Annotated in this window: 212 protein-coding genes, 6 pseudogenes and 1 riboswitch (1 of these 219 only partly in view); of the genes and pseudogenes, 119 read left to right on the top strand and 99 right to left on the bottom strand. The window is 73.6% G+C overall.

Translation table 11 applies throughout. The features are described from left to right. The first annotated feature begins 241 nt into the window (after positions 1–241). Both ACH4SE_RS18140 and ACH4SE_RS18135 read left to right on the top strand, forming a co-directional pair. Positions 242–1,432: a flavin-containing monooxygenase gene (locus ACH4SE_RS18140; RefSeq protein ID WP_398544390.1), complete on the top strand. Its 1,191-nt coding sequence runs from the start codon at positions 242–244 to the stop codon at positions 1,430–1,432. Between the two features lie 11 nt (positions 1,433–1,443). Further along, the gene (locus ACH4SE_RS18135) at positions 1,444–3,099 is read left to right on the top strand and encodes a DUF664 domain-containing protein (protein WP_398544389.1); all 1,656 of its coding nucleotides are present in this window, start codon (positions 1,444–1,446) and stop codon (positions 3,097–3,099) included. A gap of 333 nt (positions 3,100–3,432) precedes the next feature. Here ACH4SE_RS18135 and ACH4SE_RS18130 read toward each other — a convergent pair whose 3' ends face one another. Then, positions 3,433–5,832 carry a tetratricopeptide repeat protein gene (locus ACH4SE_RS18130; protein WP_398544388.1) on the bottom strand — a complete coding sequence of 800 codons (2,400 nt, stop codon included), beginning with the start codon at positions 5,830–5,832 and terminating at the stop codon, positions 3,433–3,435. Positions 5,833–6,129: 297 nt separating this feature from the next. Beyond that, positions 6,130–6,714, bottom strand: a complete 585-nt coding sequence (locus ACH4SE_RS18125; protein WP_398544387.1) for a TetR family transcriptional regulator — start codon at positions 6,712–6,714, stop codon at positions 6,130–6,132. Between the two features lie 101 nt (positions 6,715–6,815). Between ACH4SE_RS18125 and ACH4SE_RS18120 the strand changes: the two genes are divergently transcribed. The 6 genes from ACH4SE_RS18120 (at position 6,816) to ACH4SE_RS18095 (ending at position 13,825) form a co-directional block, all read left to right on the top strand. Next, positions 6,816–7,238 carry a nuclear transport factor 2 family protein gene (locus tag ACH4SE_RS18120; RefSeq protein WP_398544386.1) on the top strand — a complete coding sequence of 141 codons (423 nt, stop codon included), beginning with the start codon at positions 6,816–6,818 and terminating at the stop codon, positions 7,236–7,238. Positions 7,239–7,635: 397 nt separating this feature from the next. Beyond that, positions 7,636–8,547 carry a universal stress protein gene (locus ACH4SE_RS18115; protein ID WP_398544385.1) on the top strand — a complete coding sequence of 304 codons (912 nt, stop codon included), beginning with the start codon at positions 7,636–7,638 and terminating at the stop codon, positions 8,545–8,547. Positions 8,548–9,005: 458 nt separating this feature from the next. Next, positions 9,006–10,733 carry a GAF domain-containing protein gene (locus ACH4SE_RS18110; protein WP_398544384.1) on the top strand — a complete coding sequence of 576 codons (1,728 nt, stop codon included), beginning with the start codon at positions 9,006–9,008 and terminating at the stop codon, positions 10,731–10,733. 400 nt (positions 10,734–11,133) lie between these two features. After that, positions 11,134–11,919, top strand: a complete 786-nt coding sequence (locus ACH4SE_RS18105) for a CBS domain-containing protein (RefSeq protein WP_398544383.1) — start codon at positions 11,134–11,136, stop codon at positions 11,917–11,919. Between the two features lie 341 nt (positions 11,920–12,260). Beyond that, positions 12,261–12,683 (top strand): pyridoxamine 5'-phosphate oxidase family protein, encoded by a 423-nt coding sequence (locus ACH4SE_RS18100; protein WP_398544382.1) that lies wholly within the window; start codon positions 12,261–12,263, stop codon positions 12,681–12,683. A gap of 80 nt (positions 12,684–12,763) precedes the next feature. Further along, entirely contained in the window at positions 12,764–13,825 is a 1,062-nt protein-coding gene (locus ACH4SE_RS18095) for a 2-hydroxyacid dehydrogenase (protein WP_398544559.1), read from the top strand. On the opposite strand, the gene ACH4SE_RS18090 is transcribed toward ACH4SE_RS18095, so the two are convergent. Continuing rightward, positions 13,812–14,219 (bottom strand): hypothetical protein, encoded by a 408-nt coding sequence (locus ACH4SE_RS18090; protein ID WP_398544381.1) that lies wholly within the window; start codon positions 14,217–14,219, stop codon positions 13,812–13,814. The genes ACH4SE_RS18095 and ACH4SE_RS18090 overlap by 14 nt on opposite strands. A 752-nt stretch (positions 14,220–14,971) precedes the next feature. On the opposite strand from ACH4SE_RS18090, the gene ACH4SE_RS18085 reads away from it, so the two are divergent. Further along, positions 14,972–15,634 carry a Type 1 glutamine amidotransferase-like domain-containing protein gene (locus ACH4SE_RS18085; RefSeq protein WP_398544380.1) on the top strand — a complete coding sequence of 221 codons (663 nt, stop codon included), beginning with the start codon at positions 14,972–14,974 and terminating at the stop codon, positions 15,632–15,634. A gap of 30 nt (positions 15,635–15,664) precedes the next feature. Here ACH4SE_RS18085 and ACH4SE_RS18080 read toward each other — a convergent pair whose 3' ends face one another. After that, complete coding sequence (locus ACH4SE_RS18080) at positions 15,665–16,099, bottom strand: SRPBCC family protein (protein WP_398544379.1); 435 nt, start codon at positions 16,097–16,099, stop codon at positions 15,665–15,667. 96 nt (positions 16,100–16,195) lie between these two features. Continuing rightward, positions 16,196–16,399, bottom strand: coding sequence for a hypothetical protein (locus tag ACH4SE_RS18075; protein WP_398544378.1), 204 nt, complete (start codon positions 16,397–16,399; stop codon positions 16,196–16,198). Between the two features lie 458 nt (positions 16,400–16,857). Here ACH4SE_RS18075 and ACH4SE_RS18070 point away from each other — a divergent pair, with 458 nt between their 5' ends. Further along, entirely contained in the window at positions 16,858–17,181 is a 324-nt protein-coding gene (locus ACH4SE_RS18070) for an ArsR/SmtB family transcription factor (RefSeq protein ID WP_398544377.1), read from the top strand. A gap of 115 nt (positions 17,182–17,296) precedes the next feature. Here ACH4SE_RS18070 and ACH4SE_RS18065 read toward each other — a convergent pair whose 3' ends face one another. Together ACH4SE_RS18065 and ACH4SE_RS18060 are read right to left on the bottom strand one after the other, a co-directional pair. After that, positions 17,297–17,695, bottom strand: a complete 399-nt coding sequence (locus ACH4SE_RS18065; protein WP_398544376.1) for a MarR family transcriptional regulator — start codon at positions 17,693–17,695, stop codon at positions 17,297–17,299. A 31-nt stretch (positions 17,696–17,726) separates the two neighbouring features. After that, a complete protein-coding gene (locus tag ACH4SE_RS18060) occupies positions 17,727–18,764 on the bottom strand; it encodes a saccharopine dehydrogenase family protein (protein ID WP_398544375.1) in 1,038 nt (345 codons plus the stop codon). 71 nt (positions 18,765–18,835) lie between these two features. Between ACH4SE_RS18060 and ACH4SE_RS18055 the strand changes: the two genes are divergently transcribed. Then, complete coding sequence (locus ACH4SE_RS18055; protein ID WP_398544374.1) at positions 18,836–19,771, top strand: GlxA family transcriptional regulator; 936 nt, start codon at positions 18,836–18,838, stop codon at positions 19,769–19,771. Here the strand turns inward: ACH4SE_RS18055 and ACH4SE_RS18050 are convergent. Together ACH4SE_RS18050 and ACH4SE_RS18045 are read right to left on the bottom strand one after the other, a co-directional pair. Then, entirely contained in the window at positions 19,758–20,243 is a 486-nt protein-coding gene (locus ACH4SE_RS18050; protein WP_398544373.1) for a MarR family winged helix-turn-helix transcriptional regulator, read from the bottom strand. The two genes, ACH4SE_RS18055 and ACH4SE_RS18050, sit on opposite strands and share 14 nt — an antisense overlap. Further along, positions 20,240–20,836: an NADPH-dependent FMN reductase gene (locus ACH4SE_RS18045; RefSeq protein ID WP_398544372.1), complete on the bottom strand. Its 597-nt coding sequence runs from the start codon at positions 20,834–20,836 to the stop codon at positions 20,240–20,242. Before ACH4SE_RS18045 ends, ACH4SE_RS18050 begins: the two co-directional genes overlap by 4 nt. 560 nt (positions 20,837–21,396) lie before the next feature. Between ACH4SE_RS18045 and ACH4SE_RS18040 the strand changes: the two genes are divergently transcribed. Continuing rightward, positions 21,397–21,837: a nuclear transport factor 2 family protein gene (locus ACH4SE_RS18040; RefSeq protein ID WP_398544371.1), complete on the top strand. Its 441-nt coding sequence runs from the start codon at positions 21,397–21,399 to the stop codon at positions 21,835–21,837. Between the two features lie 58 nt (positions 21,838–21,895). Here the strand turns inward: ACH4SE_RS18040 and ACH4SE_RS18035 are convergent, their stop codons facing one another. Continuing rightward, the gene (locus ACH4SE_RS18035) at positions 21,896–22,741 is read right to left on the bottom strand and encodes an LLM class flavin-dependent oxidoreductase (RefSeq protein ID WP_398544370.1); all 846 of its coding nucleotides are present in this window, start codon (positions 22,739–22,741) and stop codon (positions 21,896–21,898) included. A 184-nt stretch (positions 22,742–22,925) separates the two neighbouring features. Here ACH4SE_RS18035 and ACH4SE_RS18030 point away from each other — a divergent pair, with 184 nt between their 5' ends. Further along, on the top strand, positions 22,926–23,489 hold the full coding sequence (locus tag ACH4SE_RS18030) for a cysteine hydrolase family protein (RefSeq protein ID WP_398544369.1): 564 nt from the start codon (positions 22,926–22,928) through the stop codon (positions 23,487–23,489). Positions 23,490–23,552: 63 nt separating this feature from the next. On the opposite strand, the gene ACH4SE_RS18025 is transcribed toward ACH4SE_RS18030, so the two are convergent. The 4 genes from ACH4SE_RS18025 to tap form a co-directional block, all read right to left on the bottom strand. Continuing rightward, on the bottom strand, positions 23,553–24,209 hold the full coding sequence (locus ACH4SE_RS18025; RefSeq protein WP_398544368.1) for a maleylpyruvate isomerase N-terminal domain-containing protein: 657 nt from the start codon (positions 24,207–24,209) through the stop codon (positions 23,553–23,555). A 182-nt stretch (positions 24,210–24,391) separates the two neighbouring features. Beyond that, the gene (gene tpg / locus ACH4SE_RS18020) at positions 24,392–24,949 is read right to left on the bottom strand and encodes a telomere-protecting terminal protein Tpg (protein ID WP_398544366.1); all 558 of its coding nucleotides are present in this window, start codon (positions 24,947–24,949) and stop codon (positions 24,392–24,394) included. 2 nt (positions 24,950–24,951) lie between these two features. Beyond that, positions 24,952–25,383: a protein kilB gene (locus tag ACH4SE_RS18015; RefSeq protein ID WP_398544365.1), complete on the bottom strand. Its 432-nt coding sequence runs from the start codon at positions 25,381–25,383 to the stop codon at positions 24,952–24,954. Positions 25,384–25,387: 4 nt separating this feature from the next. Next, positions 25,388–27,649 carry a telomere-associated protein Tap gene (tap, locus tag ACH4SE_RS18010; RefSeq protein WP_398544364.1) on the bottom strand — a complete coding sequence of 754 codons (2,262 nt, stop codon included), beginning with the start codon at positions 27,647–27,649 and terminating at the stop codon, positions 25,388–25,390. Between the two features lie 373 nt (positions 27,650–28,022). Here tap and ACH4SE_RS18005 point away from each other — a divergent pair, with 373 nt between their 5' ends. Continuing rightward, a complete protein-coding gene (locus tag ACH4SE_RS18005) occupies positions 28,023–28,667 on the top strand; it encodes a hypothetical protein (protein ID WP_398544363.1) in 645 nt (214 codons plus the stop codon). Positions 28,668–28,801: 134 nt separating this feature from the next. Continuing rightward, positions 28,802–29,383 (top strand): isochorismatase family protein, encoded by a 582-nt coding sequence (locus ACH4SE_RS18000; RefSeq protein ID WP_398544362.1) that lies wholly within the window; start codon positions 28,802–28,804, stop codon positions 29,381–29,383. A gap of 289 nt (positions 29,384–29,672) precedes the next feature. On the opposite strand, the gene ACH4SE_RS17995 is transcribed toward ACH4SE_RS18000, so the two are convergent. After that, positions 29,673–30,860: a PQQ-binding-like beta-propeller repeat protein gene (locus tag ACH4SE_RS17995; RefSeq protein ID WP_398544361.1), complete on the bottom strand. Its 1,188-nt coding sequence runs from the start codon at positions 30,858–30,860 to the stop codon at positions 29,673–29,675. Between the two features lie 658 nt (positions 30,861–31,518). Between ACH4SE_RS17995 and ACH4SE_RS17990 the strand changes: the two genes are divergently transcribed. Then, a complete protein-coding gene (locus ACH4SE_RS17990) occupies positions 31,519–32,190 on the top strand; it encodes a helix-turn-helix transcriptional regulator (RefSeq protein ID WP_398544360.1) in 672 nt (223 codons plus the stop codon). Between the two features lie 48 nt (positions 32,191–32,238). Further along, on the top strand, positions 32,239–32,751 hold the full coding sequence (locus ACH4SE_RS17985; protein ID WP_398544359.1) for a DUF3291 domain-containing protein: 513 nt from the start codon (positions 32,239–32,241) through the stop codon (positions 32,749–32,751). A 70-nt stretch (positions 32,752–32,821) separates the two neighbouring features. Here ACH4SE_RS17985 and ACH4SE_RS17980 read toward each other — a convergent pair whose 3' ends face one another. The 3 genes from ACH4SE_RS17980 to ACH4SE_RS17970 all read right to left on the bottom strand — a co-directional run bounded on the left by ACH4SE_RS17980 (position 32,822) and on the right by ACH4SE_RS17970 (position 35,801). Further along, entirely contained in the window at positions 32,822–33,559 is a 738-nt protein-coding gene (locus ACH4SE_RS17980; RefSeq protein ID WP_398544358.1) for a hypothetical protein, read from the bottom strand. 138 nt (positions 33,560–33,697) lie between these two features. Continuing rightward, a complete protein-coding gene (locus ACH4SE_RS17975) occupies positions 33,698–34,057 on the bottom strand; it encodes a hypothetical protein (RefSeq protein ID WP_398544357.1) in 360 nt (119 codons plus the stop codon). After that, positions 34,047–35,801: a hypothetical protein gene (locus ACH4SE_RS17970; protein WP_398544356.1), complete on the bottom strand. Its 1,755-nt coding sequence runs from the start codon at positions 35,799–35,801 to the stop codon at positions 34,047–34,049. The genes ACH4SE_RS17975 and ACH4SE_RS17970 overlap by 11 nt, the downstream gene beginning before the upstream one ends. A gap of 295 nt (positions 35,802–36,096) precedes the next feature. Between ACH4SE_RS17970 and ACH4SE_RS17965 the strand changes: the two are divergent. After that, positions 36,097–36,465 (top strand): annotated as a pseudogene (locus tag ACH4SE_RS17965) (hypothetical protein); the annotation flags it as partial. A 248-nt stretch (positions 36,466–36,713) separates the two neighbouring features. On the opposite strand, the gene ACH4SE_RS17960 reads toward ACH4SE_RS17965, so the two are convergent. After that, positions 36,714–37,094, bottom strand: a complete 381-nt coding sequence (locus ACH4SE_RS17960) for an arsenate reductase family protein (RefSeq protein ID WP_398544355.1) — start codon at positions 37,092–37,094, stop codon at positions 36,714–36,716. A 75-nt stretch (positions 37,095–37,169) separates the two neighbouring features. Further along, positions 37,170–37,754 carry a GTP cyclohydrolase I FolE gene (folE, locus tag ACH4SE_RS17955; RefSeq protein WP_398544558.1) on the bottom strand — a complete coding sequence of 195 codons (585 nt, stop codon included), beginning with the start codon at positions 37,752–37,754 and terminating at the stop codon, positions 37,170–37,172. A gap of 221 nt (positions 37,755–37,975) precedes the next feature. Here folE and ACH4SE_RS17950 point away from each other — a divergent pair, with 221 nt between their 5' ends. The 5 genes from ACH4SE_RS17950 to ACH4SE_RS17930 all read left to right on the top strand — a co-directional run bounded on the left by ACH4SE_RS17950 (position 37,976) and on the right by ACH4SE_RS17930 (position 43,471). Then, positions 37,976–38,761: a helix-turn-helix transcriptional regulator gene (locus tag ACH4SE_RS17950; RefSeq protein ID WP_398544354.1), complete on the top strand. Its 786-nt coding sequence runs from the start codon at positions 37,976–37,978 to the stop codon at positions 38,759–38,761. A 198-nt stretch (positions 38,762–38,959) separates the two neighbouring features. Then, on the top strand, positions 38,960–39,145 hold the full coding sequence (locus ACH4SE_RS17945; RefSeq protein WP_398544353.1) for a hypothetical protein: 186 nt from the start codon (positions 38,960–38,962) through the stop codon (positions 39,143–39,145). After that, positions 39,142–40,182, top strand: a complete 1,041-nt coding sequence (locus tag ACH4SE_RS17940; protein WP_398544352.1) for an NAD(P)-dependent alcohol dehydrogenase — start codon at positions 39,142–39,144, stop codon at positions 40,180–40,182. The genes ACH4SE_RS17945 and ACH4SE_RS17940 overlap by 4 nt, the downstream gene beginning before the upstream one ends. A 273-nt stretch (positions 40,183–40,455) precedes the next feature. Further along, positions 40,456–41,997: an NAD(P)-binding domain-containing protein gene (locus ACH4SE_RS17935; RefSeq protein WP_398544351.1), complete on the top strand. Its 1,542-nt coding sequence runs from the start codon at positions 40,456–40,458 to the stop codon at positions 41,995–41,997. Continuing rightward, entirely contained in the window at positions 41,990–43,471 is a 1,482-nt protein-coding gene (locus tag ACH4SE_RS17930) for a class I adenylate-forming enzyme family protein (protein WP_398544350.1), read from the top strand. The genes ACH4SE_RS17935 and ACH4SE_RS17930 overlap by 8 nt, the downstream gene beginning before the upstream one ends. Before the next feature lie 48 nt (positions 43,472–43,519). On the opposite strand, the gene ACH4SE_RS17925 is transcribed toward ACH4SE_RS17930, so the two are convergent. The 4 genes from ACH4SE_RS17925 to ACH4SE_RS17910 are packed head-to-tail and all read right to left on the bottom strand — an operon-like array spanning position 43,520 to position 48,790. Further along, a complete protein-coding gene (locus ACH4SE_RS17925) occupies positions 43,520–44,785 on the bottom strand; it encodes a cation:proton antiporter (protein ID WP_398544349.1) in 1,266 nt (421 codons plus the stop codon). Further along, positions 44,782–46,152: a cytochrome P450 gene (locus ACH4SE_RS17920; protein WP_398544348.1), complete on the bottom strand. Its 1,371-nt coding sequence runs from the start codon at positions 46,150–46,152 to the stop codon at positions 44,782–44,784. Before ACH4SE_RS17920 ends, ACH4SE_RS17925 begins: the two co-directional genes overlap by 4 nt. Further along, positions 46,149–47,219 (bottom strand): alpha-hydroxy acid oxidase, encoded by a 1,071-nt coding sequence (locus tag ACH4SE_RS17915; RefSeq protein WP_398544347.1) that lies wholly within the window; start codon positions 47,217–47,219, stop codon positions 46,149–46,151. The genes ACH4SE_RS17920 and ACH4SE_RS17915 overlap by 4 nt, the downstream gene beginning before the upstream one ends. Continuing rightward, positions 47,216–48,790 carry an NAD(P)-binding domain-containing protein gene (locus ACH4SE_RS17910; RefSeq protein ID WP_398544346.1) on the bottom strand — a complete coding sequence of 525 codons (1,575 nt, stop codon included), beginning with the start codon at positions 48,788–48,790 and terminating at the stop codon, positions 47,216–47,218. The genes ACH4SE_RS17915 and ACH4SE_RS17910 overlap by 4 nt, the downstream gene beginning before the upstream one ends. 62 nt (positions 48,791–48,852) lie before the next feature. Here ACH4SE_RS17910 and ACH4SE_RS17905 point away from each other — a divergent pair, with 62 nt between their 5' ends. Continuing rightward, entirely contained in the window at positions 48,853–50,388 is a 1,536-nt protein-coding gene (locus ACH4SE_RS17905) for an aromatic amino acid ammonia-lyase (protein ID WP_398544345.1), read from the top strand. On the opposite strand, the gene ACH4SE_RS17900 is transcribed toward ACH4SE_RS17905, so the two are convergent. Further along, positions 50,345–51,586 (bottom strand): sensor histidine kinase, encoded by a 1,242-nt coding sequence (locus tag ACH4SE_RS17900; protein ID WP_398544344.1) that lies wholly within the window; start codon positions 51,584–51,586, stop codon positions 50,345–50,347. The genes ACH4SE_RS17905 and ACH4SE_RS17900 overlap by 44 nt on opposite strands. Positions 51,587–51,597: 11 nt before the next feature. Continuing rightward, positions 51,598–52,278, bottom strand: a complete 681-nt coding sequence (locus ACH4SE_RS17895; RefSeq protein WP_398544343.1) for a response regulator transcription factor — start codon at positions 52,276–52,278, stop codon at positions 51,598–51,600. A 516-nt stretch (positions 52,279–52,794) separates the two neighbouring features. Here ACH4SE_RS17895 and ACH4SE_RS17890 point away from each other — a divergent pair. Continuing rightward, positions 52,795–56,238 carry a ricin-type beta-trefoil lectin domain protein gene (locus ACH4SE_RS17890; protein WP_398544342.1) on the top strand — a complete coding sequence of 1,148 codons (3,444 nt, stop codon included), beginning with the start codon at positions 52,795–52,797 and terminating at the stop codon, positions 56,236–56,238. Positions 56,239–56,421: 183 nt separating this feature from the next. Next, positions 56,422–57,171, top strand: a complete 750-nt coding sequence (locus ACH4SE_RS17885; RefSeq protein WP_398544341.1) for a D-Ala-D-Ala carboxypeptidase family metallohydrolase — start codon at positions 56,422–56,424, stop codon at positions 57,169–57,171. Positions 57,172–57,204: 33 nt separating this feature from the next. Here ACH4SE_RS17885 and ACH4SE_RS17880 read toward each other — a convergent pair whose 3' ends face one another. Continuing rightward, positions 57,205–58,245 (bottom strand): aldo/keto reductase, encoded by a 1,041-nt coding sequence (locus tag ACH4SE_RS17880; RefSeq protein ID WP_398544340.1) that lies wholly within the window; start codon positions 58,243–58,245, stop codon positions 57,205–57,207. A gap of 137 nt (positions 58,246–58,382) precedes the next feature. Between ACH4SE_RS17880 and ACH4SE_RS17875 the strand changes: the two genes are divergently transcribed. Further along, complete coding sequence (locus ACH4SE_RS17875) at positions 58,383–58,988, top strand: TetR/AcrR family transcriptional regulator (protein WP_398544338.1); 606 nt, start codon at positions 58,383–58,385, stop codon at positions 58,986–58,988. An 83-nt stretch (positions 58,989–59,071) separates the two neighbouring features. Here ACH4SE_RS17875 and ACH4SE_RS17870 read toward each other — a convergent pair whose 3' ends face one another. Then, positions 59,072–59,707, bottom strand: coding sequence for a hypothetical protein (locus tag ACH4SE_RS17870; protein WP_398544337.1), 636 nt, complete (start codon positions 59,705–59,707; stop codon positions 59,072–59,074). A gap of 305 nt (positions 59,708–60,012) precedes the next feature. Beyond that, positions 60,013–60,615: a CGNR zinc finger domain-containing protein gene (locus ACH4SE_RS17865; protein ID WP_398544336.1), complete on the bottom strand. Its 603-nt coding sequence runs from the start codon at positions 60,613–60,615 to the stop codon at positions 60,013–60,015. Between the two features lie 21 nt (positions 60,616–60,636). On the opposite strand from ACH4SE_RS17865, the gene ACH4SE_RS17860 reads away from it, so the two are divergent. Together ACH4SE_RS17860 and ACH4SE_RS17855 are read left to right on the top strand one after the other, a co-directional pair. After that, entirely contained in the window at positions 60,637–61,635 is a 999-nt protein-coding gene (locus ACH4SE_RS17860; RefSeq protein ID WP_398544335.1) for a VOC family protein, read from the top strand. A 95-nt stretch (positions 61,636–61,730) separates the two neighbouring features. Continuing rightward, complete coding sequence (locus ACH4SE_RS17855; RefSeq protein WP_398544334.1) at positions 61,731–61,955, top strand: cold-shock protein; 225 nt, start codon at positions 61,731–61,733, stop codon at positions 61,953–61,955. Between the two features lie 87 nt (positions 61,956–62,042). Here the strand turns inward: ACH4SE_RS17855 and ACH4SE_RS17850 are convergent, their stop codons facing one another. After that, positions 62,043–62,585: an MOSC domain-containing protein gene (locus ACH4SE_RS17850; protein WP_398544333.1), complete on the bottom strand. Its 543-nt coding sequence runs from the start codon at positions 62,583–62,585 to the stop codon at positions 62,043–62,045. A 181-nt stretch (positions 62,586–62,766) separates the two neighbouring features. On the opposite strand from ACH4SE_RS17850, the gene ACH4SE_RS17845 reads away from it, so the two are divergent. Continuing rightward, positions 62,767–63,267, top strand: a complete 501-nt coding sequence (locus ACH4SE_RS17845; protein ID WP_398544332.1) for an NUDIX domain-containing protein — start codon at positions 62,767–62,769, stop codon at positions 63,265–63,267. Between the two features lie 305 nt (positions 63,268–63,572). Here the strand turns inward: ACH4SE_RS17845 and ACH4SE_RS17840 are convergent, their stop codons facing one another. Continuing rightward, positions 63,573–64,088 (bottom strand): FBP domain-containing protein, encoded by a 516-nt coding sequence (locus ACH4SE_RS17840; protein ID WP_398544331.1) that lies wholly within the window; start codon positions 64,086–64,088, stop codon positions 63,573–63,575. 117 nt (positions 64,089–64,205) lie between these two features. Beyond that, complete coding sequence (locus tag ACH4SE_RS17835; protein WP_398544330.1) at positions 64,206–65,087, bottom strand: NmrA family NAD(P)-binding protein; 882 nt, start codon at positions 65,085–65,087, stop codon at positions 64,206–64,208. 68 nt (positions 65,088–65,155) lie between these two features. Here ACH4SE_RS17835 and ACH4SE_RS17830 point away from each other — a divergent pair, with 68 nt between their 5' ends. After that, positions 65,156–65,770 (top strand): TetR/AcrR family transcriptional regulator, encoded by a 615-nt coding sequence (locus ACH4SE_RS17830; RefSeq protein WP_398544329.1) that lies wholly within the window; start codon positions 65,156–65,158, stop codon positions 65,768–65,770. A gap of 57 nt (positions 65,771–65,827) precedes the next feature. Here ACH4SE_RS17830 and ACH4SE_RS17825 read toward each other — a convergent pair whose 3' ends face one another. After that, a complete protein-coding gene (locus ACH4SE_RS17825) occupies positions 65,828–66,256 on the bottom strand; it encodes an Asp23/Gls24 family envelope stress response protein (RefSeq protein WP_398544328.1) in 429 nt (142 codons plus the stop codon). 376 nt (positions 66,257–66,632) lie between these two features. On the opposite strand from ACH4SE_RS17825, the gene ACH4SE_RS17820 reads away from it, so the two are divergent. Further along, a complete protein-coding gene (locus tag ACH4SE_RS17820) occupies positions 66,633–66,863 on the top strand; it encodes a DUF6296 family protein (RefSeq protein ID WP_398544327.1) in 231 nt (76 codons plus the stop codon). Positions 66,864–66,894: 31 nt separating this feature from the next. Here ACH4SE_RS17820 and nhaA read toward each other — a convergent pair whose 3' ends face one another. Then, on the bottom strand, positions 66,895–68,802 hold the full coding sequence (gene nhaA, locus ACH4SE_RS17815; RefSeq protein ID WP_398544326.1) for a Na+/H+ antiporter NhaA: 1,908 nt from the start codon (positions 68,800–68,802) through the stop codon (positions 66,895–66,897). 129 nt (positions 68,803–68,931) lie between these two features. Between nhaA and ACH4SE_RS17810 the strand changes: the two genes are divergently transcribed. Together ACH4SE_RS17810 and ACH4SE_RS17805 are read left to right on the top strand one after the other, a co-directional pair. Further along, positions 68,932–69,165, top strand: coding sequence for a hypothetical protein (locus ACH4SE_RS17810; protein ID WP_398544557.1), 234 nt, complete (start codon positions 68,932–68,934; stop codon positions 69,163–69,165). Between the two features lie 27 nt (positions 69,166–69,192). Then, entirely contained in the window at positions 69,193–70,362 is a 1,170-nt protein-coding gene (locus ACH4SE_RS17805) for an SPFH domain-containing protein (protein WP_398544325.1), read from the top strand. A gap of 156 nt (positions 70,363–70,518) precedes the next feature. Here the strand turns inward: ACH4SE_RS17805 and ACH4SE_RS17800 are convergent, their stop codons facing one another. From ACH4SE_RS17800 to ACH4SE_RS17780, 5 genes are read right to left on the bottom strand one after another with little or no spacing between them, the layout of a single operon-like run. Further along, entirely contained in the window at positions 70,519–71,244 is a 726-nt protein-coding gene (locus tag ACH4SE_RS17800) for a cobalt-precorrin-6A reductase (RefSeq protein ID WP_398544556.1), read from the bottom strand. Positions 71,245–71,246: 2 nt separating this feature from the next. Next, positions 71,247–72,071: a precorrin-6A synthase (deacetylating) gene (gene cobF / locus ACH4SE_RS17795; RefSeq protein WP_398544324.1), complete on the bottom strand. Its 825-nt coding sequence runs from the start codon at positions 72,069–72,071 to the stop codon at positions 71,247–71,249. Continuing rightward, complete coding sequence (locus ACH4SE_RS17790) at positions 72,068–72,871, bottom strand: hypothetical protein (RefSeq protein ID WP_398544323.1); 804 nt, start codon at positions 72,869–72,871, stop codon at positions 72,068–72,070. The genes cobF and ACH4SE_RS17790 overlap by 4 nt, the downstream gene beginning before the upstream one ends. After that, a complete protein-coding gene (locus ACH4SE_RS17785) occupies positions 72,868–73,728 on the bottom strand; it encodes a CbtA family protein (RefSeq protein WP_398544322.1) in 861 nt (286 codons plus the stop codon). Before ACH4SE_RS17785 ends, ACH4SE_RS17790 begins: the two co-directional genes overlap by 4 nt. Before the next feature lie 23 nt (positions 73,729–73,751). After that, positions 73,752–73,967 (bottom strand): CbtB-domain containing protein, encoded by a 216-nt coding sequence (locus ACH4SE_RS17780; RefSeq protein WP_398544321.1) that lies wholly within the window; start codon positions 73,965–73,967, stop codon positions 73,752–73,754. Positions 73,968–74,002: 35 nt separating this feature from the next. Further along, a riboswitch (cobalamin riboswitch) is annotated at positions 74,003–74,134 on the bottom strand. 219 nt (positions 74,135–74,353) lie between these two features. On the opposite strand from ACH4SE_RS17780, the gene ACH4SE_RS17775 reads away from it, so the two are divergent. Further along, positions 74,354–75,424 (top strand): HoxN/HupN/NixA family nickel/cobalt transporter, encoded by a 1,071-nt coding sequence (locus tag ACH4SE_RS17775; protein ID WP_398544555.1) that lies wholly within the window; start codon positions 74,354–74,356, stop codon positions 75,422–75,424. Positions 75,425–75,484: 60 nt separating this feature from the next. On the opposite strand, the gene ACH4SE_RS17770 is transcribed toward ACH4SE_RS17775, so the two are convergent. The 7 genes from ACH4SE_RS17770 to ACH4SE_RS17740 all read right to left on the bottom strand — a co-directional run bounded on the left by ACH4SE_RS17770 (position 75,485) and on the right by ACH4SE_RS17740 (position 82,156). Then, positions 75,485–76,330, bottom strand: a complete 846-nt coding sequence (locus ACH4SE_RS17770) for a putative protein N(5)-glutamine methyltransferase (protein ID WP_398544320.1) — start codon at positions 76,328–76,330, stop codon at positions 75,485–75,487. A gap of 591 nt (positions 76,331–76,921) precedes the next feature. Beyond that, positions 76,922–77,446: a hypothetical protein gene (locus tag ACH4SE_RS17765; RefSeq protein ID WP_398544319.1), complete on the bottom strand. Its 525-nt coding sequence runs from the start codon at positions 77,444–77,446 to the stop codon at positions 76,922–76,924. Continuing rightward, on the bottom strand, positions 77,443–78,789 hold the full coding sequence (locus ACH4SE_RS17760; RefSeq protein WP_398544318.1) for a DUF58 domain-containing protein: 1,347 nt from the start codon (positions 78,787–78,789) through the stop codon (positions 77,443–77,445). Before ACH4SE_RS17760 ends, ACH4SE_RS17765 begins: the two co-directional genes overlap by 4 nt. After that, a complete protein-coding gene (locus ACH4SE_RS17755) occupies positions 78,786–79,757 on the bottom strand; it encodes an AAA family ATPase (protein WP_398544554.1) in 972 nt (323 codons plus the stop codon). The genes ACH4SE_RS17760 and ACH4SE_RS17755 overlap by 4 nt, the downstream gene beginning before the upstream one ends. A gap of 93 nt (positions 79,758–79,850) precedes the next feature. Then, positions 79,851–80,366: a hypothetical protein gene (locus tag ACH4SE_RS17750; RefSeq protein ID WP_398544317.1), complete on the bottom strand. Its 516-nt coding sequence runs from the start codon at positions 80,364–80,366 to the stop codon at positions 79,851–79,853. Continuing rightward, the gene (locus ACH4SE_RS17745) at positions 80,363–81,457 is read right to left on the bottom strand and encodes a DUF4129 domain-containing protein (protein ID WP_398544316.1); all 1,095 of its coding nucleotides are present in this window, start codon (positions 81,455–81,457) and stop codon (positions 80,363–80,365) included. Before ACH4SE_RS17745 ends, ACH4SE_RS17750 begins: the two co-directional genes overlap by 4 nt. Before the next feature lie 111 nt (positions 81,458–81,568). Then, the gene (locus ACH4SE_RS17740) at positions 81,569–82,156 is read right to left on the bottom strand and encodes a hypothetical protein (protein ID WP_398544315.1); all 588 of its coding nucleotides are present in this window, start codon (positions 82,154–82,156) and stop codon (positions 81,569–81,571) included. Between the two features lie 238 nt (positions 82,157–82,394). Here ACH4SE_RS17740 and ACH4SE_RS17735 point away from each other — a divergent pair, with 238 nt between their 5' ends. Further along, positions 82,395–83,492, top strand: a complete 1,098-nt coding sequence (locus tag ACH4SE_RS17735; protein ID WP_398544314.1) for a chemotaxis protein — start codon at positions 82,395–82,397, stop codon at positions 83,490–83,492. Positions 83,493–83,514: 22 nt separating this feature from the next. On the opposite strand, the gene ACH4SE_RS17730 is transcribed toward ACH4SE_RS17735, so the two are convergent. After that, a complete protein-coding gene (locus tag ACH4SE_RS17730) occupies positions 83,515–84,141 on the bottom strand; it encodes a hemerythrin domain-containing protein (protein ID WP_398544313.1) in 627 nt (208 codons plus the stop codon). Positions 84,142–84,368: 227 nt separating this feature from the next. Between ACH4SE_RS17730 and sigJ the strand changes: the two genes are divergently transcribed. Next, complete coding sequence (gene sigJ / locus ACH4SE_RS17725) at positions 84,369–85,364, top strand: RNA polymerase sigma factor SigJ (RefSeq protein WP_398544312.1); 996 nt, start codon at positions 84,369–84,371, stop codon at positions 85,362–85,364. Positions 85,365–85,467: 103 nt separating this feature from the next. Here the strand turns inward: sigJ and ACH4SE_RS17720 are convergent, their stop codons facing one another. Then, on the bottom strand, positions 85,468–86,031 hold the full coding sequence (locus ACH4SE_RS17720) for an SRPBCC family protein (protein ID WP_398544311.1): 564 nt from the start codon (positions 86,029–86,031) through the stop codon (positions 85,468–85,470). 222 nt (positions 86,032–86,253) lie between these two features. Between ACH4SE_RS17720 and ACH4SE_RS17715 the strand changes: the two genes are divergently transcribed. Continuing rightward, positions 86,254–86,718, top strand: coding sequence for a universal stress protein (locus ACH4SE_RS17715; RefSeq protein WP_398544310.1), 465 nt, complete (start codon positions 86,254–86,256; stop codon positions 86,716–86,718). On the opposite strand, the gene ACH4SE_RS17710 is transcribed toward ACH4SE_RS17715, so the two are convergent. Together ACH4SE_RS17710 and ACH4SE_RS17705 are read right to left on the bottom strand one after the other, a co-directional pair. Beyond that, the gene (locus ACH4SE_RS17710; RefSeq protein ID WP_398544309.1) at positions 86,702–87,373 is read right to left on the bottom strand and encodes a winged helix-turn-helix domain-containing protein; all 672 of its coding nucleotides are present in this window, start codon (positions 87,371–87,373) and stop codon (positions 86,702–86,704) included. The two genes, ACH4SE_RS17715 and ACH4SE_RS17710, sit on opposite strands and share 17 nt — an antisense overlap. A 95-nt stretch (positions 87,374–87,468) precedes the next feature. Beyond that, positions 87,469–87,597: a hypothetical protein gene (locus ACH4SE_RS17705; RefSeq protein WP_398544308.1), complete on the bottom strand. Its 129-nt coding sequence runs from the start codon at positions 87,595–87,597 to the stop codon at positions 87,469–87,471. A gap of 246 nt (positions 87,598–87,843) precedes the next feature. Here ACH4SE_RS17705 and ACH4SE_RS17700 point away from each other — a divergent pair, with 246 nt between their 5' ends. Next, the gene (locus ACH4SE_RS17700) at positions 87,844–89,946 is read left to right on the top strand and encodes an FUSC family protein (protein ID WP_398544307.1); all 2,103 of its coding nucleotides are present in this window, start codon (positions 87,844–87,846) and stop codon (positions 89,944–89,946) included. A 51-nt stretch (positions 89,947–89,997) separates the two neighbouring features. Further along, positions 89,998–90,150 (top strand): hypothetical protein, encoded by a 153-nt coding sequence (locus ACH4SE_RS17695; RefSeq protein WP_398544306.1) that lies wholly within the window; start codon positions 89,998–90,000, stop codon positions 90,148–90,150. Positions 90,151–90,169: 19 nt separating this feature from the next. Here ACH4SE_RS17695 and ACH4SE_RS17690 read toward each other — a convergent pair whose 3' ends face one another. After that, entirely contained in the window at positions 90,170–91,399 is a 1,230-nt protein-coding gene (locus ACH4SE_RS17690; RefSeq protein WP_398544305.1) for an acyl-CoA dehydrogenase family protein, read from the bottom strand. A gap of 148 nt (positions 91,400–91,547) precedes the next feature. Between ACH4SE_RS17690 and ACH4SE_RS17685 the strand changes: the two genes are divergently transcribed. The 5 genes from ACH4SE_RS17685 (at position 91,548) to ACH4SE_RS17665 (ending at position 96,646) form a co-directional block, all read left to right on the top strand. Further along, complete coding sequence (locus ACH4SE_RS17685) at positions 91,548–92,189, top strand: TetR family transcriptional regulator (protein ID WP_398544304.1); 642 nt, start codon at positions 91,548–91,550, stop codon at positions 92,187–92,189. A 139-nt stretch (positions 92,190–92,328) separates the two neighbouring features. Beyond that, the gene (locus tag ACH4SE_RS17680; RefSeq protein WP_398544303.1) at positions 92,329–93,567 is read left to right on the top strand and encodes a MurT ligase domain-containing protein; all 1,239 of its coding nucleotides are present in this window, start codon (positions 92,329–92,331) and stop codon (positions 93,565–93,567) included. 35 nt (positions 93,568–93,602) lie between these two features. Continuing rightward, positions 93,603–94,334 (top strand): type 1 glutamine amidotransferase, encoded by a 732-nt coding sequence (locus ACH4SE_RS17675; RefSeq protein WP_398544302.1) that lies wholly within the window; start codon positions 93,603–93,605, stop codon positions 94,332–94,334. A 201-nt stretch (positions 94,335–94,535) separates the two neighbouring features. Continuing rightward, positions 94,536–95,561 carry a 6-phosphofructokinase gene (locus ACH4SE_RS17670; protein ID WP_398544301.1) on the top strand — a complete coding sequence of 342 codons (1,026 nt, stop codon included), beginning with the start codon at positions 94,536–94,538 and terminating at the stop codon, positions 95,559–95,561. 128 nt (positions 95,562–95,689) lie between these two features. Beyond that, positions 95,690–96,646, top strand: a complete 957-nt coding sequence (locus ACH4SE_RS17665) for a cytochrome c oxidase assembly protein (protein WP_398544300.1) — start codon at positions 95,690–95,692, stop codon at positions 96,644–96,646. A 23-nt stretch (positions 96,647–96,669) separates the two neighbouring features. On the opposite strand, the gene ACH4SE_RS17660 is transcribed toward ACH4SE_RS17665, so the two are convergent. Further along, positions 96,670–97,392: a TetR/AcrR family transcriptional regulator gene (locus ACH4SE_RS17660; RefSeq protein WP_398544299.1), complete on the bottom strand. Its 723-nt coding sequence runs from the start codon at positions 97,390–97,392 to the stop codon at positions 96,670–96,672. 178 nt (positions 97,393–97,570) lie between these two features. Between ACH4SE_RS17660 and ACH4SE_RS17655 the strand changes: the two genes are divergently transcribed. The 4 genes from ACH4SE_RS17655 (at position 97,571) to ACH4SE_RS17640 (ending at position 101,417) form a co-directional block, all read left to right on the top strand. Beyond that, positions 97,571–99,034: an MFS transporter gene (locus ACH4SE_RS17655; protein ID WP_398544298.1), complete on the top strand. Its 1,464-nt coding sequence runs from the start codon at positions 97,571–97,573 to the stop codon at positions 99,032–99,034. Positions 99,035–99,208: 174 nt separating this feature from the next. Next, positions 99,209–99,931, top strand: coding sequence for a lysophospholipid acyltransferase family protein (locus ACH4SE_RS17650; RefSeq protein WP_398544297.1), 723 nt, complete (start codon positions 99,209–99,211; stop codon positions 99,929–99,931). Between the two features lie 80 nt (positions 99,932–100,011). Continuing rightward, on the top strand, positions 100,012–100,842 hold the full coding sequence (locus tag ACH4SE_RS17645; RefSeq protein ID WP_398544296.1) for a TIGR02452 family protein: 831 nt from the start codon (positions 100,012–100,014) through the stop codon (positions 100,840–100,842). A 50-nt stretch (positions 100,843–100,892) separates the two neighbouring features. Continuing rightward, complete coding sequence (locus tag ACH4SE_RS17640; RefSeq protein ID WP_398544295.1) at positions 100,893–101,417, top strand: YbaK/EbsC family protein; 525 nt, start codon at positions 100,893–100,895, stop codon at positions 101,415–101,417. A gap of 91 nt (positions 101,418–101,508) precedes the next feature. Here the strand turns inward: ACH4SE_RS17640 and ACH4SE_RS17635 are convergent, their stop codons facing one another. From ACH4SE_RS17635 to ACH4SE_RS17600, 8 genes are all read right to left on the bottom strand, one after another. Beyond that, positions 101,509–103,095 carry an alpha/beta hydrolase gene (locus ACH4SE_RS17635; protein ID WP_398544294.1) on the bottom strand — a complete coding sequence of 529 codons (1,587 nt, stop codon included), beginning with the start codon at positions 103,093–103,095 and terminating at the stop codon, positions 101,509–101,511. A gap of 210 nt (positions 103,096–103,305) precedes the next feature. Continuing rightward, on the bottom strand, positions 103,306–104,205 hold the full coding sequence (locus tag ACH4SE_RS17630) for an urease accessory protein UreD (protein WP_398544293.1): 900 nt from the start codon (positions 104,203–104,205) through the stop codon (positions 103,306–103,308). Then, positions 104,202–104,885: an urease accessory protein UreG gene (gene ureG, locus ACH4SE_RS17625; RefSeq protein WP_398544292.1), complete on the bottom strand. Its 684-nt coding sequence runs from the start codon at positions 104,883–104,885 to the stop codon at positions 104,202–104,204. Before ureG ends, ACH4SE_RS17630 begins: the two co-directional genes overlap by 4 nt. Before the next feature lie 15 nt (positions 104,886–104,900). Further along, complete coding sequence (locus ACH4SE_RS17620; protein ID WP_398544291.1) at positions 104,901–105,605, bottom strand: urease accessory protein UreF; 705 nt, start codon at positions 105,603–105,605, stop codon at positions 104,901–104,903. 6 nt (positions 105,606–105,611) lie between these two features. Further along, complete coding sequence (locus ACH4SE_RS17615; protein WP_398544290.1) at positions 105,612–107,333, bottom strand: urease subunit alpha; 1,722 nt, start codon at positions 107,331–107,333, stop codon at positions 105,612–105,614. Next, the gene (locus ACH4SE_RS17610) at positions 107,326–107,637 is read right to left on the bottom strand and encodes an urease subunit beta (protein ID WP_398544289.1); all 312 of its coding nucleotides are present in this window, start codon (positions 107,635–107,637) and stop codon (positions 107,326–107,328) included. The genes ACH4SE_RS17615 and ACH4SE_RS17610 overlap by 8 nt, the downstream gene beginning before the upstream one ends. Before the next feature lie 9 nt (positions 107,638–107,646). Further along, positions 107,647–107,949, bottom strand: a complete 303-nt coding sequence (locus ACH4SE_RS17605) for an urease subunit gamma (RefSeq protein WP_398544288.1) — start codon at positions 107,947–107,949, stop codon at positions 107,647–107,649. Positions 107,950–108,041: 92 nt separating this feature from the next. Beyond that, on the bottom strand, positions 108,042–108,332 hold the full coding sequence (locus ACH4SE_RS17600) for a type II toxin-antitoxin system Phd/YefM family antitoxin (RefSeq protein WP_398544287.1): 291 nt from the start codon (positions 108,330–108,332) through the stop codon (positions 108,042–108,044). Between the two features lie 58 nt (positions 108,333–108,390). On the opposite strand from ACH4SE_RS17600, the gene ACH4SE_RS17595 reads away from it, so the two are divergent. From ACH4SE_RS17595 to ACH4SE_RS17585, 3 genes are all read left to right on the top strand, one after another. Beyond that, complete coding sequence (locus ACH4SE_RS17595) at positions 108,391–109,026, top strand: ATP-dependent Clp protease proteolytic subunit (protein ID WP_398544286.1); 636 nt, start codon at positions 108,391–108,393, stop codon at positions 109,024–109,026. 5 nt (positions 109,027–109,031) lie between these two features. Beyond that, entirely contained in the window at positions 109,032–109,346 is a 315-nt protein-coding gene (locus tag ACH4SE_RS17590) for a hypothetical protein (protein ID WP_398544285.1), read from the top strand. 512 nt (positions 109,347–109,858) lie between these two features. Continuing rightward, positions 109,859–110,344 carry a C40 family peptidase gene (locus ACH4SE_RS17585; RefSeq protein WP_398544284.1) on the top strand — a complete coding sequence of 162 codons (486 nt, stop codon included), beginning with the start codon at positions 109,859–109,861 and terminating at the stop codon, positions 110,342–110,344. Between the two features lie 41 nt (positions 110,345–110,385). Here ACH4SE_RS17585 and ACH4SE_RS17580 read toward each other — a convergent pair whose 3' ends face one another. Continuing rightward, the gene (locus ACH4SE_RS17580; RefSeq protein WP_398544283.1) at positions 110,386–110,817 is read right to left on the bottom strand and encodes an ATP-binding protein; all 432 of its coding nucleotides are present in this window, start codon (positions 110,815–110,817) and stop codon (positions 110,386–110,388) included. Between the two features lie 289 nt (positions 110,818–111,106). On the opposite strand from ACH4SE_RS17580, the gene ACH4SE_RS17575 reads away from it, so the two are divergent. Beyond that, positions 111,107–112,000 carry a helix-turn-helix domain-containing protein gene (locus tag ACH4SE_RS17575; RefSeq protein ID WP_398544282.1) on the top strand — a complete coding sequence of 298 codons (894 nt, stop codon included), beginning with the start codon at positions 111,107–111,109 and terminating at the stop codon, positions 111,998–112,000. Continuing rightward, complete coding sequence (locus ACH4SE_RS17570; RefSeq protein WP_398544281.1) at positions 111,997–112,248, top strand: DUF397 domain-containing protein; 252 nt, start codon at positions 111,997–111,999, stop codon at positions 112,246–112,248. The genes ACH4SE_RS17575 and ACH4SE_RS17570 overlap by 4 nt, the downstream gene beginning before the upstream one ends. 5 nt (positions 112,249–112,253) lie before the next feature. On the opposite strand, the gene ACH4SE_RS17565 is transcribed toward ACH4SE_RS17570, so the two are convergent. Further along, positions 112,254–113,432 carry an aminotransferase class I/II-fold pyridoxal phosphate-dependent enzyme gene (locus tag ACH4SE_RS17565; RefSeq protein ID WP_398544280.1) on the bottom strand — a complete coding sequence of 393 codons (1,179 nt, stop codon included), beginning with the start codon at positions 113,430–113,432 and terminating at the stop codon, positions 112,254–112,256. A 195-nt stretch (positions 113,433–113,627) separates the two neighbouring features. Between ACH4SE_RS17565 and bioB the strand changes: the two genes are divergently transcribed. The 3 genes from bioB (at position 113,628) to bioD (ending at position 117,026) form a co-directional block, all read left to right on the top strand. After that, on the top strand, positions 113,628–114,806 hold the full coding sequence (gene bioB, locus ACH4SE_RS17560; RefSeq protein ID WP_398544279.1) for a biotin synthase BioB: 1,179 nt from the start codon (positions 113,628–113,630) through the stop codon (positions 114,804–114,806). Beyond that, positions 114,799–116,124 (top strand): adenosylmethionine--8-amino-7-oxononanoate transaminase, encoded by a 1,326-nt coding sequence (locus ACH4SE_RS17555; RefSeq protein ID WP_398544278.1) that lies wholly within the window; start codon positions 114,799–114,801, stop codon positions 116,122–116,124. The genes bioB and ACH4SE_RS17555 overlap by 8 nt, the downstream gene beginning before the upstream one ends. A gap of 170 nt (positions 116,125–116,294) precedes the next feature. Beyond that, positions 116,295–117,026 carry a dethiobiotin synthase gene (gene bioD / locus ACH4SE_RS17550; RefSeq protein ID WP_398544277.1) on the top strand — a complete coding sequence of 244 codons (732 nt, stop codon included), beginning with the start codon at positions 116,295–116,297 and terminating at the stop codon, positions 117,024–117,026. Positions 117,027–117,056: 30 nt separating this feature from the next. On the opposite strand, the gene ACH4SE_RS17545 is transcribed toward bioD, so the two are convergent. Together ACH4SE_RS17545 and ACH4SE_RS17540 are read right to left on the bottom strand one after the other, a co-directional pair. After that, positions 117,057–117,434 carry a fic family toxin-antitoxin system, toxin component gene (locus ACH4SE_RS17545; RefSeq protein ID WP_398544276.1) on the bottom strand — a complete coding sequence of 126 codons (378 nt, stop codon included), beginning with the start codon at positions 117,432–117,434 and terminating at the stop codon, positions 117,057–117,059. Further along, positions 117,431–117,658 carry an antitoxin gene (locus ACH4SE_RS17540; RefSeq protein WP_398190322.1) on the bottom strand — a complete coding sequence of 76 codons (228 nt, stop codon included), beginning with the start codon at positions 117,656–117,658 and terminating at the stop codon, positions 117,431–117,433. Before ACH4SE_RS17540 ends, ACH4SE_RS17545 begins: the two co-directional genes overlap by 4 nt. A gap of 147 nt (positions 117,659–117,805) precedes the next feature. Here ACH4SE_RS17540 and ACH4SE_RS17535 point away from each other — a divergent pair, with 147 nt between their 5' ends. The 3 genes from ACH4SE_RS17535 to ACH4SE_RS17525 all read left to right on the top strand — a co-directional run bounded on the left by ACH4SE_RS17535 (position 117,806) and on the right by ACH4SE_RS17525 (position 120,666). Then, the gene (locus ACH4SE_RS17535) at positions 117,806–118,234 is read left to right on the top strand and encodes a GNAT family N-acetyltransferase (protein WP_398544275.1); all 429 of its coding nucleotides are present in this window, start codon (positions 117,806–117,808) and stop codon (positions 118,232–118,234) included. Positions 118,235–118,321: 87 nt separating this feature from the next. Continuing rightward, positions 118,322–119,653 carry a hemolysin family protein gene (locus tag ACH4SE_RS17530; protein WP_398544274.1) on the top strand — a complete coding sequence of 444 codons (1,332 nt, stop codon included), beginning with the start codon at positions 118,322–118,324 and terminating at the stop codon, positions 119,651–119,653. Beyond that, positions 119,650–120,666: a hemolysin family protein gene (locus ACH4SE_RS17525; RefSeq protein ID WP_398544273.1), complete on the top strand. Its 1,017-nt coding sequence runs from the start codon at positions 119,650–119,652 to the stop codon at positions 120,664–120,666. Before ACH4SE_RS17530 ends, ACH4SE_RS17525 begins: the two co-directional genes overlap by 4 nt. A gap of 12 nt (positions 120,667–120,678) precedes the next feature. Here ACH4SE_RS17525 and ACH4SE_RS17520 read toward each other — a convergent pair whose 3' ends face one another. Next, entirely contained in the window at positions 120,679–121,389 is a 711-nt protein-coding gene (locus ACH4SE_RS17520) for an SDR family NAD(P)-dependent oxidoreductase (protein ID WP_398544272.1), read from the bottom strand. A 103-nt stretch (positions 121,390–121,492) separates the two neighbouring features. On the opposite strand from ACH4SE_RS17520, the gene ACH4SE_RS17515 reads away from it, so the two are divergent. From ACH4SE_RS17515 to ACH4SE_RS17495, 5 genes are all read left to right on the top strand, one after another. Further along, on the top strand, positions 121,493–122,332 hold the full coding sequence (locus tag ACH4SE_RS17515; RefSeq protein ID WP_398544271.1) for a helix-turn-helix transcriptional regulator: 840 nt from the start codon (positions 121,493–121,495) through the stop codon (positions 122,330–122,332). Between the two features lie 61 nt (positions 122,333–122,393). Continuing rightward, positions 122,394–123,302 (top strand): SGNH/GDSL hydrolase family protein, encoded by a 909-nt coding sequence (locus ACH4SE_RS17510; protein ID WP_398544270.1) that lies wholly within the window; start codon positions 122,394–122,396, stop codon positions 123,300–123,302. Between the two features lie 44 nt (positions 123,303–123,346). Then, positions 123,347–124,780 (top strand): adenylosuccinate lyase, encoded by a 1,434-nt coding sequence (purB, locus tag ACH4SE_RS17505; protein WP_398544269.1) that lies wholly within the window; start codon positions 123,347–123,349, stop codon positions 124,778–124,780. 14 nt (positions 124,781–124,794) lie between these two features. Then, positions 124,795–125,370, top strand: coding sequence for a G/U mismatch-specific DNA glycosylase (gene mug / locus ACH4SE_RS17500; protein WP_398544268.1), 576 nt, complete (start codon positions 124,795–124,797; stop codon positions 125,368–125,370). 127 nt (positions 125,371–125,497) lie between these two features. Next, positions 125,498–126,655 (top strand): ROK family protein, encoded by a 1,158-nt coding sequence (locus ACH4SE_RS17495; protein ID WP_398544267.1) that lies wholly within the window; start codon positions 125,498–125,500, stop codon positions 126,653–126,655. 71 nt (positions 126,656–126,726) lie between these two features. On the opposite strand, the gene ACH4SE_RS17490 is transcribed toward ACH4SE_RS17495, so the two are convergent. Next, a complete protein-coding gene (locus ACH4SE_RS17490; RefSeq protein ID WP_398544553.1) occupies positions 126,727–127,488 on the bottom strand; it encodes a GntR family transcriptional regulator in 762 nt (253 codons plus the stop codon). Positions 127,489–127,747: 259 nt separating this feature from the next. Between ACH4SE_RS17490 and ACH4SE_RS17485 the strand changes: the two genes are divergently transcribed. The 6 genes from ACH4SE_RS17485 (at position 127,748) to ACH4SE_RS17460 (ending at position 134,896) form a co-directional block, all read left to right on the top strand. Beyond that, on the top strand, positions 127,748–128,494 hold the full coding sequence (locus tag ACH4SE_RS17485) for an SDR family oxidoreductase (protein WP_398544266.1): 747 nt from the start codon (positions 127,748–127,750) through the stop codon (positions 128,492–128,494). 269 nt (positions 128,495–128,763) lie between these two features. Continuing rightward, positions 128,764–130,224, top strand: coding sequence for an NCS2 family permease (locus ACH4SE_RS17480; RefSeq protein ID WP_398544265.1), 1,461 nt, complete (start codon positions 128,764–128,766; stop codon positions 130,222–130,224). Positions 130,225–130,523: 299 nt separating this feature from the next. Then, positions 130,524–131,081, top strand: a complete 558-nt coding sequence (locus ACH4SE_RS17475) for a GNAT family N-acetyltransferase (protein WP_398544264.1) — start codon at positions 130,524–130,526, stop codon at positions 131,079–131,081. A gap of 147 nt (positions 131,082–131,228) precedes the next feature. Further along, positions 131,229–132,440, top strand: a complete 1,212-nt coding sequence (locus tag ACH4SE_RS17470; protein WP_398544263.1) for a GNAT family N-acetyltransferase — start codon at positions 131,229–131,231, stop codon at positions 132,438–132,440. Between the two features lie 148 nt (positions 132,441–132,588). Continuing rightward, a complete protein-coding gene (locus tag ACH4SE_RS17465) occupies positions 132,589–134,280 on the top strand; it encodes a DUF885 domain-containing protein (protein ID WP_398544262.1) in 1,692 nt (563 codons plus the stop codon). A 91-nt stretch (positions 134,281–134,371) separates the two neighbouring features. Continuing rightward, positions 134,372–134,896, top strand: a complete 525-nt coding sequence (locus ACH4SE_RS17460) for a GNAT family N-acetyltransferase (protein WP_398544261.1) — start codon at positions 134,372–134,374, stop codon at positions 134,894–134,896. A 23-nt stretch (positions 134,897–134,919) separates the two neighbouring features. Here the strand turns inward: ACH4SE_RS17460 and ACH4SE_RS17455 are convergent, their stop codons facing one another. Continuing rightward, positions 134,920–135,444, bottom strand: coding sequence for a rhodanese-like domain-containing protein (locus tag ACH4SE_RS17455; protein ID WP_398544260.1), 525 nt, complete (start codon positions 135,442–135,444; stop codon positions 134,920–134,922). 94 nt (positions 135,445–135,538) lie between these two features. Here ACH4SE_RS17455 and ACH4SE_RS17450 point away from each other — a divergent pair, with 94 nt between their 5' ends. Beyond that, the gene (locus ACH4SE_RS17450) at positions 135,539–135,985 is read left to right on the top strand and encodes an Lrp/AsnC family transcriptional regulator (RefSeq protein WP_398544259.1); all 447 of its coding nucleotides are present in this window, start codon (positions 135,539–135,541) and stop codon (positions 135,983–135,985) included. A gap of 15 nt (positions 135,986–136,000) precedes the next feature. On the opposite strand, the gene ACH4SE_RS17445 is transcribed toward ACH4SE_RS17450, so the two are convergent. Together ACH4SE_RS17445 and ACH4SE_RS17440 are read right to left on the bottom strand one after the other, a co-directional pair. Further along, positions 136,001–139,465: an AAA family ATPase gene (locus tag ACH4SE_RS17445; RefSeq protein WP_398544258.1), complete on the bottom strand. Its 3,465-nt coding sequence runs from the start codon at positions 139,463–139,465 to the stop codon at positions 136,001–136,003. After that, positions 139,465–140,625, bottom strand: a complete 1,161-nt coding sequence (locus tag ACH4SE_RS17440; protein WP_398544257.1) for an exonuclease SbcCD subunit D — start codon at positions 140,623–140,625, stop codon at positions 139,465–139,467. The genes ACH4SE_RS17445 and ACH4SE_RS17440 overlap by 1 nt, the downstream gene beginning before the upstream one ends. Before the next feature lie 297 nt (positions 140,626–140,922). Between ACH4SE_RS17440 and ACH4SE_RS17435 the strand changes: the two genes are divergently transcribed. Both ACH4SE_RS17435 and ACH4SE_RS17430 read left to right on the top strand, forming a co-directional pair. Beyond that, complete coding sequence (locus tag ACH4SE_RS17435; protein ID WP_398544256.1) at positions 140,923–141,846, top strand: 5-dehydro-4-deoxyglucarate dehydratase; 924 nt, start codon at positions 140,923–140,925, stop codon at positions 141,844–141,846. After that, positions 141,843–143,111, top strand: a complete 1,269-nt coding sequence (locus tag ACH4SE_RS17430) for a glucarate dehydratase family protein (RefSeq protein ID WP_398544255.1) — start codon at positions 141,843–141,845, stop codon at positions 143,109–143,111. The genes ACH4SE_RS17435 and ACH4SE_RS17430 overlap by 4 nt, the downstream gene beginning before the upstream one ends. 7 nt (positions 143,112–143,118) lie before the next feature. Here ACH4SE_RS17430 and ACH4SE_RS17425 read toward each other — a convergent pair whose 3' ends face one another. Next, positions 143,119–143,748 (bottom strand): YigZ family protein, encoded by a 630-nt coding sequence (locus tag ACH4SE_RS17425; RefSeq protein WP_398544254.1) that lies wholly within the window; start codon positions 143,746–143,748, stop codon positions 143,119–143,121. A gap of 118 nt (positions 143,749–143,866) precedes the next feature. On the opposite strand from ACH4SE_RS17425, the gene ACH4SE_RS17420 reads away from it, so the two are divergent. Next, a complete protein-coding gene (locus tag ACH4SE_RS17420; protein WP_398544253.1) occupies positions 143,867–144,274 on the top strand; it encodes a CoA-binding protein in 408 nt (135 codons plus the stop codon). A gap of 15 nt (positions 144,275–144,289) precedes the next feature. Here the strand turns inward: ACH4SE_RS17420 and ACH4SE_RS17415 are convergent, their stop codons facing one another. Together ACH4SE_RS17415 and ACH4SE_RS17410 are read right to left on the bottom strand one after the other, a co-directional pair. Further along, complete coding sequence (locus tag ACH4SE_RS17415; RefSeq protein WP_398544252.1) at positions 144,290–144,820, bottom strand: YbaK/EbsC family protein; 531 nt, start codon at positions 144,818–144,820, stop codon at positions 144,290–144,292. A gap of 35 nt (positions 144,821–144,855) precedes the next feature. Continuing rightward, positions 144,856–145,626, bottom strand: a complete 771-nt coding sequence (locus ACH4SE_RS17410; RefSeq protein ID WP_398544552.1) for an acyltransferase — start codon at positions 145,624–145,626, stop codon at positions 144,856–144,858. 154 nt (positions 145,627–145,780) lie between these two features. Here ACH4SE_RS17410 and ACH4SE_RS17405 point away from each other — a divergent pair, with 154 nt between their 5' ends. Continuing rightward, positions 145,781–146,347, top strand: coding sequence for a gamma carbonic anhydrase family protein (locus ACH4SE_RS17405; RefSeq protein ID WP_398544251.1), 567 nt, complete (start codon positions 145,781–145,783; stop codon positions 146,345–146,347). A 39-nt stretch (positions 146,348–146,386) separates the two neighbouring features. Here ACH4SE_RS17405 and ACH4SE_RS17400 read toward each other — a convergent pair whose 3' ends face one another. Next, positions 146,387–147,046: a DedA family protein gene (locus tag ACH4SE_RS17400; protein WP_398544250.1), complete on the bottom strand. Its 660-nt coding sequence runs from the start codon at positions 147,044–147,046 to the stop codon at positions 146,387–146,389. Between the two features lie 175 nt (positions 147,047–147,221). After that, positions 147,222–147,683: a DUF4442 domain-containing protein gene (locus ACH4SE_RS17395; protein WP_398544249.1), complete on the bottom strand. Its 462-nt coding sequence runs from the start codon at positions 147,681–147,683 to the stop codon at positions 147,222–147,224. A 72-nt stretch (positions 147,684–147,755) separates the two neighbouring features. Here ACH4SE_RS17395 and ACH4SE_RS17390 point away from each other — a divergent pair, with 72 nt between their 5' ends. Beyond that, the gene (locus ACH4SE_RS17390; RefSeq protein ID WP_398544248.1) at positions 147,756–148,949 is read left to right on the top strand and encodes a hypothetical protein; all 1,194 of its coding nucleotides are present in this window, start codon (positions 147,756–147,758) and stop codon (positions 148,947–148,949) included. A 100-nt stretch (positions 148,950–149,049) separates the two neighbouring features. Then, on the top strand, positions 149,050–150,330 hold the full coding sequence (locus tag ACH4SE_RS17385; protein ID WP_398544247.1) for an MFS transporter: 1,281 nt from the start codon (positions 149,050–149,052) through the stop codon (positions 150,328–150,330). 59 nt (positions 150,331–150,389) lie between these two features. Here the strand turns inward: ACH4SE_RS17385 and ACH4SE_RS17380 are convergent, their stop codons facing one another. From ACH4SE_RS17380 to ACH4SE_RS17365, 4 genes are all read right to left on the bottom strand, one after another. Beyond that, positions 150,390–151,277, bottom strand: coding sequence for a spermidine synthase (locus ACH4SE_RS17380; protein WP_398544246.1), 888 nt, complete (start codon positions 151,275–151,277; stop codon positions 150,390–150,392). Between the two features lie 193 nt (positions 151,278–151,470). Next, complete coding sequence (tuf, locus tag ACH4SE_RS17375) at positions 151,471–152,649, bottom strand: elongation factor Tu (protein WP_398544245.1); 1,179 nt, start codon at positions 152,647–152,649, stop codon at positions 151,471–151,473. A 303-nt stretch (positions 152,650–152,952) separates the two neighbouring features. Further along, positions 152,953–153,567, bottom strand: a complete 615-nt coding sequence (locus ACH4SE_RS17370; RefSeq protein ID WP_398544244.1) for a flavin reductase family protein — start codon at positions 153,565–153,567, stop codon at positions 152,953–152,955. A 409-nt stretch (positions 153,568–153,976) separates the two neighbouring features. After that, entirely contained in the window at positions 153,977–154,933 is a 957-nt protein-coding gene (locus tag ACH4SE_RS17365) for a GlxA family transcriptional regulator (RefSeq protein WP_398544243.1), read from the bottom strand. A 114-nt stretch (positions 154,934–155,047) separates the two neighbouring features. On the opposite strand from ACH4SE_RS17365, the gene ACH4SE_RS17360 reads away from it, so the two are divergent. Next, positions 155,048–156,016, top strand: a complete 969-nt coding sequence (locus ACH4SE_RS17360; protein WP_398544242.1) for an NADP-dependent oxidoreductase — start codon at positions 155,048–155,050, stop codon at positions 156,014–156,016. 9 nt (positions 156,017–156,025) lie between these two features. Here the strand turns inward: ACH4SE_RS17360 and ACH4SE_RS17355 are convergent, their stop codons facing one another. After that, entirely contained in the window at positions 156,026–157,462 is a 1,437-nt protein-coding gene (locus ACH4SE_RS17355; RefSeq protein WP_398544241.1) for an NF041680 family putative transposase, read from the bottom strand. A 132-nt stretch (positions 157,463–157,594) separates the two neighbouring features. Next, positions 157,595–158,263: an HAD family hydrolase gene (locus tag ACH4SE_RS17350; RefSeq protein WP_398544551.1), complete on the bottom strand. Its 669-nt coding sequence runs from the start codon at positions 158,261–158,263 to the stop codon at positions 157,595–157,597. Between the two features lie 149 nt (positions 158,264–158,412). On the opposite strand from ACH4SE_RS17350, the pseudogene ACH4SE_RS17345 reads away from it, so the two are divergent. After that, a pseudogene (locus tag ACH4SE_RS17345) lies at positions 158,413–159,056 on the top strand (transposase family protein); the annotation flags it as partial. 581 nt (positions 159,057–159,637) lie between these two features. Then, a complete protein-coding gene (locus ACH4SE_RS17340) occupies positions 159,638–160,462 on the top strand; it encodes a WD40 repeat domain-containing protein (protein ID WP_398544240.1) in 825 nt (274 codons plus the stop codon). A 187-nt stretch (positions 160,463–160,649) separates the two neighbouring features. Here ACH4SE_RS17340 and ACH4SE_RS17335 read toward each other — a convergent pair whose 3' ends face one another. After that, positions 160,650–161,507: an IS5 family transposase gene (locus ACH4SE_RS17335; RefSeq protein ID WP_398544550.1), complete on the bottom strand. Its 858-nt coding sequence runs from the start codon at positions 161,505–161,507 to the stop codon at positions 160,650–160,652. Between the two features lie 398 nt (positions 161,508–161,905). Further along, positions 161,906–162,034: pseudogene (locus ACH4SE_RS17330) on the bottom strand (flavin reductase family protein); the annotation flags it as partial. A 1,015-nt stretch (positions 162,035–163,049) separates the two neighbouring features. On the opposite strand from ACH4SE_RS17330, the pseudogene ACH4SE_RS17325 reads away from it, so the two are divergent. The 3 genes and pseudogenes from ACH4SE_RS17325 to ACH4SE_RS17315 form a co-directional block, all read left to right on the top strand. Further along, positions 163,050–163,454 (top strand): annotated as a pseudogene (locus tag ACH4SE_RS17325) (cellulose-binding domain-containing protein); the annotation flags it as partial. Positions 163,455–163,517: 63 nt separating this feature from the next. Further along, positions 163,518–164,459 (top strand): annotated as a pseudogene (locus tag ACH4SE_RS17320) (non-reducing end alpha-L-arabinofuranosidase family hydrolase); the annotation flags it as partial. 428 nt (positions 164,460–164,887) lie between these two features. Next, the gene (locus ACH4SE_RS17315) at positions 164,888–166,897 is read left to right on the top strand and encodes a family 43 glycosylhydrolase (protein ID WP_398544239.1); all 2,010 of its coding nucleotides are present in this window, start codon (positions 164,888–164,890) and stop codon (positions 166,895–166,897) included. Between the two features lie 305 nt (positions 166,898–167,202). Here the strand turns inward: ACH4SE_RS17315 and ACH4SE_RS17310 are convergent, their stop codons facing one another. Then, entirely contained in the window at positions 167,203–169,620 is a 2,418-nt protein-coding gene (locus ACH4SE_RS17310) for a glycosyl hydrolase family 95 catalytic domain-containing protein (RefSeq protein WP_398544238.1), read from the bottom strand. Positions 169,621–170,579: 959 nt separating this feature from the next. After that, positions 170,580–171,878 carry a condensation domain-containing protein gene (locus ACH4SE_RS17305; protein ID WP_398544237.1) on the bottom strand — a complete coding sequence of 433 codons (1,299 nt, stop codon included), beginning with the start codon at positions 171,876–171,878 and terminating at the stop codon, positions 170,580–170,582. Positions 171,879–172,263: 385 nt separating this feature from the next. On the opposite strand from ACH4SE_RS17305, the gene ACH4SE_RS17300 reads away from it, so the two are divergent. The 19 genes from ACH4SE_RS17300 to ACH4SE_RS17210 all read left to right on the top strand — a co-directional run bounded on the left by ACH4SE_RS17300 (position 172,264) and on the right by ACH4SE_RS17210 (position 190,782). Next, entirely contained in the window at positions 172,264–173,649 is a 1,386-nt protein-coding gene (locus ACH4SE_RS17300; RefSeq protein ID WP_398544236.1) for a B12-binding domain-containing radical SAM protein, read from the top strand. 20 nt (positions 173,650–173,669) lie between these two features. Then, on the top strand, positions 173,670–174,782 hold the full coding sequence (locus tag ACH4SE_RS17295; RefSeq protein WP_398544235.1) for a pyridoxal phosphate-dependent aminotransferase: 1,113 nt from the start codon (positions 173,670–173,672) through the stop codon (positions 174,780–174,782). A gap of 32 nt (positions 174,783–174,814) precedes the next feature. Beyond that, the gene (locus tag ACH4SE_RS17290; RefSeq protein ID WP_398544234.1) at positions 174,815–175,453 is read left to right on the top strand and encodes a 2OG-Fe(II) oxygenase; all 639 of its coding nucleotides are present in this window, start codon (positions 174,815–174,817) and stop codon (positions 175,451–175,453) included. Further along, positions 175,450–176,004, top strand: coding sequence for an adenylate kinase (locus ACH4SE_RS17285; RefSeq protein ID WP_398544233.1), 555 nt, complete (start codon positions 175,450–175,452; stop codon positions 176,002–176,004). Before ACH4SE_RS17290 ends, ACH4SE_RS17285 begins: the two co-directional genes overlap by 4 nt. Then, on the top strand, positions 176,001–176,933 hold the full coding sequence (locus ACH4SE_RS17280; RefSeq protein ID WP_398544232.1) for a Gfo/Idh/MocA family protein: 933 nt from the start codon (positions 176,001–176,003) through the stop codon (positions 176,931–176,933). The genes ACH4SE_RS17285 and ACH4SE_RS17280 overlap by 4 nt, the downstream gene beginning before the upstream one ends. Positions 176,934–176,939: 6 nt before the next feature. After that, positions 176,940–178,535, top strand: a complete 1,596-nt coding sequence (locus ACH4SE_RS17275; protein ID WP_398544231.1) for a hypothetical protein — start codon at positions 176,940–176,942, stop codon at positions 178,533–178,535. Then, positions 178,532–178,795, top strand: a complete 264-nt coding sequence (locus ACH4SE_RS17270) for a phosphopantetheine-binding protein (RefSeq protein WP_398544230.1) — start codon at positions 178,532–178,534, stop codon at positions 178,793–178,795. Before ACH4SE_RS17275 ends, ACH4SE_RS17270 begins: the two co-directional genes overlap by 4 nt. Continuing rightward, a complete protein-coding gene (locus ACH4SE_RS17265; protein ID WP_398544229.1) occupies positions 178,795–179,421 on the top strand; it encodes a histidine phosphatase family protein in 627 nt (208 codons plus the stop codon). Before ACH4SE_RS17270 ends, ACH4SE_RS17265 begins: the two co-directional genes overlap by 1 nt. A 7-nt stretch (positions 179,422–179,428) precedes the next feature. Further along, on the top strand, positions 179,429–180,220 hold the full coding sequence (locus ACH4SE_RS17260; protein ID WP_398544228.1) for an ABC transporter permease: 792 nt from the start codon (positions 179,429–179,431) through the stop codon (positions 180,218–180,220). A 5-nt stretch (positions 180,221–180,225) separates the two neighbouring features. Continuing rightward, positions 180,226–181,029, top strand: a complete 804-nt coding sequence (locus ACH4SE_RS17255) for an ABC transporter permease (protein WP_398544227.1) — start codon at positions 180,226–180,228, stop codon at positions 181,027–181,029. A 3-nt stretch (positions 181,030–181,032) separates the two neighbouring features. Next, positions 181,033–182,016, top strand: coding sequence for an ATP-binding cassette domain-containing protein (locus ACH4SE_RS17250; RefSeq protein WP_398544226.1), 984 nt, complete (start codon positions 181,033–181,035; stop codon positions 182,014–182,016). Further along, on the top strand, positions 182,013–183,359 hold the full coding sequence (locus ACH4SE_RS17245; RefSeq protein ID WP_398544225.1) for a hypothetical protein: 1,347 nt from the start codon (positions 182,013–182,015) through the stop codon (positions 183,357–183,359). Before ACH4SE_RS17250 ends, ACH4SE_RS17245 begins: the two co-directional genes overlap by 4 nt. A 58-nt stretch (positions 183,360–183,417) precedes the next feature. Continuing rightward, a complete protein-coding gene (gene truD / locus ACH4SE_RS17240; protein ID WP_398544224.1) occupies positions 183,418–184,470 on the top strand; it encodes a tRNA pseudouridine(13) synthase TruD in 1,053 nt (350 codons plus the stop codon). Then, entirely contained in the window at positions 184,467–185,228 is a 762-nt protein-coding gene (locus ACH4SE_RS17235; protein ID WP_398544223.1) for a tyrosine-protein phosphatase, read from the top strand. Before truD ends, ACH4SE_RS17235 begins: the two co-directional genes overlap by 4 nt. Next, positions 185,225–186,046, top strand: coding sequence for a class I SAM-dependent methyltransferase (locus tag ACH4SE_RS17230; protein WP_398544222.1), 822 nt, complete (start codon positions 185,225–185,227; stop codon positions 186,044–186,046). Before ACH4SE_RS17235 ends, ACH4SE_RS17230 begins: the two co-directional genes overlap by 4 nt. Further along, positions 186,043–187,065 (top strand): LLM class flavin-dependent oxidoreductase, encoded by a 1,023-nt coding sequence (locus ACH4SE_RS17225; RefSeq protein ID WP_398544221.1) that lies wholly within the window; start codon positions 186,043–186,045, stop codon positions 187,063–187,065. Before ACH4SE_RS17230 ends, ACH4SE_RS17225 begins: the two co-directional genes overlap by 4 nt. Before the next feature lie 20 nt (positions 187,066–187,085). Further along, positions 187,086–187,967, top strand: coding sequence for a hypothetical protein (locus ACH4SE_RS17220; protein WP_398544220.1), 882 nt, complete (start codon positions 187,086–187,088; stop codon positions 187,965–187,967). Positions 187,968–188,125: 158 nt separating this feature from the next. Beyond that, positions 188,126–189,595 carry a class I adenylate-forming enzyme family protein gene (locus ACH4SE_RS17215; RefSeq protein WP_398544219.1) on the top strand — a complete coding sequence of 490 codons (1,470 nt, stop codon included), beginning with the start codon at positions 188,126–188,128 and terminating at the stop codon, positions 189,593–189,595. After that, positions 189,592–190,782 carry an alanine racemase gene (locus ACH4SE_RS17210; protein WP_398544218.1) on the top strand — a complete coding sequence of 397 codons (1,191 nt, stop codon included), beginning with the start codon at positions 189,592–189,594 and terminating at the stop codon, positions 190,780–190,782. Before ACH4SE_RS17215 ends, ACH4SE_RS17210 begins: the two co-directional genes overlap by 4 nt. A gap of 71 nt (positions 190,783–190,853) precedes the next feature. Here ACH4SE_RS17210 and ACH4SE_RS17205 read toward each other — a convergent pair whose 3' ends face one another. After that, a complete protein-coding gene (locus ACH4SE_RS17205) occupies positions 190,854–191,966 on the bottom strand; it encodes a DegT/DnrJ/EryC1/StrS family aminotransferase (protein WP_398544217.1) in 1,113 nt (370 codons plus the stop codon). Between the two features lie 181 nt (positions 191,967–192,147). Here ACH4SE_RS17205 and ACH4SE_RS17200 point away from each other — a divergent pair, with 181 nt between their 5' ends. Together ACH4SE_RS17200 and ACH4SE_RS17195 are read left to right on the top strand one after the other, a co-directional pair. After that, on the top strand, positions 192,148–193,572 hold the full coding sequence (locus ACH4SE_RS17200) for a carbamoyltransferase (protein WP_398544216.1): 1,425 nt from the start codon (positions 192,148–192,150) through the stop codon (positions 193,570–193,572). A gap of 81 nt (positions 193,573–193,653) precedes the next feature. Then, positions 193,654–194,532, top strand: coding sequence for a DUF6071 family protein (locus tag ACH4SE_RS17195; protein WP_398544215.1), 879 nt, complete (start codon positions 193,654–193,656; stop codon positions 194,530–194,532). Positions 194,533–194,929: 397 nt separating this feature from the next. Here the strand turns inward: ACH4SE_RS17195 and ACH4SE_RS17190 are convergent, their stop codons facing one another. Together ACH4SE_RS17190 and ACH4SE_RS17185 are read right to left on the bottom strand one after the other, a co-directional pair. Then, positions 194,930–195,793, bottom strand: a complete 864-nt coding sequence (locus ACH4SE_RS17190) for a LacI family DNA-binding transcriptional regulator (protein ID WP_398544214.1) — start codon at positions 195,791–195,793, stop codon at positions 194,930–194,932. Continuing rightward, the gene (locus ACH4SE_RS17185; RefSeq protein WP_398544213.1) at positions 195,790–198,273 is read right to left on the bottom strand and encodes a glycoside hydrolase family 2 protein; all 2,484 of its coding nucleotides are present in this window, start codon (positions 198,271–198,273) and stop codon (positions 195,790–195,792) included. Before ACH4SE_RS17185 ends, ACH4SE_RS17190 begins: the two co-directional genes overlap by 4 nt. 158 nt (positions 198,274–198,431) lie before the next feature. Between ACH4SE_RS17185 and ACH4SE_RS17180 the strand changes: the two genes are divergently transcribed. Continuing rightward, positions 198,432–200,615: an alpha-galactosidase gene (locus ACH4SE_RS17180; RefSeq protein WP_398544212.1), complete on the top strand. Its 2,184-nt coding sequence runs from the start codon at positions 198,432–198,434 to the stop codon at positions 200,613–200,615. A gap of 113 nt (positions 200,616–200,728) precedes the next feature. Here ACH4SE_RS17180 and ACH4SE_RS17175 read toward each other — a convergent pair whose 3' ends face one another. Together ACH4SE_RS17175 and ACH4SE_RS17170 are read right to left on the bottom strand one after the other, a co-directional pair. Further along, entirely contained in the window at positions 200,729–202,771 is a 2,043-nt protein-coding gene (locus ACH4SE_RS17175) for a beta-galactosidase (RefSeq protein ID WP_398544211.1), read from the bottom strand. Positions 202,772–203,022: 251 nt separating this feature from the next. Next, entirely contained in the window at positions 203,023–204,309 is a 1,287-nt protein-coding gene (locus ACH4SE_RS17170) for an ROK family protein (protein ID WP_398544210.1), read from the bottom strand. Positions 204,310–204,658: 349 nt separating this feature from the next. Between ACH4SE_RS17170 and ACH4SE_RS17165 the strand changes: the two genes are divergently transcribed. From ACH4SE_RS17165 to ACH4SE_RS17140, 6 genes are all read left to right on the top strand, one after another. Further along, positions 204,659–206,335 carry an ABC transporter substrate-binding protein gene (locus ACH4SE_RS17165; protein ID WP_398544209.1) on the top strand — a complete coding sequence of 559 codons (1,677 nt, stop codon included), beginning with the start codon at positions 204,659–204,661 and terminating at the stop codon, positions 206,333–206,335. Positions 206,336–206,393: 58 nt separating this feature from the next. Further along, a complete protein-coding gene (locus ACH4SE_RS17160; protein WP_398544208.1) occupies positions 206,394–207,383 on the top strand; it encodes an ABC transporter permease in 990 nt (329 codons plus the stop codon). A 15-nt stretch (positions 207,384–207,398) separates the two neighbouring features. Continuing rightward, the gene (locus tag ACH4SE_RS17155) at positions 207,399–208,403 is read left to right on the top strand and encodes an ABC transporter permease (protein WP_398544207.1); all 1,005 of its coding nucleotides are present in this window, start codon (positions 207,399–207,401) and stop codon (positions 208,401–208,403) included. Continuing rightward, entirely contained in the window at positions 208,400–209,368 is a 969-nt protein-coding gene (locus tag ACH4SE_RS17150; RefSeq protein WP_398544206.1) for an ABC transporter ATP-binding protein, read from the top strand. The genes ACH4SE_RS17155 and ACH4SE_RS17150 overlap by 4 nt, the downstream gene beginning before the upstream one ends. Next, positions 209,365–210,279 carry an ABC transporter ATP-binding protein gene (locus ACH4SE_RS17145; RefSeq protein WP_398544205.1) on the top strand — a complete coding sequence of 305 codons (915 nt, stop codon included), beginning with the start codon at positions 209,365–209,367 and terminating at the stop codon, positions 210,277–210,279. Before ACH4SE_RS17150 ends, ACH4SE_RS17145 begins: the two co-directional genes overlap by 4 nt. 751 nt (positions 210,280–211,030) lie before the next feature. Next, on the top strand, positions 211,031–211,333 hold the full coding sequence (locus tag ACH4SE_RS17140) for a hypothetical protein (protein WP_398544204.1): 303 nt from the start codon (positions 211,031–211,033) through the stop codon (positions 211,331–211,333). Positions 211,334–211,518: 185 nt separating this feature from the next. Here ACH4SE_RS17140 and ACH4SE_RS17135 read toward each other — a convergent pair whose 3' ends face one another. After that, the gene (locus tag ACH4SE_RS17135; RefSeq protein WP_398544203.1) at positions 211,519–211,713 is read right to left on the bottom strand and encodes a hypothetical protein; all 195 of its coding nucleotides are present in this window, start codon (positions 211,711–211,713) and stop codon (positions 211,519–211,521) included. Between the two features lie 765 nt (positions 211,714–212,478). Here ACH4SE_RS17135 and ACH4SE_RS17130 point away from each other — a divergent pair. The 4 genes from ACH4SE_RS17130 (at position 212,479) to ACH4SE_RS17115 (ending at position 214,470) form a co-directional block, all read left to right on the top strand. Next, positions 212,479–212,844, top strand: coding sequence for a carboxymuconolactone decarboxylase family protein (locus ACH4SE_RS17130; protein ID WP_398544202.1), 366 nt, complete (start codon positions 212,479–212,481; stop codon positions 212,842–212,844). A gap of 72 nt (positions 212,845–212,916) precedes the next feature. Further along, complete coding sequence (locus ACH4SE_RS17125) at positions 212,917–213,351, top strand: cupin domain-containing protein (RefSeq protein WP_398544201.1); 435 nt, start codon at positions 212,917–212,919, stop codon at positions 213,349–213,351. Beyond that, entirely contained in the window at positions 213,348–214,205 is an 858-nt protein-coding gene (locus ACH4SE_RS17120) for an aldo/keto reductase (protein WP_398544200.1), read from the top strand. The genes ACH4SE_RS17125 and ACH4SE_RS17120 overlap by 4 nt, the downstream gene beginning before the upstream one ends. A gap of 88 nt (positions 214,206–214,293) precedes the next feature. Then, positions 214,294–214,470 (top strand): hypothetical protein, encoded by a 177-nt coding sequence (locus tag ACH4SE_RS17115; RefSeq protein WP_398544199.1) that lies wholly within the window; start codon positions 214,294–214,296, stop codon positions 214,468–214,470. 293 nt (positions 214,471–214,763) lie between these two features. Here the strand turns inward: ACH4SE_RS17115 and ACH4SE_RS17110 are convergent, their stop codons facing one another. Then, positions 214,764–215,471 (bottom strand): hypothetical protein, encoded by a 708-nt coding sequence (locus tag ACH4SE_RS17110; protein ID WP_398544198.1) that lies wholly within the window; start codon positions 215,469–215,471, stop codon positions 214,764–214,766. A 223-nt stretch (positions 215,472–215,694) separates the two neighbouring features. On the opposite strand from ACH4SE_RS17110, the gene ACH4SE_RS17105 reads away from it, so the two are divergent. Beyond that, entirely contained in the window at positions 215,695–215,913 is a 219-nt protein-coding gene (locus ACH4SE_RS17105) for a hypothetical protein (protein WP_398544197.1), read from the top strand. Between the two features lie 41 nt (positions 215,914–215,954). Here ACH4SE_RS17105 and ACH4SE_RS17100 read toward each other — a convergent pair whose 3' ends face one another. Further along, entirely contained in the window at positions 215,955–216,737 is a 783-nt protein-coding gene (locus ACH4SE_RS17100) for a phosphotransferase family protein (RefSeq protein WP_398544196.1), read from the bottom strand. A gap of 393 nt (positions 216,738–217,130) precedes the next feature. On the opposite strand from ACH4SE_RS17100, the gene ACH4SE_RS17095 reads away from it, so the two are divergent. Further along, positions 217,131–217,256, top strand: a complete 126-nt coding sequence (locus ACH4SE_RS17095; protein WP_398544195.1) for a hypothetical protein — start codon at positions 217,131–217,133, stop codon at positions 217,254–217,256. A gap of 253 nt (positions 217,257–217,509) precedes the next feature. Here the strand turns inward: ACH4SE_RS17095 and ACH4SE_RS17090 are convergent, their stop codons facing one another. The 5 genes from ACH4SE_RS17090 to ACH4SE_RS17070 all read right to left on the bottom strand — a co-directional run bounded on the left by ACH4SE_RS17090 (position 217,510) and on the right by ACH4SE_RS17070 (position 222,899). Next, positions 217,510–218,058, bottom strand: a complete 549-nt coding sequence (locus ACH4SE_RS17090; RefSeq protein ID WP_398544194.1) for a GNAT family N-acetyltransferase — start codon at positions 218,056–218,058, stop codon at positions 217,510–217,512. A gap of 389 nt (positions 218,059–218,447) precedes the next feature. Further along, positions 218,448–219,437: an ROK family protein gene (locus tag ACH4SE_RS17085; RefSeq protein WP_398544193.1), complete on the bottom strand. Its 990-nt coding sequence runs from the start codon at positions 219,435–219,437 to the stop codon at positions 218,448–218,450. A 476-nt stretch (positions 219,438–219,913) separates the two neighbouring features. Beyond that, entirely contained in the window at positions 219,914–220,291 is a 378-nt protein-coding gene (locus tag ACH4SE_RS17080; protein ID WP_398544549.1) for a VOC family protein, read from the bottom strand. 123 nt (positions 220,292–220,414) lie between these two features. Continuing rightward, complete coding sequence (locus ACH4SE_RS17075; protein ID WP_398544192.1) at positions 220,415–222,259, bottom strand: hypothetical protein; 1,845 nt, start codon at positions 222,257–222,259, stop codon at positions 220,415–220,417. A 358-nt stretch (positions 222,260–222,617) separates the two neighbouring features. Beyond that, on the bottom strand, positions 222,618–222,899 hold the full coding sequence (locus ACH4SE_RS17070) for a hypothetical protein (protein ID WP_398544191.1): 282 nt from the start codon (positions 222,897–222,899) through the stop codon (positions 222,618–222,620). Positions 222,900–223,613: 714 nt separating this feature from the next. On the opposite strand from ACH4SE_RS17070, the gene ACH4SE_RS17065 reads away from it, so the two are divergent. Continuing rightward, a complete protein-coding gene (locus ACH4SE_RS17065; protein ID WP_398544190.1) occupies positions 223,614–223,964 on the top strand; it encodes a peptidoglycan-binding protein in 351 nt (116 codons plus the stop codon). Between the two features lie 155 nt (positions 223,965–224,119). Here ACH4SE_RS17065 and ACH4SE_RS17060 read toward each other — a convergent pair. Together ACH4SE_RS17060 and ACH4SE_RS17055 are read right to left on the bottom strand one after the other, a co-directional pair. Beyond that, positions 224,120–224,335: pseudogene (locus ACH4SE_RS17060) on the bottom strand (TetR/AcrR family transcriptional regulator); the annotation flags it as partial. A gap of 217 nt (positions 224,336–224,552) precedes the next feature. Beyond that, positions 224,553–224,829, bottom strand: partial view of a cellulose binding domain-containing protein gene (locus ACH4SE_RS17055; protein ID WP_398544189.1) — the 3' end only. Its footprint extends 1,772 nt past the window's final position; the window shows 277 of its 2,049 coding nt (coding positions 1,773–2,049); the start codon falls outside the window, past its right edge; its stop codon occupies positions 224,553–224,555.

The following is a 224,829-nucleotide window of genomic DNA, read 5'->3' as shown; positions in this document are numbered from 1 at the left end:
TCGGCTGCGGCTCGCCCGGCGGCCCCGTGCCCGCCCCGCACGCTGCCGGCCGTCCGGCGGCCGGCGCCGGTCCGCTCGCCCTGAAGGAGCGGTCGGGCGCGCCGGAGCCTCAGTGGTGCTTCGCCCTCCTGCCGTCGGAAGCGGCGGAACAGGGTTGCCTGCGGCGTCACGGCCGGCGGCAGAGGGCCGCCGGCGCGGGCACCGTCCGGGCCACCGGGATCCGACACGACGGCGGGGCGTCATGAAGCCGGCGGTGGTGATCATCGGCGCCGGCTCGGCCGGACTGGGCGCCGCGGCCGCCCTGCTGGAACGCGGGGTGACGAACGTCGTTCTCGAACAGGGCGACCGGGTCGCGACCTCGTGGCGGCAGCGGCACGAAGACCTGCGGCTCAACACCGTCCGGTGGCTGTCGGGCCTGCCCGGCCTCGCCGTTCCGCGGCACGCGGGCCGCTGGGTGAGCCGCGACGACTACGTCGCCTATCTGGAGCGGTACGCATCGCGGCAGGCCCTCGACATCCGGTTCGGCGTACGCGCCCGGCGTCTCACCCCGACCGGTCGCGGCTGGCAGGTCGGCACGGACACCGGAGTGTACGAAGCCACGCACGTCGTCGTCGCCACCGGCAACGACCGGGTTCCCTGGCAACCCGACCTGCCCGGCCTCGCCGCTTTCGGCGGGCCGGTCCGGCACGTGGCCGAACTGCGCCGGGCCGCCGACCTCGCCGGCCGGCGGGTCCTGCTGATAGGCGCGGGCAACTCCGCCGTCGAGATCGCCGGGCACCTCGTCGACCACGGCGTCGCCCAGCTGTGGATGTCGATCCGCCGCCCGCCCACCATCCTGCCGCGGCAGATGTGGGGCGTCCCTCTGCACCCCGCGACCGTCGCCCTGCGCTACCTGCCCGAAAGGGTGCGCGACGGCCTGGCCCGGGCGATCTCCCGGCGCGCGTTCGGCGACCTGACGCCCTACGGCCTGCCCGCCGCGGCCGACGGCCCGTTCCGCCGGATGCGCACCACGGGGGTGACCGCCGCCGTCGACCAGGGCTTCGTCGGCCACCTCGTCGCCGGACGACTGAGCATCGTCGCCGACGTCACCCGCCTCACCCCGAACGAGGCCATCCTGCGCGACGGCCTGCGCGTCGAGCCCGACGTCATCGTCACCGCCACCGGCTACCGCTCCGGCCTCGCCGACCTCCTCGGCCCCCTGGGCGTCCTCGACCGGCATCAGCGGCCACTCACCGGCAAGGGACGCCAAGCGCTGCCCGGCCTGTGGCTCACCGGTTTCTGGCCCGCGATCGAAGGCAACCTGCGCCAGCACGGGCGTGAAGCCCGGCGTATCGCCGACGCCATCGCCACGGGCCGGCGCCGTTTCGGCGGCCCACGGCCCCCAGCCGCCGACGACCGCCGCCCGCACCCGATTCCCGGCACCCGCCCTTGAAGGAGTTCCCTGTGACCGTGCGCCACGTGTCGTCCGACGCGCGCAAGCCCGCCACCGGCCGCGTAGCTGCCGCCTCCCCCCAGTCCGTGACGACCGGGCCGGGGACCGGGGCGATCCTCGTCGTCGGCGGCTACGGCGCCGTCGGCGCGATCGTGTCCCGGACGCTCGACGGGTGGTTTCCCGGTCGCGTCCTCGCGGCGGGCCGCCGCCCGCAGCGGGCCCGCCTCGCCTCCGGCATCAGGGCGGTCCGCCTCGACCTCCACGAGCCCGGCGGCCTCGACGGGCTCCTGCGCCGGTACTCGATCGGCACCGTCGTCCTCTGCGTCGAACCACCCGACAGCGCCCTGGCCCGGACCTGCCTGCGGCACGGAATCCACCTCGTGGACGTCGGCGCCTGCGACCGGCTCCTGCGCACGGTGGAGACGATGGCCGACCTCGCCCAGGAAAGCGGAGCCACCGCCGTACTGAGCGTCGGCGTCGCACCGGGACTCACCAACCTGCTGGCACGGCAGGTCCACGAGACCCTCGGCGGGGCCGACCGGCTCGACATCACGGTGCTCCTGGGCGCGGGCGAACACCACGGCCTCGACGCCGTCGGCTGGACCGTCCGCCAACTCGGCCGGCGGCACCCGCACGGGGCGCAGCCGCTCCGCGTCGCCCTGGCCGGCCACAACACCCGCACCGCCCACCCGTTCGGCTTCTCCGACCAGTACAGCCTGCGCCGCACGCTGGGCGTCGGCACCGTCACCACACGGATGTGCCTCGACTCCGCACCTCTCACCGCGCTGCTCTTCGGCCTGCGGCGCATCGGCGCATTCCGGACCGGGACCCTCCGAAGAGCCCTCACCCGGATCCTCTCCCGTGTCCACATCGGAACGAGCGGCTTCGCGATCCGCGTCGACGGCCACCATGGCGACACCCACGCCGCCGTCACCATGACCGGCAGTGGACAGTCCCGGATCACAGCGCTGGTCGCCGCCCATGTCACCCGGGACATCGTCACCGGCACGCTGCCGGCAGGAGTCCACCACATCGACCAGCTGCCAGGCCTGGCAGACATCCCCTCCCGGCTCACGGAACACGGCGCCGTGTTCTGCCCGCCCGTCCCCTGGCGACCGGCCCGCGCGCACCTCGGCGGCAATGACGGTGGCCCCGTGGAGATCACCGCGCCGGTTGTGGACGAAGACGCTGTCAGCGCCTCGGGTGAGCGGCAGGTCCTGGAGACCTTCCTCGACCACCAGCGCGAAGCGCTGCGGGGCAAACTCCGGTGCCTGTCCGAGCAACAGGCGCGCCGGCAACTCGTGCCCTCGCCGACGACGCTTGTCGGCCTGATCAAGCACGCAGCCGCGGTCGAGAGGAACTGGTTCGAGCACTATCTGGCGCAGCGGCCCCGCGAGGACATCACCGGCGACTCGTACGGGGGCCCGGCGAGCTGGCAGGTGGACGCCACGGAAACGGTGGCCGACGTCGTAGCCGAGTTCGACCGCGCCTGCTCGGAATCCCGACGTCTGGCCGCCCGGTTCGACCTCGACCACACCGTGCCGCACGAGAAGAAGGGCCGGGTGTCGCTCCGCTGGATCTACGTGCATCTGATCCGTGAGCACGCACGGCACGCGGGCCACGCCGACATCCTGCGGGAACTCACCGACGGAGCACGCGGCGACTGATCCGTGCGGACAGGGGGTTCGGCCGTTGCGGCGCCGCCGCGGCCCGCCCCGCGCACCTCCGCACCGCGCGGAGGGGGTGCCCCGCACCGCGCCCGGGTCCCCCCGGATCCTGCCCGCGGTGAGGATCCCGTCCCGGCGGTCCGGCGGCATCCTGCCGGGCGTTGCGGTCCCTGGTCCGGGGCCTCGGCCGAGCACCGGAGCCCCGCCGGTCAGCCACCCCGTGGCACGCTCAGCGCCTGGTGCGGATGCTCCGGGCAGCAGGGTCGCCCCGCCGACGCGGCCGAAGGCCTGGCGGATCTTCCGCCGGCCCCGGTGCGGCCCGGCCGCACGACGTCATTCGCCCGTGCCGGCCTCACCCTGGAGCGGCAACGCCGAGGAACCTCCGTGTTCTTCAGCCTGTTCGTTCCAGTGGGCAAGGCTGTGGCGGGCCGCGAGGGTCCTCGGGTGGTCGGGGCCGAGCACCCGGACGTTGTCGTGGAGCAGTTCGGTGAACGCCGTGGCGGCACCGGGAGCGTCCCCCGAGGCCCCCCGCCAGTGCGCCAGGTCGTGGCGGGTGGTCAGGGTGTCGGGATGGTCGGGACCGAGCACCCGCAGCCGGTCGTCCAGCAGCCCGGCGAGTGCGGTCGCGGCACCGGGAGCGTCCCCCGAGGCCCCCCGCCAGTGCGCCAGGTTGTGGCGGGTGGTCAGGGTGTCGGGATGGTCCGGGCCGAGCACCCGCAGCCGGTCGTCCAGCAGGCCGGCGAACGCGCTGACGGCACCGGCCGCATCGCCCGCCACTCCCCGCCAGCCGGCGAGGAAGCCGCGGGTGGTCAGGGTGTCGGGATGGTCGGGACCGAGCACCCGCACCTGGTCGTGCAGCAGGCCGGCGAACGCGCTGACGGCACCGGAAGCGTCCCCCGTCTCCCCCCGCCACCGGGCGAGGTAGCCGCGCGTGGTCAGGGTGTCGGGGTGGTCGGGACCGAGCACCCGCGACCGGTCGTCCAGCAGGCCGGCCAGCGCGGTGACGGCACCGGCGCCGTCCCCCGCCTCTCCGCGCCAGAAGGCGAGGACATGGCGGGTGGTCAGGGTGTTCGGGTGATCGGGCCCGAGCACCCGCACCTGGTCGTCGAGCAGGCCGGCGAGCGCGGTGACGGCACCGGCCGCATCGCCCGCCATCCCCTGCCAGTCGGCGAGGTAGCCGCGGGCGGTCAGCGTGTTCGGGTGGTCGGGGCCGAGGTGGCGGGCGGCGTTCCCGGCGAGTCGTACGTGGTGGTCGATGGCAGCGTTGAGCTGCCCGGATTCACCCAGACTCTGCCCGTACCGGTAGAGGACGTGATGCGCGTCGGGCTGGTACAGGCAACCCGCGTTCCCGTCGCCGGTCTCGGTGCAGGCGATCAGCGCGGTGGTGCACGCACGCAGGGCCTGGGCCAGTTCGGTGTCGCGTTCGACGTCGGGCCATGTGGCGAGCAGGGCGTCGCCCGCCGCCCTGGCGGTGGTGGCGTACTCCGCGGGAGTGAGGGTGTCCCGGGTGGCACGCTGCACGACCTGGTGGACCCGCACCATTCGGCCGTCGCGGGCGGCGTCCCCCGTCGCACCGGTGGCGCCGTCGTCGTGGGCGGCCGGCGGGGCCGCGTCGGTGAGCAGGCTGAGGCGGTGCAGGGCGCGCAGTGCCGCGGCCGCGTCCCGTGCGGTGACCGGCTGGTCCGGCGCGGCGGGGGTGCCGGCGCTCGGCCCCTCGCAGGGCGTGCGGTGGGCCGTCAGGTAGTCCAGTGCCGGGGTGCTCGTCAGGACCGCCGCCGGGGTGGCACCGGGCGCGAGGAAGGAAGCCAGTTGCAGCACGGGGCGGGCCAGGCCGGCCGGGCGTAGCCGGTCGGCGTGCTCCACCGACAGCGTCCATGCCGCGGCCATGCTGTGCGTCTGGTCGTCCGGGGGGACGTCCGGGCTGATCTCGGCCAGCGACCGTGCCCGACGGGTCAGCAGTTCCCGGTACTCCCCCGCCGAAATGCCCGCGTCGATGACGTAGGCCGCCGCCTGCGACAGCGCCAGCGGCAACCGTCCCAGGTCCCCTGCCAGTCCGGCGAGGTCCGCGGCCGGTTCGGTGCGCCCCTCCGCGGCCAGCGCCGAGGCCAAATACGCCTCCGCCTCACCCGGGGTGAAGAGCCCGACCTCGACCGCCGTGCCGCCGATGGCGCGGGCGGCATCGCGCCGCCGGGTGGTCACCACCGTCCGCCCCGACGCAACCGCGGGTGGCCGCAGGCCGTTCAGATCCCTGGGATCGGCGACGTCGTCCAGAACGACCAGCCACCGCCGGCGTCCGGTCCGCAGCCACGCCAGCAGCGTACGGGCCGCCCGCTGCGGATCCGACGGGTCCGCCCCGCACACTTCCGCACCGGCCTGCGCGAACGCGGTCACGACCGCGTCCCGGCTGTTCGCGGTGACCCACACCAGGAGATCGACGCCGTGCCCGTCGTCCCACGCATGTTCGGCGTAGTCGGCCGCCAGCTGGGTCTTGCCGACCCCGCCCATCCCGACCAGTACCTGACACAGCACCACCGTCCCGCCCTCGGCGGCGGCCGCCCGCAACCGCGCACGCTCCGCCCGGTCCTGGAACGCACCTGCCAGCGGTGGAACCACTCCCACCGCGTGCGGCCACACCACGGCGCGAGGCCCGGCGGGCGCCTGCAGATACACGTCACGGACCGAGAAGGCCGCGAAAGCACCGTCCTGCGCGTGCACCTCGACGTTTCCGCCCACGGCCGCGCCACCGTCCCTGGCGCTCGCTGCACCTGCCAACCTCGCAGCGGGATCCTGCTCCTTGTCCACCCCGACCCCCACGACCCGGTGACGCTACGACGACTCTAGGCGCCCGGCCGGCGGCCCGAACCCGCATTCCCCACCCCGGTACGGCCGTGCGCCGGTGGGTCCCGCGCACCGGGGCGCGGCGCGGGCGGCTCCGTCCTGATCCGGTAGCGAGGGCGGGCGCCGGGCGGGCATCGAGCGCCCGCGGCGCGCGTGACCCGGCGCGCGCCCGCACCAGCGGGGCGCCGCCGGTCAGCCGGTCCCTTCGCCCTCGGCCCTGTCGTCCGTCAGGGCGCTGATACCCGGGCGCAGGAGCGCCGCAACGTGGTCGGCGGAGGCGTCACGAAGGGCGGGGAGACCGAGGAGCTGGTGGCCGATCGTCACGCCGAGCAGCGTGGTGAGAGCCAGCATGGCGCGCAGTTCCGCGTCCTGGACGGGTGGCATCGCGGCGACGACGGCTTCGGCCTGCTCGTTGAGGCGGGCACGGACCTGGTCGGCCGCCCCGGGGTCGGTGAGCATCGACCGCATCATCGCCAGTGCGCCCTCGGGCAGAGCGCCGAGTTTGGGGCCCAGCGTGGCCAGCAGCTGATCGGCGAGCCCTTCCGGGCCGGTGGCCGCGGGCGCCGCGGGTCGGAGCTGCACGGCCCGGGTGAACAGCTCCCGCTTGGAGCCGAAGTACTGCATGACCAGGGCCGGGTCCACACCGGCCGCCGCCGCGACGGCACGGATGGTGGTGCGGTCGAACCCCTTCTCGGCGAACAGCTCGCGCGCGCCGTCGAGGATCCGCGCCTCCGAGGCGCGGCGGCGCTCGGCGCGGGAGGGCTGGGCGGCGGACACCGGGCCACTCTACAGCCTTTCGCTCCACAAGCGTTGACCGAAGGACCGGTGCGGCCTACTGTCCACTGGGTCAACATCCGTTGAGCGAATGGAGCACCCCCGTGCCGGACACCGAAGCCGCTGCCCTGCGCAGCCCGTACGACGTCCTCGACCGCTACTACCAGGCCATGCTCGACAAGTCGGCCGACGACCTCGCCGACCTCTACGCCGCCGACGCCCTGCACGAGTTCCCCTTCAGGGCCCCCGGCTTCCCGCCGAGCTTCGAGGGCCGCGAGGCCGTGCGGGCCGGCTACCGGGCCGCGTGGGACGCGAGCCCCGTACGCGTGGAGGAGATCCGCAGGACCGCGGTCCACCAGACCACCAACCCGGAGGTGATCGTCGCCGAACAGGTCGTCCTGGCGACGGTTCCGGCCACGGGCGCCTCCTTCGGCGTTCCCGGACTGCTGGTGCTCCGGGTGCACGGCGGGCGGATCAGCCACGTCCGGGACTACATCGACACATCCGCACTCGGCAGCAGGACGTGAGAGCCCCCTGACGGACCGGTGGGCACCCCCGCGGAGGGGAGCGGGCAGGACCGGCCGGACGGGAGCACGGCGATCGGGAGGCGCAGGATGCCGTAGCAGCCGTGAAGCCCGCGGCGCCGGGCGGGGCCGCCGCCGGGTGGCCGGTGCTCCTCGGGACGACCCGGCCCGTCGCGCCCCCCGACCGCACGGGACGGATGGGGCACGCCCGGGCCCCGGTGACCCGGCCGCTCCCGCCGGCCCGCGGGCGTACGCACGGGTGGGCCCGGAGCACGGGCTCCCTTCCGGTCCCGCGACGGGGGGGCCGTCCGCCTGCTCACGAAGGACCTTCGGTCCCTACTGCCGGCCACCGGCGGCCAGCACGCTGGACGCAGAAGGACACCACGAGGAGGTCGACACCATGACGCGCACCATCGTCGCCGGTCTGGACGGTTCACCGGAAAGCCTCGCGGCGGCGGACTGGGCCGCCCGCGAAGCACTGCGCCGGGGGCTGGCGCTGCGCCTGGTCCACGCTTGGATCTGGGAACCCGCCCGGCACACGGCCCACGCACCGCTGGTCGGCCCCGACCCGCAGCGGCACTGGGCCGAGAGGATCCCGCGCGAGGCCGCCACCAAGCTGCGTCAGCGCCACCCCGGCCTGCGCATCGACACCGTCCAGGTGTCCCGGCAGCCCGCCGCGGCCCTGCTGTCCGACGCGCAGGACGGCGAACTGCTCGTCCTGGGCTCGCGCGGGCTCGGCTCCGTCGCGGGCTTCCTGATCGGCTCGGTCGCCCTGTCGGTCGTCGCCCACGCGGAGCGGCCGGTGGTCCTGGTACGCGCCGGCTCGACCGCGGCCGGAGAACACTTCGCGGACGCGGACGGCAACCCCTCACCGCAGGCCCCCTACCGCGACGTGGTGCTGGGACTGGACCTGGCCAAGCCGGACGAGGCCGTACTGCGCTTCGCCTTCGAGGCCGCGGCCGACCGCGGCGCGACACTGCGCGTGGTGCACGGCTGGACCCCGCCGGCCTCCTTCGGCTACCCGGCGGCATCCCTCGCCCCCAGCCTCCTGGAAGAGCTGCAGGCCCTGAAGAGCGACGCCCTGGCCGCGGCCCTGAGCCCCTGGCGGGACAAGCACCCCGAGGTCACCGTCACCGCCGAGACCGCCATCGGCCCCGCCTCCCGCCACCTGGTCGACGCCGCCGCCGGAGCGTCGCTGGTCGTCGTCGGCCGCCGCATCCGCACCGGTCCCACGGGCCCGTTCCTCGGCCCCGTCGTCCACGCCCTCCTCCACCACTCGCCGGCACCCGTCGCCGTGGTCCCGCACCCCTGAACCGGCCCCCTGGCGTTCGTCGCGTCGAGGAGCGCCGCGATGCGGGCAGCCGTCGTCCGGCCTCCGGCGAACCCCCGGCCGTCGGCACCGTCCCGGACGGCACCTGCGTCATCGGCTGGGCCGTCGGCACCCGGCAGGGCCTGGTCCGCACCCTCCACGCCGCCGGCCGCACCCCGGTGATCCGCGAGTCGCGGCGGCCGGAACCCGTCGACGACGGCGTATACGGCCTGGTCGGAGCCCGCGCCGTCGTCGACAGGTGAGGCGCCGGGCGGCACGTTCCCGCCGGGGAGTCGGCGCGGGCCGCCGGACGCGGCACGTGCGCGTCCCGTCACCACCGGTGTGACCGGATGATCCGGTCGCACCGCGGAATCCACCGGAGCACCGCCACCGGCCCGGCCCCAGGGCTGTTCGGGCATACTTGCCTGGCACAGTCCTGGAGTTGGGGGGAGGGAGCGGTCGTGAGCGACGAGGGCACCGGGGTGCCGCGCCAGAACCGTCCGCACCTGCGCCTGGACGAGCTGCTGGACGACCTGCAGGTCCACGTCCAGCGGGTGCGCGACACCCGCGACCGGGTGCAGACCCTCCTGGACGCGGTCCTGGCCGTGGGTTCCGAGCTGGATCTGGAAGAAGTGCTGCGGCGCATCGTGCACTCCGCCGCGGACCTGGTCGACGCCCAGTACGCGGCCCTGGGGGTGCTGGGCGAGGAAGGCACGATCCAGCGCTTCATCACCGTGGGGATGGACGAGGAGACCATCGCGGCCATCGGCCACTACCCGCGCGGTCTGGGCATCCTGGGCACGCTCATCCGCGATCCCGAGCCGCTGCGCCTTGCCGATCTCCACGACCACCCGGACTCCGTCGGGTTTCCCGCGGGCCATCCGCCGATGTGCACGTTCCTGGGCGCGCCGGTACGCGTCCGCGACCAGGTGTTCGGCAACCTCTACCTCACGGACAAGCGCGGCGGGGCCCCCTTCGACTCCGACGACGAGTCCGTGCTGCGCACGCTGGCGGCCGCGGCCGGCGTGGCCATCGACAACGCCCGCCTGTACGACGACGCGCGACGCCGCCAGCGGTGGCTGGCGGCGTCGGGGGAACTGACCCGGTCGCTGTTGTCGGGCGTCGACCCTGCCGAGGTCCTGCACGCCTTGACGGCCGCCGTCGCGGAGATGGCCGAGGCGGACCTGGTGACGTTGGCGGTTCCGGTGCCGGGGACGGGGGACCTCGTCGTGGAGGCCGCCGCGGGGGCGCAGGCGGAAGCGGTACGGGGTCTGGTGCTGCCCTCGACGACCCTGGCGGCCAAGGTCCTTCGCAGTGGCGAGACGATCGTCAGCGACCGTCTGTCCGAGGACTCCCGCTCGCAGGGAGGCAGCGCGTCACGGGTGGACCTGGGCCCGGCGTTCTTCGTGCCGCTCGGAACGGGCGGGCAGACCCGCGGAGTGCTGCAGGTCGCCCGCGTACCTGGCAGCCCCCCGTACACCGGCGCCGTGCTGGAGATGATCGCCGGCTTCGCCGCACAGGCGGCCCTCGCCCTGCAGATCGCCGATCACCGCAGGGACGCCGAACGCCTCTCGGTCTTCAACGACCGCGACCGCATCGCGCGCGACCTGCACGACCTGGCGATCCAGCGGCTGTTCGCCTCCGGCCTGAGCCTCCAGGCGACCCTCGGCCGGCTCGCCGACCGGCCGGAGACGGCCGAGCGCGTCCAGCGGGTGGTGGACGACCTGGACGACACGATCAAGACGATCCGCGCCACCATCTACTCCCTCGGGCAGCACGAGCGCGCCCGCGGCGCCGGCCTGCGCACCCGGGTCCTGGCCGAGGTGGACCGCGCCACCGAGGCCCTCGGCTTCACCCCGTCCCTGCGGATGACCGGGCTGCTGGACAGCGCGGTGACCCCGGAGCTGGCCGGGCACCTCCTCGCCGTGCTGGGCGAGGCGCTGTCCAACGCCGCCCGCCACGCCCAGGCCACCGCCGTCGAGGTGGACGTCGACGTGACCGACACGGCGGTGCGGCTGCGGGTGAGCGACGACGGCCGGGGCATCGACCCGGGCGTCACACGCCGCAGCGGCCTGCACAACCTGTCCACGCGGGCCGAGCAGGCCGGCGGCACGCTGGACCTCGAAGCGAACCACCCGCACGGCACCGCCGTACGGTGGTCCGCTCCGCTCCAGGAATTCACGGCCTGACCCGAGCGGGTACCCCGCGGTCGCTCCGCCCTTGCGGCGGCCTCCCGGCGGGGCCGGCCCACCCTCTTCGCGCAGTTGCGCACGCGCCGGGCCGGCGGCCCGCCCGTGCTGACGTCCGCCCCGGCCCTCGGCGCTTCGTGACGACGGGGACGCGGCCGCACGGCGGCGCCCCGGGTCCGAAGGTCCCCCCGTGTCGGCACCGCCCGGACCTGCCCGCGGCGCGCGCCGTGGCACACGCTTGGACCGTCGACACCCGACGTCGACACCCGACGTCGACACTCGACGTCGGCACCCGGCGCCGCCGGGCGGCTGCCGGCCCACCGCTCTGGGCGGGGGCGTACCGCGTCCGGCGGGACGTCGGCGACCGGCCACCGGGCGTTCCGAGGAAAGAGGGCGAGCCATGCGAGACCGCACCGTCGGCGAGATGATGACCGGAGAGGTCGTCCGCGGCTACCGGACCACGCCGCTGGACCGGGTGGCCCGGCTGCTGACGGCCCGCCGCATCAGCGGCCTGCCCGTGGTGGACCGCGACGACAAGGTCATCGGTGTCATCTCGCACAGCGACCTGACCGCCCACCTCGACTCCCGCCCCGCCCCCTGCTTCGTCCCGGCGGGGCCACAGGGCGGTCCGCCGGGGGGCGCCGCGCGGGCGAGCGGCACCCGCGGTGAGCAGTCTGCCGGGTGCAGCCCGCCGGGCAGTTGCGGCCGGGGACGGCTGGACCTGCCCGGCGCCGGCGCGGACGGCGCCGTCCGGCCCGGGCGCCGGCCGCGCACGGGCGACCTCATGACCACTCCCGCGGTCACCGTCCATCCCGAGCAGGGCGTGGCGCGAGCCGCGAGGATCATGGAGGCGCGAGGTGTCTCCCGGCTGCCGGTGGTGGACGAGGAGGACCGCCTGATCGGCATCGTCACACGCCGGGACCTGCTGCGCGTCTTCCTGCGGGACGACGGGGCCATAGGCGACGAGGTCACCCGCCGGATCGGCGACGGGACGCGGGCCCCCGGCGGCGCGCCCGTCGAGGTCGTCGTCCGCGACGGCGTGGTCACCCTGCGCGGGCAAACACCCACCAGCGCCGACATGGGAGCCGCGATCCGGTCGGCCTGGCGGGTCGAGGGCGTCATCGGCGTGGTCAACCAGCTCACCACGCCCGCCGAGCGCCCTGCCCGGCAGGAGGTACCCGGCTGAGCAACCGGGCCGGGCCCAGCGCCCGGGCAGAGCCCCGCCGGCCCGTGCCCGGCAGCCCCGCCCGTCACTTCCCCGAGGCGGTCGCCGACGCTTCGGCCGCCGACGGCCGCCGCACCCGCGGCGGGGCGCCCGTCCGCCCACCCGGCTCGATCACCCGTGCGCTCCCGCGCCACAGCCCGGCACCCGTCGCCGTCGCCCCGCACGGCGCAACCGGTCCCCGACCCCACGGCATGCCCGTGGTGCGCCGCTGCCCGCGACCAGGCCCGGGGCGTACCCACACGGGACCGTACGAGGGCCGATCGGCCCTACTGCGCGTCCAGGACTCCAGGGACCATGGCGTGATGTTCGCAAACGATACCTTTCGGGTGCTCGACCGGCAGGAGTGCCTGCGCCTGCTGGGCACAGTGCCGGTCGGCCGCGTGGTCTACACACGGCAGGCGCTGCCCGCGGTCCTCCCGGTCAGCTTCTCCCTGGACGACGACGCCTCCGTGGTGCTGCGCACCGCGCCCGGCTCCGACCTCGTCCAGGCGGTCGACGGCGTCGTCGTGGCCTTCGAGGGGGACGAGTTCACCGCGGCGACGCAGTCCGGCTGGAGCGTGGTCGTGCTGGGCCGGGCCACCGTGGTGACCGACCCCGCCGAGCACGAACGCCTCTCCCGCCGCGGTCACCGCGACTGGATGCCCGTGCGGGACGGGGTCTTCCTGCGGATCCGGTCGGAAATGGTCACCGGACGCGAACTCGGGCACGTGCACAGCGGACAGTGAACAGGCCTCGCGACGCGAGGCCACGCCCCGTACCGGCCTGCCGTGCCGGACACATCATTCGAGGCATGAGGAGAGCACACGTGGAGATCGTCGCCTACGGCGTCCTCGCGGACGAGGAACCGCTGCTGCGCCAGGCGTTCGGAGCGTCACCCGGCGACCGGCACCGGTTGCGCTGCCTGACCCTCTTCCTGGACCGGGACACCGCCCCGACCGCCGCGGGCCACGAGGTCGTGCTCTCCAGCGTCAACGACACCCTCGACGCCGAGGTGTTGCGCACACTGGCCGAGGGCGGCACCCGGATGGTGGCCCAACGGTCCACCGGCTACAACAACATCGACATCGCCGCCGCCGGGAAGCTGGGCATCACGGTGGCCCGCGTCTCCTCCTACTCGCCCTACTCGGTCGCCGAGTTCGCCTGGACGCTGGCGCTGGCGGTCAACCGCCGCATCGTGCGCGCCGCGCACCGCACCCGGGACTTCGACTTCCGCCTCGACGGGCTGATGGGCCGCGACCTGCACGGGCGTACCGCCGGGGTGGTGGGCACCGGGAAGATCGGGGCCGCGTTCGCCAGGATCGCCCATGGATTCGGCATGCGCCTGCTGGGCTGCGACGTGACCGAGAATCCCGACTGCACAGCCCTGGGCATGCGGTACGTTCCCGCCGAGCGGCTGTTCGCCGAGGCGGACCTCGTCAGCCTGCACGTGCCGCTGCGGCCGGACACCCACCACCTCGTCGGCAGCAGGGCCCTGGCACTGATGAAGGACGACGCGATCCTGGTCAACTCCAGCCGGGGCGGACTGGTCGACACCGACGCCCTGCTGCAGACGCTGCGCGAAGGGCGGCTCAGCGGCGTCGGACTGGACGTCTACGAGGAGGAGGCCGGGGTGTTCTTCCTGGACAAGTCCCTGCAGGTGATGACCGACGACCGCCTGGCGAGGCTGATGACCTTCGGCAACGTCCTGGTCACCTCCCACCAGGCGTACTTCACCCAGGAAGCTGTCACCCAGATCGCCCGGACCACCGCAGACAACGTCCGGGACTACCTGGCAGGCCGCAGCGGCGACAACACCCTGGTCACGCCCGAAACCGCCCCGTCCGCCGCTGTTGCCGCCGGGCCGGGTGCACTCGTCACGGGGCGCTGATGCCCGTGCCCCTGCCTGTTCCGCGTCGCAGCAGGCCGACGACGCGGCCCAGCCAACCCCCGCGCGGCTCGTCGTCGCTCCCGATCAGGAGCCGCGCCGTCTCCAGCGGGCCCTGCGGCGGCCGGCCTGTCCGGTGGCGGATCCAGTAACGGGCCACTCTCCGCTCCAGATCCCCCGGATCCCCGCCGCCGGTTCTGGCCAGGGCGACCGGTCCGTCCGGGCCGTCGGGGGCGGTGAGCGCCCACAGGCCGCCGTCGGGTGAGTACACCGCTGTGTACTCACCCTCGTCGACGTCGATGGCCTCGATCCAGTTCACCGCCTGGACACAGGATTCGAAGACGAACAGGTCCTCGCCGCGATCGAAGACGAGCACCACGTCGGAGGAGAGTTCCATACGGCGACTGTGCCAGTCCCGTGCGTGTGCTGCGACCACCCAGGGACGACGTCTTCCAGGCAGCCGATGACGCCGACGGCAGGGGATCGCTGGTCACGGGCGGGCAGGCGCGGCTCGGGCCGCGCCTGCCGCGGAGGACGGTCATGGGGGACGGCAGGACCGCCGTCCGCGATCGTGCCCGCGGCCACCGGTGCGCAAGCGAGGTGCGCGGGGCGGGGACGGCGTCGCCGCCGCACCCGGCGCCGGGGACGGCGAACAGGACCCGCTGCAGCAGGACGGTACTGCCGTGGGCCGGGCCGGTGGGGGGCGGCGCCGACGACGGGGAGCGCAGGACGAGGCGGCAGTGGCGGGCCCGCGAGTCCCGGAGCGCCGTGCCTGCTCGTCCCTTGTCCGGCGGCGCCACGGTGGCCCTCTGGCGTAGTGGCCCCCGAGCCCGGTCCGTCGATCGCGCAGCGACCCGAGCGATGCCGGTGCCCGCCGCCCGGGAATCCGCACCGGCCGAGCGGGCCGGGTGCGCGGAACCGCACGGCGGGTGGTGGGTGACGGCGCCCGCATCGCCGGTCTGCTGCGGCGTGCCGCGCAGCAGAAAAGCGGACGGGAGGGCCGGGACACCGCCGGACGGATGTGGCCGCCCGGGCGACGTCCGCCACCTCCCGCGTGCCACACTGCTGACCGCCAGGCCTGTCCCCGTCCGCCACGGCGGGCTCCAGCACCCTACCCGCAGGGGCCGTCAGCCCTGCGCCGGAGGCATCGTGAAACTGCTTCTCACCTCCGCCGGAGTGAAGAACCCCAGCATCCGGCAGGCTCTGGTCGACCTCCTGGGCAAGCCGATCGAGGAGGCCGACGCCCTGTGCATCCCCACCGCGGGCTACGGGCACCCGATGGGGAGCCCGGCGGGAGCCTGGCGCTTCGTCACCGGGCGGTCCACCACCCCGATGTGCGAGCTCGGCTGGAGATCCATGGGCCTCCTGGAGCTCACCGCCCTGCCCAGCATCGGCGTGGAGCGCTGGCTGCCCTGGGTCCGGCAGGCCGATGTCCTCCTCGCCAACGGCGGCGACGCGCTGTACCTGTGCCACTGGATGCGCCAGTCCGGCCTGGCAGAGCTGCTCCCCTCCCTGCGCGACAAGGTATGGGTCGGGCTGAGCGCCGGCAGCATGGTGATGGCGCCCCGCATCGGGGAGGACTTCGTCGAGTGGAAGCCGCCCACCGGCAACGACGAAACCCTGGGCCTCGTCGACTTCTCCCTCTTCCCGCACCTGGACCACCCGGCCCTGCCGGAGAACACCATGGCCAGCGCCGAACGCTGGGCGGCCACCCTGCCGAACCCGGCCTACGCCATCGACGACGAGACCGCCGTCAAGGTCGCCGACGGTGCCGTCGAGATCGTCTCCGAGGGGCACTGGCGACGGTTCTGAACGGCGGCGGGCGGCCCGGGCCCGGGGACCTCACTCCCGCAGCAGGACGGTGACGGCCCGGCCGAAGACGGTACGGGACGTGGCCCGGACGAGGCCGTCGAAGGCCCGCGGCAGGCCGCGCACCCGCAAGTCCTCACGCCAGCGCAGGTACGTGCCGGCGCCGTTCGGGCGCACTTCGATCTCGGCCCAGCCGAGGACGACCCGGCCCGTCTTCTCCAGCCGGCACCGGCCGACGCCGCCCTCTTCCGGCGGCTCCCACACGGCGACCCGCATCGGGTCGCTGAAACCTGCCCGGCCCAAGCCCGTCCGGGCGACCAGGACGGTGCCCACACCGGTGGGCGGCGGGGTGGTGACGGTGACCCGGGTCAGCGGCACGCTTCCGGAATGCCGTTCCCACGTGGTGAGTCGGCGCCACACCTCGCCGGGCGGCAGCTCCGTACGGCATTCGACGGCGAACACGGGCACGCGCCGAGCGTACCTGCCGGTCCGCCAGGCGGCGGCCGGGACACCTCCGGTCGCGGTCGTTCACGTCCGTGCCATGCCGGCCAGTCGCCCGAAGGGCTATCGGCCCTCCTCCGGGGCCGACCGCCGGTCGGCGAGGCGCTCCTGATCGGCGACGTCACCGGTACGGGCCTCGGTGCGGTGGCCCCGTGCCAGGTAGTCCCGGACGATCAGCTCGACGGCGTCCTGCGGACTTCTGGTGCCGGCCAGCAGCATGACCTCGATGGCCAGATCGCTGTCCAGACTGATGGTGACCTTCGCCATGGCCCCTCCTGACAGGCTCCCCCACGCTCCCCCGCGCAGGCTATCCGATGCCGGTGGCCAACGGGTCGGCCACGTACGGGCTGCGGCGGTCCGGGCAGCCGCCGGTGCTCACCCCGGCGTGCACGCACCCCGGGGTGTCGACGTGACGTTCTGCCCGGCGGGTCACGGCGGCACAGGCTGCGGCTGCCCGGCGGACGCAGGGTCCTCGTCCGGCTCCCCCGGCTCGCGGTCCTCGCCGGCATCGCACACCGGACGGACGGTGATCCGCGGGTCAGAGGATGGCGGAGGGCGAGTGCTCGGCGAGCAGGAGCTCTCGCAGCAACGAGCAGGCGCGCCGCAGAAGCCCGCGCCGTGATGCACCAGGTGTACTCATGACCCCTCCAGCGGTAAGGTACGCCAAGGCGCGTACCTGACGCTGAAGGTACGCCACGCGACGTACCTTGTCGAGAGGGGAGCCGATGGCATCGGGCGAACTGCCGCACCCGGACGCCGAGGAGCTGGAGATCGGACCGATCCTTCTCGCCCTGGCGGACAACAACCGGCGCCGGGTCGTCGCCGAGCTCGCCGCACAGCCGGACACGGAACGGCTGTGCGCGTCCTTCAACCTGCCGGTGAGCAAGTCGAGCCGCACGCACCACTGGCGGGTGCTGCGCGAGGCCGGCCTGGTCTACCAGCGCGACGCCGGAAACCGGATCTACATGCGGTTCCGCAAGGACGACCTGGACCGCAGGTTTCCCGGGCTGGTCGAGGCGATCGTCGGGGCGGACCGGGAACCACGCTGAGGCACACCACCCGCGGTGCCGTGCGGTGACGGTCCACCCGCGGCGGACGCGGGCCGTCCGCGGCCCGGCGCGGAACCGCGGTGCCCCCTTCACGGAACCCGGCTCCCGTCCGCGTTCAGGAGGAGCCCAGGATGGAGTGGGCGCGCTGCAGAACGAGGTTGAGGACCCTCTCGGCGGCAGCGACGTCGTCAGCGGGCAGGTCGGCCCAGAGCGGCGCGGTGATCTCCTTGATCTGCGCCCCGAGCCGCTCGACGAGTTCACGCCCGGCCGCCGAGATGCGGTCCCCGGCGAGCAGGCCGCGCTCCGTCAGTCCCTCGACGAGCGCCGGTGCGTCGGGAAAGTGGACGCTCTCGGCGACGACCGTCGCGAGTGAGCCGTCGCCGTCGTACTGGTCGGCCAGGCGCAGGGTCACCCACTGCCGCTCTGTGAGGCCCGGCTCCTCCAGGGTGCGGCGCAGGATCGCCTGGAGGTTCTTCTCGGTCTGGCCGATGAGCTGCGAGCCGAAGGGGGTCATGTGATGCTCCTGATCTCGGAGAGGGGCGGGCTCAGGCCCGAGCGGCCGGACGGTCGATCCGGATCCCGGCGGAGTGGTCGGCGAGCGCGGCGAGGACGTCGGCCGCATGGAACGCCGCGCCGGGCGGTACGGCCCCCACGCTGCGGACGCGGCCGTCGAGGAGCCGGACGACTCCCTCGACGACGATCGGCGCGGTGACCGCGTAGATGTCACGCCCGCTCAGGCTCATCCGGCGCTCGGAGCCGCCGCAGCTCACGACGACGTCGACGGTGAACTGCTGGAGCGAACGGCCGCTCTCGTCGGCGGCGCTCGGGCCGGGGGTCCCTGCCTCCCGCAGCTCGGCGAGCGACCCGGTGCTGAGGTAGGAGGTGAGCCGGTCGACCGGCAGGTGCCGGTGCAGCGTGATCGTCTCCGAGAACGGCAGCTCCACGACCTCCTGGTCACCGAGCGCACCGCCGAACGCCCAGGTCGCGGTCGGCGCGGGGCTCTTGAGCGGCACCAGCTCCCCGTCGCGGACGACCTGCCTGACCGCGGTGTTGCGCTCGCCGGTCACGCGGGTGCCCGCGGTGGGCCACCAGTGGTCGAGGCCTATCGCGACGGTCACCTCCGCACGCGACTCCTCGGCCCCGAGCAGGGAGGTCGCCATCAGGTCGGCGAGTCCGCCGTAGAACGCCATGGCCGGTACGACGGCCACCCCGGCGCTCCGGGCCGCGCCGTCGAGCTCGTCGTACAGCGTCTGCACGACCGGCTGCTCCGCGGTGACGTCGAGGTAGTGCGTGCCCGACGCGACCGCGGCGGCGGCCAGCGGCAGGGCCGTGTCGAGGAACGGGCCGGCGCAGTTGACGACGACGTCGACATCGGCCAGCGCGGCCTCGACGCGTGCGGGGTCGTCGAGGGCGAACGCGCGCTGCTCCAGTGCCGGCCACTGCGCCACGGCCCGCAGCCGGGCCGGGTCGCGTCCGGCGACGACGGGGGTGATGCCGCGGCGCAGCAGTTCGTCGACGACGAAGCGGCCGGTGTGCCCGGTCGCGCCGTAGACCATGACGCGTCGGGTCTCGTTGCTGTTCATGTCGTCCATCCTCCGGGGATCTGATCGAAGTGACGAGCGTCCGAAACGACACGTGCCCTACAGTTTCGGACATGCCTGGGATGCTGCTGGCGATGCACGGCGAGACGATGCTCTACGAGGTCGCGATCGCCACGGAGGTACTGGGCGCGACCGGTTACGACTTCACGGTCGCCACCTCCGACGGCCGGCCGCATCCGTGGCTTGCGGGGAAGCCGACGGCGTCGTACGCCGCCCTCGCCGGGGCGGGCGCCCCGGACACGGTGGTCGTGCCCTCGACCGAGGATCTCGAGGGCGACCCCGATCCGCGGCTCTGCGAGGCACTCCGCACCGCGCACGGACGCGGCGCGCGGGTGGCCGCCCTGTGCACGGGCTCGTTCGTCCTGGCCGCGGCCGGGTTGCTCGACGGCCGGACGGCCACCACGCACTGGATGCACGCCGAGGCGCTGTCACGGCGCTTCCCGGCGGTGCGGGTCCGGGCGGACGTGCTCTTCACCGACGAGGGCGACGTGCTCACCTCGGCCGGCAAGACGGCGGCGCTCGACCTCTGCCTGCACCTGGTGCGCACGGACCTCGGAGCCGCGGTGGCCAACCAGGTCGCCCGGCGTCTGGTCGTGCCGTCACTGCGGGCCGGCGGGCAGGCGCAGTTCATCGTCCCCCCGGCGCTCCCCCGCGGCAGCCGCGGACTGGCGCCGGCGCTGGAGTGGGCCAGGGCGCATCTCGACCAGCCGCTGACGGTGGCCGACCTCGCGGGGCGCGCCGGGCTCAGCCCGCGTCAGCTCGCGCGCCGGATGCACACCGAGTTCCAGACCGGCCCGCTGGAGTGGCTGCACCGGCAGCGGGTGATGCGGGCCCAGGAGATGCTGGAGCGCACGGACGCCGGGATGGAGCAGATCGCCGCCCGGTGCGGCCTCGGCAGCGCCGCGACCCTACGGCGTCACTTCGCCCGCGTCCTCGGCGTGACCCCGACGGCGTACCGGGCCTCCTTCGGCGGGATCAGTGGCGGGTGACCCGGCCGTCCGACTCGGGCTCTCCCGGCTGGAGGGCCCGCAGGACGGTGCCGGCGATCCGGTCGAGCGCCGCCACGTCCTCCTGGCCGAGCAGGTCGATGAGGTGACGGCGGACGGAGGCGACGTGCGCCGGGGCGGCGGCCTCCAGGACCTCGCGGCCGGCCCCGGTGAGCGTGACGACCGCGCCACGCCCGTCGCCGTCGCTGGACGTCCTGCGTACCAGACCCCGCCGCTCCATCCGGCCGACCTGGTGCGCGAGCCGGCTGCTCGACCACATCAGCCGGGTGGCCAGGTCGCCGGCACGCCATGAGTCCTCCGCGGCCTCGGACAGCGTCGACAGGACGTCGTAATCGGCGTCGGAGAGCGATGAGTCGGAGCGCAGGTCGCGCGAGATCGCCAGGTCCAGAACCGTGCGCATCCGCCGGTAGCGGCGCCATGCCGCCTCCTCCTGCGCCGAGAGCCACTTCGTCACCCCACCAACGTAGCTGACACGTCAGCCTCAGGCGCCAACTCGCCACCGAGACGGCGGGCCCAGCCGGCCAGCTCTCCGACGACGTCGGCGAGCCGCTCCGCGAGGTCGGCGTCGATCAGCACACCGCGTTCGTCGAACCGGGAGGCGGCGTGCGCGACGTAGAGGGCCGGAGCCGGCACGACCAGCGCGCCGACCGCCAGCAGGACGTGGCGCAGCTGGGACTGGGCGATGCGCGTGCCCCAGGGTCCGGTGGACGCGCCGATGACGGCCACCGGCTTGTCCGCCAGCCCGGCACCGCCGCGGGAGAGCCAGTCGACCAGGTTCTTCACGACGCCGGGCATCGACTGGTTGTACTCCGGTGTGGCGAACAGGACCGCGTCCGCCTCCCCGACCGCCCGGCGCAGGCCGGCCACAGCCGGAGGGGTGTCCGCTTCGAGGTCCTCGTCGAAGACCGGGATCCCCTTCAGCCCCTCGAAGACGTCGAGTTCGACGCCGGGCCCCGCCAGCCGGGCCGCTGCGTGCAGCAGGGCGCGGTTGTGGGAGTCGGAGCGCAGGCTGCCGGCCAGGCCGAGCACACGCAGCGGGCGGGTCATGAGGCACCTCCATGGGTAGCTGACATGTCAGCAACCATAGCAGGTGTATTGCTGACACGTCAGCTACCGGAGCGTGCGCTGCCGCGGCACGTACCCGAGGGGGCTGACGGCCGCACCCCACCCGGCCGCGCTCCGGCGGGCGTCGCGGACCGCCGGCACGGCCGGCTCATCCGCCTCAGGACCGACGGCGGCGGGCCCGTCGGCAGCCGGGAGAAGCCCTCCCCGCGCCCGGCAGCTCGGCTCGTGCCCCGCCGGCCAGGGGCGTCACAGCGGCGCCGGGCTCGAACGCGCCGAGCAGATCTGGAGCCTCACCGTCGACGACGGCAGGATCACCGAACTGCGCGCCGTCTCCGATCGGCTCGGGATGTTCCTCCAGCTCGGCCGGGACCGGCCGACAGCGGACTGACGGGCCGTCCGGTCAGGAACGGTCGGCCCGCGCCGATGACGGAAACTGCGCGGCCCACGTCGCTTCGCGTGCTCGCCGGCCCGATCCCACGGCACCACCATGAACCTGGCAACCCCATGAACCTGGCAACCCCACCACTCCCCCGGAGACGCACGTGAGCACCAAGGATCCCAAGATCGTCGCCATCGAGCACTTCTTCACCGCCTACGCCGACGGCGACGTCGCCGGCATCGCCGAGGTGCTCAGCGCCGACGTCGCCTGGACCATCCCCGGACACCACCCCCTCTCCGGCACCAAGCACGGCATCGAGGAGGTGCGCTCCTTCTTCGAGCAGCTCGGCAAGGCCGGCTTCCAGGCCGAGCCGCTCTTCCTCGAGGCCAACGAGGAATACGTCGTCGACATCCACCGCGGCTGGTCCACGCAAGGCGTGGGGCAGGTGGACACCATGTGGGCGCTCGTCTGGCATTTCGGCCCCGACGGCAAGGTCGACCGGGTCGTCAACCTCAGCGGCGACCAGCACCGGATGGACGCCTTCGTCTGGGCCAACTTCGCGCTCGCGCCGCTCCCCGACCGCCTCGCGCAGCCCACGCCCTGAGAGGCCCCGGGGACCGCGCCCGCCCTCCCGGCCGTCGGCGGCCGGGAGGGCGGCGGTGTCACACGATGCCGGTCAGGCGGTCCACCTGGTGCGGGTCGCGGCCGTGGCAGTAGAGCATGACCTCGTCGGCGCCCAGGTCACCGAAGGCGGTGACCGCGGTGCGGATCTCCGCGGGGGTGGTGAGCATTCCGGCCACCATGCGGTCGGCCATGCCGGTGAAGGCGTAGTACGCGTGCATGGTGGCCCGGGCGTCGTCGATCACGTCCTGCGGGCCGAGCGCAACATTGACCTGGGCGACGATGCGCGGTTCGCCGTCGCGCCCGTACTCCTTCCAGAAGCGGCGGGCGGTGTCGAACAGGCCGCCCGCCCAGGAGGGCGCCGCGGCGGCGAGGAAGCCGTCGCCCCAGCGGGCCACGCGTTCGATCGCGGCCGGCTGGAAGCCGCCGAACAGCACCTCGGGGCCGCCCGGCCGGGCGGGGGCGGGGCCGATCGGGCCGGCGCCGTCGCCGTACGGCTCGCCGGACCACAGACGGCGCATCACCGCCATCTGCTCGTCGAGGCGGCGGCCGCGGGTGCGCTTGTCGGTGCCCGCGGCCCGGTGGTCGTCGTCCCGGCCGCCGACGCCCAGGCCGAGGACGAAGCGGCCGCCGGTCATCCGGTCCAGGGTCGCGGCCTGCTTGGCCAGCAGCGCGGTGTCACGCAGAGGTGCGAGCAGCACCTCGGTCTGGACGCGGATGCGGGAGGTGGCGCCCGCGAGGACGGCGAGCGCGACCAGGGGTTCGGGGTTGTCGTAGACGAGCCGGTCGAGCAGGCCGAGTGTGCTGAAGGGGCCGTCGTCGGCGCGCTGCGCCCACGTGAGCAGGGTGGCCGGGTCGGCGACGGGCAGGCCGATACCGAGGTTCATGGGGAAAGCCTCCGGAATGAGGGGTCGACACATGGACCGCCGCCCCTCCGGCACCTCTGGGGCGAGGTGGGACGCTCCCGCCCTGCGGCGTGCTTCCGGGGAACGTCTCGTCGAAGTGATCTCAGCTTAGGGTGGTCCGGTTCGGCGGAACAAGCGGTATGGGACCGGGGATAGGATCGCGGACATGGCCGGCAGCGCGCTTCTCGTGATGGACGTCCAGCGGGACGTCGTGGAGACCGTGGGCGCCGGGCCCGCGTACCTCGAACGGCTGCGGCGCGCGATCGAGGGGGCCCGCGCGGTGGGCGTCCCCGTGATCTACGTGGTCATGCGGCTGCCGGCGGGCGACCCGCAGGCGAGCGCCCGCAGCAAGGTGATCGCGAACGTGCTGCGGGCCGGCCTGTTCGCCGAGGACGCCCCCGGTACGGAGATCCACCCCGACGTCGCACCCCGGGCAGGCGACGTCGTGGTGACCAAGCGGCGGGCGAGCGCGTTCTCCGGCAGCGATCTGGACCTGGTGCTCCGGGCCCGCGACATCGACAGCCTCGTCCTCACCGGCATCGCCACCAGCGCCGTGGTGCTGTCCACCGCGTGCCGCGCGATCGACCTGGACCTCGGCCTCACCGTCCTGTCGGACGCCTGCCTCGACACCGACCCGGAACTGCACCGGGTCGTCACCGGCAACCTCTTCCCGCTGTGGGGGGACGTCCTCACGGTCGAGGAGTGGCTCGGCGCGCTCGCCTCCGGGTAGCTCCCCGGGAACGCGTGTGCCCGGGTGCGCGGAGCAGCGCGACCGGCCCGCACCCCGGGACGGTCATCCGAGGACGAGCGGGAGTCTCGCGGCCTGCTCGCCCAGTTCGGCCCTCTCCGTGCCGGTCGGGGCACGCCGTCCCGTGCCGACCAGCAGCGCGTCCTTGTCCGAGAACGATGCGGGGAACGCGGCCCCGGCGATGGCCTCCAGCAACTCGCGTGACCGGCGCAGGCCCTCCACGGGCGGCCCGGCCGCGCCGGGCAGGTGCGCGACCAGGTCGAGGTGGTGCAGCGTCCACTCCAGGACGTAGGCGGAGAGGTAGTCGCCCGCGGTGAGGACCTCGTCGCGGGTGCTCACGCGAAGCCCCGGGTCGGCGAGTTCAGCGGCGCGACCGGCGGCGGAGCCGACGTCGTCCAGGTGGAACCTGAGCAGCCACGGCTCCTCGTAGGCGGCGGCCAGCCGGACGGTCAACGCGTCGAGCGGGTCGTCGCCGGTCGGCGGTGTCCCGGCGACGTTCCAGTAGGTCACCGCGTCTCGCGTCGGTTCCGTTCCGGCGGGGGTCACGAGGGTGATCAGGACATCCTGGGCATCGATGACCAGGTGGCACACCAGGTCCCGCACGAGCCAGCCCGTACAGCCGGACGGCCGGGCGAAATCCTCGTCCGAGAGTTCGGCGACCGCCGTGCGCAGCGCCGTCCAGGAGCGTGAGAAGAGGTCCACGGCCGCAAGCTAGCAGCTCCCGCCGGCCGGCCCGGCGTTCTCCGGGACCTCCGCGGGCGGACGCGCCCGGGGGCGTCCGGGGGCGTCCGCCCGCGGAGCCGGTGGGACATGCCGCTCACCCGGCTACCGGCCTGCCGCGGCTCACACCCGGGCCGGGGGCGAGCCAACCGCCGCTCCCCGCCTCAGAAATCCAGCTCGATGTAGTCGATGTCGGTGAACTCCACTTCGAGGTCGCGGGCCCGGCGGCCGCGGTCCTTGAAGTAGATCTCCTGCAGGCCTTCGGCGGCGATCCGCCGGAGCTGCTGCTCGCCGGCTCCGGCGGACTGCGCGTCGAACAGCCGGCTCGCGTAGGCGGGGGGCAGGTGCTGGGTGATCCGGCGCATCCGCGCGTCGTCGGTGGAACCGGGCGCGGCGGTGAAGCCGAAGCGGGCACGGGTCTCGATCACGATGCCCGTGGCGGTGGCGGCCTGCTTCTTCGCGCGCTGCCGCACCCGGGGCTGCCACTCCTTGCGGACCTCGCGCTCCAGCCGGGCCGCCAGTTCCGGGCGGGGCCGGCGCAGGGTGCCCTTGAGGTAGCGCTCGACGGTGCGCTGGGTGACGCCGAGGCGGGCGGCAGCGGCCCGGGTGGAGCCCTTCTCTGCCTTGACCAGGAAACGCATCCGGGCCTGGGCGGACTTCGGGAGGGGACGCGTCGCGGTGTTCGCGGCCGCCCGCTGGAGTGCGTCCTGGATCTCGCCCATCTTCAGTCTCCCTGGCGCGGGGCTCGGCCGGCGGCGACCGGCTCGTCGGGGGCGGTGACGGCGTGCCCGCGCATGCCGGCGGGGGCGTCGTGACCGGCGGCGGCGCACAGGCCGGAGGCGGCCGGGGCGGGGCCGGGCGCCCGGACGGACGCGGCGGCCGGCGGGGCGGTGACGGCGGAGCGGGTGGCATGGCCGTCGGCCCGTGCGGTCACCCGCTCGCGCCGGGGGGCGCCGGCCGGGCGCAGGTGCTCGCGGCGGCCCGTGGCACGGCGGTGGTCCCCCGCCGCGGCCACCGGCGCCCCGCGCGCGCCGCGCCGGTCGTCCGCGCGGCGGTCGTCCGCGCGGCGGTCGGCGCGGGTGCCGCGGGACCGGAGCAGCTGGCGGGGCAGGCCGCCGGGCGCGGTACCGGCCACCGCGACGACGGTGTCGTCCACGGCTCTACTCCCCTTCGTCCGCGGCGTCGTCGCCCTTGATGTGGCGGGCCGGGTTGTGGTCCTGCTCCAGCAGGTCGACGGCCCAGTAGAGCTCGCGCGTGCCCTCGTGCTTGACCATCCCGGGCGAGACGCCGAGCCGGAACGTCCCCGGGGCGGGCTTCCCGGCCCCGTCGTACGGGAGGACGTCCAGCGGCGACGGGCCCGCCGAGGGGTAGACGGCGCAGTCCGACAGGAGCGCCACGGGCATGAGGGCGTCGTCGCCGAACCGTACGGTCCACGCGCCGCCGATCTCGGCCGCGGGAAGGACGCCGCCGGTCGCGGCCGCGGTCTTCAGCAGTTTGCGGTGCATGTTGACGCGCGCCGCCGAAATGACCGCGGCCCGGATGTCCGGGCGCCAGGTCGGCCGTTCCAAGGCCGGCCACCGCTCCCCCGGCCGGTACCGGGCGCCTTGCGGCCGCTCGCGGAGCTTGCCGATGCCGCCCTTGACCGTCGACTTGATCGCGGAGAGCACCGCGGCCATGCCGGGATCGGCGTTCCTGTGGTGCTCCATCGCGGCGAGGAACTCGGCCGGGGCGAGGCCGGCGCTGACACCGAGGTCGGCCATCGTGGCCTTGTACGCCTCGGCGAGGTGCTTGTACCAGGGGTCCAGGTACGGGCCGCTGACGGGGCGTACGTACGCCTCCAGCGGGCGGATCTCCACCGGCAGCCCGTACTGGCCGACCAGTTCGGCCGCGTACGCCACCGTGGGTGTCGCGTACCACGCGGGCCCCGTGGGGCGCCCGCCGTGCGGCGTGAACGGGCTCGGCAGCCGCGGGTCGAGGCCGATGCCGGACAGGTCGACCAGCCACGCGCCGGGCAGGGCCTTGTCGAACCGCGGCGCCGTGACGTGCTCGGGCGCGCCGAGGCCGACGACGAGACGGTTGGCGGCCGCGAGGAAGGCGGTGTTCACGTCGATGCCGACCGCGAACGGCTTCGCGCACTCGCCGTCGGTGAGCAGCTGCGGATCACGGATCCAGTCGAACGCCTCCTCGTCGAGGACCTGGTCCGGCGTGCGCTGGTGGCCGCGCGGGAAGAGCGCGGCGACGACGGGGTGTTCGTCCGGGGCCTCCGGCGGCGCGGGATCGGCCGGTGCGGTGAGGGAGCCGGGTACGGGGCCGGACACCCACGTGCCCGTCGCCTCGTCGCGGACCGCGCGGGTCGGCGGCCGCAAGCTCGTCATCAGCTCCAGCCCCGCGACCGCGGTACTGCCGCGCGGGGTCAGCACCCGGGCGGCGTACACCGACAGCACCCGGGCGAGCTCCGCCGGCGGCAGCTGGTCGGCGCCGCCCCAGGCGCGGTGGTCCAGTGCGCCCCAGGGCAGCACGGCCAGCTGCACGCACCGCCGCCGGTCCCCCTGCGCGGGCCGGTAGACCCGGGCCCACGGCCCGAACCCCCTCCTGGTGAGCTTCCATTCGGCCTTCGCGATCTGCTCGACGACCGGGTGGCCCTCGGGCAGCCGCATGGAGCGCCGGTCCTCCAGCTGCGCCGGCAGACCCAGCCGCTCGGCGGCCGCGGCGGTCAGCACGACCAGCGGATCGCTGTCCTTCCCCGAGTGGTGCAGCCGCGGCGCGCCGAGTCCCGCTTCGGCGAGCGTCCACTCCACCAGCTCCGGCACGGACGCGGCCGGGCATTCGAGGACCAGGCCACCGGCGCAGTACAGCTGCCCCTCGCCGTCCAGCACCCCCAGGGGTCCGTGCGCGAACCGCGCATCGGCCACGGCCGGCGGGGCCGGGGCCGCCGCCCTCCGCGGGGCCGCTCCCCGCGCGCCCGGCGCCCGGGACCCCGGCGGTGCGGCCGCGGACGAGGCCCGCGCAGGCGCCGCGGGCGCGGCCGGCTTCGGTACGACGGCGGAGGAGCCGAGGCGCGGCCCCGCCGCAGCCGGGCTGGCGGAAGGCTCCGGCACCGCCGACGGCGCCACTTCAGGGGCGGCCGGGGCGGCCGGGGCCGCGGGCTCAGGGGCTGCGGGCTCAGGGGCCGGGAACCGCGCGGCGAGGCCCTCCAGCAGCCGGGCGTAGGCCGCGCGCTGGGGCGCCCGCGGCTCGGTCTTCCCGCCCTCCCAGTTCCCCACCGCCTCACGGCGCGTACCGAGTGCGGCCGCCACCTGAGCCTGGCTCAGGCCCGCCGCCTCCCGCAGCCGCCTGCGCTCCGCGGGCGGGGGAAGGTCGTCGGACGGCACCTGCTCCAGCAGCGCGTCAACGGCACTGAACAGCTCGTTTCGCGGGGACACCGCTCACCTCCGCGGCCACCCTACCGCGCGTCACACAGCACATCGCGCACCGAATCGCATACTGATCGCGCAACGGGCGACGGCCTCCGGGCGGACCGCCCGGACCGGCTGGAACGGCTGGAACGGCTGGAACGTGCCACCGAAGCACGGGCGTTTGACAGCACGGAATGACCAGCGAGTAGTTTGCACCGTCGAAGAGGACTTGGCCGTCCCAGTGCCTGGCGTCGCAGGACGGCTCCGTGCCCCCGGGGGGATACGCGTGGACCTGTTGTCCTTGGCGTCGGCGGCTGTCGCCGTCTGCGGTGCGGCGGTCGCTGCGTTTTTCGGCTATTGGCAGCAACGCCGCCTTCGGGCATGGGAGCAGCGCAATTACATGGACCAGTACGGCGCCTCCCTGGCGTGGGCCGCGTTCGACCTGCAGACCAGGCTCTACAACATCCTGCGCGGCCATGTCGTCGACCTGGACCCTGCGCGGGGCTCCGGGTTCCTGACGTCCTTCCTCACGCGCGGCACCGATCGCGAGGCCGACTTCGTACGGCGCAGCACGGTCTTCGCCCTCGCCGAATACCTGGGCTGGGTGGAGATCCTGCGCCGCGACATCCAGTTCCTCGACCTCGGCCGGAACCGCGTCAACGCCCAGGTCATGCTGCAGATCTCCCGGATCGGCGCCGGCCTGTCCCGGATCGATGCGGTGAGCAACGAACTGCGGCTGTTCCGCGCCCAGCAGCGAGCCATCGGCGAACTGATGATCCATCCCGACGGTGAGCCGGGCCGACGTCACTGCCTGGGCTACGCCGAGTTCTGCGCGAAACTGGACCACGACAACGGCTTTGCCGACTGGTTCAGCGTCATGCTGACGGACGTGGACCGTCTCGCGGCGGACACCGCCCCAGCCGTTGCCAGGCTCCAGGAGGTGCAGACCCAGCTGATCGCGCTGATCGACCTGCTGGACCCGAAGAAGGCCCGCTTCCCGCAGTTCCGGCTCGCCTTCGGCCACGGCACCCACACCCTCGGGTGAGGGACGCGTCCCTGCGGTGCGGGAGGCTCGCACCGGCCAGGCCGTCAGGGCGCATCCCTCCCAGGACCGCGCGGAGGCGGCGCGTTCACGGGCGGGGCGGCGGCCCGGCCGGACGGTGTGCAAAGGTACCGGTCATGCAGCCGAGCCTCCTTGACGCACTGCCGGCACTCGTCGTGATCGATCTGCAGAAGGGGATCGTCGACGGGCCCAAAGCACATCCGGTGGAGGGCGTCGTCGCGCATTCCGTCGCCCTGGCGGAGTCCTTCCGCTCCCTGGGCCTGCCCGTCGTGCTCGTCAACGTCGCCGGAGGAGCCCCGGGGCGCACCGACTTCGACTACGGCGACGACGAGGAGGACGAGGACGACGGCGCCGCGCAGGACTGGGTCGAACTCCTGCCCGAACTCGGCGCCCGGCCGGGCGATCTGCGCGTCACCAAGACCAACTGGGGCGCCTTCACCAACTCCCCCCTGCACGCCCGGCTCCAGGAGCTGGGTGTCACGCAGGTCGTCCTCACCGGCATCAACACCCACATCGGCGTCGAGACCACGGCTCGCACGGCCTACGAGCTCGGCTACAACGTCGTGCTCGTGACCGACGCGATGACCAGCTTCGACGCGACCGCCCACGACCACAGCGTCACCCGCATCTTCCCGCGCCTGGGGCAGTGCGTGACGACCGCGGACCTTCTCACCCTTCTCGCCGGCCGCGCCGCCTGACCCCCGCCCCCGGAGGCTGTCCCGTACCCGTCACCACGTTCTTCACGTGGTCGTGCCCCTCGGCGCTCGCGCCGCTCCTGGGCGCGCAGGCCGCTCGGGACCCGGGCCGGCGGCGCGCCGGCGGCAGCGGCTGCCCGGCCGGACGGGAACCGCTCGGTCCCTGCGCGGCGGGGCGGGGCGCACGGCGATCCCGGACGGCCGCGGTGCCCCACCGCCGGACGCACACCGCGGGGCTCCGGGCGTCGGGAGGGGCGGCCGCCGTCCGCCGGGGACGACGGCCGCCCGGTGCTCACTTCCCGTACGCGACCAGCAGGTTGGTGGCCGGGACGACCACCAGGCCGCCGCCCGCACCGAGTCCCGTCAGCGGCTGGGACACGTTGTGCTCGTCCGGCGCCTCCACGGGCGCGCCGACATCGGTGGACCACACGGGCTCACCCGTGGCGCCGTTGAGCGCCCACAGCTGACCGGTCCGGGAGCCGACGAAGACGTACCCGTTGACCACGATCGGCGCCGTGCTGATCTGGTTGTCGCCCGCGAACGTCCACCGCGTGGCCAGGGTCGGGGTGTACCGCTCCTGGAGGACACCGCTGTCGACGAAGTAGCCCTCGTGGCCGTCGATGGCCGGGGCCGGCGTCCAGCTCCTCGCCGGGTAGGTGCCGCGGACGGACCCGTCGGCGGTGTTGAGGACGGAGGGCGCCATGCCCGCGTCGTCGCGGATCCAGAGGCCGCCGTCGGCGGCCACCGGGGTGCGTCCCCCACCGCCCTCGCAGCCCGTCTCGTGGTGCCAGATCGGCGCACCCGACGCGGGGTCGAAGGCGTACGCCTGCTCGCACGCGTACGAGACGTAGACCCCGGCGGCGGTGACGGCGGGCGAACTGTCGTCGCCGTTCTCGACCGGCTGGCTCCAGCGCAGCGCACCGGTGGCGGCGTCCACCGCGTAGAGGGTGCCGCCCGTCCCCGCGCCGCCGGTGTAGACCACTCCGCCGGAGAAGGTGGGCGGCGAGGTGAAGGAGTACTGGCCGGGCAGCGCGACGGACCAGTCCCGCGCTCCGGTCGCCGGGTCGAACGCCGTCAGGACCCCGTCCGGGTTCTGCGCGTAGAGCCGGCCGCCCCCGTAGGCGAGCGCGGACCACCGGTAGGTGCCGCCGAGGTCCACCGGGGCCCAGAGGTCCTCACCGGTCTTCGCGTCGAGGGCGTGGAGGAAGGTGCCGTTGCCGCTGGGCGAGCCGGACGTGGCGAAGACGCGCCCGCCGGCCACGATGGGGTAGGAGACGTCCCCGCCCAGGTCGCGGGACCACTTCTGGTTCAGCGGCGGCGCCGGCAGCGCGGCGTCGACGAGGCTGCCGTTGTGACGTGCGTTGATCTGGTAGGTGGTCGAGGCAGCGGTCTGCGCCGACTGCGCTCCCGCCGGCGTCACGAGCACGGCGGCCCACAGGCCGGCGCCGCACAGGACAGCGAGACTTCTTCGGATCTTCACGCAATGACCCCCATCGTCCGGCATTGCCGCGGCAATGCTCACAAGGCGGGCCGGCCCCCCGGCACCGGTGGCCCGCATCCGGATCAAGGCTCCCGGGTCCGCTCCCCGGCCGCGACCTTCTTTCGAACAGGTGCACTATTTTCCGCCAGATGTCGCGCGCTCCGGAACGGCCGGGTCCCGTCCCCCGCGGAATCGTTCCGATCAGCGGCGGGACACGAACACCTCGTGCGGCCGTCCGGGGCAGCCGTGACAATCCCCGCCGTGCCCCGCCGCACCCCGCCCCGGGACAGCAGGGGTGCCCGCGGACGGCGAGCGGACGGGGAGCCGCCCGGAGCACACCCCGCACGGGGGCGGGCCCCCCACGCGCCGCCCGCTGTCTTCCGGAACGCGTCCGGCGGTCTCGTCCTCGGAGGAGACCCGCTCGCCGCGCCCGGCGTGGACGGCGGCACCGTCCCGGCCACCCGCCGCCCGGAAATGGCCGGATCCGGCGGGCGGGCGCACCGCCGGACGTCCGCGAGGCCGACGGCACCGGACGGCACGGCTGAACCCGCGAGCGCCGCAGCCCCGCCCCCGTCGCGGCCGGGGCGTCGTCGTCGGCAGGCCGGTGCGCAAGGCGGCCCGCTCTATCTCCTACCGGGATTGTTCCTAGAATGCGGAGATGGACGACATCGAGGCGATCGCCGCACTGCAGGACCCCGTGCGGCGGCGGCTGTACGAGTACGTGGCCGCACAGGGCCGCGAGGTCGGGCGGAACGAGGCGGCCGAGGCGGCGGGAGTGGGACGGACCCTCGCCGCGCACCATCTGGACAAGCTCGCCGAGGCCGGGTTGCTCGACAGCGGCAGCCGCCGCCTGACGGGGCGGTCGGGGCCGGGGGCGGGGCGGCCGGCGAAGGTGTACACGCGGGCCGCGGCGGAGCGGGCGGTGTCGCTGCCCGCGCGCGACTACCGCACCGCCGCCGAACTCCTGGCCGAGGCGGCGGAGGACGCGGGGGCGGACGCCGCACTCCACCGGGCCGCGCGGCGCAGGGGCGAGGCGCTGCGGGGCGGGGCGGCACCGTGCGGCAGCCTGGAGGAGGCGGCGGAACTGCTGGCGGCCCGGGGCTACGAACCGCACATGGAGCAGGCTCCGGCCGACCAGGACCCCGTGGGCCCCGGTGCGGCCGTGCGCATGCGCAACTGCCCTTTCCACTCCGTCGCCGAGCGCTTCCCGCCTCTGGTCTGCGGTATGAACCTCGCGCTGCTGGAAGGGCTCATCGGCAGGGGGGGCGGGGTCCGCGCACGGATGGACGCCCGGCCCGGGGAATGCTGTGTGGTCGTCGAACCCGACTAAAAACAATGGCCATTGACATAGAAATACGGTGCGTGCTGGGATGAGGGCATGACCTCACCCCAGACCGCCGCCCAGCCCGGTTTCCACCTCGCCGAGCTCAACATCGCCACCCTCCGGCACCCCCTCGACGACCCGCGCATGCAGGACTTCGTCGACCTGCTCGTCCCCGTCAACGGCGCCGCCGACCGCGCACCGGGCTTCGTGTGGCGGCTGGTCGAGGAGGGGCAGCCCGACGCGACCGGGATGCGGCCCGCGGGCGACGACGTGATCGTGAACCTGTCGGTGTGGGAGAGCGTGGAGGCGCTGTGGGAGTTCACTTACCGCAGCGGCCACCTGGAGGCCATGCGGCGGCGGCGCGAGTGGTTCGAACGGCACGTCGAGGCGGACCTCGTCATGTGGTGGGTCCCCGCCGGGCACCTCCCCGACGTCGGCGAAGCGCTCGATCGGCTCGCCGACCTGCGCGCCAACGGGCCCTCGCCCCGCGCCTTCACCTTCGCCTCCCCCTTCACCGCGGCCGAGGCCGAGGCCGACCCCGGTCACCCCGCCGCGACGCCCCGCTAGCCTGGTCCGCGGCAGCCGCGGCCCCCCAGCGGCCCCCGGACGGCCCGCGGTCCCCGGCCCACCGCCGGCGTCACTGAGGGACGGTGGCGTCCCCGCAGGTGCCGCCCGGCGGGCAGAAGAACGTCAGGGCGGTCCCGGCCAGCTCCCTCTCGTCGGTCAGGTCGTCGTCCTCCCGGCCGGCGGCGGCCACGCTGTAGAGATTCCCGTCGGAGGCCCGGAAGTGGATCTCCACGACATACCAGAGCACGGCACCCTCGTGCCACGTGGCCGAGAACTCCATGCGGTAGCCGGCGGGGCCCTCCCCGTCGAGAGGCTGCGGAGCGGCGAGCTCCTGGAAGCCGTCCAACGACCGAGCCTTGTCGAACGACTGCTCGCTGTCGGGTTCGGACACCGTGGAGACGCGGAGGAAGCTGCCGACGCCGAAATCGTCGTAGCCGGAGCCGCCGTAGTCGATCTGGAACTCCCCGGCCGGTCCGTCGGAGACCACCTGCCGTGCCCAGCCCTCGGGGACGGCGACCGCGAAGCCCTCGTCGTCGACGACACGTCGGTAGCCGGCGGGGAGGGCGGGAGACGCAGGAGCGGGTGCGGACGGGGGTTCGGTGGCCGACGGGGCGGCGGCACCGTCCGTGAGGGTCGACGTCGGCGTCACCCGGGCGGGGGGCCGGCCGGCGCCGCCGTCGTCCTTGCCGTCACCGGAGCCCCGGAGGATCACCAGGCCGACGACGACGCCGACGACGACAACCGGTGCGGCCGCCTTCCACAGGACGCCGCGGCTGCGCGGCCTCGGCCCCGCGGCGGCGCGGGGCAAGGCCGAGGGCGATCGTGACGGCAGCCCCGTACCGGTTGGCGGGTCAGCCGTGGAGGTACCGTGGCGGGCGGCGTCGGCCTCCCAGCACTGGGCGTCGTCGTTCCATCGGCGTTGTTCCCCGGTCATTGCCCGCTGCCCTCACATTCCGAGGAGGCCGGCCAGCGTGGCCGCCGAACTCAGCACGGCAACCAGCGAGTTGGCGTCCGTGAGGAGCTCTCGCAGGCGTGCCGGACGACCTTCGCCCGGACTTCCGGTGCTCGTGATCTCGTCCTCCGTCCCGGCCAGCGCCGCGTCCAGGTCCGCCGTCCGTCCGGTCACCCGCGTCCTGCCGAGGTCGGCCCTCAACTCCCGGACGGCGGCCAGGAGTCGCGCGGTGTCGCCCTGGACCGGCGCGGTGCCGCCCTGGCGGCTTTCGGCGTGCGCGTGGCTGCCGATGGCGAACGTGCTGCCGGACACGTCACCGATGGTGACATTCGGCTGGGGGCTGTCACTGGTCATCGTTCTGGGATCCCCTCAGCGGCGGCGTCGGCGCACCGCCTGTCGTGACGGCCCGGGCGCGGTCGCCGATGGCGAACGTGCTGCCGTCGACCGAGTCGATGTTGACACCGCCGTTGCTGATGTTGACGACCTTCTGGACGAACTCACCCGTCTGGTAGCCGGCTTCCGCGATCGCCGCCTTCACGCCGTAGGCGATGCGGTCCTGCACGCTCCTCAGGTAACGGTCCACGTCCATGGACTGGAACCGGGATCCTTCCGGCTCCGCCGCGAGTTCGCGCACGGACACGGCCGGGCCCTCGGGTGTCGCGCCGGTGAACTCGCCGGTGAGCCGGCGCCAGCCGCCGACGATGCGACGGCCCAGGGTGACCAGGGCCAGTCCGGGCGCGCCGGGCACATGCGTGAGGATGTAGGCCGTCTTCCCGAGAACGTTGTTGTTCGTGAAGCGGTAGACCGCGTGGTCGGCGTCCTTGTAGTCCGCGCGCACCGGGAAGAGGACGTGCGGGGCGAGTTCCAGCATCAGCATCCGGCCCTGCGTGTGGACGCGTACGAAGACCGTGACGACCAGTTCCTCCTCCCAGCCGCCCACCCTGATCCGCAGGAAGTGCCGGCGCTTCTCGCCGCCCTCCTCGACGGCACGCGCCCGGTGCTGCTCGAACTGGTCCGGGGCGTACGGCGCGTCCTCACGCCGCCGCAGCCCCTCCACGGGGAGGAACACGCACTCGTCGATCTCCAGTCGGCGCAGCCGGTCCCGTACGGCCCTGCCGTTCTGCTCGGCGGATTCGGCGACCTGGCGCAACTGCTCGAGGAACGGCCGCACCGCGGCCAGGACCGTGCCGTTCCCGAGGGGCTGTGTCCGCCTCGTCCCGTCCCGCCGCAGCTCGACCGCGAGCACCCAGGTGTCATGGGCCTTACCGGCCCCGCAGAACGGACGCGCCTCGTGGTACATGATCAGCGGCGCGTGCTGTTCGAGCCGGATGCGGGCACCGAGCCGCGGGTAGCGCCGGCCGGCCCGCTCGGCCGGGTCGGCGGCCACGTCCGCGAAGCGCCGCCTGGCCAGCGCGCCACGCAGCACCCGGGTCAGCTGCAGCTGCTCTCCGGCCACACAGGCGCCGATCGCCAGCAGTACGGCCAGCGCGAGCCGTGCCCTCCACCGGCCGATCCCGCCGGAGCCGACCTGCGGCACCAGGAACTCGAGCATGCGGGGCAGGAACCCGCGAACGTAGTTCAGCACGCTGCCCACGCCGTGACCCACGCCGACGTCCTGCCCGAAGGCGGTGGCCGGGATGGCGACCAACAGGTAGGCGAGGAGGAGGCGTCCGAGCCAGCGGAGCCAGAAGGAGGGCACACGACGACGCGTCGGCGGGGCGTCGGCCGAGCCCCGTACCCGCTGTCCGAACGCCTGCAGCGGTCCCGGAATCGCCAGGAGCAGAAGCCACCCGCGGGTGGCCGCCGCGCCGATGGCCAGCAGGCACACCATCCCCACGGCCCAGGCGAGTTCCGTCCGCCGGGCCCGCAGGGCGTGCGCGAGGACCCGGGCGGCGTCGATGCCGAGCGAGGGCGCCACGACACGCTGGTCCCTGAGGTACAGCTCCTCGACGACACGGTCCCGGTACTCCGCGTCCAGATACGTCCCCACGCAGAGCAGGCGGGTCGCCTCGCTCGCGTGCGGAGGAACGGCCGGTGAGGGCGGATTCCCGCCCACGGGCTGCGCCTGCGGCTGTGCGGGGACGCCGGTGGTACTCATCGCACTCCTCGGTGCTCCACCCCGACAGGAACAGCGGACTTCGTGACGACGAGGCGTGCCGAGGGTGCATCAGCATAGGCCGCCGGAACGTGGCGGATCACCATTTGTCCCTCTACCGGGTGACACGCCTTCCGGGCAGGCCGGACAGCGAAGCGCCGCCGGAGGACCAGGCCTCCCGGAGGGTGGGACAGCCGGTGCCGGTGCGCGCGGACGGCGAGGCGGAGGGCCGTCCTCGCCGCGGGCCGTCCCGGGTGAGCCCTGCAACGCCGCAGGCGTGCGCGCCGGGAGGGACAGCATGCGGTTCCCCACCTCCGGGGCGGCATCCTTGCGGGCCGCAGTTGCGGCTGCGACTCGTAGCCGACTGTCGGCGAGGTGCGCGCGGACGACTTCTGCCTCGGCTTTCAGGTCCCGGTGGCGTTGCAGGTACTGCTGGTTGACTGCGGCCCGTCGGGTGGCCGCCGACTCCTCGGGTGCGGCGCTGCGCATCCTCGCGCCCGCCCACTCCCCCGTCGACTTCGGCGGCTACTGGCCGACCTGCCTGGACAGGGCGCGGAGTTCCTACCAGTCCCACACCCTGACCACCAACGGCCAGGGCAGCATCGGCCCCTGCACCGGAAGCCTCTCCGGAGGCACGCCGGTCTTCGCGGGGCTGAACACCAACGGGGTGCCGTTCACCGAGCCGAGCGCGGTCGACATCTTCGGCTGCGCCGGCGGGCCGCTGTACAACTCCGGCGGCGACGCCCGCGGCGTGCTGCGGCCCGGCCGGCCGGCGCCCTCAACCGCAGCTCCCTGCTCGTGGCGGGCGGCGGCAACCAGCCCGACGGCGCCTCACCTTCCGGCTTCTCCACGGACGCGCACGTCGACTGGTTCGGCTTCACCCGGTAGGCCTGCCGGGCCCGTGCGCGGCCCCCGTCACGGGGAGGCGGGCCGCGCGGCGGCCGGCAGGGCCGCACGGACGGCCTCCGGGCTCCGGGCGACCACTGCGGTGCCGTCGTCCGCGGTGATGATCGGCCGCTGGATCAGGGCCGGGTGGGCGGCCAGCGCGTCGACCCACCGGGCGCGGGCGGCCGCGTCGCGGTCCCAGGAGTCGAGGCCGAGTTCGGCCGCCACCGGTTCGCCGGTCCGGGCGATGTCCCAGGGTTCGAGGCCGAGCCGGCCGAGCAGGGCGGTGAGCTCCGCGGCGGTCGGCGGTTCGTCGAGGTAGCGGCGCACCGTGTACGCGGCGCCCTCCTCGTCGAGGAGGGAGAGCGCGGAAGCGCACTTCGAGCAGGCGGGGTTGATCCAGATCTCCAAGGTCTCGCCGTTTCTGTCGCATGGGCCGCCGCCGGGCAGGACGGCGCCCCCGGGGGGAAGGCGCGGGTTCGCGGTTCAGGGTGCCACGCGGCTGCCCGCCAGCCCGAGGAACTCCGCCCGGGAGCGCGGGTCGTCGCGCAGCAGGCCCTGCAGGCTGGAGGTGACCGTGGTCGAGCCGGTCGCCTGCACGCCGCGCAGGGTCATGCAGCTGTGCTCGGCCTCGATCACCACTCCGACGCCCTTGGGGGCGAGCTGGGCCTGGAGCCAGTCGGCGATCTGCTTGGTCAGCCGCTCCTGGACCTGCGGACGGCAGGCGAAGTGCTCCACGACGCGGGCGAGTTTGGACAGGCCGAGTATCCGGTCGGCGGGCAGGTAGCCGACGTGGGCCGTGCCGACGAAGGGCAGCAGGTGGTGCTCGCACACCGACCGGACGGGGATCGACCGGGCGAGGACGAGCTCGTCGTAGCCCTCGTCGTTGGGAAAGGTGGTCAGGTCGAACGGCCGGGGGCTGAACAGCTCGGCGTAGGCGCGGGCCATCCGCCCCGGGGTCCCGCGCAGGGACTCGCTCCCGGTCCGCACCCCGAGCGCCTCCAGGAAGTTCCGGGCCGCCTCCTCCGCGGCCGCCAGATCGACGCCGTCCGTGCTGTGCACCACCCGCAGTACGGGCGCCGGCTGCGTCGCGGCCGCGTCCTCGGCGGCATCGCGGGCCGGCACGGTGGCGGGCCGTTGGGCTCGGCAGTGCGGCGCACTCGTCACGGCGGACCTCCTCGCAGTTGTTTCGCCAACGAGTATTGGTCTTATTCGCCGTGACGGTCAAGCAGCCCATGTCCATCCGGTGCGCGGAAGGTTACGGCCACGGACGTCGGCGTTATGGTGAGGAGGTGGCCACTCCCCCCGCTTCTCCCGCACCGCCGGATGACGACCCGGTCGCAGCGGTGGCGGTACTCGCCGACGAGCAGCGCCGCCGGATGTACGCCTTCGCCCGCCGCGCCCGGCGCCCCGTCACCCGCGAGGAGGCTGCCGCCGAGGCGGGGATCTCCGCGAAACTCGCCGCCTTCCACCTCGACAAGCTCGTCGCCGCCGGCCTGCTGCACGCCTCGTACGGCAACCCGGGCGGCGCCCGCCGGGTCGGCCGCAGACCGAAGGTCTACCAGCCGGCCGGCACCGACATCCGCGTCAGCATCCCCGAACGCCGCCCCGACGTCATGGCGGGGATCCTCCTCGACGCCGTCCTGGCCCAGCAGCCCGGCGAGGACGCCCGCGCGGCGGCGCTGCGCACCGCCCGGGAGCACGGCAGGGCGGTCGGCGCCGCCGAGCGCGAGCGGGTCCGGCCCGGCCGCCTCGGCCCCGAGCGGTCCCTCACCGCCGGCGAACCGCTGCTCACGCGGCACGGCTTCGAGCCCGAGCGGCACGCACCCACCTGCATCCGGTTGCTGAACTGCCCGTTCCACCAGCTCGCGGCCCGCTCGGCGGATCTGGTCTGCCGCCTCAACCACGCCTTCCTCGCAGGGATGCTCGACGGTCTCGAAGCGGCCGGCGTGGCCGCCGTCCTCGCGCCCCACCCGGGCAGGTGCTGCGTGGAGCTGCGCGCCCCGGGTGACGCGCCCGCGCCCGCCGGCGAGGAGACCGCCGGTCCCGGGTGCGAGCGGGACGCCCTGCCCGGCTGAACGGCTCGCGCCCGCGCGGCGGCTCCGGCACGACGCGGAGCGTCACGGCAGCGGCGGGGCCGGAGCGTCGGCGGACCGCCGCCGTCCGCCGGGTAGGCCGCCGGACTGACCGGAACGGCCGCCGCCGAATACTCCGCCCGGGGCGTCCGGGGCAACGCGGCCGGTCCCGGCTTCGCCGGGGCACCGCTGCTGCGCAGCATGGACGGGCAGCCCCGTGCCGTGCTCGCCGTCCTGCGCCCGGCGGGGCGGCCGGGCCGGTCCGGGAAGGCCGTCGGGCCGATTGCCTTCCTGCTCGGCGACGGCACCTTCGCCACCGGCGGCTGCCGCCCCGTCGACGGCGCCTGCACCGCCGTCCGACTCCCCCGCACAGGAGGACCACCGTGAAAGCACTCCAGTACCGCACCGTCGGCGCCGCTCCCGAGGTGGTGACCGCTCCCGACCCCGAGCCCGGCCCCGGCCAGGTGCTGCTGAAGGTGACCGCCGCGGGCGTGTGCCACAGCGACATCGCCGTCATGAGCTGGCCCGCGGACAGCTTCCCGTACCCGCTGCCGCTCACCCTCGGCCACGAGGGCGTCGGCACCGTCGCCGCGCTCGGACCCGGCACGACCGGGGTCAGCGAGGGCGACGCCGTCGCCGTCTACGGGCCCTGGGGCTGCGGCCGCTGCGCCAAGTGCGCGGAGGGCAAGGAGAACTACTGCCTGCGTGCCGACGAGCTGGGCATCCGCCCGCCCGGCCTGGGCGCGCCCGGGGCCATCGCCGAGTACCTGCTCGTCGACGACCCGCGCCACCTCGTGCCCCTCGACGGCCTCGACCCGGTGGCGGCCGTCCCGCTCACGGACGCGGGCCTGACCCCCTACCACGCCGTCAAGCGTGCGCTGCCCAAGCTGGTGCCGGGCTCCACCGCGGTCGTCATCGGCGCCGGCGGCCTCGGGCACACCGCGATCCAGCTGCTGCGGGCGCTGAGCCCGGCCCGGGTCGTCGCCCTCGACGTCAGCGAGGACAAGCTCGCGCTCGCCCGCACGGTCGGGGCCCACGCCGCGGTGCTCTCCGACGACGACGCGCCCGCCGCGGTGCGCGAGCTGACCGGCGGCCTCGGTGCCCAGGCCGTCTTCGACTTCGTCGGCGCCGCACCCACCGTGCGGATCGCCGGTGCGGTGGCCGGGGTCGAGGCCGAGGTGTCCCTGGTCGGCATCGGCGGCGGCACGCTGCCCGTCGGCTTCGGGGTGCTGCCGTTCGAGGTCTGCGTCAGCGCTCCCTACTGGGGCTCCCGTGCCGAACTCCAGGAAGTGCTGGCCCTCGCCCGCGACGGAGCCGTCTCCGTGCACACCGAGACCTTCTCCCTGGACGAGGCGCCGCGCGCGTACGAGCGGCTGCACGAGGGCAGCATCAACGGCCGCGCGGTCATCCTCCCCAACGGCTGACGGGCCAGGGCGTACGGGCGGGCCCGGCAGGGGTGGATGCCGGATCCGCCCGCGTGCCCGGCAGGCGTCCCGGGCCCCGGCGGACGCGTGCCCGGCACGGGGACGCGTACGGTGTACGGGTCCGCCGGACGGCCGCCGCGACCGGCACCCTCCGGCGGCAGGCGTTCTCACCCACCACCGGCCACCGCTCCCGCGCGTCGCCCGCAGGCCGGGCGGGAGCCCCCCGCAGGAATCTCAGAGGCTTCTGATGTCGCGCCGGTAGCGTCCGGCCCCATGCTGCGCGACTACCTCATCATCGGAGCCGGGCCGGCCGGACTTCAGCTCGCCGCCCTGCTGGAGCGCGACGGGCGCGACTACGCCGTCCTGGAACGCGGAACCGCGGCGGGGACGTTCTTCACGGTGTTCCCCAGGCACCGCCAACTGATATCGGTGAACAAGGTGCACACCGGGTCCCCGGACGCGGAACGCAACCTGCGGATGGACTGGAATTCGCTGATCAGCGAACCGCCGCTGCTGTTCGGCCGGTACACCGAGGACTACTTCCCCGCCGCCGACGACTACGTGCGCTACCTGCGCGACTTCGCACGGCACACCGGCGCCGCCGTCGAGTACGGGACGGAGGCCGTCCGGATCTCCCGTACGGACGACGGCTTCACCGTCCTCGACCGGAACGGCCGGACGTGGGACGCGCGACGGATCGTCGTGGCGAGCGGGCTGTCCCGGCTCAACGTGCCGGACATCCCCGGGATCGAACTCGCGGAGCGCTACGACGCGTTCGACACCGATCCGGCCTCCTTCACCGACCAGCGGGTGCTGGTCCTCGGCAAGGGCAACTCCGCGTTCGAGACCGCCGACTCCCTCGTCGCGAAGGCCGCGGTGATCCACGTCGCCGGCCCGCACTCCGTCAGGCTGGCCTGGCAGACCCACTTCGTCGGCCACCTGCGCGCGGTGAACAACAACTTCCTGGACACCTACCAGCTCAAGTCGCAGAACGCCGTCCTGGACGGCACGGTGGAAAGTATCGAGAAGGCCCCCGACGGGGGCCTGCGGGTGATGTTCCGCTACGCCCGGACGGTGGAGGGGCTGCGCGAACTGCGCTACGACCGGGTCGTGCTGTGCGCCGGATTCCGCTTCGACGCCCGCCCCTTCGACGCGACCTGCCGTCCCGCGCTCGTGATCAACGACCGCTTCCCGGAACAGACCCCCGCCTACGAGTCGGTGAACGTGCCGGGCCTGTACTTCGCCGGGACGCTGACGCAGCAGCTCGACTTCAAGCGGGGCACCAACGGCTTCATCCACGGCTACCGCTACGGGGCGCGCGCCCTGCACCGCATCCTCGCCGCCCGCCACCACGGGACGCCCTGGCCCGCCGTACGGTTCGCCGCGGCGCCGGACGCGATCGCCGACGCCCTCGTGGAGCGGGTCAACCGCTCGTCCGGGCTGTGGCAGCAGTTCGGCTTCCTCGGCGACGCCGTCAGTGTGAACGGCGGTGAAGCCGCCTACCAGGAGGAGGTCCCGCTCGGCTACGTCGGCGACGGCGGTCTCGGCCCGGCGGAGCACCGGTTCGTCGTCGACCTGGAGTACGGAGCCGGGCACGACGCCCACGACCCGTTCGACATCACCGTCCCGCGGGTCGCGGAGAACGACGCGGAGCACGCGGGCGAGTCCACCTACCTCCACCCCGTCGTGCGCCACTACCGCGACGGTGTCCTCGACGGCACCCACCACATGGCGGAGAACCTGGAGAACGACTGGGACCTCCCCGCCGTCCACCGCCGGCCGCTCGCCGCTTTCGTGAGGGCGTGCCTTGGCTGAGCAGCCCCCCGGTGTCGGCGAGCAGTTCCCGGGGGCCGTACTGGACCTGCTCGCCGACGCCGGGGGACGAACCGTCTTCGAGCACGCCGGCGAGGCGGTCTCCGGCAGCCGGCTCCTGGCCTCGGTACGGCGCGCCGCCGCCGGGCTGCGCGGGCACGGCGTGGGACCGGGCGACGGTGTGGCGATGCTGCTCGGCGCCGGGCCCGGCCAGTTCGCGGCGGTCGTCGCCGCCCACGTCGTGGGCGCGCGCGTCGTCGGGATCCGGCAGGGCCTGACGCCGCGCCAGGAGCACCGGCTCGCCTCCGGCGTCGTCTGCACGGTCACCGACCGGCCCGGCGCCGCGGACGTGCTCGGGCCCGTACCCGCTCTCGCCCTGGCCGACCTGCTGTCCGCGCCGGACCCCGCGGTGCGCCCGCGCGTCACCGCCCGCCCGCAGGACGTCGCCCGGCTGATCCACACCAGCGGCAGCACCGGCGAGCCCAAGGCGTGCGCCCAGACCTACGCGGCCATGACGGCGGGCTGGGCACTGCGGCCGGACGCCTGGCCCCCGGCGGTCCGCGAGCTCGCCACGCGCCTGGACCGCTTCCTCGTCCTCGGCACCCTGGCGAGCCAGGTGGTGATGGAGTACGGGCTCCTCACGCTGGCCGCGGGCGGAGTGCTCGTCACCGCCGAGGCCGCGGGCCTCCCCGCCGCCCTCGTCCGCCACCGGGCCAGCGCGAGCGTGACCACCGTGGCCCGGCTCGCGGAACTCGTGGCGCAGGCGCGGAGGTCGCCCTCCGGCCTCGGCGGTCTGCGCGCGCTGATGGTGTCCGGGTCCCCGCCGCCGCCGGGTCTGCTGCGCGAGGCGGCGGAGCTGCTCGGTCCCGTCGTCTTCCACGGGTACGGCCAGACGGAGACCGGCATGATCTCCATGGCCACCCCGGGGGAAGCGCCCGGCTCGCTGGGCGTACCGCCCGTCGACCTGGAGATCAGGGATCCCGGCGGACGCCCCGTCCCGGCGGGCACGGACGGCGAGATCTTCGTACGGACCCCCGGGCAGGGCTGCGGCTACTGGGACGATCCGGCCCTCACCGCCGAGGTGTTCGTCGACGGCTGGGTACGCACCCGCGACCTGGGGCACCTCGACGACCGGGGCCGGCTGTGGCTCACGGGCCGCACCCGCGACATCGTCATCGTGAACGCCAACGTCCACTACACCGGCCCCGTCGAGCGGCTGCTCGCCGGGCACCCGGCGGTGGCCGAGGCGTACGCCGTCGCCGTCCCGGACGACCGCACCGGCGAGGCCGTCCACGTCTTCGCCGTGCCCGCGGCGGGCGCGCTCCCCAGCCTGGAGGAGATGCGCGCGCTGGTGACCGCGCACCTGGGCGAGGCCTGCGCGCCGGTCCGCCTGACACCGATCACCGAGGTGCCGCTCACCGCGGCGGGCAAGCCGGACAAGCGGCGGCTGGCCGACCTGGCGCGCGGGCACGTCTGACGGGCGCGTGCGCGTGTCCCCGGCGCACGGCACCGGGGACACGCCGGCTCAGCCGACCTCGGCCGCCGCGACGGGGAGCAGGCCGGACTCGCGCGGCGCCCGGTCGCGCCGCTCGATCAGTGTGAGCAGCGGAGTCGTCATGGTGGTGGTGACGAGGGCGACCACGATCAGGGCGCTGAACATCGCCCGGGTCACGATTCCCGCCTCCAGCCCCAGGTTGAGCGCCACCAGCTGCATCAGGCCCCGTGCGTTCATCAGCGCGCCGACCCGCAGCGCCACCCTGTTCGGCTCGCCGGCGGCGCGTGCGGCGAACCAGCAGGCACCGAACTTCCCGGCCACGGCGAACAGCACGCAGGCGGCCGTGAACAGCAGCACCCGGCCCGAGCCCAGCAGTGTGAAGTCCGTGTTGAGCCCCGAGTAGGTGAAGAACAGCGGCACGAAGAGCGTGCCCACCGGGTTGAGCGTCCGCACCGTCCGGTCCAGCCGCGGCGACCGCGGGAACACCACGCCCAGGCTGAAGGCGCCGAAGACCGCGTACAGGCCGATGACGTCGGCGTACCAGGCCACGACGAAGAGCGCACCGGCCACGATCCAGAACAGGTGGTCCGGCGCCGTCCGCTCGGCCAGCCGTGCGATGCGGCCCTGCGTGCGCAGCACCACGGCCATGACCAGCACCAGCCCGAGCCCCCCGAGAACGGCCTTGGAGACCAGCCCGGCCGATCCGTGGGCCAAGCTGAGCACGCCCGCCAGGAGCACCCACGCGACCACGTCGTCCACCGCGCCGGCTCCCAGCGAGAGCGACCCGTGCCGGGTGCCGGCCAGACCGCGCTCGTCGATGATCCGTGCGAGCATCGGGAAGGCGGTGACGGCGAGTGCGACCCCGACGAAGAGGGCCGACACCGTCATGGACACGTTGCCGGCCAGGATGCCCGTCCGCTCCCCCGCGGCCACCACGAGGGCGACGCCGAGGCCCACGGGGACGAGCACGCCCGTGGCGGAGACCATCGCGGCGGCCCTGGCGACCGACCGCAGCCGGTCCACCCGGAAGTCCCAGCCGACGTGGAACATGAACGCGACGAGCCCGATCTGCCCGGCGACGTAGAGGACCGGCCGCAGTTCGTGCGGGAACAGGTGGTTCTCGACGCCGGGGAGCAGCGCGCCGAGCAGCGAGGGGCCGAGCAGCACGCCGGCCAGCATCTCGCCCACGACGGGCGGCTGACCGAACCGGCCGAGCACCCGGCTGACCAGCCGGCACGCGGCCAGGATCGCCACGGCGGCGAGGAAGAACGCGGGGCCGAGCTCCGTGGGACTCATCGGGGCTCTCCTTCAGGTCGGGAGGCCGGGCAGCCCCCGGCCTCGGCGTGGTCGAAGTGGCGTGCGGCCGGCCTCAGCCGGCGGGCGTGCAGCACCATGACCGTGCCGAGCGCCAGTTGCGTCAGCCCGCGGGTGACGTCCTCGGCCCGGTCGCGCAGCCTGACGTATCCGCGCAGCGCCGCCAGACGGCGCGGCGCCGGCGCGGCGGTGTGCGGGACCAGCAGGCACGGGGCCCGGTTCGGGATGGAGCGGGTGTGCGAGGCGGTGGACTCCAGCCGGAAGCGGCCGAGGACCTCCCGGGTGGCGGCGCGCAGCACCAGCGGCGACAGCCGCCATGCCGGGCAGGGGCGGTTCGCCGCCATGCCGAAGGGGATGTGGTGGGCGTCCCGCGGCGACAGCGAGGTCCAGCGGCCGGGGTCGAACTCGGCCGGGCGCTCGTAGCCCGTGGCGTGGTAGTCGGGGTAGCTGAAGCACACCACGGTGCCCGCCGGGAGCACGGTGTCCTCGTCGAGCGGGATCTCGCCCCTGGTGATCCGGTGCGCGATGCCGAACAGCGGGAAGAGCCGCATCGTCTCGTCGAGGACGTGTGCGAAGCCCGTGGCGTCCGCCGGGTCGGCCGCCAGCCGCCGCTGGACGCCGGGGTGGTGGGCGAGGGCGAGCAGCAGGTGGGCGGTGGCCTCCGAGAGCTGCACGACGGCGGTGTTGAAGAAGGTGCCCTGGAGGTAGTGCACCTGCTCGGGCAGCGAGAGCGAGGCCGGCAGCCGGTGGGGCACGTCACCGGCGGCGACGCGGTGGTGCAGATACGCCGTCAGGCGGGCGCGGCGGCGCGGGTGGCGCAGCGCGGTGCACTTCAGCGAGTCGATGACGTCGCCCGCGTGGGCGGTGATCAGTTCCCTGGCCCGGGCGGGGCACGGCTCCCTGAACACCAGCTCGTAGGAGAACTCCGCCCATGCGGGCATCACCAGGTCCCGCAGCCGCACCAGGCTGACACGGTGTCCGGGCAGCTCGTCCAGGACGCGTGCGACGGCGCGGGCCGCGGCCGCCTCGTGCGCCGCGGAGCTCCCGGCCAGGATGCGCCGGGTCGCCGCGGCCACGTCCTCGTAGCGCTCCCCGGGCTCCAGGTGCTCCTGGTGGACCTCGGGGCCCGGCGAGAGCCAGTACCAGAACAGGTCCGACAGGCCCGCCCCCGCGCTCCGCCCCACCGCGGCGGGATGGGCGTAGACCCGTTCGAACACCTCCGGTCCGTGGGTGGCGCCGGGGAGGGTCACGGCCCGGTCCCCGTTGACCTTCTCGAAGATCGCTCCGCGCAGCGCCACGACGGCGCGCGGGAACCACCAGGTGCCGTCCGGCGCGGTGCCGCGGCTCACCACGGCGCGTCCCTGCGGACGACCATGTCCCGCGTCAGGTCCGCGGTGCGGCTCCCTCCGCACAGGGCGAGCGTGTGGTCGAAATCGTCGCGCAGGGTCGCCAGCACCTGCCGGACGCCCTGCTCCCCGTCCGCGGCCAGGCCCCACGCCACCGGGCGCCCCACGCCGACGGCCGCCGCCCCCAGCGCGAGGGCGACGGCGACGTCGCTGCCCCGGCGCACCCCGCCGTCGAGCAGCACCGGGACGCGGCCCGCGACCGCGTCGACGACGGCGGGCAGGCAGTCCACGGCCGCCGGGACGGCGTCGCACTGGCGGCCGCCGTGGTTGGAGACGACCACCGCGGCGGCGCCCTCGGCGGCGGCCACCGCCGCGTCCGCCGGGTGCAGGACGCCCTTGACGACCACGGGAAGCGCCGTCGCGCCCAGGACCCCGCCGAGGTCGCGCCAGGTGGCCGCGGGCGACATGGGGATGTCGGTGAGGGCGCCGGGCGGGCCGCCGGGCAGGCCGCGCATGTTCTCGGCCGCGTATCCGGGCGGCAGGTCGGTGAAGCCGTTGCGCAGGTCCCGGGTGTGCCGGCCGAGGACCGGCGAGTCCACGGTGACGACCAGGGCCGTGCAGCCGGCGTCCTCGGCCCGCCGTACGAGCGCGGCCGTGACCTCGGGGCGGGGGTGCAGGTACAGCTGGAACCACACCGCCGGGTCGGCCGCCGCGCCGCGGGCCGCGCGGACGACGTCGGCGACCGCGGTCGTGGCCGCCGCACCGGTCACCAGGACCGCGCCCTCGGCCGCGGCGGCGCGTGCGGTGGCCCGTTCGCCGTCCGGGTGCAGCAGGCGGTGGAAGGCCGTGGGGGCGACGACGACCGGCGACGCCCGCCGGGCGCCCGGGAGCGGGACGGAGGTGTCCCGCGCCTCGTTGCCGCGCAGCACGCGCGGCAACAGCGCGTAGCGGTCGAAAGCGCGCTCGTTGGCGGCGAGGACGCGCTCCTCGCCCGCGCCGCCGGCCACGTAGTCGTAGTGGACGGGGTCCAGAACCTCCCGCGCGGCCTCGCGCAGCGCCCGCAGCGTCACGGCGTCACCGGGGCGGCCTGGCTCGTGTGCGCCGCGAGGAACGCGCGCAGCGGCGCCCTGTGGCCCTCCTCGCTGTCCCAGGCGTTCTCCAGATTCTCCGTGAGGTGGTGCTCGGCGACGAACGCGCCGTCGCGATACCAGCGGACGACCGGGTGCAGGTAACGGCCGTCCGGCCCGGTGGCGTCCGGCCGGGAGCTGCGGCCCGCCGACACGTCGAAGGGATCCACCTCGTCGTGGCCGGCCCCGTATTCGAGGGTGACGACGGCGTGGGCGTCCACCGCCCCGAAGTCCCCGGCGCGCACGGCGTCCGGCACGTGGGCGACCGGCACCTCCTCGACGTGGCGCAGGGTGCCGTCCGGGCCGAGGAGGAGCACGTCCCCGAGGACGCCGAACTGCTGCCACAGCGCGGAGGAGCGGTTGACGCGGGCGATGACCGTCTCGACGGCCCGCTCGGTGGACGTGCCGAGGGCGGTCTGCGGCCAGGGCTCGCCGTGGTGGCGCCGGCGTATCGCCCGGTGCAGGGCGCGGACGGTGTAGCGGAAGCCGTGGATGAATCCGGTCGTCGCCTTCTTGAAGTCGTGCCCCTGCATGATCGTCCCGGCGAAGTACAGCCCGGGGACGTTCACCGACTCGCCGACGGGGGTGATGGCCGGGAAGCGGTCGTCGACGACGAGCTCCGGCGCGCAGGAGTCGTCGAAGAAGGAGGCGTCGAACCGGAAGCCCGTCGCGACGATCACCCGGTCGTAGCGGAGCTCCTTGACCGCCCCGCCGACCCGGTCGAAGGCCACCGGCACGCGGAAGCCGTCGGCCTCGCGGCGTACGGCGAGGACCCGGCCGTCCAGCAGCGCGTTCTGCGCCTTCAGCTGGTAGCTGTCCAGGAAGTTGTTGTTCACCGCGCGCAGGTGGCCCACGTAGTGCGACCGCCAGGCCAGCCGCAGCGACCCGGGGCCCACGACGTGGATGACCGCGGCGTGCTCCATGAGGCTGTCGGCGGTCTCGAAGGCGGAGTTGCCGCGGCCGACGACGAGGACCCGCTGGTCGGTGAAGGACTCCGGGGCCGGGTCGAAGGTGTCGTAGCGTTCGGCCAGTTCGATACCCGGGACCGGTGGGAGGTAGGGCAGGGACACGCCGGTGGCGACGACCAGGCGCCGGGCCCGCCACACCTCCCCGGCGCGGTCGGTGACGGCGAAGCCGGCACCGTCCCGGGAGACCTGCGCCACGTCGGTGCCGTACCGCGCCCGGACCCCTGTCCGGGCGGCGAAGTCCGTCAGGTAGCGCACCATCTCGTCGGCCGGCGGGAAGTACCTCGGGCTGTACCGGGTGAACAGCAGCTCGGGGTCGTCGCTCAGCAGGGAGTTCCAGTCCATCCGCAGCCGCAGCTCCGGATCCTCGTACCCGGTGTGCACCTTGTTGTTGGAGATGAGGCGGCGGTGGCGCGGAAAGCGCCGGAAGAAGGTGCCGGGGCCCGCGCCGCGCTCGAGGACGACGTAGTCGGCGCCGTCACGTTCCATGAGGGCCGCAAGCTGCAGGCCCGCCGGGCCCGCTCCGATGATCACGTAGTCGTGCGTCATGGAGCGGAAGCTATCCACGGGATTTCAGAGCGCTCTGAGATTGCCCGCCTACGTTCCCGTACGTGTCCACCACGTCGCAGACCGTCCGTCTCACCGGCCCCCTCGGCGCCGGCGCGCTGCGCCGGGCCGCCGCACCGCTGACCGTCGTCGTCGACGAGGAGGTCCGGGCGCGCGTCGGGCGCGGCAGACGCCTCTTCCGCGCCCTCCGGCAGGGCGAGGACGGCGCCGGGCCGCGGATCTACGGGACCACCACCGGTTTCGGCGCACTCGCCGGATACGCCGGACGCGCTTCCGAGGCCGACCAGTGCGACAACACCCTGGCACACCTCGGCGCCGGCCAGGGGCCCGACCTCCCGCAGGAGATCACCCGCGCGGCCCTGCTGCTGCGCGCCCGCACGCTCGCCCGCGGGCTGTCCGGGGTCTCCGAGGAGGTCGTCGAGCGCCTTGCCGCGATGTTCGCGACGACCTTCTCACCGGCGGTGCCCCGTTACGGATCGGTCGGCGCGAGCGGCGACCTCATCCCGCTCGCCTACGCCACGCAGGCCCTCCGCGGACGCGGCCACGCCTACCTCGACGGCCGCCGCCTGCCGGCCGCCGACGCCCTGGCCGCGGCGGGTCTGCGCCCCCTGACCCTGGACGGCCGTGACGCGCTCGCCCTGGTGAACGGCACCCCGGTCACCACCGCGGCCACCGCCCTCGCGCGCGACGCCGTCCGCGACGCCCACCGGGCGCTCGCCGACCTGACCGCGCTGCTCGCCGACCTCCTCGGCTGCGACACCGCCTTCCTCGACGCGGACCTGCTGGCCGCCTACGGCCATCCCGGCGCGCGGGACGTCGGCGTCCGGATGCGGGAGATGCTCGGCGGCGGCGCCCCCTCCGGCAGCAGGCCGCTGCAGGAGCCCTACAGCATCCGCTGCGCCCCGCAGCTGCTCGGCGCCGCGGAGGACGCGCTGCGCCACATCGACGGCGTGGTCGCGGCGGATCTCGACGGCGTCAGCGACAACCCGCTGTTCCTCCCGGACGGCCCGGAGCGGGGGAAGGTGGTGCACGGCGGCAACTTCTTCGGGCAGCCCGCGGCGTTCGCGGCGGACCTGCTCGCCCTGGTCACGGCCCAGCTGGGCAACCTGGCCGAGCGTCAGCTCGACCTGCTGGTCGACCCCGTCCGCAACGGGGGCCTGCCGCCGATGCTGACGGCCACCCCGGGGGCGCAGCACGGGCTGCAGGGCGTCCAGCTGGCCACCACCGCGCTGGTCGCGGAGATCCGGCGGGCCGCCGCGCCGGCCAGTGTCCAGAGCCTGCCGACGAACCTCCACAACCAGGATGTCGTGCCCTTCGGCACCCAGGCGGCCCTGCGGGCCTACGACGCGGCGGAGCTGCTCCACCTGCTGTGCGGGTCCCTCGCGCTGGGGCTGCGCCAGGCAGCGCACGTCGGGGCCCGCCGCCCGACCGCGCCGCGGTGCGCCGCGCTCCTGGACGCCCTCGCCGGGGCGGTACCCGCCGTCGAGCCGGACCGCCCGCTGGACGCGGACGTCCGCGCCGCGGCCCGGCTCGTGGTCACGTACGGCCTGCCGTCGCCTGGTGCGGCGGACCGGGGGTGAGCGGCGGGCCGCAGGCCGGCAGGCGGATGGTGAACCGGGCACCGTGCCCCGGACGGCTGGAGGCGGTGACCGTGCCGCCGTGACGGGTGACGACCTCACGCAGCAGGGCGAGCCCCAGCCCGTACCGGCCGTCGTCGCCGCCGCGGTGGAAGCGCTCGAACAGCCGCTCCGCCTCGGCGGGAGAGAAACCGCGTCCGGTGTCGCAGACCGTCAGCGTGACCGTGCCGTCCGCGCGGCCGAGCGTCATCTCGATCCTGCCGCCCGGCGGGGTGTGGCGGGCGGCGTTGGAGAGCAGTTCGCCGACGGCCCGGCGCAGCGCCGACTCGACGCCGTTCACCGGCACGGGCTGGGGCGGGACGTCCACGAGGAGGGTGACGCGGCCGTCGAGCGTCTCCGACTCCTCCGCGGCCACGGAGCGGGCCAGGGCCGCCAGGTCCAGCGGCCGGTGGTCCGACTGCCGCGCCGGGCCCGCCATCAGGCTGGCCGACAGCAGCAGGTCGTCGAGCACCTCGCCGAGCCGGCCGAGCGACCCGGTGAGCCGGTCCAGGCCCTCGCGGTGCCCGTCGGGCAGCTTCTGCGCGGCCGCCTGCCGCGAGAGCACCTGCACCCGGGTGTAGGCCTGGGTGATCGGGGTGCGCAGTTCGTGGCTGGCGTCGGTGACGAAGCGGCGCTGCCGCGCGAGCGCCTCGGCCAGCGGCGTCACGGACACCCGCCCGAGGAGTGCCCCGGCGCCCACCGAGGCGAGCAGCCCCACCACCTCGGCGGCACCGAGCGCGGACCACAGATGGGTGCGGTCGGCCAGCTGGTAGCGCATGTCGAACACCGCCTGGACCACCAGGCCGCCGGCACGCGGCTGTGTGCGGACCAGGTAGACCGTGCCGTCGCGGTGGAGGGTGCGTTCCACGGCCCGGCCGGTCCGGCGTACCTGGCCGACGTCCCCCGCCAGCGGGAAACCGGCCGGTGCGTTCGCGAGCTGCGGCACGCCGTCGGCGAACAGCCAGGTGCACACCGGCGGCCTCGTCAGATCGCCGACCGCCGCACCGAAGCGCAGTTCCCGCCACACCTGGGCGTTCTGGGCGCGCGTCATGACGGTGTCGCAGACCCATCCGACGGCGGTGACCAGCAAGGTGATGACCGCCGCCGTGATCAGGGCGATCCGCAGCCGCGCCCGGCGCACCGCCGTGCGCTCGGGCGGCACCGCGCCCGTCCTCACAGGGTCCCCAGGCTGTAGCCCAGTCCTCGTACGGTGCGGACGACCTGCCGTCCGAGTTTGCGGCGCAGGTAGTAGACGTAGGTGTCGACGATGGACGACGCGGGGGCCTCCCGGAACACCGTCCTGCGCAGTTCCGCGCGCGAGTAGACCAGGCCCGGGTGCGCCGCCAGCAGCCACAGCAGCGAGAACTCCCGTGCCGCCAGGGCGATCCGCGCGCCGTCCGCCAGCTCGACCTCACGGTCGCCCACGTGCAGTCGGCCCGAGCCGATCTTCAGGACGTCGCCCACGTCACCGGCGCGGCGGCACAGCGCCCGTAATCGCGCGCTCAGCTCGTCCAGCACGAAGGGCTTGACCAGGTAGTCGTCGGCTCCCGCGTCGAGGCCGTCCACCCGGTCGCGCACGGTCCCCATCGCGGTCAGCACGAGCGCCGGGGCGCGGACCGCGCGTGACCGCAGCCTGCCGAGCAGGTCGAGGCCGTCGAGCACCGGCAGGCGACGGTCGATGACGAGCACGTCGTACTGCCGGGACAGGCCGAGGTGCAGACCGCGCTGGCCGTCGTTCGCCAGGTCGACCGCATACCCCTCGTCCCCCAGAACGTCGAAAAGCATGGCCCCCAGCTCGCGGTCGTCCTCGACCAGCAGCAGCCGCGGGGCATCCGTTGCTCGCCCGTGTCCCATCACTCACTTCCCGTCACTCGGTTTTCCCACCCAACGTCCTCGGGAGAAACCTGAGTTCCGGCCAAGCGGATCCGCCCTCCCGCGCCGCGGGCGCCGGCCGTGCGGCGGCTCCGCGGGACCCGTGCCGCACGGCGGATCGGACCCCCTCGGGCACGAGGCGGCAGCACCGGCCGCGGGGCCGGGGCCGGTCGCCCCGGTCTGCGCGGCCGCAGCCGGGGCCGGCCTACCGGTTGACATGTACGCGCCTCGCGTCGACACTCGGACCACCGGTCGGCAGGGCACCCGCGTGACACCCGTTGCCGGCGGCCCCCGGGCGGCCTGCGAACGTGTGGACGCGCGCGACTGCGTGACAACGATGTCAGTCGGACAGCGACATTTCCGGGAGGTCCTGTGCGCCCTCGCTCCGCACGTCCACCGCACCCGCGCGCGTACCCGCCGCGGCGAAGGCGCCCCGGCGCGGCGCGGCGGAAGGGACCGCTCCTGGCCGCCTGCCTGGGGCTCCTGGCCTCCCTGCTGGTGGCCCTCGCCGGCGGAGCGTCGGCGGCCGGCGCGGCGGGGGTGCCGGTCACGGACGGCAACGCGCGCTTCGAGGTGCTGACGCCGACGCTGATACGGCTGGAGTACGCCGGTGACGGCGCCTTCCAGGACGGCGCCACCTTCAACGCCGTCAACCGTTCCTTCACCCCGCCCGCGTACACCACCGGCGTCAGCTCCGACGGCTACCGGGAGATCAGGACCAGCGCCCTGACGCTGCGCTGGAAGCAGGGCAGCGGGCCCTTCACCGCGGACAACACCACCGTCACGCTGGCGGCGACCGGCGTGCAGGCCAAGCCCGCCTTCCCGTCGTACTGCGCCTTCGGCACCGCGTGCGAGGGAGAGGACGCGCTGTTCAGCGGGCGGGCGGCGGCCGCGTACGATCACGCGGGCCACACCGGCAGCGCCTTCGTCGCCGGATACGAGGCCACCGGCAGCGGGATCAGCCAGGACGTCTCGCAGGTCCCGGCGGCGGGTGACTACCGCCTGCAGGTCCGCTACTCCAACGCGGCGGGTGGCACCGGCAGCCTGTCCACCCGGGTGAACGGCGCCGCCGGGCCCGCGCTGAGCCTGCCCGCGACGTCCTCGTGGGACGCCTGGTCGACGGCGTCGGCGACCGTGCACCTGGCGGCGGGCACGAACACGCTGGCCCTGGTGCAGAACGCCGGCGACACCGGCCGGGTCAACATCGACAGCGTCGCCGTCACCGCGCAGAACGCCACGGCGTATCCGGCGGCGCAGACCGCCCTGGTCACCACCGGCTACGGCGCGGGGCCCGCGGACACGCTCGGCGGCTGGTCGCGGTCACTGGACAACCCGCGCACGCTCCCCGTTCCCGAGCACCCCGGCATCCTCGACCGGCACGGCTGGTACCTGCTCGACGACAGCCGCAGCGCGCTGCTCGGCGCCGGGCACACCGTCACCGACCGCCCCTCGCACGGCACGTCGCCCTACCAGGACGGCTACTTCTTCGGCTACGGCCAGGACTACAAGCAGGGCCTGTCCGACCTCAACGCCCTGACCGGCGGCGCCGCGCTCCTGCCGCGCTCGGCCTACGGGGTCTGGTACTCGCGCTACTACGCCTACTCGACGGCCGACTACGAGAACACGCTGCTGCCCGCCTTCCGAACGAACAACGTGCCCGTCGACTGGCTGGTGGTGGACACCGACTGGAAGTCGCCGAGCCAGTGGAACGGCTGGAACTGGAACTCCGCCCTCTTCCCCGACCCGCAGGCGTTCCTGGACTGGACGAAACAGCAGGGGCTCTCGGTCGCGATGAACATCCATCCGAGCATCAACGGCGACGACCCGAAGTTCGCCGCCGCGAACAGCGCGGCGGGCGGGCTGGGCGTCGACAGCGGGAACACCTACCGCTTCGACTGGTCCAGCAGCGCCCAGCTCGGCGCGTACCTGGGCCTGCACCAGCCGTTCGAGAAGCAGGGCGTGCGGGAGTGGTGGCTGGACTACTGCGGCGGGTGCGGGGGTTCGACGGCCGGCGACCCGCACGTCGCCCCGGACAACCTGATCAACCAGGCGTACGCCGACGACGCGGCGGCCAAGGGCCTGCGCGGCTTCTCCTTCGCCCGTGTCGGCGGCTCCGAGCAGGGCGGTGACGACAGCACCTACGCGCTGGGGCCGTGGTCGGAGCGGCGCACCAGCATGCAGTTCACCGGGGACACCCCGGCGACGTGGGACATGCTCGGCTTCGAGGTGCGCTTCACCGCCGACGAGGCGGCCGCGGGCCTGTCCAACGTCAGCCACGACATCGGCAGCTTCCACGGCGGGCACCTCGCCGACGACCTGTACGTGCGCTGGCTCCAGTTCGGCGCCTTCCAGCCCGTCGACCGGCTGCACTCCGACCACGGGGACCGGCTGCCGTGGAACTACTCGGGAGCGGCCGCGACCGCCGCGGCGCAGGCGCTGCGGCTGCGCGAGGCACTCGTGCCGTACACGTACACCCTCGCGCACCAGGCGAGCACGACCGGCGTGCCGATCGTCCGCCCGATGTACCTGGACTACCCGGCGCAGGAGGACGCGTACCGCGCTCAGGGCGAGTACCTCTACGGCGACGACGTGCTCGTGGCGCCGATCACCACGCCCGACGACGGTTCCGGCAACGGCTCGGTGACGGTGTGGGTCCCGCCGGGCAGCTGGACCGACTACTTCACCGGGCACACGTACACCGGCCCGGCCACCGTGACGGCGACCGCTCCGCTCGGGCAGTTCCCGGTGCTCGTCCGGGGCGGCGGGATGATGACGACGCGCACCGACCTCGCCGCCAACGCGCAGCAGCCGCTGACCGCGCTGACCGTCAACGTGGCGGCGGGCGCCGACGGTTCGTCGTCGCTGTACACCGACGCGGGCGAGGGCACCGGCTACACGTCGGGCCAGTCGGCGACGACGCCGCTGTCGTGGAACGACGCCTCGCGGACCCTCACCGTGGGCGCGCAGAGCGGCAACTGGCCCGGCGCGCCCGCCTCCCGGGCGTACACGCTGCGGCTGTCGAACTCCGCGGCGCCGACCGCCGTGCTGGTCGACGGCACGCAGGTGCCGGAGACGGACTGGTCCTGGAACCCGCAGCGCCGCACGGTCACCGTGACCACGGCCGCGCTGCCGGTGGGCACCGCCCACACCGTGGCGCTGCAGGGCAGCGCGACGGCCAACCCGGCTGCCGGGGAGGTCGTCGGGGCCGGGGGCAACTGCCTGGACGCGCGCGGCGGTTCCGCGGCGGACGGCACGGCTCTCCAGCTGTGGGGCTGCAACCACACGGCGGGCCAGCAGTTCGCGCTCCAGGCCGACAACACGCTGCGCACGCTGGGAAGCTGCGTCACCGCCTCAGGCGGCGGGACGGCGAACCGCACGGCCGTCTCGCTCGCGGCGTGCACCGGCTCCGCGGCCCAGCTCTGGACCCACCGCACGGACGGCAGTCTGCTCAACCCCGCGTCCGGGCGCTGCCTCGACGTCCCGGACGGCACCACGGCGCCCGGCGCCGTACAGCTGCAGCTCTTCGACTGCAACGGGACCGCGGCGCAGCTGTGGAAGCTGCCGCCGGGCCCGCTGACCGGGCCGGGCGGGCTGTGCGCGGACGTGGCGAACGCCGATCCCGCACCGGCGACGCCCGTCCAGCTGTGGGGCTGCAACTCCACGGACGCGCAGCGCTGGTCGGCCCCCGGCGACGGCACCCTGCACGCGCTGGGCAAATGCCTGGACGCGGCGGGCGGCGGGACGGCGAGCGGGACCCGGGTCCAGCTGTGGGACTGCAACGGCACGGGCGCGCAGGCCTGGACGACCCGCCCGGACGGCACGCTCCTCAACCCCCCCTCGGGCCGCTGCCTGGACGACAGCGGCGGGCTCGCGAAGCAGGGGGACGCCCTGCAGCTGTACGACTGCAACGGCACCGCGGCGCAGGTCTTCCGACTGCGGTGACCCGCCCGGCGCGGCGCCGCACCTGCCCCGCGGGCCGTCGGCCGGTCCGCGGGGCGGGCGTTCGCTCATCTCCCGGCAAATGTTCGCCCTCCCGCCACTTGAGCACCTCATGTACCAACGGCATTCTGGGAGCGCTCACTTCCGCGGGGCGGCACGCCCCGGCAGGCCGGCGAGAGGACACCGATGGCTCCGTCTTCCTTCCCCTTCGACCGACGCACCCTGCTGCGCGGCACGGTGGCCGCCGGCGCGGGCGCCGTGCTGAGCCCCGTCCTGCTGTCCCGGACGGCGTTCGCGTACTCGTGGACGCGGACCCTCCAGCAGGGCATGACCGGCGCCGACGTCACCGAGCTCCAGATCCGGGTCGCCGGCTGGGCGACGGCCGCACCCGCGCACACGCGGGTGGCGATCGACGGGGACTTCGGCCCCGGGACCGCGACCGCGGTGCGCCTCTTCCAGTCCGCGTACGGCCTGGCGTCGGACGGGGTCGTCGGCCCTGCCACCCAGACGCAGCTCAACGCGCTGCAGCAGTCGGACGGTTCGACGGCCCATTTCGACTTCAGCGAGTTCACCGACCGGGTGAGCGGGACCTTCGACGGGGGCAAGGTCAGCGCGGCGACCGCCAAGGAGAACGTCCGGCGGCTGATGTACAAGCTCGAAGCGCTGCGCAAGAAGCTCGGCAACGTCCCCGTCACGGTCAACTCCGGCTTCCGCAGCATCGCGCACAACGCGGCCGTGGGCGGCGCGTCCGACAGCATGCACCTGTACGGGACGGCGGCGGACCTCGGGGTCGCCGGCGTGTCCAACAAGACGGTCTACCAGAAGGCCGAGACCTGCGGCTTCTCCGGCCTGGAGACGTACACCGAGGACCACCAGCACGTCGACAGCCGCGCCGACCTCGGCCGCGCGTGGTGGTGGCAGGACGGCACGATCTGACGGCACGCCCGTCCGGCCCGCTCGCCGCCCCGCTCAGGCGGCGAGCGGGCGGCGCCGTTCCGAGACGGCCAGTCCGGGCCGGTGGTGGTCGACGTCCGCGGGGTTGAGGGTGGTCCCCGGCGGGACGATCTCGTCGATACGGTCCAGGATCGCGTCGTCCAGGCGGATGTCGGCGGCGGCGAGCTGGTCGGTCAGCTGGTCCATGGTGCGCGGGCCCAGGAGCACCGAGGTGACGGCCGGGTGGTGCGCGGCGAAGGCCAGCGCCAGGTGCGTCAGCGGCATGCCGGCGTCCCGCGCGAGCGCGAGGAGGTCCTCGACGGCGTCGAGCTTGCGGCGGTTGCCGGGCAGCGCGAGGTCGAACTTGTGGGCCACCACGCGGCGGAAGGCGTCGAGTTCGATCCGCTCGCCGCGGCGGATGCGGCCGGTCAGCCAGCCGCTGTTGAGCGGGCTCCAGGTCAGCACGCCGAGCCCGTACCGGCGCGCGGTGGGCAGGACGTCCGCCTCGACACCGCGGACGAACAGCGAGTACGGCGGCTGCTCGGTCCGGAAGGGGACGTGGTTGCGCCGGTCGGCGGCCCACTGGGCCTCGACCAGCTGCTCGGCGGGGAAGTCGGACGTCCCGATCGCCATGATCTTGCCCGCCCGCACCAGGTCGGACAGCACCGACAGCGTCTCGTCGATGTCCGTGGCCGGGTCGGGGCGGTGCACCTGGTAGAGGTCGATCCTGTCGGTGTCCAGGCGCCGCAGGCTGTCCTCGACCGCCCTGGTCAGCCAGCGCCGGGAGTTGCCCCGGCGGTTCGGGTCCCGGTCTCCCATCCGCACCGGGAAGTGGCCCTTGGTCGCGAGCACGACGTCGTCACGGCGCCCGCGCAGGGCCTTGCCGATGATCTCCTCGGCCTCGCCCCCGGAGTACTGGTCGGCGGTGTCGATGAGGTTCACGCCGCTGTCCAGCGCGGCGTGGACCAGGCGCACAGCCTCGTCGTGGTCGCTGTTGCCCCAGGCACCCAGATGCAGGGTGCCCAGGGCGAAGGTGCTGACGGAGATGCCGGTGCGGCCGAGGATCCGCTGCTGCATGATCGCCTCTTCGCTGTCGTGACACATGGGATACGCGGTCGGCGAGTTGCTACCCGACCGACGCCGTGAAGCTAATACATGCAACACAGGTGTTGCAACTAAGCCGATCGAGGAACCATTGGTGTAGCGTGTCCGTCGTGACGGCGCAGAAACAGCAGACGAACGGGCCGAGGCCGCTCAGGGCCGACACCGAACGGACGATACGGACGATCCTGGAAGCCGCCGAACGCGTCCTGACCGCCGATCCGGCGGCGACGATGGAGGATGTCGCCCGCGCCGCCGGCGTGGCCAGGACCACCGTCCACCGCCGGTTCGCCACCCGCGAGGCGCTCCTGCACGCCCTGACCGACTGGGCCGCCCGCCAGTTCGCCGACGCCGTCGGGGCCGCCCGCCCCGGCAGCGCCCCGCCCCTGGTCGCCCTCTACCAGATCACCGCCAACGTGCTCCGGGTGAAGACCAACTGGTCCTTCGCCATGAACCGCCCCGCCGCGGAGCACCCCGAAGCGGCCCGCGTCCACGCCGACGTGCGCGCCACCTGCATCAGCCTCCTGCGCCGCGCCCAGGACGCCGGCGTGCTCCGGCCCGACGCCGACCTCGACTGGACCCGGCGCGTCTACTACGCCCTCATCCACGAGGCGGCCGTGGAGGCGGCGACCGGCTCGGACCCCGACGAACTCGCCGCGCGCGTCGTCGACACCCTGCTACGGGGTGCCGGAGCGGCGGGCGCGCCCAACGCGATGTGACCGCGGCGCCGGGGCCGGGGAAGCACTTCCCCCGGTTCTGCGTCCCGCTCGCGGGCACCGCGGGGGGAGGTGCCGCGGCGGCGTCACCAGTGCGCCTGGCCGCCCAGGTTCTTCGCGAGGCCGCGGACCTGTTCCGCGGTCAGCTTCGTGTCCCCGTCGGTGCCGCACGAGACCATCAGCGCCACGCTGTCGCTGCCTGCTCCGCGCAGCCGCACGAGGGCGACGGTGCCGGTCGGGGTGACGACCGGGGTGCCGGTGGGCGCCTTCTGCACGTCGGCGAGGAACGCCGACAGCTCGCCCGAGGACAGTTCCGCGTTCCGCTGGATCAGCGGGGCCAGCAGGGCGGCGGCGGTGCCCTTCTCGGCGGCGAGTGTCTCGACGGACACCGTCTCCGCGCCCAGCCGGTAGTCGCACTCCACGTCGGTGGCGTGCGCGGTGCTGAGCACGGCGTCCTTGTCCGCGTCCTCCGGCAGGTCGACGTTCGCCGAGACGGGGCGCGCGGACCCGGGCGCGTGCGCGGCCGAGGCCGCCTTGCCCAGGTCGTAGTCCAGCGGGCAGGCCGCGGACTCCCCGGCCGCCGAGCGCACCGCGTCGTGCAGTCCGGCCTGCGACAGGGCGGACCCCCCGTCGCCCGAGCACGCGGTGAGCACGGCTGCGGCTGCCGCGGCGGCCACCGCCGCGACGGCGCGCGCACCCCGCCCGCGGATGTGTACGGTCATCAGCCCTCCCCCTCCGGCCTGAAGCCGTCATCCTAGACGCACGCCCGCGCCGGTGCGGCGGGGGTCCGCCGCGTCCGCGTCCGGCACGGACGACCAACGGCGGCTGCCCGCCGGGGAGTTCGCCCGCCGGAGGGCACGACCCGGCGGGCGGCACCGGGGCCGGCCGGTCGACGCCGCCGCAGTCCGGGCACGCCCGGGCGGTGGCACCCGGCACCGCGCCGGCCGGGCGCGGGCGCGCGGCGGCCCCTGCGCGCGGGGGATGACCCGCCCGCCGGACGGCACGGCCCGGCGGCCGGTACCGGGTCTCAGCCGTCCGCCGCGGCGCGGCGGCGGCGGTACGCGGCGGCGCGGTCCCTGCCACCGCAGGCGTCGCTGGAGCACCAGCGGCGGCGGCCGGGTCGGCTGGTGTCGACGAACAGCAGGGCGCACTCCGGGCTCGCGCACGCGCGCAGCCGGGTCGCGGCGGGGCCGGAGAAGAGGTCGATCGCGTCGCGGGCCACGGTGCTCAGTGCGGCCTGCTGGCCGCGGGTGCGCGGCAGGGTCAGGCGGCCGGCGCCCGCGGACAGGACGGGGACCAGTGGCGGGGCCGCCGCCGCCGCGTTGAGGACGGCCTCGTCCCCCGGCGCCGGCGGCTCCCCGGCGACCACCGCGCAGGCGAGGCGGTGGACGGCCTCGCGCAGCGCCCGGGCGGCATCGAGGCCGGACGGGGTGACGGCCGGCGCCTCCTGGAGCAGTCCCGCCTCGCGGTACCAGCGGGCCAGATCGTCCGGCTCGCGCAGCCGCTCGTAGCAGCCGCGCCAGCGCTCGCCCACCGTGGCGACGAAGGCCAGGCACAGGCGCCCGGAGCGGAAGTTGAAGCGCAGCTCACCGGCGGGGACCTCCCCGGGGATGCTTGCCTCGGCGTTCACGTCACGACTATAACTCGTGACATGACGACGAGCCGCAATGAGCCGGAGCCCTCCCGGGCCCGTGTCGAGGACTTCCTGCGCGAGCACGGGGCCGACCGCATCCCCCACCCCGGCGGCACCCTGCTGACGCACCTGGTCCGCGTCGAAGGCGTGCTCCAGCGCTGGGGCGCCGATCCGGCCGTGCGCTGGGCGGGGCTGTGCCACGCCGCGTACGGCACGGACGGCTTCGACGAGCGGCTGCTGGGCACCGGCGAGCGCGCCGTGCTCGCGGCCCTCATCGGCGAGCGGGCGGAGGCGCTGGTCCACCTCTACGCGAGCTGCGACCGCTCCGCGGTCTACCCGCAGCTCGGCCAGGGCTCCCCCGTCGTCTTCCGGGACCGCTTCACCGGCGCCGAGAGCGTGCCCGCCGACGAGGACCTGCGGGCGCTGATGGAGATCACCGCGGCCAACGAACTCGACCTGGTGGAGCACAACACCGACCTCGCGGCCCGCTACGGCCCCGACCTCGCCGACCTCTTCACCCGCTCCCGCGGACTGCTGTCCGCCCCGGCCCAGGAGGCCTGCACGCGGCTGCTCGGCCGCCACGCCGCCGGCCCCCTGGCGGGCCCGCTGGTCAGCGGGCTGGACCACCTCGTCCTGACCGTCGCGGACGTCGAGGCGAGCATCGCCTTCTACGAGCGCGTCCTCGGCATGCGCCCGGTCACCTTCGGCGGCGGCCGGCGCGCCCTGTCCTTCGGCACCGGCAAGATCAACCTCCACGAGGCCGGCCGCGAACTCCTCCCCCACGCCGCCCGCCCGACCCCCGGCAGCGCCGACCTGTGCCTGGTCACCCCGCACCCGCAGTCCCGCGTCCTGGAGCACCTGGCCGCCTGCGGCGTCCCCGTCGAGTCCGGCCCCGTCCCGCGCACGGGCGCGCTCGGGCCCTTCACCAGCACCTACGTCCGCGACCCGGACGGCAACCTCGTCGAGATCAGCACCTACCCGCGCGAGGAGGGGCGCCCACCGGTCACCGGGGACTGAGCAGGCGCCGCCCGCGCCGTGCGGCGGCGCGGGCCGGGGCGGCCGGGTGGCGGATTCCGCCGTGCGAGCGGGAAGGGGCTCGTAGAGTGCCGGTCATGGTGATCGCGACCGTCAGGGAGTGGAGTGACGAGGCCGGCTGGGGGGTGCTCGATTCGCCCGAGACGCCCGGCGGGTGCTTCGGGCACTACTCCGACATCCGGATGGACGGCTTCCGTACGCTGTCGGCGGGGCAGCGGGTCGAGCTGGAGTGGGAGGATCCGGGGGGACCGCAGGACGGCTACGACTTCCGCGCGGTGAGCATCGTGCCGCTGCCCGGCTGAGCCCGCCGCCCCGGCACGGGCCGCCGGGGCGCGCCGCGGGGACGGCCCCCGCGGCGGGACACCACGGCGGGCTGCGGGGACGGCCCGTCAGACGGGCGCGAGCGGCAGGTGCGGGGCGGCGGGCAGGTGGACGGTGACCGGGTCGCCGGGGTGGACGGTGCCGCCTTCGCGGACGACGCCCATGACGCCGGCCTTGCGGACGACGTTGCCCTCGGCGTCGCGGCCGACGACCTCCTTGAGCAGGCCGTGGCGGAAGTCGTCGATCTGGCGGCAGGGATTGCGCAGGCCGGTGACCTCGACGACGGCGGTCTCGCCGATGTGCAGGAGGGTGCCGGCCGGCAGGCCGAGCAGATCCAGCCCGCAGGTCGTGATGTTCTCGCCCAGCTCACCGGGCGCGACGGCGAAGCCCGCTTCCGCGACCTCGGCGAAGAGCTCCTGGTGGATGAGGTGGACCTGGCGCAGGTTGGGCTGGTCCGGATCCTGGGCGACACGCGAGCGGTGCTTGACGGTCTCACCGGAGTGCACGTCGCCCTCCACTCCGAGCCCGGCGACCAGCCGGATGGCGTCGCGGTTGGGCTTGGTGAACGTGTACGCGCCACTCGCGCTGACGGCGACCACGCGTGCGTGCATCCCTGGTACCTCCTGTTCGGCGGCCCGCGGGCCCGGCCCTCCCCCCATCATGCCGGAGCCGGTGCGGGTGTCCCCGTGCGGGAGGGGGTCTGTCCTGCGGCGACGCGGCACGGCAGGAGGCCGCGGCGGCGGAGGGCGCAGGGCCTCCCTGCCGGTTCTCCCGGCCCGGTACCGTGTCCGGATGCCGCCGCCGAAGCTGCGTCACTCCGTCCGCGCCCTCGTCCTCGACGACGAGGGCGGGCGGATCCTGCTGTGCCGCTTCGCCTTCGCACGGGCGGACGGGACGCTCGTGGTGTGGGCCGCCCCCGGCGGGGGCGTCGAGCGCGGGGAGACGGCCCTCGCCGCGCTGCGCCGGGAGCTGCACGAGGAGGTGGGGCTCGCACTGGAGGGCGAGCCGCCGCACGTCTGGCACCAGGTGGTCGTGGACCCCGCGCACGCGCCGGGGTACGACGGCGTGGTCAACGACTACTTCCTCGTCCGCACCCCGCGCTTCGACCCAGGCGGCGCGCTGACCGACGAGCAGCTCGCCGCGGAGAACGTCACCGGACTGCGGTGGTGGCGCCCCGACGACATCCGCGGCTACCGCGGCAGCGACGTGTTCTCCCCCAGGGACCTGGGCCGCCTGCTCGCGCGGCTGGAGGAGGACGGCCTCCCGGAGACACCGGTGTCCCTCGGGCGGTGAGCCGGCGGGCCCGGCGGGGGTCCGGCACCGCCCGCGGGGACGCGGACGCGCCGCCCTGGGCACGGGCGGAGCCGTCCGCGCGGCACGGCACGCGGACGGGGGAGCACGCCGGCCGGATGGATGGGGCTGGTCGAAGTCACTCTCCACCGCGAGCCCCGCGTGCTCCCCCGGCGGGAACCTACCCGGCGCCGGACCGCGGGGACGCCGTACGCACACGTCCTGGCCCGGCATCCACCCGAACCGGGGAGCACGCGATCGCGGCGCTGACGCCGCAGGTCAACGCGCCCCGAGGTCCCGCACGGCGGTCACGCCGCCCGCGAGGTGACCTTCGCCAAGAAGGCGTCGAGATTGCGGCGGGTGCGGTCGATCTGCTCCTCCAGCGTCAGGGTCTCCTCCATGCGCCGGACCAGAACCGAGGTCTTCCTGCCGCGGATGTAGAGGGAGCACGCAAGATCGGCGCACATGTAGAGGGCGACGGTGTTGCCCTGCCGCCCGGCGGGGCCCGCGAGGGGGGCGGCGAGAAGGTCGACACCGCCGCCGGAGTGACCGGTCAGGCACAGGCCGCACAGGCTGCTGCGCATCAGGTTGCGCCGGGCGCCGGGAGCGGCCCGCAGGGTGAGGCCCACCGCCCTGCCGCCGGGGGCGCCGGCGGGGGCCACCAGGTACGCGCGGTCGGGGGCACCCGGATCCCGCCACCCCAGGAAGTCCAGATCCGCCCACGGCAGGGCGGGCAGATCCCGCGGCAGGCTGATGCGGCCGGCCTCGCCCTTGGTGCAGTTGACGAAGGAGGCACGCAGTTCGGCGTCGGTCAGGGGGTCCATCCCGCCGACGCTACCTGCCGCCCGGGGCCGTCCTCGACCGGTTTTCGGCCCGCGCCGCCGCCCGTCGTCCCAGGTGGGGCCGTACGGGCGGCGGCGGGGCGGGCCGGGCGGGCGGCCTCAGGCCCCCAGCGCGGGCCGCAGCACGTCGCGGCACCACTGGCGGAAGGTCGTGGGGGTGGTGGTGGCCCGGTCGGGGTAGGGCTCGGCGTCGTAGAGGCCCGCGTCGACGGCGGCGGACATGTCGGCGATGCCCTGCGCCCAGGCGCGGGTCATGCCGTGCGCCGTCATCGAGGCGACCAGGTCCTCGTCGCTGATCTGCCGGTAGGCGACCGGGCGGCCGAGTTCCTCGGTCATGATGCGCGCCATGTCGTCGGACGACAGGTCCTCGGGCCCGGGCACCGCGACGCTCTCCTGGCCCGTCCACTCCGGGTCGAGCAGCAGCCGGGCGGCGACGGCGGCGATGTCGCGGGTGGCGACGGTCGGCGCGCTGCGGCCCGGGGGCAGGGTGCCGAAGAACAGGCCCTGGCTCCTGATCGGTTCGAGCTGCCGGAGGGTGTTCTCCATGAAGCCGGGCATGGCCAGCGAGCGGTAGTGCACGCCGGTGGACTCGATGAGGCTGTCCATCGCGAAGACCGCGGAGATCTGCCCGGCGTTGCGGGCGACCGTGCGGCCCAGGCTGGACACGGCGACGACACGGCGCACTCCCTGCGCGGCGATTGCGTCGCACAGCGGGCGGGTGAAGTCCATGACGTGGGCGTGGATGCTGGCGGCCCGCGGGTCGGGCGGCATCACCCACAGCACGGTGTCGGCGCCGGTGAGCGCCTCGGACAGGGCCGCGGGGTCGTTCGTGGCCCCCTTGACGACCTCGGCGTGCTCGTGGACCTCGGCGGGCAGCCGGGAGGGGTCGCGGGCGACGACCCGGACCGGGGCGCCTGCCCGGATGACGTGCTCAAGGGCCTGGTGGCCGATACTTCCGGTGGGTGTGGTGACGACGATCATGTCGGACTCCTCGACCTCGACTCAAGTAAACTCTACCGTACCGTTTACTTTGCTGCACAGGAGGGCGCATGGCAAGGCGCGGCGACGAACTGCGGGACCACATCCTGTTCACGGCCAAGAACGTCTTCCTGGAAACGGGCTTCGAACGCACCTCGATGGACCAGCTGGCCGCCCGCGCCGAGACGTCCAAGCGCACGCTCTACGCCCACTTCGAGAGCAAGGACAAGCTCTTCCTCGCCGTCGTCGAGCTGGTGCGGAAGCTCTACCTCGACCGGCTGGGAACGCCCGGCGACTACGCCGAGGACGCCGAGGAGGCCGCGGCCCTGTACTGCGGGCGCTTCCTCCAGACACTGCTGTGGGAACCCACCCTGCGCATGTGCCGGATGGGCATCGCGGAGGCCGAGCGGCTGCCCGAGGCGTCCGCCCGCTACCACGAGGCGGTCTTCGGCTCGATGCACGAGCGGCTGGCCGGCTTTCTCGGCGACCGCTTCGGGCTCGGGCCGGCGGACGCCGACCGGGTCACCTACGACGTCGTCGCGCGGGCGGTCCACCCGCGCTTCCTGCGCGGCCTGTTCGGCATGGAGCCGATGGCCACCGAGCGGCCCGAGCCGGCGACGATCGCGGCCGACGTGGACCTCGTGCCGATCCGGGCCGCTCTCGCGGCGGCGCTGGCCGGGAGCTGACGCGACCGGGCCCGGCCGCGCGCGGCGGCCGGGCCCGGGAGGGGCGTGCGGAGCGGGTCAGCGCACGCGCGACTCGGACTCCTCGTCCGACTCCTCGCCGGGGACGTAGACGTCGCGGACGCTGATGTTGATCTCGACGACCTCCAGGCCGGTCATACGCTCGACGGCGTTGGCGACGTGGGAGCGTATCTGCCCGGCGGCGTCGGCGATCTCCGTGCCGTACAGGACCACGACGTCCAGGTCCACCGCGGCCTGCTTCTCGCCGACCTCGACCTTGACGCCGCGGGTGAAGTCCGTGGAGCGCGACATCGTGTCGCGTACGGCGCCCATCGCGCGGGATGCGCCGCCGCCCATCGTGTGGACCCCGTCGACCTCGCGGGCGGCGATCCCGGCGATGACGGCCACCACGGAGTCGGCGATGGTCGTCTTGCCGCCGACGTCGCTGCGGTGGCTGGAGACGGACCGGGAAGCGTTGTCGGTTGCCATGGAAAACCCCTTACGTGGGAAGCGGCGGCGGACCGCCGGGGCCGTGCCCGGGCGGGGCCCGGCGGGCGGGCCTACGGGCGCGTACCGGCGCTTCGGCCCTCTCGTTCCACTGTGCGACCGGCGCCCGGGACTCGCCACTTCGCGCCGGGGTGCACGGGCGGGCCGCCTCAGCCGGCGGTGACCTCCGGCAGCCCCGCGCCGCCCCGCTCCCCGGTGCGCACGCCGATCTCGACGGCCGGCAGCGCCGCCCCGGGGCGGCGGCGCGGGAGCGCGGCCCGGGCGTCCCGGCCGGCCGGTCCGGGGCCCCGGCGCGCGGGAACGCCCCGGACGAGAGAGGATGGAAAGGACCGGCAGGCCCATGCCCGGAGGTAGTGCCATGGACTATCCGGAGACCTACGAGCTGGTCTTCCACGCCGCGGCGGTGGAGGACGACGCGGTGCTGGTGCACCGCACCGACCGGTCAGGCGCCGGCGGCTACCCCATCTACCAGGACGAGACCGGTATCGTCCGCGCCGAGATCAGCGCGGACGGCGAGGTCCGCATGGTCGCCAGCGGCGGCCACCAGTCCCTGGACATGCCACTGGCCGTCCACCCCGTACCGCGCTGAGGCCCGCTCCACCGCCTCCCCCGCGGCTGTCTCAGCCGTCCGACCCGGGCCACGCACCGTCGATGAGGACGGCGCGGTCCCGGGCCGCGATCACGGCTGCCGACAGGCTCTGGATGTCGTACGCCCCGTGGTGGCGCCGCCCGTTGACGAAGAAGGTCGGCGTGCCGGCCACCCCGCTCAGATCCGCCGACTCCACGTCGACCTCCACGCGCGCCGCGCCCTTGCGCCCGCGCAGCGCCTCGCGGAAGGCGTCCACGTCCAGGCCGAGGTTCTGGGCGTGCCGCAGCAGGTCCTTGACGCCCAGCTCCTCCTGGTGGGTGATCAGCAGGTCCCGCATCTCCCAGAAGGCGCCCTGGAGCGCGGCGGCCTCGGCCGCCTCCGCCGCGAGCTGGGCGTGCGGGTGGACGTCGGGCAGCGGCAGGTGGCGCCAGACGTAGCGCACGTCGCCGAAGTCGGCCAGCAGCTCGCGCACCACCTGCTCGGCCTGGCCGCAGAAGGGGCACTCGAAGTCGCCGTACTCCACGACCGTCACGGGCGCGTCGACGGGCCCGCGGACGTGGTCCCGCCCGGGGTCGACGGGCTCGGCCAGGTCGACGACCGACTCGGCGGTGCCCAGCAGCGCCTTCGCCCGCCGCGCCTTCGGCAGCCGCGCGGTGACCAGCGCCACCAGGGACGTCGACAGCATCGCGAAGACCACGGCGCTGAGCACCCCGATCTTGGCCTGCTCCAGCTGCCGGCCGTCGAAGGCGAGGGTCGCGATGAGCAGCGAGACGGTGAAGCCGATGCCGGCGATCGTGCCGCCGCCCGCGACGGCCGCCCAGCCCACCGGCGGTTTCATCCGGCCGCGGCTGAGCCGCTCGGCGGCGAAGGACGCGCCGGCGATGCCGACCGGCTTGCCCAGGCCGTAGCCGAGCAGGATGCCCCACGTGACCGGCGAGGCGAAGGCGCTGGACAGCACCGAGCCGTTGATCTCGATACCCGCGTTGGCCAGCGCGAAGAGCGGCACGATCGCGTAGCTGCTCCACGGGTGGTAGAGGCGCTGCAGGCGGTCGTTGGGCGACAGGGCGAGCGCGATGCCCTGCCGCGCCTCCCGCTCCAGCTCGGCGGTGGGCTGCTCGCGGAAGGACCGGAAGAGGCCACTGGCGCGCTCCAGCGCGTCGCGCGGGGCCGGGTAGGCGTAGGACATCAGGCCCAGGAGCAGGCCGACGACGACCGGGTCCACCCCGGAGTGGACGAACGCCCCCCACGCCACCACGCCGAGCACCGCGTACACCCCGCCGCGGCGCGCGCCCGTACGGCGGACCACGCCCGCCACGACGAGCACACCCGCCCCGATCAGCAGGGGTGTCCACGCCACCTTCTCGCTGTAGGCGACGGCGATCACCGCGAGCGCGAGGAAGTCGTCGACGACGGCCACCGTGAGGATGAAGGTGTGCAGCCTGCGCGGGAACCGCGATCCCAGCAGGGCCAGCATGCCCAGCGCGAAGGCGGTGTCGGTCGACATGGCCGCGCCCCAGCCGTGCGCCGAGGACCGGCCGGCGTTGACACCCAGGTAGATCGCGACCGGGACCGCCATGCCGCACAGGCCGCACAGCAGCGGCAGCGGGATGCGCCTGCGGTCGCGCAGCTCGCCCATGTCGAACTCGCGGCGCGCCTCCAGGCCGACGACGAGGAAGAACAGCGTCATCAGGCCGCTGTTGACCCACTCCCGCAGATCGAGGTCCACGCCGTGCGAGCCGAGCCGCACCGACAGCCGGGTCTCCCAGAAGGACGCGTAGCCGTCCGGTGCGATGTTCACCCATGCCAGCGCCGCGAGCGTCCCGGCGAGCAGCACCGCGGCGCTGCCCGACTCGGTGCGGATGAACGCCCATGGCGACGAGACGCCCGATTCGTCCCGCTCGGTCCGACCCGTCAAGGGCGTGGTGAAGCCCCGGAACATCCAGCCTCCCGCTCGTTGCGTGTACGAGCGCAACCCTGGCACATCCCGGACCGCCGGGGGTCCGCGGGCGGTGCGTGGTGGGAGGATGGGGCTCGCAGGGGGACGCGGACGGCGAGGGGGCTGCCGGTGGTGGTGAGGGACGAGGCCGTGATCGGCCGCCTCGGGGAACTGCTCGTGAGCACACGGGGAACCGCCGGGCCCGGCGAGGTACTGGTACGTGTCAGGGGAGGCACCGAGACCTTCCTCGCGTGGTCCGACGCACCGCTGGAGCGGGGCAGCCGGGTGCTGGTGGTGGACTCCCGCGGCAGCCGGCAGGTCGACGTGATCGAGTGGGACGGCCCGCCGGACGCCCCGGCGGGCTGAGCGGGGCAGACGAAGGAGCAGGTGGAGATGTTCGGTTATCGCGTTCCCGACCCGGACGAGGCGATGCTGATATCGGGGGGCCGCCGCGGGCTGGGTGGTGCGCCCTTCCGGGTCGTCACCGGGCACGGCAAGTTCGTCCTGCCGGTCTTCCGCAAGACCCGGTTCCTGACGCTGGCGATGTGCGAGTCGGAGGTCAGCGAGACCTGCGTGACGCGCCAGGGCATCGCGCTGACGGTCAAGGCCGTCATCGCCTTCAAGGTCGGCAACGACCACGAGAGCATCGTCAACGCGGGGCAGCGCTTCCTGTCCGACCAGGACCAGATGTCGGTGCTCACGGGCCGGATCTTCGCGGGCCACCTGCGGTCCATCATCGGCTCGATGACGGTCGAGGAGATCGTCACCGAGCGGCAGAAGCTCGCGACCGAGGTGCTGGAGACGTCCAAGACCGAGATGGCCAAGATCGGCCTGACCGTGGACTCGCTGCAGATCCAGTCCATCGACGACGGCAAGACCGGTTACATCGAGGCGATGGCCGCCCCGCACAAGGCCGCGATCCAGCGGCAGGCGCAGATCGCCCAGGCGCAGGCCACGCAGGCCACCGTCGAGGCGCAGCAGGCCGCGGCACGCAACCAGGCGGAGTACGCCCGGCAGACCGCGGTGGTCCAGGCGGAGTTCAACGCCCAGGTCGACCGCGCCCAGGCGCAGGCGACCCAGGCCGGTCCGCTCGCGCAGGCGCACGCCCAGCAGGAGGTCATCGCCGCGCAGACCGAACTCGCGCTGCGTGCCGCCGAGCTGCGCCAGCAGCAGCTGGTGGCCGAGATCGTCAGACCCGCGGAGGCGGAGGCCGAGCGGATCCGCGTGCTGGCCGTCGCCGAGGCCGAGCGGATGCGCATCCAGGCGGAGGCGGCCGCGTCGCACGACCGGGTCGCCCTGGAGCGGATGATCATCGACCAGCTGCCGCAGATCGTCAAGGAGGCCGCCTCCGGCCTGCAGGGCGCCAACGTCAACGTCCTCAACGGCGCCGACGGCCTCGGCGAGATAGCCGCCGGCCTCGTCGGCCAGGGCCTGACGATCCTCGACTCCGTCCGCAAGAACCTGCGCGCCGACACCGCGCCCGCCGCGCCCCGCCCCTCCACCGAGGTGCAGGTGCGCGGCAAGGGCCCGGACGCCGCGGCCGGCCGCGTCGACATCGACTGAGCGCCTCCCGGGGACGCCGCCACGCCGCGCCCTGCGCGACGGCGCCCCCGTACCGGGCGACCGGCTCCCCGGCCTCACGAAGCCGCCGCACGCTCCGCGCCCCCACGAAGTGCCCCCGGGCGGCGGCCCGGCCCGCAGGGCCCGGGCGCCGGCGGGTCATCGGGTGCGCAGCCAGTGCGCGGCGGCGGCGGGCGTGGTGGCGGTGGGGACGCCGGGAGGTGGTGGGGGGCGGCGGAGGAGGAGGACGGGGACGGCTGCTTCGCGGGCGGCGGTGAGTTTGGGGGCGGGGCCGCCGCTGTCCTTGGTGACGAGGACGTCGATGCGGTGCTCGCGCAGCAGGGCGCGCTCGGTGTCGAGGGTGAAGGGCCCGCGGGCGGTGACCAGGTGGCAGCGTGCGGGGAGCGGCGGGGGCGGGGGCGTGAGCGTGCGGGCCAGGAAGCGCAGGGGCAGGGCGGCGAAGGCGGCCAGCTCACCGGCCCCGGTGGTGAGGAAGGGGCGCCGGCCGAGGGCGGGCAGCAGCGCGGCGGCCTCGGCGGCGTCGGCCGCCCAGTGCCACCGGTCGCCCGGCTGCGCGGTCCATCCGGGCCTGCGCAGCGCCAGCAGCGGTACGCCCGCGGTGCGGGCCGCGCGGGCGGCGTGCGCGCTGATCCGGGCGGCGAAGGGGTGGGTGGCGTCGACGACGGCGCCGGTGCGGTGCTCGCGCAGCCACTGCGCGAGGCCGTCGGCGCCGCCGAAGCCGCCGGACCTGACGCGCCCGGCGGGCAGGTGCGGCCGCGGGGTGCGCCCGGCGAACGAGGTGGTGACCTCCAGACCCGCGTCCCCGGCGAGCAGGTCCGCCAGCGCGCGGGCCTCGCCGGTGCCGCCCAGGAGGAGGACGCGCAGCATCAGGTGGCCTCGCGGTCCTCACCGGGGCGGGGGGCGTCCAGGGGTCCGGGGGCCGCGCCGCGGGGCCTGCGGAGCAGGTAGGTGTCCATGATCCAGCCCTTGCGGGCGCGGGCCTCGGTGCGCACGGCGGTGATCCGGGCGGCGAGCGCGGTGTCGAGGGGGCCGGACAGCAGGATCTCGTCGGGGGTGCCGAGGTAGGCGCCCCAGTAGATGTGCAGGCCCCGGCCGGCGAGGGCGGTGAAGGCGTGCCGGGCGTCGAGCATCACCACGACGTCGTCGGCGCCGGGCGGCAGCCCGTGCTCGGCGAGACGGCGGCCGGTGGTGATGTGGACGGCGCCGCCGACCTGGTTGAGGGTCACGCGGTGCCGGGCGGTCAGCGCGGCGACGCTGCTGACGCCGGGGACGACGGACCACTCGAAGGCGGGGCCGCCGTCCGCGCGGAGCTCGTCGAGGATCGTGGGGGTGCTGTCGTAGAGGGCGGGGTCGCCCCACACCAGGAAGGCGCCGGTGCCGCCGTCGGGAAGCTCCTCGGTGATCATCCGGCGGTAGAGGGCGGCACGGCGGGCGCGCCAGTCGTCGACGGCGGGTGCGTAGCCGGGGGTCGCCGCGGTGCGGTCGCGCTCGGGGTCGCGGGCGGTGACGACGCGGTGCGGGCGGGTCGCGTGCCGCCGCAGGATCAGCTCGCGCAGGGCGGTCAGATCGGCCTTGGCGTCGCCCTTGTCGATCAGGAAGAAGACGTCGGTGCGGCCGATGGCGTCGACGGCCTGGAGGGTGAGCTGGGCGGGGTCGCCGGCTCCGATGCCGATGACGTGGACGTGTCTCATGGGCGGCGGTCCGTGGTGGTGTGCAGGGCGCAGTCGCCGCACAGGGCGCCGCGGCGGTCGGGGGCGGCGCGGTAGATGAGGCAGCAGCTGCGGCGGCGGAAGGCGCCGGCGGCCGTACGGTCGCGCTGCGCGCGCAGCGGCTCGCGGTCCAGCAGCGCGGCGGCGAAGGCGGCGGTGGCGGCGGCGAGACGGGGGCGGGCGGCGGCGATCATGGCGGCGGCGCCGTTGACGGCGGAGGCGGTGTTGCCCAGCAGGATGTGCCGGGAGACGCCGAGGGGGACGTGGAGGGCGGCCAGTTCGGCGAGGGGGCCGTCGTGCAGCCGGGCGGCGAAGGCGTCGGCGAGCGCGCCGGGCGGCAGGGCAGGGCCGCGCAGCGCGGCGGCGGGCAGCGAGAGGGGCACGGGGCCGCCGAGGACGGGCCGCCAGCGGACCGCGGCGAGCCGGTGGTCGAGGAGCGTGCCGTGCAGGACGGCGGCGGCGAGGGCGGGTGACACCAGGCGGGCGGCGAGGCCGAGGTGCGCGACGGACGCGCCGACGCGGGCCTCGACGGCCTCGGGCGGCCGCCCGCCCGCCGCGGCCAGCCACGCCCGGACGGCTCCGGCGCGGGCGGCGACCGCGGGCCCGTCGAGGGCCTGCCACCCGGCGTCGCCGGATCCCGCGGGGTCCGGCGACGCCGCCGTACCGGCGGCCGGGCCCGCTGCCGGCTCCGGGTGCGTGGTGAAGGAGAAGAAGGGCCCGAGCGCGGTGATCCCGGCGATCACCGCGCCCTGGTCCCTCGTGCCGGGTGCGGGTGGTGTCATGCGGGGGACGGCGCCGTCCCGCGTGCGGGGGCGGCGGCCGCCGCGGGGCGCAGGACGCGTTCGGCGAGCGGCGCGAAGACCAGGCCGAGCGCGGACCACAGCAGGAGCTGCGCGCCCACGGAGTAGAAGCGGAAGGCGAAGAGGACGTCGGCGGGGAAACCGGGGAAGACGATGTGCCCCTCGGGGTCGGTGAGCGGCTGGGGCGTCTCGGTGGCGTGGTCGCCGTAGTGCTCCTTGTTGTAGCCGAGGTGCCCGAGCGACGGCAGGAGCAGCATGACGGCGCCGATGGCGACGACGAACGCGGCGCCGGCCAGCAGTGTGGCGTTCCAGTTGCCGAAGCGCGCCTGCAGCCGGCGGCCCAGCCAGACGGCCCCGGCGAGGAAGGCGACCGAGCACACCACCATGATCAGGTAGAGGGCGCTGCGGGCCCTGATGGTCTCCTCGTGGCCGATGGCCGGCGGGTTGGCCGGGTACTTCAGGAACGGCACCAGGTACAGGCCGAGGAATCCGCCGCCCGCCACGAGCAGGGCGAGGGTGCGGGCGCGCAGCCCGCCGACCCGGCCGAGGCAGGCGGTGTAGGCGACGGCGAGGAGCGCGCCCATCGCCATGCCGAAGGCGACCATGCCGACGCCGATGCCGACGTCGGCCTGGACGGTGCGGCTGAACAGGTCGGACCCCGCGGCCTCCGGGGCGATCCCGGCGGCCCTGTCGAGGGCGGCCTGGGCGGCGTCGCGGCCCTTCTCGTAGTCCATGGCCCTGCCGATGTACGGCTCGGCCAGGACGCGGGCGAAGAGGAAGGCGAGCAGGCCGGCGACTGCGCCGGCGAGGACGCCGCGCAGCACGAGTTTCTTCTCCATGCCGAGTTGTCCGTCGCTCGCCGTCAGTGGCAGGGGAAGCCGAGGAAGTGGCGTGCGTCGTGGACGAACTCGTGGAGGTGCATGTCCTTGCCGAACACGGAGACGGCGCCCTGGTCGACGCCGATGAAGTAGTAGGCGAGCAGTGCGAGGACGGTGGCGCCGACGAGCCACAGCGCGGCCTTGGTGACCGGCAGGACGACCGGTGTGGCGGCGGGGCGGGTGGGGGAAATGCTGCTCAAGGTGAGCCCTCCTTCGGGGATCGTGCGTCCCTGGTCTGCTGGGCGTCGTGACGGGCGGGTATCTGACTGCCCGTCTCGCCCGGAGGCGGCGGGATCACAGTGGCGCGACCGTGCCGGAGTCTCACCGGCTTCCCCATGCCATCACTACCCGGTGAGCGTAGGGCTCCGTTCTGTCATGCGTCAATCAGCACGGATCGGCGATCACCAGGGCTTCTCCGGATGTGATCAAGGTCTCCGGGGCCCGGGGCGGCCTATTGCACATGGTTCGCAACTAGTAGTCTGATGCGAAAGGCACCACACCGGCCGCTCCGGAGGACGAAGGAATGAGCAGCACCACCGAGGCCCCGGCGCCCGCCGGATCACGTCTGGGACGGATGAAGCGCTCGATGACGCGGGCGGAATGGACCCGGCTCGGCGGCATGGCGGCATTCATCGTCGCCCTCCACGTGATCGGCTGGTTCACGCTGGTGGCGATCGTGGCGCCGGAGCACTACAGCGTCGGCACCAAGTCCTTCGGCATCGGCATCGGCGTGACCGCGTACACGCTCGGCATGCGGCACGCCTTCGACGCCGACCACATCGCGGCGATCGACAACACCACCCGCAAGCTCATGCACGAGGGCGAGCGCCCGCTGTCGGTGGGCTTCTGGTTCTCGCTGGGCCACTCCAGCATCGTCTTCGGGCTGGCGGTGCTGCTGTCGCTGGGCGTCAGGTCGCTGTCCGACCCGGTCGAGAACGACGACTCGCAGCTGCACACCGTCACCGGCTGGATCGGCACCACGGTCTCCGGCACGTTCCTCTACGCCATCGCGTTCATCAACCTGCTGATCCTGGCCGGGATCTGGAAGGTCTTCCGGCAGATGCGCGGCGGGCACTTCGACGAGGCGGCGCTGGAGGAGCACCTGAACAACCGCGGCTTCATGAACCGGCTGCTCGGCCGGGTGATGAAGTCGATCACCAAGCCCTGGCAGATGTACCCGCTGGGGCTGCTGTTCGGCCTCGGCTTCGACACCGCGACCGAGATCGCCCTGCTGGTGCTGGCCGGCTCCGGCGCCGCCTCCGGGCTGCCGTGGTACGCGATCCTGTGCCTGCCGGTGCTGTTCGCGGCGGGCATGTGCCTGCTGGACACGATCGACGGCTCGTTCATGAACTTCGCCTACGAGTGGGCCTTCTCCAAGCCCGTCCGCAAGGTCTACTACAACCTCACCATCACCGGCCTGTCCGTCGCCGTCGCGCTCATCATCGGCACCGTGGAGCTGCTGGGCCTGATCAGCGACAAGGCCGGGCTGCACGGCGCCTTCTGGGACTGGGTGGGCGGCCTGGACCTCAACGTCGTGGGCTACGTGATCGTCGGGCTGTTCTTCGCCACCTGGGCGGTGGCGGTGGCGGTCTGGAAGTTCGGCAACATCGAGGAGAAGTGGTCGTCCGGGCTGCGCGCCGCGGAGCAGCCGGACTGACCGCGCGGCGGCGGCGAAGGCCCGTGCCCCGGCTGCTGCCGGGGCACGGGCCTTCGCCGTTCAGCGCGGCGGCCGGGTGCCGACGACGGCCGTCGCGCCGAGGTCGTCGTCCGTGACGGTACGGGCGAGCAGCCCGCCCTCCGCGAGGATGCCCGCGGCCGTGTCCGCCTGCCGCTCGCCCGCCTCGACCAGGACCGAGCCGCCGGGGGCCAGCCACCGTGCGGCGTCGGCGGCGACCCTGCGCAGCACGTCGAGACCGTCGGGCCCGCCGTCGAGGGCGATACGGGCCTCGTGGTCGCGGGCCTCGGAGGGCAGCAGCGCGACGGCACCGGTGGGCACGTAGGGCACGTTGGCGGCCAGCACGTCGACCGTGCCGCGCAGCGCGTCCGGCAGCGCCGCGAAGAGGTCGCCGCGGTGGACCCGGCCGCCGGCGGCGGCGATGTTGCGGGCCGCGCAGGCGACCGCCGCCGGGTCGAGGTCGGCGGCGTGCAGTTCGGTACGGCCGAGGGCCGCGGCGAGCGCGGCGCCGACCGCGCCGGAACCGCAGCACAGGTCGACCACGACGACCCGCCCGCGCGCGGCGAGCGCGCCGCGGCCGAGCGCAACGGCCTCGCGCACCAGCAGCTCGGTACGCCGGCGGGGGACGAACACCCCCGCCCCGACCTCGATCCGCAGGGAGCAGAACTCGGCCCAGCCGACGACGTGTTCGAGCGGCCTCCCGGCGGCGCGCTCGGCGGTCATCACGGCGGCCTCGGCGGGCGTGGCGGCGGTGTCCAGGATGATGCGGGCCTCGTCCTCGGCGAAGACGCAGCCCGCGGCCCTGAGCCGGGCGGTGACGGCGGCGTGCGAGGTCTGCGGGGCGGGCGGCGCGGGCGGGGGCCCGGCGGTTTCCGGGGTGTGCGGCATGGCGGCCTCTCGGCGGGGTGCGGCGGCCTGCGGACCGGTCAGGAAGCCCCGGAGCCGCGGCCGTACGGCGGGAACGTGCGGTGCGTACGCGCGGTGATCGGTCCCACCTCCCCCTGCAAGTCGTGGCACGCGCCGGCGGCCTCGCCGCCGGTCGGCGCCCAACTTACCCCAGCGCGGGCGGCCGTACGCACCGGTCTCGCGTCTCACGCCAAACCACCAGCACCGAATCGGCGTCTTTACCGGCCAGCAACCCCCTGCCGGCAGTGCGGGTGTTCCGGAACTGAATCGCTTGAGCAGTCCGTCGTCCTGCTGGACCCGGTCGGACGTCGTGGAAACGGGGGGGCAGATGAAGCGCACAGCACTCGCCGGTCCGCTGATCGCCGTGACGGCGCTGCCGGCGACGGCCTGCGGTGGCGGAGGCTCGTCCGGCGGTTCCTCTCCCGCGATCCGCCACCGGTTCTCCCGGCCTGTGCTGCGCCTTGCCGGGAACGGCCGTACGGAAACGGTTCCGGCGCCGGGGAACCGGCCGCAGCGGCGCGCCCCGCGCGGGTCTGCCTGCGCGCGGGCGGCGGAGAGCCGTGAGGCCCGGCGTCAGCGGTGGCGCAGGGCCAGTGCGACGCAGGTGGTGGTCGCCGCCACGGCGAGGGCCGCCGGGAGGCGGGCCCAGGACGTGTCGGCCAGCGGGGCCTGGGCGGCGGCGAAGGTCACGGCGCAGGCCGCGGCCGCGGCGGCCGCCGGGCGCAGCCGGTCCGTGCCCGGCGGCGCGGCCGCGCTCATCGTCCAGGCGTCCGTGACGAGGAGGTACGCGGCCAGCAGGCCGACCACGCACGCGGCCAGCCACGCCGCGGGTGCGGTGAGCGCGGCGAGCACCACCGCCCCCGCGGGCAGCAGCGTGTTGCGGCGGTGGGCGGCGACGTCCTTCCACCGCATCGACGACAGCACCGGCCGGGTGTCGAGCATCGGCGCGGCCCACCACGCCGCGGCCACGGCGGCGGCGACGAGGAGCCAGCCGATCCGCGGTCCGGTCACGGTGCGCGGCGGGTTGCAGGCGGCGGCCGCGAGCGCGGCGCCGAGGACGCGGGCGGTCAGCCGGTGGGCGTCCGGTGTGCGGCTCATCGGCTTCCTCCGCGGATCCGGGTGCGCAGCAGCGGTGCGAGCGCGAGGTCGAGGGTCTCGCCGGGGGTGTGCGTGACGACGGCGATGCCGCGTTCGGTGAGCGCGAAGCGCAGCGCCTCCCGGTCGGCGCGCCACAGCCGCAGGGCGAGCTGGGCGCTGGTGTCGCCGGGGTCGACGGCCGGGTCGCCGCTGGGGATCTCCACCACGACCAGCGGGTTGGCCCGCGCCCTGATCTGGTCGAGGACGTCGAGGATCCGCTGGTCGGTGAGCGGTGTGAAGACGTAGACGAGCGCGTTCTCGGGAAGCGCGGGCGGTGGGAGCCGGCGCAGGCCGGCCGTGCGGTAGCCGAGGTCCTTGCGGACGTCGAGGACGCTCTCCAAGATCCGGTAGAAGTACGTGCCGCCGCTGCCCGGCTGGAGCCAGCGGGTCGCGCCGCCGACCGAGACGACGCCGATGCGGTCGTGGGTGCGCAGGTAGGCGCGCACGAGTCCGGCCGCGGCGCGGAAGGTCTCGTCGAGCGAGGACGTGCCGGTCGCCGGGTCGCGGACGTCGGCGAGCACGTCGAGCAGGACGACGGTGTCGGAGGCCTTCTCCGCGGCGAACTGGTGGAGCTGCAACTCGCCGCGGCGGGTGGTCGCGGGCCAGTGGATGCGCCGCTGCCGGTCGCCGACGACGTACGGGTGGACGCCGGTGACCTCGACGCCCTCGCCGCGCTGCACCGAGGTGTGCTCGCCGAGCCGCTGCGGCAGCCGGACCGGGATGGGGGTGACCCCGGCGGCGCTGGGGACGGGGAAGACGGCGACCTCGCCCAGGTCGACGCGGACGGTGCGGCGGGCGGCGCCGCCCGCGTCGTACACGTCGACGTCGACCGTGCCGACGCTCCAGCGGCCCCAGCGCTCGGCCGTGAGGACGAGGGTGAGGTGCCGCGGGCCGGTCCTGAGGTCGTCGAGGCGCAGGCCGGGGCCGGGCGTGACGCCCGGGTCGAGGCGGCCCGCGGTGCCGTCCAGGCCGAGGGTGACGGTCGCGGTGAGCTGCTCGCCCTCGAAGCAGCGGCGCGGCTGGACGTCCACGACCGGATCGACACGCCGCGGCCGGGTGCCGGCGGGCAGCGCCAGGGCGAGCAGTGCGAGCGGTGCGGCCGCCGCCGCGAGCAGCCAGGCGTGCCCGGTGACCAGGGCGGCGGCGACGGCCACGGCCGCGACGGTGCCGTACCGCAGCGCGCTCTCCGAGGCCCGCCAGCCGGCCGGCGGCGGGCTCGGCGGCTCGGTGGGCCCGTCGCCGGAGGCGTCGCGGCCGCCGAGCGCCCGCTCGACGGCCGCGGACCGGCCGGTCGCGGACGTCATGAGGCGGCGCGGCCGCGCGGCAGGGTCTGCGGCGCGGCGACGGACTGCACGATCTCGGCGACGACGACGTCGGCGTCGATCTGCCGCACCCACAGCTCGGGCTTGAGCGTGACGCGGTGCGCGAGCGCCGCCACCGCGACGTCCTTGACGTCCTCGGGCGTGACGTAGTCGCGCAGGTCCAGCACCGCCCGGGCGCGGGCGAGCTGGACGAGTGCGAGTCCGCCGCGCGGCGAGGCGCCGACCTGGACGTGCTGGTGGGTGCGGGTGGCCCCGACGAGCGCGACCGCGTAGTCGAGCAGGTCGTCCTCGACCTCGACCCGTTCGACGGCCGCGCGCATCGCCAGCACCTCCTTGGGGCTGCTCAGGGTGCGCAGCACCGCCTCGGGGGCGGCGCGGGCGATGCGGGCGCGCAGCATCCCGGTCTCCTGCTCGGCCGTCAGGTAGCCCATGCGTACGCGCAGCAGGAAGCGGTCGAGCTGGGCCTCGGGCAGCGAGTAGGTGCCCTCGTACTCGATGGGGTTGGCGGTGGCGATGACGACGAACGGGTCGGGCAGCGGGCGGGTGCTGCCGTCGATGGACACCTGGGACTCGGCCATCGCCTCCAGCAGCGAGGCCTGGGTCTTGGGCGGCGTGCGGTTGATCTCGTCGGCGAGCAGCAGGTGGGTGAAGACGGGGCCGGGCCGGAAGACCATGTCGCCGCTGCGCTGGTCGTAGAAGGGCGCGCCGGTGACGTCGGAGGGCAGCAGGTCGGGGGTGAACTGGATGCGCCGGAAGTCCAGCCCGAGGGCGGTGGCGAAGGAGCGGGCCATGAGCGTCTTGCCCAGGCCGGGCAGGTCCTCGATGAGGACGTGGCCGCCGGCGAGGATGCCGAGCATGACCATCTCCAGCGGCCGGGTCTTGCCGACGACGGCGGTGCGTATCTCGGCCAGCACCCCGGCGGCGCGCTCACCGGCCTCCCGCGGCGTCATGGCGTACGGGCCGGCGTCGGCGATGCGGTCTTCGGTCACGTGCGGTTCCTCACCTTGCCTGGACGTGGGACGGGCGGCGGGGCGCGGGCGCGGTCACAGCGCCTCCAGCCGGTCGAGCAGGGCGCGCAGCACCCGCTCGGGGTGGTCGGGCCGCCGCGCGGGGCGGTGGTGCGGGTCGATCCAGGGCCACAGGTCGGCGCCGACCAGGGCCCTGGCCCGCTCGGGGTGGCGGTGCAGGTGCACGCCGTGCCGCTCGGCGAGCCGTGCGGCGAAGAGCCGCTGGAGCTGCGGGCGGAGCGTGGCGACGAAGTGCACGTCGGCGCCCTCGCCGGTCGACTTGTCGACGATGCGCTGCCACTCGCCCAGCGCGGGGGCGCGGCTCCCGAGCAGCCGTACGTTCCGCCGGAAGCCGCTGTCCTGGGCGTTCGCCCCGGTGGCGTAGCGGGCGACGGCGAGGCCCGCGACGGTGCACACGGCCAGCGCGGCGGCGGCGCCGGCCGGCCCTTCGGCGAGGGCGAGCAGGACGACGGCGGCGACCCCGGCCGCGCCCAGCAGCAGCAGGGAGTGGCGCACGGAGCCGGGGGCTCCGGACCTGGGCGGCTCGTTCACCGGTGGGCTCCCGTCGCCGGACGCGGTCCGCGGTCCTGCGGGCGGTCGCCGGGCGCCGTCGCAGGGTCCCCGTCGGCCGCCTCGGCTGCCTCCGCCTCGCGCGCGGCGGCCTCGGCGAGCTGGGCGGCGATGGCGTCCAGCGCGGCAGCGGCGCGGTCGCGATGGGTGGTGTCCATGGGGTGCGAGGAGTAGCGGGCCTCACGGAAGAGCGCGGTCAGGTCCGCGGCGTGCGGGCCGCCGAGCAGGCCGCGGCCGGCGGCGCGCTCCAGCAGGTCCTGCGGGCTGTCCGAGGCGCGGCGGGCGACGCCGGATCCGGCCAGGGACCGCTCCATGGCGGCGTAGCAGGCGATGACGGCGGCGCGCGGGTCGCCGTCGCCGAGCAGCGCGCGGCGGCCGGAGTCGACGGCGTCGGCGAGCGCCTCCTGCTCGTCGGGCTCGTGCGTGTGCGGCCCTGCGGCCTCCTGCGCGGCGGGCCGGCGGAGCTGCTTCCAGAGCCTGTAGCCCGCGACGAGCAGGACGGCGGCGAGCGCCGCGACGGCCAGCACGACCACCAGGTGCGGGATGGTGATCGACGGCCCGTGCCCCGGCTCGTGCGACGGACGGGTGTGGACCGGCGCGGGGCTGAAGGTGCCCTTGAGGACGGTGGCCGGGGCCTCCTGCGGCTGCCTGGCCGAGGAGTGCGGGAAGGGGTGCTTGAGGAGCAGCAGCAGGGGCACCACGAAGGCGGCGGCGACCAGGGTGACGCTCACGGCGTCGGAGAGCCGCTGTTCGAGGGGCGGCAGGTCGTAGCGGTGGCGGGCGACGCGGGTCCGGTAGCGGGAGGCCGCCAGCAGCCCGGCGCCGAGCGCGCCCAGCGCGAGCAGGATGACGGCCGGAGTGCTGTCCAGCGGCCCGCCGCTCTTGGCCAGCAGCGAGCCTCCCGGGCGCAGCAGCACCGCGCCCAGCGCGGTGCCCGCGGCGGCGACCAGGGCCAGCGCGGTGCCCGCCGCGGCCGTCCTGCTCCCCCGCGCGGTGGGCCGCGCCGCGGTGGGGCGCCGTGTCCCTGCCGCAGCCTGCCCGTCCGTCCCGGCTGTGGCGTCCTGCCCGTCCACCGCCGCCTCCCCTCGCCCCGAAGTCGGAAGCTTCGCACACGGGGACGGAGGCGTCAGCAGCGGCCCCCCGGGCGGCACTTCGGCCGAACCGGGCGGCAGGGGACGGGGAGGTCAGAAGCGCTGGGCCTTGGCGACCCGCGGCGTGAGCACGGTGCCGCGGTCCTCGGTGGTGAAGGCGATGGCCTGGGCGCTCCTTCCCGCGGCGACGCCGGTGGCGCCGACGACGGAGCTGTCCACGACGTGCCCGGTGGAGTCGGTGAACTCCACCTTCACCGCGTAGGACGCGGTCTCGGCGGTGTTGTTCGCCATGCCGACGACGACCGCGTTCAGGCCTCCGGTCCGTGCGGTCGGCACGCTGGTGAGCTGGACGGAGTCGATCGCGTTGCCCTGGCCCGCGGCCCTGGCGAGGGCGGCGTCGAAGGACGCGGTGGCCCCGGCGGCGCCCGCGCCGGCCGAGGCGGCGAAGCCGGAGGCCGCCGCGGCGGCCGAGGACGCCGCGGACGAGGCGGCGGCCGCCCCGCTGGAGACCGCCGAGCGCACCGCCGACGGCAGCCCGGTGCCGGACGGGGAACCGCCGCCCGAGGAGTCGTCGCAGCCGGTGAGCAGCGCGAGCGCGCCCGCGCAGGCGGTGACGAGCGCGGCGGCGAGCCCGGCGCGCAGCCGGCCGGCGGCCGGCACGTGTGTCCGGTGTCGGGTCACGGGGTCCCCTTTCTGCTGCGCGGGCCGCGGGCCCGGTCCTGGCCTCACCCTGCGGGCCCCTGGCGGCGCCCGCAGCGCCCGGCGGGCGTCCGGGTGACGGGCGGCGGCACCCGGGCCGGGCGGCGACGGCGCGCCCACAAGCTGCGCCGGTCGGCACATTGAGATATCCAGGAAGGAGCGACGAGACGCCCCGGGGGACGTCTCCGGCAGATGTTGCAGCCGCCGAAAGGGCACCGACATGCACGCGCCGATCAGCCCCGCCATCCTCGCCGACCTGCGCCGCCCGCGGCCGTATCCGGCCGTCTCGATCCTGCTTCCCACCCACCGCCGCGAGCCGGACAACGCGCAGGACGCCGTACGGCTGCGCAATCTGCTGGAGGAGGCCAAGGACGCGGTGCACAACGACCCCGAGGTCTCGCGGTCGGACCGGATCGACGTGATCGGGCAGCTCGACCAGGCCCTCGGCGAGGTCGACCTGGTGCACGCCGAGGACGGGCTGGCGATCTTCGCCGCGCCCGGCGAGCACCAGGTGTGGACGCTCGCCCGCACCGTGCCGGCCCGGGTGCTGCTCGCGCAGACCTTCCTGACGCGGAACCTGGTGGCCGCGCACGTGGCGAACCAGCCGTACTGGATCCTGGCGCTGTCCGCGGACGTCGCCACCATGTGGAGCGGGTCCAAGGGCCGGGCGCCCGAGCAGGTCACCGGGGCCTTCCCGGTCCGGCGCCCGCAGGAGGACTTCGACCCCGAGCGCGAGGAGCGCATCGGCGACACGCCGAGCATCTTCAACGACGAGACCACCCGGCAGTTCCTGCGCGAGGTGACCGAGCAGGCCGGTGTCGTCCTCGCCGCCGACCCGCAGCCGCTCTACGTCGTCGGCGAGGCGGAGGCGCTGGCCGCGCTGGACGACGCGGGCAAGCTGGTCAAGGAGTCCGCCGGGCGGATCGTGCAGGGCGGGCTGGCCGAGGGCCCGGCCGAGGCGCTCCGCCAGGCGCTCGCCGAGGCCGCGGGGCGGCGGGCCGCGGAGGAGGTCGGCGAGGTGCTCTCCGAGCTGGACCAGGCCCGGAGCCGGAAGGCCTTCGCGGGCGGCGTGGACGAGGTGTGGCAGTCGGTGGCGGAGGCCAGGGTGGCGCTGGTGGCGATCGAGGACGGCTACCGCACGACGGTCCGCGACGACGGCGACCACCTGGTCCCGGCCGCGGCGGGCGACCGGGGGGCCAGGGACGACATCGTCGACGAGATCGCCGAACAGGCGCTGGACACGGGTGCGCGGGTGCGCTTCGTGCCGGACGGCGAGCTGGCCGAGGTCGGGCACGTGGCGGCGGTGCTCAGGTACTGAGGCGGGGCCGCCCCCCTGTGGGTCAGGACCGCCACAGGCCCTTCCTGGCGTACGAGCGCTGCCAGAACAGCTTGTTGGCGGCCCGCACCGGGGGCGGGAAGGCGCCCAGGAACTCGCGCTCCTGGGCGGGGGTGGAGCCGTCCAGGACCCAGGGGATGTAGGTGGCGACGCCCTTGAGGCCGAGCTTGCGGGCGTTGGCGAGGCCGAACTTCTTCCACTCCGCGCGGGTCAGGACCTCCTGGATGAGCGGCAGCGCGCTGTCCTCCTCGTGCCGGAAGTGGTCGTCCATGACCTGGTAGAGGTCCTCGATCCTCGCCGCGAGGTCCGCGCCGGTGGTGTGCAGCGCGGCGTCGACGGCGTCGATGCGCGGGCCGAGTTCGGCGTGCTCGGCCTCCATGTCCTTCATCAGCTGCTGCGCCTCGGGGCGCCCCGCGATCTTCGCCTCGACCTGCGGCCACAGGGCCGCGTCCTCCACGGAGTGGTGGTGGTGCAGCTGCCCGCTGAAGTTGTCCCAGCCGGCCAGCGCCTGCGGGGCGCGTCCCCGGCCGGACTCCGCCGCGGCGGCGAGCCGCTGGAGGTCGCGGCGGAAGGCGCGGTGGGTGGCGTACATGATGGTGAAATCGATCCGGTCGGCTTGCGTGTCGGTCACGACGGCCCGCTTCCTCTCCTCGTCCGGTGGTCCCGCCGCCCCGGCGGTGCGGCGGGCGTGGGACGGCACACCGCCCCATGGACACATGAGGCGCCCCCGCCCCGGAGTGTGACATCCGAAGGGCCCGGCGAGACGCGCGTCACATCCGCGGGCGCGGTGTCACACCGGTGCCCGCGGACGCCCTCTCAGGAGGGGGACGGGGAATCGCACCACGGGAGGCCTTCATCGTGTCCGACGCACCGGCCACGCACGACACCGACAGCACCGGCGGGGACGGGAACAGCCGCGCGACGGCGGAGTTCGTCAGCCACCGCGAGCTGCTGTTCTCGGTGGTCTACAACATGCTCGGCAGCGCCTCGGACACCGAGGACGTGCTCCAGGAGACCTGGCTGGCCTGGACACGCCGGACCGGGCCGGGGCGCACCGCGGACATCGTGAACCCGCGCGCCTACCTGGTGCGGATCGCCGTGAACCAGGCGCTCGCCCGGCAGGCCAGCATCAGCCGGCGGCGCGAGACGTACGTCGGGCCGTGGCTGCCCGAACCGCTGCTCACCCGGGCGGCACCGGAGGTGGCCGACTCCCCCCAGGCCACCGGTTCCCTGGACGCGGCGGACGCGGCGCTGCGCGGCGAGTCGGTGTCGATGGCGATGCTGGTGGTGCTGGAGACCCTGACGCCGCTGGAGCGGGCGGTGTTCGTGCTGAACGAGGTGTTCGGCTACGCGCACACCGAGATCGCCGGGATCCTGGAGCGCAGCCCTTCGGCGGTCCGGCAGCTCGCACACCGGGCGCGCGAGCACGTCCAGGCGCGGCGGCCGCGCTACCAGGCCGACCGGCGCCTGCAGCGGCAGGTGACCGAGCGCTTCATCGCCGCGGCGCTGGGCGGCGACCTGGCGGGGCTGATGGCGCTGCTCGCGCCGGACGTGACGCTGTGGGCGGACGGCGGCGGTCTGCCGGGCGCGCTGGTGCGCCCGGTGTCGGGCCAGGAGAACGTGGCCAGGCTGCTGACCGGCTACGCGGCCAACCGGCTGCCGCACTCGGCGGACATCCGCTACCGGCAGGTCAACGGCGATCCGTCCGTCGTGGTCGTCACCGACGACTCCCCCACCGCGGTCATGGTGGTGGACCTGGACCCGGCGGACGACAAGGTCACGGACATCTACCTGGTGCTCAACCCGGACAAGCTGTCCCGGGTGGGCGAGGAGGGGGCCGAGGAGGGCGTCTGACCCCCGGACGTGCGGAAGCCCCGGCCGGGACGGGGGGACCTGGCCGGGGCGGTCGCGGTGGCGGGCTCGGGGGTGCGCCTCACCACACGTTTTAGTTTAACACTCAATGAGCGTAGTCGAATCCGCCGGGCGCGGGCGACGCGGGCAGGGCGCCGGCGCCGGGAGCCCCGGCGGCGGGACCGGCGGGCGCTCCGGCGGCGGGCAGCGCCGGGCCCTTCAGGGCGGGGACGGCGGGCACCGCGCCGCCGAGCAGGTCGCGGAACTTCCTGGCGTCCACGGGCAGGTCGCGGCGCCAGGCCATCGCGACGACGGGGGCGAGCAGCAGCAGGGCCGCGCTCAGGCAGCTGGTGACCGACAGCCGGACCATGGTGCCGTCGGCGCGCGGGATGAGGTCGAAGCCGTACACGGGCACCTGGGTGCCCAGCGGGCTCCACATGCGCTGGCCGCGGAAGACTATGCGGCGCGAGGGCTGGAAGTCGGCGCACACCAGCCGGTGCGGGCGGCGCCGCCCGGGGTAGCGGTAGCGGTAGGCGGCGTCGCGGCCGGGCACCACGTCGTCGGGGTCGACGGAGCTCACGCCGGAACTCCAGAGGGCGAGATTGCGGGCGTCGGCGAGAAAGTCGAAGACCTCGGTGTCCGGCCTGGGCACGAAAACACTCGTGGACACGCTCGGCATGACAAACCTCCCCGGTAGCGGCGTGGGCGGCGAGCCGGCGCGCAGGCGCGGACCTGACCTCGGTGCGCGCCCGGCGGAGGGCGCCGCCTGTTTCACTCCTCCCGAGAAGCGTGCCCCGCAAAGGTGCACATGTCGTGGCAATACGCCCATTGGGGTGAGCACGCAGCGTCGCCGGGGGTGAAGCCGCAGGCCGGAGGCCTATAGCCTGGCCGCGTGGACGAACAGAGATCCCCTGTGCGTTTCGAACGCGGCACCGACGGACCGAAGGTCATCGTGGCCGGCCTCGACGGTTCCGACCCGTCCTGGCGCGCCGCCGCGTACGCCGCCGGGCTCGCCCGCCGGCAGAACGCGCTGCTGGCGCTCGTCTACGTGCAGTCGTACCTGCCCGGCGGCGCCGCGCTCGGCGTCCCGGTGGCCGACGTGGACACCGGGATCGCCGATCAGCTGGTCGCCGAGATCCGCGCGTCGGTGGAACGGCTGCGCGGCACCTTCCAGGTGCGGTGGGAGTTCCACACCTTCCGCGGCGACCCGTACGGCGGGCTTGCCGCCGCGGCCGACGAGCTGAAGGCCGACGCGGTCGTGGTCGGCGCGTCGGAGCGGGCCGGCCACCGGCTCGTGGGCTCGGTGGCCGTCCGCCTGGTCAAGGCGGGCAAGTGGCCCGTCACCGTGGTCCCGTAGCCGCCGTCCCGCCGCCCGCCGCGGCGCCGGCCACCGCCTTCTCCGGCTGCGCCGGGGCGTACTTGTAGCCCACCCGGCGCACCGTCACGATGCTCCCGCGGTGGCCCGCGCCGAGCTTGCGGCGCAGCCGCGCCACGTGGACGTCGACGGTGCGGCCGTCGCCGACGTGGCCGTACCCCCACACCGTCGTGACGAGCTGGTCGCGGGAGTGCACCCGGTGCGGGTGGGCCACCAGGTGCGCGAGCAGCTCGAACTCCAGGTAGGTGAGGTCCAGCGGGCGGCCGTCCACCTCGACGATGCGGCGGTCGGTGTCGATGCGCAGCCCCGGCCCGGCGGGGGCGGCCGGCACCGGCGGCACGGCCGGCGGTGCCACCACCGGGGCGGGCTGCTCGGCGGGCACCAGCACCAGGTAGCCGACCATCGGCGCACCGCCCGCGACGGCGGGCAGCACGTGGCCGGGGGCGGGCAGCCAGGTGGCGCCGGGCGGCAGGAAGTCCGGGGCGGGCGGCACCTCGTCGGGGCGCACCGCGCGCAGCCGCTGCCGGGCGGCGGGGTGGCCGAGGGGCGGCCGGCCCGGCGGCAGCCCCGGTCGCGGGGGCACGCCGGTCACCGGGGCGGTGGCGGAGACGGGGGAAGCGGTGGGCACGTTCGACATGGCTCGGCTCTTTCGCGCGAAGGGTCGTGGGACACCGTGTGCGCGGGACCGGCTGCTGCCGCCCGGCCGCCGGGAGGGCGGGTTCTACGGGCAGGTCAGCGGATGACGCGGGTCCGCGCGGGGATCGCGCGGCAACACCAGCGGTCGAAGTGGTGCTCCTGCCGGGACGGCCAGAACGGTTCGAGGTCGCTGCGACCTGTCCCGGTGTCAGTAATGCTGGCCATGTCCCCCATTGAACCAGAAGGGGGCGCGCGGGTGTGAGGGGTGTGCGCCTGATGCGGGGTGGCGGCCGTCACGTCCCGCCGGGCGCGGCGGTGTTGCGGCCCGCTGCGCGGCGGTGTTGCGGCTCGAAGCGCGGCCCCTCCCCCGCCCGCCCTGCCGCTCCTTCCGCCGCGAAGGCCGCCGGGCCCGCCCCCGCCGGCCCGCCCGGGATCTTCGGGACGGGCGCTGAACTGCCTATTGTCTGCTGCATGACGTGGTTGCGTGCGCTGCGGGAGACCTCCCGGTCCGGCCTGAAGGTCTCGCGGACCCGGCTGGAACCGCTGGTGGCGCTGCGGGCCGCGGCCGGTGTCGCGATCGTCATCGGGCTGGCGCTGTGGCTGTGGTCGCCACCGGTCGCCGCGTCCTCGGCCTTCGGGGCCTTCGCCGCCGGGGCCGCGACCTTCCAGCGCAGCTGGCGCCCGCGGCCGGTGCTCGCGCTGGCGACCGGCGCCGGTCTCGCGGTGAGCACCTTCCTCGGCTACCTGGCCGCCTCCCACGTGGTGCTGTTCGTGCTGCTGCTGGCGGTGTGGTCGTTCGGCGCGGGCCTGGCGTGGGCGCTGGGCCCCACGACGGGGATGGTCTCGGCGCTCACCATCGCGGTGATGCTGGTGACGGTCACGCTGCCGACGTCGGTGCTCAGCGCGCTGCACCACGCGGCCCTGGTGGGGCTCGGCGCGCTGGTGCAGGCGGCGCTGACGGTGGTCTTCCCGATCCGCCGCTGGGGCGCGCAGCGCGACGCGCTGGCCGACGCCTTCGCCGCCGAGGCCGACTACGCCCGGCGGCTGCGGCACGAGCCCGTCGCGCCCTTCGACCCCGAGGCGCTCATGACCGCCCGCGCCGCCGCCGAGCTGACGCCCCGCCAGGCCCGGCGGCGGCCCGAGGACCTGCACGGGCAGCGGGCGCTGGCCGAGCGGATCCGCCCGGTGCTGGCCTCCCTCGCCGACCCCACGGTGGGGGCCGCGGCCGAGGGTCCGGAGCGGGACCGGGCGCGCGAGGTACTGGCGACCGCGGCCGTCGTGCTGGACGCGGTGGCCCGGTCGATCCGGCACGGCACACCGCTGGAGGTGCCCGAGAGCGCGGACGCGCTGCTGCGCTCCGACGCACCCGGCGCGGATCTGACCGGCAGCGCGCGCCGCTCGGCTACCCGGCTGGTGTCGCTGCTGTCCGCCGCGGTGGAGCGGGCGGAGGGCTCGGGCCCCGCGGACGCCACCGGCACCGCCCACCTGCTGCGCCCGAAGGCGGGCGAGCTGCTTCCGACCGCGGTGCGGACGGTGCGCCGCCAGGTGCGCTGGGACGCCCCGGTGCTGCGGCACGCGGTGCGGGTCTCGGCGGTGGCCTGCGTCGGCTACGTGCTGGGCAGCGTGCTCCCGCTGGGCCACGGCTACTGGGCGCCGATGGCCTCGGTCATGGTGATGCGGCCCGACTTCACCCAGACCTACGAGCGCGGGGTGGCGCGCTTCACCGGCTCGCTGGTGGGCGTCGCGCTGGGCACGGCGATCGCACAGGCGGCACACCCGGGCACGTACGCCCTGGCCGCGCTGGCGGTGGTCAGCATCGGGCTGATGTACCTGCTGATGCGCAGCGGCTACGTCGTCGCGCAGGCGTGCGTGGGCGCCTACGTCGTCTTCCTGCTGGACATGGGAGGGCAGCAGGTCGAGCAGACCGTACGCGACCGGGTGCTGCTCACACTGCTCGGCGGGCTGCTGGCGATGGCGGCCTACGCGCTCTTCCCGGCGTGGGAGACGCCGCGGCTGCGGGACCGTCTCGCGGAGTGGATCGAGGCGACCAGCGGCTACGTCGCCGCGGTGATGGAGGTGCACGCCGATCCGGCGCGGCGGCGCCCGGGCGCCGTGCGCCGCGCGCTGCTGGACCTGCGCGCGGCGGGCGCGACGTGGGACCAGGCGGTGGCCCGGGCGGACGCCGAGCCGGTGCGGCACCGCGGGGTGTCGCGCAGCGCGGTGCGGGACGCGGACGCGGCCCTGTCGGCGGCCGGGCGGGTCGGGCTGGTCATGGAGGCGCACCAGCCGGGCAGGGACGCCGCCCCGGTGCCGGAGGCGGCGCGCTTCGCCGCGGCACTGCGGGAGGCGACCGCGCGGGCCGCGGTCCAGGTGCGGGAGCGGCGCGCGCCGGACTGGTCGGCGCTGCACGCCGAGCTGGCGCGTTGGCCGTCCGACCCGGCGGGCGACCGGGTCGTACGGCGCGGCGCCGAGCTGCTGGTCGACACGCTCGACGAGCTGGCCGAGGCGCTGCGCCCCAGGTCGGCGGGCCGCCGTCACCCCGCGGGCGAGCCCGGGCCCCCCGCGGCGCAGTGAGCGGGGGACGCGGGTCTACGCTTTTGTGGGCCGGACCAGAAGGAGCTTTCCATGCACATCGGCGCGATCCACCACCTGAGCACGCTGGCGGTCTCGGACACCCAGGGGCCGGGGCCGGTGATGCGTACCGTCCTGCTGGTGTCGGTGGTGGGCGTCGCGCTGATGGCCTGGTTCCTGCTGCGCGGCTACGGCAAGGACAAGTAGCCGCGCCGGGCGGCCGCCGTCAGCGGATCGGCAGGCCGGACAGGGTGCGGGCGATCACCAGCCGCTGGATCTCGCTGGTGCCCTCGAAGATGGTGTAGATCGCGCTGTCGCGGTGCATGCGCTCCACCGGGTACTCGCGGGTGAAGCCGTTGCCGCCGAGGATCTGCACGGCCTGGGCGGTGACCTTCTTGGCCGTCTCGCTCGCGAAGAGCTTGGACATCGAGCCCTCGGCCGAGGTGAAGGGCTTGCCCGTGGTCGCCATCCAGGAGGCCCGCCAGACCAGCAGACGGGCCGCGTCGATCTGGGTGCGCATGTCGGCGAGCTGGAAGGCGACGCCCTGGTTGTCGATGATCGGGCGGCCGAACTGCTCGCGCCCCTTCGCGTACTCCAGCGCGTACTCGTACGCCGCGCGCGCGGTGCCGACCGCCATCGCGCCGACGGCGGGCCGGGAGGCCTCGAAGGTCGCCATCGCGGCGTTCTTGATCCGCTCCGTGCCCCCTGCCTTCGCCCGCTCGCGGGCCCGGGCGAGGCGCTCGTCGAGCTTGTCCTTGCCGCCGAGCAGGCAGTCGCCGGGGACGCGCACGTCGTCCAGGACGACCTCGGCGGTGTGCGAGGCGCGGATGCCGTGCTTCTTGAACTTCTGGCCCTGGGACAGGCCCGGTGTGCCGGGCGGCACGATGAAGGAGGCGTGGCCGCGGGTGCCGAGTTCCGGGTCGACGACCGCGACGACGACGTGGACGTTGGCGATGCCGCCGTTGGTGGCCCAGGTCTTGGTGCCGTTGAGCACCCACTCGCCGGTGGCCTCGTCGTAGACCGCGCGGGTGCGCATCGAGCCGACGTCGGAGCCCGCGTCGGGCTCGGAGGAGCAGAAGGCGGCGACCTTGACGTCGTCGGCGTCACCGTACATCTGGGGGACCCAGGTGCCGATCTGCTCCTCGGTGCCGTTGGCCAGCACGCCGACGGCGGCCAGGCCGGTGCCGACGATGGACAGGGCGATGCCGGCGTCGCCCCAGAACAGCTCCTCCATCGTCATCGGGATGCCGAGGCCGGTGGGGTCGAAGAACTGCTGGGCGTAGAAATCCAGCGAGTACAGGCCTATTTTGGCCGCCTCCTGGATGATGGGCCACGGGGTCTCCTCGCGTTCGTCCCACTCGGCGGCGGCGGGGCGCATCACGTCGGCGGCGAAGCCGTGGATCCAGTCGCGCACCGACCGCTGGTCGTCGTTGAGATCGAGCGTGAAGTCGCCCATCGTCCCCTCCACATGCTAGTTACTTGCGGTAACAGCAGTCTGTTACCGTCGGGTAAGCGATGTCAACTCGCCAAGCCGCACCCGGTGCGCCGGCCCAGGGGTGTTACGTTGCGCAGACCACCGGCATCGGACGACGGGGAGGTTCCGGGTGGAGACCGGCCAGCGGACCGAGCAGCAGGCAGCCACGCAGCGGCGGCGCAACGAGCTGCTGGAGGCCGCCGAGCGGGTCGTCCTGCGCGACGGCCCCGAGGCGTCGATGAACGCCATCGCGGCCGAGGCCGGGATCACCAAGCCCATCCTCTACCGCCACTTCGGCGACAAGAGCGGCCTCTACCGCGCCCTCGCCAAGCGCCACACCGACGCGCTGCTGGCCACCCTGCGCACCGCGCTGGACTCCCCCGGCGACCGCCGCGACCGGGTCGAGGCGACACTGCACGCGTACCTGTCGGCCATCGAGACCCGGCCGCAGGTCTACCGCTTCCTGATGCACCCCGCCGAGACCCCCTCCGACGAGCGCGGCTTCGACGTCGGACGGCACTCCGCGCCGCTGCTGCGCCGGATGGGCGAGGACCTCGGCGAGGTCATAGCCGAGCGGCTGGACCTCGGCCCGGACGGCCCGGAGCTCGCCCGCGTCTGGGGACACGGCATCGTCGGGATGATGTACGCCGCGGGCGACTGGTGGCTCGGCGAGCGGCCGCTGCCCCGCGACGTGCTCGTACGCCACCTGGCCGATCTGCTGTGGGGCAGGCTCGCCGGGACCGGCGACCGGGCGGGCAGCCCCGGGCTGTGATCACCCGCCCCCTCACCCGGGCGGCGAGGTGCGGCCCCGCGGCCCGGAGTCGATAGGCTGACCTCGACCGGAACTTGCCGGCCGCCGCGGGAGGGCACGCGGGCCCGGCCGCGCCGGATCCAGGAGGGAAGACAGACGGATGGCAGGCAAATCGGAGCCGCTGACGCCGCGGGCGAAGCTGGCCGTGACGGCGGGCAGGGCGGCCGCGGCGGTGTCCCGCGCGGCGGGCAAGGGCAGCGGGTCGGTGATCGGCGGCAAGGTCGCGCTGCGCCTGGACCCCGATCTGCTGGCCCGGCTCGCCCGGCACCTGGACGTGGTGCTGGTGTCGGCCACCAACGGCAAGACCACCACCACCCGGCTGCTCGCGGAGGCGCTGCGGGCCGGCGGGCCGGTCGTCTCCAACGCGCTGGGCGCCAACATGCCGGCCGGCATCACCTCCGCGCTGGCCGGCGGCTCCGACGCCCGCTTCGGTGTGATCGAGGTGGACGAGAAGTACCTCGCCGGTGTCGCCCGGGACGTCGCCCCCAAGGCCATCGCACTGCTCAACCTCTCCCGCGACCAGCTCGACCGGGCCGCCGAGACGCGGATGCTCGCCGAGAAGTGGCGCGAGGGCCTGGCCGGCTCCGAGGCCGTCATCATCGCCAACGCCGACGACCCGCTGGTCACCTGGGCGGCCTCCTCCAGCCCGACCGTGGTGTGGGTCGCGGCCGGCCAGGCCTGGAAGGACGACGCCTGGTCCTGCCCGTCGTGCGGCGGGGTGCTCCAGCGCCCGGGCGACGACTGGTACTGCGGTGAGTGCGGCTTCCGCCGCCCCACCCCGACATGGGCGCTGTCCGGCGACCACGTCGTCGACCCGTACGGCGTCGCGTGGCCGATCCACCTGCAGCTGCCGGGCCGGGCCAACAAGTCCAACGCGGCCGTCTCCGCGGCCGCCGCCGCGACCTTCGGCATCGACCCGAAGGTCGCGCTGGAGCGCATGCACAAGGTGCAGGCCGTCGCCGGGCGCTACGACGTGGTGCGGTTCCAGGGCCGTGACCTGCGGCTGCTGCTGGCGAAGAACCCGGCGGGCTGGCTGGAGACCTTCTCCCTCATCGACGCGCCGCCGACCCCGGTGATCCTCTCGGTGAACGCGCGCGGCGCCGACGGCACCGACACCTCGTGGCTGTGGGACGTGGACTACACCCGGCTGTCCGGGCACCCGATCCTGGTGATCGGCGACCGCAAGCTGGACCTCGCGGTGCGCCTGGAGGTGGCCGACCAGCAGTTCACGGTCTGCGCGGACCTCGACGAGGCGGTCAGGACCGCCCCGCCCGGCCGGATCGAGGCCATCGCCAACTACACCGCCTTCCAGGACCTGCGCCGCCGCGTCGGCAACTGACCCGGGCCGTCAAGGACCGTCAAGGAGATACCCCAATGAGTGAGTCCAGCCTGCGCCTGGTGTGGGTGTACCCCGACCTGCTGAGCACCTACGGCGACCAGGGCAACGCCCTGGTGGTGGAGCGCCGGGCGCTCCAGCGCCGGGTCCCGGTGACCCGGGTGGACGTCCGCTCCGACCAGCCCGTCCCCACCTCCGGCGACATCTACCTGATCGGCGGCGGCGAGGACCGCCCGCAGCGGCTCGCGGCCGAGCGGCTGCGGCGCGACGGCGGGCTGAGCCGCGCGGTGGCCAACGGGGCCATCGTCTTCTCGGTGTGCGCCGGCTACCAGATCCTCGGCCACGAGTTCGTCAACGACCTCGGCCGCCCCGAGCCGGGCCTGGGCCTGCTCGACGTGGTGAGCACCCGCGGCGAGGGGGCCCGCTGCGTCGGCGACGTGCTGGCCGACATCGACCCGCGCCTCGGCCTGCCCCCGCTCACCGGCTTCGAGAACCACCAGGGCATCACCCATCTCGGCCCGACCGCCCGCCCGCTCGCCAGGGTGCGGATCGGCCGCGGCAACGGCACCGGGGACGGTACCGAGGGCGCCTTCAACGACACCGTCTTCGGCACCTACATGCACGGCCCCGTGATGGCCCGCAACCCGCACATCGCCGACATGCTCATCAAGCTGGCGCTGGACGTCAACGCGCTGCCGCCGGCCGACGACCGGTGGTACGACGCGCTGCGGGCCGAGCGGATCGCCGCCGCGGAGCAGCAGCCCGCGTGAGCCCGCGGGGCCGCCGCCCGTGCCCGGCCCGGGCACGGACGGCAAGCCGCCGGTAAAGCGTCTCCCCGAGTTCGGTCAATCGTCAGGTGTCCGCAGTGCGGTCGCCGTGGAGGGCACGGTACGGGGATCGGTAAGCTTGCGGTGATCCATCCGGACGACGTGGTCCGGCCGTCCCGACGAGTCGCGGGAGTAACGAGAGCAATGCGTATTGGTGTGCTGACCAGCGGTGGCGACTGCCCCGGGCTGAACGCCGTCATCCGGTCCGTCGTGCACCGCGCCGTCGTGGACCACAATGACGAGGTCATCGGCTTCCACGACGGCTGGAAGGGCCTGCTCGAGTGCGATTACCGCAAGCTCGACCTGGACGCCGTGAGCGGCATCCTGGCGCGCGGCGGCACCATCCTCGGCTCCTCCCGCGTGCAGCCCGCGCACCTGCGCGGCGGCGTCGAGACGGCCCGCGGCCACGTCACCGACCTGGGACTTGACGCGATCATCCCGATCGGCGGCGAGGGCACCCTCAAGGCCGCCCGGCTGCTGTCGGACGCGGGCCTGCCGATCGTCGGGGTGCCGAAGACGATCGACAACGACATCGCCTCGACGGACGTCACCTTCGGCTTCGACACCGCCGTGACCGTCGCCACCGAGGCGCTGGACCGGCTGAAGACGACCGCCGAGTCGCACCAGCGGGTGCTGATCGTCGAGGTCATGGGGCGGCACACCGGCTGGATCGCGCTGCACTCGGGCATGGCCGCGGGCGCGCACGCGATCGTCGTGCCCGAGCGCCCCTTCGACATCGCGGAGCTGGCCGCGGTGGTCGGCAAGCGCTTCGAGGCGGGCAAGAAGTTCGCCATAGTCGTCGTCTCCGAGGGCGCCAAGCCGCGCGAGGGCACGATGGACTTCAGCGCCGGCGCCACGGACGTCTACGGCCACGAGCGCTTCACCGGCGTCGCCAACCAGCTCTCCGTCGAGCTGGAGGAGCGGCTCGGCAAGGAGGCCCGGCCGGTCATCCTGGGCCACGTGCAGCGCGGCGGCACCCCGACGGCCTACGACAGGGTGCTGGCGACGCGCTTCGGCTGGCACGCCGTGGAGGCCGTGCACAGCGGCCAGTTCGGCATGATGACCGCACTGCGCGGCACCGAGATCACGCTGGTGCCGCTGGCGGACGCGGTGCAGCACCTCAAGACGGTGCCCGCCGAGCGCTACACCGAGGCCGAGTGCGTCCTGTGACGCGCTGAGCCGCGCCGACGCACGGGGGCCGCCCCCGCCCGGAGTGCCGGGCGGGGGCGGTTCTACTCTGGAGCGGGCACATCGGTCGAATCGGCCGGCTGCCGCTCGGCGCGACGGAGGAGTGACGGATGGACCACGGTGGGCACGGCATGCACATGGACCTGCCGCCGTTCACCCTCGGCCGGGGGCTCGCCGTCACCGGCGGAGACCCGTACTTCGCGGCCGGCTGCGTGCTCGCGCTGGTGCTGTACGGGTGGGCGGTGCTGCGGCTGCGGCGGCGCGGGGACGCGTGGCCGGTGGGCCGTACGGTCTCCTTCGCCGTCGGCGTGCTGACGATCGCCGCGACGATGTGCACCCGGCTCGACGACTACGGCATGGTCATGTTCAGCGTGCACATGGTGCAGCACATGATCCTCAGCATGCTCTCGCCCATCCTGCTGCTGCTCGGCGCGCCCGTCACGCTGGCGCTGCGCGCGCTGCCGGCCGCCGGCCGCGGCCGCACCGGTCCGCGCGAGCTGCTCGTCAAGCTGCTGCACAGCCGCTACGTGCGGGTGATCTCGCATCCCGCTTTCACCATCCCGCTGTTCGTCGCGAGCCTGTACGCGCTGTACTTCTCGCCGCTCTTCGACTCGCTGATGCGGCACAGCCTCGGGCACACCGCGATGATGGTGCACTTCCTCGCGGTGGGGCTGCTGTTCTTCTGGCCGATCATGGGCGTCGACCCCGGGCCGCACCGGCCGGGCTACGTGATGCGGATGCTGGAGCTGTTCGCCGGAATGCCCTTCCACGCCTTCTTCGGCATCGCCGTGATGATGGCGAGCGAGCCGCTGGTGAGCACCTTCAAGCACCCCGCGGCCTCGCTGGGCATCGACCCGCTGGACGACCAGACCGCGGCCGGCGGCATCGCGTGGGCCTTCAGCGAGATCCCCTCGGTCGTGGTGCTGATCGCGCTGCTCATCCAGTGGTACACCTCCGAGCAGCGGCAGGCCCGGCGCAAGGACCGCGCCGCGGACCGGGACGGCGACGCCGAGCTGGTCGCGTACAACGCGTATCTGGCCTCGCTGGAGTCGCGCGGCCGCGGCTGAGCCCGCCACCGGGCCCGCCGGCTTCAGGACGCCGGGAGGTGGGCGGCGAGGCCGGTGACCATCAGGTCGAGGCCGAACTCGAAGCGCTCGTCGCCCACGTCGCGGGTCAGCTCCGCTGCCATGCCGGTGAGCATCGGGAAGCGCTCGGGGGGCAGGGCGTCGAAGAAGTCCGTCATCCGGGTGGCGATCTCCGGACCCGGGTCACCGCTCCTCGCGTGGTGGGCGCGGCTCGCCTCCTCCGCGGCGATGCCGCTGACGTACAGGCTCAGCGTGTCCACGGCGTAGGCGCACACCTGCTTGGGCAGTCCGGCGGCCGCGAGGATGGCGAGCATCCCCTCGCTGATCACGGTGACGCTCTCGCCGTTGGGAACACCGATCTCCGGGAGCAGCCGGGCCAGGTCGCCGTGCGCGACGAGTGCGTGGCGGGAGGCCCGCATCACCTCCTTGATCTGCTCGCGCCACCGCAGCGGATCCGGCGGCGGGCACACCACGCCGGAGAGCACCCGGTCCAGGACGAGGGCGATCATCTCCTCGCGGCCCGACACGTGCGCGTAGAGCGAGGCCGGGCCGGTGCCCAGTTCCTGGGCGACGCGGCGCATGCTCATCGCCTCGACGCCCTCGGTGTCGATCACCTGCAGCGCCGCGGTCACGACCGCCTCGCGGGTGAAGGTGCGGCGCGGGGCGGACCTGCGCGGGCGCTCCCAGGGCAGGGCGGGGGCGCCCTTCGGCTCGGTGGACTGCGGCACGGGCTCCTCCTGCGTCTGCCGGACGCTCCACGGTAGCTGAAGCGAACGACGTTCGCGAGACACGAACACCATTCTTGACACGAACAGTGTTCGCTTGTAGAACAACGTTCGTCATCACACGAACACTGTTCGCGAGGCGCGACCGGCGCCCGCCCCGGCGAAAGCGAAGGACCCTGACATGACCACACCCACCACCGACGGGGCGGTCCGCGGCCCCGCCGCGGGCGGCCGCGACACGGCGCCGCACACCGCGGGCGGCGGCCGGACGCGCTGGCTCGGCCTCGCCGTCGTCCTCGCGGTCGAGGTGATGGACCTGCTGGACGCGACGGTCGTCGGCGTCGCCTCCCCCTCCATCCAGGCCGACTTCGGGGGCAGCTCCACCCGGATCCAGTGGATCGCCGCCTCTTACACCCTCGCCTTCGCGGTGCTCATGATCACCGGCGCCCGGCTCGGCGACATCGTGGGACGCCGGAGGATGTTCCTGGCCGGCGTCGCGGGCTTCGGGGTGTGCTCGCTGCTGTGCGCGTGCTCCGGCTCGGCGGGGATGCTGATAGGGATGCGCGCGGCGCAGGGCGCCTTCGCCGCCATGATGGTGCCGCAGGGCCTCGGGCTGGTACGGGAGCTGTTCCCGCCCGAGGCGCTGGGCGGTGCCTTCGGCGTGTTCGGCCCGGTCATGGGCCTCGGCGCGGTCGCCGGTCCGGTGCTGGGCGGCTACCTCACCGACGCGGACGTGCTCGGTACCGGGTGGCGCGCGGTCTTCCTGATCAACCTGCCGATCGCGCTCGCCGCCTTCGCCCTCGCGCTGCGGGTGCTGCCGGAGAGCAGGGCACCGCACTCGCCACGGCTCGACCTGCCGGGCGTGGCGCTGATGAGCACCGCGGTGCTCATGCTGGTCTACCCGCTGGTGCAGGGCCGCGACCTGGGGTGGCCGCTGTGGTCGTACCTGCTGATGGCCGGTTCGCTGCCGGTCTTCGCGGTCCTCGCCCGCCACCAGGGCTGGGTGCTGCGGCGCGGCGGCTCACCGCTCGTCGAGCCCGGCCTCTTCCGGCACCGCGGCTTCACCGGCTCGCTCGCCGTGGGACTGGTCCTCTTCGCCGCGATGACCGGGCTGATGCTCGTGGTGCCGCTGTACCTCCAGTACGGACTCGACTTCTCCGCGAAGGGCGCCGGGCTGGCGATGGTCCCGTGGGCGCTGGGCACCGCGGCCGGGGCGACGCTGTCGGGTGCGTGGCTCGGCCGGCGGTACGGGCGGGCCGCGCTGCAGGGCGGGCTGCTGCTCGCCGCGGCCGGGATCGCGTCGGTGGCGCTCACGGTGGAGGCCGCGGGCACGCCGGGCGGCTGGCAGCTCGCCCCCGCGCTGCTGGCCGCCGGGATCGGGCTGGGGATGGTGATGGCACCCTTCTTCGACATCGCGCTCGCCGGGGTCTCGGACGAGGAGGCCGGATCGGCGTCCGGAGTGCTCAACGCGGTGCAGCAGCTGTCCGGGTCGGTGGGCGTCGCGGTGCTGGGCACGGTCTTCTTCTCCCGCGCCGGGCAGCACGGCACGGGCGGGGCGCTGGAGACGGTGGCGCTGGTCGCGGCCGCGGCCCTCGCGGCCGCCGCGGCGGTGGCCTTCCTGATGCCGCGCCGGGCCGCGCACTGAGGGCCCGCGCGGACGGCTCACCGGTGGACGGCCCGGCCCGCGGGGGGCCGGGCCGGGCCGGGCCCGGCCGCGCTGGTCGGTACGGGCGTGCGGGCACTACTCTGCCGGGGCGCCGGGTGGACCGGCCGCGCGGCCCGGGAGTGCCGGGAGCCGCCGTCGAGGGGGAGGCTGCCCGTGTTCTACCGGGTGCTCAAGTACGTCATGCTCGGGCCCTTGCTGCGGATGTTCTTCCGGCCCCGGGTCGAGGGCGCGCAGAACATCCCGGAGACCGGCGCCGCCGTCATCGCCGGCAACCACCTCTCCTTCTCCGACCACTTCGTGATGCCGGCGATCCTGCCGCGCCGGATCACCTTCCTGGCCAAGGCCGAGTACTTCACCGGCCCCGGCCTCAAGGGCCGGCTGACGGCGGCCTTCTTCCGCGGGGTGGGCCAGATCCCGGTGGACCGCTCGGGCGGCAGCGCCTCGCAGTCCGCGATCGAGGCGGCGCTCGGCGTGCTGCGCCGCGGCGAGCTGCTCGGCATCTACCCCGAGGGCACCCGCTCGCACGACGGGCGGCTCTACCGGGGCCGGACCGGCGTCGCGGTGATGGCGCTGCGCGCCGGCTGCCCCGTCGTGCCGTGCGCCATGATCGGTACCTTCGAACTCCAGCCGCCCGGGCGGAAGCTGCCGCGGCTGGGCCGGGTCACCATCCGCTTCGGCGAACCGCTGGACTTCAGCCGCTTCCACGGCATGGAGGGCGAACGGCACGTGGTGCGTGCGGTCACCGACGAGATCATGTACGCGATCATGGAGCTGTCCGGGCAGGAGTACGTCGACCGGTACGCGGGCGAAGTGAAGGCGGAACTGCAGGCGCAGAAGGGCTCCGGCTCCCGGCTTCGCCGCGGCACGGGCTCCTGACCGCGCGGGCCGACGGGACGTCACCGGCCCGCGGATTCCGGTTCGCGCGGCGGCGCCCTGTCCCCGTAGGGTCAGGACCCGTGAGCGCACGACTGCGGAACATCGCGATGGAGAACCAGCGGTTCGTCGAGGACGGCGGCTACGTCGGCCCCGGGGGACGGTGGGTGGGGCTCGGGGCCGTCGAGGCCGCCGCGGCCGGCACCCGGATGTTCGGCCCCGACCCGGTGCCCGTCCCCCGGACGGAGCCCGGCCCCGGCGCGCGCTGCACGGTGACCGGCGAGGACAGCCTCGCCGCTGCCCACCGGCTGGTCGCGGCGGGTGGCGGGCCCGTGGCCGTACTGAACTTCGCCTCCGCGCGCAATCCCGGCGGCGGCTACGTCAACGGGGCGCAGGCGCAGGAGGAGGCGCTGTGCCGGGCCTCGGCGCTCTACTCGTGCCTGCTGCGCGTGCCCGGCTTCTACGCCCACCACCGCGCGCACCGCGACCCGTTCTACTCGCACCGCGTCATCCACTCCCCCGCGGTTCCGGTCTTCCGGGACGCCCGCGGGGCGCTGCTGGACGAGCCGTGGGCGGTCGGCTTCCTCACCTCGCCCGCGCCCAACGCCGGGGTCGTCGCGCGCACCGTGCCGGAGCGCACCGGCGAGATAGGCCCGGCCCTCGACGCGCGCGCCGAGCGGGTGCTGGAGGTGGCGGTCGCGCAGGGCTACCGGCGGCTGGTGCTGGGCGCGTGGGGCTGCGGCGTCTTCGGCAACGAACCGGCGCGGGTGGCCGAGGCCTTCGCCGTCCTGCTGCGGCTGGGCGGGCGCTTCGAGCGGGCGGTCGACGAGGCCGTCTTCGCCGTCCTCGACCGCCGTCCCGGCTCCCCCACGCGCGCGGCCTTCGCCGCGGCCTTCGGTGCCCTGGCGGTCTGAGCCCCCGTCACCGGACCACTCCACCCACCCCGAGCCGAGGACAGGCGGTCATGAGCGACACCCAGGACACCACGCAGGCGGCGCAGCAGCCGGACGACCACGCCACCTACCACCGTCTCGTCGCGCTGCTCGACGCGCAGGGCGCCGACTACCGGATCGTGGAACACGCCCCGGAGGGCGCGACCGAGCTGGTCAGCGAACTGCGGGGCAACGCGCTGGCCCAGGCGGCGAAGTGCATCGTGGTGATGGTCAAGGTCGGCAAGAAGACCACCCGGTACGTGCTCGCCGTCGTGCCCGGCGACAGGCGGGTGGACCTCGGCGCGGTCAAGGCGCTGCTGTCCGGCACGTACGTCTCCTTCGCCTCCCGCGACATCGCCGAGCGGCTGGCCGGCAGCGTGAGCGGCACCGTGCTGCCCTTCTCCTTCGACGAGCGGCTGGAGCTGGTCGTCGACCCGGGCCTGCTCGAGCACGACACCCTCTACTTCAACGCCGCCCGCCTGGACCGGTCGCTCGCGCTCTCCGCGAAGGACTACGTACGCATCGCCGCGCCCCGCATCGAGGCCGTCGCGCTGTGACGGCCTCCGGCACGCCGCGGGCCGCCGGCCGCACCCGCCCGTGAGCAGGGTGCGGCCGGCGGCCCGGTGAGCGGCCGTCCGCTTGCGCGCGTTACGGCACCGGAGTGGCGTGCGGGCCGCACACCACGTCCTGCTCGTCGAGCGTGCCGCTCAGCAGGTACGCGTCGACGCGGTTGTTGATGCACGGGTTGACGAGGTTGGTCACGCCGTGCGAACCGGCGCCCTGCTCGGTGATCAGCCGGGACCCGGTGAGCCGGCGGTGCGTCTCCAGCGCGCCGGTGTACGGGGTGGCGGCGTCCCTGGTGCTCTGGACGATCAGCACGCCGGGCAGGCCGCGGTGCCCGCGGACGTCGACCGGGGTCTGCTGCTTGACCGGCCAGGTGGCGCACGGCAGGTTCATCCATGCGTTGGACCAGGTCAGGAACGGGTACTGCGCGTTGAGCGCGGTGTTGTCCCGGTCCCACCTGTGCCAGCTGGTGGGCCACTTGGCGTCGGTGCACTCGACAGCGGTGTAGACGGCGTTGCCGTTCTCCCCGCTGGTGTTGCCCGCCGTGTCGGACGGGTCGGGGGCCGCCGCGTCCAGCAGCGCCTGGGTGTCACCGCCCTCGTACGCGCTCCACACGCCGGCCACGGTCGCCCACGTGGAGTCGTAGTACGGCGCGTTCTGGAAGAAGCCCAGCAGCTCGTTGGGGCCGACGACACCGCCGATCGGGTGCGCCTTGGCGGCCGCGCGCAGCGCCTCCCACTTCGCCTGGACCTGGGCGACGGTGCTGCCCAGGTGGTAGACGGAGTCGTACTTCGCGACCCAGGTCTCCCAGTCGTTCCAGCGGCCCTCGAAGGCGACGTCCTGGTCCAGGTTGTTCTGGTACCAGATCTGGTCGCGCGAGGGGTTGACCACGCTGTCGATGATCATGCGGCGCACGTGCGTCGGGAAGAGCGTCGCATAGACCGAGCCGAGGTAGGTGCCGTACGACACGCCGAGGTAGTTCAGCTTGTCCTCGCGCAGCGCGGCCCGGATGACGTCCAGGTCGCGGGCGGTGTTCGGGGTGGTCATCTGGGAGAGCATCGCGGCGCCCGTGCGCTCCAGGCAGCCCGCCGCGTACTCGGCCGCCAGCTTGCGCTGGGCCTGCTTGTCGGCGTCGCTGTCGGGCACCGGGTCGGCCTTGGGCGCCTGGGCGTACTCGGCCGGGTCCTCGCAGGAGATGGGCGCCGAGTGGCCGACACCGCGCGGGTCGAAGCCGACGAAGTCGTACGCCTTGGCCGTCTTGGTCCACAGCGGGGCCCCGGTGGCGAGCCGCACCGGGAAGCGCAGGCCGGAGCCGCCGGGGCCGCCCGGGTTGTAGATCAGCGAACCCTGGTGCTCGGCCTCGGTGCCGGTGGCGGCCGCGCGGTCGACCGCGAGTTTGATGGTGGCGCCGAACGGCTTGCGGTAGTCGACCGGCACGGTGACCCAGCCGCACTGCACCGGCGTCGCGAGACCCCAGCCGGCCGGGCAGTCCGCCCAGCTGATCCCGGCGCGCCAGGCGTTCGCGGCGGCGACGGCCACGCCGGCGGCCTCCGGTACGGTCACCTCGGACGGCGTGCCGTGGTGCGCGGGCCCCGCGGTCGCGGCCGGGGCGGCGGCGACGACTCCCGCGATCAGGGCGCCGGTGGAGACGAGCACGATGGTGCGTCTCACGTCGAAACTCCCCCTCTCCTCCGTGGCTTGTGGCCACGGTGATCACTGTGATCAGAAGCGAATCCTTTCCCCGGGGAAGCTGCTGTGAACAGGCCGGGCGAGTGATTCTTCATCAAAGCGTGATTTCCGCCCGGTGGGGTCCGCGTCCCGGCGGAACGCGCGCCTCCACCGGGTGACGGCACGTCAACCGCTGCCGGTGAACGCCGGCGTTCACCGCCCCGCCGCCCGCGTCAGCGCGCGGGCCGCAGCGGTGAAGGCGGCGCGCGGGCCGGCCGAGGTGAGGAGCACGCCGGGGCCGGCCAGCGCGGTGAGCGAGGTGAGCGGCGGCAGCGCGGCGCCGGGCAACGGGTCGGGGGCGGGCACGACGAGCAGCTGGCCGAGCGTGCGGTGCGGGCCGAGGACGGCGGGCCCGTCCCAGCCGGGCGGGGCGCCCGGGCCGACGTCGAGGGCCTGGTCGAGCAGCGGGCGGCCGCCGTACGTGACGGTGAGCCGGGTGCCGAGCCGGCCGGTCGGCTCGGCGTGCCGGCCGAGCACCAGCTCCTCGCGCAGCACCAGCCGGGCACCGGGGGCCAGCACCACACGGGTCGTCATCCGCAGGTCGCTGCCGCGCGCGGCGATCACCGGTTCCGGCAGCCAGTGCAGTTCGGCGTCCGCGCCGACGGTGAGGACGACGTCGTAGTGCGCGGGCCGTCCGCAGCGGCCGGGCAGCGAGACGGTCGCGGCGGACGCGTCGACGACCAGCCGCGCGCCGGGCGCCACATCGGCCTCGACACGCAGCCGGTCGCCGCCGAGCGGCGCGCTCATGGCCCCCACGACGGTGACGCGGGCCCAGCCCGCGCGCTCCGCGCGGGTGCGGCGCAGGGCCAGCGGCGCGGCCCCGGCCAGCAGCGGCAGCACGGTGCCGCCCCGTCCGTCGTCCTCGGCACGGATCCGCGCGGTGGCGCTGACGGCGCCGGCGGAGCCGGCTTCCGCGCCGGTGCCGGGGGCGCCGTTCCGCTCGGCACGTGCGGCGGTCGCACCACCGGCGCCGGCCGCGGCCGTTGCGGGCCCGGCCGCCGTGTCCGCGACGGCACTCGCGGACGGAGGCGCGCCACCGGGGGGCGGGGTCATGCGGTCCAGGCCGCGAGGCGCTCGCCGACCCACGCGGCGACCGGCGCGATGCCGTCGCCGCGTGCGACGGAGGTGAAGACGACCGGGAGCGGGCCGCGCTGGGCGGCCGCGTCGCGGGCCATACGGTCCAGGTCGGCGCCGACGTGCGGGGCGAGGTCGGTCTTGTTGACGACCAGCAGGTCGGCGGTGGTCACACCGGGGCCGCCCTTGCGGGGGATGTCGTCGCCGCCCGCGACGTCGATCACGAAGATCTGCGCGTCGGCCAGGCCCCGGGAGAAGGTGGCGGTGAGGTTGTCGCCGCCCGACTCGACGAGCACCAGGTCCAGTGGCCCGACCGTGTCCTCCAGGTCCTCGACGGCTTCCAGGTTCGCGGAGATGTCGTCGCGGATCGCGGTGTGCGGGCACGCGCCGGTCTCGACGCCGACGATCCGCTCCGGCGGCAGCACGGCGTTGCGCAGCAGGAAGTCGGCGTCCTCGCGGGTGTAGATGTCGTTGGTGACGACGCCGATGGCGTAGCGGTCGCGCAGCACCCGGCACAGCGCCGCCACGGTCGCGGTCTTGCCGGAGCCGACCGGGCCGCCGAGCCCGATCCGCAGCGCGCGGCGGCGGCCGTCGGGGCGGAGGGCGCCGGCGGAGTGGGCGTACCGCTCGGGGAAGACCTCGGGGTGGTCACGGTGCATGAGGGGCTCCGGGGGTCAGGAGGCGAAGAGCCGCACCGGCCAGGCCGCGTGCTGCTCGGCGGCGATGTCCGGCAGCGGCGCGGAGGCGGCGGGCAGGGCGGAGGGGCCGTGCGTCAGGGCGCGGTCCGCGGCGCGGACGGCGGCGTCCGCGACGGCGTCGATCTGCGGGGCGAGCCCGGCGAGGACGCCGGCGGCGTCGAAGGGGTCGAGGCCCAGCAGCCGGACGGCGGCGCCGGCCGGGCCGGTGGCGGCCTCGTAGGCGGCGGCGCGGGCGGCCCCGGAGGGGCCCAGGCCCGCGGCCCGCGCGACCAGGCCCAGCACGACCGGCTGGTGGGCGCCGCGCGGTCGGGCCGCGGCGAGCTCCTCCAGCGCGGCGGACGGCCAGGTGGCGCGGGCGGCCCGGGTGAGCTGGCGGCCCAGCCGCCGCGAGGCGGTGCGCAGGGCGAGCGAGGGCGTGCGGGCGTCGGCCGCGTCGTCGAGGCCGAGCGGGTAGGCTCCCGCGGCCGCCGCCGCGGCCAGTGCGGCGGCGACCAGTCCTGTGGTGTGCAGCCGGCCGCGGCAGTAGCCGGCGAGGGTGGCCGGGTCGTGCACCCGCCCGTCGGCGACGGCGGCTTCGGCGCCGCCGGAGTGGGCGTGGCCGCCGGCCGGGAAGCGGCCGTCGCAGAGCAGCAGCAGGGCGGCGAGGGCTCCTGGGCCGGGAGGGGGCTCGGCGGGTGTCATGGCGGCTCAGAAGAGGAAGTAGCGCTGGGCCATGGGCAGTTCGGCGGCGGGCGCGGCCTCGGCCGGCTCGCCGTCGATCGTGACCGTGAAGGTGTCGGGGTCGACGCGCACGTCCGGCAGCGCGTCGTTGCCGCGCATGTCGGCCTTGGTGACGGCCCTGGTGCTGCGCGCGGCGGCGAAGGGCTTGGCGAGGCCGAGTCGTTCGGGCAGCCCGTCGTCCAGGGCGGCCTGGGTGACGAAGGTGACGGAGTTGGCGGCGGGCGCCGTGCCCGTACCGCCGAACATCGGCCGGGGCAGCACCGGCTGCGGGGTCGGGATGGAGGCGTTGGCGTCGCCCATCTGGGCGTGGGCGATCTGCCCGCCCTTGATCACCAGGTCCGGCTTGACGCCGAAGAAGGCCGGGTGCCACAGCACCAGGTCGGCGAGCTTGCCGGGCTCCACGGAGCCGATCTCGTGGTCGAGGCCCTGCGCCACCGCGGGGTTGATGGTGTATTTGGCGACGTAGCGGCGCGCCCGGTGGTTGTCGGCGGGGCCGTCGCCGGGCAGGGCGCCGCGGCGGCGCTTCATGACGTGCGCGGTCTGCCAGGTGCGCAGCGCGATCTCGCCGATGCGCCCCATGGCCTGCGAGTCGGAGCTGACGATGCTGATTGCGCCCAGGTCGTGCAGCACGTCCTCGGCGGCGATGGTGGACGGGCGGATGCGGGACTCCGCGAAGGCGAGGTCCTCGGGCACCGCGGGGTTGAGGTGGTGGCAGACCATCAGCATGTCGAGGTGCTCCTCGACGGTGTTGACGGTGTGCGGGCGGGTCGGGTTGGTGGACGAGGGCAGCACGTTGGGGTGCGCGACGACGGTGATGATGTCGGGCGCGTGCCCTCCGCCCGCGCCCTCGGTGTGGTAGGCGTGGATGCCGCGGCCGGCGACGGCGGCGAGGGTGTCCTCGACGAAGCCCGCCTCGTTCAGGGTGTCGGTGTGCAGCGCGAGCTGCGCGCCGGTCTGCTCGCAGACCCGCAGGCACGCGTCGATCACGGCGGGCGTGGCGCCCCAGTCCTCGTGGATCTTGAAGCCCAGCGCGCCCGCCCGCAGCTGGGCGTGCAGCGCGTCCGGGTTGACGGTGTTGCCCTTGCCGAGCAGCCCGACGTTGACCGGGAAGCCTTCCAGCGCGGCGAGCATGCGCGCCAGGTGCCAGCCGCCGGGGGTGACGGTGGTGGCCTTGCTGCCCTCGGCGGGGCCGGTGCCGCCGCCGATCACGGTGGTCACGCCGGAGGCCAGGGCCTGGGGTATGAGGGTGGGCGAGATGAAGTGGACGTGCGCGTCGATCGTCCCGGCGGTGAGGATCCGGCCGTTGCCCGCGATGATCTCGGTCTCCGGGCCGATGACCAGGTCCGGGTGGACGCCGTCCATGGTGTCGGGGTTCCCGGCCTTGCCGAGCGCGGTGATCCGGCCGTCGCGCACTCCGACGTCGGCCTTGACCACCCCCCAGTGGTCGAGCACGACGGCCCCGGTGATCACGGTGTCCGGCGCGCCCTCGGCCCGGGTGGTGCGGGCCTGCCCCATGGACTCGCGGATGACCTTGCCGCCACCGAAGACGGCCTCGTCACCGGCGTGTCCGGGGCCGCCCGCGAGGTCGCGCTCGACCTCGATGAGCAGGTCGGTGTCGGCGAGCCGGATGCGGTCGCCGGTCGTGGGCCCGTAGAGGTCGGCGTAGCGGGGGCGGGCGAGTTCAGTCATCGAGCGCTCCCGCGACCTGGCCGCGCAGCCCGGGCACGACCCGGGCGCCGGCGATCGGCACGAGCGCGACCTCGGCGGGGATGCCGGGCTCGAAGCGCACCGCGGTCCCGGCCGGGATGTCCAGCCGCAGCCCGCGCGCGGCGGCGCGGTCGAAGTCCAGGCCCGGGTTGGCCTCGGCGAAGTGGTAGTGGGAGCCGACCTGGACGGGCCGGTCGGCGGTGTTGACGACCGTGAGCCGGGTGACCGGGCGGCCGGCGTTGAGCACGACGGGCGCGTCACCGTACACGATCTCTCCGGGAATCATGCCGCCCCCTCAGACGATCGGCTCGTGGACGGTGACGAGCTTGGTGCCGTCCGGGAAGGTGGCCTCGACCTGGACGTCGGGGATCATCTCGGGGATCCCGTCCATGACGTCCGCGCGGGTCAGGACGGTGCGGCCGGTGCGCATCAGCTCCGCGACGGAGCGTCCGTCCCGCGCGCCCTCCAGGACGTGGGCGGTGATCAGCGCGACCGCCTCGGGATGGTTGAGGCGCAGGCCGCGGGCGCGGCGCCGCTCGGCCACGTCGGCCGCGACATGGATGAGCAGGCGTTCCTGCTCGTGAGGGGTCAACCGCACCGCCGCACCTCGCCATCTCCGGCCCGTCTCCGGGCAGTTGGGGCCTGGGGCGCGAGGTTACGGCGGCGGCGTTTCGGGCGCGTTAACCCCTGTTACGGGCGGCGGTCCCCCGGGGTGGGGCCGCGGTGCTCGGCAACGATGCCGAACCTGCGGCGTTCGCCCGTGGCGGACGGGGGCGTGGTCGCCGTGGTGACCGCGACGATCGGCTGCTCGTCCGCGGCGGCATCGAGATCGCGCAGTCGTTGCAGGTCAGCGGCCGACACCAGGGCCACCAGCGGCTTGCCGTGCCGGGTCAGCACCACCTGCTCACCGCCGTAGACCACGCGGTTGATGAGCTCCGCGAGCTCGGCTCGCGCTTGTGTCACCGGGACGTCATGGGTCATGCTCCCCATCATAACGACCTGTACGTCCTGTACATTTTGTACGCACGGAGGTGCCCGCATGATCCGACCCACCGCCCGCTACGTGCTCCCGGAGTTCACCGAGCGCAGCAGCAGCGGCACCCGCACCACGGACCCGTACTCCAAGCTGCTCCAGGAGCGGATCGTCTTCCTGGGCACCCCGATCGACGACACGTCGGCCAACGACGTGATGGCCCAGCTCATCCACCTGGAGAGCGCGAGCCCCGACCAGGACATCCACCTCTACATCAACTCGCCGGGGGGCTCCTTCTCCTCGATGACCGCGATCTACGACACGATGCAGTACGTGACCTGCGACGTCGCGACCGTCTGCATCGGGCAGGCGGCGTCCGCCGCGGCGGTACTGCTGGCGGCGGGGGCGCCGGGGAAGCGGATGATCACCCCCTACGCCCGGATCCTGATCCACCAGCCGTCGCTGGGCGACGTGGTGCAGGGCGACGTGTCGGACCTGGAGATCCAGGCGAACGAGCTGCTGCGCACACGCGACAAGCTGGAGGCGCTGCTGGTGCGGCACACCGGGCAGGAGCCGGAGCGGATCCGGGCGGACATCGAGCGCGACAAGGTCTTCGACGCCGCCTCCGCCGTCGGCTACGGCCTCGCCGACCGGCTCACCAGCAGCCGCAAGACCGGCGGCCCGGCCACCGGCGCGCGGTGAGCCCGGTGCGCCCGGAACCGCCGCCGCTGCCGGCGCTCACCCGCTCCGAGGGCGAGCTCGTCGACTGCTACCTGGAGGCCGTCGACCTGCTCGGCCGCGTCAACCCCTCCCGCTGCACCGACACCTACGGGGCGCTGCGCGCCGCGCAGGCGCTCGTCGGCCGGGCGCTGGCGCTGCGCGAGGCACTGACGGTGATGCACCTGCGCGGCGAGACCGAACTCCACCACGCCACGCTGGGGCGGGCGCTGCGGGTGCTGGACGGCGAACGCCGGTCCTCGCTCGCGGTCGTGGCGCCGGAACCGGGGCCGCCCGCGCCGTGACGGCCGACGCACCGTCACACTGCGGCGCGGCCCACCCCCTTGTCGGCCGAACCCCCCTCATCCCATCGGACCAGCGGCGCGCGGCCGCGGGCGGGACCTGCGGTTGCGCCGGCCGGCACGGGTGGCGCCCCGATCGTGCAGGTCACAGCGCTCGGCACGGGCGCCGACCACCGGAAGGGAGCAGCCGGACCACCCGGTCGGAGCAAACGTGACGAGGCTCACACCGGGCGTTTCCGACCGGGTACCGGCGTGCCGTGTGCGTCACGATCCGTGGTGACGACAAGCCCCCGCCGCCGTGGCGGGGCGGTCCGCACGGACGCCGAGTCCCGCCGGCGTGCGGACGCCAGGTCGACACGAGTGCAACGGCGGGAGCGGAGGACCCACGCACGACGGGGCCGGACCCGGCACTCCGGGACCGCCCCTTGGGGTGAAGCCGCAGCACGCGGCCGGGCATCTTCGCCTGCCCGAACCCGACAGGCCATCCTTCGCAGGCCGACGACGAAGGGTTGCGCATGACCGCGCCTGTCGCAAAGTCCGCTTCCGCACGCCTGTCCCGCCTCGGGGCCGCCTCCGTGCTCACCGCCGCCGCCGTCGCCGTACCGTCCCTGCTGCCCGGCGCCGTCCAGCAGGCCGAGGCCGCCACGGCGGGTGTCAGGGCCCTCGGCGTGGCGGCCTCCAAGAAGGGCTCGCCCTACCAGTGGGGCGCCACCGGGCCCTCCCGCTTCGACTGCTCGGGGCTGACCCTCTACTCCTTCCGCAAGGCCGGCAAGCGGCTGCCGCGCACCGCCGCCGCCCAGTACCGCAGCACCCGGCACATCTCCGCCTCCGCCCGCCACGTCGGCGACCTGGTCTTCTTCCACAGCGGATCGTCCGCGACCTCCGTCTACCACGTCGGCATCTACGCGGGCGGCGGCGAGATCTGGCACGCCCCGAAGACGGGTGCCCGGGTGCGCCTGGAACACATCTGGACCCGCAGCGTCTGGTACGGGCGCGTCTGACCGCCGCGGGGCCGTTCCGGCGGCCCCTCCCGCGGCCCGCGTCAGGCGACGGGGACGGCCCAGGGCAGCACGATCCACACGGTCTTGCCGCCGTCGACGGTCGGGGCGACCCGCAGGCTGCCGCCGGACTCGGCGGTCAGGTGGCGGATGATGACCAGCCCGCGGCCGTTGTCCTGCTGCTGCGGGCACACCGTGGCCTGGCGCGGCCATCGCGGGTGGCTGTCGGTGACGCCGATGTGCAGCTGCTCGGACCGCTCCAGGCGTACGTCGACGGTGAAGGTCGGCGACAGGCCGGAGGTGTGCAGCACGGCGTTGGTGGCCAGCTCGGACACGATGAGGCGCACGGTGTCGACGGCCGGTGCGCCCGCGGGCAGCCCCCAGTCGGCGAGCACCCCGCAGACGTACCGCCTGGCCGCCGTCACCGAGGCGGGTTCGCTCGGCAGGGTGACGGACGCTTCCTGAAGATCTGCCATGGCGACGCTTCCCTTTCCCGCCGTGACCTGGCTCCGGTGCGCACCGGGCAGGTACGGGGCGGGAATTGGGCCGCCCCGGTATTCGCCGGGTTCGCGCCAGAATGCACTCATCGTGCCGCCAATGCGGCCGCCGCACAGCAGTCTGCATATATCTGTCGCTCAAAACGGTGAACTCTGCCGCGGGAGAACGCCCGTCCTCGGCAGACTGGCGTATCGGGGAGACGAGGACGGAACGCGACCGGCGGCCGGAACACCCGCGGGCCGCCCGGAGCCAGGAGGGCGAGAGGACATGGAACGAGTGCCCGCCGTACGCCGGCGCCGGCTCGGCGCCGAGCTGCGCCGGCTGCGCGACCTCGCGGGGCTCACCAGCGGCGAGGCCGCCCGGCGGGTGGGCTGGCACCAGTCGAAGGTGAGCCGTATCGAGACCGGCCACAGCAGCGTCCGCGTCGAGGACGTCAACCTGCTGCTCGACGCCTACTCCGTACGGGACCGCGATGTCCGCGACCTGCTGCACACCCTGGCCGGGCACGGCCACCAGCGCGGCTGGTGGCACGGCTTCCGCGAGGTCCTGCCGGACGAGTACCGCGACTTCATCAGCCTGGAGACCGGCGCCACCCGGGCCAGGTCCCTGGAGACGACCGTGGTGCCGGGGCTGCTCCAGACGCCCGGCTACGCCCGCGCGCTCACCCGCGACGTGCTGCCGCAGCTGAGCCCGCGGGAGGTGAACGCGCTGGCCGAGGTGCGGATCGCCCGGCAGGCGGTGCTGCTGGAGCAGGACCCGCCGCTCGAACTGAGCGCGGTGCTCGACGAGGCCGTCCTGCGCCGGGGCGTCGGCGGTCCGGAGGTGATGGCCGACCAGCTGCGGTGGCTCGCGCGGGCGGCCGAACTCCCGCAGGTCTCCCTGCAGGTGCTGCCGTTCGCCGCGGGCGGCCACACCGGCGTGACGGGGTCTTTCGTCATCTTCTCCTTTCCGCGCACTGCGGATCTGGACGTGGTGGTTCTCGACCATCTGACGGGTAGTCTCTGTGTCGATCGGAAAGAAGACATCGCCGCTTACACCGCCGCGTTCGCCCGATTGTGTGATCGCGCGCTCCCGTGTGCGGAATCAGCTGCGATGATCACGGAAATCGGGGCGGATTTCTCGCGGTTGCAGCGGCGCACTAAGGAGGCACCGACAGCATGACTGCGCGAATCCCGGCGGCTCGCGAGCCGCACGCCCACGTTCCGTCCAGCCTGGAGCTGGACGTCGCCTGGCGGCGCAGCAGCCACAGCACGGCGGCGAACAACTGCGTGGAGACGGCCCGGCTGTCCTCCGGGCCGGTCGCGGTCCGCGACTCCAAGGACACCGCCGGGCCGGCCCTCCTCTTCGCGCCCGCCGCCTGGGCGTCGTTCGTGGACGCCGTCAACACGGGGGCGCTCGGCGCCCGTTAGAAACGTCAGCCGCGGAACGCCCCGGCCGGCGCCGTCGCGACGACGGTGCCGGCCGCTGCCGCGATCTCTGCCGGGGTCAGCGCCGCGTTGGCCGTGACGCGCAGCCGGGAGACACCGTCCGGGACGGACGGGGGGCGGAAGCAGCCCACCGCGAGTCCCGCGGCCCGGCACGCGGCGGCCCACTCCACCGCCGCCGCGGGCGAGGGCGCGCGGACGGACACCACGCACGCGTCCGGCGCCGTGGCGTCGAGACCGGCGGCGGTGAAACGGCGGTGGAAGTCGCGGGCCGCGCCGAGCGCGCGGCCCGCCCGCCCGGGCTCACGCCGCAGCAGCCGCAGCGCGGCGAGCGCGGCGCCCGCGGCGGCCGGCGCGAGCCCCGTGTCGAAGATGAACGTCCGCGCGGTGTTGACCAGATGGCCGATGACACCGGCGGGGCCGAGCACGACGCCGCCCTGCGCGCCGAGCGCCTTGGACAGCGTCGCCGTGCACACCACGTCGGGCGCCCCCGCGAGACCCGCGGCGTGCGCGGCGCCGCGCCCGCCGGGGCCGAGGACGCCGAGCCCGTGCGCGTCGTCCAGCAGCAGCGCGGCGCCGTGCTCGCGCGCGGCCGCGGCCAGGGCGGCCAGCGGCGCGGCGTCGCCGTCGACGGAGAAGACGGTGTCGCTCACGACGGCGGCCGGCCCGGCGTGCCGGCCGAGCGCCTTGCCCACGGCCGCCGGATCGGCGTGCGGCACGACCTCGGTGGCCGCCCGCGACAGCCGGCAGCCGTCGATGAGGGACGCGTGGTTGGCCGCGTCGGAGACGATGAGGCCGCCTGCGGCGGTCAGCGCGGTGACCGCCGCGAGGTTGGCGGCGTAGCCGGAGGCGAGCACGAGCGCGGCCTCGAAGCCCGTGAAGGCGGCCAGTTCCGCCTCCAGTTCGGCGTGCAGCGCGGTGCTGCCGGTGACCAGCCGGGAGCCGGTCGCCCCGGCGCCCCACGTCACGCACGCCCGCGCGCCCGCCGCGGTGACCTCGGGGTGCCGGCTGAGGCCGAGGTAGTCGTTGCCGGCGAGGTCGAGCAGGCCCGGTTCCGCCGCCCGCGGCCGCAGTTCGCGGCGCAGTCCCGCGGCAGCGCGTACGGCGGCCTGCTCGGCGATCCAGCCGAAGGGGCCGGGCTGCCCGGCGGCGGGCGGTGTGCTGGTCACGGCGGTCCTTCGGGGTGCGGTTCGGGGACGGTCAGGGTACGGGGGCGGCGGCGGGGCGGCCCGGGAGGCGGCCTCCCCCCTGCAACGTACTGGCCCGCGATCGTGCACAGGGTGTGGTGATGCACACACCGGCGGCCACCGCTCTTGTACGGTCCGTCCTTGGCCTGGGGCCACCGGGTAGGCGAGTATCCCCTCATGGATCTGCTGACCGCACTGGTGGACAAGGGGCTGCGCCGCGAGCTGCCCACCCGGGACGAGGCGCTCGCCGTGCTGGCGACCTCCGACGACGAGCTGCTCGACGTGGTGGCCGCGGCGGGCCGGGTGCGCCGCAAGTGGTTCGGGCGCCGCGTGAAGCTCAACTACCTGGTCAACCTCAAGTCCGGGCTGTGCCCGGAGGACTGCTCGTACTGCTCGCAGCGGCTGGGCTCGCAGGCGGGCATCCTCAAGTACACCTGGCTGAAGCCGGAGCAGGCCGCGGACGCGGCGAGCGCCGGGGTCGCGGGGGGCGCCAAGCGGGTGTGCCTGGTGGCGAGCGGGCGCGGGCCCACCGACCGTGACGTCGAGCGGGTCTCGGAGACCATCGCGGCCATCAAGGAGCGCAACGAGGACGTGGAGGTGTGTGCGTGCCTCGGCCTCCTGACGGGTGGCCAGGCCGAGCGGCTGAGGGCGGCCGGCGCGGACGCGTACAACCACAACCTCAACACCTCGGAGAGCACGTACGGCACGATCACCACGACCCACACGTACGCCGACCGGGTCGACACCGTGCAGCAGGCGCAGGCCGCCGGGCTGTCGGCGTGCTCGGGGCTCATCGCGGGGATGGGCGAGAGCGACGCGGACCTGGTGGACGTGGTCTTCGGGCTGCGCGGGCTGGACCCGGACTCGGTGCCGGTCAACTTCCTGATCCCCTTCGAGGGCACTCCGCTGGCCAAGGAGTGGAACCTCACCCCGCAGCGCTGCCTGCGCATCCTGGCGATGGTCCGGTTCGTGTGCCCGGACGTCGAGGTACGGCTCGCGGGCGGGCGCGAGGTGCACCTGCGCACGATGCAGCCGCTCGCCCTGCACCTGGTCAACTCGATCTTCCTGGGCGACTACCTGACGAGCGAGGGCCAGGCCGGCCAGGCCGACCTGGACATGATCGCCGACGCCGGCTTCGAGGTGGAGGGCGCGGGCACCACGACGCTGCCCGCGCACCGCGCCGCCGGGATGTGCGGCGCGCACGACGGCGGCTGCGGCGGCTGCGGCGACACCGCGTGCGCCGGCGCGCACGCACCCGCGGAGACGGAGGCCGGACCCACCGTGCAGGGCGCGCGGACGGACCTGGTCGCGGTACGCCGCCGGGGTGCGGGAACGGACCTGCCGCCCAATGCCTGAGCCCGCGCCCCTGCCCGGCTCCCCACTGCCGCCCGAGGTGCTCCTCGGGCTGGACCGCGAGCACGTCTGGCACCCGTACGGGCCGATGCCCGGCCGCCAGGAGCCGCTGGTCGTGGCGTCGGCGGAGGGCGTGCGGCTGCGGCTCGCGGTGCCCGCGCAGGGGCGTGACGAGCTGGTCGACGGCATGTCGTCGTGGTGGTCGGCGATCCACGGCTACCGCCACCCGGTGCTGGACGCGGCCGTGCGCGACCAGCTCGGGCGGATGAGCCATGTGATGTTCGGCGGCCTCACCCACGAGCCGGCCGTCCGGCTGGCCGCGCGGCTGGTGGAGATCACGCCCGAACCGCTGCGGCACGTCTTCCTCGCCGACTCCGGCTCGGTGTCGGTCGAGGTCGCGGTCAAGATGTGCCTGCAGTACTGGCGCTCGCTCGGCCGCCCGGAAAAGCGCCGGCTGCTGACCTGGCGCGGCGGCTACCACGGCGACACCTGGCAGCCGATGTCGGTGTGCGACCCCGAGGGCGGCATGCACCACCTGTGGTCGGGCGTGCTGCCGGAGCAGGTCTTCGCCGAGCAGCCCCCGCCCGGCTTCGACGCCGGGCCGGACCCCGCCTACGCCGGGCGGCTGCGCGCCCTGGTGGCGCGGCACGCGCACGAGCTGGCGGCGGTGGTCGTGGAGCCGGTCGTGCAGGGCGCGGGCGGGATGACCTTCCACTCCCCCGGTTACCTGCGGGTGCTGCGGGAGGCGTGCGACGAGCACGGCGTGCTGCTCGTCCTCGACGAGATCGCCACCGGGTTCGGCCGCACCGGCGCGCTCTTCGCCACCGGGCACGCGGGCGTCAGCCCCGACGTGATGTGCGTCGGCAAGGCGCTGACCGGCGGGTACCTGACGATGGCGGCGGCGCTGTGCACCACCGCGGTCGCCGAGGGCATCTCCCGCGGAGAGGTGCCGGTGCTCGCCCACGGGCCGACCTTCATGGGCAACCCGCTGGCCGCGGCGGTCGCGAACGCCTCCCTGGACGTGCTGCTCGGCCAGGACTGGGCGCAGCAGGTCAAGCGGATCGAGACGGGCCTGCGCGACGGCCTCGCCGCGGCCGCGCGGCTGCCGGGCGTGCGCGACGTGCGGGTGCTCGGCGCGATCGGTGTGGTGCAGCTCGACCACGAGGTGGACACGGCAGCGGCGACCCGGGCCGCGGTGCGCGCCGGGGTGTGGCTGCGGCCCTTCCGCGACCTCGTCTACACGATGCCGCCCTACGTGACGGGCGACGAGGACGTGGCGCGGATCTGCGCCGCGGTGCGGGACGCGGCCCGGGCGGGGTGACGGCCGCGCCCGGGGGGCCGCGGGCACAGCGGCGGCGGGCGGGTGAAAACCTGGCGCAAGCCGGATGGGAACGGCACGGCGGGGCAGGGGTGCCCCGAGCCGCGGCAGTGAGCGCGGGGCCGGCCGCAGGGGCGGGACGGCGCAGGACGACGAGGAACGGAGCGACATCCATGGCCATCGTGGTCATCACCGGTACGGACACCGAGGTCGGCAAGACGATGGCGACCGCCGCGGTGGCCGCCGCGTCCCTGGCGCAGGGGCTGAGCGTGGCAGTGCTCAAGCCCGCGCAGACCGGGGTGGCCGAGGGCGAACCGGGCGACGCCGCGGAGGTGGCCCGGCTGGCCGGTGCCGTCACGGCGGTGGAGCTGGCCCGCTACCCCGAGCCGCTGGCACCGGCCACCGCCGCCGCCCGCGCCGGCATCCGCGCCGTCGGGCCCGAGGACATCGCGGAGGCGGCCGCGAAGCTGTCGGCCGTCCACGACGTGGTGCTGGTGGAGGGCGCGGGAGGGCTGCTGGTCCGCTACGACGAGAAGGGCGCCACGCTCGCCGACGCCGCCGCGCTCGTCCGCGCCCGGGTGCTGCTGGTGGCTCAGCCGGGGCTGGGCACGCTCAACGCCACCGCGCTCTCCGTGGAGGCGCTGGCCAAGCGGGGCCTGAGCTGCGCCGGGGTGATCTTCGGCAGCTGGCGCGGTGAGCCGGACCTCGCCGAGCGCTGCAACGTCGCCGACGTCCCGGAGGTCGCGGGCGCGCCGCTGCTCGGCGCGCTGCCGCAGGGGGCCGGCGCGCTGTCCCCGGCGGCCTTCCGCGCGGCCGCACCGGACTGGCTGGCCCCGCAGCTGGGCGGTACGTGGGACGGGGAGGCCTTCGCGCAGGTCTACGCCCCGCCGCCGTTCGCCTCCTGAGGCGGGGCGGCCCGGGGGCGGGCGCGGGGGTCAGGCCGGGACGGTCCAGGCCCGCAGCTCGTCGGCGATGCGGTCGATGCCCACCGACCCGTCCTTGACCAGCCGGGCCAGGTCGCGCACCCGCTCGGGCGTGGTCGTCACGTGCTGCCCGCCCGCCACCAGGTAGGCGTAGGCGACGGCGGTGGCGAAGAGCGCGTTGGAGCGTTCGAGGGCGGGGACGTGCAGCAGCAGCTGGAGCAGCGACGCGGCGCGCACGTGGTCGTCGGGGTAGACGGGGACGCCGAATATCTCGGCCTTGTGCCTGCCGACGGCCGCCACCAGCGCGCCCCAGTCGGTGACCAGGGAGTCGCCGGGGGTGTTGTGCTCGGCGACCATCAGCAGCCAGGCCAGGTCGATGGTCAGGCTCAACGCGGGCTCGTGTCCCTGTCGCCGAACTCCTCCGCGAAGACCGCCTCGTACTCCTTCATGAAATCAGCCGCGGCCTGGACGAACGCCCTGCCGCTCTCGCCCTCGTCCCGCCGGACCAGTTCCTCGATGTAGCGGTTCACGCTGATGCCGCGCTGCGAGGCGCGTTCCCGCGCGGTCTCGGCGGTGGCTTCGTCCACCCGCACGTTCAACTGGGTCTTGGCCATGGCACCACGCTAGCGCCGCGGCGCTAGTAGCGGCAAGGCCACCGGCCTCCCGCAGCGCCGTGCGGCCGGGCCGCCGCCCCGCACCGCGCCGTCTCGTATCCCGGAATTGCGGGCCGGGGGCGGGACGCCGGTGATGGGATGCGGCGCATGAGAAATCCCCTGATCAGGCCCGCCGTCCCTGCCGACGCGACCGCTGTGCTGGCCTTCTGGCAGGTGGCCGCCGAGGGCACCAGCATCACCGACGACGAGGCCGGGGTCGCCCGGCTCATCGCCACCGACCCCGGTGCCCTGCTGCTCGCCGAACGCGACGGGGAGCTGGTCGGCACGGTGATCGCCGGCTTCGACGGATGGCGCTGCCACCTCTACCGGCTGGCCGTGCACCCCGGCGCCCGCCGCCAGGGCCTCTCACGGACGCTGCTGGACGCGGCCGAGGAGCGCTTCCGGGCGCTGGGCGGGCGACGCGGCGACGCGATGGTCCTGGAGCGCAACGAGCGCGCCCACCACGCCTGGCGCGCCGCCGGCTACGCGCCCGAACCGCACTGGCGGCGCTGGACGAAGCCGCTGCGCCGGGCGTGACCCGCCGGCGTCCCGCGCGGGGCCCGTACGGCGCACGCCGGGTGCGGGGGCGCGGGCGGTGGCCGACGATGGGGGGCGAGGTGTCCGATGACCGAAGCGCTGCTCCTGCTGCTGGCCCTGCTCCTCAGTCTCGCCTGCGGCGTCTTCGTCGCGGCGGAGTTCTCGCTGACCACGATCGAACGCGGCGAGGTCGAGCGCGCCGCGCGGGAGGGTGAGCGGGGCGCGGCGGCGGCACTCGCCGGGGTGCGCTCGCTGACGGTGCAGCTGTCGGGGGCGCAGCTCGGCATCACCGTCACCGGCCTGGTCATCGGCATGCTGGCCCGCGGCTCGATCGCCGAACTGCTGCGCGGCCCGCTGCGCGCGGCCGGTCTGGGCCGGGCCACGGCCTCCTCGCTGGCGCTGGTGCTGGGCACGGCGGTGTCCACGGTGGTGCTGATGGTCGTCGGCGAGCTGGTTCCGAAGAACTGGGCGATCTCGCGTCCGCTGCCGGTCGCCAAGGCGGTCGCGGGCCCGCAGCGCGCCTTCACCACCGCCTTCGGCCCGCTGATCCGGCATCTGAACAGCACCGCCAACCGGGTGCTGCGCCGGATGGGCCTGGAGCCCGCCGAGGAGCTGGCCTCGGCGCGGGGCCCGCAGGAGCTCAAGGCGCTCGCCCGGCACTCGGCGAAGGCGGGCGCGCTGGAGCCGGACTCCGCCGAGCTGTTCGTCCGCACGCTGGGCCTCGCCGACCTCACCGCCGAGAACGTGATGACACCGCGGGTGCAGGTGACGGCCCTGGACGCGCAGGCGACCGCGGCGGACGTCGCCAACGCCACGCGGGCCACCGGGCTGTCCCGCTTCCCGGTCGTCCGCGGCACGCTCGACGCGGTCGTCGGCACCGTGCACATCAAGGACGTGCTGGCCGTGCCCGCGGGCCGGCGCGCCCGTACCCCGGTCACCGACCTGCTGCGGGACGCGCTGCTGGTGCCCGAGTCGCTCGCCGCCGACCGGCTGCTGGACCGGCTGTCGGGGACGCGTGCGATGGCGGTGGTCATCGACGAGTACGGCGGAACCGCGGGCGTGGCCACCCTGGAGGACATCGTCGAGGAGGTCGTCGGCGAGGTGCGGGACGAGCACGACCCCCTCCAGGAGCCCGATCTGCTGTTCGTCCACGAGGAGCCGGACGGCCGGCGGACGTACCGTGCGGACGGGGCGACCCGTACCGAGGACCAGCTGGCGAGGATCGGGCTGCGGGTGCCGGACGGCCCGTACGAGACGCTGGCCGGTCTGGTCGCCGAGCGGCTCGGCCGGATCCCCGAGCGCGGCGACCGGCTCCGGCTGGACGGCTGGCTCGTGGAGGTGGAGGACGCGTCGGGGCACCGGGCGGCGCGGGTGCGCCTGGTGTCCCCGCCGCGCGGGGCGGGCGGAGCGCCGCGATGACCGCCGTCCAGCTGCTCGTGGGGCTGCTCACGCTGGTGGTGAACGCCTTCTTCGTCGGCGCGGAGTTCGCGATGATCTCGGTGCGCCGCGACCAGGTCGCCGCGGGCGCGGAGGAGGGCGACCGGCGGGCGGTGCGCGTGCTGTGGGGCCTGGAGCACCTGGCCCCGCTGCTGGCCGCGGCCCAGCTCGGCATCACGGCCTGCACCCTGGTGCTCGGCATCGTCGCCGAGCCGGCCATCGCCCATCTGCTGGAGCCGGTGCTGCACGCCGCGGGCGCGCCGGAGGGGGCGATCCGTGCGGTCGCCTTCGTCGTGGCGCTCGCGCTGGCGACGTATCTGCACATGCTCTTCGGCGAGATGGTCCCGAAGAACATCGCGCTGGCCGACCCGGTGCGCTCCGCCCTGCTGCTGGGGCCGCCGCTGGTGGGCTTCACCCGCGGGCTGCGGCCGGTGATCTTCGGGGTCAACGCGCTGGCGAACGCGGGACTGCGGCTGCTGCGGGTGGAGCCGCGCTCGGAGGTGGGCGCGGTGTTCTCCGACGACGAGCTGGCCGCGATGGTCGCCGACGCGGGCGCCGCGGGGCTGCTGGACCAGCGGGCCACCGGGCGGCTGCGGGAGGCGCTGGAGCTGGGGCGCCGGCCGGTCGGGGAGATCGTGCTGCCCGCCGCCCAGGTGGTGCGTGCCTCGGTCGGCATCACCCCGGCCGGGCTGGAGGCGCTCGCGGCCCGCTCGGGCTTCTCCCGCTTCCCGGTCGCGGACGGCGACGGGCGCGTGCTCGGCTACCTGCACGTCAAGGACGCGCTGGACGCCGAGCCGCGGGACGCCGCCTTCCCGCGCTCCGCGCTGCGGCCGGTCACCCGGGTCGGCGCGGCCACCCCGCTGGACGACGTGCTCACCGCGATGCGCGCCGCCAGCGCGCACCTGGCCGCCGTGGTGGACGCCGACGGCCGCGGGGTGGGGCTGGTCACCATGGAGGACGTCCTCAAGCGGCTGGTCGGCCCCGGCCGCCCGTGAGGACGCGGCGGGTCACCACGGCAGCCGCCCCTCGGCGTCGAAGAAGCCGCCGGTGGGGCCGTCCGGGCCGGTCTGCGCCATCCGCACGATGATCTCGGCGCCCTCCTCGACGGTCTGCCTGCCGCGCCCGCCGTTGAGGCCCGTCGCGGTGTAGCCGGGCTCGACGGCGTTGACCCGGATCTGCGGGAAGGCCTTGGCGTACTGGACGGTGAGCATGTTCACCGCGGCCTTCGACGCCGGGTAGGCGACGCCCGGGTACGCGTACGCGGGGGTGCCCGGATCGGCGACCCGGGTGAGCGAGGCCAGGCCGCTGCTGACGTTGACGACGACCGGGGCCGCCGACCGGAGCAGCAGCGGCAGGAAGGCACGGGTGACGCGGACGATGCCGAAGACGTTCGTCGCGAAGGTGCCGCTCATCATCTCGGGGGTGAGGCCGGCCGCCCCGGTGACGGTGCCGTCCGCGGCCATCTCCCGCTGGACGCCGGCGTTGTTGACCAGGACGTCGAGGCCGCCTGCCGCCCCGATCAGCTCGGCCGCGGCCGCGACCGAGTCGTCGTCGGTGACGTCCAGCGGCACGGCGGTGGCGCCCAGTGCCCCGGCCGCGGCCCGGCCCCGGCCCACGTCCCGGCAGCCGAGGTAGACGGTGTGGCCCGCGGCCACCAGCCGGCGGGCGGCCTCGAAGCCGAGCCCCCTGTTCGCCCCGGTGATCAGTGTCGATGTCATGCCCCCACCGTGCGGCCGGGCGCGGGCCGGCGGCCAGCGCCCCCGGCTTCCTGGGACCGGCAGTACCAGGACGGCGGACCGGCCGCGGTGCCACAGTGGGGGCATGGCGACCACGGAATTCGGGCACACCCTGCGGCGCTGGCGGGACCGCGTCTCACCGGAGTCGGCGGGGCTCGCGACCGGTGGGCACCGGCGGGCGGCCGGGCTGCGCCGCGAGGAACTGGCCATGCTCGCCGGGATCTCCGTCGACTACATCACGCGGCTGGAGCAGGGCCGCTCGGCCAACCCCTCGGAGCAGGTCGTCGAGGCGCTGGGCCGGGCGCTGCGGCTGTCGGGCCCGGAGCGCGAGCAGCTCTTCCGCACCGCGGGCCTGGTTCCACCGGGCCGCGGGACGGTGCCGGCCTACATCCCGGCGAGCGTGCAGCGCCTGCTGGACCGGCTCTCGGGGACGCCGGTGGCGGTGTCCGACGCGGCCTGGACGCTGCTGCTGGCCAACCCGCTGCACAACGCGCTGATGGGCGAGTTCCACGGCAAGGAGCGCAACGCGGTGTGGCGGCACTTCCTCGGCCGCGGCAACCCCCGGGTCGTGCACTCCGCCCGGTCGCTGGAAACGCTGGAGGCGGCGCAGGTCGGCGCGCTGCGCGCGACCGCCACCCGCTACCCCGCGGACCAGCGGCTGAAGCGGCTCATCGCCGAGCTGCGCACGGGCAGCGAGCGCTTCGCCGAGCTGTGGGACTCCCGCGCGGTGGGAGAGCACGACGGGTCGCGCAAGACCGTCGACCACCCGGAACTGGGCCTGATGACACTGGACTGCGACCTGCTCAGCGTCGAGGGCAGCGAGCTGCGCATCATGGTCTTCACCGCCGAGCCGGGCACCGAGGACGCCGAGAAGCTCGCCCTGCTGTCCGTCATCGGCACCCAGAAGCTGACCGGCACCGCGTAGCGCGCGCGGCCCGTGGCCGGGCGCACCACCGGCCGGAGCCGGCCGGTAGGATCGCGCCGCGATGGAAAGCGACACCACAGACACCCGCCCGGTGACGTCCGCGGACCGGGCCGCGCCGCCCGGGCCGTACACGAGCTTCGTCGCCCTGGGCGACTCCTTCACCGAGGGCATGTCCGACCTGCTGCCGGACGGCAGCTACCGCGGCTGGGCCGACCTGCTCGCCGCCCGGCTGGCGGAGCTGCCGGGCGCGGGGGACGGCGGCGGCTTCCGCTACGCCAACCTCGCGGTGCGCGGCAAGCTCATCCGGCAGATCGTCGACGACCAGGTGGACACGGCGGCCGCGATGCGCGCGGACCTGGTCACCCTGGTCGGCGGGCTCAACGACGTGCTGCGCCCCGGCTGCGACGTCGACGCGGTGTGCGCGCACCTGGCGGACGCGGCCGGACGGCTCGCCCCCTCCTGCGGGCAGCTGGTGCTGATGCGCAGCCCGGCCCGCCGCGGCCCGGTCGCCACCCGCTTCCTGCCGCGCATGGAGCAGCTCTTCGCCTTCGTCGACGACCTCGCGGCGCGGCACGGCGCGGTCGTGGTCGACCTGTACGGGGCCGAGGTGCTGGGCGACCCGCGCATGTGGGGCGAGGACCGGCTGCACCTGACCGCCGAGGGCCACGAGCGGGTCGCCGAGGCGGTGTGGCAGGCCCTCGGGCTGCCCGCGCGCGCCGACTGGCGGACGCCGCTGCCGCCCGCGGTGCGCCCCGGCTGGACCGCCCGGCGCCGTGCCGACGCCTCCTTCACGCGCCGCCACCTGCTGCCGTGGATCGGCCGCCGGCTGACCGGCCGCTCGTCCGGCGACGGCCGCCCGGCCAAGCGCCCCGAACTGCTCCCGTGGGGACCCGTCGCGGCGGTGCCCGGGCCCGCGGCGGCTCCGCAGCCGCCGGAGGCGGCGCCGCTGCCGTCCGAGGCGGCCGGCTGACCCGGCCGGACCGGCGGCGGACCCCGGACCAGTAGAATCCCCACGTGACAGCCAAGCCGCGTATCCCGAACGTCCTCGCCGGCCGCTATGCCTCCACGGAGCTGGCCGACCTGTGGTCCCCCGAGCAGAAGGTGGTGCTCGAACGCCGGCTGTGGCTGGCCGTGCTGCGCGCCCAGGCCGATCTCGGCATCGAGGTGCCGGCGGGGGCCGTCGCGGACTACGAGCGGGTCCTGGAGCAGGTGGACCTCGGCTCGATCGCGGAGCGCGAGCGGGTCACGCGGCACGACGTGAAGGCCAGGATCGAGGAGTTCAACGCCCTGGCCGGGCACGAGCAGATCCACAAGGGCATGACGTCCCGCGACCTGACCGAGAACGTCGAGCAGCTGCAGATCCGGCTGTCCCTCGAACTGGCGCGGGACCGCACGGTCGCGGTGCTGGCGCGGCTCGGGCAGCTCGCCGGGCAGTACGCGGAGCTGGTCGTGGCCGGCCGCTCGCACAACGTGGCGGCGCAGGCCACGACCCTCGGCAAGCGCTTCGCGACCGCGGCCGACGAACTGCTGGTGGCGTACGAGCGGATCGAGGAACTGATCGCCCGGTACCCGCTGCGCGGCATCAAGGGCCCGGTCGGCACCGCGCAGGACATGCTGGACCTGCTGGGCGGCGACAGCGGCAAGCTCGCCGAGCTGGAGCAGCGGATCGCCGCGCACCTGGGCTTCTCGCGCGCCTTCACCTCCGTCGGGCAGGTCTACCCGCGCTCGCTGGACTACGACGTCGTCAGCACTCTGGTGCAGCTCGCCGCGGCCCCCTCCTCGACGGCGAAGACGATCCGGCTGATGGCCGGGCACGAGCTGGTGACCGAGGGCTTCAAGCCCGGCCAGGTCGGCTCGTCCGCGATGCCGCACAAGATGAACACCCGGTCCTGCGAGCGGGTCAACGGCCTGATGGTGGTCCTGCGCGGCTACGCGTCGATGACCGGCGAGCTGTCCGGCGACCAGTGGAACGAGGGCGACGTGTCGTGCTCGGTGGTCCGCCGGGTCGCGCTGCCGGACGCCTTCTTCGCCTTCGACGGCCTGCTGGAGACCTTCCTGACGGTGCTGGACGAGTTCGGCGCCTTCCCCGCGGTCGTCGCGCGCGAGCTGGACCGCTACCTGCCCTTCCTCGCCACCACCAAGGTGCTGATGGGCGCGGTGCGGGCGGGCGTGGGCCGGGAGATCGCGCACGAGGCGATCAAGGAGAACGCGGTGGCCTCGGCGCTCGCGATGCGCGAGCAGGGCACCGAGCGCAACGAACTGCTGGACCGGCTCGCGGCCGACGAGCGGATCCCGCTGGACCGTGCGGAGCTGGACGCGCTGATGGCCGACCGGCTGTCGTTCACCGGCGCGGCCGCGGGCCAGGTCGCCGAGGTCGTCCGGCGGATCGAGGAGGTCGTCAAGGCCCGTCCGGAGGCGGCCGCGTACCGCCCGGGGGCGATCCTCTGACGTCCGCGCCCGCCGTGCCGCCCCGGCCGTCCACGCCCTCCGCGCAGGAGCTGGCGGCCGCACGCGGCCGCACGCTGGAGGACGTGCTCGGGCCCGGCCTGCGGGTGCTGTTCTGCGGGATCAACCCCGGACTGATGTCGGCGCACACCGGCCACCACTTCGCCCGGCCGGGCAACCGCTTCTGGCCCGCGCTGCACGCCTCCGGTTTCACCCCGCGCCGCTTCGCGCCCGAGGAGCAGGCGGAGCTGCTGGACCTGGGGCTGGGCGTGACCAACGTGGCGGCGCGGGCGACCGCGCGGGCCGACGAGCTGAGCCGCGAGGAGCTGGTCGAGGGCGGGCGGCTGCTCGCGGCGAAGGTCGCCGAGCACCGCCCGGCGTGGCTGGCGGTGCTCGGGGTGACCGCCTACCGGGTGGCCTTCGCCGAGCCGCGCGCGCAGGTCGGCCCGCAGCCGCGGACGCTGGGCGGCACCAGGATCTGGGCGCTGCCGAGTCCCAGCGGGCTCAACGCCCACTGGACACCGGCGGCGCTCGCCGCGGAGTTCGGCCGGCTGCGCGCCGCGGCGACCGTGCTGCCCGCCCCGCGCGGCTGACGACTCGTCAGCGCCGCGCCGGGCGGGACGGCGGCGACGGCACCCAAACGTAACGGGACCGCACTCGCCGCGTGGCCCCGCGCCCGGTACGATCCGCCACACACAGGCACAGTCTGGGAGGACATACGTGGGGCGACTCACCGGCGGGGACCCGTCCCTGCTCAGGCGGATCAACTCCGCGGTCGTCCTGCACGCCCTGCGCGGGGCGCAGACCCCCACGCTGACCGAACTGGTGCAGAGCACGGGCCTGTCCCGGCCGACCGTCGAGGGCGTCATCGAGGGCCTGACGGAATCGGACCTGGTGGTGGAGGTCGGCCCGGAGGCCGGCGACACCCGCAAGCAGGGCCGGCCGGCGCGGCGCTTCCGCTTCCACGCCGAGGCCGGGCACCTGCTGGGCATCGAGATCGGCGCCCACCAGATCCGCGTCGTGCTGTCCGACCTGGGCGGCGAGGTGCTGGGCTCGCACGGCCGGGACGTCGACGAGGGCGCGAGCGCCGACGACCGCCTGGAGCGGGTCCGCGGCACCGTCGCCGAACTGCTGCGCAAGGCGGGTGTCGCGCGCAGCACCCTGTGGGCGGTGGGCGTCGGCAGCCCCGGCATCGTCGAGACGGACGGCGAGGTGCGGCTGGGCACCGCGCTGCCCGGCTGGACCGGGCTGCCGCTCGGCGAGCGGCTGCGGCGGTCCTTCCGCTGTCCCGTGCTGGTGGAGAACGACGCGAACGTGGCGGCGGTCGCCGAGCACTGGAAGGGCGCGGCGGTCGGCACCGACGACGTGGTCTTCGTTCTCGCCGGGCTCAGCCCGGGGGCGGGCTCGCTCATCGGCGGCCGGCTGCACCGCGGCTTCGGCGGCGCGGCAGGCGAGATCGGCGCACTGCACCTGCTGGGCCAGGAGGCGACGCCCGAGCACCTGCTGTCGACGACCGGCGAGCCGCTGCACCCGCTGGACGAGCCGGCCGTGACGCGGGTCTTCACCCTCGCCCGGCAGGGCGACGCGCAGGCGACCCACGCGGTGCAGCGTTTCCTGCACCGGCTGGTGCACGACGTGGCGGCGCTGGTGCTCGCGATCGACCCGGAGCTGGTGGTCGTCGGCGGCTGGGCGGCGGGCCTGGACGGCATCCTGGAGCCGCTGCGCGCGGAGCTGGCACGCTACTGCCTGCGCACTCCGCGGGTGGTGCTGTCCGCCCTGGGGCAGGAGGCGATCGCGACGGGCGCGCTGCGGCTGGCCCTGGACCATGTCGAGGAGCAGCTCTTCACCGTGCAGCAGACGTCGATGGCGCTGCGCTGAACCGCTGACCGGACTGCGCGTCAGGGCCCGCCCCGGCTCGGGGGCGGGCCCTGCGTTCGCCGCGTGCCGGGTCAGGAGGCCTGGCGGTCGCTCTGCTGGTGGTGGGTGACCTCGAAGGCGCCGGCGTCGCCGAACGTGAGCTTGCACGTGTCGGCACGGTAGGTGGCCACCGAGACGGCGGCGACCCGGCCGCCCGCGTAGTAGCGCGAGGTCACGACGAGGACCGGGGCGCCGGGGAGCCGGTCGAGCTGCTTGGCGTCGTCGGCGCGGGCGGAGCCCAGCTCGACCGCGCGGTCCTCACCCTCCAGCGTGAGGGCGTGCAACTCGTCCAGGACGGCAGGGGCGTGCGCGGCGGGCGTCAGGTCGGCGGGCAGGCCGGGGACGGAGGAGCGCGGGACGTACAGCAGCTCGGCGGCGACCGGCTGGCCGCGCATGACGCGGGCCCGGCGCACCGTGTGCACCGCCTCGTCGGCCCCGGTGCCGAGCAGCGCGGCGACCGACGCGGGCGCCACGGCCTCGACGCACCCGGCGGTCTCCCACGCGTCGCGCCCCGCGCCGGGCCACACACCGGCCGACGGGCCGACGGACACACCCATGCGCGGCGGGGCGACCGTGGTGCCGACGCCGCGGCGGCGCTGCAGGCGGCCCTCCAGTTCGAGCTGCTCCAGCGCCTGGCGGAGCGTCGCGCGGGCGACGCCGAAGCGGGCGGCGAGGTCGCGTTCGTTCGGCAGGATCTCGCCGACCTCGAACTCGGAGTCGAGGGCGTCGTTGAGCACCGTCTTGAGATGCCAGTACTTCGGCTCCGGCACCGATTCGAGCTGCGTGGTCCCCACCCTGTCCTCGCAATCAGCCATCAGCCCAAGGCTTGTACAGCCTTGTTTCCTAACCAGTATTTATTAAAGGTCCTTGCACTACTAAGGACGATAGAGCGGCCCGTCATCCTTGGTCAAGACCAATCCCGGAGCCGGCACGGGCGGCCAGGAAGGGGACAGAGCAGGCATTCACGCGATCTCGCCGGAAATGCTGCGATAGTGTTCGTGATCATCGAGCGGCGCCTGGTGCCGCGCGGCGGCACGAGGGAGCGGACGGCCGATGGACGAGGTCACGCTGGTCACCGGCGGCAGCCGGGGCATCGGGGCGGCGGTCGCGGTACGGCTGGCCGCGGCCGGCCACCGCGTCGGCATCGGGTACGAGCGGGCCGAGGACGCCGCGGAGGACGTCGCGCGGCGGATCCGCGAGCAGGGCGGCACGTGCCTGCTCTTCCGGCTCGACACCAGCGACGCCGGGCAGGTCGACGGCTTCTTCGACGCGGCCAGGGAGCAGCTGGGCGCGGTCACCGGGCTGGTCAACAACGCCGGGATCACCGGGCCGCTGGGCCGCTTCACCGAGACACCGGTCGAGGTCATGCGCCGGGTGGTGGACGTCAACCTGATGGGTGCGCTGCTGTGCGCCCGGCGCGCGGCACTGGAGATGTCGACGCGGTACGGCGGCGAGGGCGGCGCGATCGTCAACATCTCCTCCGGCGGCGCGACACTCGGCAGCCCGGGCGAGTACGTGCACTACGCGGCGAGCAAGTCCGCGGTGGACGCGCTGACGGTGGGCCTGTCGAAGGAGCTGGGCCCGGACGGGGTGCGGGTCAACTCGGTGCAGCCGGGCATGGTGGTCACCGACATCCACGCCGCGATGGGCGACCCGCAGCGGCCCTGGCGCAATCCCGAGCGGGTCCCGATGCGCCGCCCGGGCCAGCCGGAGGAGATCGCCGGGGCGGTGGCGTGGCTGCTGTCGCCGGAGGCGTCGTACACCACGGGCGCGGTGCTGCGGATCGCCGGGGGTCTGTGAGCCGGGCCGCCCGCGCGGCGGCCCGGGTGCGCGGTGCGCGGCCACGGGCACAGGGCGCCGCGCACGCCCGTACAACGGGCGGATGTGCCGCAAGTGTTGACCTGAGCATGGCTGAAACCCGACGGTGATACCCGGTAACACCGCGGCAACCCGCGGCTGCCCGTACCCCGGGACAATCCGTGGGTCCCGCGCGGCGTCCGCGCCCACCGGCGCGCCCCGCGCGTCCGGCCCCGCACGCCGCACCTCCCATTCGCACGCAGAGGAGCACCATGTCTGGACCCGTCGTGGACACCGCCGAGCGGCCGCCGGGACCGCCGCCGGCCGGCGCCTTCCTGGACCGCTGGTTCCGAATATCGGAGCGCGGTTCGACCCCGTTGCGGGAGTTGCGGGGCGGCCTGGCCACCTTCTTCACGATGGCCTACATCCTGGTCCTCAACCCGATCATCCTGTCCGGGGCGACCGACAAGTTCGGCCACCATCTGTCGACCGCCCAGCTGGTGACCGCCACCGCGCTCGTGGCCGCGGTGATGTCGGCGGTCATGGGCGTCGGCGGCAACCTGCCGCTCGCCATCGCCGCCGGGCTCGGCCTGAACGCCGTCGTCGCCTTCCAGCTCGCGCCGAAGATGAGCTGGCCGGACGCGATGGGCCTGGTGGTCCTGGAGGGCCTGCTCATCTGCGCCCTGGTCGCCACCGGGCTGCGCGAGGCGATCATGAACGCCATCCCGCTGCCGATCAAGCAGGCGATCAGCGTCGGCATCGGCCTGTTCATCGCCTTCATCGGCTTCGTGGACGCCGGGTTCGCCAGCCGCATCCCGGACGCCGCGCACACCACCGTCCCCGTGCAGCTCGGCGCGACCGGATCGCTCACCGGCTGGCCGGTGCTGGTCTTCTGCCTCGGGGTGCTGCTCACTGTCGCACTCGTCGCGCGGCGCACCAAGGGCGCGATCCTGATCAGCATCGTGGTGATGACCGTCGTCGCGATCGCCGTCAACAAGATCGCCGACCTGCCGGACGGCGCCTGGGGCCTGACCACGCCCAAGGTGCCGCACGACGTCGTGGACACGCCGGACTTCGGGCTCGTCGGCCACTTCAGCCTCTTCGGCGCCTTCTCCGAGGCCGGTGTGGTCACCTCCGTGCTGTTCGTCTTCACGCTGGTGCTCTCGGACTTCTTCGACGCGATGGGCACGATCGTCGGCATCTCCAGCGAGGCCGGGCTCGTCGACGAGCGCGGCAGGGTGCCGAACATCGGCCGGGTGCTCTTCATCGACGGCCTCGCCGCCGCCGCGGGCGGTGCGGCCTCCGCCTCGTCCAGCACCGCCTACGTCGAATCGGCCGCGGGCGTCGGGGAGGGGGCGCGTACGGGGCTGGCGAGCGTCGTGACGGGCGCGCTCTTTGCGGTGGCCCTCTTCCTCGCGCCGCTCGCCGCCGTCGTGCCCTCGCAGGCGGCGGCGCCCGCGCTCGTCGCGGTGGGCTTCCTGCTCATGGCGCAGGTGCGCAACATCGACTGGACGCAGTACGACATCGCGATCCCGGCCTTCCTGACGATCGCCGCGATGCCCTTCACCTACAGCATCACCAACGGCATCGGGGCGGGCTTCGTGTCCTACGTCGTGATCAAGCTCGCGCTCGGGAAGGTGCGGGAGATCCACCCGCTGGTGTGGGGCGTGTCGGTGTGCTTCGTCCTCTACTTCGCGATCGACCCGCTCCAGCAGCTGCTGGGCGTGAAGTAGCGCCCACCGCTCCGGCGCCCTCTCCGGGAGGGGGGCCCCGCGCGGCGCCCGCCCGCGGAGGGGGGCGGGCAGCCGCCGCGCGGCCGCGGTGCCCCGACCGGGACGGGGGCGCCCGGTCGGGGCAGCTGGCCGGGCCGGTGCCGCGCACCGGCCCGTACTGTCACAACTCCCGCCATCGCACCGGAGTTCCCGCCGCCGGACATTTCCCCGCCTTCCGCCGCGGCGACCGCCCCGGCGGCCGGGCGGCGCGGAGATGCGCGTAGATTTCCGCAGGACGGATGAGGCGAGGGAGGACCTGGATGACCACCGGACCCGCCGGGCCCGCGGTGCTCGCCGCGGAGGGCGAACCCGCGCTGCACCTGCGCCCCTGGGCCGCTGCCGACGCGGAGGCACTGGCGCTCGCGCACCGGGACGCCGCGCTCCGGCGCCGGCTCGCCACCCGCATCGACGGCGTGGCCGAGGCGCGGCGCTGGATCGAGGCGCAGGCGGCGGGCCGGGAGGCCGGTACGAGACACGCCTTCGCCGTGGTGGCGCAGGACGACGGGCGGCTGCTGGGCCACGTCGCCGTCAAGCGGCGGACGGCGGGGGCCGCTTCGGCGGAGATCGGCTACTGGACGGCGGCCGCCGCGCGCGGCCGCGGTGTCGCCCCGCGCGCGGTGGGCGCGGTCACCGCCTGGGTGCTCGGCGGCGGGCTCGACCCGCTGCCGGCCCGGCTGGAACTGCTGCACGACGTGGACAACACCGCGTCCTGCCGGGTGGCGGTGAAGTGCGGTTTCGCGCTGCACGCGGAACTGGACCCGTATCCCCCGCAGTTCCCGCAGCCCGGGCACCTGCACGTCCACGGACCCGCGGCCTGAGCGGACGGGCCCGCCGCTTCGATCGGTTTCGTACCGGCAACGGGCGGCAACGAAGGGAAAGGGCCGGTTGACCGAGAAGATCCGTCCTTTACCGTCTGGTCACGGCATGTTCGTGATCGCGCAACACGGCTTCGCCATTCTAGGCGTATGCCACATTCGACTCCCGAGCCGCCGGCCGGAGCCGTGACCCGGTTCCGCCTGTGGCCGCTCGCCCGCCGCTCCCGCCCCGCCGGGGGCGCCGCGGCCGCACCGGCGGCCCCCTCCCCCGAGCCGCCGGCCCGCGCCGAACCCGCGCTGTGGCGGCTGCGCACCACCGTAAGGGACACCCCGGGCAGCCTCGCCGCGGTGTGCGCCGCGCTCGCCGGCGGACGGGTGGACATCGTCACCCTGCAGACCCACCCGCTGGGCGAGGCGACCGTCGACGAGTTCCTGCTGCGCGCTCCCGGCGACATGTCCGGTCCCGAGCTGGCGCGGCTGGTGGACGGTGGGGGCGGCACGGACACCTGGCTGGAACGGGCCGACACCCACGACCTCGTCGACACCCCGGCGCAGGTCCTCGCCCTCGCCACCCGCACCGCCCTGGACCCCGCCGAACTTCCCCTGGCGCTGCGCCAGTTGTTCGGACGCTGCACCGTCACCGCGGCCCCGGCCGCCGCCGGGGAGGAGCCCCTGGAGGCTCTGGAGCCGGCCATGATGCAGCTGCGCGACCCGTCCGGCGGCACGCTCACCGTACGCCGGGCGCACCCGCCCTTCACGCCCACCGAATTCGCCCGCGCCCGCGCGCTGGTGGAGCTCGACGCCCGGCTCGGCGTACGGGCGCCCGGGGTCCGGCAGGCGCGCACCCTCCCCGCGGGAGACGAGCTGACCGTCCGCCGGGCCGGGCCCGAGGACCACGCGGCGGCACTGGCGATGCACGCGCGCTGCTCCCCCGCGACGCTCGCCCGCCGCTACCACGGCCCCGTGCAGGACGCCGACCGCTTCCTCGGGCACCTGCTCAGCCCGCGCTTCGGCCAGTCGCTGGCCGTCGAGACCGCGTCCGGGCGCCTGGTCGCGCTCGGCCACCTGCTGTGGGACGGCGAGGAGAACGAGGTCGCGCTGCTCGTCGAGGACGCCTGGCAGCGCCGCGGCATCGGCAGCGCGCTGCTGCGCGGGCTCGTCGAACTCGCGGCGGAGGCGCGGCGCTCCAGCGTCTACGCGGTGACGCGGGCCGCGAACCCGGGGGTGGCGGGCATCATGCGCGAGCTCGGGCTGCCGCTCGACTACCAGGTCGAGGACGGCACGCTCGTCGTGACCGCGTCCCTCCCCGCCTCGCCGGCGTCGCTGCCGTGGGGCGCGGTGCGCCGCACGGCGGGGGGCTGAGGCCCCCCGGCGCACCGCGGGGCGGGGCGCGAACTTTCGGGCGCGGAGGGGCGGGGCGCCGGATCTTGCGGTCCTCCGGGGGGTTTGCCCCGTCATGTGGCAGCGAGGGCGGTGGTAATCGGCAGGGGGTTCGTACGAAGATGGCCGCATGTCCAATCTGACCAGCACCTCGCTTCCCCGGGCGGTCGCCGACGCGTACGTCGACGATCTCATCGAACTCGACCCGCTGCTCGGCACGTACCTCGGTGTGGCCGCCGCCGCACGGCGGTTGCCGGACTTCTCGCCCGCCGGGGCGGACCGGCTCGCCGCGCTGAACCGGCGGACCCTGGAGCGGCTGGCCGCGGCCGAGGCGGTGGACGGGGCGGACAGCGGTGTGGAGCGGCGGTGCGCGCGGCTGCTGCGCGAGCGGCTGACGGCGGATCTCGCGGTGCACGCCGCGAACGAGCACCTGCGGACGGTGAGCAACCTCAACTCCCCCGCGCACTCGGTGCGGGAGGCCTTCACACTGATGCCCGCCGAGACGCCCGAGCACTTCGCCGACCTGGCCGCGCGGCTGCGCGCCGTACCGGCCGCGCTGGAGGGCTACCGGGCCTCGCTCGCCGAGGGCCTGTCACGGGGGCTGCTGGGCGGGCCGCGCCAGGTCGCGACGATGGTGGAGCAGTTCGGCGAGTGGACGGGCTCGGGCGGCGACGGCGGCAGCTGGTTCGCCGAGCTGGTCGCCGGGGGTCCGCGCGAGATGCGCGCGGAGCTGGACGCGGCCGCCGCCGAGGCCACCGACGCGTACGCCGCGCTGCGCGACTGGCTGCGGGACGTCTACGCGCCGGATGTCGCCGGCGCGCCGGACGCCGTGGGCCGCGAGCGCTACGCGACCTTCTCGCGCATGTGGAACGGCACCGACCTGGATCTGGACGAGGCCTACGCGTACGGCTGGTCCGAGTACCACCGGCTGCACGCCGAGATGGTCGCCGAGGCCGCCAAGATCCTGCCGGGCAAGGACCCGTGGGAGGTGCTGGCCCACCTCGACGCCCACGGACAGGCCGTCGAGGGGGTCGAGGAGGTCCGCCAGTGGCTCCAGGCGCTGATGGACGAGGCGATCGAGGGCCTGGACGGCACGCACTTCGACCTGGCCGACCGGGTCAAGAAGGTCGAGGCGCGCATCGCCCCGCCCGGGGGCGCCGCCGCCCCTTACTACACGGCCCCCTCCGAGGACTTCTCGCGGCCCGGCCGCACCTGGCTGCCGACGATGGGCCGCACCCGCTTCCCGGTCTTCGACCTGGTCTCCACCTGGTACCACGAGGGCGTCCCGGGCCACCACCTGCAGCTCGCGCAGTGGGCGCACGTCGCGGGCGACCTGTCCCGCTACCAGGCGACCGCGGGCCTGGTCAGCTCCAACGCGGAGGGCTGGGCCCTCTACGCGGAGCGGCTGATGGACGAGCTGGGCTTCCTGTCCGACCCCGAGCGGCGGCTGGGCTACCTGGACGCGCAGATGATGCGCGCGGTGCGGGTGATCATCGACATCGGCATGCACGCCGAGCTGGAGATCCCGGCCGATTCGCCCTTCCACCCGGGCGAGCGCTGGACGCCGGAGCTGGGCCAGGAGTTCTTCGGCCGGCACAGCGGACGGCCGAAGGCCTTCGTCGAGAGCGAGATCGTCCGCTACCTGGGCATGCCCGGCCAGGCGATCGGCTACAAGCTCGGCGAGCGCGCCTGGCTGCTCGGCCGCGAGGCGGCGCGGAAGGCGCACGGCGACGCGTTCGACCTGAAGGCGTGGCACATGGCGGCGCTGTCGCAGGGCTCGCTGGGCCTGGACGACCTGCTCGCGGAGATCTCGGCGCTGTAGCGCGCACGCGGTGGCGGCGCCCGGCCCCCGGGCAGGGCGCCGGCACCGCCCCAGGCACTTCTCCTCGCCCCCGGACAAGGCGGTACGGCCGATGACCCTGCACGCTTCGCTGGACGGCGGTCGGCTCGTGCTGACCGACGGCCGGCTGACGCTCCGCGAGCAGCTGCCGCGGGACGCCGCGGAACTGGCCGAGGGCAAGCCCGCCGGGCTGACGTGGATCGACGGGGCCCCCGGCGAGGGCACCATGGGCGCGGCCTCGATGACGGTGGCGGCCGCGGTCGCGGGGCTCTACCGCCCCGGCTGGGGCGTCTTCGCGATCCAGCGCACCGCCGACGGCACGGCGCTGGGCGGTGCGGGCTTCCACGGGCCGCCGGACGCGGGGTCGGTCGAGATCGGCTACGACCTGTCCGCGTCCGGCCGCGGCGGCGGGTGGGCGACCGACGCGGCGCGGGCGCTGTGCCGGTGGGCGCTGGGCCAGCCCGGGGTGGACCGGGTGCTGGCCACCACCGAGCCCGGCAACAGCGCCTCCCAGGCGGTGCTGCGCCGGGTCGGCTTCGTGCGCGTCGCCGACCGCGGCGAGCTGTGGGCGTACGAGCTGCGGACGCTGCCCGCCTGACGGCCCGTCACCACGCCCGGGGCTCAGCAGCCGCAGTCGCCGGTGCCCACAGGCGCCGTCAGCGGGTCCGCGGCGCGCTGCTCGGGCCCCTCGGCGGTCTCGTAGGCGAAGCCCTCCCTGATCCAGTACTCCATGCCGCCGAGCATCTCCTTGACCTGGTAGCCGCGGGTGGCGAGGGCGTACGCGGCCCGGGTCGCGCCGTTGCAGCCGGGTCCCCAGCAGTGCACGACGACCGGGACCGCGCGGTCCAGGAACGCGTCGGCCAGCTGCGGGATCTGGGCGGTCGGCAGGTGGACGGCGCCGGGGATGTGGCCCTGCTCCCACGCCTCGGTGCTGCGGGTGTCGACCAGGACGAAGCCGGGGTCCGTGCCCGTCCCGGCGGCGGTGGCGAGCGCCGCGGCGACGTCGGAGACGTCGGTGTGGAAGGCGAGGCTCGCGGCGAAGTGGGCGGCGGCGTCCGCGGGTGCGGCCGGCGCGACGCGCAGGACGGGGTTCTGGCTGGTCACGGCGGATGCGAGGGAGGCCTCTGCGGCGGTTTCTGCGATCATGGACGGAACCCTACGGTCCGCTCGCGCGGCGGAGAAGCGGCGTTTCCCGGCTTCCGGTTTGATCGACCGGGGAATCCCCTGATATTCCTCGGGCATGACCGCGCATTCCCTCGACGCCACCGACTGGAAGCTGCTGGAAGCCCTGCAACGGGACGGCAGGGCCAGCTACGCCGAGCTGGGCCGTACCGTCGCGATGTCGCCGAGCGCGGTAACCGAGCGGGTGCGGCGGCTGGAGGAGGCGGGGGTGATCACCGGCTACTCGGCGGTGATCGACCCCGAGCGGATCGGGCTGCCGATCCTCGCCCTGGTCCGGTTGCGCTACCCGCACGGCAACTACAAGCCCTTCCACGACCTCCTCGCCGGCACGCCGGAGGTGCTGGAGGCGCACCACGTCACGGGCGACGACTGCTTCGTGATGAAGGTCGCCGCCCGCTCCATGCGCCATCTGGAGGAGACGACCGGCCGGCTGTCCGGGCTGGGCGCCGTCACCACGAGCGTCGTCTACTCCTCGCCGCTGGAGCGCCGCCCCTTCGTGCCGTGAACCCCGCCGGAGCCCTCAGACGGCGCGCTGGAGCAGCGTCGAGCCGTCGCGGCCCTTGCTCACCCGCAGCTGGGCCGGGATGCGGTCGCGCAGGTCGGCGACGTGGCTCACGATGCCGACCGCGCGGTCCCGCTCCCGCAGGCCGTCCAGCACGTCCAGGACCTCGTCGAGGGCCTGCTCGTCGAGGCTGCCGAAGCCCTCGTCGATGAAGAGGGTGTCCAGCCGCATCCCGCCCGCCTCGTCGGTGACCACGTCGGCCAGACCGAGCGCGAGCGCGAGCGAGGCGTAGAAGGTCTCACCGCCGGACAGCGTGGCCGTGTCGCGCTCGGTCCCGGTCCAGGCGTCGACCACCACGAGGCCGAGACCCGACTTGGCGCGTCCGCCGCCCCGCGCGTCGCTGTGCACGAGGGTGTAGCGCCCGCCGGACATGCGCTGCAGCCGCACCCCGGCCGCCGCGGCGACCTGTTCGAGCCGCGCGGCCAGCACGTACGTCTCCAGCTCCATCCGGAAGCGGTTCTCGGCGGAGGTGGCGGAGACCAGCTCCGACAGCCGCGCCAGCCGCTCGTACGCGGCCCGGGCCGGCGCCAGCTCCCGCACCAGCGCCGCGGCCTCCCGCCCCAGCCGGTCGAGTTCCGCGCACCGCGCACCGGCGGCGGACTCGGCGGCCGCCGCCCGCCGCAGCCGCAGCCCCGCGTCCTCCAGCTCGGCCTCCGCGGAGACGGGGTCGGGCAGGACGGCGAGGAGAGCGGCGGCGGACGCGGCGCCGGCGGGGCCGCGCCCGGCCTCGGTGGCCTGCGGCTCCCGCACGCCGTCCGGCCCGGGAGGATCCGCAGCGCCACCGCCCGGCAGCCCGGACGCCGCTACGGCGGCGGCCTCGGTGGCCTGCGGCCCTCCGGGATCCGCGCCGGCGGCGCCCGCGCCGGCCGGGCCGCGCAGGGCTCCGACGGCGGCGGTGAGGGCCTGCGCCGCCGCCTCCACGGCCGCCTGCGCCGCGGCCTCCTCGCGGTCCCAGGCCTCGGCCCGGCGTTCGGCCGCCCACAGCTGCGGGGGCGGGAGGAGGGCGGCGGCGGCCTCGGCGGGGTCGCGGAAGCCGGCCCGGACGGCGGCCTCGGCGCGTGCGGATTCCGCCTCGGCGAGGCGTTCCGCGCTCTCGACGCGGGCCCGGGCGGCGTGGGCCGCGCGGTCGAGGAGGGCGACGGCCGCCGACAGCCGCCCGCGGCGGGCGGCGACACTCGGGTGCCCCGCCCGCGCCCTGGCGACCTCGCCGCTCAACCGTTCGTGCTGCTCGTCCAGTTCCTCGCGCCGGGAGGTGCGGGCCGCGGCGCGGCGCTGGGCCTCCTGCTGCTGGGCGGTGCGCCGGTCGCGCTCCTCCTCGGCGCGGGTGAGGGCCGCCCGGGCCTCGGGGACCCCGGCGGCGGCGCGGGCGGCGTCCGCGTGCGCGGTGTGCGCCTGCGCGTAGGCGGCGGCGAGTTCGGCGTGGGGGGCGGGACCGGCTGTCGCGGCGGCCGCCTCCAGGGCCGCGCCCAGCCGGGCGGCCTCCTCGCGTGCTGTGTCGTACGCGGCGGTGCGGCGCTGGAAGAGGGCGTAGGCGGCGTCCTCGTCGGCGCGCGTGACGTGCCGGCCCGCGGCCCGGGCGGGCGCGGGGTGCTCGGCGGAGCCGCAGACGCGGCAGGGCTCCCCCTCGGTGAGACCGGCGGCGAGTTCGGCGGCGATGCCGGAGATGCGGCTCTCCCGGAGGTCCTGCCAGGCCTCGCGCGCGTCGGCGGCGCGGTCGCGGGCCGCGCGGGCCGCCTGCTCGGCGGTGTCCAGCTCGGCGGCGAGCGTGTCGCGGCGGGCGGCGGCGTCCCGGCGCTGCCCGGCCGCGGTCAGCTCGGCGGCGAGCGCGGCGGCACGGGCCGCCGCCTCCTGGCCCGCGTCCAGCCGCGCCTGGAGGGCGGCCCGTTCCCGCGGCCACCCGGCGAGCCACCCGCCGGCGTCGCGCAGCGCCTCCTCGTCGTCCCGCTCCTCGCGCTCCAGCAGCTGCCGCCGGGCGGCGAGGTCCCGTACCCGTGCCTCCGCCTCCGCGGCCGCGCCGAGCCCGCCCAGCACCTCGCGCAGCTCCCCCGCGCGCCGCTCCAGCACCTCGGCGCGCAGTCCGTCCCGCGCCCCGGGTCCTGCGGCGCCCGCCGCCTCCTCCCTGGCGCTGGGCACTACCGCACCCCGGAAGCCCCCGGCTCCCGGCCCCGCCGCCGCCACCACCCCGCCGGACGGCGCCACGCCCGTGTCCCCGCTCTCTGCCGCCGGGTCCGGCACGCCCGTCCCGCCGGTGTCCCGGGCGCCCGCCCCCGGGCGCGGCGCCCGCGCGGCGCTTCCCCCGTCCGGCTCCCCCGCCGGGGCACCGGACGGCACGCCCACCCGCCCGGCGGCGTTGCCCGCCGGCTGGGACGGCACGGCAAGGCCCAGGTCCCCGGCGGCGGCCAGGGCCTGCGCCGCGGCCCGCTCCGCGGCCAGGGCCTCGGCGTGCTGGGCGGCGGCCTTGTCACGGCGGGTCAGCGCGGCCTCGACCGTGGTGGCGCGCTGGGCACGGGTCAGGGCGGCGCGCGCGGCGGCCCGCGCGGGGGCCTCGCCGGCGAGGGCGTCCGCGTGCCGTACGGCCTGCTCGTGGCGCTGCCGGAGGGCGTGCAGTTCGCGGGCCTGCCGGGCGGCGGCGGCTGCGGCGGCGTGGACGGCCTCGGCGCCCGCGAGGGCGACGCGTGCGATGTCGTGCTGCTCGCGGGCGGCGCAGCGCAGCAGGGCGGCGTCGGCGAGCAGCCCGAGACCGGTTCCGGGCCCTGTCTCGCCGGCCGCCTGCCGCAGGCGGGCGGCGGTCTCCGCGGTGCGCCGGTCCCCCTCGGCGAGGCGCCCCGCGGCCGCCAGCTTGTCGTCGCGCAGCCGGTGTTCGACGGAACGGAAGCGCCGGGTGTCGAAGAGCCGGCCGAGCAGCGCGCCCCGTTCGGTCGCCCCGGCCCGCAGGAAGGTCGCGAACTGCCCCTGGGGCAGCAGCACCACCTGGCAGAACTGCTCGCAGCTCATCCCGACGAGCTGCCGGATCTCCTCGCCGGCCTCCTGGTGCGACTTGGACAGCGCCCGCCACTCCCCCGCGAGGTGCTCGCGCAGCAGGGTGACGGCCCGCTCGGTGGTCGTGCCGGTGCCGCGTTTCTTGGCGCGCGGCTGCTCGGGCCGGCGGGTGATCTCCAGCCGCCGGCCGCCGAGCGTGAGGTCGAGGACGACCTCGGTGGGGGTGCCGGGGGCGGCGTGGTCGCTGCGCAGCCGGGTGGTGGGACGGTCGCCGGGCACCTGCCCGTACAGCGCGAAGCAGACCGCGTCGAGGACGGAGGTCTTGCCGCCACCGGTGGGGCCGTGCAGCAGGAAGAGCCCGGCGGCGGAGAGCGCGTCGAAGTCGACGGACTGCTCGGCGGCGAAGGGGCCGAAGGCGGTGAGGGTGAGCCGGTGCAGTCGCATCAGTCGCGCTCCGCTGCCGCGGCGGCGGCCCGCACCGCGTCGAGGGCGTCGCGCAGCAGCGCGCTCTCGTGCGCGTCGGGGGCGCTGCCGCGGACGTGGTGGACGAAGTCCTCGGCGATCTGGTGGTCGTCGCGCCCGGCGAGGCGGCCGGCGTAGGAGGCGGCGCCGTCGTCCGGGCGCTCGTCGGGGTCGAAGCCGAGGCTGAGGATGTGCGGGAAGCGCTCGGCGAGCGCGGCCATCGGCTCGTAGGGGCGTACGGGGTCGGTGAGGACGGCCTCGACCCAGGACCCGGTGTGCGTCTCGTGCGCGGGGTCGGCGAGCAGGTCGTCGAGGCGGCCGCGCAGCCGCGCGAGGCGGCGCGGTACCGGGGTGCCGGCGCGGCGGGCCTCGACGGTGCCGTCCGCCGCGAGGTCGACGAGCCACATGCTCTTGCGGTGGTGCTCCTCGGAGAAGGAGTAGGCGAGCGGCGAGCCGCTGTAGCGGATGCGGTCGGTGACGGTCTGGCAGCCGTGCAGGTGGCCGAGCGCGGTGTAGTCGAAGCCGGCGAAGAGCGCGGCGGGCACCGAGGCGACCCCGCCGGTGCTGATGTCGCGTTCGCTGTCGCTGGGCGCGGCGCCGGTGACGAAGGCGTGGGCGAGCACGACGCTGCGGGTCCCGGGCGGCCGGGTGGCGAGGTCGGCGCGGATGCGGCCGGCGGCGGCGGCGAGCACGGAGGGGTGGTCGGCGCGCTCGGCGCCCAGGGTGTCGCGGACGAGGGCGGGTTCGAGGTAGGGGATGCCGTAGACGGCGACCTCGCCGTGGGCGTCGCGCAGCAGTACGGGCCGGTCGCAGGCCGCGGGGTCGGTGCGCAGGTGGATGCCGGAGCGGCCGAGCAGCCCGGCGCCGACGCCGAGCCGGCGTGCGGAGTCGTGGTTGCCGGAGATCATGACGGTGGGCACGCCGCAGTCGGCGAGCGCGTGCAGGACGCGGTCGTACAGCTCGACGGCCGACAGCGGCGGGACCGCGCGGTCGTAGACGTCGCCGGCGACGAGCACGGCGTCCACGTCCTCCTCGCGGACGACGGTGACGAGGTGGTCGAGGAAGGCCCGCTGGGCGTCCAGCAGGCTCACCCGGTGGAAGGACCGGCCCAGGTGCCAGTCCGATGTGTGCAGCAGCCTCACCGGACCGCCTCGCCGTGCGCGCTCACGCTTGCCGTTCCCCGCCCTCCGCCGGTGTCCGCAGTGATCACAGGATTCTAGGCGCTGGCCGGCAGCCTCCGGACCGCCCCGGCGGTACGGCCCCGGGCACGGCCGCCCTGCCCGCCGCAAGTTTTCGCCCGATGCCCCGAAAGCTGCCGTGGAACGGCGCGCGGGCCGCGACTCCTGCGGGCCATTGACCGGTCGCGAGGGGACGCCTACAGTCCAGGAAGATTCGCATTCATGATGAGCGTTCATATGTGTGGACAATGAGAGGCATCAATGCTCGACGGCGTGCTCTTCTTCCCGGTGACACCGTTCACCCCAGAAGATTCGGTCGACCTTCCGGTTCTTTCGGAACACGTGCGGCGGGGGGTCGAGGCGGGGGCCGGCGGTGTGTTCGTCGCGTGCGGCACCGGTGAGTTCCACGCCCTCGAACCGCGGGAGTACGCCGACGTGGTCCGCACCGCCGTCGCGGCGGCCGGCGGCCGGGTCCCGGTCTTCGCCGGAGCGGGCGGCTCGCTGCCGCTGGCCCGTGCCTTCGCGCGGGCGGCCGAGGAGGCGGGCGCGGACGGGCTGCTGCTCATGCCCCCGTACCTGGTGCAGGCCCCCGCGGCCGGCCTGGTCGCATACGTGACCCAGGTGACCGCGGCCACCGGCCTGCCCGTCATCGTCTACCAGCGCGGCGGCGCCCGTTTCGACGTCGCCGCCGCCCTCGAGGTGGCCCGGCTGCCGAAGGTCGTGGGCTTCAAGGACGGCCTGGGCGATCTCGACCAGCTCTCCCGTATCGTCACCGCGGTGCGCGCGGACGCCGTGGCGGGCGCCAAGGACTTCCAGTTCTTCAACGGCATGCCCACCGCGGAGAGCACCGTGCCCGCCTACCGGGGCATCGGCGTCGACCTCTACTCCTCGGCGGTCTTCTGCTTCGCCCCGGAGATCTCGCTGGCCTTCCACCGGGCCGTGACCACGGGCGACGACGCGACCGTGCAGCGGCTGCTGGCCGGCTTCTTCCACCCGCTCATCGCCCTGCGCGAGCGCACCCCCGGCTACGCGGTCTCGCTCGTCAAGGCGGCCGTGCGGCTCGGCGGCCTGGACGTCGGCGGGGTGCGGCCGCCGCTGACCGACCCCACGCCCGGCGATCTCGCCGAGCTCACCCGGATCGTCGAGGCGGGCCGGGCCCTGGTCGCGGTGGAGGCGGCCCGGTGAACGGCGGCATCAGGATCACCGGCGTCGACATCACCCCGGTCGCCTTCCGCGACCCGGCGCTGCTCAACGCGGTCGGCGTGCACGAGCCGTACGCGCTGCGGGCGATCGTCGAGGTCCACACCGACCAGGGCATCACCGGCCTCGGCGAGACGTACGCCGACGAGGGCCACCTGCGGCGGCTGCACACCGCCGTCGACGCCGTCATCGGCATGGACGTGCACACCCTCGGCGGCATGCACCGGCGGATCTCCGCGGCGCTGGCCGGCGACACCGGCTCGGACGGCCACGGACTGACCGGCATGATCACCAGCAGCAGCACCACCGACCGGGTCTTCGCGCCGTTCGAGGTGGCCTGCCTGGACATCCAGGGCAAGGCGGCCGGGCTGCCGGTCAGCGATCTGCTGGGCGGCGCCGTGCGCTCCTCGGTGCCCTTCAGCGCCTACCTCTTCTACAAGTGGGCCGGCCACCCGGGCGCGGAGCCCGACGAGTGGGGCGAGGCACTGGACCCTGACGGCATCGTCGCCCAGGCGCGCAGGATGACCGACGAGTACGGCTTCGGCGCGATCAAGCTCAAGGGCGGGGTCATGCCGCCCGAGGAGGAGGTCGAGGCGATCCGCGCGCTGCACAAGGCCTTCCCCGGTGTGCCGCTGCGGCTCGACCCGAACGCCGCCTGGACGGTGGAGACCTCCGTGCGGGTCGCGCAGGAGCTGGACGGCGTCCTCGAGTACCTGGAGGACCCGACGCCCGGCCAGCAGGCCATGGCGGAGGTCGCCCTGCAGGCACCCATGCCGCTGGCCACCAACATGTGCGTGGTGGCCTTCGACGAGGTGCCGTCCGCGGTGGCCCGCGACTCCGTTCAGGTCGTCCTGTCCGACCACCACTACTGGGGCGGCATGCAGCGCTCCCTGCTGCTGGCCGGCATCTGCCGCACCTTCAGCCTGGGCCTGTCCATGCACTCCAACTCGCACCTGGGCATCAGCCTGGCCGCGATGACCCACCTGGCTGCGGCCACGCCCAACCTGACCTACGCGTGCGACACGCACTGGCCGTGGAAGACCGAGGAGATCATCGTCCCCGGTGCACTGGAGTTCTCCGGCGGCGCCGTGCAGGTGCCGCGCACCCCGGGCCTGGGCGTCGAGCTGGACCGCGACGCGCTCGCCCGGCTGCACGAGCAGTACCTGCGCTGCGGGCTGCGCAACCGGGACGACACCGGCTACATGCAGCGCATCGACCCCTCGTACGAGAGGAAGTCCCCGCGCTGGTAGGGCGCCGCTAGCCGACGTCGACGTAGGCGCTGCCGCCCGCCTCGCAGGCGGCGGCGCCCGCCGTCACATCGGCGAGCCAGGACGCGAACGCGGGCACGTCGCCCTCCGGGACCCCGACCGTGAAGGTCACCGAGTCGCCGTAGGAGACGTCCCGCAGGACGTGGCCGGCCGCGCGCAGGTCGTTCTCCAGCCGCCCGGCGCGCGCGTGGTCCACGCCCACCGTCAGCAGCACGAGGCGGCGCCGCTCGACGGTGCCGATCTCGTCCAGCGCCGCCGAGACCGCGCCGCCGTACGCGCGGGCCAGGCCGCCCGCGCCGAGCTGGATCCCGCCGTAGTAGCGGGTGACGACGGCGACGGTGTCGCGGACCTCGCGCCCCAGCAGGACCTGGAGCATGGGCGTGCCGGCCGTCCCGCCGGGCTCCCCGTCGTCACTGGCCCGGTGCAGCCGCCCGTCGGGCCCGATCACGTAGGCGAAGCAGTTGTGCGTGGCCGCCGGGTGCGCCCTGCGCACCTCGCGCACCACCGCCTGCGCCGCCTCCTCGTCGGGGGCGGGGGCCAGCGTGCACAGGAAGCGCGAGCGCTTGATCTCACTTTCGTGCACGCCCGCGCGCGCCACCGTCAGGTACGAGTCCGCCACCGGTCCAGACTAGGGGGTGGCGGGGCCGGGAATGGGAGCGCCCCGTCTCCCGGTTGACCAGGGCGTACGGGCGTGGGACGGCGGCCTGCCCGGGCCGTGACGTGTGAGGGAGGACGGCATGTACGGCGACAGCGCGACGGTACGGCGGATCCTGGAGGACGGCGGGGACACCTGGGCGGTGGTCGGTTTGTCGAACAACACCGCGCGCGCCGCGTACGGCGTCGCCGAGGTCCTGCGGCGCTACGGCAAGCGGGTCGTGCCCGTCCACCCGAAGGCGGAGGCGGTCGCGGGCGAGCAGGGATACGCCTCGCTCGCCGACATCCCCTTCCCGGTGGACGTGGTGGACGTCTTCGTCAACTCCGCCCTCGCCGGGCAGGTCGCCGACGACGCGGTCGGGATCGGGGCGAAGGCGGTGTGGTTCCAGCTCGGGGTGGTCGACGAGGCGGCCTGGGACCGCACACGGGCGGCGGGGGTGGAGATGGTCATGGACCGGTGCCCCGCCATCGAGATCCCGCGGCTCTCCTGAGGGCCGGGCGGCCGCTCAGACGCCGAGGCCGTCGAGGACCACCGCGTTCGGCAGCCCGGCGAGCAGCTTCCCGGGCACGATGAGCTTGCCTCGGCGCGCACCGCTGCCGATGAGCACCCACGGGGTGTCGACCACGGCGGGGTCGATCAGCAGCGGCCAGCCGGCGGGCAGCCCCACCGGGGTGATGCCGCCGTATTCCATGCCGGTCTCGCCGGTGGCGGTCTCCATCGGGGCGAAGGACGCCTTGCGGGCGCCCAGGTGCCGGCGCACCGCCCCGTTGACGTCCACCCGGGTGGCGGAGAGCACCAGGCACGCCGCGAACGTGACGTCCTGGCCCCGCTTGCCGGCCACGACCACGCAGTTCGCCGACGCCTCCAGCAGCCCCTCGCCGTAGGTGGCGGCAAAGACGGCGGTGTCGGCCTTCTCCGGGTCGCTGTCGACGTGCAGCATGTCGGCGGTGACGGCCGCCGCGACCGGGGGCGGCAGCAGCTCGCGGCGTTCGGTGGCGGGCTGGGCGTCGTCGAAGTCTCCGATGGGGGCGCGCATGCGGCGAATCTAGCAAAGCCGCGGCGCCCGCCCGCTCAGGCGGGCTGCTGGAATTCGTCGGTCTCCGGCCGCAGTTGCCCGGTGTCCGCCCCCTCCGCCGCCACCAGGGGCACGCCCGGGGCGGGGGTGCGCAGCGGGGGCTGCCAGGCCGCGGCGCCGGCGTCCCAGCGGCGGACGACGCGGGCCGGCGCGCCCGCGACGACCGCGTAGTCCGGGATCTCGCCGCGCACGACGGAGCCCGCCGCCACGACGACGTTCCGGCCGAGCCGGGCGCCCGGGAGGATCACGCAGTTGGCGCCGAGCCAGCTGCCGGCGCCGACCTCCACGGGGGCGGTGCGCGGCCACTGCTCGCCGACCGGCCGTGTCACGTCGTCGTAGGAGTGGTTGATGCTGGTCAGGTAGACGTTCGGGCCGCAGAAGACGTTGTCGCCGATCGTGATGGGGGCGAGCGCCACCACGTGGCTGTCGCGGCCGAGCACCACACCGTGGCCGAGCCGCAGCACCGGGCCGGGGCCGTAGTCGGGCGGGGGGTGACCTGCGGGGACGGCCTCGGGGGGCAGCAGGCCGACGGTGAGCGTGACCTGCTCGCCGATGATGCAGTAGTCGCCGAGGTGGATCCAGCGCTCCCCGAACACGGTGCCCTGGGGATGCGCCAGCCGGGTGCCGGGCCCGATACGGCCGAAGCGCAGCGGCCCGGGACGCTCGGCGGTGACGGCGGCGGCCTCGTGCGCCCAGCGCCAGGCGCGGTGCACGAGCCGCGACACCGCACGCCGGCGCCGCGCCGCGAGGCCGCGGCCGCCGGGCACGGGAGCGCCGCCGGTCACGGCGGGATCCGCGTCCGGGGCGGGGGCCCGGCCGGCGTCCGCGTCCGCGGAAAAGAACACGTTCTCGTTCCTGGCCACGCAGCCACCGTATACGGTGCCGGGGAGAACCGGCGGAGCGGCATGAGGACGTGAGCGGATGGCGGAGCAGGCGGACGGGCGACGGGGGCAGGCCGGGGCGCTGGTCGCGGGCATCCTCGGGGCCGGGCCGGAGATCGACCCGGCGGCGTACACCGCCCCGACCTCCGTGGTGCTCGGGCGGGTGAGCCTGGCCGCCGGTGCGAGCGTCTGGTACCACGCGGTGCTGCGCGGCGACTGCGAGTCCATCAGCCTGGGGGCCGGCTCCAACGTCCAGGACAACTGCTCCGTCCACGCCGACCCGGGCTTTCCCGTGGTGGTGGGCGAGAACGTCTCGGTCGGGCACAACGCGGTGCTGCACGGCTGCACGATCGAGGACGGGGTGCTGATCGGGATGGGCGCGACCGTGCTGAACGGCGCGCGCATCGGTGCCGGTTCGCTGGTGGCCGCGCAGGCGCTGGTGCCGCAGGGGATGCAGGTGCCGCCGGGCTCGCTGGTCGCCGGGGTGCCCGCGCGGGTGCGGCGCGAGCTGACCGAGGAGGAGCGTGCGGTGGTGCGGCTCAACGCCGAGCACTACGTGGCGCTCGCCGGGGTGCACCGGGACGCGGTCGGGGACGGGCGGGACTGAGCGGAGGTCCGCCGCACGGCCGCCGGTCCCGCGCCCGTGCTACTCGGCGGGCGCCGCCGCGACCTCGGCCTCCTCAACGGGCGCGGACTCCATCTCCTTCTGCACCTTCGCCGCGCGCCGCTTGACCAGCACGAGCGAGCCGATGCCGAAGAGCACCGCGATGCCCAGCCCGACGTACCCGAAGCGCTTGAGCCACGGCTCGGCGACCTGGCCCACGTAGTAGATGACGGCGGTGATGCCACCGGCCCACACGATGCCGCCGAGCGCGTTGGCGGTCAGGAAGCGGCCGTAGGGCATCTTGAGCACGCCCGCGAGCGGCCCGGCGAAGATCCGCAGCAGGGCGACGAAGCGGCCGAAGAACACCGCCCACATGCCCCAGCGCTGGAAGGAGCGCTCGGCGGTGGCCACATGGCCCGGGGAGAAGTGCGAGGGGAAGCGTCTGCCGAGCCGTTCGAGCAGCGGTTTGCCGCCCTTGCGGCCGATCGCGTAGCCGATCGAGTCGCCGCCGACCGCCCCGACGATGGCGCACGCCCCGACCAGCCACGGGTTGGCGTGGCCCTGCGACGACATCAGCGCCGCGGTCATCAGCACGATCTCGCCCGGCAGCGGGATTCCCAGGCTCTCCAGGCCGACCACCAGACCCACCATCAGGTAGACGGCCACCGGCGGGATGCCGTCGAGCCAGTCCTGCACGTGCACAGGAGGTCCCTCCCCACGACGACGGTCGAACGTGCGCTCCCGGCGCACTCCCAGGAAGCCTAACCGACCGGACGGGCGAACCGGTCCGGGCCGCCGGGCGTTCCGGCCGGTCAGCTCGGGGCGGCACAACCGGCGTCCGTCCCGGCGCCGATGGTGCACCCCGCTCCCGTGAGTCTCAGCTGTTCGGGCGCAGCGTCCAGACGATTGTCATGTGCGAGGTCTCGGCGCCGTCCTCGCGGCGCACCGACACCTCGACGGGGAATTCCGGACGGCTGCCCCCGTCCAGCTCCGCGACGACCTCGGCGGCGGGGCGGCCGAGCACCGCGGTGGCCGTCAGCGGGCCGCGCGCGAGCTTGGTCCAGCCGATCTCGGCCCGCACCGGGAGCGGTACGGCCCGGCCCAGCTGGTCGGCGAACGCGCCGATCACGACGGCCCCGCTCGCGGACTCGGCGAGGGTGAACATCGCGCCGGCGTGCGGACCGGCGACGTGGTTGTGGTACTCGGGGTCGTCGGGCAGCGCGAGCACCGCGCGCTCGGCGGTGGTCTCCAGGTACTCCAGCCGGAGCGTGCGGACCATCGGCACGGTGGCCGTCAGGAATGCGCCTATGGAAGCCGGTGTCGGCGAGGTCTCGGACATGCCCGGATGTTACCAGCCGGTAGGGACATCCGGCATGGAACCGCGGCGCCCGCTCCCCTAGTGTTTCCAGCCATGTGGCCAGGAGACCAGCAGGCCGGGGGACAATCCGGCCCAGAGCAGAACCCGGCGGGCAATTCCCCGCAGCAGCCCCAGGGGCCGTACGGTCAGCCGCCCAATCCGTACGCGCAGCCCGGCTACCAGCAGCCGGGTTACCCGCAGTCCGGCCAGCAGCCGCCCGGGCCGCCGCCCGGGCCGCCGGTCGCGCCCGGGCAGCCTCCGGCGCCCCAGCCGTACCCGCCGACCCAGCCGTACGGCACCCCCTCGCCGTACACCCAGCCCGGCTACCAGCAGCCCGGGTACTCCGCGCCGTCCCAGGCCGGGCCGGTCGGCTACCCGACCCCGCAGCCCTTCCCGGGCGGGCCCGGGGGCGGGCCGCGGCCGGGCCGCAGCAAGGCCGCGATCGGGACGGCCATCGGCGTCGCCCTCGCGGTGATCGCGGCCGTCGTGGTGACCGTAATGCTCGTCGGCAAGGACGACGGCAAGAAGACGGACGCGCACGACACCACCTCGCCCACCGCCACCTCGGCGACGCCCACCGCGACGCCGTCCCCCACCGCGACCGGCACCATGGACGCCGGGGGCGGCGACGACGAGGACAGCCCCCGCGGCCCCGCGGGCTCCACCGAGGTGGCGCCGGTCATCCCCGGCTGGAAGGTCGTCAAGCGCGCCGAGCGCAACTCGGCCTTCGACGTGCCGCCCGGCTGGACGGTCGGCAGCGAGTCGATGAGCGTCGGCTACGAGGACGACGCCGGCAAACCGCAGGTCATCGTGGGCGCCCCCGCGTACTACATGGAGGACACCTGCAAGGACGGCAAGGTCAGCACCAGCAACGCCACCGCGGGCACCAAGGGCGGCGCGGGCGCCACCAGCCTGCAGGCCGCAGCCGAGAACGAGGCCAGGGCCTGGGCGAAGTGGGCCTTCCAGGAGAACAACAAGGGCACCGTCTCCGCCGCCCTCGGCAGCAAGGCCTTCCACAACGCCTACGGCATCAGCGGCTGGCAGGCACAGGCCACGATGACGAACGTCCCCAAGGCCAACAAGTGCTCCTCGAACGGCATCGCCTACACCGTGGCGTGGCTGGACCCGGCGCAGAAGACCCCGACCCCGATCGTGTGGGTGCTGTGGGCCAGGACCGGCGTCCCGGACCAGCTCGCACAGTCGGTGGTCGACCGGATCAAGTCCACCATCCGGCCGATCAAGCAGTGAGCGGCGCGGCGCGCCGGAGCCGCGGCCGCAGGTCCGGCCGCCGCCCGGGCCGCCGGTAAACCGTTTGGCAGGACGCCGGGGTTGCGGCCACAGTTCCCGGATGACTGCACACGACCGGGCCGGCCGCCGCGGCCTGCCCCCCTGGGCGGGACGCGACTTCCGGCTCCTGGTGGGCGCGTCCTTCGTCACCGGCGCGGGCAACGCGGGGGCGACGATCGCGGCGGCCTTCGCGGTCATCGAGGCGGGCGGCAGCGCCACGGACGTGGGTGTCGTCGCCGCGGCGCGCACGCTCGCGATGGTCGTGCTGCTGCTCGTCGGCGGCGCCCTCGCGGACCGGCTGCCGCGCCAGCACGTCATGGCGGCCGCCAACCTGGTCAACGCCGGCTCGCAGGCGCTCTTCGCCGCCCTGGTCCTCACCGGGCACCCCGCGCTGTGGCAGATGGCCGTGCTCACGGCGGTCGGCGGCGGGGCGCACGCGTTCTTCGCCCCGGCCGCGCAGGGCCTGGTACTGGCCACCGTCGAGGCCCGGCACGCGGGCCCGGCCATCTCCGTCTACCGGCTGTCCACCAACGCGGCCACCGTCGGCGGCGCCGCGCTGGGCGGCGCGCTCGTCGCGGCGCTCGGCGCCGGCTGGGTGCTCGCCGCCGACGCCGCGGGCTTCGTGGTCGCCGCGGTGCTGCGCGCCCGTATCGACACCGGCGGCGCCGCCCGGCCGCCGCGCGGCGGCGGGGTGCTCGGCGAGCTGCGCGAAGGCTGGCGCGAGGTCGCCGGCCGGCCGTGGCTGTGGGGCATCGTCGTGCAGTTCTCCGTCGTCAACGGCATGGTCACGGCGGTCGAGTCGGTCTACGGGCCGCTGGTCTCCCGCGACCACCTCGGCGGCGCGGGACCCTGGGGCCTGGCCCTGGCCGCCGGCGGGCTGGGGACGGCGTGCGGGGCGGTGCTGATGATGCGCTGGAAGCCCCGCCGGGTGCTGCTCGTCGGCACCCTGTGCGTCTTCCCTCTCGCCCTGCCCGGTGCCGCGCTCGCCCTGCTGCTCCCCGCGTGGACGCTGGCGCTGGTGATGTTCGCGGGCGGGGTCGCGATCGAGGTCTTCGCGGTCGGCTGGATGCTGGCGATGCACCAGGAGATCCCGGAGGACATGATGTCGCGGGTCGCCGCGTACGACTGGCTGGGCTCGGTCGCCATGACCCCGCTCGCGGTGGCCGCGGCCGGACCCGCCGCGGCCGCGTTCGGCCTGCGGCAGGCGCTGTGGGGCTCGTCGGCCCTGGTCGTCCTGCTGACGGCGCTGGTACTGCTGCTCCGCGACGTCCGCACCCTGCGGCTGGCGCCGCGCCCCGCGCTCCCGGTGGCGCATCCCGCTCCCGTGGAGGAGGCGGCGTAGGGGCGGGAGCTCGCGGGAGCGGACGCCGGAGCGCTTGCCGTACGGGTGCGGGGCCGGCGTCAGCCGACGGTGAAGGCACCCTCCGGGGGCGGCGGGGAGGGGCTGGCGTCGGCGTCGGTCACGGGGGCGGCGGCGCCCGTCAGACGGGCCAGGCCGGGACCGTGGACGACGCGTGCGGGGAAGGCGTCGGCGGCGCACAGCCGCGTCAGTCCGGCGACGGGCAGCGGGTGGCGGCCGGCCGCCAGGACGGCGTTGCCGTAGCGGCGCCCGCGCAGCACCGCGGGCTCGGCCAGCAGGCACATGTCGCCTCCGTCCGGGGCCTGAGCCGCGAGCGCGGCCCGTACCGTGGCCAGCTGGGAGCGCAGGAAGGCGAAGGGCGCGGCGTCGGCGAGGTTGGCGACGTAAAGACCGTCCGGGCGCAGCACGCGCAGCGCGTCCCGTACGAACTCCACCGAGGTCATGGCTGCGGGCACGGTGGAGCCGCCGAAGACGTCGACCACCACGAGGTCGGCGGTGCCGGTCCCGGCCGCGGCGGTCCACGCGCGGGCGTCGGCGGTGTGCACGGCCGGCGCGGGATCGGGCAGTGGCAGCACCTCCGCGACGAGGGCGGTGAGCCGCCCGTCCGCCTCCACGACCTGCTGCCGCGAACCGGGCCGGTCGTGGGCGATCAGGCGCGGCAGCGTCATCGCGCCGCCCCCGAGGTGCACCGCGTCCAGCGGCCGCGCTCCGGGGAAGGCGGCGTCGACGGCGTACGCGATCCGGCGCACGTACTCGAATTCCAGGTGCGCGGGGTCGTCGAGGTCCACGTACGACTGCGGGGCGCCGTCGACGGTGAGCAGCCACGCGCGGTCGCGGTCGATGTCCGGGAGCAGGCGGGCGGTGCCGAAGTCGGTCTCGCGCGTCACGGGCACGCGGCCCGGCCCGCCGGAGTCCTCGTGGTGGTCCATCGGGCCATTGTCGCGCGGCGGGTCCGGCCGGCCGGCCGCCGGTGCCGGCCCCGGCATCCCGTGCGGCGCGGCCGGGGTGACGGCTCACCGCCGCCGGGGTACGCCGCCGGCCGGGGCGCGGGCCGCCGCTGCCCGGTACGGCGGACCGTACCGGGCGGCGGCGGGGCCGGACCACCGGCACCGGGGTGGTGCGTCAGAGCAGCGCGGTCACCGTGCCCGCGCCCACCGTGCGCCCGCCCTCGCGGATGGCGAAGCCGAGCCCCGGCTCCAGCGGCAGCGCGCGGCCGAGGTCGACGGTGACCTCGGCGGTGTCCCCGGGCAGCGCCATCGGCACCTCGCCGAGGTCGACGTCGCCCACCACGTCCGCGGTGCGGATGTAGAACTGCGGCCGGTAGCCGGAGGTCACCGGGGTGTGCCGGCCGCCCTCCGCCGCGGGCACGATGTAGACGCGCGCGGTGAAGCGGCGGTGCGGGCTGACGCTGCCGGGCGCCGCGACGACGTCGCCGCGCCGCACCTGCCCGCGCTGCACCCCGCGCAGCAGCAGCGCCACGTTGTCGCCGGCCTGCGCGGAGTCCATCGGCTTGCCGAAGGTCTCCAGGCCGGTGACGACGCTGGTGAGCGGCTCCCCCGCGGCCGCGTGCAGCTCGACGCGGTCGCCGGGCGCGATCGTGCCGCGCTCGACCGCACCGGTCACCACGGTGCCGCGCCCGGTGATGGTCAGCACGTTCTCGACCGACAGCAGGAACGGCGCGTCGGTGTACCGCACCGGCACGGGCACGTACGCGTCGACGGCGTCCAGCAGCTCGCCCGTCGCGGCCGTCCAGCGCGGGTCGCCCTCCAGCGCCCGCAGCCCCGACACCCGCACGACGGGCAGCTCGTCGCCCGGGAATCCGTGCGCGGTCAGCAGCTCGCGCACCTCCAGCTCGACGAGGTCGGTCAGCTCCGGGTCTCCGGCGTCGGCCTTGTTGAGGGCGACGACCACGTGCCGGACACCGATCTGCCGGGCGAGCAGCACGTGCTCGGCCGTCTGCGGCATGACGCCGTCGAGCGCCGAGACGACCAGGATCGCGCCGTCCAGCTGGGCCGCGCCGGTGATCATGTTCTTCACGTAGTCGGCGTGCCCCGGCATGTCGACGTGCGCGTAGTGACGGTTCGCCGTCTCGTACTCGACGTGCGCGATGCTGATGGTGATGCCGCGGGCGGCCTCCTCCGGCGCCCGGTCGATGCGGTCGAACGGGACGAAGGTGCCGCTACCGCGGTCGGCCAGAACCTTGGTGATGGCCGCGGTGAGGGTGGTCTTGCCGTGGTCGACGTGGCCCATCGTGCCGATGTTGAGGTGCGGCTTGGTACGCACGTACGCCTGCTTGGACATGACGGTGTCTCCTCCTGGGACGCCGGGTGAGTCGGGAACCCCTGGCCGGTCCGACCCTCCCCGTGCGGGGTCCCACCGGACGTCGGTCCGGGGAGGGTCAGCGTCGGGCGCCGTCGAAGGATGCGTTCGCGTTCCGGCCGGCCGGGGCGGCGTTCGCACCCGGGGCGGAGCAGGCAGCCTTCGACGCCGCGACCGCTGCCGCGGTGGCGTCTGCGAGGAAGGCGAGCCGGAACATGCCACGATCATGGCCCGCCGGCCCGTGCGGCGTCGAAGGGTTTTCCCGGCCGCGTCCCTACCGCCCCGTCAGCGGCGGCGCCCCTCCTCCCACTCGCGGACGGGGATCCGCGCGATCTCCAGCACCTCCCCGAGGGTGCCCCACTCGTCCTTCCCCATCCGGGTGAGCGGCCGCATGCGCTGGACGTCCGGGTGCCCCTCCGTCAGCATCGCCTCGGACACCGCCGCGTGCACGACCCGTCCGAACACCACGGTCGAGTCCCCCAGCCGCACCGTGCTGTGCATCTCGCACTCCAGGGCCACCGGCGACGCCGCCACCCGCGGCGGCTTCACCCGCGCACTCGGCTCCCGCGCGATCCCCACCTCGTCGAACTCGCTGACCCCGCGCGGGAAATCCGTCGCGGTGGCGTTGACCTCCTCGAAGAGGTGCTCGGGGGCGAGATTCACCACGAACTCCCCCGTCTCCTCGACGTTCCGCAACGAGTCCTTCCGCCCGACCGAGGTGAACTGCACGACGGGCGGATCCACGCAGGCGACGCTGAAGAAGCTGTGCGGGGCGAGGTTGTCGGTCCCCGCCGCCGACGTCGTGGACACCCAGGCGATGGGCCGCGGGACGACCGTCGCCGTCAGAAGCCTGTAGAACGCGTTCCGGCCGAGCTGCTCAGGATCGAAGTCGATTCGCATGCGCCTCAGTATCCCGGCGGGCGCGCGCGAGCCTGACGACGGATCGCCGCACGGCCAGACCCGGCGCTCTGCGGAAAGTGCCCGGTCGCGGACGGCACGAGCACCGGAGCCGAACTGCACGAGCACGACCCCCCGTCCCTCCGGGACGACCTGGTGATCCCGCCCCAGGCGACGGGCCACGGCGTCACCCTCAATCCCTTCGACCAGCTGTCCACCTACCGCCCCAAGCTCCCCCGGCGCGTACCTGCGCATCAGAAGCTAGGCGGCTCAGCGACGGCGCTGCGCTACTCGGACCTCGGCGAAGATTGGTTCCGCCAGACCTGACGTGCAGCCGGGGGTTGCAATGAAGGCATCGACGTGTTCCCGGGCTTGCGCCGAGGAATCGTCAAATCTCGTGGACAGGCGTGCTTCAGGTATGGAAGGTGCGGCGGTAAGCCGCAGGTGAGATTCCGATGGCGGCGCGTAGATGCTGCCGGAGGGAGTTGGCGCTGCCAAACCCGGCGCGCTGGGCGACGTGATCGATCGATAGATCACTGGTCTCGAGCAACCGTCGGGCCAAGTCCAGACGCTGGGTGGTCAGCCAATGGCCCGGAGTCATGCCCACTTCGGCGCGGAAGCGGCGGGTGAAGGTCCGGATACTCATCCGGGCGTGGGCGGCGAGTTCGGACAGCGGCAGCGGCTGATGCAGGCGGTCGAGCGCCCAGGCGCGGGTGGCGGCGGTGGTGGCCGATGACGGCTCGGGTACGGGCTGCTCGATGTACTGGGCCTGGCCGCCGTCGCGCCAGGGCGGGACGACACAGCTCCGTGCTACTTGGTTGGCCACCGCGCTGCCGTGATCGCCGCGTACCAGGTGCAGGCAAAGGTCCACCCCTGCAGCGGCACCTGCCGAGGTGAGGATGGCACCGCTGTCCACGAACAGTACGCCCTGATCGACTTTCACCTGCGGGAAGGTTTGCTGGAAGTGCTCGGCTTCCTTCCAGTGCGTGGTGGCCGATCGGCCGTCGAGCAGGCCCGCGGCGGCCAGCACATAGGACGCCGTGCAGATCGACACGATGCGGGTGTCCGGCCGGGTGAGCTCGAGGGCTCTAGCCAGAGACTTCGGCAGGCGACCCTCGTCGCGGATCACTCCGAGGGCGTTGGAAGGCGGAATGACCAGGGTGTCGGCAGTGGCGAGCGCCTTCGCGTCGTGCTCGACGGCGATGGCGAAGCCGGCGTCAGTGTTCACAGGCCGACCGTCCAGGGTGCAGGCGATCACCTCGTAGAGCGGCTGGCCGTCCGGTGACAGGGCGCTGCCGAAGATCCGCGCCGGGATGCCCAGCTCGAACGGGATGACGCCTTCAAGAGCGAGGACAACCACACGGTGCATGGCCAGATCCTGGCACATGATGACTCTCGGGCCACTACTGGTCGGGCGGTCCTTCACGCAGTCTGGTTCCGGGCTGCACGACAGAGTGCGGCACGGAGCGTGAACGGACACCTGATGCACAAAAGCACCCCCGCCGCCACACGGATGCGCGCGATGACCCTGCGATCCTGGGGCGGCCCGGAGGTCCTCACCGAGACTGATGTGAACCGCCCCGAGCCCGGCCCAACGGAGATCCTGGTACGGGTGCACGCGGCTGGGGTCAACCCGACCGACTGGAAGTCCCGGGCCCACGGGGGCCTTGGCCTGTGGGGCGAGCCGATCATCCTGGGCTATGACGTGTCCGGCGTGGTCGAGGCAGTAGGACTCGGAGTGACGCTGTTTCGGCCTGGCGACGAGGTGTTCGGCATGCCGCGCTTCCCGTACCAGGCGGGCACCTATGCGCAGTACGTGACCGCCCCCGCACGGCACTTCGCAGCCAAACCGAATACGATCGACCATGTGCAGGCGGCCGCTCTGCCGCTGGCCGCGCTGACCGCGTGGCAGGCTCTGACCGAGACTGCGAGCCTCCAGCCCGGGCAACGCGTCCTGATCCACGCAGCCGCCGGTGGCGTCGGTCACCTGGCCGTGCAGATCGCCAAGGCGCACGGCGCCTACGTCATCGGCACCGCCCGCGAGGCCAAGCACCCGTTCCTGCGAGGCCTGGGCGCCGACGAACTGATCGACTACACCCAGGTGGACTTCGCCGAGACGACCCGCGACATCGACGTCGTCCTCGACACCATCGGCGGTGACTACGGACCGCGCTCACTGCGGGTACTGCGCAAGGGCGGCGTCCTCATCTCGCTGTCCTCGCCAACCGACACGCCGCCCGCCGACGAAGCCGAAGACCGCGGCCTCCGTTCCGGGTTCATGCTCGTCGAACCGGACTACGCGGGAATGAAGGCCATTGCCGGACTCGTTGAGACAGGGAGACTGCGCGCCGAGATCGACACAGTCCTGCCCCTGGAACAGGCGGCCAAGGCGCACGAACACGGCGAGACCGGGCGCACCACCGGAAAAATCGTCCTGGTTGTTGCTCAGTAAGCTTGTTCTTCAACCTTTCCGATCTTGATGCTCGGCCATGGTGAGGTCGCGTTTGATGGTCTTTCCGACGTCGTGGCGGGGTGCGGGCGTGCGGTTCTCGGAACCGGACGGGCGTCCGGGGCCGGGTTTGCCGGGTTTGGGTGCACCGGCGGGGAGGGTGATCATCGGGCGGATGTTCCTGAACCCTCGGCGGACGCGGGCCGGGGTGAGCCGGCCCGGGATGGCGGGCTTCTTCCCAGGGGCGGCGGATGTCCTCGGCGAGGGTCCGGGCGAGAAGAGTTGAGTGTCGGCGGCGATGACGATCCAGGTCCAGCGGCTGGCCGCCTCGGGGTCGCGGAGTCTGGGACGGGTCCAACCGAGGGTCTGTTTAAACAGTCGGAAGGTGTGCTCAGGATCGAAGCGGCGGAGGTAGGACTGCCACCAGCGGTCGATGTCGGCGGCGGTGGCATCGGTGGCCGAGGACCACAGCCAGACTGGCTTGGGGTCGCGGTCGCCGGGCAGGTAATCGACCTCCAGCCGAATCAACGTGCCCTCAGTGACAGGCAGTTCGCCTTCGTGGCCGAGCCAGCAGGTGCGGTGGGTGAGCCGAGGGTGCACGCGGTCCCAGCTGTCGGCGGTGGCGGCGCCGTAGCGCGTGGTGGCGGTCGTGGTGGTGTGCTGCGGCGGGGGCCAGGTAGCGGGCTTGTTCAGGGCGAACTCGGGCCCGCGCTTGGGCGGGCGCCCGTTGGTGCCATGCAGTCGGGGCGGCTTTGGGAGCCGGAGGACCCGGTCGGAGCGGATGCGGCCGAAAAGCTCCATGGGCAGGTCCGCGAGCACGAACGCCAGGCGGGTGACGTCGTAGCCGCCGTCCATGACCATCAGGACGTCAGGTTCTCCCTCAGCCCAGTGCCCTGCCGCGACCAGACGCTCGACGACGGACCGCAGCTGGTCGGCGGTCACCGCCGTGGCGTCGTCCTCAGGCCCGAGCCGGACCGCGTCCAGGATCCCGGTCCAGGAGGCGCGACCGTTCTCCAACGCGACGACGAAGGAGTAGGGCCAGCCAGGTATGAACTGCGCGGCGTTCTTCGCCCGCCCGTGGACGTGACAGAACAACCGGTCCGGGGTGGTCACTGCGTCCGATCGCAGCCACGAACTGACATCCACGGCCAAGACGATCCGCCCGCCCGCGGTGCGGGGCAGCGGCAGCTCGGCTAGCGTCGCCCGCAACTGGTCCGCCTCGATCCGGCCGCAGTTCAAGGCGCCGTAGAGCGCGCCATGACCACGCCGGTGCTCGGGTGCGAGCGCCAGGTCGACCAGGGCCTTGATCGGACCGTCCGTGCACAGCAGGGCGTCGGCCAGTTCGAACAGCGCGTCCGCGCGGGCCGTCAGACAGTCGTAGAGATCCTGCCGGAAGCAGGAAAGCGTGGACAGTGCCTCGACGCGTACAGCGTCTTCCAGCACATTCACCCTCACGGCCCTTGTTGTGATCACGTGCCTCCTGGCCGAAGTACATGGTCACGCAAGGGTCGTCCTGATGTCCGGGGAACAGTCAGGTTCCGGCGGCTATCGACGGTTCGACGCCGGCTCAGACGGTCTCAGCTACTGCTCCGTGCCGCTGTCAGTGCCCGTGCCGCGGGCGAAGGCGGTGATGTCGTTCGCCGCCTCGCACAGAGTTGTGTAGTGACGATGCGCACCGTCGACGGCGGCGGGTGTGTTGACGCTCCACACCGTCATTCCTGCCCTCAGTCCAGCCTGCACCCCAGAGGGTGTGTCCTCGATGACCAGGCAGTGCCTCGGCGAGGTGTGGAGTCGCTCCGCTGCCAGCAGATAGGGGACGGGGGACGGCTTGCCCTCATCGACAGCGGCCGCGTCCACGATCACCTCGGGCACCGGCAACCCCGTCCGGACGAAACGCCCGCGGACCCGGTGGTCGTAGTTCGAGGTGACCAGCGCCCAGGCTTCCAGCGGAAGGTCGTGCAGCAGCTCGGCGGCACCGTCGAAGGCCGTGTACACGCCGGAGCGGACGTCTTCGTCCTCCAACTCGTGCAGGAGCGTAAGGCACTCCTGGGGGTTCCGGTCCGGCAGCACGACGGCGAATGTCTCCAGCGGCCGAGTCCTCAGCGCGACTTGGTAGACCTCGTCGGGGTTCAGGCCGTATCGAGCCGCCCACATACCCCAGACCTGCCGTTGGTTTCCCAGAGCATCAATCAGCGTGCCGTCGACGTCGAAGAGAACGGACCTCTTGGGCCGCACCGGCCGATGATCAATATCCACCAGCCGATCATGCCATCCGCCCCGTGCACCCACTGAGCCTCTTCCAACCTGCCGCTGGGAGCGTGCAGTTGGGGTGACAACATGGCGAAGCCCCTGGTAGATGGGTTTTCGACCAAGAAATCCGTCTCCACCAGAGGCTTCGCGTGCTTGTCTACCCGTCGGGCGTCGACGTGTCCAGTTCTGCCCTGCGCTTCCTGTCCGCCAAGCTCCGCCAGCGCGCCGCCGGGAGCTCGGCACCTGCTGGCGGCGCCTGGGTGCCGACCGCCAGGCCCTGCTCACTCTCGTCCATCTCCGCAACGGCCACCCGTATGCCCAGCTCGCGGCTGGCTTCGAAGTCGGGACCGCGACGGCATACCGCTACGTCACCGAGGCCGTGGACCTCCTGGCCGCCCTCGCACCCACCCCGGCCGGTGCCGTCCGCACCGCGTCGATGAAGGCGTTCGTCCTTCTGGACGGCACGCTCCTGCCCATCGACCGCATCGCCGCGGACCGGCCCTTCCACTCGGGGAAGCACAAGAAACACGGCATGAACGTGCAGGTCCTCACCGATCCGTTCGGCCGACTGCTGTGGGTCTCACCGGCCCTGCCCGGCGCTGTTCACGACCTACGCGCAGCCCGCGAACACGGCATCGTCGACGCCCTCGCCCAAGCCGACATCCCCTGGTGGGCCGACAAGGGCTACCGAGGCGCCGGCGGAACCGTCCGCATCCCCTGCTGGGGACGATGGGAGACCCTCTCCGCCGGTCAGAAGGCGGTGAACCGGTCCCACACGAAGATCCGGACAGTCGGCGGCGCGTCTTGTACATCCCCTCGTTGATGCAGCGAGCGGGGCTGCCTGCGCCGTTTCTTGGTCCGACCCCCCAGTCCGTGCTGTTGTCACACGAAGCTGCGTAAGCTTTCGTGGGGAGTAACGCATTTTCCACCGGGGAAAACAATGCTGCAATCATGACCAATGCCATGACAGGTAGAGTTGACGGAGTGAGTCGATCCGAAATACTCGCGATTTACCCATGGGGAAGGATGCTAGCCCTATGTGAATCGCGTCGACAAGAAGAATCTCTGCCCTCCGATGAGGGTCCGAAACGCGGAACGATCCATTCCGGAGGCGGGGAAACCGGAGGGGATTATTCCGATATGATTTGGTCGTTATTCTACGAAACGGCCATATTGTTGGGAGGCGCTATACTTGACCTTGTCTCCTGGTATTGTGCTCGGGTAGCGGGAACGGTGCGTGAGAACGGGGGGAGGATTACGGCGATGGCTGAGCCGTGGAGATTGTCGCCGGACACGTTGCCTGTGCAGCGGGTTGTGCGCGCCGGGCTGCTGAGCGAGGCACGTTGGCCACCTCGCCCTAGGTCCGCTGTCCTGGTGCGAGATGCGGACACAGGAACATTCGCGGGCGTCGAGTGCGGGCGCGACGGATGGGAGACGCAGGTGGCGGCGCTGTCCGGAGACGGTACGCGCATCGCCTACATCACCTGGTCGTATTCCACGGCCGTTAGATACATCGTCGTCCATACCTTGGCTGACGGCTCGGAGATGCGGTTCGACGAGTCCGACGAGGGCACGGACTGGTGTGTTGCGTTCTCTCCGGACGGACACGAACTGGCTGTACTCTCCTCCACCAGAGTCAAAAGCCCTGAATACCGCTTCGGAGAGAAGTGGATGATCGTCTGGATCATCGACCTTGCAACAGGCGGACGCCGGAAGCTGTGGTCAGGACCGGGCGGGCTGCCGGCGGAACGGCAGATCGGCTGGTCCCCCGACGGGCACTACATCGTCATCGCCCACGCCGACACCGACGACCAACTAGCCGTGACGATCCTCGAAGCCGCCCACGGATACCTCGTCAACCAGATCTCCGATAGGGAGATCCTTTCGTGCCCCCAAGGCGCGTGGGCGAGCGACCAGGAAGTTGTCCTGTTCCCCGAAGAGGTCGACTACAATCAGACACCCGTACCGCCCACCCTCATCACGAACGTTGTGACGGGTGCCATCCGCGGTCCCGAAAACACCCCCGGTCTTCCTGATTGCACTTTCGCTCTCACTCACGGGCGCATCGTTGGGGCCTTCACGCCAGACAGCCTCAGCATCATGTCCCTCGACGGCAGTGATTCGCACACCCTCCTGACCTTCGACGAGCAAGTGGTTTTTAACCTCATCGACGTCGCCCGCGAAGTAGAGATACTGTAACTAAAATGGAGGGATACAACTCGCGGTACTCTGCTTCCTCTCGGGGAGAGGATAGAAAATCATCCAGAGGCTCGTGTCTCTCCGGAGTGCGGCGGCAGGTTTGAAGGCATTGGCATGCGCACTGAGGTTTTCTCAGGGCTCGTTTGAGATCGGTTCAGAGAATTCGTCGTAGGGGTTTGGGGCCGGGTCAGGTGGCGGGTCCTCCGCGGGTGAGCCGGCGGAGTATCACGTCGGTCATGGCCCAGCGGATCATGGTCCCGGAGTGTGCCGGGTCTCGTTCGTAGTCGCCGGCGAGGCGTCGGCGCACGGTGATCCAGGCGAAGGTGCGCTCGACCGCCCACCGCTTGGGCTGGACGTGGAAGCCGCGTTGTCCGGGCTGCTTGCGGACGATGTCCACGTCGCGGCGCAAGGTGTCGGAGGCCCACTGGACGAAGCGGCCGGCGAAGCCCTGGTCCGCCCAGAACTTGAGCACGGTGGGATGGTCCAGGCGGGTCCACAGCAGTGGCCGCCTCCCGCCGTCGCGGTCCTGGACACTGGCGGCGACAACGTGCACGGCCAGGAGCACGCCGAGGGTGTCGGTGACGATGAACCTCTTGCGGCCCCTGGTCTTCTTGCCCGCGTCGAACCCGCTGGTGGCCTTCGGTACGGTGTCGGCCGCGCGGACGGACTGCGAGTCGATCAGGCCGGCGGGCGGTTCCGGGCTGCGGCCGTCGGCCTGGCGGACCTTGACCCGCAACGCGTCGTGGACCTTCTCCACCGTGCCGTCGTCGTGCCACCAGGTGAAGTACCAGTACACCGTCGGCCAGGGCGGGAAGTCCTTGGGCAGGTACCGCCACTGGCACCCGGTACGCGCCAGGTACAAGATCGCGTCCACGATCCGCCGACGCGGGTGCTTCTCCCGCCGGCCGCCCTTCGAGCTCGTCCTCGGCGCGGGAAGCAGCGGCTCGATCAACGCCCACTGCTCATCGGTCAGATCAGACGGGTAGCCGCCCCTGCCAGCACTCACACACCACCCAACGAGCCACCCGGACGGCCGACACGACAGATCTCAGACACGCTCTCAGGCGCCGGTCCCGGCCGGATCAGCCCCGAGCTGTCGCTCCCTCACCAGTTGTCTCCGTTACCCTTGCCGTCGTCCCCGCGCCAGCGGGGGTTCTCCGATCGAGATGCACGCGCCGTGCCTCGACGCGGCGTCGTCCCTGCGCCAGCGGTGATCCCCAGCCCTCGTCGGTCTCGGGGTCGTAGTGCACATCGTCCCCACGCCAGCGGGGGCTCTCCTGTCTCGATGTCGATGCGCGGGTGCCACCTTGGGGCGTGTTCCGAACCAGGCGGCCCCTAACGGCATCCGTACCCGCCGAGCAGCGAACCGGACCGGTTGCGGCAGCCCGCCGCAGCGGATAGCGTTCCCCGCCTACCGACACCGCTTTCCACCGAACGTCGCAGGGCGAGGTTGTCGGTCCCCGCCGCCGACGTCGTGGACACCCACGCGATGGGCCGCGGGACGACCGTCGCCGTCAGAAGCCTGTAGAACGCATTCCGGCCGAGCTGCTCAGGACCGAAGTCGATTCGCATGCGCCTCAGTATCCCGGCGGGCGCGCGCGAGCCTGACGACGGATCGCCGCACGGCCAGACCCGGCGCTCTGCGGAAAGTGCCCGGTCGCGGACGGCACGAGCACCGGAGCCGAGCTGCACGAGCACGGCCCCCGTCCCTCCAGGACGACGTCGACCGCCGGCACGAGGACACCGAGGACACCCGCCGCCACCTGCGATGGGGCCCCTTCGCGCGCATCTGCCGGCGGCCGTTCCTTACGGTGGCGCCGAGCGGTGAAGCGGAACATTGCTCCCGAGGCTGCTACCTGTGCAGACCGGCTCACTCGCGTCTGCGTCCAGCGCCGGTCCAGCGGTCATGGCGGCGGTGCTGGTGCGGCCGGAGCGGACCTCCGGCAACGGCTGAGCTCCTCCGCCGACGCCACGCTTGCCCGTGTCCGCCCCGCGCCCGGCCTGAATCACCCGCCCGGCGGGCGAGCGGAGGGTACCTCCCGGCCAACCTGCCCGCCGTGCTCGACTCGACAGCGGGCCTCGACGACCTGGAGGTCGCCACGGCGGCGTCGCGGGCCGGAACGGGAGCGGGCCCGGCGGGTCACGGCAAGCGGCTCGACTGCGTTGCAGGTCGGGGGAACCTCGGCGATCCCGCCGCCCCGACCGTCGAGGATTTCTGTACCGGAGCGTTGACCTTCGGATGCTGCAGGTCCACACTTGCCACCGTTTCGTGTCAGTCCCTTCCTGGCGCTGAGACAACTCCGACAGCTGTCAACCCTCGTGAACGGCCCCCCACCGTGTTCCTCGTGGCGGTGCGCTCAGCCGCGTGCCCCTCGGAACCGCCAAGAGACGAGGTCGAAGTGATCCCAGAGACCCGTTGTTCCTCTCCTACGGTGCGGCGCTGCCGCGTGCGCCGCCGACCGCTGCCGCGTGCCGCGGCGGCAGGCGGCACAGGGGGTGGCAGTTCGGTGCCGCAGGCCGGCACCGGCCTTCGGTTGTTAGCGCTATCAATGGTCCCTTCGGGCTCATCACTCAAGGAGTACGTTTCATGAAGCGCACCCATGTGGTCAAGCGGCGACAGCCGTTGCTCATCGCATTGCTCTCCACCGTTTTAGCGGCTGCGGGCATCTCGTTCGTGGCGACATCGGCGCAGGCGGCCAGCGGCTGCCAGGTCGACTACAGCATCACGAACACCTGGCCCGGCGGGTTCGGCGCCAATGTGAGCGTTACCAATCTGGGAACCCCGATCACCAGCTGGCAGCTCTCCTGGGCCTTCGCCACGGGACAGTCCATCACCCAGCTGTGGAGCGGCACCTACACCCAGAGCGGCACCCAGGTCAGCGTGACCAACGCTTCCTACAACGGCAGCCTGGCGACCGGCGGATCCACCAGCTTCGGCTTCAACGGCACATACACCGCCACCAACCCCATCCCCACCACGTTCACCCTCAACGGGACCACCTGCACCGGCACCGTCACCACCACACCACCGACGAGCCCCACCACCACCCCACCGACGAGCCCCACCACCACGCCACCGACGTCGGGTGGGACGTGTTCGCTGCCGTCGTCCTACCACTGGTCGTCGACGGGCGCGCTGGCGCAGCCGGCGAACGGGTGGGTGTCGCTGAAGGACTTCACCAACGTCGTCTACAACGGCAAGCACCTCGTCTACGCCTCGAACCACAACGCGTCGTCCTACGGGTCGATGGCCTTCCAGCCCTTCACCAACTGGTCGGACATGGCCTCGGCCCCGCAGACCGGGATGAGCCAGTCCACCGTGGCCCCCACCCTGTTCTACTTCGCACCCAAGAACATCTGGGTACTGGCATCCCAATGGGGCGCGACACCCTTCTTCTACAAGACATCCAGCGACCCCACCAACCCCAACGGCTGGTCGTCCTCACAACCGCTGTTCACCGGCAGCATCTCCGGCTCCGGGACCGGCCCCATCGACCAGACCCTCATCGGTGACGGCCAGAACATGTACCTGTTCTTCGCCGGCGACAACGGCAAGATCTACCGGGCCAGCATGCCCATCGGGAACTTCCCCGGCAGCTTCGGCTCGAACTACACCACCGTCATGAGCGACACCCAGGCCAACCTCTTCGAGGCCGTCCAGGTCTACAAGGTCCAGAACCAGAACCAGTACCTCATGATCGTCGAGGCCATGGGCGCCAACGGACGCTACTTCCGGTCCTTCACCGCCTCCAGCCTCAGCGGCACCTGGACCCCCCAGGCCGCCAGCGAGAGCAACCCCTTCGCCGGCAAGGCCAACAGCGGCGCCACCTGGACCAACGACATCAGCCACGGCGACCTCGTCCGCAACAACCCCGACCAGACCATGACCATCGACCCCTGCAACCTCCAGTTCCTCTACCAGGGCATGGCCAAGGGTTCGAGCGGCGACTACGGCCAACTGCCCTGGCGCCCCGCAGTCCTCACCCTGCAGCGCTGACCTCTGTCAGGTTCCCCCGGGGAACGTATGGCCCTCGGCTGTGCCACGTGATCGGTGGTGGCGACGGCACCCGTCGTCGCCACCACCGATCCACGGGACCGGGCCGCTGGTACTGAACGCACCTGGCGTACGGCCGCCGTTCCTCCGGGGCCGATCGGACGGTGCAGCGACCGGATCCACCCCCGCTCGTCGACCGGCACGACCGGCACGGCGACGCCTCCTGCCGCCGCTCGGGCGAAGGGGGCGCGGTCGCAGGGCCGGGACGTCGGTGCAGTTCGGTGACCGCACCGACGAGGTGCCGGGGTCCGAGGCCCCGTTGCGGCTCCGGGGGCGGTCACTGACCGGGCCCATCCGGGTGATGGCGGCCGCCGTGGAGATCCTTCCCGCGCAAACAAATGCCCGCACGTTGAACACTCAGGGAGAATCCCGTGGAACGCAAACGCAGAAGACCGCACTTCAGGACGTGGCTGATCGGCGTGGTCTGCACCGCGCTGGCCGCCGTGGGCATCTCGTTCGTGGCGACATCGGCGCAGGCGGCCAGCGGCTGCCAGGTCGACTACAGCATCACGAACACGTGGCCCGGCGGCTTCGGCGCCAATGTGAGCGTTACCAATCTGGGAACCCCGATCACCAGCTGGCAGCTCTCCTGGGCCTTCGCCACGGGACAGTCCATCACCCAGCTGTGGAGCGGCACCTACACCCAGAGCGGCACCCAGGTCAGCGTGACCAACGCTTCCTACAACGGCAGCCTGGCGACCGGCGGATCCACCAGCTTCGGCTTCAACGGCACATACACCGCCACCAACCCCATCCCCACCACGTTCACCCTCAACGGGACCACCTGCACCGGCACCGTCACCACCACACCACCGACGAGCCCCACCACCACCCCACCGACCAGCCCCACCACCACGCCGCCGACGACCACCCCACCGACCACGTTCAGCAACCCCGTGCTCTGGGAGGACCTCGCCGACGCGGACGTCCTGCGGGTGGGTGACACCTACTACTACTCGGCCTCGACGATGCACTACTCGCCCGGAGCCCCGATCCTGCGCTCCTACGACCTGGTCCACTGGGAGTTCGCCGGCCACTCGGTGCCCTCGCTCGACTTCGGCGAGAAGTACAACCTGAACGGCAACGGTCGCGCCTACGTCAACGGCGTGTGGGCCTCCTTCCTGAACTACCGCAAGAGCAGCGGGAAGTTCTACTGGGGCGGCTGCATCGACTTCAACAAGACGTACATGTACACCGCCTCCTCGGTCGAGGGCCCCTGGACGCGCGGTTCGGTGATCAACAACTGCTACTACGACGCCGGAATGCTCGTCGACGACGACGACACGATGTACGTCGCCTACGGCAGCGGCACCCACTCCGTCGCCCAGCTGTCGGCCGACGGACTGAGTCAGGTCCGCAGCCAGACGGTGTTCACCGACCCGTCCAGCACCGGAACGACCGAGGGCAACCGCATGTACAAGGTCGGCGGCGCCTACTACATCCTCGTCGACCACCCGGCCAACGCCGAATACGTCCTGAAGTCCACCAACGGCCCCTTCGGCCCGTACACCGAACAACCGCTGCTCAACAACGTCGGCACCCCCATCGTCGGCGGTGGCGTCCCGCACCAGGGCGGCATCGTGCAGACCCAGAACGGCGACTGGTACTACATGGCCTTCGTCGACTCCTACCCCGGCGGACGCGTCCCGGTGCTGGCCCCCATCAAGTGGAACTCCAGCGGATGGCCCGTGCTCCAGACCGTCAACGGAGGCTGGGGTGCCACCTACCCGTACCCGAACCTGCCGGCCCCGCCGCGTACGGTGAAATCCCCCACGGGCACCGACACCTTCACCGGGCCGGCTCTCGGACCCGAGTGGGAGTGGAACCACAACCCCGACAACACCAAGTGGTCAGCGAACAACGGCCTGACCCTGCAGACCGCGACGGTGACCAGCGACCTGTACTCGGCACGCAACACGCTGACCCACCGGATCCTGGGACCCACGTCCACCGCGACGGTTCCGCTGGACTACTCGGGCATGCACGACGGGGACCGGGCGGGACTCGCGCTGCTGCGCAACTCCTCGGCCTGGATCGGCGTCAGACGCGACAACGGCACCACCCGCCTGGTGATGACCAACAACATCACCATGGACGGCAGCTGGAACACCACCAGCACCGGCACGGAAGTCGCGAGCACGGCCCTGTCCGGAGGCAACGTCTGGCTGCGCGTCAACGCCGACATCCATCCGGGCACCGGCAGGCAGGGGCACTTCTCCTACAGCACCGACGGCGTCAACTTCACCGCCTTCGGGCCGGGCTTCACGATGGACAACAGCTGGCAGTTCTTCATGGGGTACAGATTCGCCCTCTTCAACTACGCAACGCAGGCACTCGGAGGCTCGGTCAAGGTCGGGCAGTTCACCCTGTCCACACCCTGACCCGCCGCCGGTACGCCGTTCACCAAGCGGGCACCCGCGCTCACGCGCGCGGGTGCCCGCTTCCGCGCCGTCGTCGCGCCAAGCCAGGTTCACAGCGACGCGGCCGGGATCGTGCCCGGTCCCGCCTGTGCACGCGGAAAGTGCCTTCCTGCTGGTACGACCGGACCTTGGACAAGCCTCGTCGTTCCAGCTCAGAAGGCACTTTCGCTGTCCGGTTGCGGTGCGGTCGCGACCCCGGACGAATCGTGCAGGTCAGCGGATCAGCGACGCTCGACGCAGACGACGCCGCAAGGTGTCAGAGAGCGTCAGAGAGGCGTGATCACATACTCCCCGCCTGCCTCGGTCTCGAACACGGCAACAGTGCTTTCGGGGCGCGTCACTTCTGTGCCCGCGCCGCCTGTGGAATGCACGGTGACCGGTGCGGCGGTGCGCAGTCGGACCGTGCCGCCCTGACGCGCTGCCAGGTGGGCGTGGGTCAGCGCTCCGTCGAGCCAGGCGAGGCTGACGGTGAGGCCGCCGCGGGCGAGGAGGCCTGTGACCCGGCCCTCGGGGAGCTGCGGCGGCAGGGCGGGCAGCAGATGCACGTCACCGGTGTGGGACTGGAGCAGCCATTCGGCCACGCCCGCGGTGGCGCCGAAGTTGCCGTCGATCTGGAACGGCGGATGCAGGTCGAAAAGGTTCGGGGCCGTGTGGTCGGTGGTGAGCAGGTCGGTGAGGAGCTTGTAGGAGCGGGCGCCGTCTTCCGCGCGTGCCCAGAAATTGATCTTCCAGGCGAGGGACCAGCCGGTGCCGTCGTCGCCACGCATCGAAAGGGTCTTCAGAGCGGCCTGGAAGAGTTCCGGGGTGTTGCGCTTGGTGATCTGGTTGCTGGGGTGCAGGCCGTACAGGTGGGAGATGTGGCGGTGCTGCTGCTCGGGCGCGCCCGCATCCCAGTCCTGCTGCCACTCCTGCAGCTGTCCCAGGGCGCCGATCTTCATGGGGGGCAGCTGGGCGCGGGCCTGGCGTACCCGGTCGGCGTACGGGCTGGTGGTGCCGAGCGCGTCGCAGGCGGCGAGGTAGCCGTCGAAGAGGTCGCGCAGGATCTGGTTGTCCATCGTCGGGCCCGCACATGCGGACGCGTCGGGGTGGTGGGCGTTCTCGGGCGAGACGGACGGGCAGGTCACCAGGTAACCGGTGGCGGGGTCCGGGACCAGCGCATCGAGGAAGAAGCGGACCGCTCCCTCTACGACGGGTAGCCGTCGGCGCAGGGCTGCGCTGTCGCCGGTGAAGCGGTAGTGCTCCCACACGGAGGTGGCCAGCCATGCGCCGCCGGTGGGCCACATCCCCCAGAAGGCCCCGTCCACGGGCGCGGTGCCGCGCCAGACGTCGGTGTTGTGATGGGCGACCCAGCCGTCGGCTCCGTACTGGACCCTGGCGGTCTTCTGTCCGGCCTGGGCGAGGTCGTCGAGCAGGGCGAAGATCGGCTCCCAGCACTCCAGGAGGTTGGTGGTGGGCGCGGGCCAGTAGTTCATCTCCGTGTTGATGTTGATCGTGTACTTGGAGCTCCAGGGCGGGGACAGCTGGTCGTTCCAGATGCCCTGCAGGTTGGCGGGCTGTGTACCGGGCCGGGACGAAGAGATGAGCAGGTAGCGTCCGAACTGGTGGTGCAGGGCCACCAGTTGCGGGTCTTCGGTCTGGGAGAACGCGGCCACCCGCCGATCGGTCGGCGCCGCCGCCGCCTCCGTGGTACCGAAGTCGAGGGTGACGCGGCGGAAGAGCGCGCGGTGGTCGCGCACGTGCCGGGAGCGCAACTGCCCGTAGGAGGTGTCGGCTGCGGCGTTCAGCGGGCGCTCGGCGCGGGCACGGTGGTCGCCTGAGACGTCCCGGTAGTCGTTGTAGCTGGTGCCGACGGACACCAGCAGGGTCACCGCGTCGGCCCTGTCCACGGCAAGCGTGCCGTTCTCGCTGCGCACGACGCCCCCTTCGGCACGGGCACGGACCAGGGCGCGGAAGCGGACCCCGCCGGTGACCCCCTCACGCGTCTGCCCAGTCCCCTCCAGAGCGGCGGTGATCCGGTCCGGGGAGGACGTCTGGGCCTGCTGCGGGCTGTCGAAGGTTGCGGTGAACGACAGGGCACCGGGGGTATCCGCGGTCAGCCGGACCACCATCACCTGGTCGATATGGCTGGCGAACGCTTCGCGACGGTATGCCACTCCATTGCGGACGTACGCCGTGGTGGCTACGGCGGAGTCCAGGTCCAGTTCACGACGGTAGGAGCTGACTGCACCTGTGCCCGGGATCGTCAGGCGCAGGTTGCCGACTGTCTGGTACATCAACTCCCCGACCGGGTTGCCCAGGAAGGTGGAGTTGATCAGGTCCTGAGCGGATTCCCACTCGCCGGCGAAGACTCGGCGCCGGATCTCGGGGAGGTTCGCCAGGCCCTGAGGGTTGGCGGGTTCGTAGGGGCCTCCCGCCCACAGGGTGTCTTCGTTCAGCTGGAACTGCTCGGTGTCCACTCCGCCGAACACCATGGCGCCGAGGCGGCCGTTGCCGAGCGGCAACGCCTCCAGCCACTCACCGGCGGGCTTGTCGTACCAGAGGGCGAGGCGGGAGGCCTCGGGAGTGACGGCATCCTCCGTTCCTGAGGCACTCTGCGGCGCGGCGGCCGCCACGGCGGGCGGGAGGCCGACGGTGAGTGCGGCGGACGCGCCTGCGGAGGCAACGAGAAACTCTCTTCGTTCCATGGGAATGCCTGCCTTTCGATCGCGGGTTGGGCTGGTCGTCAGGAGTTCACCTCGCCGGTACGGAGGCTGGACTCCGGACCGTGGCCACCGCAGCCCCAGAAGGGCGGCGGGGCGTGCTCCTGCGCCTCGCCTCCGGTGGTGCGGGAGGGCATCAGGGCGACGAGGAGAGCGCGCCGTTGAGGACGCCGACCCACTACACGAGACACCTCACGAGGGTGAGGACGCTCCGGAGGACTGTCCCGGCGCGCCATGGCGACCACCCGTCGTCGTGTGTCAAGGAGATGTCCTCTCTGCCATGGCAAACGCTAGACATAGGATGGATTTATAGGGTCGACTGGCTCATGTGTCCATCCCCCGGGGAGAAGATCATGGATTACCCTGTCTCACCTCCACATTTACACAGGGGGTGCATGCGCGGACATTTGGAGCTATCCAATCTCTTCCGCAGCGATGGGATGTATGGCCACCTGCCTCAGCCTGGACGACGAGCGGGGAGCAGCCACGGGGGTCCGGCACGGAGGTGAGTGATCGGTTGTTGGGCGTGGCAGTCCCGGTTCACGCACGCAGCCGCAGGTCCGCCGGCGCCGGAAGAGGTCCTGGACCACCCGCCGGTACGGCGAAGTGGTCGGGACGGGCGACGGCGCTGCTCGTGGGTGTCGCCTCAGCCGTTGCCATGGTCCCTTCCGGCCGAAGCCGGAGGACCGGCAGCGGTACCTCCGTCACGGCGTCGGGCTGACCGACGCCCACGTACCCCATGGCGCGGCTGATCGAGGTCTGCGCCTCGGTGCCGTACGCGCGTACCGCCGGCCGCGTGCGTCGCTCCGCGGAGGGCGTGCTGGACGGCGCCCCTGAGCCGTCCGTCCCAGAAGGCGACCTTGCTGCGCGTGCTCGCGGTCCAGGCGGGCAGCCTCTCGACGGCGTCTCCGCCGGGCAGCGGCTCCCAGCCGTCCCGGCGGCCGCTAGCCCACCGCTGCGGCGTGCTCCACCACCGCACGGTGCTCCATGTCCCGCAGCAGAGCGACGGCGTCGTCGAGTGGCAGGTAGTCCAGGTCGACGAACAGGGAAAGGTAGAGCCCGGTGCCGGTTCCGCCGACCCCCAGGAAGAACTTGGTGCCGCCGGACGTGAAGCGGGACCCGGTGCGGACGGTGGTCGCCGGCAGGAGTCCGCCGGGACGTCCGGGCGGGCCGGGGTGGTCCTCGGAGGGCAGGTCGGCGGTGAAGTTGAAGAAGCAGGAGCGTTCGACCTCCAGGCCGCGCCGCTCGCCGACCGACCTCACGATGCCGTCGAGGGGGGCCGGGTCGTGGCGCGAGTGGCGCTGTGCGAGCAGGGCCGAACGCGCGGTGGCGCGGACCACGTCGGGAAAGCCGGGGTCACGCTGGGCGTCCAGGCGCACGCGGAAGAGGGAGTTCTGGGCGATGTTGCACACCGCGCCCTCGGCTTCGGGCTGCCAGCGGTTCTTCGAGATCAGCTCGAACATCAGGTCGGCGGTTCCCAGCGCCCGCCCCAGTGACGAGCACAGCAGCGCCAGCGACACCGTCGTCGCGCTGCTCCCCAGGGCCTGTGCCAGCCCCTGCACCGCGACGGCCAGCGCAGGGGAGATCATCTCGATCTGCACGAAGCGCGGCTCCGGGTGGTCCGCGCGCCGTTCGGGAAACATCGAGGCGGGCCCCTCGGCCAGGTTCTGCTCCCAGTAGAGCAGGGCCCGTCGGCTCAGTTTCCGGCCCTTCGGGGAGTTCTCGTACAGCGCCTGGTCGACCGGTCGCCATGCGGCCGGATCGAGCTCGGGCAGCGTCTCGCCAGCGACCAGGGAGGCGATCTCCCGGCAGAGGATGTCGACGCCGACCCCGTCCGCGAAGAAGTGCGAGACGGCAAGCGCCAGATGGGCCGGCGCGTCGTCCACCGTGATGACGCAGGCCCAGGTCAGGAAGCTGTTCTCGACGTCGCCTGCCCGGTTTTTCAGCTCCTCGGCCACCGACTGGGCCTGGGCCGCGGGGTCGGGTGCTTCGCCGGGGTCGAACTCCCGGAATCCCACCGTGAATTCCCCGGCCGCGAGGACGTCCTGCCGGGGCTCCCCCGCGGCGTCGACCAGGAATCTGCTGCGCAGCGCCTCGTGCCGCTCGACCATCTGTCCCAGGATCCCGAGGAGTCGCCCGGCCGTCAGTCCGTCCACCGGCAGGGTGCACGCCAGCGCGAAGGCGTCGGGCCCGGTGGGCTCCTTCAGGCGCCGGTTCCAGCCGGCGCGCTGGGCCCAGGTCAACGGCCCGCTGCGGGGCTGCCCGGACCGGAACGGAACATTCACAGTCGTTGCCTGTCTCATCCGTGGGCTCCCCTCGGAATACGAATGGCTAATTCCCCTGAAATCCTTGTTCCACCCCGCCTTGAAGGAGATTGTCGTGAATGTCCGGATCATCGAATACAATTCGACAACCCTGCACATCCGATCTGCGCAGCCCGCGCAAGGTAGCACCCGCCCGGCGGGTGCACCAGGGTTGACACTCGGTCTCGGCCCGTGCTTCGCTGTTGAAGCGCTTCGAATTCACCATACGCACCGCGATCAGCAAGAATGAAAAGTCACATTCCCGGGAATGGCGGACTCATTCTCGACGGTTTTGTCAACCCGAGTCGGGGGAGCGGAAACCAGTATGGAGAGCGTCGGTACCGGGGGCATTCGTGTGCTGGTGGCCTGGGCCCCACAGATCCTGAGCTACTTCAACGCGGGTCACCACACGCCGCTGTACTCCGTCGCCGGGTATCTGCGCGCCCGTCCGGGGGTGGCACACGTCGACGTGATGGACTGCTCCGTCGGGTCGGTCACCTGGAAGCGTGTCGCCGACCGCCTGTTCCAGCACGAATACGACGTCGTCGCGGTCATGAACGACCTCGACGGGGTCGACGGGCTGCCGCGGTTCCTGACGTACGTCCGGGAGATCTCGCCGCATTCCAGGATCGTCACCTTCGGCCGGCTCAGCGGTATGCAGCCCGCGCTCTTCCGCGGGCTGGACCTGGACGGGATCGTGGGCCCGGGCGACTACGAGAGCGGAATTCTGGACTTCCTCGGCTATTGCGAAGGCTCGATCCAGGCCGAGAACGTCCACGGTGTGGATCTGCGTATCGACGGCAGGTGGAGGGCGCCGGCCGGGCCGGGGCGCATGCTGGATCCGGCCGACTGGGTACTGCCCGATATCACCGAGATCCCGTACGAGCATTACGACGAGCTGTACCGGGACGACCAGAACAAGTTCTGCGGGATTCCGCACCGGCGGGAGCTCGTGGTCCCGACGGCACGCGGGTGCCCGATCGGGTGCGATTTCTGTGAAGTGCCCACCGTGTTCGGGCGTCGCGACCGGCGTATACCGGTCGACCGGGTGATCGCCTACATCGAGGACAGCTTCGCGGCCATGCCGTTCGAGTACGTGTCCTTCTACGCGCCCACCTTCACCCTCGACCGCGCGTGGGTGGCGGAGCTCTGCAGCGAACTCGTCGCACGCGGCTCCCGGTACGCGTGGAAGTGCGCCACCACCGTCCACCACCTCGACGAGGAACTCGTGGCGCTGATGGGCCGGTCCGGGTGCGTTCGCGTCAGCGTCGGCGTCGAGACGCTGGACGCCCGCGGAGCGGCGCATCTGCCGCGGCTGAAGCGGAAGGCCGACGAGTCCGTCGCGGAGCTGGCCGGCTGGTGCGAGCGCGCGGGCATCGAACTGAACTGCTTCGTGATCGTCGGCCTTCCCGGCACGGACGCCGCGAGCGCGCAGGAGACGGTCGCCGCTCTCAAGCGGCTGGGTGCGCGGACACGCCCCACGATGTACTGCCCGAACGAACGCCTCACCGAGGGCATGACCATGCAGGACATCGCGCTGCACAACCGGCAGATCATCCTTGACGGCCGCAGCGCCTCGGCCGACGAGAGACGGCGGGCGTACGGAATCCTCTTCGGCCCGGGCGACGATCTGACCGAGGTGTTCGAGCGCATCCCCCGGCACGCCCCGGAACCCGGTTCGTCCCTTGCTGTGGGTGGTGGTGCGCCGTGACAGGACTGGGCACCGCTCGCATGACCGAGCGGATCGCGACCAGCCCGCTGGTCGACGCGGTGGCGCGGCCGCAGCGGGGGCATCTGCCCGGGCACCTGAACCTCAAGAGCTGTGAGCTGCTCAGCCCGGCCGTCGGTGAACTGCACGCGCGGACCCTGCGGGACCTCGACCCGTCCGCCGTTGTCGAGTACCCGTTGGTGGACGAGGTGCGCAGGACGGTGGCGGAGCGGTTCGGCCGTTCGCCCGAGGATGTCCTGCTGACCCCGGGGACGGACCACGCGATACAGCTGGTCTGCGAGGCGTTCGTCCGGCCCGCCGGCCGCCTGGTGATCGCCTCACCGCATTTCGACGCCTGGACGAGGGCGTGCGTGCGGCTGGGAACTGAGGTGGACGCCGAACCCCAGCCGCACGGGGGCACGGTCGGGGTCGGACCGCTCATCGCGCGTATGCGCGCGAAGGGCCCCTGCGTGGTGGCCGTGACGCAGCCCGACAGCATCACCGGGCACTGCTACCGGCGGGAGGAGATCGCGGAGCTGTCGTCCGCCGCGGCCGACCACGGCAGTCTGCTCGTGGTCGACACCTGCTACCTGGCCTTCGACGAGTCCGGGGAGCAGACGGTGGCCGCGCTCGCCGGTGAAGGACACGCGCTGAGAATCCAGGGCTTCTCCAAGAGCTTCGGGCTGGCCGGTGCGAGAGTCGGTGCGGTTCTCGGTGACGAGTCGCTCATCGACCACCTGGCCAGGTGGAACGTGGAAGGGATGGTCTCCGGCCCCGCTCTTGCGCTGCTTGCGGGCGCGTTGCGGGCGCCGGGGGTCTTCACCGCCGCGTACGCCGAAGTCGCCGCGGCGCGCGAGCTGCTGAGCAGCGGGCTGGCGCAGGCCGAGCCGGGTTGCGTGGCACGTCCGAGCGCCGCGAACTTCGTGGCCTTCGACGCGCCCGAGGAGACCGCCGCCCGCATCACCTTCACCCTCGCGGCGGCGGGCATACGCATCCGGTCGCTCAACGGGCTGGAGGGGTTCGCGGGCGGGGTGCGCATCGCGACTCCGTCCCTGGCCGCCGTCCGATCGGTGCTCGGCGCACTGGCGGGCGCGCCGCGGGCCGGCGTGCCGGAGCCGCACGGCGCGGCAGGATGAGAGGCCGGACGGTGGCGGAAACGATCATTGACATGGCCCGACTGGCCGCTTCCTCGCCGGCGACCGACCCCTGTCCGCACGCGGTCTGCGCCGACACCTTCACCTCCGTCGGCCGCGCGGAGGTCTGCGCCGGTTTCCCGGCGACCGGCTTCCACTACGACGTGCGCGCGGAGAACACCGAGGGCAAGAAGCGGTACCGCGCCCACAACATGCAACTGGTCGACAACGGGACCCCGGTGGCCGACAACCTCGCAGGGCTCTCCGGCGTGTGGCGCCGGCTCCTCGACGAGGTCACCGGCAGCGGTTACCGCCGCGCCGTCGAGCAGCTCATGGGTGTCGACCTCGCACGGGCCGTCCTCGACGTCCGGCTGGTGCGCTACGACCAGGACGACTGGATCGAGCCGCATGTGGACCGCCCGGACAAGCTGGTCACCCACCTGTTCTACCTGAACGAGCACTGGGAACCCGAGTGGTCGGGGGCGCTGCGGCTGCTGCGGGGACCCGACATCGACGACTGCGCGGTCGAGGTCTTCCCGCATGCGGGCACCTCCGTGCTGATGGCGCGTACGCAGGACGCGTGGCACGCCGTCCCGCCGGTGGCCGGGGACCACTCGCGCAAGCTCTTCCTCGTCCACTTCGTGGCCCCACCGGCCGGACGGGGGGCGCCGTGACCGGCAGGGGCCCGGCGAACATGCTGGTCGTGGGCATGTGCGGAGCGGGCAAGACAACGCTCGCCAGGACGCTGTCCCAGCGGCTGGGGCTGCGCCTGGTCGACGTGGACGGGCTGCGTCACGGCCCGGGCTGGTCGGTGCGTGCGCAGTTCGCCGCCGATGTCGACCGGCTGACCCACGACGCCGGCTGGGTGGCCGATTCCGGTGCCTACGCCGAGGTCCGGGACCTGCTGTGGCAGCGCGCGTCGTACGTGGTGTGGCTGGACCTGCCGCGGTGGACCCTCGTACGGCGCGTCGCGGGACGGAGCCTGCGCCGGGTGCTGACCCGGCAGGAGCTGTGGAACGGCAACCGCGAGTCGCTGCGCGGCATGTTCCGCCGCACCCATCCGCTGGCCAAGGCCCTCTTCGGTGTCGAGCAGCGGCGGGCGGAGACCGCACGACGACTGGCCGGGTTCGACGGCTGCGCCGTACGCCTGCTCAGCGCTTCCGACGTCCGTACGTGGACATCCGGGTGCGCCCCGGTTCAGACCTGGAGAACGACGCCATCATGACAAAGGACAGTCCCCGGTTCGCACTGGTCGGCGCCGCAGGGTTCGTGGTGCGCCGCCACCTCGACGCGATGCGGCACATCGGCGGCACGCTCGTCGCGGCGCACGACATCTGCGATTCCGTGGGAATACTCGACAACTACTTCCCGCAGGCGAAGTTCTTCCTTGACACCGGCCGCTTCGAGCAGTTCGTCCGCGACCCGGCGAGCCGCGTCGACTACCTGGTGATCTGCACGCCGAGCGACACCCACGAGCGGTACTGCGTCATGGGCGCGGAGGCGGGTGTCGACGTCATCGTCGAGAAGCCTCCCGTCCTGGCGCTCGACGGGATCGGCCGCCTGGGCGATCTGGAGCGGAGGACCGGGCGCAGGATTCACCCGATTCTGCAACTGCGCTACCACGAGGCACTGGTGGCGTTCAAGAAGCGGATGGACGAGCGCGAGGCGGACGTACCGCTGCGGATCGAGGCCCGCTACGTCGCCAGGCGCGGCCCCTGGTACCAGGTGTCCTGGAAGGGCGACCAGGCACGGAGCGGGACGATCCTCTTCAACTTCGGCATCCACCTGTTCGACTGCCTGGTCTGGATCTTCGGTCCCCCCACGGATCTGGCCGAGGTGTCCTCCAGCGGCGAGGGCGACCGGGCCTGCGGGGTCATCCGTTTCGGGGCCGTCGAGGTCGACTGGCTGCTGTCCAGCCGCGCGGAGGACCTGCCGGCCGGCTCGGCGGGCCCGGCGGCACGGACGATCACCGTCAACGGGCGGACGGCCGCTGACTTCTCCGACAACTACGCGGGCCTGCACACCACGGTGTACTCGGAGATCGCGGCAGGCCGCGGGCACCGGATCGGCGAGGCGTACGAGGTGACCGCGCTGATCGAACGGCTCCGGGAACTGGCCGCGGCGCCGCCCGTGCTGTCCCCCTCGGCGCGGTAGGCGCCGGTGTTCCTCGTACGCAGCGAGCCCGCAGGGGAGTTCGCGGGCATCCCGGGTGTGTCGGCAGTGGTCGACGAGGCGGCCCGGGTCCTCGGTACGCCCGGCCGCGACGTGCTGGTCTTCGAGGGCACACTCCACCCGGACAGCGGACTTGACCTCGACGGCGTCCTGCGCCTGTGCAGAAGCGGCCCGGCAGGCCGGGGCTGGGAGCAGGTCCGGGGGCGCTACGCGGGGGTCTACGTGAACGCCGCGGACCGGACAGCCGTGGCCTTCACCGACCACCTGGGCAGCCACGACGTCTACTGCTGGCACGACGGCGCGCGCTTCGCGGTCGGCAACGCCTTCACCGCCCTCGTCCGGGGCCTGCCCGGCGCCGCACGGCGTCTGGACACCGCCGCCGCGGAGGAGTTCACCTCCCTCGGTCTCGTGGTCGGCGGCAGGACGTTCGCCGCAGGGGTGCGGCGGCTCGCGGCGGGCAGCACGCTGACTCTCCGGCCGGCCGGAGCGAAGGCCGAGCGGTTCTGGCGATACACGATGGACGGCGGCAGCCCGGAACGGGACCTCGACGACGCGGTGGACGAGTGCTGGGCGCTCCTGACCGCCTCGGCGGACCGGGTACGCCGCGCACTGGGAGCGAACGGCACCGTCCTGCTCGGCCTGAGCGGGGGCATGGACTCCCGGCTGACCGCGGTACTGTGCCGGCGGGCCGGTATCGACGTCATTCCCTACTTCTTCGGCGAACCGCAGTCGGACGCCGCCCGCGTCGCCGGCGCCGTCGCACAGCGGCTGGGCCTGGAACTGCACTTCCCGGGCGGAAACCGGAGCTTTCCCAACCTGTTCGGGCGGTCGGTGGACCACCAGCCCATGGCCGACCTCGAATGGTGCAAGTACCTGACCGGACGGGAGGGCCTCCTGCGGTCGCTGCCGCCGGTGGCCGGCCTGATGTCCGGGCACCTCGGGGATCACCTGCTGGGCGGCTGGGGCCCCCGTGCCCCGCACGGGCCCGACGACGACGGGCGGCTGGCCGCCGAACTGGTCAGCATGTGCGCGCTGGAACCTGCCGGCGGCCGGGCCGCGGAGAGGATCACCGCCGCTGTCCGGCTCCAGCTCGCGGAGATCGGCGGTTCCGTCCTGCAGCGCAAGCAGGGCTTCTGGTTCCACTGCACCAATCCCTCCGTCCGGCGCTGCGGGCTGTTCCACCAGTTCGGCACGCTGCCGCACTTCTCTCTCTTCGAGGACGTCGGGGTGACCGAGTTCGCCCTGTCGCTGCCGCCGCGATGGCACCTGCGCAACCGCTTCTACTCCCGCCTGTACGAGCGCCACGCCCCGGATCTCGCCCCGGCCCGGCTGCCGGTGGAGAACGGCTCGAACGACCACAAGCCTGTCGAGCGCTGGCTCACCGGCAACCCGCTGCTGCGGGAGAAGGTCGCCGAACTGGTCGATCCGCGCGAGCCGGTGGACGTCCGCACGTCCGGCCCGACCTTCGCGGCGGCGGTGGAGCAGATCACGGCGGGGCGCGCTTCGCGCAACTCGATCCACCGCTTCTTCCGGCACCTGACCGTACGGGCCTATCAGCACACCTTCGAAGGGGGTGGGTCGTGAGCGACACCGCGGACCTGGTCTCGGTCGTCACCGGCGCGGTACGCCGGTGCGCCAAACTCCTGGAACCCGGCGACGAGGTGCACCCCGACCAGCCGCTGCTGGAACTGGGGCTGGACTCACCGGGGCTGGTCGAACTCATCGTCCTCCTGGAGGAGGAGCTGGACATCCTGATTCCGGACGACCAGCTCACCCCGGAGGTCTTCGAGTCGGTGTCCAGTATCGTCCGCGCGCTCGGGCCGCTCGTGGACGGGGACGCCTGATGCCGGCTTCCACGCCGCGCACCCGGCTGGTGCTGATCCGCCACGCCGAGTCGCGCGCCAATGTCGAAGGCGTGCTCGGCGGCCACCGGGGGTGCACCGGGCTGACCGCCCGTGGACGTGAGCAGGCGACGGCGCTCCGCGACAGCCTGCTGGCCACCGGCGAACTCGCCGACGCCGAAATGCTGCTGGCGTCCCTGCTGCCCCGCGCCGTCGAGACCGCGCAGCTCATCGCCCCGGCGGTGGGAAACGGGACCCTGCCGGTCCTGCAACGGTGCGACCTGTGCGATGTGCACTGGGGGCAGGCGGACGGCAGCCCCGCAGCCGGCCTTCCGGAGGTGCGCTCGGCCTACACGACGGTGGCGCCCGGTGCGGAGAGCTGGCTGGGCTTCTCGCTGCGGTCCCGCCGGGCCCTGCGGAGCATCGCACGCGCGCACCGGGGACGGGCCACGGTCGTGGTGACCCACGGCGGCGTGATCAGGGAGTCGCTGAAGCTGTTCGGCGGTGACGCGGCCGGCCAGGGCACCGAACCCGAGATCCGGTACGCCAGCGTCACCAGCTGGACGTCGCGGGAGGGAACGGCACCGTGGCGGCTGGAGAGACTCAACGACCTACTGCACCGGGAGTAGAAGAGACGTGCACCGGCACTGGAACATCGCCCGCGGCGAGTTCCGAAAATACTCGAGCTATCAGGTGGCGGCGCTCGCCGGCCTGTTCACCAACGTGGTCTTCGGCCTGCTGCGCAGCGCGGTGATGACAGCCGTGTTCGCCGAGCGGCCGGTGGTCGGCGGCTTCTCACAGGTGCAGTCGCTCACCTATGTCTGGCTGACCCAGGGACTGATGACGGTCGTCCAGATCTACGGAAGCAGCGAGTTCGCGCAGCGGATCCAGTCCGGGGACATCGTCACCGACCTCCAGCGGCCGATCGACCCGCAGCTGATGTACCTCGCCGCCGACTACGGGCGCGCGGCCTACCACACCCTCTACCGCGGAATCCCGCCCGTCGCCATCGGCGCACTCGTCTTCGACCTGGTCTGCCCGGGGTCCGCGGCCATGTGGGCGGCGTTCGCCGCCAGTCTGGTGCTCGCCGTGGCCATCGGCTTCCTGTTCCGCTTCCTCTACGGCCTCACCGCGTTCTGGCTGCTCGACCCCCGGGGCGTGGCGCTCGTCGCCGTCATCCTCACGAACCTCTTCTCGGGCTTCGTGGTCCCGGTCAGCTTCTTCCCCGGCTGGATGCACGCGATCGCCGTCGCGACGCCCTTCCCCGGGATGGTGCAGACCCCCATCGAGATCTTCACCGGCGCAGCGCAGGGCTGGGAAGCGGTGCAGCGGCTGGCCACCCAACTCGCCTGGGCCGTCGGGCTCCTCGCGTGCGGCCGGATCGTCTACGCGCGGGGTCGCCGCCGCCTCGTCGTGCAGGGAGGGTGACGCCGGTGTCCACGGTCGGTGTGTACCTGCGGCTGATCCGGCTCCAGGTCCGCTCACAGGCCCAGTACCGCACGGGGTTCCTGCTGTCGGTGGCAGGCACGTTCCTGTTCACCACACTCGACTTCGCCGCGATCCTGGTGCTGTTCCACAACGTCCACTCGATCGGCGGGTGGTCCGCCGCCGAGGTGTCACTGCTGTACGCGTCGGCGGCGCTGTCCTACGCGATCACCGACATGGTGCTCGGCAGCCTCGACACCCTTCCGCAGCTCGTGCGCGACGGCACCTTCGACTCCCTGCTCATGCGGCCGCGTTCGGCGTTCTTCCAACTGCTGGCCAGCGACTTCATGTTCCGCCGGTGCGGCCGGCTGCTCCAGGCGGCGATCGTGCTCGCGGTACTGCTCTGCGGCGGCTTCCTGCACGTCAGCTGGACACCGGCACGTGCCGCGGTCCTGCTGTCCGCGGTGTTCGGCGGAGCGGTGATCCTCGGGGCGGTGTGGGTCGTGGGCGCCTGCATCTCCTTCCTGGTCGACGGCGCGGGCGAGTTCGTCAACACGTTCAGCACCGGCATGCAGTTCCTGGCCCAGTACCCCCTGGACATCTACTCCTCCTGGCTGCGGCGGCTGGTGGTCTTCGTGGTCCCGGTGGGATTCGTCTCCTACGGCCCCGTCGCCTACCTCCTCGGCAAGGACGTGGGGTGGGAGGCGAGCACCGCGGTGTTCCTGCCCCCGCTGGTCGCGCTGGCGTCCGCCGCAGCGGCGACCGCCGTATGGCAGACATCCATCAGGCGATACCGCAGCGCGGGAGGCTGAGCCATGCCACTGATCCGACTGGAAGACGTTTCCCGGGACTTCACGGTCCGCAAGAAGACCTCCCGCTGGCGGCGTACGTCCACGGTCGTGCACGCCGTGCGGGAGCTGGACTTCAGCATCGGAGCCGGGGAGTTCGTCGGCTACCTCGGCGGGAACGGGGCCGGCAAGTCGACGACCATCAAGCTGCTCACCGGCATCCTCACCCCGACGCGGGGCCGGGTGGAACTGGACGGCCGCGACCCGTTCCGTGACCGCTCGGTGGCCTACCAGGTGGGCGCGATGTTCGGGCAGCGCAACCAGCTCTGGTGGGACCTGCCGCTGGCCGACTCCTTCGAGCAGCTCCGGTACATCTACCGGACCGAGCTGCGCGACTACCGCCGGCGCCTGGACGAATTGGTCGACATCCTCGACCTCGGCGTCCTGCTGAGTACGCCGGTGCGCCAACTCAGCCTCGGCCAGCGCATCCGGGGCGAGCTGGCTGCCGCGATGATCCACGGGCCGAAGCTGCTGTTCCTCGACGAGCCGACGATCGGTCTGGACGTGGTCGCCAAGCAGAAGATCCGCGACTTCCTGACCGTCATGAACCGGGAGCGCGGTGTGACCATCCTGCTCACCACCCACGATCTGGACGACCTGGAACACATGTGCTCGCGGCTGATCCTGCTCTCCGCGGGCCGGGTCGTGGGCGACGGGCCGATCCAGGACCTGTTCGACGCGCACCGCCTGGAGCGGACCATGGTCGTCGACCTCACCGAGGTGCGCGATCCGCTCGACGTGCCCGGCGCGCGCCTGGTCGCCGTGGACGGCCCTCGGCAGACCCTGAAGTTCCGCACCCAGGACATCTCCGCGGCCCAGGTCGTCACCGCGGTGTCCGGTCAGGCCGTCATCAAGGACCTCACGCTCCGGGAGCCGGACGTCGCCGACCTGGTGCACCTGCTGGGCCGCAGCGGCGACGCGGCGCCCACCACCGAGGGGGTGGACCGTTGAGCGGGCGTGCCGGTCTCTCGGTGCTGCACGGTGGCCGTCCTCTGGGCGGCACCGTCGTCGTCCCCGGGTTCAAGCACTCGCTGGTGACGGCGCTGGCGATGGCCTGCATGGGGACCGGCGAGATACGCCTGGAGAACGTGCCCCGCATCGCCGAGTCGGAGGTCCTGGCCCGGCTGATCGAGAGCGCGGGACGCCGCGTCGAGCGCACCGGGGACCACCTGACCGTGGCCCGCGGCGACTTCGCCGCGGCCGGGGAGTTCGCTCCCGCGGACGTCGCCGCGGTGCACGGGTCGGTCTACCTCGCCCCCGCGGTGCTCGCCCACACCGGCGCGGTGCGGATGCCGCCGGCCGGCGGTTGCCGGATCGGCGGCGCGGACGGCGGTTCGAGGCCCGTCCGGCACTACGCCGAGGTCCTGGAACGCTTCGGCGCACAGGCGCACGTCCTGCCGGACGGCGGGCTCGCCGCGTCAGCCCGGCGGCTGCGCGGATGCCACATCGACCTGCTCGACTTCACCGACGACCGTGCGCGCGCCACAGGACCGCGCTACTCGGGGGCGTCGAAGTTCGCCCTGCTGGCCGCGGCGGCCGCCGAGGGCACGACCGTACTGCGCAACCTCTACCCGAAGCCCGACGTCACCGACATGATCGACGTGCTGGCCGCGATGGGCGCCACGACGGACTCTCCCGAGCCCGGGACCGTGGTTGTCAGCGGCGGACCGGACGCCCTGACCCGGGACACCCGGCACCGGTTGCTGCCCGACCTGATCGAGGTGGTCACCTGGATATCCGCCGCAGTCGTGGCCTGCCCGGACGGCCTGCGGGTGGTGGGAGCGGGGATGGACCGCGCAGTCGCCGCGCTGTCGCCGGAGTTCGCCGTGCTGGACCAGATGGGGCTGCGGGCCGAGGTGTCGGCCGACGCGGTGGTCGTCCGTCCGCAGGGCACCCTCCGCCCCGTCACCGTGGTGATCGGCTCGCACGGGGCGTACAGCGACAGCCAGCCCTTCCTCGCCCTTCTCAGCTGCATGGCCGACGGCGTCTCGCGGCTGGAGGAGACCGTCTGGCCGGGGCGGCTGGGCTACGCGGACGAACTGCGCAAGGTGGGGGCCGACCTGCGGCGCGACGGCCGCTTCCTCACCGCCCGCGGACCGTGGCGGCCCACCCCGACCGACGACGTCCTGCACGCCGGTGACCTGCGCGCCGCCGCCGTGCTGGTCCTCGCCGCCCTGGCGGTGCCCGGCCGGACGGTGATCGGCGGCCTCGGCCACCTGGCGCGCGGCTACGCCGACTTCCTCGGCTCCCTGACCGGCCTGGGGGCACGCATCGAGCCGGCGGCGAGCCGGTGAGGCGAACCGGCCGGCCGCGCACCGCACGCACCCGCATCCCCCCACTCCAGGAGTCGCCGTGACACAGGATCCAGCGCCTGTCATCAAGCACGTCCCCGAGGACTTCCTGGTCCGTGAGGCCCTGGTGCTCGAACTGACGGACAGCGCCGACGCCCCCTTCCAGTACCTGACGGTCCGCAAGCGCGGCCTGACGACGACCGAGGCGGTGGAGCTGCTCGCCGCCGCCTGCCGGGTGGGCAGCAGCCAGGTCACCTACGCCGGGCGCAAGGACGAGGACGGCGTCACCGAGCAGTTCCTCGCCGTCCCGGCCGGCTCCTTCGGGACGGCCCCGGAGTTCCGTCACGCGGCCGGGGACTCCTGGATGACGGCCCGCCACTACGGGTACGGCAGCACGCCGCTGCGGATCGGCGCCCTGCCCGGCAACAGCTTCCGCATCGTGGTGCGCAACCTGCACGGCGACCACGTCGCGTCGCTCGCCGCGCAGCGCCGGATGAACGCCTTCACGCTCAACTACTACGACACCCAGCGCTTCGGGGTGCCCACCGGGCCGAAACGTACCCACCTCGTCGGACGCGCGCTGCTGGAAGGGGACTGGGAGACCGCCCTCGGCGAGGTCGTGCGGCTCAACGCGCCGGAGAGCCGCGGCGCGGCGGCGTGGACGGGCGACCCGGGGGACTACTTCCGGGCCGAGGACCCCCGCAGAAGTTCCTTCTACCTGGCCGCGCACGCCTCGCACGAGTGGAACGCGGTCCTCATGGAACAGGTGGCCGCGCACTTCCGGGAGTCGCACTACCCGACGTACGTCGACGGTCTCGAATACCGGTGGCTGCACGGCGCCGAGGACGCGGCACGTCTGCTGTCCGCCAGGAGCAGCCTTCCGTACGACCGCTACGCGCTCACGCCCGCCGGCATCACACGCGGCGTCTCCGAGCGTCCCACCGTGCTCCAGACGGTGATCGACGTCCAGGACAGTGCCTCCGACGAGGCGCATCCCGGCAGATTCCGCGCCACACTGAGCTTCTTCCTGGCCTCCGGGGGCTACGCGACCTCGGTGGTCCGGCAGGTGCTCGGCTACCGCCCGTGGTCCGGGCAGAGGACGGTCCGGTCGTGAACCGGCAGCGGGCCGGCGGCAGCCGTGTGGTCAGCGACGCGGGCAACGCACGGGACATGGCCGGTCTTCGCGGCGCGGGAGGCCTGAGCGTGCGGGGCCGCGTGCTCCTGCGCGCGTCGGCCGCGGGCGTCACCGCCGTCTCGGCGGCCTGCCGCCCGGGCACGGTCGTCGACCTCCGGGACCCGGCAGAACGCGCTGCCCGGCCCCTCACCGGGGGTCACACGTCGACGGTGCACCACCCCGTGCAGGTGAGCCGGGCGGTCCTGCGCGGCGTCCCGGCGCCCGGTCCACGGCACTACCTCGCCTACTACCGCTCCATGCTGCCGGTCGCGGCCCCGGTGGCGGTCGCGGTGGTCGACCTGCTCGCCGCCCCCGCGGGCGCTCCCGTGGTGGTGTGCTGCACCCTGGGCAAGGACCGTACGTCGGTGGTGTGCGGCCTCGTGCTGCGCGCGCTCGGGGTCCGGGTCGCCGACGTGGCGCGGGACCACGCGCTGACCGCCCGGCTCCACCGCCGCAGCGTCGCCGCGGGAGCCACCCCGCCGTGGGCCGGCCGCCCGGACGAGCGGGCCCGGACGGCGGGGATGGCCACGGCGGCCGCGACCATGCGCGAGCTGCTGCTCGGCGTGGAGCGCGCCCACGGCTCGGTGGCCGGCTACCTGATCCGCCACGGAGGGCTGACGCGGCGGAGCCTGGAGCGCGCGGCGCACACGGTGCTGACCGGGCACCGGGCACCCCGCGGTTCGGTGGTGCGGCCGTGACGCGCGCCAAGGAGTTCCGGGACGCGGTCGTCCGGGCCAGGTTCGAGGCCATCGCCGGGGAGTACGACGCCACCGTCGTACGCCGGCGGCTGCGGTACAACGACGCCGTCGACACGCTCGTCGGGGAGTGGGTCCCCCCGCGGCCCGACGGCGCCGCACTCGAGGTGCTGGACGCGGCCTGCGGCACGGGCACCCGGTGGGGCAGGCTGGCCACCCGCCTGCCGGCGGCGCGCGCCTGCGGCCTGGACATGAGCCGGAACATGTGCGCGCTGGCCGAGCGGAACGGCGGCTTCGCGCAGGTGGTCAACGCGCCGCTGACCGGTATGCCCTTCCCCGACGCCCGGTTCGACCTCGTGGTGTGCCTCTTCTTCTCCTTCTGCTACCTGACGTCGCAGGCGGAGCGGCAGCAGGCGCTGCGCGAGATGCACCGCGTCCTGAAACCCGGCGGGCGCCTCGTCATCGACGCGATCAACATCCTGCACCGCGGGGAGCCCGCAGGCTACCGGCGGTCGCTGCCGGGCACCTGGTGGGACGTCGGCAAGTCGCTGGTCGACCCGCGGCTGGAGCCCGCCGACAAGCTCTACACGACCCGCAACGGCGGGCGCCGGCTGCGCGGCTACTTCCACGGGTTCACCCACCGGACCTTCCGCTCCCTGATCGAGTCGGCGGGGATCGGCGTCGACCGGCAGCTCACCGTGGGCTACCACTCCGGTGAACTGCGCAGCCGGCCCCACGAAGGCCAGCTGCTGATGCTGTGCTCCCGCCCCCTGCCCGCACCGGCGCCCGCGCCTCGTCACGAAGGAGAGTGGAGCCGGTGACCGCCCGACTGGCGCTGCCGATGTCCGCCACGCTGTCCACCGCCCGGGTGTCCGAGGTGGCCGGTGACGCGGTGCGGCTGGAGGAACTGGGCTACCGAGGGCTGTGGGTCGGCGAGGGCCGGCTGCGCCGCGACGCCGTGACACAGTTGGCGCTCGCCGCCTCCGCGACCCGCCACTGCTACCTGTCCAGCGGGATCGTCCCCTTCAGGACACGCAACGTGGCCGTCCTGGCGATGACGTGGAAGACGCTGCACCAGCTCGCACCCGGCCGGGTCCGGCTGGGGCTGGGCGCGTGGTGGGAGCCCATCGCCTCCCGGGCCGGGGTGCACACCGCGAGCCCGCTGACCGCCATGGAGGAGGTCGTCGCGGTTCTCCGGACGCTGTTCGCCGGAGGGACGGCGACCTGCCACGGGAAGTACGTCGACGTGGAGGAGATCAGGTTCGACGGCGTGGAGGACGAGGCGGGCGCCACGTATCCCGTTCCGGTCTACCTCGCCGCCGTCGGACCGCGGATGCTCGAGCTCGCCGCCCGCATCGCGGACGGCGTGCTCCTGGACTTCTTCCTGCCCGCCGGCTACCTCTCCCGGACGGCCCCCGGAGCGCTGACGGCCCGGCAGTCGTCCCCGGCGCCGCTGGACATGCCCCAGCTTGTCGCCTGCGCGGTGGACGACGACGACCCCGGGGCGGCGGTGAACGCGATGCGCGTGGTCCTCACGCGCTATCTCGTCCAGCAGCCGCACATCGCGGCGCACAGCGGCGCCGATCCGGAACTCGTCACGCGCCTGCGCAGAACCCTCGGCTGGCCGGCCACCACCGGTGAGCTGCGCGAAGCGGCGCGCCTGGTCCCCATCGGCCTGGTGCGGGAGGTGGCCGCCGTCGGCACGGTCCGCGACGTCCTGTCGGCGATGGAGGAGCGCATCGCGGCGGGAGCCTCCGAAATCGTGGTCGCCCCGTTCGGCGACCGGCGCACGGAGACCTTCGAAGCCCTGGCACGCCGAACCGCCGTACGCCCGAACTGAGAGCGGAGCTGACACACACCATGCGGGGATACCTCACACACGCCTTCAACAGCGGCGGGACCGACTACCTGAGGATGGCCTACTGCCTCGCCCTGTCCATCAGGCGCACCCAGGGCGCCGTCAACCGGCTCAGCGTCGTCGTCCCGGCAGGACAGCCTCTCCCCCACGCCTACCGTGACGCCTTCGACCATGTCATCACGGTCCCCGACGAGCGCCCGCCGCACGTCGACCCGGCCTGGCGGGTCGACACCTTCACCAAGTTCTACGACCTCACGCCGTACGAACAGACCGTCACCCTCGACGCGGACATGCTGTTCTTCGACGACGTGTCCTCGTGGTGGGACGACCTGGCGGCACGCGACATCGTGGGCGGCACGGCAGTCACCTACCGCGGCGAACCGATCCGGGACAACCCCCTGCGCACCGACCTGTACGCGGCCGGCCTGCCCGACCTCCACAACGGCTTCCTGTACTTCAGGAAAGGGGCCAGGGCCGAGGCGATGTTCACCGCCATGCAACGCAACCAGGAGGACTGGGCGCACGCCGTGACACGCCACTTCGGCCGTCCGGACGTGCCCTTCTCCTCGGACTGCGCCTTTCTGATAGCGCTGCGCGACACGGGCCTGGAGACCGAGGCGGCCAGCGCGGTGCCCGGCTACCCGCGCTTCGTCCACATGAAGGCCTGTCTTCAGGGCTGGAGCCATGTCCCGCCCACCGCGCGGGAGTGGCGGGACCACGTCGACCACTCCTTCGACGACGCGTTGCGCCTGACGATCGGGGGCGTGCGGATCGGCGATCCGTTCCACTACCACGTGCGCGACTTCGTCACCGAAGGCCTGCTGGCGGCCTACGAGTCCGCGGCGCCCGGCGCCGGGGCCCGGCGGCGGACGGCCGCCGGGTGAACGGAGTCCGGGCCGGCGCCCGCCGGATCAGGCGCCGCCGTGTCAAGGGCCGCCGGCCGGTCCGGCAGCCGGACCGCGCCCGCGGCTCCGCGGTCCCCCGGGGGCACCGGGCCGCGCATCGCACCCCGGAACGCGACAACGAGAGGAGCATCCGGACGGTGGAGGCGATCCACGACCTGCTCGACGCGGCAGCCGCCGCGAGCCCCGGGGCCACAGCGGTGCGCGACAGCCAATCGGCCCTCTCCTACGCCCAGTTGGACCGGCTGAGCCGCGCGGCGTCCTGGCGGCTCGCCCGGCACGGCGTCGGCCGCGGCGACCGGGTCGTCGCAGACGCGGTGCCGGACCGGCGACTGCCCGCGCTCCTCTACGCCTGCTCCCGCATCGGTGCGGCCTTCGTCCCTCTCAACCCGGCCCTGCGGGCCGACGAGCGGCGCCACATCCTCGCCGACTCGGAACCCTCGCTGGTCGTCACGAGCAGGGAGAATCCCTGGGACTCGGCGCCCTGGCCCGCCCAGCCCCTGGAGAGCGTCTGCGCGGGTCCGGCAGCCGGTGGCGGGAGTCCGCCCGGGACCCGGGTCCGTACCGGGGACGTGGCGCTGCTGATGTACACCTCCGGCAGCACCGCACGACCCAAGGCGGTGATGTGCCCACACGGCCCCGTCCTCTTCGCGACGTCCTCGATCGCCGGCCGGCTGCGCTACCGGGCACAGGACGTGGTGTTCAACCGGATGCCGCTGTCCTTCGACTACGGCCTTTACCAGATCTTCCTCGCCGCGCAGGCCCGCGCCGAACTCGTCCTGGCAGGCCCGCGCGACGACGCGCGGCTGCTTCCCGCCCTCCGTGGCGCCGGGGCCACGGTGGTGCCCGTGGTGCCGGCCCTGGCGGCGATGCTCGTCCGGCTCGCCGGGCGCGGCGGTCCCCGGCCGCCGGTGCGCCTGTTCACGAACACCGGCGAGGAACTGACCGCCGCGGACTGCGCCGCGCTGCGGGCCGCCTTCCCCGGAGCGCAGGTGCAGCTGATGTTCGGGACCACCGAGTGCAAGCGGGTGTCCGTCATGGAACCCGACGGCGACCTGACACGTCCGGGCTCGGTCGGAAGCGCCCTGCCGGGGACGGAGATCCGCATCGTCGGTGAGGACGGCCGGACGCTACCGCCGCTGGCGGTGGGGGAGATCGTCGTCAGCGGCCCCCACGTGATGGCCGGGTACTGGCGCTGCCCGGAACTGACCGAGCCGGTCTTCCGTACGCACCCGCGCAGCGGGGAGCGGTCCTTGCACACCGGCGACTACGGTCACCTGGACACGGCGGGATATCTGTACTTCGAGGGCCGCCGCGACGACCGCTTCAAGTCGAACGGTGTGCGCACGGGCCTGCTGGAGATCGAACGGGCGGCGCGGCAGGTCCCCGGCGTGGTGGAGGCAGGAGCGGTGCCGCCGGCCCGGAGCGGCCGCGCGGCCCTGTACGTCGCGGGTGAGGTGACCGCCGACGAGGTGCGGCGCGCCCTGCGGAGCATGCTCGAACCGGCCAAGGTCCCCGGGTCGGTCCGTGTCCTCGGCTCGCTGCCCCGCGGGGTGAACGGGAAGATCGACCGCTCCGCCCTTCGTTCCCTGGCCGAGGAGTGCGCGTGACGCACACGACCAGCGCACTCGCCGCGCGCTTCGGCACCCCGCTGTACGTCTACCGGCTCGACCGCGTGGCCGCCGCGCTGCGCGACCTGCGGGCCGCGTTGCCGCAACCGAGCAGGCTGTACTACTCGTTGAAGGCCAACCCCCACGCGCGCATCGCCGGCGTGTTGCGGCAGGGCGGCTGCCATGCCGAGGTCAGCTCGCAAGGGGAGCTGGCAGTGGCGAGGGAGGCCGGCTTCAGCGGCGCCGAGTGTTTCTACACCGGTCCCGCGAAGAGCCCCGCCGAGATCACGGCGGCCCTCGGCCAGGGAGTGTTCCGCTTCTCGGTGGAGTCGGAGGCCGATCTCGAACGGGTCCGCGCCGCCGCGGCACAACGGGGAGCGCGCGTCGAGTGCCTGCTGCGGGTGAACGGCGGTTCGGCGGGGGCGGTGGGCCTGAGGATGACGGGAGGGGCGAGCCAGTTCGGCACCGAGCCCTCCCAGGATCTGCTGGAGTCGCCCAGCGTCACGGGCCTGCACTTCTTCCCCGGCAGCGGCGCCCGTGACGAGGACGCGCTGTTCACGGCGTTCCTCGCCAGCATCACCCAGGCAGCGCAGATCCGCCGCCGGACACCGGTGACCGACGTCGACCTCGGCGGCGGCTTCGCGGCGCCCTACGCGCGCCCCGGTGACCGGCCCCGCTACCCGACCCTGCGCCGGCGGCTGGAGATCGCGCTCGACGAGCACCTACCGGGGTGGAGGGACGGCGACCCCGTCGTCTGCTTCGAGTCCGGGCGGTACCTCACTGCGGACGCGGGAAGCCTGGTGTGCACCGTGCTGGAGACGAAACGGGCCGGAGCAGCCGAGTTCGTGCTGCTCGACTCCGGCATCAACCACCTGGGAGGGATGGCGGGGCTCGGCAGGTTCGTCCGCCCCGCGGCCCTGCCCGTTGGGGCGCCGCCGGTCGGCACCTCCACCGCCACGCTGGTCGGACCGCTGTGCACGCCGGCCGACGTGCTCGGACGGGAGGCGCCGGCGGGCACCTACCGCTCCGGGGACACCGTGGTCTTCCCCAACGTGGGCGCCTACGGGCTCACGGCGAGCCTCATCGGCTTCCTGAGCCGGCCGGCCCCGCTGGAGGTGGTGGTGGACGAGGCCACCGGCGCGGTGTCCGCCAGCCGGCTCGAGCTGAGCCGCCGGGAGGCACCGTGAGCACGCCCGGAACCGGCGCGGGCGCGCCGCCCGCACGGTCGGCGGCCGGGGACCGGCACCCCGCGCACCGATCAGGCCGGCAAAGCCTCCAGGACCGCCTCCCCGACCCTCCTGACCTGAGCGGGCGTCATGCCCGGGTACAGCGGCAGGGAGAGGCACTCCCGGGCAAGTTGCTCCGCTCCGCCGAGGCAACCGGGTTCGCGCGGTGCGTAGCGGGCGAAGGGCCCCAGTTGGTGGACCGCTCGCGGGTAGTGGACCTGGGTGGCGATTCCCGCGGCGGCCAACGCTTCGCGCAGGACGTCGCGTTCGCCGTGCTGCACCACAAAGAGGTGGTAGGCGTGCTCGACGTCGGCGGAGGACCGGGGCAGCAGCACGCCGCAGCCGTCCAGTTCGCGGCCGTACCACCCGGCGATCGTGCGGCGGGCTCCTACCCACTCCTCCAGGTACCGCAGCTTCACCCGCAGGGCGGCCGCCTGTACGGCGTCCAGCCGCCAGTTGTGTCCCGCGACGGCGTAGGAGTCACGCGAGGAGCCGCGGCCGTGGTCGCGCATCTGGCGTATGCGCGCCGCGATGTGCGGGGCGTCGGTGGTGACCGCCCCCGCGTCGCCGAGGGCGCCGAGGTTCTTGGACGGATAGAAGCTGAAGCACGTGGCGTCCGCCAGTGTGCCGACCCGGCGGCCCCGGTAGACGGCGCCGTGCGCTTGGGCGGCGTCCGCCACGACCGCGAGGCCGAAGCGGTCCGCGACCCGGCGGATCGCGTCCGCGTCGGCCGGGTGACCGTACAGGTCAACGGGTATCACCGCACGGGTCCTGGGGGTCACCGCGTCGGCCAGCCGGTCGGGGCACAGCGTGCGCGTCCGTACGTCGATGTCCACGAAGACCGGTGTCGCGCCGGTGTGGACGATCGCCGCCACCGTCGCCACGAAGGTGGCCGCGGACGTGATGACCTCGTCGCCGGGGCCGACGCCGCACGCGAGCAGCGCCGCCTGCAGCGCGCTGGTGCCGCTGGAGACGCCCACGCATTCCCGGGCACCGGTGAATTCAGCGAATTCACGCTCGAACGATTCGACTTCCGGGCCGCCGACGAAACGGCCGGAGGCCAGTACGGTCTGCACCGCCGCTGTCAGCTCCGCCAGAGGCTGTGACGCCTGCAGATCGAAGAACGGCACTCCACTGTCGGGCATGGTCGACCTTTCGTGTGAGGAGCAGTCGCCGGGAGCGGTGTGACGCGGATACCCGGTCGGCAACGCCGCCGACGTTAGCACGAAAGCATTAATATTTTGACAGCAGATTCGAACGATTGCCTTGGGGGCGCCGCCGGTGGTATCTACACTCGGAGTCAGCGCACTGTCGCACGATGCGGCGGTGGCGGTGGTCCAGGACGGGGAAATCGTATTCGCGGCGCACAGCGAAAGATACAGCCGCAGCAAGAACGACCCGCTGCTCAACAACGCCCTCATCGACGACGCGCTCGGCTACGCCGACGACGTGACCGAGATCGTCCACTTCGAGCACCCTTGGCTGAAGCTGTCCAGGCGGCTGCGTGCCGGGCAGCTCCCGGCCCTGCGGGAAACCGGCGTGCGCAGGCACCTGGATTCCTTCGCCCCGCTCCGCGGCATTCCGGTCCGATATGTCTCGCACCACCGCTCGCACGCCTCGGGGGCGTATTTCTGCTCCCCCTTCCGGGACGCCGCTCTGGTCGTGGTGGACGCGATCGGCGAATGGGAGACGCTGACCGTCTGGCACGCCCGCGGCACCACGCTCCGCAAGGTCCATTCCGTGCGCTATCCCCACAGTGTGGGACTGCTGTATTCGGCGATGACACAGCGGGTCGGCCTGAAACCCAACGAGGAGGAATACATCCTCATGGGCATGGCGGCGTACGGGGAACCGAAGTACAAAGACCTGATCAACCGGGAGCTGGTGGCGCCCGCGCGCCCCCCGGATTTCCGGCTGCGCAGGAATCTGCACCGTGGCCTGACCGGCTGGCATCCGGAGATCACGGAGCCCGAGCATCTGGCCAGCAGCGTCCAGGCGGTGACCGAGGAATTCCTGGAGGGCCTTTTCCGGTGGGTGGCCGCCCATGTGCCGTCGCGCAACCTCGTCTACAGCGGAGGCGTGGCCCTGAACTGCCTCTTCAACGGGAAACTGGCGTCGCTCGGCCTCTTCGACGACATCTGGATACCGCCGAACCCGGGCGACGCCGGGTCGGCTGTCGGCGCGGCCCTGGCCCGCACCGGCGAGTTCGTACCCTGGCCGGGTCCCTATCTCGGGCACGACATCCGGCGGCACGTCGATGCCACGGCGGTGGCGCAGGCCCTCGCCGCGGGCCACGTGGTCGGTCTGGCCAACGGCCGGGCCGAGTACGGTCCCAGGGCGCTGGGCAACCGCAGCCTGCTCGCCGACCCGCGTTCGCCGGGCGTCAAGGACCGGGTCAACGAGATCAAGCGCCGTCAGAAGTTCAGGCCCTTCGCGCCGGTGGTGCTCGCCGACCGGGCGCACCACTATTTCGAGACGTACCTCCCGGAGACGCCGTACATGCAGTACGTGCTGCGCTGCCGTGCCCCCGAGGACTTCCCCGGGGTCTGCCACGTGGACGGCACCAGCCGCGTCCAGACCGTCCGGCCCACGGACGGCTCGGTCATCGCCCGGGTCATCCAGGAGTTCGACCGGCTCACCGGCTGCCCGGTGCTGCTCAACACGAGCCTCAACGTCAAGGGGGAGCCGCTGGTGAACACCTGGCCGGACGCCCTCCGGTTCCAGCACGCGTACGGCGTGCCGCTGTTCTGACCGCGTGCGCACGCACCGCGTCCACGGATCTGCGCCCGCTCACCGGCGCCTGACTCCCACGGTGGGATTGGGGGAAACCAGATGTACCTCTACGCCAACGGCTGTTCCCTGACGTACGGTTCCGAACTGCACGACGACCCGCGCACCAAGGTGTGCGACAACGACCGCTACCGCTGGACCCATGCCTGGCCGAACCGGCTCGCGGAACTGGCCGGAGCGGTGGGCGTCCACAACGACGGCGTTCCCAGCGGTTCGAACGACCGGATCGTGCGCACCACGATCGAGTTCCTCGCCCGGTGGCAGCGGGCCGGGCTTCCCGCCGGCGCGCTGATGGTCGTCATCGGCTGGTCGCACCCGGCCCGGCGGGAGTTCTACGTGGCGGACGGATACCGCCAGATCCTGCCCGGCCACTACTACGACCTGCGCGGCCTCGACCGGCTGGTCGCCGCCTACCGCAGGAGCGCCGTCTCGCCGGTCGAGCAGAGCTGGCGGCTGGCCTCGCAGGCGGGTTCCCTGGCCGCCGTGCTGCGCGACCTCGGTACGCCGTTCGTCTTCTTCAATGCCATCACCGCCACGCCGCTCCCTCGGCAACTGGCCGGATCGTTCGTCGAGGAAGTGTTCGCCCCCGAGCGCTTCCTCGGCGCCCGGGACGCCGCCGAGACGATGGCGGGATTCCTGCGCGGCAAGGACGGTGCGTGGCGCGGCCAGCATCCGAGCGAATCCGGGCACGATGCCTGGGCGCGGCGCATGTACGCGGGCCTGTCGTTCGAGACGCCCGAGACCGTCACCTTCGACGCCGTCACAGCAGCCGGATTCCCCGCGCTCGGCGGCACTGTGGTCACCCACCGTCACGACCGGAAGGGCCTGGAGCGCGTCGGGCGGTTGGTGCGCGGGTCGTTCGGCCTGCGCGGCCGCCGCACCCCCCGCCCCGACCCCTCCGACCGTTTCATCTACCCGTGACCCGTGCTCGCCTGTCCTGCCGTCGGCCGGACAGGCGGCCCGCATCGCGCTCCCGAACGTCGCCTTCCGGTTCGCCACCCCTTTCGACGGCCCCGCGGCCGACGGCGAGCCCCGCGCGGTCCGGCCACTGCTCACCGCATATCTCGACCACGGCGGGCCGGGCGGTCCGGCGGACGTCCCGGCGTTCGCCGGCGTGCTGCGCAGCCAACTCGCAGCTGCCACCTGGTGTTTGTGGCGGTCACTGGGCCACCGCCGGGCCGACGCCGGCCGGCGCGCCTTCGGGCTGCGCATCGTCACCTCTGCGGCACGGGACATGCCGCGGGTGATGCGCTCCCTGGAAGGGTGGACCGCACTCCTTCACCGAGCCGAGGACCGCGCAGCCGGCGCCCTGCGGTCATCAGGAAGGCGCGGGACCCGTCGTGCCGCGGTGGACGAAGTGGGCCGCCGGGGACCAGCGTTCGGCGGCGGGACGTCCGTCGATGTGCTCCAGGGCCGCTTCGGCGACCTCCACACCGAAGCGGTGTACGTCGACGGTCATGGTGCTCAACGGCGGTGAGGCCAGCCGGCACAGAGTGGAGTCGTCCCAGGCGATCAGTGACAGGTCGGCCGGGACCTCCAGACCCAGGTCCTTCGCCGCGGCCAGCCCGGCGATCGCCATCACGTCGTTGTCGTAGAGGATCCCCGTGGGCCGGGATGCCCGCCTGAGCAGTTCGGTGGTGAGCCGGGTCCCGGCCTCGGCCGTGTAGTCGCCCTCGACGACCACCGCCTTGACGCCCGCCTCCCGGCATGCCTCCTCCTGGGCCGCGGTACGAACCTGGGTGTGCAGCAGGGACCGCGGTCCCGTGACGCGGGCGATGACACGATGGCCGAGTTCGGCGAGCCGGGCCACGGCGTCGCGGACGGGGCCGCCGTGGTCGGTGCGCACGGTCGGCAGCCAGGGGTCGTCCCGCCTGGTGCCGACGAGGACCGCCGGCAGACCCAGCTTGCGCAGGACGGCCGGCCTGCGGTCGCTCTCGGTGAGGTTGACCACCGCCACCGCGTCGACCAGACCTCCCTCGGCCCACCGGCGGTATGCGGCGATCTCCTCCTCATAGGTGGGGACCACATGGAGCAACACCGACATGTCACGCGTCACCAGGCATTCCTCCATCCCGGTGATGAACTCCATGAAGAACGGCTCCACGCCGAGCAGGCGGGTCGAGCGCGCGAGGACGAGCCCCAGGGCTCCCGGCTGGGAGCGGTCGTGGTGGGCAGGGGTCATCCGATCTCCGGTGTGGCGTGGCAGAGGCTGTTGACGGAACGCAGCACCGGCGCGGCGGTCAGGACGGCCGGGTCCAGGGTGTGGCTGGTGCGGACATGGAAGGAATGGGTCTCGCCCGGCAGCAGGGTGACGAGCATGTCGTCGACGACGGCGTCCTGGGCGACGCGGTCGGCCAGGACGGCGATGTCGCGGGCGAAGGAGGCGGCCCGCACGTCGACGCGGTAGCCGCCCGGCACCGCGTGCGCCCGGGCCGTGAGTGCGTCGGACCGGTAGGCGAGGTCGCGGTCCTCGCAGAAGGTGTGGACGGCACGTACGCCCTCCGACGATGCCACGAGTACCTCCTGCCTGACCTCGTCCGGTGTGACCAGGGCGTCGTCCGGCTGCACAAGGACCACCGATCGGGGCCCGACCCGGAGGTCGACCTTAGCATCGGCCCGTACGACGCCCTGGAGCGTCCGGCGCTCCAGCACCAGGCGTCCGCTCCAGACCTCGTCGGTGTCGTTGACCGCGGCGGCCACGAGCCTGCCGTTACGGGGCTGGAAGGTCAGCATGCGCGGGGCGTATGCCTTGCGCAGCGCGTACCACAGCGGCTTGGGGCGCTCGTCGCTGTCGACGGCGGCCCAGGAGGTGACCGGCCAGCAGTCGTTGAGCTGCCACACCAGGGTTCCGGCCGTCCGGGGCCACCAGGAGCGGAAGTGCTCGACGCCGAAGGCGACAGCGCGGGCCTGGTTGAGCTGAGTCGCCCAGTGCCAGTCCGTGAAGGAGCCCGGGGTGGGCAGGTGCGGGGCCAGGCCGCGGTCGAGCTTGCCGTTGCCGTCCTCCGCCTTCTGGTGAAGCAGGAACGCGGGCGAGGTCGGGCTGAGCGGCTCGTCGTGGATCCAGCGGGTGAGGGTGGCCCAGGTGGGCGGGCCCTGGAAGCCGAATTCGGAGCAGAAGCGCGCGATGTGGTCGCGGTAGGCGCTGTAGTCGATCCGGTTCCACACCTCCCACTCGTGGCGCGTGCCGTGGTTCTCGTCGTTGGGGTGGATGCCGCCGACCGGCGCGCCCGGGGTGAAGGGGCTGCCGTCGGCGTACGGCGTGGTCGGGTCGAGGTCGGCGACGATCCGCGGCAGCAGGCCGGTGTAGTAGCCGAGTCCCCAGGTGCGGCCGGCCAGCTGCTCGGGCCAGCCCCAGTCGGCGTAGCCCCAGAGGTTCTCGTTGCCGCCGTTCCACAGGGCCAGGCTTGGGTGTCCGGCCAGGCGGGCGACGTTCTCGCGGGCCTCGGCCTCGACCTCGCCCCGCAGCGGCTCCTCCTCGGGGTAGGCGGCGCAGGCGAAGGCGAAGTCCTGCCAGACGAGCATGCCGCGTTCGTCGCACACGTCGTAGAAGTCGTCGGTCTCGTAGATGCCGCCGCCCCACACGCGCAGCATGTTCATGTGGGCGGCGCGTGCCTGGTCGACGCGGCGTTCGAGGCGTTCGCGGGTGATGCGGGTCAGGAAGTGGTCGTCGGGGATCCAGTTGGCTCCCTTGGCGAAGACGCGGGTGCCGTTGACGACGAAGGTGAACGGGGTGCCGGTCTCGTCGGGTGTGGTGTCGACGGTGATGTTCCGGAAGCCCACGCGCCGGTCGACGGTGTCCAGGGGCTCTTCGGGCCGCTCGGCCGCGGCGAGGGTGACGCGGAGGTCGTACAGGGGCTGGTCGCCGTATCCGGCGGGCCACCACAGCCTGGCGTCGGGCACGGTGAGCCGCAGTACGGCGGTGCCGTCACCGGCGGCGAGCACCGTGCGCGCCCGGTGTCCGCCGGCCTCGGCGGTGAGGACCAGCTCCGGCGTGTTCGCCGCGGCCCGTTCGACGTCCGCGTGCACCTCCACGACGCCGGTGCCGTCGGCCGCCACGCTCACCAGGGGCCGGACGCGGTCGAGCCGCGCCGTGCGCCAGCGTTCCAGGCGGACGGGTTTCCAGATGCCGGCCGTCTGCAGGTCGGGGCCCCAGTCCCAGCCGAAGCTGCACGCCATCTTGCGCACCATGTTGAACGGATGGAGGTTCACGTGCTCGCGACGGCCGAGCGCCGCTTCGGTGGTCTCGGCGTACTCCAGAGCGGAGGCGAGGTCCACGGTGAGTTCGTTCGCGCCGTCGGCCAGCTGCGCGCGGACGTCGAAGCGGTGGCTGCGGTGCATGTTGGCGGTCGTGCCGATCGGATGACCGTTGAGGGTGATGGCCGCGACGGTGTCCAGGCCCTCGAAGACCAGGTCCACACGTTCCCCCGCCCGCGCGGCCGCGGCCTCGAAGGTGAGTCGGTACTGCCAGTCGGTCCGGTGCATCCATGCCAGTTCCTCCTCGACCCGGTCGAGGTACGGATCGGGTATGAGGTCGGCGGCCATGAGGTCGAGATGCACGCTGCCGGGCACGGCGGCGGGCACGGCGCGCCCGCGGACGGCCTCCGGCACCGGGCCGCGCTTCGCGCTCAGCAGCCAGCCCTCGTGCAGGGTCGTACGCGCCATGTTCACTCCCGTCGGATCACTGGCCTGCGGCTGGGACATCCGTCATCGCCGGACTCTCGTGTCTTCCGGACGTGGCCGATAGGCTCGGCCAGATTGTTACGTCACTGAGTTAACTAAGTCAACCACCCCGTGAACATCCACTCCGAGGAGGCGCCACTGTGCCGGCCGATTCCCTCAACTCCGCACCTGATCTCGTCAGTCTGCGCGCCGCGGGCGCCGCTCTGGTCCTGGACCTGTCCGGGGGCACCCTCCCCCGCGTTCTGCACTGGGGAGCCGATCCGGGAGAACTGTCCGCGGCGCACCTTCGGGCGCTGCGGCTGGCGTCGCTGCGCCAGCCGATCGGCTTCTCCGTCGACCGGCCCGTCGAGGTCTCCGTGCTGCCCGAGCAGTCGGCGGGATGGCTCGGCACGCCGGGCCTGGTGGGCAACCGCGGCCGAGCGGACTTCTCGTCCGCCTTCCGCGTCACCGGTACCGAACTCGCCGTCGAGGAGCGCGGTGACGGTGACCGCCCCGGCACCCTCGTGGTCCACGCACGCGACACGGTGGCGGCCCTCGGCCTGGTGCTGACGATCGAGCTGACGCCCCAGGGGCTGGTGCGCCAGCGCGCCACCGTCACCAATCTGGCGGACACCCCGTTCGCCGTGGACGCGGTCAGCCTCATGCTGCCCGTTCCGCCCGCCGCCGTGGAGCTCCTCGACTTCACCGGTCACCACCTGCGTGAACGCAGCCCCCAGCGCACCACGTTCACGCAGGGCCTGCGGGTGCGGGAGAACCGTACGGGCCGCACCGGCTTCGACGCGGCCTTCCTGCTCGCGGCCGGGACCGCGGGCTTCGGCAACCGCACCGGCGAGGTGTGGGCCGTGCACACGGCCTGGTCGGGCAATCACCGCACCCTCGCCGAGCGCACCTACCACTCCGTCGCGCTGCTCGGCTCCGGTGAACTCCTGCTCTCCGGCGAGGTGCTGCTCGGGCCGGACGAGAGCTACTCCACACCCTGGCAGTACGGTGCGTACGGACGGGGCCTGGACGAGGTGTCCGCACGCTTCCACCGGTATCTGCGGGCCCGCCCGCACCACCCGTCCTCGCCCAGGCCCGTGGTCGTCAACACCTGGGAAGCGGTCTACTTCGATCAGGACCTGGACCGGCTCAAGCGGCTCGCGGACACGGCGGCCGCGGTGGGGGCGGAGCGATTCGTCCTGGACGACGGCTGGTTCGGCGCACGGCGCGACGACCGCCGGGCGCTCGGCGACTGGTACGTCTCCGAGGAGGTCTGGCCCGAGGGGCTCAGCCCGCTGACGGACCACGTCACCGCCCTCGGCATGGAGTTCGGGCTCTGGGTGGAACCGGAGATGATCAACGAGGACTCCGACCTCGCCCGCGCCCACCCCGACTGGATCATGGCCACCGGCGGCCGGCTGCCCGGCGCCGCCCGCAGCCAGCAGGTCCTGGACCTGGCTCGGCCCGAGGCGTACGCGTACATCCTTGGCCGACTGGACGACCTGCTGACCGCCTACCCCGTCTCCTACCTGAAATGGGACCACAACCGCGACCTCGTCGAGGCAGGGCACCAGCCCGTGGGGCGGGCCGGCGTCCACGATCAGACCGCGGCCGTCTACCGGCTGCTGGACGAGCTGCGTTCCCGGCACCCGGGTGTGGAGATCGAGTCCTGTTCCTCGGGCGGCGGGCGGGTCGACCTCGGCATCCTGGAGCGCACGGACCGGGTGTGGGTGTCGGACTGCATCGACGCCCTGGAACGGCAGCAGATCCAGCGGTGGACCAACGTCCTCGCCCCGCTGGAGCTGATGGGTACGCATGTCGGCTCGCCCGTGTCCCACACGACCGGTCGCAGCCACCCGCTCGACTTCCGCGCCGGCACCGCCCTGTTCGGGCACTTCGGCATCGAGTGGGACCTGACCTCCGCCGCGCCGGAGGAACGGGAACGCCTGGCTCGCTGGGTGGCCCTGTACAAGGAACTGCGGCCACTGCTGCACTCCGGGACGGCGGTGCACGGCGACCACCCCGATCCGGCGTACCAGCTGCACGGAGTGGTCGCCGAGGACGGGTCCGAGGCGATCTACGCGCTGGTCGCCGTCGGCACGTCCGAGCTGTATCCCACGGGCCCGGTGCGGCTGCCGGGCCTGGACCCGGACGCCGTCTACCGGGTGCGCCCCCAGGCCCCCGGCGATGTGCCGGACGGCAACGCACACCACTGGGGCCTGCGCCTTCCCTGGTGGACGGCCGAGGGCCTGGAACTTCCCGGCTCCGTACTCGCGGAGGCCGGACTGCAGGCGCCGGCGCTGTATCCGGAGCGGCTGGTCCTGGTGCGTGCGACGCGTGTGTAGCCGCCGGCGCGGCCGGCATGGGCCCGCTGACCGCGGACAGGTCCCCGCCTGCGTGCGGCTTCCTCGACGTGCGGCCCGGCCGTCGGTCCGCCGCCCGCAGGCCGGCGTCGTGGCTACGGCTCGCGCAGCACCCTGATCCCGCCCGGGCCGAGCAGGACCGAGGGACCGGCCACGGTCCCGGACCACAGGTCGAACCCGGAGGCGTCGACCGTGTGGGCTCGGGGCGTGTGGTTGATCAGGAAGAGATACGAGCGGTCGTCGCCGGACCGCCGGACGGCCTCCACCCCCGGCGGCCCGACCACGGTGCGCGCGATCCCCGCCTCGGCGATCAGCCGGTCGACGACGCGGTCGACACCGTCCCGCGGCAGGGCCGCGCCGACGTACCAGGCTGCGCCCCCGCCCACGTGCCGCCGGGTCACGGCCGGGCCGCCGGCGAGCGGGCCCGTCGTATAGCTGACCATCGCCTCGGCTTCCTCCAGATAGATCCGCTCGGTCCAGTCCTCGACCGCGGTGCCGTCGTCGAGCCCGGCGCTCTCCCCCACCTGAAGCGGGTAGAACTCGTCCGACCAGGCGCCGAGCACGTCGCGGAACGCGGCCGGGAAGGCTCCCGGCCGCACCTGCCCATCGGGAGCGCAGATGCCCGACAGGTACGTCACGACGAGCGTCCCTCCGCGTGCCGGCACCGCGCTCAGCCGGGCCGCCGCATCGTCGTCGACCACGAGGAGCGTGGGGACGATCACGAGGTCGTACCCGTCGAAGTCGCCGGACGGCGGTATGACGTCGCACAGCACCTGCCGCTCCCACAGCGCCCGGTGCCAGGCCCGCAGCTCGTGGCCGTAGCGCAGCCCGCGGTGCGGCTTGAGGCCGTGCTGCAGGGCCCAGCCGGCGACGTCGTCGACGACCAGGGCGACCCGGGCGGGCTCGACCCGCGTACCGCGGACCTCGGCCAGCGCCCGCAGACGGCCGCCGAGGTCGACGACTTCGCGCCAGATCCGCGAGCGCGTCCCGCTGTGCGGGAGCATCGCGGAGTGGAACTGCTCGGCGCCCGCGCGCGACGCGCGCCACTGGAAGAACAGGACGCCGTCGGCGCCGCGGGCGACGTGTCCGATCGCGTTGCGCGCGATCTCGCCGGGGTCCTTGGCGCGGTTGCGCTGCTGCCAGCTCGGTCCGCCTGTCGAGTGCTCCATGAGCAGCCAGGGGGCCCGGTCGCGGGACAGGCCCCGCATGCGGTCGCCGGCGAAGGCGAGGTCCTCCTCGCGGTCGGGGTCGTCCACCAGTGTGTAGTGGTCGTTGGCGACCACGTCGACGTGCGGCGCCCAGGAGGCGTAGTCGACGATCTGCGCGCCGGCGCCCACCATGAGATTCGTCGTCACGGGCACGGACGAGTGCCGCTCGACGACCTCTCGCTCGGCGACGTAGTGCGCGAGCAGCGCGTCCGACGAGTAGCGCTCGTAGTCGAGGAACAGCCCGGGGTTCGGGGCGCCGTGGCGCCCGCGCGGCGGCAGGATCTCCTCCCACTCGCCGTACCGGTGGCCCCATTGCGCCGTCCCCCAGGCCGCGTTGACCGCGTCGAGCGTGCCGTAGCGGTGAGTGAGCCAGTCGCGGAACGCGCTCGCGGACACGTCGCAGTAGCAGCGCGCGTTGCCGCCGCCGAACTCGTTTCCCACATGCCACAGGCGGACCGCCGGGTGCCGCCCGTACCGGCGCGCCAGCTCCTCGACGTGCCGCAGCGCGTAGTGCCGGTACGTCGGTGACGCCGGGCACCATGCGAGCCGCCCGCCGGGCGGCTCGCGGAACCCGTCGGCGAGGACCGGGGTGATCTCCGGGTGGGCCGTCAGCAGCCAGTTCGGCGGCGCCGCCGTCGGGGTGGCGAGGTCGACGGCGATGCCGTTGCGGTGGAGCAGGTCGACGGCGTCGTCGAGCCACGACCAGTCCCGCACGCCGTCCGAGGTCTCGACGGTGCCCCAGGCGAACACGCCGAGGCTCACCAGGTCGACGCCGGCCTCCCGCATGAGCCGCACGTCCTCGTCCCACACCTCGCGCGGCCACTGCTCGGGGTTGTAGTCGCCGCCGTAGGAGATGCCGTCGGTGGGCCACCGGAGGAGCCCGCCGCGCGCCTCCGCCGGGGGACGCACGACCGCGCTGACGAACGTCATGAGGTCTTCCTAAGGATTGCCGGTCCGAGAAGGCCGGGTGGGGGCGACGGGCGCCGGAGGGTGGCCGCTCCGACCGCCCGCAGGAGTCCGATGCAGAGCGGCGCACAGGGCCGTGGCGCACGTCCGGGCGGCGGGACGTGACAGTCCCGGCTCGCCGATGCGTCCATGACGTTAGGAGTGGGGTTCGCCCTCTGACAAGGGTTACCGGGGGGAAATATTCGGTAGGCGGCGAAAGTAACGCCGGCCGGTCGTCACCGGGTGCGGCCGCCGAGCGCGGACTCGGCCCCGGCCGCGGCCTTGAGTTCCGGGTCGCTCCGGGCGCTCGACAGCAGGGGTCCCCCTTGGCGCAGGGGCACCAGTTCCGCCCGCAACACCATGGTCGCCGCTCCGATGGCGGGAGCGGTGGCGGCCGAGTCCGACAGACGCACGACCACCGGGTGTGCTGCGCGCGCGAAGAAGGTGCGGGCCAGTTCCTCCTGCACGACCGGCAGATACACCGAACCGGCGACGGCGAGGCCGGGCCCGGTGAGCACCAGCGTGTCCATATCCATGACGTTGGCGAGCGCCCGCGTGGCCAGGGCGAGCCAGCGCGCGGAGTTTTCCAGCAGTTCCCGGGCGCCGTGATCCCCGAGTCTGGCGGCCCGTGCCACGGCCGCGAAGTCGGAGGCCACCGAGGGACGCCGGCCGCCCGGCCCCTGGGCCAGGCCGGCCGCCCGGGAGACGCGCGCGTCGGCCCGTGCCTGCGTCACGACGGCGGCCGGGCCCGCGAGCGCCTCGGTGCACCCGCGAGCGCCACACCAGCAGTCGGGACCGTCCACGTCGAGGCACATGTGTCCGATCTCGCCGGCGTTGCCGCTCCGGCCGCGGTAGACGACCCCGTCGATCATGATGCCCGCGCCGATGCCCGACCCCATGTAGACGGCGGCGAAGCTCGGGGTGCCGCGTACCACTCCCGACCAGTGCTCCCCGAGTGCGGCGGCCGTGGCGTCGTTCTCCAGGACGACCGGAAGGCCGGTGGCTTCCGCCAGTGCCCGGTCGAGGGGGAAGTCCTCCCAGTGCCGCATCGTCGGAGGCGTCAGGCGCATGCCGCTGGCCGGAGTGAGCGGCCCCGGTGACACCAGACCCAGGCCGAGCACCAGGTCCCGGCTGATGCCGACGCCCTGGATCAGCTTGTCCACCTCGTCGGTCATGCGGGCCACCACCACGGGGGGATTTTCCGTGCCCGCCCCGGCCCTGGACATCCGGGCCACGACCGAACCCCCGAGGTCGGTGAGCGCATAGGTGATACCCGAGTGGTCGAGGTGGACGCCGACCGCGTACCGGGCGCGCTCGTTCAGCGCCAGCAGGGTCCGCGGCTTGCCCCCGGTGGACTCGGAACGGCCGACCTCGGTGACCAGGCCGTCGTCGATCAGACGCCGCACCACGGTGGAGATCGTGGCGCCCGTGAAGCCCGTCGCCTCGATCAGCCGGACACGGCTGATGGTCCCGGCCGCCCTGATGACGTCCAGTACCGCGGCCCTGCTGGTCACATGTGGCATGTCCCTTGCCGGCCCGCCCATCGGCATCCTCCCCGGCGCCCAGGTAGGCGCTGTTTTCGGCCGGAGTTCCCGGCGCTGGACCCAGCTTATTTTACGCAACGAACATAGCAACGGCGGCAGGCCGGAAGCACTGCCGCCGACGACGCGCCAACCCCGCAGAGCACGGCACCGGCCACGGTCGCTGTGCGGTGCGCCGACGAAAGCGTCTGGAGTTCGTGTCGATGTCTTGACTTCTTTATTCGCCAGCTTAACAATCTCGCTCACGTAAGCGTGGTTCCCGGCCTCCACGAGGCGGCTCCGGGACTCCGGCCGGCCGTCCGCCAAGGACCGCCTCGAGAGAGTGGCACATATGTCCAGGATTCGCAGTGAGTCGCGTCGTATCGCCATCGCAGGATCTGTAGCCCTCGGCCTCGTCCTCACAGCATGCAACGGTGGCGCCGGAGGCCAGAAGAACGCCGACACGCTGGTCGCCTACACAGGTCAGAGCGGCGACTACCAGATCAACTTCAACCCCTACTCGCCGACCACGATCGGCGGTTCGGGCTCGATCTTCGAGCCGTTGTTCTTCTACAACCTCGTGCGCAAGGACAAGCCCGTGCCGCGACTGGGCACGTCCTTCTCCTGGAACACGACGGGCACCGAGCTCTCGATCACCCTGCGGTCCGACGCCAAGTGGAGTGACGGGCAGAAGTTCACCGCGGACGACGTCGTCTTCACCCTCGACATGATCCGCAAGAACCCCGGCATGAACAGCACGGGCTACTCCGGAACGGCGACGGCCGTCGACGCCACGCATGTGAAGATCACGTTCGCCAAGCCCTCCTTCAGTGACGGTCCCCAGATCCTCGGCAAGTTCTGGATGGTGCCGAAGCACCTGTGGTCGAAGATCGCCAAGCCGACCGAGGATCTGGTGAGGAACCCGGTGGGCACCGGGCCGTTCAAGCTGGCCGAGTTCAAACCGCAGGCGTTCACCTTCGAAGCGAACCCGGACTACTACGGGGGTGCTCCTGAACTGAAGAAGATCCGTTTCCTCGCGCTGTCCGGCAACCAGTCCGGCGCCGACGCCCTCAAGGCCGGCCAGATCGACTGGCAGACCGGCCCCGTCCCCGACATCAAGGACGTCGCGAAGAACTACCCGGGCTACCAGGCCATCACGGTCCCCATGAACCAGGTCGCCCTGTTCACCTGCTCCAACGCCGACCTGGGATGCACGGGACCGCAGACCGAACCGGCGGTGCGCAAGGCGATCTACTACGCCGTGGACCGCACCCAGCTGAACGCGCTGGCCTTCGAGAACACGGCCAGCGAGATCTCACCGGGATTCGCCCTGCCCGAACGTGACAAGGCGCTGGTGTCGGCCCGGCTCACGGACCGCATCGCGCCGATGCAGCCACAGGCGGACAAGGCCAATCAGTTGCTGCAGGACGCCGGCTGGACCAAGGGCGCCGACGGCATATACGCCAAGAACGGCAAGAAGCTGGCCCTCACGGTGGAGGTCGTCTCCGGCTGGACCGACTACATCACGGCGGTCAACACGCTCGCCGAGCAGCTGAAGAAGGCGGGTATCAAGCTCACTGTGCAGCAGGTGTCCTGGAACGAGTGGTCCGACGCCCGCGGTCGCGGCCGGTACCAGCTGCTGATCGACTCCCTGAGCCAGGGACCCGCCCCGGACCCCTACTACCTCTACAGCTACTTCTTCTCCTCCCAGACCACCGCGCCGGTCGGCCAGGCCGCCAACCCGAACTTCTCCAGGTTCAAGGACCCCGAGGTGGACGCCGCCCTCAACGCCCTGAAGGCCATCGACCCGCAGAACACCGCGGCGCGGCAGCCGTACTACGACACCATCCAGACCGAGATCGAGAAGTCGATGCCGTACATCCCGATCCTCACGGGCGGCACCACGAGCGAGTACCACGCGCGCAAGTTCAGCGGCTGGCCCACGAAGGACGACCTCTACGCCTTCCCGGCGGTGTGGGGCTCGCCCGACAACTCGCAGATCTTCATGCACCTCAAGCCGGCCAAGTGAGGCATGAGGAAGCGGACCAGCCCGTCGAGGAGGAGCGCGTCGTGATCGGCAGTGACCGATGAGGTACTTCGCCCGCAAGATCGGTTTCTATGTCGTCGCCCTGTGGGCGGCCGTCACCCTCAACTTCTTCATCCCCAGGATGATGCCGGGGAACCCGGTGGACATCCTGATCGCGAAGCTGCAGCAACGTGGCGGGGCCGTCGACCCGTCGGTACGCCGCTCCTACGAGATCCTGCTCGGGGCCGACCGCAGCGACTCACTCGTCCACCAGTACTTCTCCTACCTGAACAACCTGCTGCACGGCGACTTCGGGGTCTCGGTCAGCGCCTATCCGGCCAAGGTGTCGGACGTCATCGGGCAGTCCCTGCCCTGGACCGTCGTCCTGATCGGACTGGCGACGCTGATCTCCTTCGTCCTCGGTCTCGTCCTCGGGACCGTGGTGGGCTGGAAGCGCGGTACCTGGCTGGACTCGATCATCCCCAGCACCACCGTGCTGGCGGCTGTGCCGTACTTCTGGCTGGCGTTGATCCTGGCCTCACTGCTGTCCTCCACCCTGGACTGGTTCCCGCTGCTCGGGGGATACGACGTGACCCTGTCCATGGGCTGGAACTGGCCGTTCATCTCCTCGGCCATCTACCACGGCATCCTCCCGGCACTCACCATCGTGATCTCCTCCGTGGGCGGATGGCTGCTCGGGATGCGCAACATGATGGTGTCCACCGCGGCCGAGGACTACATCCTCACGGCCCGCGCCAAGGGCCTGCGGGGCAGCCGCATCATGATCCGCTACGCCGCACGCAACGCCGCGCTCCCCTCGGTCGCGGGGTTCGCCACCTCTCTCGGTTTCGTGGTGTCCGGATCCGTCATCACCGAGCAGGTCTTCTCCTACCCGGGCATCGGCAGCCGGCTGCTGCAGGCCGTCGAGAACAACGACTACGCGCTGATGCAGGGCATCTTCCTGGTCATCACCGTCGCGGTCCTGGGCGCCAACCTGCTCGTGGATCTGCTCTACGGACTGATCGACCCCCGTACCCGAGCGGGCAACTGAGCGGAAGGACCAACCGTGACGAGTGTCATTCCCCCATCCAACGGCCTGGAGGACCTGCCGCCCGGTGCCGAGCCCGGTGTCGCGCCCTCCCCCGCGTCCACCCGGCGCACCGGTTGGCGCGCCATCCTGCCGGCCTGGTCACCGAAGCTGGCCGTCGGTCTCGGTCTGGTGGTCGCCATCGCGCTGTTCGGTCTCGTCGGACCGCTGTTCGCCGGTGATCCCGACACCATCCGCAACATGGGCCTCACCGCACCGAGCGGTGACCACTGGCTGGGCACCACGCAGACCGGCCAGGACGTGCTCGCCCAGCTGACCCATGCCACCCGGGGCTCGCTGCAGATCGGTCTCCTCGTCGGCGTCATGGCCACGGCCATGTCCGCCGTGGTCGGCGTGATCGGCGGATACGTCGGCGGCATCGTCGACGAGGTGTTCTCCCTGTTCTCCAACGTCATGCTCGTCATCCCCGGCCTGCCTCTGGTGATCGTCATCTCGGGGTTCGTCCCCGCGGACCAGCGCGGATCGTGGACCATCGCCCTGGTGCTGGCCCTCACCGGCTGGGCCGCGGCGGCGCGTGTGCTCCGGGCCCAGACCCTCTCCGTGCGCAACCGCGACTACGTGGCGGCGGCCAGGGTCGTCGGCGAGAAGCGCTGGCGGGTGATCTGCGTGGAGATCCTGCCCAACCTGCTGCCCGTGCTGGCCTCGCAGTTCGTCTTCTCGGTGATCGCCGCCATCCTCAGCGAGGCGGGCCTGTCCTTCCTGGGCCTGGGCGCCTCCAACTCCTCCACGCTGGGCACGATGCTGTACTTCGCACAGAACGGCTTCGCGCTCCAGCGTGAGGCGTGGTGGTGGTTCGTACCGCCCGGCCTGATCATCGCCGCCTTCGGATGCGGGCTCGCCCTCATCAACCTCAGTCTCGACGAGATCATCAACCCGCGGCTGCGCCGGCCCGTCCGTCAGCGGACTGCCCGGGCCACGTCCGGGAGCAGCCGAAAGCACACCGTCAGGAGTACCGCCGCATGAGCCACGATCGGTCGCCGAACGCTGCCCCGGCAGCCGGAGACGTCGCACAGGACGCGGTGCTGACGGTGCGGGACCTGAATGTCGTCTACGGGGGCGCCCCGCCCGTGCACGCCGTCAAAGACGTCTCGCTGACCCTGCACCGGGGCGAGATCCTCGGCCTGGCGGGCGAGTCCGGCTGCGGCAAGAGCACCCTCGCCTATGCCGTCAACCGCCTCCACGAGTGGCCTGCGGAAGTCACCTCCGGCTCGGTCACCTTCCACGACCGCGACGGACAGGACCTGGACCTGCTCACCCTGCGCCCCGAGCAGATGCGCAGGTTCCGCTGGTCGAAGCTGTCCATGGTGTTCCAGGGGGCAATGAACGCCCTCAACCCGGTCACCTCCGTGCGGGCGCAACTGGAGGACGTGCTCACCACACACCGCCCCGGCATGTCCAAGCAGGAGCGCAGGGCCCGCTGTGCCGAAGTGCTGGAACTCGTCGGTGTCGAGCCCCGCCGCATGAGCTCCTATCCGCACGAACTGTCCGGTGGCATGCGGCAGCGCGTCATGATCGCCATGGCGCTGCTGCTCGACCCACAGGCCATGATCATGGACGAGCCCACCACCGCCCTCGACGTGCTGGTGCAGCGCGGCATCCTGCGTGAGATCCTCCGCCTGCGCGACGAACTCGGCTTCGCCGTCGTCTTCATCACCCACGACCTGCCACTGCTGCTCGAACTGAGCGACCGTATCGCCGTGATGCTGCGCGGCCGGATCGTCGAGTACGACAGCGCCGAGACGATCTACCGGCAGCCGCGCCATCCGTACACACGCCGGCTCCTGGAATCCTTCCCGAGCCTCACGGGGGAGCGCGGAGCGTTCCTGCGTGACGGTGTGCCGGCCGGCCCGGACACCGTGCCACCCGCGCCGACCGGGCACGGCACGGCCGACCGCAACCAGGTTCGCTCCAACGGGGGTACCCGATGACCACGCTCGAAGTACGCGATCTCGTCAAGGAGTTCACCCTCAGGTCCGGACTGCGCAATGCCCGGCTGCGGGCCGTCCACCGGGTCGGCTTCACCCTGGTGCCCGGTCGCACGGTCGCCCTGGTGGGGGCGTCCGGATCGGGCAAGTCCACCATCGCCCGCATGATCGCCCGCCTGGAGAAGCCCACGTCCGGCACCATCGCCGCCCTCGGCCCGGACGGGACGCGGATCGGGGACCGCCACTACCGGGATCACGTCCAGATGGTCTTCCAGGACCCCTTCTCCTCCCTCAACCCCTTCCACAGCACCGAGCACCACCTGGCCCGTGCCCTGGTGCTCCACGGGCGGGCGAAGGGACGCGAACAGGTCCGCGAGAAGGTGGCGCAACTCCTTGAGCGGGTGAACCTTCCCGCCGACCTCATGGACCGGCGCCCGCATGAGCTCTCCGGCGGCCAGCGCCAGCGCGTCGCCATCGCCCGCGCCCTCGCGCCCGGCGCACAGGTGATCGTCGCCGACGAGCCCGTCTCCATGCTGGACGTCTCCAGCCGGCTCGGCGTCCTCAACCTCCTGGCCCGGCTGCAGCGGGAAGACGACCTCGCGGTGCTCTACATCACCCACGACCTGGCCACGGCGCGGCACTTCTCCGACAGCATCATGGTGATGAACCGCGGGCGGATCGTCGAGCGTGGACCGGCCGACGAGGTCATCCTCAACCCGCAACACCCCTACACCCAGGCCCTGGCCGCTGCCGCCCCCAACCCCGAACTTCGCGACCGGCTGCGCTCGGCGGAGCCCGAGGCGAAGGCGGCCTCCGACCGCGATCACCTCACCTACGACCACGACACCGAGCGATGGGTGGACATCGACGCCGAAGCGGAGGCCGACACCGCCGGAGCGGCCGCGGCAGCGTAGGTCACCGAGGCGACGGTGCCGGGCAGTTGCGTGCCGGTGAGCACCGTGACGTGTTCCGGGCCTCCAGCGGCCAGGCTGGTGCCCTCCTCACCGAGACCGGTACCGACCCCCGCTCGGCTCGGGCGCCGAGCGCGACGCGGTCTGTTTTGGTGTCCTCGCGGCGCTACGACACCGGCCGAGTCATGCCAAACGATGCGTCCGCACTGCGGAGGCGCACCCCCTCCGGAGGACTGCACGTGCGGGACCGGGGCCACCGGCAGGCAGCGCTGGCTGTCCTCCGTCGGCTCGACCCCGGGCAAGGCTCTGGCCTGGCAGGTCGACATCCGCGCGCCCGGCGGCTCCATCATCGCCCCCGGCGCGACAACCGAAGCCGGCACTCACACCCCGGTCGGCGCAATCCGTGAACCGGCGCCGCTGCCGCTACGGCTCGCCCAGGAGCTCGACCGCACCGGGCGCATTCCGACTGCGGCCATCCCCGCCCCATGCCCGGTGGCCGCAGGCTGTGCCGACCGCCGGTGGCCGTCGCAACGTGCCCGTCCTCGGACACCGTTCTCGCCTCCGTCGCGGCCTGCGGCGACGTCACGGAGGGCGCGGGATTCTCCGACGGCGGCCTCCCAAACCCCTGGCAGTCAGCCGCGCGCCATGAGATCGTCCGCAGGTGACCGACGCTGCTGGTGGGGCAATAATCTCGAGACGGCCGGACGACCGCGCTGCGTCCGCCCTGCGCTTCGCGACGGAACTCGTCGCGTGGGTGACCACCCCCTGGGCCCTGGCCGGCCACTCATGGCTGCTTGCCGCCCTGTCCGTGGTGGCCCTGATCGGCCTTCCGACGTTGTTCTCCACCCCGGGGGACAAGGCCAACGTGATCATCGCGGTGCCGGGCTGGGCCACGATCCTGCTGGTGCTGCTCCAGCTCGCCGCGGCCGTGGTCTCCTCGTGGCTGGCCTGGCCCGCTTGGGCGGCGGGCCCCGTGACCCTGCTGGCCGCCGCCACCCTCGTCACTGAGCGTCGACGCTGGCGGTGGCTGGTCTCCGCGGACCGACCTGCGCGCTGAAGCGCTCACCCGCCCACTGGCGCGCGCAGTCACAGCCAGGTATACCGGCTCTCCCGGGCGGCTCGTTCAGAAGCTGAGTCGATGTGATCCACGCGGGTGCCTACCACCTTCAGTCCCTCAGGGTGTGCACCCCGGAATTCCGGGAGTATGCGTGGCCGAGGGCCTTGGCAACCAGCTCCTGCACCTCATCTTCGGTCGCGCTCCCGCTCGTGGGCGGCGAGGGTCCGGCCGGCGTCGTCGGCCGCGCCCTTGGGCACCGGCCGGGTGAACTGCTCCCGCTCCGCGGCCTCCAGGCCGTCGTGGAACCGGCCCCGCACCGGCACCGGCGGGAGAGCGGGGCGGGGTACGGGCAGGGCGCTGTCGTCGTGATCGCCCGTCATATCCGGACGGTCCGGCGGCCCGCCTGGGGACAGTCGCCGGTGACGGCGAACCCGGTCGGGGGTGGGTGCGCCCGTTGGCGGCATGAGGCCGCCGGTGAAGGTGCGGCCTGGGTCGCGGGCCGGCGCACCGGGCGCCAGGCTTTCCGGACCGCGCGGCAAATCTGCGGTCCCGATCTGACGCTGCGGGTCGTTGCCGTACGTCCTCCCGGGCACCGCGGCACCCCGGCCTCCGACGCGGAAAGCCGGGCTGCTCGCATCCTCGCCTGCTGAGCAGCCGCCACCAGAAAGCGGCGGGCCGGGGTACGTCAGCCCGCGCCACCCATTCGGTGTCTGATAGGAGCCGATTAGCGGATGCAGTACGCATATCGACATGTATGCGGGCGATTGTCTGCAAAGATCGCCGAACAGGGCCCCGCCCCTCGGAATGCGACCCGTTCCCCGAAGGGAGACCACGTGTGGACAGGGCTCGGGATCACCGAGACGCACACACACCCGAAGGTGGCGTTCGCTCTCGAGGCGCAGCGCACATGCGTCACGCCTCCTTCGCCGAGACCGCGTGCCAGGAGGGCTTCGACGATCTCGCCGAGTGGTTCGAGACCATGACGAGAGCCAAGAAGACGGACGCCGGCCGTTCGAAAAGGCCCTGTCGGACCCGTAGGGGAACGCACCCGTCCGACGGGCCGAGCGATACCGCATAAGAATCACTACTCTGAGTGAGATTCATGGTGCCGCCCCGGCACCGCCCGGAGCGCCGGCCGTCGACAATTGCCCGGCGAACCGGTCCACCCGTTCGATCAGGAGTCATCCCTCGCGCCGAAGCAGTCCGCGCCCCAGGAGCTTGCCGCAATCGCGCCGAAGCTGGTCGAGGTCACCGACGAGGTCCTGTTCCAGGACGTGTGGGAGCGGCCCGGACTGTCGCCGCGGGACCGCAGCCTGGTCACCGTGAGTGTGCTGGCCGCCCTCTACCGCAGCGAGCAGCTGCCCTACCACCTGGGCGTGGCCCTGGAGAACGGGCTCACGGTGGAGGAGCTGTCCGAGGCGATCACGCATCTGGCGTTCTACGCCGGATGGCCCAACGCGATGACTGCGATCACGCAGCTGAAGAAGATCGCCGACGAGCACTCCGCCTGATCACCGGCGCTACCAGTACAACGACGTCCCGCACGGTGAGCGGGGCGTGTGGAGTTCAACGGAGAGAACGAGATGGCTGACAACGCATTTGATCAGATCTTCCCCCTCGGGGAGAAGAACGACGCCTTCGCGCAGTACTTCACCGGCCAGAGCTACCTGGCCCCGCTGGCCTCGGGGAGCGTTCCCGTCAGCAACGTCTCCTTCGAGCCGGGCTGCCGCAACAACTGGCACATCCACCACGGCACCGGCGGGGGCGGCGACCAGGTCCTGCTGTGCACGGCGGGCAGCGGCTGGTACCAGGCCGAGGGCGAGGAGCCCGTGAGCATGGAGCCGGGAACGGTGGTCCGCGTCCCGGCGGGCACGAAGCACTGGCACGGCGCGAAGGCCGACTCCTGGTTCTCGCACGTCGCCTTCATCACGCCGGGCGAGAACGTCAGCAACGAATGGCTGGAGCCCGTCACCGACGAGGTGTACGGCACGCTGCCGAAGAACGGAGCGCACGCATGACCGTCCTGAACGAGACCTACACGCTGGCAGGCGGCGTCGAGATCCCCCGGCTGGGACTCGGCACCTGGTTCATCGACGACGACAAGGCGGCCGACGCGGTCCGCGCAGCCGTGTCGATCGGCTACCGCAACATCGACACCGCCCAGGCCTACGGCAACGAGCGCGGCGTCGGCGAGGGCGTCCGCACCTGCGGGGTGCCGCGCGACGAGCTGTTCGTCTCGACCAAGCTCGCCGCCGAGATCAAGGACTACGACCAGGCGCTCGCCGCGATCGACGGCTCCCTCGCCGCACTGGGCCTGGATCGCGTCGACCTGATGCTCATCCACAGCCCGCAGCCGTGGGACGACTTTCGCGGCGGCGACTACGCCCAGGGCAACCGCGAGGCGTGGCGGGCCCTGGAGGACGCCCACCGGGCCGGCAAGGTCCGGTCCATCGGGGTGTCCAACTTCCAGCAGCACGACCTGGACAACATCCTTGAGGGCGGGAGCGTCGTCCCGCACGTGAACCAGTTGCTCGTACACGCCGGCAACACCCCCTCCGACCTGCTGGCCTACTGCGAGAGCAAGCAGATCCTCGTCGAGGCGTACTCGCCGATCGCCCACGGGGCCATCCTGAAGAACGTCGAAGTCCAGGCGATGGCACAGAAATACGGCGTGTCCGTCCCCCAGCTGTGCATCCGGTACACCCTGCAACTGGGCACGGTGTCCCTGCCCAAGACGGCGAACCCCGAGCACATGCGCTCCAACGCCGAGGTCGACTTCGACATCTCCGACGACGACATGAACGTCCTGCGGGACCTGCGCGATGTGGACTACGGCGAGCACAGCGCCTTCCCCGTCTACAGCGGCAAGTGACCCCGGACGGCCGCCTTCTCGCGCCGGCACGCGCCGGCCACGTCGCAACAGCCGGGTTACGCCGCGCCATCACCACCGGGCTGAGCCCGTGAACCCTCGCCGATACGAGGACCTGCGCTCTTTCGCCGGTCGGCTCCGGCTCGGCCGTGGCGGTCATGGGCGGGCCGTGCTGGCCCGGCTGCGCAACGCTGAGGCGCAGTGGCAGTTGGAACGGGAGATCCTGCGTCGGGCGAGCCAGTACGTCGCCCGGGAGATGAGGGCATGACCGGCCGCTGGAAGTTCATCTCCGCCCATCGCGCCGACTTCGGCGTGCAGCGGACATGCCCGGTCCGCCAGGTCCGGCGCTCGGGCTCCTTCCGGTGGACGGCCGGCTCGCCGGATGTGGCGGCGTGCCGTAGGGCAGCCCCCATGCCCCAGGCGGCTCAGAGATCGTTGACGGGACAGCCCTTCGGCTCATGACAAAGGACGACGGCCAGCTCCGTCCCGGCCCAGCAGGAGGAGGGGGCCGGCTGGATGCAGCCCTGGTCGCTCGGCCCGTTCCCGAACTGCGGTCGTCGCTCAGGCTCCGCTCTCCTGCGCGGGGGCTGTGCGGACCTTCGGATGCCGCATGTCCGCCGGCACGAGGTCACCCGCGATCCCGGCATTGGGAGACGGGAGGTCAAGTTCGCCGATCGTGGCCACGTAGCGATGCCAACCAGTTCCGGTTTGGTACCTGGCCAGCCAGACCTTGGTCGTTCCCGTCAGCCGATCGCCCTCACGCGTGGCTCGACCCCTGAACCAGACGTCGGAAATGCCCTCAGGCAGGACGAGGTCACCAACGGCCTCTCTCGGCTCACCCTCGCATGAATCGGACAAACGATAGAAATAGTGCTGCACGTCGTGACCGCGCCCAAAGAGGAAAAGGTGACGTTCATCCGCCGGCTGGGCGCGGAGCTTCTCGATGTTCTCTTGAGCCCACTCTGCGGCGAGTAGCTCCGCGCACACGTTGGCGAGCTCGTTCAGGCGAAGCGGGATCGACCCGCTCTCTTCTTGCGGTTTACCGGTCCTCTTCGCACGAGCCCATGCGCGCATCAGATCTGCGGCTGGCGGTGAGGTGACCTCGACGATGCCTTTCCACTCGCCGTCAGTGCTCAGCCAGGCACCGTCCGGCATCTTGGGACCGCCGTCGGCATCCGCAAGCCTGATGTCGACGCCCAGGATCTGCTCCATGGCGAGAAACGCGATCTCTTCTTCGCGCCGTGCCTTCGCGTCCGCGCTGTTACTCACGCTCCGAATTCCATCACGCCACGACGGCACCGATGCGAGCGGCCGCATGACGGGCTGCGTTCGATGATCGTCCGCCTCGGCTGCAGAGTTCCTCTGAGAGCGGGTCCGAGATCTGCCGTATCGGCCGTCCGGTGGCTCGTTGGGCTGGATGCGAGTGCTGCGGGGGCGGCTGATCGGGTTGGCATGGCCTTCAACGAGGCCTTGCCCTTCCGCCGGTCGCGCCGTGGTCCACCGGCTGCTCACCGCCGGTCACGGCCTGGACGTCGTCGTCGGAGTCGCCGGGGCCGGGAAGGTCGTGGAAGGAGCGATCGCGCTGCTGCACTGGTTCCGCCGCCTGCGCATCCGCGGGGAGATCCGCGACGACATCCGCCACGCGTTCCTCACTCTCGGCTGCGGCGGAATCTGCTGGCGACGACTGCGCACCGCACTCTGTCGAGAGTAAAGGGCGGGCGACGCGCCCCAGGTGATGGCCTGCTCGATGCGTCAGAACGCATTCGTAGCGGTCGGGCCCTCACAGCCTGGCATCCGGGATCTCAGCACGTCGACCTCGCAGCCCGGCGCGAACGGGTCGAAGCCGTGCTCGACCAGCCAGCGAACCGCCAGCAGGCTTCGCAACGACCACCACGCGTGGATCACGTCGATGTCGATGTCGGTGCCGTAGCCGGCGATGACGTCGTCGAGGTGCTCCTCGTGTCCGAGCGTGAAGGTGGCGAGGTCGTACAGGGGGTCGCCCTGGCCCGCCTCGGACCAGTCGATGATGCCCGTGATCTCGTCGCCGTCGACGAAGACGTGCGCGATCTGCAGGTCGCCGTGTGTGAACGCGGGAGTCCACGGCCGGAGCGCGGCCCCGGCGACCTGGCGGTTGCAGGCGACCAGGTCAGCGGGCAGGACGCCGTTCGTCACGAGCAACTCGCACTCGTCGTCGAGTTCTGCCGCCAGGGCGACGATGCTCCGCCCGGCCCGGCCGGGCCGGGGCGGCAGCGGGGCGTCGTGCAGCTTCCGGATGGCGGCGCCCGCCGCGGCCCACGCCGCCGGAGACCCGGTCGACGGCCCGCCGAGGCGCCCGAGCGTCGTCCCCGGGAGTGCCGCGATCGCGAGCACGGGCGGCTTGCGCCACAGGACTTCCGGGGTCGGGACCGGCGCGAGGGACATCGCCTCGACCTCGACGTCGATACGCGCCTGATCGGCGTCCACCTTCAGGAACACGTCGCCGACACGCAGGGTCGCGCGCTCGGAATGGGCGACGACCACTGTGACCTCATCCATGGGCGCCCAGTATCCCGGGGGTGATCCCCGACGTCGCCGGGTTTGTCGCGCGCGACCGCGGCTCTCCGGCAAACCCTGGCCGCCAATCCCTGCACTCCGCCCGAGGCCCTCCGGGAACTGAGTGCGGGAACGGCCCCCGGCGCCCCGCACGCAAGCCGGCGAATGGGCGGCGGACATGGCGGCCGCGAGGCGGCTCCGCGCCCGCGAAGGCCACCTGTACCCGGCCAGGGAAGGCCGTCGAAGTCGTGGACGGAGTCGGACGCAAAATCGGGATGTTCATCGGCAACGCCCGGCGCAGGGCCGACAAGCTCGGCCCCGAGTGGCGCCAGGAGCTGACCCGGTTGGGCATGCCGGACCCGGTTCGGGCACGGCGACCACGGGCAACGGGCGGACATGGCGGATGGCCGCCAAGACGGTGGAGCGATCCGCCTTGAGGAACTCGGCGGGCACCACGTGCGGCAACTGGTGGCGCAGATGGAGCAGGGTGACCAGCAGCCGATCGGGGAAGACCGGCTGTGACCTTCGGCCGGCACCCTCCGCCCGCCGGCGTTCCCTGTGCCAGGCCTCGCGGAGCACAGACTGCCGCGTGGCCTCGCACGGCCTGGTGAGCTCGGCGTGCAACTCGCCGAGACGTGCGCGGAGATAGCGGACAGGGCAGGACGGGAACAGGCCGCACGGGCCCAGGCCGGCTTCACAACTAGCCCGACCCGTAAGGCCCTTCCCGTGTCACGTCCCGACCGGGCTGATCACCGTGCCCACCGAGGCCGCGAAGCTACCCGGCCTGAATAGCGTCTGCCGGGACCTCGAAGACGATCGTGAATCCGTCCCGCTCGTTGCCCTGCTCTCCGACGCGCGTGAAACCGAAGCCGTCGATGGAGGCCAGGGAGGCGGTGTTCTCGGATCCGATCCTGGCCCGCACGGTCCTGACGCCGGGTTCGGCGGCCGCCCTGGCGAGCAGCGCCCTCAGCATGGCGCGGGCGTAGCCCTGGCGACGGTACCCGGGCACGACGGTGTAACCGATCTCGACCATGCCGGCCTCGTCCGGCGGCCCGTGGAACCCGGCGTCGCCGACGACGGCGCCGTCCGGCTCGGACACCGCGGCCCGCGTGATCCAGGGCGCGGCAGAGGGGTCCTTGGCGAGCTGGTCGGCGCGGTAGCCGAAGATCCAGCGGGCTCGGTCACAGACGAAGTGTTCGTCAAGGGCGACCCCGGCCTCGGCGCTGCCGCCGGCGAGGTCACCATCGGCAAGCGCCCGCAGTGCCTTTGCGCTGAGCTCGACGAAGCGCACGCGTTTGGGGAGGTGGAGAGGTTCGTTGTTCATCGCGGAGATGCTTGCCCAGCGCCGGAGAGCTGTCCACCGCTTTACGGCTTCGGCGGACATGAGGCCCTCCCGGTCGGGCCGTGCCGTGAGAGGGACCGTGAGGACGCCGCGATGTCTCCAGGCGGCACCGTCCGGGGACGATCCCCCGGCGTGAAGCGGGGGATCGTCCCCGACCGCACCTCCCTGACGCGCCTGGTCGGCGCCGTCCGAGGCCCGGCGGAGCGGCAGGGGGCTGTCCAAGCGAAAGGTGCGGGCCGGAATCAGCCCGGCCGGGGTGGGCGTGCTGGAAGCGGCCCCGCAGCGGGCGAGTGGTCGGCGCAGGGCCGCATGAGGGATGCGGACCACGCGGCCGTGTGCTTGCGCGGGCAGGCGGTGAGGTGTCTGCCGGATCAGAGCCTTCCCAGCGGGAACTTCCCGGACGAGAGGGCGGCGTCGACGGTAGCCGGATGGAGGATGTGGTCGCGGACGAGATAGGCGGCACCGGCCACGCCCGCCCGGGACTTGTACCGCGTCGGGACGATCTGCAACTGCCGGGTGGCGAGCGGCAGGGCACGCTGGTAGATGACCTCGCGCACTCCCGCCATCAGGTGGTCGCCGATGGTGCTGAGCGCGCCGCCGAGGACGATGATGTCCGGATTGAGCAGGCTGGTGGCGTAGGCGACCGCTTCCCCGAGGACCCGGCCGGCGGTTCTGACGGCTCCCACCGCGGCACTGTCACCGCGCCTCACCTGGTCGATGACGTCTCGGGCACCGTGCCCGACGCCTTCCTGTCCGCCCCACAGGTCGCGCGCCAGCGCCCAGCCGCCGATGAGAGATTCGAGGCAGCCCCGGTTGCCGCAGCGGCACTGCGGGTCGCCGAACCCGCTGATGCGCGCGTGGCCGATGTCGCCGGCGGCTCCCTGGGCGCCGCGGTTGACCTGGCCTCCGATCACCATGCCGCTGCCGACGCCGGTGCCGGCCTTGATGTAGAGCAGGTGCTGCTGGTCGTGCCAGTAGCGCCGGTGTTCGGCGAGGGTGAGCAGGTTGACGTCGTTGTCGATGAGGATCGGCACCTGCCAGGTACGGCGCAGGTGCCCGCGGATGTCGTAGCCGTCCCAGCCGGACATGATCGACCAGCCGAGCACCCGCCCCGCCTCGTAGTCCACCGGGGCGGGCAGCCCGAAGCCGATGCCGGCGACGGGTTTGGCGGCGAGTCCGGCCTGCTCGATCATGCCGAGCGCGCTCGCGGTGATCTTGTCGAGCAGGACGTCCGGGCCCTCGCTGAGAGCCAGCGGTTCGACGCGTTCGGCGAGGATGCGCGCGTCGAGGTCGGTGACGGCCATGCGGGCGCGCTCCTCGCCGATGTCCACGGCGATGATCAGCCCCGCCTGGTGGTCCAAGGACCCGGGACAGGTCTGGCGAGCCTGGGACGTGCTTCACGGTGAGGTGACGAACGCGGTCCCGGCTCGCGTCGGAAGAGTCGTCCAGGTCACCGTCCTCCAGCCGGGCGTGACGCCGGTGACGGCCGTGTCCCCGGTGGGACTCGCCCGGCGGCAGAGGCTCGGACACCTCCTGCGCCGGCAGGTGCGCGGGACGCGTGGCGCGGCCATCCGCACGTGCCGGCGCCCCTGCGTCACGGGCGATGTCGGCACGCGCGGCAGGGGACGCCGCTGAACCGGCCGGGCCGCCCGCCGCGCTGATGACCCGTTGCCGCCCCGGCCCGGGGCTTGCCGAGGGCTGGGTCAGGGGTGCGGGGCCCGGACCGCGGTTCGATCGCGCGGGATCACCGTGTCGATGCCGGTGAGGTCCAGGACCCGGAAGCCGGGCTGTCCGGCGCCAGCCGGTGCGCGCCTGCCGCCGGCAGCGGTGCCCACGGTCAGTGCCGGACGAGACAGAACGGGTGCCCCGCCGGATCCGCGAAGACGCGCCAACTCCGCTGTCCGTCACCCGCGTCCAGCAGTGCGGCGCCCCGCTCGAGGACGTCTTCCTGAACCTGTTCCAGGTCCTCGACCTCCAGGTCGAGGTGGAACTGCTGAGGGTGCGCGGAGTCCGGCCACCGCGGCGGCCGATAGTCGTCCACCCGCTGGAAGGCCAGCACGAACCCGCCGTCGGTGTGGAGTGTGGCCCAGCCCTCCCCCAGCGTCCACCGCGGATCCGGCTGGTTCACCACGCCGCCGAGGAGCGACTGGTAGAACCGGGACAGCGCCACGACATCGGGACAGTCCAACACCACGCACTGCAGCTTGGCGATCATGCAGGGCAGCGTCTCACGGCACCCGATCACGATCCACCAGCTGGAACTCACTGCGCGAGCGCAAGCTCCCCCTGGCATCCCCGTCCGGACCCGGAAATGACCGGAGAGACAGAAGCCGGCTCGTCAGGGCGACAGCGGTGCACCCGGTTGGGACCATGACGAGGTGTCAAGCACGGGGATCGGCGTCGGCTTCGTTGCGTTGAAGCGTATGAAGCCGACCAGGGGCGGCGCGGAACTCAAAGCGCAGGTCTGGCTGAAACTCGCGTTGAGCTGCGAGAGGAACGCGCCGTCGCGCGAGGCTACCTGGTAGATCGTGACCGTGCTGTAGGCGTTCCCACCGCAGCCCCCGCCCGGCCCGCTCACCTCGATGCCGCCGACGTCGGTGACCGCGTCCGGGGCGCTGGTGACGTACGTGCCGGGAGCGAGCTGCTTGCCCTCCGGCGCCATGAGCCGAAGGCTCCACCCCTGCCCGGGATTGATCAGGACCAGGCCGAGGCTCCCCTCGACGGTGACCTTCGAGCCGGTGATGTCGGTCTTCTGCCCGCGGCCGACGGCGTCCCCGGGGGCGCTGTCGACGCGGAACTCGTCGGAGTGCTTCGATGCGGTACCGGAGGTCGCGGGCGGGGTCGCCGGGTCGCGGAGGCCCGCCGGCAGCGTGGGGACCGGGGTCGGCGCTGTCGCGTGGAAGCGGATGTATCCGACCAGCGGCGGCGTGCTCGGCGTCCCACAGCTCTGGCTGAACGTCGCGTTCAACGCCGTGATCGCGCCGTTCGCGTCAGCGGAGACCTGATAGACCGTGAAGGTGCCGTAGACGCTGCCGTCGCAGCTGCCGGACTCCTCCTTCACCGACAGTTCCGGCGCCGAGCCGGAATTGTCGCGCAGGGTACCGACGTAGGTTCCCGGGGCGAGGTGCTCGCCCCTCTTCGGTGCGAGGTCCACCGTCCACCCCGCGGCTCTGACCTCGACCCTGTCGAGGCGTCCCGTGACGACGACGCCGTCTCCCGTGACGTCGGCGTGGCGCCTCTGGCCGACGCCGTCGACCGGAAAGCTGTTCGTGTAGAACTCGTCGGCGTTCGCCGAGGTCGTCACCTCGTGCTCGGGGGCCGTGATCGGCAGGGCCGTCGACGGCAGGCCCGGCATCGGGGCCGGCCCGGTGTCGCCGAATCTGACGTACCCGACCAGGGGCGCGGACCGGGGGGTGCACCGCTGGGTGAAGTTCGCGTTCAGCAGGCCGACGGTTCCCTGCGGGGTGAAGCCGATCTGGTAGATCGTGAACGTGCCCCGGGCGCTTCCGCAGTGGTGCCCGGAGCCGGACACGGAGATGTACGGGGCCGCCCCGCGCGTGCTTTCGAGGGCATCACGGTACGTACCGCACCCCAGCGTGCCGCCGCGCGCGGCGCCCAGTTCGACGGTCCACTCGGCGGTACCGGCCCGTACCCCGGACGGCGTGGCGGACACGGTGAACGCCCCCGGCCCGAGCGCCTGCACCGTGCGCCCCCCGTCGATTTCGTTGCCGGGAGCGGCGCTGAAGCCGAACGCGTTGGTCAACGCGAGGGCCGCGTCCGTGCTCGCGGGCCCGGTTGTGTGCGGGCACGATGCGGGCATGGACAGGGTGACGGTCGGCTGGGGCGACGGGGACGCCGGCGTTGGGGAGGCGGAGGCGAGCGGTACGGGCGCCGGGCGGAGCGCGCTGCCCGCCAGGACGGTCACGCCGAAGAACCCGGCGTAGGCGATGACGTTGACGCAGAGCAGGGAGACGACCTTGGTCCCCGCCTTCCCGGGGCGCCGGGCCAGTATCGAGCAGAGCATCGCGGACCCGCCACCGATGCCGCCGCCGATCACCCCGGCGAGGACGGCGCCGACGAAGCCGCCGCCGAACCTGCCACCGAACTGCGAGCCTGCCGTCGGCACCAGTGCCCACGGCACCAGCACGAACACCGCCTGCCACCAGGGCAGTCCGTGCACCATCGCGGAGATGCTTCCCTTGCGGGATGTCGCCCGCCCGTCCCGCCCCGTGCCCTGCATATCCGCGCGCCCCGTATCCGATCCCACGCATGCGGCGGCACGACGGAGCACAGGGTCCGAGCACCGAGGTCCAGCGCTGCCACCGAACATGCGAACGAAGGGTCAGGATCCTACCGAACCCCGCGGTGCGGTCGTCACGCCTCGGCCGGCTGAGCCGCGGCAACCGGCCCGCCGTCCCGGGTACATGGCGGGCATCGGCTGACGGAGACGGTCCGTCAGGGCGTGAGCGCGCCGGTCGGATCGAGGCCGCCAGGCCTTGTCGCCGCCGAGGTGTGGGCGGGTGCAACCCGCCGGACCGACATCAGGGCGCGCCGGCTGTCCCGTCCTCGGACGGCGGGTCCTGGCCGTACTCGGCAGCAGCGGGGCGGCGGAGGCCGGGGAACTCCCGCAGCAGCGACATCCGGTGCCCGCTCTCCTGGGGCCAGATCTCCCGCAGGACCAGGGCGAGGGATTGGGCGGCCAGGGGTATGGAGCCGGGCACCGCGGCCAGGAGCAGGCCCCACCAGGGGGCGCCGGCGAAGTACAGGCCGGTGGGCGGGGACGCGAGGAGCGCGCCGGCACCCAGGATCGGGAGTCGGGACACGGGAACGGCAGCACACCGCGGGGCCGGACGTGTGCTGCTCCTCCGTTCAGGGGGCGGTCCGCGTGCGCACCCCTCCCCCGGCCCGGGGAGTCCCAAGTGGAGCCGAATCGAGTTCGGCACTCTGGTGCGGGTCCCATTGTAGGGATCCGCACCGGGCCCTGTACCCGAAACGGCATCGAACGCGGGGGGCGCGGCTTCACCCCTTCACGACCGGCCGGGATTGAGGGGCAGGGGTGACATGGCGGGCCCGACCGCCCGCGCGGCGGTAGGGGTGGGACGGCCCGGGCGCCGGTGATCTGTCGGTCGCCCGCGACGGCTGCGCCGCCACCCGCATGTGCCCGTCGTATTCGGTGCGCCGCCACCCGCATGTGCCCGTCGCAATCGGCACCTGCCCATCAGATATTGCATGAGGATCGTTTTCGGTCAGCCCCGCGCACCGCGTTTCGTGACGCGTTCCTCCGCACTACGGGTGTAGATCACGGATCCGGATCCTCCGAGGTCATGCCGGGCAGTGCGGCGTACTCAGGAGTAAGGGGCGAAATTCCCGGCGCTCTGGTGGATCATCCGTCCCCGCGAATTCCCTTGCACCTGCAAACTCGGATTATTTCTTCCTACACGCACCGTAGTCGACCAGAACATGGCTGTCCGCGCGTACCGCGCGGGTGATCGACTTGCCCACGGCCCATGAGGGCCCCACACGGAGGAGTTCACCCAATGAAGAAGCAGATCGCGGCCGCGTTCGCCACCGCCGGTCTCGCGCTGTCGATCGGCGTGGTCGCGGCGCCCAGCGCCTCGGCCCAGTCGTCGTGGCTCTGCAGCTACACCGACAGCGAGCCCATGGTCGCCTACGGCAACGCGGGGGCGGCCGTTCAGCAGGTCCAGTGCGAGCTGCGCTGGACCGTGAGCGGCAGCAACCTGACCCGCGACGGCATCTTCGGCAGCGCGACGAAGGCCGACGTGATGAAGTTCCAGAGCTGTGCGGGCCTGACGGCCGACGGCGTCGTGGGCCCCAACACCTGGGCCGCCCTGGACTACTGGGTCTGGCAGGACAACTACATCTGCTGAGCGCGGCCTGAAGCGACGTCACGCACACCGCGGAAAGTCGTCGGTCGCCCGTGACCGGCGCCTCCTCGCCCTCAGTAGCTGTGCCTGAGGCAGATATACGGGTCGTCCCCGCGCCGGCGGGGGTCGTCGCCACGTTGCGACCCCCGCTGGGGGCGAGCGCGCCGCCAGTCGTGCCGGGACAGGCCCGTGGCGCGCTCGGCCCGCAGGTGCGCGGTCTCGCGCCTGATCGCGCCGGTGAAGTGGGCGCCGACAGGCTCCACCGCGCGCATGGCGGTGTCGATGTCGGTGAGGCTGTCCAGGGCGGCCAGCGTGGCCTCGCCCGGGGCGAGGGCGTTCGGGCCCAGGGCCGGGCGGCCGCCGAGGAGGTCGGCCGGCCGGGCCGGAGAGTGGCGTGTCGACCGGCTCGTGCGCCGGCCGCGGGACTCGGAAGACCTCCTCGACATCGTCGGGTACGTCCGGCCGCCCGCGGTCGGCGCCACCGGCGGCCGGACGAACCTGGTCAACGACGGCGACTGCCGCGTGCCCGCGCGATGTCCGTGGTGGCGCTCAAGTCCTCCGAGGTCTCATCCCGGCGATCCGCGCCTCACCTCAGGACAGGTAGGTGGTGGTGCAGACGGTGCCGTTGAGCGTGAACGCGGCGGGCGGCGGGTTGGCGCCGGTCTGGTTGCCGACGAATCCGAAGCTGACGGTGTTGCCGCTGTTCGGGGCGAGGTCGGTGGTGTAGGTGGAGGGGGTGACGATCACGTTCTGTCCGCTCTCGGTGTAGGTGGCGTTCCATGTACTGCCGGAGACGGTCTCGGTGGCCGTGGGGAAGCTGAAGGCGAGTGTCCAGCCGTTGATCGGGGTGGGGCCGGTGTTGGTGACG

This window comes from Streptomyces sp. NPDC020983, from assembly GCF_044333485.1.
GTDB lineage: Bacteria > Actinomycetota > Actinomycetes > Streptomycetales > Streptomycetaceae > Actinacidiphila.
This window is presented reverse-complemented; position numbering and strand designations above follow the sequence as displayed.

Bases quoted from the DNA above. Each gene is read 5' to 3' on its own strand.
- ACH4SE_RS17515 (WP_398544271.1), top strand. From the start codon at position 121,493: ATGGCGACCACGGAATTCGGGCACACCCTGCGGCGCTGGCGGGACCGC.
- ACH4SE_RS17100 (WP_398544196.1), bottom strand. From the start codon at position 216,737: ATGGATGAGGTCACAGTGGTCGTCGCCCATTCCGAGCGCGCGACCCTG.
- ACH4SE_RS17075 (WP_398544192.1), bottom strand. From the start codon at position 222,259: ATGGTGCACGGACTGCCCTGGTGGCAGGCGGTGTTCGTGCTGGTGCCG.
- ACH4SE_RS17455 (WP_398544260.1), bottom strand. From the start codon at position 135,444: ATGATCGCAGAAACCGCCGCAGAGGCCTCCCTCGCATCCGCCGTGACC.
- ACH4SE_RS17765 (WP_398544319.1), bottom strand. From the start codon at position 77,446: ATGAGCCGCACACCGGACGCCCACCGGCTGACCGCCCGCGTCCTCGGC.
- ACH4SE_RS17670 (WP_398544301.1), top strand. From the start codon at position 94,536: ATGCGTATTGGTGTGCTGACCAGCGGTGGCGACTGCCCCGGGCTGAAC.
- ACH4SE_RS17250 (WP_398544226.1), top strand. From the start codon at position 181,033: ATGCCACTGATCCGACTGGAAGACGTTTCCCGGGACTTCACGGTCCGC.
- ACH4SE_RS17150 (WP_398544206.1), top strand. From the start codon at position 208,400: ATGAGCCACGATCGGTCGCCGAACGCTGCCCCGGCAGCCGGAGACGTC.
- ACH4SE_RS17785 (WP_398544322.1), bottom strand. From the start codon at position 73,728: ATGGAGAAGAAACTCGTGCTGCGCGGCGTCCTCGCCGGCGCAGTCGCC.
- ACH4SE_RS17680 (WP_398544303.1), top strand. From the start codon at position 92,329: ATGGCAGGCAAATCGGAGCCGCTGACGCCGCGGGCGAAGCTGGCCGTG.
- ACH4SE_RS17360 (WP_398544242.1), top strand. From the start codon at position 155,048: ATGCACAAAAGCACCCCCGCCGCCACACGGATGCGCGCGATGACCCTG.
- ACH4SE_RS17095 (WP_398544195.1), top strand. From the start codon at position 217,131: ATGGCGGATGGCCGCCAAGACGGTGGAGCGATCCGCCTTGAGGAACTC.
- ACH4SE_RS17695 (WP_398544306.1), top strand. From the start codon at position 89,998: ATGCACATCGGCGCGATCCACCACCTGAGCACGCTGGCGGTCTCGGAC.
- ACH4SE_RS18070 (WP_398544377.1), top strand. From the start codon at position 16,858: ATGGCATCGGGCGAACTGCCGCACCCGGACGCCGAGGAGCTGGAGATC.
- ACH4SE_RS17220 (WP_398544220.1), top strand. From the start codon at position 187,086: ATGCGGGGATACCTCACACACGCCTTCAACAGCGGCGGGACCGACTAC.
- ACH4SE_RS17790 (WP_398544323.1), bottom strand. From the start codon at position 72,871: ATGACACCACCCGCACCCGGCACGAGGGACCAGGGCGCGGTGATCGCC.
- ACH4SE_RS17665 (WP_398544300.1), top strand. From the start codon at position 95,690: ATGGACCACGGTGGGCACGGCATGCACATGGACCTGCCGCCGTTCACC.
- ACH4SE_RS17530 (WP_398544274.1), top strand. From the start codon at position 118,322: ATGACCGAAGCGCTGCTCCTGCTGCTGGCCCTGCTCCTCAGTCTCGCC.
- tpg (WP_398544366.1), bottom strand. From the start codon at position 24,949: ATGGGCGAGATCCAGGACGCACTCCAGCGGGCGGCCGCGAACACCGCG.
- ACH4SE_RS17390 (WP_398544248.1), top strand. From the start codon at position 147,756: ATGTGGCCAGGAGACCAGCAGGCCGGGGGACAATCCGGCCCAGAGCAG.
- ACH4SE_RS18045 (WP_398544372.1), bottom strand. From the start codon at position 20,836: ATGACCCGCCCGCTGCGTGTGCTCGGCCTGGCCGGCAGCCTGCGCTCC.
- ACH4SE_RS17610 (WP_398544289.1), bottom strand. From the start codon at position 107,637: ATGATTCCCGGAGAGATCGTGTACGGTGACGCGCCCGTCGTGCTCAAC.
- ACH4SE_RS17485 (WP_398544266.1), top strand. From the start codon at position 127,748: ATGGACGAGGTCACGCTGGTCACCGGCGGCAGCCGGGGCATCGGGGCG.
- ACH4SE_RS17535 (WP_398544275.1), top strand. From the start codon at position 117,806: ATGAGAAATCCCCTGATCAGGCCCGCCGTCCCTGCCGACGCGACCGCT.
- ACH4SE_RS18105 (WP_398544383.1), top strand. From the start codon at position 11,134: ATGCGAGACCGCACCGTCGGCGAGATGATGACCGGAGAGGTCGTCCGC.
- ACH4SE_RS17705 (WP_398544308.1), bottom strand. From the start codon at position 87,597: ATGGCCAGCATTACTGACACCGGGACAGGTCGCAGCGACCTCGAACCG.
- ACH4SE_RS17460 (WP_398544261.1), top strand. From the start codon at position 134,372: ATGACCCTGCACGCTTCGCTGGACGGCGGTCGGCTCGTGCTGACCGAC.
- ACH4SE_RS17735 (WP_398544314.1), top strand. From the start codon at position 82,395: ATGCACGCGCCGATCAGCCCCGCCATCCTCGCCGACCTGCGCCGCCCG.
- ACH4SE_RS17480 (WP_398544265.1), top strand. From the start codon at position 128,764: ATGTCTGGACCCGTCGTGGACACCGCCGAGCGGCCGCCGGGACCGCCG.
- ACH4SE_RS18035 (WP_398544370.1), bottom strand. From the start codon at position 22,741: ATGAACCTCGGTATCGGCCTGCCCGTCGCCGACCCGGCCACCCTGCTC.
- ACH4SE_RS17630 (WP_398544293.1), bottom strand. From the start codon at position 104,205: ATGACCCCGCCCCCCGGTGGCGCGCCTCCGTCCGCGAGTGCCGTCGCG.
- ACH4SE_RS17300 (WP_398544236.1), top strand. From the start codon at position 172,264: ATGGAGAGCGTCGGTACCGGGGGCATTCGTGTGCTGGTGGCCTGGGCC.
- ACH4SE_RS17575 (WP_398544282.1), top strand. From the start codon at position 111,107: ATGGAACGAGTGCCCGCCGTACGCCGGCGCCGGCTCGGCGCCGAGCTG.
- ACH4SE_RS17265 (WP_398544229.1), top strand. From the start codon at position 178,795: ATGCCGGCTTCCACGCCGCGCACCCGGCTGGTGCTGATCCGCCACGCC.
- ACH4SE_RS17640 (WP_398544295.1), top strand. From the start codon at position 100,893: ATGAGCGACACCCAGGACACCACGCAGGCGGCGCAGCAGCCGGACGAC.
- ACH4SE_RS17205 (WP_398544217.1), bottom strand. From the start codon at position 191,966: ATGCCCGACAGTGGAGTGCCGTTCTTCGATCTGCAGGCGTCACAGCCT.
- ACH4SE_RS17120 (WP_398544200.1), top strand. From the start codon at position 213,348: ATGACCGTCCTGAACGAGACCTACACGCTGGCAGGCGGCGTCGAGATC.
- ACH4SE_RS17805 (WP_398544325.1), top strand. From the start codon at position 69,193: ATGTTCGGTTATCGCGTTCCCGACCCGGACGAGGCGATGCTGATATCG.
- ACH4SE_RS17600 (WP_398544287.1), bottom strand. From the start codon at position 108,332: ATGACCCATGACGTCCCGGTGACACAAGCGCGAGCCGAGCTCGCGGAG.
- ACH4SE_RS17595 (WP_398544286.1), top strand. From the start codon at position 108,391: ATGATCCGACCCACCGCCCGCTACGTGCTCCCGGAGTTCACCGAGCGC.
- ACH4SE_RS17190 (WP_398544214.1), bottom strand. From the start codon at position 195,793: ATGACCCCTGCCCACCACGACCGCTCCCAGCCGGGAGCCCTGGGGCTC.
- ACH4SE_RS17165 (WP_398544209.1), top strand. From the start codon at position 204,659: ATGTCCAGGATTCGCAGTGAGTCGCGTCGTATCGCCATCGCAGGATCT.
- ACH4SE_RS17830 (WP_398544329.1), top strand. From the start codon at position 65,156: ATGGCAAGGCGCGGCGACGAACTGCGGGACCACATCCTGTTCACGGCC.
- ACH4SE_RS17395 (WP_398544249.1), bottom strand. From the start codon at position 147,683: ATGTCCGAGACCTCGCCGACACCGGCTTCCATAGGCGCATTCCTGACG.
- ACH4SE_RS17525 (WP_398544273.1), top strand. From the start codon at position 119,650: ATGACCGCCGTCCAGCTGCTCGTGGGGCTGCTCACGCTGGTGGTGAAC.
- ACH4SE_RS17825 (WP_398544328.1), bottom strand. From the start codon at position 66,256: ATGGCAACCGACAACGCTTCCCGGTCCGTCTCCAGCCACCGCAGCGAC.
- ACH4SE_RS17860 (WP_398544335.1), top strand. From the start codon at position 60,637: ATGACGACGAGCCGCAATGAGCCGGAGCCCTCCCGGGCCCGTGTCGAG.
- ACH4SE_RS18115 (WP_398544385.1), top strand. From the start codon at position 7,636: ATGACGCGCACCATCGTCGCCGGTCTGGACGGTTCACCGGAAAGCCTC.
- ACH4SE_RS17925 (WP_398544349.1), bottom strand. From the start codon at position 44,785: ATGAGTCCCACGGAGCTCGGCCCCGCGTTCTTCCTCGCCGCCGTGGCG.
- ACH4SE_RS17415 (WP_398544252.1), bottom strand. From the start codon at position 144,820: ATGCGCGCCCCCATCGGAGACTTCGACGACGCCCAGCCCGCCACCGAA.
- ACH4SE_RS17185 (WP_398544213.1), bottom strand. From the start codon at position 198,273: ATGGCGCGTACGACCCTGCACGAGGGCTGGCTGCTGAGCGCGAAGCGC.
- ACH4SE_RS18060 (WP_398544375.1), bottom strand. From the start codon at position 18,764: ATGAACAGCAACGAGACCCGACGCGTCATGGTCTACGGCGCGACCGGG.
- ACH4SE_RS17775 (WP_398544555.1), top strand. From the start codon at position 74,354: ATGACGCGGGCGGAATGGACCCGGCTCGGCGGCATGGCGGCATTCATC.
- ACH4SE_RS17370 (WP_398544244.1), bottom strand. From the start codon at position 153,567: ATGCGAATCGACTTCGATCCTGAGCAGCTCGGCCGGAACGCGTTCTAC.
- ACH4SE_RS17675 (WP_398544302.1), top strand. From the start codon at position 93,603: ATGAGTGAGTCCAGCCTGCGCCTGGTGTGGGTGTACCCCGACCTGCTG.
- ACH4SE_RS18030 (WP_398544369.1), top strand. From the start codon at position 22,926: ATGGCCGGCAGCGCGCTTCTCGTGATGGACGTCCAGCGGGACGTCGTG.
- ACH4SE_RS17655 (WP_398544298.1), top strand. From the start codon at position 97,571: ATGACCACACCCACCACCGACGGGGCGGTCCGCGGCCCCGCCGCGGGC.
- ACH4SE_RS17445 (WP_398544258.1), bottom strand. From the start codon at position 139,465: ATGCGACTGCACCGGCTCACCCTCACCGCCTTCGGCCCCTTCGCCGCC.
- ACH4SE_RS17065 (WP_398544190.1), top strand. From the start codon at position 223,614: ATGAAGAAGCAGATCGCGGCCGCGTTCGCCACCGCCGGTCTCGCGCTG.
- ACH4SE_RS17470 (WP_398544263.1), top strand. From the start codon at position 131,229: ATGCCACATTCGACTCCCGAGCCGCCGGCCGGAGCCGTGACCCGGTTC.
- ACH4SE_RS17135 (WP_398544203.1), bottom strand. From the start codon at position 211,713: ATGACGGGCGATCACGACGACAGCGCCCTGCCCGTACCCCGCCCCGCT.
- ACH4SE_RS17690 (WP_398544305.1), bottom strand. From the start codon at position 91,399: ATGGGCGACTTCACGCTCGATCTCAACGACGACCAGCGGTCGGTGCGC.
- ACH4SE_RS17755 (WP_398544554.1), bottom strand. From the start codon at position 79,757: ATGACGCCGCGGGAGGCCGGTGAGCGCGCCGCCGGGGTGCTGGCCGAG.
- ACH4SE_RS18065 (WP_398544376.1), bottom strand. From the start codon at position 17,695: ATGACCCCCTTCGGCTCGCAGCTCATCGGCCAGACCGAGAAGAACCTC.
- ACH4SE_RS17570 (WP_398544281.1), top strand. From the start codon at position 111,997: ATGACTGCGCGAATCCCGGCGGCTCGCGAGCCGCACGCCCACGTTCCG.
- ACH4SE_RS17975 (WP_398544357.1), bottom strand. From the start codon at position 34,057: ATGACCAGTGACAGCCCCCAGCCGAATGTCACCATCGGTGACGTGTCC.
- ureG (WP_398544292.1), bottom strand. From the start codon at position 104,885: ATGCACCGTGACCACCCCGAGGTCTTCCCCGAGCGGTACGCCCACTCC.
- bioB (WP_398544279.1), top strand. From the start codon at position 113,628: ATGGATCTGCTGACCGCACTGGTGGACAAGGGGCTGCGCCGCGAGCTG.
- ACH4SE_RS17760 (WP_398544318.1), bottom strand. From the start codon at position 78,789: ATGACGTCCGCGACCGGCCGGTCCGCGGCCGTCGAGCGGGCGCTCGGC.
- ACH4SE_RS17840 (WP_398544331.1), bottom strand. From the start codon at position 64,088: ATGGACCCCCTGACCGACGCCGAACTGCGTGCCTCCTTCGTCAACTGC.
- ACH4SE_RS17700 (WP_398544307.1), top strand. From the start codon at position 87,844: ATGACGTGGTTGCGTGCGCTGCGGGAGACCTCCCGGTCCGGCCTGAAG.
- ACH4SE_RS17910 (WP_398544346.1), bottom strand. From the start codon at position 48,790: ATGACGCACGACTACGTGATCATCGGAGCGGGCCCGGCGGGCCTGCAG.
- ACH4SE_RS17895 (WP_398544343.1), bottom strand. From the start codon at position 52,278: ATGGGACACGGGCGAGCAACGGATGCCCCGCGGCTGCTGCTGGTCGAG.
- ACH4SE_RS17385 (WP_398544247.1), top strand. From the start codon at position 149,050: ATGACTGCACACGACCGGGCCGGCCGCCGCGGCCTGCCCCCCTGGGCG.
- ACH4SE_RS17520 (WP_398544272.1), bottom strand. From the start codon at position 121,389: ATGACATCGACACTGATCACCGGGGCGAACAGGGGGCTCGGCTTCGAG.
- nhaA (WP_398544326.1), bottom strand. From the start codon at position 68,802: ATGTTCCGGGGCTTCACCACGCCCTTGACGGGTCGGACCGAGCGGGAC.
- ACH4SE_RS17580 (WP_398544283.1), bottom strand. From the start codon at position 110,817: ATGGCAGATCTTCAGGAAGCGTCCGTCACCCTGCCGAGCGAACCCGCC.
- ACH4SE_RS17555 (WP_398544278.1), top strand. From the start codon at position 114,799: ATGCCTGAGCCCGCGCCCCTGCCCGGCTCCCCACTGCCGCCCGAGGTG.
- ACH4SE_RS17615 (WP_398544290.1), bottom strand. From the start codon at position 107,333: ATGACTGAACTCGCCCGCCCCCGCTACGCCGACCTCTACGGGCCCACG.
- ACH4SE_RS17420 (WP_398544253.1), top strand. From the start codon at position 143,867: ATGTACGGCGACAGCGCGACGGTACGGCGGATCCTGGAGGACGGCGGG.
- ACH4SE_RS17380 (WP_398544246.1), bottom strand. From the start codon at position 151,277: ATGGACCACCACGAGGACTCCGGCGGGCCGGGCCGCGTGCCCGTGACG.
- ACH4SE_RS18100 (WP_398544382.1), top strand. From the start codon at position 12,261: ATGTTCGCAAACGATACCTTTCGGGTGCTCGACCGGCAGGAGTGCCTG.
- ACH4SE_RS17310 (WP_398544238.1), bottom strand. From the start codon at position 169,620: ATGGAACGAAGAGAGTTTCTCGTTGCCTCCGCAGGCGCGTCCGCCGCA.
- ACH4SE_RS18005 (WP_398544363.1), top strand. From the start codon at position 28,023: ATGGACCAGTACGGCGCCTCCCTGGCGTGGGCCGCGTTCGACCTGCAG.
- ACH4SE_RS17175 (WP_398544211.1), bottom strand. From the start codon at position 202,771: ATGACGTTCGTCAGCGCGGTCGTGCGTCCCCCGGCGGAGGCGCGCGGC.
- ACH4SE_RS17450 (WP_398544259.1), top strand. From the start codon at position 135,539: ATGACCGCGCATTCCCTCGACGCCACCGACTGGAAGCTGCTGGAAGCC.
- ACH4SE_RS17195 (WP_398544215.1), top strand. From the start codon at position 193,654: ATGTACCTCTACGCCAACGGCTGTTCCCTGACGTACGGTTCCGAACTG.
- cobF (WP_398544324.1), bottom strand. From the start codon at position 72,071: ATGAGACACGTCCACGTCATCGGCATCGGAGCCGGCGACCCCGCCCAG.
- ACH4SE_RS17855 (WP_398544334.1), top strand. From the start codon at position 61,731: ATGGTGATCGCGACCGTCAGGGAGTGGAGTGACGAGGCCGGCTGGGGG.
- bioD (WP_398544277.1), top strand. From the start codon at position 116,295: ATGGCCATCGTGGTCATCACCGGTACGGACACCGAGGTCGGCAAGACG.
- tuf (WP_398544245.1), bottom strand. From the start codon at position 152,649: ATGTCCAAGCAGGCGTACGTGCGTACCAAGCCGCACCTCAACATCGGC.
- ACH4SE_RS17620 (WP_398544291.1), bottom strand. From the start codon at position 105,605: ATGACACCCGCCGAGCCCCCTCCCGGCCCAGGAGCCCTCGCCGCCCTG.
- ACH4SE_RS17510 (WP_398544270.1), top strand. From the start codon at position 122,394: ATGGAAAGCGACACCACAGACACCCGCCCGGTGACGTCCGCGGACCGG.
- ACH4SE_RS17985 (WP_398544359.1), top strand. From the start codon at position 32,239: ATGACCTCACCCCAGACCGCCGCCCAGCCCGGTTTCCACCTCGCCGAG.
- ACH4SE_RS18000 (WP_398544362.1), top strand. From the start codon at position 28,802: ATGCAGCCGAGCCTCCTTGACGCACTGCCGGCACTCGTCGTGATCGAT.
- ACH4SE_RS17970 (WP_398544356.1), bottom strand. From the start codon at position 35,801: ATGAGTACCACCGGCGTCCCCGCACAGCCGCAGGCGCAGCCCGTGGGC.
- ACH4SE_RS17405 (WP_398544251.1), top strand. From the start codon at position 145,781: ATGGCGGAGCAGGCGGACGGGCGACGGGGGCAGGCCGGGGCGCTGGTC.
- ACH4SE_RS17585 (WP_398544284.1), top strand. From the start codon at position 109,859: ATGACCGCGCCTGTCGCAAAGTCCGCTTCCGCACGCCTGTCCCGCCTC.
- ACH4SE_RS17080 (WP_398544549.1), bottom strand. From the start codon at position 220,291: ATGATCGCCAAGCTGCAGTGCGTGGTGTTGGACTGTCCCGATGTCGTG.
- ACH4SE_RS17435 (WP_398544256.1), top strand. From the start codon at position 140,923: ATGCTCGACGGCGTGCTCTTCTTCCCGGTGACACCGTTCACCCCAGAA.
- ACH4SE_RS17935 (WP_398544351.1), top strand. From the start codon at position 40,456: ATGCTGCGCGACTACCTCATCATCGGAGCCGGGCCGGCCGGACTTCAG.
- ACH4SE_RS17465 (WP_398544262.1), top strand. From the start codon at position 132,589: ATGTCCAATCTGACCAGCACCTCGCTTCCCCGGGCGGTCGCCGACGCG.
- ACH4SE_RS17945 (WP_398544353.1), top strand. From the start codon at position 38,960: ATGGACGGGCAGCCCCGTGCCGTGCTCGCCGTCCTGCGCCCGGCGGGG.
- ACH4SE_RS17880 (WP_398544340.1), bottom strand. From the start codon at position 58,245: ATGCAGCAGCGGATCCTCGGCCGCACCGGCATCTCCGTCAGCACCTTC.
- ACH4SE_RS17710 (WP_398544309.1), bottom strand. From the start codon at position 87,373: ATGTCGAACGTGCCCACCGCTTCCCCCGTCTCCGCCACCGCCCCGGTG.
- ACH4SE_RS17845 (WP_398544332.1), top strand. From the start codon at position 62,767: ATGCCGCCGCCGAAGCTGCGTCACTCCGTCCGCGCCCTCGTCCTCGAC.
- ACH4SE_RS17835 (WP_398544330.1), bottom strand. From the start codon at position 65,087: ATGATCGTCGTCACCACACCCACCGGAAGTATCGGCCACCAGGCCCTT.
- ACH4SE_RS17540 (WP_398190322.1), bottom strand. From the start codon at position 117,658: ATGGCCAAGACCCAGTTGAACGTGCGGGTGGACGAAGCCACCGCCGAG.
- ACH4SE_RS17870 (WP_398544337.1), bottom strand. From the start codon at position 59,707: ATGACCGTACACATCCGCGGGCGGGGTGCGCGCGCCGTCGCGGCGGTG.
- ACH4SE_RS17770 (WP_398544320.1), bottom strand. From the start codon at position 76,330: ATGCCGCACACCCCGGAAACCGCCGGGCCCCCGCCCGCGCCGCCCGCC.
- ACH4SE_RS17885 (WP_398544341.1), top strand. From the start codon at position 56,422: ATGGCTCCGTCTTCCTTCCCCTTCGACCGACGCACCCTGCTGCGCGGC.
- ACH4SE_RS17290 (WP_398544234.1), top strand. From the start codon at position 174,815: ATGGCCCGACTGGCCGCTTCCTCGCCGGCGACCGACCCCTGTCCGCAC.
- ACH4SE_RS17125 (WP_398544201.1), top strand. From the start codon at position 212,917: ATGGCTGACAACGCATTTGATCAGATCTTCCCCCTCGGGGAGAAGAAC.
- ACH4SE_RS17145 (WP_398544205.1), top strand. From the start codon at position 209,365: ATGACCACGCTCGAAGTACGCGATCTCGTCAAGGAGTTCACCCTCAGG.
- ACH4SE_RS18055 (WP_398544374.1), top strand. From the start codon at position 18,836: ATGCCTGGGATGCTGCTGGCGATGCACGGCGAGACGATGCTCTACGAG.
- ACH4SE_RS17090 (WP_398544194.1), bottom strand. From the start codon at position 218,058: ATGAACAACGAACCTCTCCACCTCCCCAAACGCGTGCGCTTCGTCGAG.
- ACH4SE_RS18090 (WP_398544381.1), bottom strand. From the start codon at position 14,219: ATGGAACTCTCCTCCGACGTGGTGCTCGTCTTCGATCGCGGCGAGGAC.
- ACH4SE_RS17365 (WP_398544243.1), bottom strand. From the start codon at position 154,933: ATGCACCGTGTGGTTGTCCTCGCTCTTGAAGGCGTCATCCCGTTCGAG.
- ACH4SE_RS17850 (WP_398544333.1), bottom strand. From the start codon at position 62,585: ATGCACGCACGCGTGGTCGCCGTCAGCGCGAGTGGCGCGTACACGTTC.
- ACH4SE_RS17280 (WP_398544232.1), top strand. From the start codon at position 176,001: ATGACAAAGGACAGTCCCCGGTTCGCACTGGTCGGCGCCGCAGGGTTC.
- ACH4SE_RS17160 (WP_398544208.1), top strand. From the start codon at position 206,394: ATGAGGTACTTCGCCCGCAAGATCGGTTTCTATGTCGTCGCCCTGTGG.
- ACH4SE_RS18075 (WP_398544378.1), bottom strand. From the start codon at position 16,399: ATGGCGAAGGTCACCATCAGTCTGGACAGCGATCTGGCCATCGAGGTC.
- ACH4SE_RS18140 (WP_398544390.1), top strand. From the start codon at position 242: ATGAAGCCGGCGGTGGTGATCATCGGCGCCGGCTCGGCCGGACTGGGC.
- ACH4SE_RS17990 (WP_398544360.1), top strand. From the start codon at position 31,519: ATGGACGACATCGAGGCGATCGCCGCACTGCAGGACCCCGTGCGGCGG.
- ACH4SE_RS17295 (WP_398544235.1), top strand. From the start codon at position 173,670: ATGACCGAGCGGATCGCGACCAGCCCGCTGGTCGACGCGGTGGCGCGG.
- ACH4SE_RS17170 (WP_398544210.1), bottom strand. From the start codon at position 204,309: ATGCCACATGTGACCAGCAGGGCCGCGGTACTGGACGTCATCAGGGCG.
- ACH4SE_RS17475 (WP_398544264.1), top strand. From the start codon at position 130,524: ATGACCACCGGACCCGCCGGGCCCGCGGTGCTCGCCGCGGAGGGCGAA.
- ACH4SE_RS17820 (WP_398544327.1), top strand. From the start codon at position 66,633: ATGGACTATCCGGAGACCTACGAGCTGGTCTTCCACGCCGCGGCGGTG.